Raw genomic sequence first — 229,212 nt, forward strand, 5'->3', positions numbered from 1 at the left:
AGCGTCGGTCGTAACCTAGCGCAGCACGAGAGCCGCGGCTCCGATGAGCGGTCCCTCGTCACCGAGACCCGATCGCACCACGCGGGTGCGACGGGAGTATTCGTGTGCGGCACTCGCGGTGAGCGCTTCCTGCACCAGGTCGATGTAGTCGGCCGACACCCGCGAGAAGCCGCCGCCGATCGCCACGACGTCGAGGTCGACCAGCGTGGCCGCGTCGGCCAGCGCCTGTCCGACGGCGGTCGCCGATCGCTCGATCGCCGCCCTGGCGACCGTGACGCCCGCCGCAGCATCCCTGGCGAGATCCTCCCCGGTCGACCCCGTCCATCCCTGCTCCTGCGCCCAGGCGGCGCTCGCCGGACCGGAGGCGATCTCCTCGAGCGTGAGTCCCCCCTCGCGCCGCACCTGGCCGAGGTGTCCGGCGTTGCCCGTCGCACCGGGGATGTACGAGCCACCGACGACGAAGCCGCCGCCGACTCCGGTCGAGACGACGATCGACAGCGAGGCGCCAGCCCCCTGCGTCGCGCCGAGCCACGATTCCGCGAGCGCGAGGGCGCCACCGTCGTGGCCGAGCACGGTGCGCACATCGGTGCCGCGGATCGCGGATGCCGCGGTGTGCACGGACTCAGCGAGACCGTAGCCGCGGGCGAGTGGCATGTTGACGGGAACGATGGCGCCGGCGGCGCGATCGATGGGTCCGGCGCTGCCCACCCCGGCGCCGACGAGCTCGGCATCCGCCGGCAGCGGCGCGAGCGCGTGCGAGACGACAGCGGCCACAGCGAGATCGAGCGACGCGAACGTCGCCTCGCGACCCGTGGCGCGGCGGCTGCGGCTCCCCTCGACGAGCCTGCCGTCTTCGCGGACGAGCGCGGCCTCCATCTTCGTGCCGCCGATGTCGACGGCCAGCGCGTAGCGGGTCACTGGGGGTCGAGCCCGAGGTCGTCGAGGTCGAAGGCGGCCCGCCATTCGAGCCCCTCGGCTTCGATCGCCGCCTGCGCGCCGGTCTTGCGGTCGACGATCACCGCGACGGCGACGACCTCGGCGCCCTCCTTGCGGAGCGCCTCGACCGCCTTGAGCGCGGACTGCCCGGTGGTCGACGTGTCCTCGAGCACGACGACGCGCTTGCCCTTCACGTCGGCGCCCTCGATCTGGCGACCCCGGCCGTGGTCCTTCGGCTCCTTGCGCACGACGAAGGCGTCGAGCGGGCGCTCGGTCGCGACAGAGGCATGCAGCACGGAGTTCGCGATCGGGTCGGCGCCGAGCGTGAGGCCGCCGACGGCCACCACGTCGAGGTCCGCGACGAGGTCGAGCATGATCCGTCCGATGGCCGGCGCGGCGCGGTGGTCGAGGGTGAGCTTGCGCATGTCGACGTAGTACGTCGCCTTCTTGCCGCTGGAGAGCGTGAAGTCACCGTGGAACACCGCCTCGTCGGTGATGAGATCGAGGAGTGTCTGGCGGTCTGCGTCGAGTGCGGTCACGGCATCCAGTGTAGGAGGCACGCCCTAGGCTTGACGCATGCGCTTGGCCACCTGGAACGTCAACTCCATCCGCACCCGCGTGACCCGCACCGTCGAGTTCGCCGTCCGGGAGGACATCGACGTGCTGGCGATGCAGGAGATCAAGTGCAAGCCGGAGCAATTCCCCTACGGACCGTTCGAAGAGGCCGGGTATCACGTCGAGGTGCACGGCCTGAATCAGTGGAACGGCGTCGCGATCGCCAGCCGCCTGCCGATCACCGATGTGCGCACGTCTTTCGACGGAATGCCGGGCTTCGCGAAGGGTCACGAGGGGCCGGATGCGCCGCTCGAGGCGCGGGCCCTCGGGGTACTCGTCGACGGGGTGCGGGTCTGGAGCCTGTACGTGCCGAACGGCCGCGCCCTCGGCGATCCGCACTACGCCTACAAGCTGCACTGGCTCGAGGAACTGAAGAAGTCGACGGCGGCGGAACTCGCGGCGGACCCCGAGCTGCCGCTCGCGCTGGTCGGCGACTTCAACATCATCCCGCTCGACGTCGACAACGGCGACCCTGACATCGTCGAGGGCGTCTCGACGCACGTCTCCCCGGAGGAGCGGCAGGCGTTCTTCGCCTTCGCGGACGCGGGCCTCACCGATGTGGTGCGGCCGCTGATCCCCGAGGGCTTCACGTACTGGGACTACCAGCGCCTCAAGTTCCCGCGCAACGAGGGCGTCCGCATCGACTTCATCCTCGGCTCGAAGACGCTGGCGGACGCCGTGACCGGCGCATCGATCCACCGCGAAGAGCGCAAGGGCGAGCAGCCCAGCGACCACGTGCCCGTCGTCGTCGAGCTCGACAAGGGGCGTCTCGGCACGGGGCCCACCGAAGACGACGACGACCTCCCGATGATCTTCTCCTGACCCGCGTGATGATCTTCCGGGTCGTCGAGCGAGCGAAGCGAGACGAATCGCCGTGCCCCTCCGCCTGATCGCGACCGACCTCGACGGCACGCTGCTCACGTCTGCCTCGGAGGTCAGCGCGCGCACACGAGCAGCGCTCGACGCGGCGCGAGCGCGTGGCATCCACGTCGTGCCGGTCACCGCGCGCCAGCCGATCGGCTTGCAGACGATCGCCGCCGCTGCCGCGTTCGACGGATGGGCGCTGTGCAGCAACGGCGCCTACGCGGTGCATCTCGCCGGCGGACGGATGCTGTTCGCCGAAGAACTGCCTTCCGCGACGATCCGCACGCTCGCCGAGGCGCTGCGTGAGAGCATCCCCGACCTGCTGTTCGCGAGCGTACGCGACGCCGGTGAGACGTTCGTGGCGCAGCGCGGCTACGCCGAGATCGCCGATCTCTCCGACCACAAGCGTGACCCAGGCACGATGGGCGGCGTCGCCCTCGACGAGGTGCTCTCGGCGCCGAGCCTGAAGCTCGTCATCCGGCATCCGGAGCTCGCACCGCGCGTGCTGTTCGAGACACTCCAGGGACTCGGGCTCACCGGGTTCGAGGCGACCCTGTCCGGAGCGCCGTTCGTCGAGGTGATGGCCGAGGGCGTGACCAAGGCGACGGGCCTCGCACGCCTCTGTGAGCACCTCGGCATCGATCGCGCCGACGTCGTCGCCCTCGGCGATGCGCTCAACGACGTCGAGATGCTGCACTGGGCCGGCCACGGCGTCGCCATGGGGAATGCTCTGGATGCCGTGCACGCTGCGGCCGACGAGACGACGGCATCCCACGATGACGACGGGGTGGCGCGGGTCATCGAGCGGATGCTGGGCCGAGCCGTCGAGGCGCGCTAGTCCTCGAAGGTCCCCACCTCGGGTGTGCGGTCGGTGCGGCCGTAGCGGAGCAGCGTGACGCCCTCGGCATCCGTCACCGGCCTCTCGAGCAGTTCGAGCACCGCAGGGAGGGCGCGGTCGTCGAAGACCTTCTTCCCGGCTCCGAGCAGGATCGGGTAGACCCAGAGGTTGAGCTGGTCGAACAGTCCTTCGGCGAGCAGGGTGTGCACGAAGTCGACGCTGCCGATCACGTGCACCTCGCGGTGTCGGGCGCGCAGATCGGCGATCTCCGCCGCGAGGTCGGCACCCACGCGGGAGCTCCCCTGCCACTCGAGGGCGAGGTCGGCGTCGCGCGTCGCGACGTACTTCGGCACGCGGTCGAACAGTTGCCCTATCTCGCCGGCGGGTCCGTCGGTGTGCTGCGGCCAGTACGTGGCGAAGATGTCGTAGGTGCGGCGACCGAGCAGCAGCGCGTCGAGGCCCTCCATGCCTTTCGCGATCTCCGGGCCCACCCCTGACGACGGGTACCCGGCCTGCCAGCCGCTGAATGCGAAGCCGCCCGAGGTGTCCTCCCCCACGCCGCCCGGCCCCTGGGCGACGCCGTCGAGTGTCAGGAAGAGATCGATCAGGATGCGTCCGGTCATGTCAGTGCTCCTTCGCACGGGGATACGGATACTACGGAGATACGGGTACTACGGGTACCACGGGGATACGGCTACTGCACGGTGAGGGATGCGCCGAGCGGCGCGATATGGAACGTGCGGGCGAACGACTCGAGGTACGAGACGTCACCCCGCACGACGGCGAGCACGTCCTGCGCGATCGCCTCGTCCGCTGTGATCTCGCCGCCGATCAGGCGGCGGATGCCGGGGCCGGCGACGATCACGGCATCCGCCTCTCCCTCCGGCTGCCGGTCGGCGGCGGGCGGTGCGGGTGGTGCGGGCGGCGAGATCTGGACGACCGCGAGGTCTCCGTCACGGACGGATGCGCGCAGCGCGACCTCCCCGACGTGCAGCTCGTACTCAGCGTCGTCCGCCGCATCCGCCTGAAAGGCCGTGCGCAGCGCCATCGTGAGCGAGTCCGGCGTGACGACGTCGCCCTCCTCGGGGTCGCCCATCGTCTGGAAGCCCCAGCGGCCGAGTTCGAGGATGACGGATTCGAGCGCCTGCCCGTACGGCGTGAGCTCGTAGGCTAGGCCCCGCCGCAGCGGGATGCGGCGGACGACGCCGCCGTCCTGCAGTTCGGTGAGACGCGTGGAGAGGACGTTGGTGGGGATGCGCGGCAGGCCCTGCTTGAGGTCGGTGTACCGGCGGGGTCCGACGAGCAGGTCGCGGACGATGAGCAGCGCCCATCGCTCCCCGATCAGCTCGACGGCCGTCGTGACACCGCAGTACTGGCCGTAGCTGCGCGCCGCCATCAGGATCCGGCGCTCTGCCCCGCGGCGTGATCGGCGACGTGGTCCGGGCCGTTCTCGGCGGCCTCGGGGGTCATGAAGAGGAAGCCGAGCGAGTTCCCGTCCGGGTCGTCGAGGTCGCGCGAGTACATGAAGCCGTAATCCTGGGCGGGCCTGGGCTCGACGCCGCCGGCCGCGAGGCCCTTCTCGAGGATCGCGTCGACATCGTCGCGAGAGTCACGGCTGAACGAGACCGAGACCTGGGCGACCTCGGTCGGGTCGGCGATCGGCTTGTCGGTGAAGGTCTGGAAGAACTCGCGCTTCAGGACCATGAAGTAGATGTCGTCCGACCAGACCACGCACGCGGCGTTCTCGTCGGTGAAGTTCGGGTTGATCTCGCAGCCGAGGGCCGTGTAGAACGCCTTGGCGCGTTCGAGATCGGTGGTGGGCAGGTTGACGAACACACTGGTCACGATGACTCCTTTGTCGCGGATGATGGTGCTTGATACTTGCAAAAAGCAAGTGAACTTGTCAAGAGCAAGTCAGCGGACGCGGGAGCGTCGCGTCCCCACCGCCGCCAGCACGCCGGCCCCCGCCGTGAGAGCCGCGACCACCCCCAGCCCGATCCCCGGAAGGGATGCCGTCGCCACAGCCCCCGCGACCAGCGGCCCGCCCGCATCGCCGAGCTCGCGACCCAGCTCCGCACTGCCCATCGTGCGCCCCATGCGCTCCGGCGGTGTGGACGCCGCGAGGTGCGAGAAGGCCACGGGTGTCGCGGTGCCCACACCGAGCCCCACGAGGAGGGCCGTCGCGATCAGCGCGACGGGATGATCCGTCACCGCCGACAGCGCGATGCCGACCGCGATCAGGAGCAGCCCGCCGACCGTGCCGCCGCGCACCGAGATGCGCCCGCGGTCGTGGGCCGATCCGACGAGCGGTTGGGCGACGCTCGAGGCGATGGCCAGCACCGTGACGATGGCCATGCTCCACACGGTGTCGAGCCCCGCCTGCCGACCGAGCAGCGGCAGGAATCCGACCGCCACGGCGAGCGCCCCGGTCGTCGCAGCCAGCACGAGGGTGGGCACGAGGAACCCCGGGGCGACGAGCTCGCGCCCGAGATCGAGGAGCGTCACGCGCTTGCGCGCGAGAACGGGGACGTGCGGCACAGCTACGGCGACCCACGCCGCCGCACCGAGGCCCAGCGCGGCGAGCGCCCAGAACAGCGCGGGGAGCCCGCCCCACACGACGAGTACCGCGCCGAGCAGGGGCCCCAGGGCGTAGCCCAGGCTCTTCCACGAGCCGTACCGACCGAAGTACTTGCCGCGGGTGGCGTCGTCGGTGAGCCGTGCGACCGCCGCCGACGACGAGGGCGAGAAGGCCGACGCCGCCGCACCCTGACCGAAGCGCCCGATCACCAGCCCCACCATCCCCGGCACCACGGCACCGACCACCGAGAACGCGGCGAAGGCCAGCAGCCCGCCGATGATCACCGGCCGCACGCCGACGCGGTCGCTCAGTGCGCCGAACAGCGGCTTGAGAAGCACCTCGGCGAGGTCGTACAGCGCGAGGGTGAAGCCGAAGGCGAGGAGCGTCCACCCGATGTCGTCGGTCTCGGCGCCCAGGGCCGCGGCGATGCCGTGCGCGCCGAAGGCGGTGGTGAAACCGGCGAGGTACAGCGGGGCGAGGCGCGGCGTGGAGGTCACGCTCGATCTTCGCAGACCGGCACGATCCGTCGCGCGGGGGATGCCGCGGCATCCGTCGCGCCCGTACGGTGGTGGGATGCCCGCTGCGACGTTCACCCGCACGCCGAGCGCCCGCGAACAGCGCGCCGACCTCGTGCTCGCCGCGATCATGTTCGTCGGCGCGATCCTCAGCGCCGCTCTGTCGACGATCTCCGATATCTACGGCGACACCCGAGCCGAACCGTGGACCGCCCTCGTGTACGCCGCGGTCATCACCGTGCCGCTCGCCCTCCGCCGCCGCTTTCCTGCCCCCGTGGCGGTGGTGGTGTGCGTCGCCTACTTCACCGCCGTCTCACTCCAGGTGCCCGAGATCTACGTCGGCAACATCGCGATGTTCGTGGCGCTGTACACGGTCGGTGCGTGGATGAACGACCGCAGGGCGGCGATGATCGTCCGCGTCGCGATCATCGTCGGGATGTTCGTCTGGCTGCTGATCACGATGTACCGGGAGGCGATCGAGCAGGCCGACGACGCCGAGGTCGTCGCCGGGCTGATGTCGCCGTACGTCGCGTTCATGCTGATCCAGGTGCTCCTCAACGTGCTCTACTTCGGGGGCGCCTACTACTTCGGCGACCGCTCGTGGAACGCGGCGCAGGCACGCGAGGTGCTCGAGCTGCGCACCGCCGAGCTCGAACGCGAGCGCGAGGTCACTGCCGCTCAGGCCGTCGCGCTCGACCGGGTGCGGATCGCCCGGGAGCTCCACGACGTCGTCGCGCACCACGTCTCGGTGATGGGCGTGCAGGCAGGCGCCGCGCGGCTCGTCATCGATCAGGACGCGGAGAAGGCCCGCGGCATCCTCTCCGGCATCGAGGGATCGGCGCGCGACGCGATCCACGAGCTGCGGCAGCTCCTCGAGACCCTGCGCACCCCCGGCGACGACAGCTCCGAGGCCTCGTCGACGGTGACTCTCGACGACATCGGCGACCTGGCACGGGCGTCGTCGCAGGCGGGGCTGCCCACCGACTACGCGGTGATCGGCGACCCGGTGGCGGTGCCGTCCGTCGTCGCCGTGAACCTCTACCGCATCGCGCAGGAGTCCCTGACGAACGCTCGGCGGCACGCGGGCATCGGCGCCACCGCCGACGTCAGGGTCCGCTACGACGGGGACGCCGTCGAGGTCGAGGTCGTCAACACCGGACGCGCGGTCGCCGCTCTGCGCCCCGGACTCGGCCAGCTCGGGATGCGGGAGCGCGCCGCTGCATCCGGCGGCACCCTCGAGGTCGCGCCGCGCCGCACCGGCGGCCTGCGCGTGCGGGCCCGGGTACCGCTCGGGGATGCGGGCACGGTCGGGACGGGCGCTGCGGGTACGCGCGCCGTGGAGACGGGCGACCTGCCGTGACCACCGACACGATCCGCGTCCTCCTGGTCGACGACCACGCCATGCTGCGCGCGGGGTTCCGCACGATCCTCGACTCGCAACCGGACATCGCCGTCGTGGGCGAGGCGGCAACCGGTGCAGAGGCCGTCGCGAAGGCCGCGGCGCTGCGCCCCGACGTCATCACGATGGACGTGCAGATGCCCGACATGGACGGCATCGAGGCCACCCGCCTGATCGTCGCCGACCCCACCGTCTCCGCGTCCATCGCGATCGTCACGACCTTCGACCGCGACGACTACCTCTACCAGGCGCTGGATGCCGGGGCGAGCGGCTTCCTCCTGAAGAACGCCGGCGCAGACGACCTCCTCGCGGCCGTCAGGGCGCTCGCGGCGGGTGACGGCATGCTCGCCCCCGAGGTGACGCGGCGGGTGCTCGCGCGGTTCTCGACGGCATCCGCTCCGATCGGCTCCGTCGGCGCGCGCGCGTCGGGAGAAGCACCTCGGCAGGCGGTCACTCCGCCCGCTGGGGCTGCTCCGCTGCCTCGCCTGCAGCCGCTCGGGGCGGCCGCGCTCAGCGAGCCCCTCACCGACCGTGAGGCGGAGGTCCTGGCGCAGCTCGCCGACGCCCGCACCAACGCCGAGATAGCCGCGGCGCTGTTCATCGGCGAGGCGACGGTGAAGACGCACGTCTCCCGCATCCTCCAGAAGCTCGGCGCCAGGGACCGCGTGCAGGCGGTCGTGATGGCATACCGGCTCGGACTCGCCTGACGGCATCCCGCTACTCTCGGAGGGTGACCGCTCCCCCGCCCCGCTCCTCACCGGCCCGGCCGGTCCTGGCCGGGGTGGTCACGGCACTCGTGGGCTTCACGAGTTCGTTCGCCGTCGTGCTCACCGGCCTCGGCGCGGTCGGTGCGAGCCCCGTCGAGGCGGCCAGCGGACTGCTCGTCCTGTGCCTCACCATGGGTCTCGCCTGCATCGTGCTCGCGTGGCGGTACCGCATGCCGATCACCGTCGCGTGGTCGACCCCCGGCGCGGCTCTCCTCGCGGCGACCGGCGCCGTCGAGGGTGGCTGGCCAGCGGCGATCGGCGCCTTTCTCGTCGCGGCGGCCCTGATCCTGCTGACCGCGCTGTGGCCGGCGCTCGGCGCGCTGATCGCCCGCATCCCGCCGTCCATCGCGCAGGCCATGCTCGCCGGCGTGCTGCTGCCGCTGTGTCTCGCGCCCATCACCGGACTGGTGGCGAACCCGTGGGGCGTCGTGCCGGTCGTGCTGACCTGGCTGGTGTTCGCACGCCTCGCACCCCGATGGGCGGTGCCGCTCGCCTTCGTCGCCGCGGCCGTGGTCGTCGCGATCTCCCTCGTGCAGGCCGGCGCCCCCGTGGATGCCGGCCTGCTGCTGCCCCGCATCGAGCTCACCGCCCCCGTCTTCACGGTCGGCGCCCTCGTCGGCATCGCCCTGCCGCTGTTCATCGTCACGATGGCGTCGCAGAACGTGCCTGGCATCGCTATCATGCGCAGCTTCGGGTACGAGGTGCCGTGGCGTCCCGCCATGCTCGTGACCGGTGTCGGCACCGCGGTCGGCGCTGTCGCCGGGGGCCACGCGATCAACCTCGCAGCGATCAGCGCCGCTCTCGCGGCATCCCCCGAGGCCGACCCCGATCGCGACCGCCGCTGGGTCGCCGGCGTCTCGACCGGGGCGTCGTACCTCGTGCTGGGCGCGTTCTCGGCGGCGTTCGCCGCGCTGGTGCTGCTCGCACCGGATGCCGTGATCCCCGCCGTCGCCGGGCTCGCCCTGTTCGGCGCCTTCGGGTCGTCGGTGCAGCAGGCGATCGACGACCCCGCCGAGCGCATCCCCGCGGTGGTCACATTCCTCGTCGCGGCGTCGGGCATCGCCGTGCTCGGGGTGAGCGCGGCCTTCTGGGCCCTCGTCGCCGGACTCCTCGTGCGCAGCGCGCTGCATGTCGGCCGACGTGGCGGGTCGCGTTAGCGTGGACGCGTGAGCCTCCCCCCGCCCGTCGCCCCCCCGTCCGGCACCCCCGGCTTCTTCGACGCCCGCGCACTGATCGATCCGGTGAACCCCGCCGAGGTCGACGCGTTCGCCCGCGAGCTCCGGCGGGCGAACCCCACGAAGGCCTCGCAGGTCGTGGCGTGGATCCTCGTGGTCGTGTCGGTGCTGCTGATCGTCCCGGTGGCTGGAGTGCTGCTCCTGGGAATCGGCTACGCGATCGGGCGCGATGCAGGTGTTCTCGTGGGCGCGCTCCTCGGGCTGCTGCTGTTCGGCGGGCTCACCGTCGGCCTGATAGCACTCGTGCGGCGAGCCAACCGTCAGCGCGCGCTCACGCGCTTCCGCCTCTCCCGCTTCGCGGCATCGAACGCGCTCGCCTACCTCGACCGCATCGAAGAGCCGCCCCTGCCCGGCCTCATCTTCCAGACCGGATCCGGCCGGGTCTCGACCGACGTGCTGCGGGGCACGAGTCCGCGGTTCGTGGAGTTCGGCAACTACCAGTACACGACGAGCAACGGCAAGCAGAGCCAGACCCACAAGTGGGGATACGTCGCCGTGAAACTCGACGTGCCGCTGCCGAACATCCTGCTCGACGCGCTGGGCAACAACACGCTCGGCAGCAGCCTGGCCGGAGGCTTCCGCCGCGATCAGCGGCTGTCGCTCGAGGGCGACTTCGACCGGTACTTCTCGCTGTACTGCCCCTCCGGCTACGAGACCGACGCGCTCTATCTGTTCACACCGGACGTGATGGCGCGCTTCATCGATCACGCGGCCGAGCTCGACGTCGAGATCGTGGACGACTGGCTCTTCCTCTACACGCGCCGCGAGGCGTCGACGCTCGACCCGGCGACCTGGGCGTGGCTCTTCGGCGCGGTCGGCGCACTGCTCGTGAAGCTCGATCAGTGGGCGCGCTGGCGCGACGAGCGGCTGCGCGCGCAGGGGGCGAGCCCGCAGCATCCGTCGCTCCCGGCTTCGTCCGGAGTGCCGGCGCCCTGGCCGGCCGGGGTGCCCGGGTCGTCCGGGGCGCCCGCGCCGTCCGGGGTGCCTGCGCCGTCCGGGGCCGCGCTGCCCTTCGCAGCGCCCGCCGGCGTGCTGACGCCTCCGCCGGTCGGAATCGCTCCGCCGGGCCGGCGCCTTCGCCGACGCAGCCCGTGGGTCGCCGTCGTCGTCATCCTCGGGGCGGTGTTCTTCGTGACGACGGCGCCGTTCGCGCTCGGCATCCTGGTGTTCCTCACCTCGCGCTGATCCTGTTCCCGCAGGCTCTCGCCGTGTCCTCCGCACGGCGGAGCGACGCTCCGGCGGCCCCCTGACGATCCGCCGCTCGGGGGATGCCCGGGGCGCCACCTCCGCCCTAGCGTGAGGAGCATGACAGGACAGCTCGTACTCACCGGCATCACCAAGAGCTACGGCTCTCGGCGCGTGCTCGACGACGTCTCGTTCGAGGTGGCCCCCGGCCGCCTCACGGGGTTCGTCGGCGGCAACGGCGCAGGCAAGACCACCACCATGCGGATCGTCCTCGGACTCCTCTCCGCCGACGGCGGCACCGTCGCCCTCGATGGCCGGCCGCTCACCGGCGACCAGCGCAGCCACTTCGGGTACATGCCAGAGGAGCGAGGGCTGTACCCGAAGATGAAGGTGCTCGAGCAGATCGTGTACCTCGCCCGGCTGCACGGCTTCAGCAAGCCGGATGCCACGGCGCGCGCGACCGCTCTGCTCACCGAACTGGGACTCGAGGAGCGCCTGGACGACACCATCGAGGCGCTGTCGCTCGGCAACCAGCAGCGCGCGCAGATCGCCGCCGCCCTCGTGCACGACCCCGAGGTGCTGATCCTCGACGAGCCGTTCTCGGGCCTCGACCCGCTCGCCGTCGACGTCGTCGCCTCCGTGCTGCAGTCGTCGGCCGCGAAGGGCGCGTCGATCCTGTTCTCGTCGCACCAGCTCGACGTGGTCGAACGGCTCTGCGACGACCTCGTGATCCTCGCCGGTGGACAGATCCGCGCCGCGGGGTCCCGCGACGGGCTGCGCGCGGAGCACGCCGGCAGTCGCTACGAGCTCGTCTCCTCGGGGGATGCCGGGTGGCTGCGCGCCGAGCCGGGCGTCACCGTCGTCGACTTCGAAGGCGGCTACGCCCTGTTCGACGCCGACGGGGCCGAGACCGCGCAGCGCGTGCTGCGCACTGCCGTGGAGCGCGGTGATGTCGCGAGCTTCGCGCCGAAGCATCCGTCCCTCGCCCAGATCTTCAAGGAGGTCATCCAGTGAGTACGTCCACCCCGTCCCGTGGTCCCGCCCGTTCGAGCACGCAGGCGTCGATGATCTGGCTCGTCGCCGAGCGCGAGATCGGATCGAAGCTGCGCAGCAAGGCGTTTTTGATCTCGACCGGAGTGCTGCTTCTCATCGCGCTCGCCGGCATCGTGATCGGCGGCTTCGCGAGCAAGAACGCCGCAGCGGAGTCGATGCCCGTCGCGGTGACGTCGGAGACGGCGTCCGTCGTGTCGGCGCTGCCGAACGTCGAGGCCACCGAGGTCGCCGACACCGCCGCCGCCGAAGAGCTGCTGCGCTCCGAGAAGGTCGACGCCGCTGTCGTGCCGGGTGAGGGTGCGACCGGCCTCACGGTCATCGCCCTCAAAGACGCTCCGAGCGGCCTCGTGTCGGCGCTCTCGCAGGCGCCCGAGGTGCAGATCCTCGAGCCGGCGACGACGAACCCGCTGCTGCGCTACTTCATCGCCATCGGCTTCGGCATCGTCTTCATGATGGCCGCGGCGACCTTCGGCGGCACGATCGCGCAGAGCGTCGTCGAGGAGAAGCAGACCCGCGTGGTGGAGATCCTGCTGTCGACGATCTCTTCTCGCACGCTGCTCGCGGGCAAGGTGATCGGCAACACCGTGCTGGCGATGGGCCAGATCCTCGCCCTCGCGGCGATAGCGACGATCGGCCTCACGGCGACCGGTCAGAGCGAGGTGCTCGCGACCCTCGGCGCCCCGATCATCTGGTTCGCGGTGTTCTTCCTGTTCGGGTTCATCCTGCTCGCGTCGATGTTCGCCGCCGCCGCGTCGATGGTCTCCCGCCAGGAGGACATCGGCTCGACGACGACGCCGATCACGATGCTGATTATGGCGCCGTACATCCTGGTCATCGTCTTCAATGACAACCCGCTGGTGCTGACGATCATGTCTTACGTGCCGTTCTCGGCGCCCGTCGGCATGCCGATGCGCCTCTTCGTCGGAGAGGCCCAGTGGTGGGAGCCCCTGCTGAGCCTCGTGATCCTGCTCGTCGGCTGCGTGGTGGCGATCGCGGTCGGCGCGAAGATCTACGAGAACTCGCTGCTGCGCATGGGCAGCAGGGTCAAGCTCGGGGAGGCGCTGCGCGGCTGAGTATCCGTTCGACATCTCCTCTCTCCGCTGACGCCCCTGTTCAGCTCCGAGGCCCCCGCTCGTTCACGTGAACGAGCGGGGGCCTCGGCATTCAGACGGGGCGTCGCGCTTCAGAGGAGGCGCGCTACCTCAGAGCAGGCCGTCGGAGAGGGTCGTCGGGTTGCCGAAGCGGTGGTTCGTGATCGACACCGCCTGCTCGTGCAGGAACGGCAGCATCTCGACCCGTCCGGCACCCGTCACCGCGTGCGACCACACGGCCACGTCGGGAGTCCCGCCCAGCGCCTCGAACAGCGTCGCGACCTCGCCGCCGACCAGACGCAGGCGGCGCCAGCTGTGCTCGGCCTTCGCCGCGGTCTTGGCGTAGCGCTTGACCCAGGCGGCGTCCTTGTCGTGCGAGACGGTCACGCCGGCGGCTCGCAGCGCCTTCTCGACACGCGACGGCAGAGCGGCGGCCGACACCGTGAACGGGCTGCCGCTGCGCAGAGCTGCGGCGATCACCCGGATGCCCTCGACGAGCGGCGCGCCCTCGGCGATGCGCACATCGACATCGACCGGACGGTACCGGAACACGTTGCGCTCCACGCCGAGGCCGGACTTGTCCGAGACGACGCCGAACTCGGAGGTCCACGCGCGCTCGTCGGAGGCGGCGGCGCGGTGCAGCCATTCGATCTCGACGGCGTCGAGGTCGGCAGCCGCGGCGCTCATCAGCGACTCGACGACGGGCGTGGTCGCCGCACCGGGGGCGGCGGCCGGCAGCTCGGCCGGGGTCCACTCGCCGAGACCGAACAGATAGTTGGGTCCTCCGGCCTTCGCTCCGGCGCCGACGGCCGAGCGCTTCCAGCCGCCGAACGGCTGCCGCTGCACGATCGCACCCGTGATCCCACGGTTCACGTAGAGGTTGCCGGCGTCGACCCGGTCGATCCACGTCGCGACCTCGTCGGAGTCGAGCGAGTGGATGCCGGCGGTGAGGCCGTAGTCCACCGCGTTCTGCAGCCGGATGGCCTCGTCGAGGTCCTTCGCACGCATGATGCCGAGCACGGGGCCGAAGAACTCGGTCAGGTGCGTGGTCGACCCCGGCGCGACGCCGATCTTGACGCCCGGCGTCCACTGGCGCCCCTCGGTGTCGAGCTTCTTGGGTTCGACGAGCCACCGCTCGCCCTTGTCGAGCGTCGTCAGCGCGGTCAGCAGCTTGCCGTTCGCCGGCTCGATGATCGGGCCCATCTGCGTCGCGGGGTCGTCGGGCAGGCCGACGCGCATCGAGGTGACGGCGTCGACGAGCTGGCGCTCGAAGCGCGCGGAGTCGGCGACCGACCCCACGAGGATCGCGAGCGACGCGGCCGAGCACTTCTGCCCCGCGTGACCGAACGCGCTGCGGGCGACGTCGGCGGCCGCGAGGTCGAGATCGGCCGAAGGGGTGACGATGATCGCGTTCTTGCCGCTCGTCTCGGCGAGCAGCGGCAGGTCTGCGCGGAACGAGCGGAACAGCTGCGCCGTCTCGTAGGCACCGGTCAGGATCACGCGGTCGACGGCCGGGCTCGCGACGAGCTGCGTGCCGAGGTCGCGGTTCGCCAGGTCGACGAGGGCGAGCAGCTCGGTCGGCACCCCGGCCGCCCACAACGCCTCGACCATGACCGCACCGCAGCGCTGGGTGAGCTTGGCCGGCTTGATGATGACGCCCGAGCCGGAGGCGAGACCGGCGAGCACGCCGCCGGCGGGGATCGCGACGGGGAAGTTCCACGGCGGGGTCACGACCGTGACCTTCGACGGCACGAACTCCGCCCCAGTGATGTTCTCGAGGTCGAGCGCGCGCTCCGCGTAGTAGTGCGCGAAGTCGATCGCCTCGCTGACCTCGGGGTCCGCCTCGGCGATGGTCTTTCCCGCCTCGTGCGCCATGATCTCGATCAGCTGCGCACGACGGGCGGCGAGCTCGTCGCCTGCGCGGTGCAGGATCGCCGCACGCTCGGATGCCGGACGCGCGGCCCACTTCTCGGCAGCGCTCTGCACGGTGGCGAAGACGCCGTCGAGCTGCGCCTCCGCGTCGACGCGCGCCGCGGCGATGGCGTCGAGACCGAGCGTCGAGCCGACGGAGCGCTGCAGGATCTCGCGGCCCCACGCGCGGTTCGCGGCGATCGCGGGGTCGGTGTCGGACTGATTGTGGAAGCCCGTCGTCACGGCATCCGTCGGCTCCTCCGCCGTGCGGTCCTGCACCCGGTTCGCCGACGGCACCGACGGGTCGGCGACGAGCGCGGCGAGCGAGCGTTCGAAGCGCTCACGCTCGCGGGTGAGCAGCTGCGGGTTCGAGGCGAGCTCGAACACGGCCGACATGAAGTTCTCGGGGCTGGCGTTCTCTTCGAGGCGACGAACGAGGTACGCGATCGCGACGTCGAACTCTGCCGGGTTCACGACCGGTGTGTAGAGCAGCAGGCGACCGACGTCCTTGCGGACGGCCTCGGCCTGACCGGTCGCCATGCCGAGCAGCATCTCGTACTCCACGGCGTCGGTGACGCCGCGCGACTTCGCGAGCAGCCAGGTGTACGCGATGTCGAAGAGGTTGTGACCGGCGACGCCGATGCGCACCGCGTCCAGTCGCTCCGGCGTCATGGCCCAGTCGAGCACGCGCTTGTAGTTGGTGTCGGAGTCCTGCTTGGTGCCGTAGGTCGCGAGCGGCCAGTCGTGGATCTTCGAGTCGACCTCCTCCATCGCGAGGTTCGCGCCCTTGACGACGCGCACCTTGATGGGTGCGCCGCCCTTCGCGCGGCGCGCGGCGGCCCACTCCTGCAGACGCTGCATCGCGCCGAGGGCGTCGGGGAGGTACGCCTGCAGCACGATGCCGGCCTCGAGGTTCTCGAGACCCGGCTGGTCGAGGATGCTGGTGAACGCCGCGATGGTCAGGTCGAGGTCGCGGTACTCCTCCATGTCGAGGTTGATGAACTTCGCCTTGCCCGCGGCCTCCGCGGTGGCGGCGAGACGGTAGAGCGGGGTGAGCTTCTCGACGACGTCGGCGACGGCCTCGTCGAACGACCACATGGAGAGCTGGCTGACGACGCTCGACACCTTGATCGAGACGTAGTCGACGTCGGCGCGGGCGAGGAAGTCGTGGGTGCCCTGCAGGCGGCGACCGGCCTCGCGCTCGCCGAGCACGGCCTCGCCGAGCAGGTTGAGGTTCAGGCGGTTGCCGCCCTTGCGCAGCTTCGCGATCGCGGGGCCGAGCTTCGAGGGCGTCGCGTCGAGCACGAGGTGGCCGACCATCGCACGCAGCACGCGACGCGAGATCGGCACGACGACGCCGGGCAGCTTGGGGGCGAAGAACCCGCCGGCCTTGATCGCCGCGCGCAGGTAGCCGGGCAGCAGCGTCGGGGTGATGTCCGAGAGCTCGGCGAGCGTGCGGCCGGCGACGCCGAGGTCTTCGGGGCGCATGACGCCGTCGACGAAGCCGACCGTGAAGGCCAGCCCGTTCGGGTCCTTCAGCACCTCGGAGAGCCGCTCGGCGGCGGGCTCGACGGGGTGGGTCTCGCTCTCGGTGAGCCAGCGCTGCACGAGGGCGGCGACCTCGTCGGTGCGCGGAGTGGTGTCGGGGGTGGTGGTGTCGGCGGCGACAGTCATCGGGAGACCTTCCAGGGGGATCGCGCGTGCGGGTGCGTGCGTGGCTCGATCATTGTCAGACGCCGCAGTAGGCTACGTCTATCAATCGATCCGCGCGATAACCGTTCAGTCGAGCTGAACAATTCGCGCCCGTGCCGGGAGTCGCGATGCTCGACGTCAATCGCCTGCGGATGCTGGTCGAGCTGTCGCGGCTCGGCACCCTCTCCGCCGTCGCCGATGCCCTCTCGTACAGCAAGGCGTCGGTGTCGCAGCAGCTCGCGGCGCTGGAGCGCGAGGTCGGCGTACCGCTGCTGCGGCGGGTCGGCCGGGGCGTGCAGCTGACCCCGCAGGGCACCGTCCTCGTGGGCGAGGCCATCGGCATCCTCGACCGGCTCGAACAGGCCGAGGTCGCGGTCGCCGAATCGCTCACCGAGGTCACCGGGACCGTGCACATCGCGGTGTTCCAGTCGACGGCCCATTCACTGCTCCCCGGCGCCCTCGCCGCGCTGCGCGCACAGCATCCGTCGCTTCGCGTGCAGGTCACCGAGAGCGACCCCGAGACCGGGCTCGTCGGCGTCTCGAGCCGCGACTTCGATCTGATCCTCGCCGAGCAGTACCCCGGCCGCACGCGACCACTGCACGTCGACCTCGACCGGGTGGTGCTCGCTCACGATGCGATCGCACTCGCCCGGCGGCCCGGGAGCCCGACGGACGCGGATGCCGTCGCGGCACTGTGGTCGACCCGCGACGAGCCCTGGGTGCTCGAGCCGGCGGGAACCGCGTCCCGCGCGTGGGCCGAGCAGCTGTGCCGCACCGCGGGCTTCGAGCCCGACGTGCGCTTCGAGGTCGCCGACCTCACCGCCCACGTGCGTCTCATCCGGGCGGGGCTCGCGGTGGGTCTGCTCCCCGAGCTCGTCTGGGCGGGCGAGACGCCGACGGTCGACCTGTCGCCGCTCCCCGATGAACCCCGGCGCGAGATCTTCTCGTCGGCACGACGGGTGTCGGCGGCCGCCCCGTCGATCCGTGCCGTGCGGAGGGCGCTCGCGTCGACGGCATCCCGCAATCTGCTCGACTGACGCCCCGCGCTCGGGATCCGTCGGCCGCGCCTGCGGCGCCGACCACGTCACACGAGGTCACGGGAATATGCGTGCACTTACATTCGTTGGCACCCTCGTACGCGGACGAAGGAGTCCGGTTCCGACTCCTCTGAAAGGCACTTCCGTGAGCTCTCCCGTGATCGACCGCACCGCCCCCACCGAGCACCCCGTCCTCGACGTCCTCGCCGGACGCTGGAGCCCCCGCGCCTACGACGCCGAGACCACCATCGACGACGCCAAGCTCAACGCCGCTCTGGAGGCCGCGCGCTGGTCGCCGTCGGCCTACAACCTGCAGCCGTGGCGGTTCATCGTCGCGCGCCGGGGCACGGCGCTGTTCGACCAGGTCACCTCCGCCCTCGTCGAGTTCAACCAGCTCTGGGCCTCGAAGGCTTCGGCTCTCGTCGTGGCGATCGCCGAGACCGAGTCGGAGGATGGCAAGAGCATCAGCCACGCCGTGTACGACCTCGGCCAGGCCGTCGCGCACTTCTCGGTGCAGGCCCACCACGAGGGGCTCCTCGTGCACCAGATGAGCGGGTTCGACCCCGAGGTCGTCCGCGAGTTCGCCGACCTCCCCGCGCGCTTCAGCGCCATCACGGTCATCGCCGTCGGGCACCTGGGCGATGCCTCCGGCCTTCCCGAGGGTCTGCAGCAGGGCGAGACCGCCCCGCGCGTTCGTCGCCCGATCGACGAGACGGTCATCCTCAGCGCCTGACGCGCAGAGCGGCTCTCCGCACTCGCTCCTCGCCGACGCCCCGTCCGGTCGTCGACGCCCCGTCTGATCAACGCGAATCAGGAGGGGCGTCGGCAGCCAGGCGGGGCGTCGGCATGTCAGGCGGGTCGGATTCCGGCGCGCGGCCAGCGCACGGGAGGCGTCAGCGCGCGGCGGCGAGCGTCAGCGCGCGGCGGCGCGCGAGAGCCCTGTCAGCGGGCGAGGGCGCGGCGCCGCACGGCCTCGAGCAGCTCGAGGTCGATCTCGACGTGATGCTGGGCGATCCGCCCCGCATCCTCGGTGCGGCTGTCGACGATCGCATCCACGAGTTCGGCGTGCTCCCTGGCCGCGCGCCGCTCCATCGCAGGCCGACTCTCGGAATCGCCCCACAGATGCGCCGGGGCGGCGATCGTGAACCGCCGCTCGTGGTCGCGCACGACCTCCGACAGCGTGTCGTTGTGCGCGGCCTCGATGATGGCGAGATGCAGCAGGCTGTCCGCGTGCTGGCGTTCGGCGCCCGTCGCCGCGCGGTCGAAGTCTGCCAGGCGCTCCTGCAGCTGCACGATGTCGTGCGGCGTGCGGTTCGCCGCGGCGAGGCGGGCGACAGCGCCGTGCAGGTGCGTGCCGGCGATCGCCGCGTCGACGAGCTGCGGCCACTGCTCTTCGAGCCAACGCGTGACCGCCGCCGCCTCAGAGGTCGGCCACTCGTCGCGCACGAAGGATCCGCCCGCCCTGCCGCGCTGCTTCTCGAGGATCCCCCTGTCGACGAGGCGCTCGAGCGCGGCGCGCGTCGTCGTGCGACCGACGCCCAGCGACCGGGCGAGGTCGCGCTCGGCGGGCAACCGCGCGCCGGGAAGGAATTCGCCGATCGCGACGGCTGTCACGAGCCGGTCGGTGACGCGGTCGATGAGGGTGTCGTCGGTCTCCGTCATGTCCCCTCCAGTGTTACATCGATGTGAAATCCCGTATTAATGGTTTACTCGCGCACCATTTAGGTCCACCATGTCCTCATGCAGCAGCACGAGTCGACCGTCCCGTTCCGCGACGGCTTCACCTGGTACCGCGTCACCGAGCCCGACCACCCCCGCGACCTCGCACCCGTCTTCGTCCTGCACGGCGGACCGGGCATGGCGCACGACTATGTCCGGAATCTCGAGCTCCTCGCCGACCTCACCGGCCGAACGGTCGTGCACTACGACCAGATCGGCTGCGGCCGCAGTTCGCACCACCCCGACGCACCCGTCGATCTCTGGACCCCTGCCCTGTTCGTCGAGGAGTTCCACTCGCTGCGCGCCCATCTCGGCATCGATCGCTACCTCGTGCTCGGGCAGTCCTGGGGCGGGATGCTCGGCGCCGAGATCGCCGTGCGGCAGCCGGACGGCATCCTCGGTCTGCTGATCTGCAACTCCCCCGCCTCGATGCCCCTGTGGACGAGTGAGGCCGGGCGACTGCGCGAGGAGCTGCCGGATGCCGCGCGCGCGGCGCTCGACGAGCACGAGGCCGACGGCTCGATCGACCACCCCGACTACCTCGCAGCCACGCAGGTGTTCTACGAGCGGCACGTCTGCCGCGTCGTGCCGATGCCGCAGGACTTCGTCGACAGCGAGACGCAGATGCTCGCCGACCCGACGGTGTACCACACCATGAACGGCCCCAACGAGTTCCACGTCGTCGGAACGATGCGCGACTGGACCGTGATCGACCGCCTGCCGCAGGTGCAGGCCCCCACGCTCGTCGTCGCGGGTGAGTACGACGAGGCCACTCCGGCGACGTGGCAGCCCTTCCTCGACCTCATCCCCGATGCGCAGGGGCACGTGTTCCCCGGCGCCAGCCATTGCGTCCACCTCGAACAGCCGGAGGAGTTCCGCCGGATCGTCGCGGACTTCCTCGCCCAGCGCCCGTGACCCGACAGGACCAAACGATGACAACGACCGCCGCATCCGGAGACCAGCCCCGCCTGGAATCCTTCGGCTACAAGCAGGAGCTCAAGCGCTCCGTCTCCACCGTCGACCTCGTCGTCTACGGCCTCGTCTTCATGGTGCCCATCGCTCCGTGGGCGATCTTCGGCGTCGTGTTCAACGAGTCGAAGGGCATGGTGCCCCTCGTTTACCTCGTCGGACTGATCGCGATGATCTTCACCGCCCTCGGGTACGCGCAGATGGCGAAGTCCTTCCCGCTCGCGGGGTCGGTGTTCTCGTACGTCGGCCGCGGCACGCACCCGGTCGCCGGGTTCTTCGCCGGATGGTCGATCCTGCTCGACTACCTCCTGGTGCCGACGCTCCTCTACGTGTTCGCGGCGTCGTCGATGCGCGGCATCTTCCCCGATTCGCCCGAGTGGCTGTGGGCGATCCTCTGCGTGGCGGTGAACACGGTCATCAACGTGCTCGGCATCGGCTCGATCACCGTCGCGAACCGCATCTTCCTCGCCATCGAGCTGGTGTTCGTCGCGATCTTCGTCGTCATCGCGATCTCCGCCCTGACCGGCGAGACCATCGCGGGGTCGTCGTTCTCACTCGCCCAGCTCTGGGACCCGGCGAAGGTCGACCCGCCGCTCATCGCCGCCGCCCTGTCGATCGCCGTGCTGAGCTTCCTCGGCTTCGACGGCATCTCGACGCTGTCGGAGGAGACCACGGGCAGGAAGAACCCCGCCGGCCGGGCCATGGTCATCGCCCTCTTCATCGTGGCGACCCTCTTCATCCTGCAGACGTGGCTCGCCAGCGCCCTCGCCGCCGGCACGATCGCGTTCGACGACGACGAGGTCAACAACGCCTTCTTCTCGATCGTCGCGCAGGCCGCCGGCAGCGGATGGGCGACGGCGTTCCTCGCCGTGAACGTGATCGCGGTCGGCATCGCCAACGCCATCGCCGCGCAGGCCGCGACCTCGCGGCTGCTGTACTCGATGAGCCGCGACCGCCGCCTCCCGGCGTTCTTCTCGAAGATCAACGCCCGCCAGGTGCCGGTGTACGCGATTCTGTTCGTGAGCGCGCTCAGCGTGGTGCTCGTGCTGTTCTTCGTGGGGCAGATCGAGCTGATCTCGTCGCTCGTGAACTTCGGCGCCCTCTTCGGCTTCCTCCTGCTGCACGTCGCCGTGTTCTGGCATTACGTCGTGCGGCAGAAGTCCCGCAACTGGCTCCTGCACGTGGTGGTGCCGCTGTGCGGATTCCTCATCATCGGATACGTGCTGGTCAACGCATCGGACCTCGCGAAGATCGGCGGGGTCGTCTGGCTCGCGATCGGCGTGGTGGTGTTCGTCGTCTTCCGGCTGCGCAACGGCGCGAACCCCGAGCTGCTGTCCGAGCACTCCGCGTCCGGCTCCGGCTCCGGCTCGGGCGAGGGCTCGGGCGCCGGCGCGGGCGCCGGCTCCGGCTCCGGCTCCGGCGAGGGACGTTCGGCATGAACGGCATCGATCACTTCCTCGGCAAGGAGCTCGGCCGCCCCGGGTTCCGTGCGGATGCGGAGCCGGTGCTGCGGATCGCGGCGGGCACCGGCGAGCGGATCGGGTTCGAGACGGACGACGCGGTGTACCGCGAACTCCACGACCACGGCGACCTCGCTGCGCTCTCCGCTCCGATCAATCCGGTCACCGGACCGCTGTGGGTCGATGGGGCCCACCCCGGCGACACCCTCGCCGTCACGATCCACGAGATCCGGCTGAAGGACTGCGGCTGGTCGGTCAGCCTGCCCGGTGTCGGCGCGCTGCGCCAGCGGATGGGCGATGCCGTGCTGACCAGGCGCGTCCCGCTCGACGAGGCAGGCGTGCATCTCACCGACAGGCATGTCGTCGCGCCTCGCCCGATGATCGGGTGCATCGGCACCGCACCCGCGTCCGGCGTGCACTCCACGGTCATGCCGACCACCTCGCTCGGCGGCAACATGGACGTCACCGAGGCCGCACCGGGCTCGGTCGTGTACCTCCCCGTCGAGGTCGAGGGAGCCCTGCTCTCGATCGGCGACATCCACGCGATCATGAGCGAGGGCGAGTCGTCGTTCGTAGCCATCGAGGCCGAGGGCATCGCGGTGGTGAGCGTCGATGTGATCCCCGGACTCGCGCTGCGCGCGCCCCGCATCGAGACACCCGACTCCTGGCTCTTCGTGGGTCTCGGCGACCCGGTGCAGGAGAGCATCACACGCGGGTACGAGGACGCCTATGACTTCCTCGTGCAGGATCACGGGTGGGATCGGATGGACGCGTTCGCGGTCATGAGTGCGCTGGTCGACTCGAAGCTGGGCGGCCCCACCGGGTCGAGCGACCCCGACCCGCTGCATCCGTTCGCCGCGATCGGGGCGGTGACCCTGCACCGCGTGCCGAAGGCGGTGCTGGAGACCGCGCCGTAGACCGCCCTGATTTGTCAGGGACACTGCGTGACGGCCGCGACCTAGACTCATCGGCATGGCAATTCTGCGCAGGATCAAGTCGGTCGAGCAGTCCATGGCCGAGACCCATGACGAGAAGCGCTCGCTCAAGCGCTCGCTCGGCGTATGGGACCTCGCGGTCATGGGCGTCGCGGTGGCCGTCGGCGCCGGCATCTTCTCGGTCGGCGCCGAGGCGTCGGCCCGGCACTCCGGCCCCGCGGTGATCATCTCGTTCCTCATCGCCGCGGTCGTGTGCGGCCTCGCGATCCTCTGCTACGCCGAGTTCGCGTCATCCATCCCCGTCGCGGGATCCGCGTACACCTTCACCTACTCGACGCTCGGCGAGTTCCTGGCCTGGATCATCGGCTGGGATCTCATCCTCGAGATGCTCATGGCGTCCGCCGTGATTGCGAAGTATTGGGGCGTGTACCTGGGCGACGCGGTGTCGCTGTTCGACCTCGACATCCCGATGACCCTGCAGCTCGGTCCGCTCGCGTTCGACTGGGGTCCCGTCGTCATCGTGGCGATCTTCACGACGCTCCTCGCCCTCGGCACCCAGCTGTCGAGCCGCGTGAACAGCGTCTTCACCGTCATCAAGGTCGCGATCGTGCTGTTCGTCATCGTGGTCGGGTTCTTCTTCATCAACGGCGCCAACTACACCCCGTTCGTCCCTCCTGCGCAGGAGGGCGCGGCCTCGGAGAGCGCCTGGACCCAGTCGCTCTTCTCCTTCATGACGGGATCCGACCCGACGATGTACGGCGTCTTCGGCATCCTCAGCGGCGCCGCCCTCGTGTTCTTCGCGTTCATCGGCTTCGACGTCGTCGCCACGAGCGCGGAGGAGACGAAGGATCCGAAGCGCACGGTGCCGCGCGGCATCATCCTCGGACTCGTCATCGTCACCGTGCTGTACGTGCTGGTCGCGATCGTGATCACCGGCATGGTGTCGTACACCGAGCTCGCGAAGCTCGACGAGCCGTCCTTGGCGAGTGCGTTCGAGCTCGTCGGCGCGACCTGGGCCGCGCAGGTCATCGCGATCGGCAGCCTCGTCGGCCTCACCACCGTCGTGATGGTGCTGCTGATGGGACTCGCCCGCGTCGTGTTCGCGATGAGTCGCGACGGCCTCCTCCCCCGCGCGCTCAGCGTCACCGATGCGAAGCGCGGCACGCCGATCCGCATCCAGCTCATCGTCGGAGTGATCATCGCGATCATCGCCGGGTTCACCGACGTGCAGGTGCTCGGCGACATGATCAACATCGGCACCCTGTCGGCGTTCGTCCTGGTGAGCATCGGCGTGCCGATCCTCCGCAAGAGCCGCCCTGACCTCGAGCGACCGTTCACGGTGCCGTTCTCGCCGTGGCTGCCGTGGATCTCGGCGATCGCGTGCTTCTGGCTCATGCTGAACCTCAGCACCGAGACGTGGCTGCGGTTCGCGATCTGGCTGGCGCTGGGCCTCGTGATCTACTTCGCGTACTCGCGCTGGCACTCGATCATCGGACAGACACTCGAGAGGGATGCCGTGGCGGGCGGCCGCCCGAAGTCTTCCCGCTGACCCGAGCGCGCTTCGTCGAGACCCCACCTGGTCGTCGAAACCCCACCTGAGATACGCGATTCAGGTGGGGTTTCGACGCTCCGGTGGGGTCTCGGCGCTCAGCGGGACGAGAACACGGACGAGCTAGAACTCGGAGGATGCGTCCGGAGTCGTCGCCGTGAGCACGAGACCCGAGCCGTCGGCGGCGATGTCGACGCGCACGGTGTCGCCGTCGCGCACGCCGCCGGACAGCAGCGCGGTGGCGAGCTTGTTCTGCACCTCGGTCTGGATGAGACGTCGCAGCGGGCGGGCGCCGAACACCGGGTCGTAGCCGCGCTCGGCGAGCCACGACCGAGCATCCGGGGTGACCGCGAGCGACAGCCGACGATCGCGCAGCCGGTCGTGCAGCTGGTCGACCGAGAGCTCGACGATCTGCGCGAGGTCGTCTTCGCTGAGCGCCTGGAACATCACGATGTCGTCGAGACGGTTCAGGAACTCCGGGCGGAACGCCTGCCGCACGAGTGCCATGACCTGCTCGCGCTTCTGATCGGGCGACAGCGTCGGGTCGATGAGGATCGGCGAGCCGAGGTTCGAGGTGAGGATCAGGATGACGTTCGAGAAGTCGACCGTTCGCCCCTGCCCGTCGGTCAGACGCCCGTCGTCGAGCACCTGCAGCAGCACGTCGAACACCTCGGGGTGCGCCTTCTCGACCTCGTCGAGCAGCACGACGCTGTACGGGCGACGGCGCACGGCCTCGGTGAGCTGCCCACCCTGTTCGTAGCCGACGTATCCGGGAGGGGCGCCGACGAGCCGCGAGACCGAGTGCTTCTCGCCGTACTCCGACATGTCGATGCGCACCATGGCGCGCTCGTCGTCGAAGAGGAAGTCGGCGAGCGCCTTCGCGAGCTCGGTCTTGCCGACACCGGTCGGTCCGAGGAACAGGAACGATCCGGTCGGGCGACCGGGGTCGCTGATGCCGGCGCGCGAGCGCCGTACGGCATCCGACACCGCCTTCACGGCATCCTTCTGTCCGATCAGCCGCCGCCCGAGCTCGCCCTCGAGGTGCAGCAGGCGCTCGCTCTCGCCCTGCAGGAGGCGGCCGACGGGGATGCCGGTCCACGCCGCGATCACGGCCGCGATGTCTTCGTCGGTGACCTGCTCGTTGACCATCCGCCCTTCGGTCGACACGGCCTGCTCGGCCTGCTCGGCCTCGGCGATGTCTCGTTCTAGGCGTTTGATCGTCTCGTACTCGAGCTTCGAGGCGCGGGTGTAGTCGGCCTCGCGCATCGCGAGGTCGCGCTGGGTCACGGCGTCGTCGAGCTGCTTCTTGAGCTCGCCGACGCGGTTGAGTCCCTGGCGCTCGCGCGCCCACCTCGCCTCGAGCTCGGCGAGCTGCGCCTCCATGCCGACGAGCTGCTCGCGCAGGGCGCCGAGTCGTTCCTTCGACGCGGCATCCTTCTCGCGTTTGAGCGCGAGCTCTTCGAGCTTCATGCGGTCGACCTGGCGCTTGAGCTGGTCGATCTCGACGGGCGAGGAGTCGATCTCCATCTTGAGCCGCGACATCGATTCGTCGATCAGGTCGATGGCCTTGTCCGGCAGCTGCCGGGCGGGGAGATAGCGGTTGGAGAGGGCGGCGGCCGCGACGAGCGCGCTGTCGGAGATCGTGACCCCGTGGTGCGCCTCGTACCGGCCCTTGAGTCCGCGCAGGATCGCGATCGTGTCCTCCACCGTCGGCTCGCCGACGTAGACCTGCTGGAAGCGGCGCTCGAGCGCGGCATCCTTCTCGATGAATTCGCGGTACTCGTTGAGCGTGGTGGCGCCGATGAGGCGCAGCTCACCGCGCGCCAGCATGGGCTTGAGCATGTTGGATGCCGCGACGGAGCCCTCGCCACCGCCCGCGCCCATGAGCACATGCAGCTCGTCGATGAAGGTGATGATGCGGCCGTCGGACTCGGTGATCTCTTTGAGCACGCTCTTCAGCCGCTCCTCGAACTGGCCGCGGTACATGGCGCCGGCGACGAGGGCGGAGATGTCGAGCGACACCAGCTGCTTGTCCTTGAGCGATTCGGCGACGTCGCCGGCGACGATGCGCTGCGCGAGGCCCTCGACGACGGCGGTCTTGCCGACGCCCGGCTCTCCGATGAGCACCGGGTTGTTCTTGGTGCGCCGGGTGAGCACCTGGCTGACGCGCCGGATCTCGCTGTCGCGGCCGATCACGGGGTCGAGCTTGCCCTGTCGGGCGCGGTCGGTGAGGTTGATCCCGAACTGCTCGAGGGCGGACTGCTGGTCGTCGTTCTGCGCGGTGCTCTGTGGGCCTGGCATCTGTTCCTCCTGAGGAGACTCCTTGTCGTCGTGTACTCCACCTGAAAAGTTGAGTGGAGATGACTCAAGTTTAGCGCACGGCGACGACGGCGTCCAGGATCGCTCGCGCGACCTGGCGTTTCGTGCCCTGGGCCGAGGCGACGACCGCGCCGCCGGCCCCCACGATCTCGACCGCGTTGTGGCCGACCTCGAAGCCGTGGCCGGCGTTCGCGAGGTTCACGGCGAGCAGCTCGACGCCCTTGCGCTCCCGCTTGCGGCGAGCACGGTCGAGCCGCTCGTCCGCACTCTCCGACGTCTCCGCCGCGAACGCCACGATCGTCTGCCCCGCGGGCGCCCGCCCCTCGCTGCGCGCGGCGGACAGCCCCGCCACGACGTCCTCGGTCTCGACGAGTTCGATGCGGCTCAGACCGCAGACCTCCTTCGTGACCTTCTGATCCGACACGGTCGCGGGGCGGTAGTCGGCGACCGCGGCCGCCATCACGACGACGTCGGCCGCGGCGCTCGCATCCTTCATCGCCGCATCGAGCTCGGCCGCCGTACCCACCGGCACGACGCGCACCGACGGATGCCGCGCCTCGGCCAGCACGTCGTGCGAGACGTTCGCGGCGACCACCGTGACGGCGGCACCGCGGGCGGCGGCCTCTGCGGCGAGCGCCACACCCTGGCGCCCGCTGGAGCGGTTGCCGAGGAAGCGGACGGGATCGATCGGCTCGCGCGTGCCGCCAGCCGACACCACGACCCGCAGGCCGTCGAGGTCGCGCGGCGCGAGGAGCGCGAGGGCGGCGGCGAAGATCTGCTCGGGCTCGGCCATGCGCCCCGGACCCGTGTCGCCGCCGGCGAGCTCGCCCTCGGCGGGTCCGATCAGGTGGATGCCGCGGCTCGTCAGGGTCGCGATGTTCGCCTGCGTCGCGGCGTTCCGCCACATCTCGGTGTGCATGGCCGGCGCGAGCAGCACGGGAGCCTCGGTCGCGAGCAGCGTCGTGCCGAGCAGGTCGTCGGCGATCCCGGCCGCGATCTTCGCGATCGAGTTGGCCGTGGCGGGGGCGACGACCACGAGGTCGGCGCCCTGCCCGAGGGCGACGTGACGGACGCGGGCGACGTCGTCATGCACGCTCGTCGTCACGGGATTCCGGCTGATGGCCTCCCATGTCGGCAGCCCGACGAAGCGCAGAGCGTCTTCCGTCGGCACGACCGTGACGTCGTGCCCGCCCTTCGTGAGCAGTCGCACGAGGTGCACTGTCTTGTAGGCGGCGATTCCTCCGGTGACTCCCACGACGATGTTCACGGTCTCGATTCTGCCGCACCGCGCGGGCCTCGCGGCCGGCATCCGCGAAGCCCGACCTAGACTGGCAGGGTGTGCACGGTGGTGATCGACGTGGCGGATGCTGCGAACGCCCGACTCCTCGCGGTGCGCGACGAAGACCCGCAGCGGGCGTGGGACGCCCCCGGCGAATGGTGGCCGGACCGCCATCCCGGTGTCTCCGGCATCCGCGATCGGCGCGCGGGCGGGGCGTGGCTGGCCGTGAACCCCGCCGAGCGGCGGCTGGCGGTGCTGCTGAACCGGGCCGACGTCGCAGAGCTCTCCGACGACGTCGCGCAATCGCGCGGGTCTCTCGTGCTCGAATCCGTCAGCGGTCGCTCCCCCGAGGCGCCGCTGCCGATGCACGGCTTCAATCTGCTCGAGGTGCGCCCCGACGGTGCGCGGGTGCTCAGCTGGGACGGCGTCGAGCTGCGCGAGACTCCTATCGAGCCCGGCATCCACATGATCGCTCACGACGACCTCGACGACCAGGCGACGCCGCGCATCGCGTCGTGGCTCCCCGAGTTCCGGGCCCTCGGTCCCGCCGCTGACAGCGCCGACTGGGCCTCGGACTGGACCGCCCTTCTGGGAGCGTCGGCCCGACTCGACCCGGAGGACGACCGCGCCATCATCCGCGACAATCGCCCGCACGGGTTCCCGACTCAGTCGCTGCTGTACTCGACGGCTGCCGTGACTCCGCAGGGCATCGCGCTCGACTATCGCGCATTGCCCAGCCCCGGCCACTGGGAGTAGCCGGACGGATCGGGCCCCGGGGTCAGGCCGCGGAGATCTCCGGATCGGCGCACGAGAACCGGGCGCGGTACGCGGTCGGTGTGGTACCGAGCACGCGGGAGAAGTTCTGCCGCAGCACGGCCGCCGAGCCGAATCCGCACTCCTCCGCGATGCGATCGAGCGACAGGTCGCTGCGCTCCAGCATCCGCTGCGCGTGCAGCACTCGCTGACGGGCGAGCCAGGCGGCGGGCGTCGCCCCGTACTCGGCCTTGAAGCGGCGCGCGAAGGTGCGCGGCGACATGAGCGCGCGGGCGGCGAGTCGATCGACGCCGAGGTCGTCCCTGAGGTGCGCGACGGCCCAGTCCGAGACAGCGGCGAGCGAGTCGTTCGGCACCACAGGGATCGGTCGGTCGATGTACTGCGCCTGACCGCCGTCGCGCTGCGGCGGGACGACCATGCGACGCGCGATGCGATTGGTGAGCTCGGCACCGAGCTCCAGGCGCAGCAGATGCAGGCAGGCGTCGATGCCGGCAGCCGTTCCCGCGCTCGTGATGATGCGTCCGTCCTGCACGAACAGCACGTCGGGGTCGATGTCGATCTGCGGATACATCTCGGACATCACGTCCGAGTACCGCCAATGCGTGGTGGCCCGTCTCCCGTCGAGCACGCCCGCCGCCGCCAGGATGAACGACCCGCTGCACACCGTGAGCACCCAGGCGTCCCGCGCCACCGCGTCGCGGGCGAGATCCGTGAGGCGCTGGTCGACGTCTCCCCACGACGACCGAGGGACCGGGCAGAAGACGACGAGGTCGGCCTCGTACGCGAACGACAGATCGTGTTCGACGTTCACCGAGAAGCCCATCGTCGATGCGATCGCGCCCGGCTGCGGCGTGACCACGCGGAAGTCGAAGTTCGGCACCCCGGAGTCGGTGCGATCGAGCCCGAACGCCTCGCAGGCGACTCCGAACTCGAAGGGCGAGAAGCCATCGTGGATCACGCAGGCGACGGTCTTCATGGCGGGCTCCCGGGGTTGGCAGATTTCGTACGGAGTTAGTCTGCCCTGCCACTCGTGGCAGGTCAAGACCGACCGTAGCGTTTCTGCCATGGTCATCGTCATCGCACTCCTCGTCCTCAGCGCCTGGGCGCTCATCGCCACGGTCGTCGAACTCCGCCGAGACGGCTACCGCCGGCAACCCACCGACTGGCGACAGGTCGCCGGTCGAGACGCACTCGGCCGCGCACGATCCGGGCACGTCTACCGCTGACGGCGCGATTCCCGAGGTCGGCGCCGCTGCGCGGCTCCCCATCAGGCGACGTCGCGCCGCTACGCTCGACACCATGAGCGAGCCGCAGCAGCCCCCCGCGCACCCACAGGGCACACCCCCCTCACCGCACGGGCAGCCGGCCCCCCAGCCCGGCCAGCCGTACTCCCAGCCTGCCCAGCCGTACTCCCAGCCTGCCCAGCCCTACGCCCAGCCCGGTCAGCTGTATTCGCAGCCCGGGCAGGGCTACCCCGGCGCCTCCGCGTCGGCCCCGTCCCCCTCGTCCTCGGGCGGCGCACTCGGGCGTGTGGCCTTCATCGTCGCGATCGCCTCACTCGCGATCGGACTGCTCATCGCCCTGAGTACTCCCATCCTCATCCGCGCGGCCAGTTTCACCGCCTCGTCCTACGGCCTCATCCTCGGCGTGAGCAACTTCGGGGTGCTGATCGTCGCGGCGGTCGCTCTCGTCCTCGGAGTGGTCGCGCTCCGGCGGCCTGGGCAGCGGATCCTCGCGGGCATCGCCATCGGGATCGCGGCGTCCGAGGTGCTCGGCATCCTCGTGGCGTGGTTGTCGAACCTCGTCCTCACCCTGACGTACAGCTGACCCGGGAGCCCTCATGACCGATCCGCAGCAGCAGCATCCACCGCAGGCACCGCAGGCGGCGCAGCCGCAGGGCCAGCCGTACCAGAACCAGCCGCACCAGGGTCAGCCGTACCAGAACCAGCCGTACCCGAACCAGCCCTACGCCAACCAGTCGTACCCGAACCAGCCCTATCCGGGCCAGGCCCACGCCGCCGCGCCGGAGACGCCCCGCGCCTCGGGCAGCGCTCTCGGACGCATCGCGTTCATCGCCGCACTGGTCGCGCTCGGGATCCGGCTCCTGTCGACGATGCTCGCCCCGCTGCTGTACACCGGCGACTACTACGGCGTTCTGTCCGGCATCAACAGCGTCCTGGGGTTCATCGTGTTCCTCGGAAATGCGGGCGCGCTCGCGGTCGGCATCATCGCCCTGCGCCGCTCGGGACCGCACCTGCTCGCCGCGATCGCCGTCGGCCTCGCCGGGGCATCGCTCGTGGGCTACCTCGCCACCGTGCTGTCGAGCGCGTTCGCGTGGATCGCCTACTGAGCGAGCACGCGCTCGTACACCGCGATCATCGCGACGGTGCGCGACGACTGCCGGAAGGCTTCGGCGACCTCGCGTGACGGCACCGGCGCGACGCCGGAGGAGATGTCGGATGCCGCCCGCTGCAGCGTGTCGACGAGTCCCGCCCTCCGCTGCGCCTCGGTGCCGGCTGCGCCGGGAACGACCCACGACCCGCCGCCGAGCTCGGCCGCGATATCGGGGTCGCTGATGATCGACGGGGTGCCGAGGGTCGCGGCCTCGAACGGCGTCATCCCCTGGGTCTCGAAGCCGATCGACGTCTGCACGAGTGCGTCGGCTGCAGCGATGCGCGCGAGCGTCTGCGGGTAGGTGAGCCGACCGGCGAACCGGACGCGGGGCAGCGCGGCGACCATCTTCTCGGCAGCCCCCCGCTGCGCCCCGCCGCCGATGATCTCGAGGTCGGCGTCGACACCTGATTCGACGAACGCCTGCAGGAACGGCAGCAGGCGCTTCTCAGGACTCATCCGCCCGAGCCACACGAACCGCGGGCGCCCGGGGTCGCGCTGCGCTGGCGCGGTGGCGAGGGTCTCCTCGCGGATGTCGTCGTCGATGCCGTTCCACACGACGTCCACGGGCGAGAACACCCCGTGCTCTTCGAGCCGGCGTGCGAAATGGGTCGAGGGTGCCGTCACGGCATCCGCTCCCCTCGCCAGTCCACGCAGGAACGCCCAGCCGTCGCTGCCGCCCACCCGAGCGGCGACCCCGCGCAGAGCCGCGCGCCGCCAGACGTTCAGCGCGGCGAGCACCGGACGATGCAGCGGGGTGACCGCCGCGATGCCGACGTCGACGCGGTTGTGCATGGTGTGCACGACGGGGATGCCGTGCCGAGCGGCGAAGCGGTGACCGATGAAGGCCCCCCAGAAGTCGGCCTGTACGTGCACGAGGTCGACGGGCGGGCGTCGGGTGAGGGCGCGGTCGAGCGCGCGGTCCGTCGCTCGACCCGGCCAGGTCAGGGAGTACTCGCGGTCGAGGGTGATCGGGATCGACGCCAGGTCGACGTTCGCGGGGTCCGGTGTGCGCGCGGCGCGCGGTCCGTGCATGCGAGGCGCCACGACGGTGACGACGTGGCCGGCCCGTTCGAGGAACTCGCGCTGCAGCCGCATCGACACCTGGGCGCCGCCGAGGGAGTCCAGGTGCTGATCGCCGAAGAAGACGACGTGCATGATCGGCCGCTACTGCGGCAGCGGCTCGTCGCGGTACAGCGCCTCGAAGGTGTCGAGGGTGCGGGTGATGTCGTGGATCGCGACGCCGTCGAGCGACGCCTGCTGCATGCGCTCGTACTCCGCCCGATCGGCGGTGAGCACATCGGTGAGGCGGGCAGCCAGAGCATCCGCGTTGCCCGGCTCGAAGAGATAGCCGTTCTCTCCGTCGTGCACGAGGTGCGGAAGGGCGACCGCGTCGGCGGCGACGATCGGCAGGGCGGAGGCCATGGCCTCCATGGTCGCGATGGACTGCAGCTCGGCGATCGAGGCGATCGTGAAGACCGACGCGCGCGACAGCAGCGCACGCAGCTCCTCGTCGGTGGTGCGGCCGTGGAAAGTGACCCGGTCGGCGAGCCCGAGCTGACCGGTGAGGTTCTCGAGCTGCTTGCGCTGGTCTCCGCCGCCGACGATGTCGAACGTGACGTCGAGCGCCGGGTCGAGCTTGGTCATGGCCTGCAGGATGACCTCGACCTGCTTCTCGGCCGTCAGGCGACCGACGAAGACGATGCGGTTCTTCTCGCGCGGTCCGATCTGCGCCGTGTACTGGGTGCGGTCGATGCCGCAGCTCACCGGGATGACGTTCTGCACCGCGACAGTGCGCTCGAGGAAGTCGGCCGCGCGCCGCGTGGGCGTCGTGATCGCGCGGGTCAGTGCGAAGGTGCGCTTCGCATCAGCCCAGGCGAAACGCAGCACGAGGTCGTCGATGAACTTCGGCATCGTGGTGTGGTCGAGGATGTTCTCGGCCATGACGTGGTTGGTCGCGATCACGGGGATGCCGCGCTCGTGCGCGATGCGGGCGAGGCCGCGTCCGATGACGATGTGCGACTGGATGTGCACGACGTCGGGCCGCACCGCGTCGAGCACCTTGCGCGCGTAGTGCTTCGAGCGCCACGGCCACACGAAGCGCAGCCAGTCATGCGGTGCCCACCGCACCGACGGCAGACGGTGCACGGTCATCGGCTCGCCCTCGATCACCTCGGTGCGTGCAGGGGTGCGGCGGTAGGCCTGGTTGGGGGCGACGACGTGCACGTCGTCGCCCCGCTGCACGAGACCGGCGGCCAGACGCTCGGCGAAGCGCGCTGCGCCGTTGATGTCGGGCGCGAAGGTGTCGCAGCCGATCAGGATGCGCAGCGGACGCGACCCGGTCTCGGGCGCGGACGCCTCAGCGTCGGTCGCAGCGTCGGGAGCGCTCGTCGGATCGGAGGGAGAGGAAGACATTCTGCCTATCGGTCTGGCGGCCAGGAAGCCCGCTCTGGGCGCTGGCCACTCTACCCGAGGGCTCTGATCGGCCGGGGAGGGAGCGCCGCGGCCCGAGCTATCGGCGATCCCTCCGTGGCGCGTCAGGACAGGTCGCGGACGGCCTTCTCGATCTCGGCGACCGCGTCGGCATCCGGGGCGTCGATCGCCATCCGCACCCCGCCAGCCGGCACGCCGAGCGCCGCGTAGGCGACCTTCATGCGCGCCATGTCGCCCTGGATCGTGTCGACGGCCGCGTCGACATCGGCCTGCGCTCGGACCGTGGCGGCCTCGTCGCCCTCGGCGGCGGCGTCGCGCAGAGCACGGAACGGCCGGGGCAGCACCGACGAGATGCCCGACACGACGCCCTGGGCGCCGCTGTCGGCCGCCACCGCGAGGTCGCGGTCGCTGCCGGTGTAGAGCACGAAGCCCTCGGGGACGACCGCCCGGTACTCGGCGACCTGCGAGAGGGGCTCGCCGCTGATCTTCGCACCGACGATGTTCGGCAGTTCGGCCAGCCGCGCCATGAGCGATGCGGGGACGAAGTTGCCGGTGCGGTCGCGGAAGACGTAGACGTACACGTCGAGACCGTCGCTGATCGCGGACACCTCGCGGAAGAAGTCGTACAGCCCCTCCTCGCTCGCGGAGAGGTAGTAGGGCGTGATCACGGCGATCTCGGTTGCTCCTGCCTCACGGGTCGCCTCGATGAGCCGGCGCACCTCGAACAGGCTGGGCGCGCCGACGTGCACGATGACGCGCATGCGCCCTCCGAGCTCCTCGACGCTGGCCCGGGTGAGGGCTGCACGCTCGTCGAAGGAGAGCGCGGGGAATTCGCCGGTCGTGCCGAGCACGAACGCCCCCTCGTTGCCGGAGTCGCCGACGAAGCGGAGGATCGCACGCGACCCCTCGAGGTCGAGCGCACCGTCTTCGGCGAACGCGACGGGTACGGCGGTGATGATGTCTCGGCGGGTCATGGCGTCTCCTGGGGTCGAATGATCAGGGTTGTCGGTGGTGAGCGCGGGGCCGGGGTCGGCCTCACGCATACGAGGTGTTCGAGGTCGGGGTGAAGACGATCTCGTTGACGCAGATCCGCGCCGGGAGATCGGCGATCCAGCGGATCGCGTCGCCGACGTCGTCGGCCGTGAGCATGAGCTCGCGCTCGGCGGCGCTCGGCGGGTTCGGACGCGTGTCGAGGATCTCGGTCGCCACCTCACCGGGGCAGAAGTGCGTGGCCCGGATGCCGTGCAGTCGCTCCTGCGCGTTCACGGTCTCGGCGAGGGCCCCCATCGCGGTCTTGCTCGTGGAGTACCCTGCACCGACGCCCGGCGCGAAGCGCCATCCCGCCCATGACGACACGAGCACCACGAGGCCGTCGCCGGCAGTCCTCATGCCGGGAAGCACGGCGTGCACGGCGCGCATCGCGCCCGTGAGGTTGATGTCGACGACCCGGGCGAAGTCCTGGGGCGTGGTGTCCTCCCAGAAGCGGTTGCGCACGTTCGTACCGGCGCTGTACACGAGAGTGCGCACGGGGCCGTGGTCGGCGTGGATGCGCTCGGCGGCCTGTGCGACGGCATCCTCGTCTCCGACATCGACCGCGAGGGCGACCGCACGCCCTCCCGCGGCGCGCACGGCGTCGACCGTGCGCTGCAGTTCCTCTGCGCGGCGGCCGGACACCACGACGACATCGGCGGACGCCGCCAGCGACACCGCCGCGCCGCGGCCGATTCCCGAGCCTCCGCCGAGCACCCAGGTGACGCCGGCGCTCATGCGACGCCCTCCCGCCACTCGGCGACCGCGTCGAGCAGTCGCGCGTACGCGGTGGCACCGGGGTCGGCTCGGCCGGCGCTGCGTTCGCCCACCCAGGAGGCACGACCTCGCTGCGACACGAGCTCCGCTGTCTCACGCACCCCGGTCCAGGCCGCGGCGCGCATCGCCGCCAGCGCCTCGTCGGTGGCCGCGTCGGCGTGGGTGCCGGCCGGCGCCGACTCCAGCGCCGCGATCGACGGCAGGAGCGCGTCGAGCACGGTCTTGTCGCCCGGCCGGGCGCCGCCGCGCTGAGCAATGCGGTCGGCGAGCGCCGACAGGGCTGCGAGCACCGCCTCACGATCGAGCGCCGTCCGGCCGCGCACGGCGGACGCCGCGGCGAGCAGGCCTCCGCCGACCAGCGCCGCGAAGGTCGAGGGGTTGGCGGTGGCGAAGGCCTCGCCCGCGGCCAGCAGCGGCTGCGAGGGGTCGTCGACGGTCGCGCCGTCCAGAGCCTGCACGATCGCCGCGGCGCCGGAGGCGACGGTGATCCCGAGGTCGCCGTCGCCGAGCGCGGCATCCAGATCGCGCAGCTCGTCGGTGTGCCGGGCCCAGAGCGGCATGACACCGCGGATGCCGAGGGCGAGCGCGGCCGCCGCGTCGCGGGATGCGGCGGCGTCGGCGGGGCCGGCGGGGTCGGGCGACGACGGCGGGGACGCCGAGAGGCGTCGCTCGCCGTCCGGACGTGCGACCTCGGTCTCTCCCGCGAGCGGTGCGACCGAGATCCCTGCGTGCGGCGCGACGCCCGTCTGCGTGAAGAAGGGCGAGTCGGCTGGGGCGTCGAGCAGAGCGGCGAGCTCGTCGTCCAGCACGAGCAGACTGATCGATGCCCCGCCCATCTCGAGACTCGTCGCGAACTCGCCGACGTACGTGCGCTGCACCAGCGCGCCGAGGGCGTCGAGCCGGTGCCGGGCACGACGCGAGAGCACGTACAGCTCCTCGAGCGGCGTCGCGCCCATCCCGTTCACGAGCACGGCCACCCGCGTGCCGCGGACGATGCCGCGGTCGGCCACGATGCGGTCGAGGAGCTCGTCCGTCACGTCGTCCGCCGCGCTGAGCGCGCCGGTGCGACTGCCGGGCTCGCCGTGGATGCCGATGCCGATCTCCATCTGCCCCTCGGCGAGTTCGAAGGAGGGCTTGCCGGTGGTGGGGAGCACGGTCGGTGAGAGTCCGACACCCATGGTCCCGGTGCGGTCGACCGCGCGCTGCGCGATCTCGGCGACCGTCTCCAGATCGTCGCCGCGAGCGGCGGCGGCCCCGGCAATCTTGTACGCGAAGAAGATGCCGGCGACACCCCGTCGCGACCGTGCCCTGTCGACGGGGGCACTCGCCACGTCATCCGACCCGAGCACCGTGCGCGTGCGGATGCCGTTCGGTTCGACGAGGTCGGCCGCGAGGTCGAAGTTGTAGACGTCGCCGCCGTAGTTGCCGTACAGGTACAGCACTCCGGCGCCGTCGTCTGCGGCACGCGTGGCGTCTGCGATCTGCGCCGCGGAGGGCGACGAGAACACGTTGCCGACGGCGACGGCCGAGCAGAGACCGGCGCCCACATAGCCGAGGAACAACGGGAGGTGTCCCGACCCGCCGCCCGTGACGATGCCCACGGCGCCCGGGGCCTCGTGCGTGCGGACGATGGCCCGCGCGTCGTCGGACGCCGCGCGGAGACGGTCGCCGTGCGCGAGCAGGATGCCCTCGATGACCTCGTCGACGAAGTCGTGCGGATCGTTGATGAGCTTCGGCATCCTCAGCCCTTCGTCGCGCCGGCCGTGAGGCCGCTGACCACGTACCGCTGCGCGAGCAGCGCGATGATCATGACCGGAACGGTGATGACGACCGCCGCCGCCATGAGCCCGCCCCAGTCGACGGCCGCGTAGCTGGTGAAGTTCACGATCGCCACCGGCAGTGTGCGCGTGTACTGGTTCGAGAGCACGAGAGCGAACAGGAAGTTGTTCCAGCTGAAGATGAACGACAGGATCGTCGCGGTCGCGATCCCCGGTACGGAGAGAGGGAGCACGACCCGCACGAAGGCGCCGATGCGGCTCGATCCGTCGATCTGCGCCGCCTCCTCCAATTCCTCGGGAATGCCGTCGAAGAAGCTCGACATGATCGCGACGACCAGGGGCATCGTCACGAAGACGTGGGTGAGGATCAGCACCGTGTACGTGCCGACCAGCTGCATCTGCGAGAACAGGAAGTACCACGGGATCAGCAGGCTCACGCCGGGGATGATGCGCGCCATCAGGAGGTACGCCGTCGTGTTGGTGGCCTTGAACCGCGCGATCCCGTAGGCGGCCGGAACGCCGATGACCAGTGCGAGCAGCGTCGCCCCGGCGCCCACGATGATGCTGTTGAGGATGATCGGACCGAACGCCTGCGCGCCGAACACGGTCTCGAAGTTCTTCAGCGTGGGGGTGAACGAGAAGGTCTTGCTGGGGTCGATGATCTCGAGGTTCGTCTTGAGGCTCGCCAGCAGCATCCAGATCAGCGGCGAGACGAACGCGATCACGACCGCGAGGATGCCGAGCGCCCGCGCCCAGCCGCCGACGATCTGCACGGGGCGACGCCGACGACGCGTGACGGTCGTCGAGGAGGAGGTCGAGGTGTTCACAGCTTCTCCGCTCTCTTGCGCAGGATCGCGATGACCAGCAGCACGAGGATGATCAGGATGAAGAACAGCATCAGCAACGCCGACGCCCGGCCGTAGCGCGAGTACTCGAACGCGTCGCTGTAGGCGAGGATGTTGAGCGTCTCCGCCTCGTTGCTCGATCCGCCGCCGCGGCCCTTCGTGGCGTAGATGATGTCGAACGTCTTCAGGGCGTCGATCGCACGCAGGATGGCGGCGGCGCCGATGACCGGGGACAGCAGGGGCAGGGTGATGTGCCGGAATCGCTGCCAGGCGTTCGCACCGTCGACGCGGGCGGCCTCATCGGGCTCCTCGGGCAGCGTCGACAGGCCGGCGAGCAGGATGAGGATGACCATCGGCGTCCACTGCCAGACGTCGATGAAGATGAGGGTGTTCAGCGCGGTGTCCTTGTCGGACAGCCAGCCCTGCGCGGGGAGCCCGATCGACTTCATCAGGACGTTCGCGAAGCCGATCGTCGGCTCGAAGATGACGAGCCACATCATGCCGACCGCGACAGGGGTCGCGACCAGGGGCAGCAGGATGAACACCCGCACGAGCCCCTGACCGCGGAACGTCTTGCGCAGCAGCAGGGCGATCGCGAGACCGATGACGAGCTCGAGCACGAGCGCGAGGATCGTGAAGTACGCGGTGCGCCCGACAGCCGGCCAGAACCGGGTCATGTCGCCGAGCCAGTGCGCGTAGTTGTCGAATCCGATGAACTCGAACGGCCGGGTCACGGCGCCCTGGGCGTTGGTGAGCGACAGGAAGATCGTGTAGCCGACGGGGAACGCGATCAGCAGGGTGATGAAGACCACCGACGGTGTGATCAGGATCCACTTCAGGTGGGCGTCGATCCAGTCGACGGGCTTGCGGCGGTAGGGCGTCGCGCGCGGGGTGTTCGTGAGCGATGTGCTCGACATCGTGGTCCTCCTCGACCAGCGGGGAGGAGGGGGCATCGGGCGTTCGCGGCGACGATGCCCCCTCCCGGATTACTTCTCGGAGTCGACCAGGTCCTGGAACGCGGTGTTCGCGGACTCGGCCGCCGATTCGACGTCGCCGCCTTCGATCGCGGTGATCACCGGTCCGCCGACGATCTCGCGGGCTGCGGCGACCTGCTCGAGCTGCGGACGGTCGTGCCCGACGCCGTCGTCGCCGACGTTGCGGATGATCTCCACCAGCCCGGCGGGGAAGCTCGCCGTCGCCGCGTCGTCATCCCACGCCGACTGCCGAGCGACCGGCACGGTGTCGTCTGCGAGCATCTGCGTGGTGTGCTCCTCGTTGGTGACCCACTTGATGAACTCCCACGCCGCGTCCTGCTTCTTCGAGAACGCGCTGATCCCGACCGTCTGCGGCACGATGTTGTAGAACTTCGAGCCGGCGGGCCCCTCGGGGAACCGGGCGAAGGCGACCGAGTCGACGACGGCCGAGTTCGACTCGTCGAGGAAGGTGTACGCCTGGCTGTCGGCATCGAGGTAGAAGGCCGCGTTGCCCTGCGCGAAGATCGCCGAGGCCTCGACCCATCCCATGTTCGCCGCTCCGGGAGGGCCGTAGTTCTTCAGGAGGTCGCCGTAGAACTCGATCGCCTCGACCGCTTCGGGGCTGTCGATCGTCGCGTTGCCGTCCTCGTCCTGGAAGTCGCCGCCGAAGCTGTAGATGAACGACGAGAGCTGAGTGACCAGGGGCACGCGGGCGCCGCGCATCGCGATGCCGTAGAAGCCGTTCTCGGGGTCGTTGAGAGCCTTGGCCGCCGCCTCCAGCTCGTCGAGCGTCTCGGGCGGCTGGATGCCTGCCGCCTCGAGCAGGTCAGAGCGGTAGTACACGACGTGGCGCTCGGTCATCACGGGGACGCCGTAGACGACGCCGTCGAGCTGTACGGCCTCACGGGCGGCGGGCTGGAAGTCCTCCCAGTCCCACTCATCGTCGGACTCGACGTAGTCGGTCATGTCGGTGAGCCAGCCGTTGCGCGAGAACTCGCGCATGACGTCCTGCACCTGGTACGCGAAGATGTCGACGTCGTCGGACTGCGCGTTGAGCTTGACCTTGAGCGTGTCGTTGAGCTGCTCGTTGCCGTACGCCTCGATGTTGATCTTGACGCCGGTCTCGTCCTCGTAGCTCGAGGCGAGGGACTTCAGCCCCTCGGTCCACGGGCTGTTGGCCGCGATGATCGTGAGCTCGGACACGTCGCCGTCGCCGGCATCGCTCGGCGTGCCACCGCAGGCGGCGAGGCCGACGACGAGGGCGCCGATGGCGGGGACCGCGAGTGCGGTGCGCTGTGCTTTCCTGCTGAACATCTTCGTTCCTTATCTGTATGAGGGGGTGGTTCGGGTATTCGGGTCGGTCAGTTCGCGACGTGGGCGGGGGTGCGCCCGGAGAAGACGTCGACGATCGCCTGGGCGGTGGCCCAGCCGATGCGGTCGTACGCCTCCTTCGTGTCGGCGCCCGCGTGTGGCGCCGTCACGACGGCTTCGTGACGGAAGAGAGGGTTGTCCGGCGAGACCGGCTCGTGCTCGAACACGTCGAGACCCGCGCCCGCGATGCGACCGGAGTCCAGTCCCCGCAGCAGGGCGGCCTCGTCGACCAGTCCGCCGCGGCTCGTGTTGATGAGGATCGTCCCCTCGCGCATGCGCGAGATCAGGGCGTCGTCGACGAGGTGGTGCGTCTCGGGCAGATGGGGGACGTGCACGCTGACGATGTCGACATCGCTGACGGCCTCTTCGAGCGACACGATCTCGACTCCGGCCCGAGCGGCCTCGTCGCGGTCGGCGTACGGGTCGTAGGCCTTGATGCCGAGGTCGAAGCCCGACAGGCGGGAGGCGAGCAGGCGGGCGATCGCTCCGTACCCGAGAAGACCGATCCGCTTGCCGGCGAGCTCGCTGCCGACGTAGCGGTCCCAGCGACCGGCGCGGGCGGCGTCGTGCATCTGCGGCAGTCGACGAAGAAGCGACAGGATGAAGCCCAGCGCGAGCTCTGCGACGGCCTCGGCATTGCCGCCGGGCACGTTGACGACGTCGACGCCCTGCGAGCGGGCGGCGGGGAGGTCGACGTTGTCGAGTCCGACACCGAGCCGCGAGATGATGCGCAGCTCGGGAGCGGCGGCGAGGGCGGCGGAATCGAACACCTCCACCCCGGCGACGGCCGCGTCTGCGGTGCCGACGTGGGCGTGCAGCTCGGTCGGCGTCCACGGCACGGTGGTCTCGTTCTCGACCAGCGCGAAGCCGTGGTCGAGGAGCAGCTGCCGACCGCGCCCGCAGAGTTCCGCGTAGCGCACGGCTCCGACGATGACGGTGCGTCCTGCACCGACCGCGGCTGTGCTGTCGTTCATCCTGCTGCCCTTCCGGAGGTGAGCAGCAGCGAATGCTGGCGTCACCGTCGACGTTGTGATGTAACTGTAAAACTGTTAACAATCAACATATGCCAGACTCGGTGACAGGTCAAGACACGATGCAGTGAACGGAGACACACATGAGAGCCGTCCGACTCGCGGGCCCCTCGGCGCTGGAGCCCGAGGACCGCCCGGTCCCCGTCGTCCGGCCCGGACACGCCCTCGTCAGGATCGACCTCGTCGGGCTGTGCGGATCGGACCTCAGCTATTTCGCGAAGGGAGCGAACGGCGACTTCGAGGTGCGAGCACCCCTCGTGCTCGGCCATGAGATCGTCGGCACCGTCGTGGAGACGGCGCCCGGCGACGACTCCGTGCGGATCGGCGACCGGGTGGCGGTCCATCCCGTCTGGCCCTGCCCTCGTCCTGGCGAACGGGAAGTGGGGGACGACCTCCGCGACGAGCCGTCGTCGTTCCTCGGGTCGGCGTCGACCTGGCCCCACACCGACGGCGGGCTGCAGGAGTTCCTGGTGCTGCGCACCGAGCGCCTGCGGGTGATCCCGGCCGACCTGCCCTCGGCAGCCGCCGTGCTCGCCGAGCCCATGGCCGTCGTGCTGCACGCCCTCTCGCGCGCCGGAGACGTACGCGGTGCCGACGCGTTCATCTGCGGTGCCGGTCCGATCGGACTGCTCGCCCTGCTGGCGCTGCGGCACGCCGGCGCCCGCCACGTCACGGTGTCGGACGTGCGCGACGCCCCGCTCGCGCTCGCCCGGCACATCGGTGCGGATGCCGTGGTCGACCTCTCGACGCAGCAGCCGACTCCCGCGTCAGCCGACCTCGTCATCGAAGCGAGCGGGGTTCCCGCCGGACTGGAGTCGGCCGTGTCGATCGCACGCATCGGCGGGCGGATCGTGCAGCTCGGAATGCTGCCGCGCGACCAGCGGCCGATAGCGCTGTCGGGGATCGTGACGAAAGAGCTGCACCTCATCGGCACGCATCGGTTCTCAGGCGAGTTCGACGATGCGATCCGCCTGTTGGCCGCGTCGCCGCGGGCGGCGGAGATCGTGACGACCGCGCATCCGCTCGCCGAAGCGGCCGCCGCCTTCGCCTCGGTGGCGGATCCCACCGTGAGCGGCAAGGCGGTCGTCGACGTGAGCGGCCGTCTCGGGCAGCTCGGGTAGGGCTGGGCACGCCTGAGACGTCGCGACCCGTCACAGGTATCGCGTGCCGACCTTCGGCATCGCGCCCCGTCTCAGGCGTTGACGTCGGTGCGCGGCGGCTCAGGCAGAGCGTCGCGCACGTGCCCCTTCGCGAGGGTCAGGTGCAGCTGGAGGCGCTTGACCGCGGCATCCGCGTCACCGGTGCGGACGATGTCGAGGAAACCCTGATGGTCCGCCGTCGCGGCGGGGATGTCGGGGGTGTCGCTGAGCTCGAACAGGATCGCGAAGGTGCGCTGGTACGGGCGCCATGCCTCCATCAGGCGGCGGTTGCGCGAGATCGTGTAGAACGACGTGTGGAAGTCCATGTCGGCCTCGGCGAACATCTCCACGTCTCCGACCTCGCCCGCCGCACGCATGCGGTCGACGATGTCCTGCACCGCATCCCATTCCTTGGCGCTGGCGCGCGCGACGGCGAGCCGGATGGCCAGCGACTCCAGGGCCTCGCGGAGCTCGTACAGCTCCTCGACCCCTTCGAGACCCAGGCCGCGCGTGTAGAGGCGTTTGCGGCGACTCTCCAGCAGTCCTTCGGACTCGAGTTGCCGCAGTGCGTCGCGGATCGGGCCCCGGCTCACGTCGAATCGACTGGCCAGGGCGTCCTCGGCGAGATGCTCTCCCTGCGGGATCCCGCCGGTGATGATCTCGACGCGCAGGCGGTGAGCGATCTGCTCCCCCATGCCCAGTGGTCGTGAATTCACCGACGCCCCACCTCATCTGACAGTTAACAGTTATCGGAATCTGAGTGTCACCTATGCGGATACCCGACGTCAAGTTCCCACGCGGCGCTCCGGCTACCGTGGAGTCATGCGACTGACTGCCGACGCCGACCTTCAGCGGTGGATCCCTGTGACCGACTCGCTGGGGTGGAGAGGACGCCGCCACCGCAAGGCGGCGATCAGGATGCTGCTCGGCCAGGCGAACGCCGCGCTCGGCGCGACCGAGCGGCCGGGATCACGGTTCGGAGCGTGGGCGATGAGCCAGGCTGCTCCGATGCTGATGCGCCGAGCGGACGGCCGAGTGCTCGTCTGGACGTGGAAGTCGGAGCCGGAACTCGTCGTCGCCATGGCCACGGTGCAGGTGCTGACGCCAGACATCCGGATCGCCCGCGCATCGATGCCGATGGACTACGACGACACCCAGTCGTTCTCGAGTCCGTGGCTGGGCGCCGGTGAGAAGCTGGTCGTCGCGATGCCGCCGTCCCCGGCGACTCCTCCCTTCGTCACGTACACATGGGACACCGGCACTCATCTGATCACCGTCACGGCCGTCTGCAGCGATCGGGAGCGGTTCGGCACGCTCGACGGCGCACTCGACGACCTCGCGCGCAGCGTGCGGGTCGCCGACGAGGTCACCGGGGGCGAGTCCCCGGAGGTGTTTCGCCTCGGACCGGCCTGATCCTCGCCCGGCCGCGCACTGAGACGTTCCGAACGTCCGACCCCGCCCGAGCGCTCCATCCCGCCGCACCCGCTTCTCGCGCTACGCGAGACCCCGCTCGTCGAGCCACCGCTTCGCGACGAGCACCGGGGCGCGCACGAGCCAGGCGTCCGCGATGATCTCCGCGAGGCGATCACGGTCGATCGCATCAAGGCGCACGAGCAGTCCCGCATAACCGTCGAAGTGCGGGATCGTGAAGAGCACGTCCGGCTCGGCCGCGAGCATCTCCTGCTTCTCGTCCTGAGTACCGACCCGCACGGCGAGCACCGGGCCCTCCGGCCACGCCGCGCCGAGCGCCGCGAGCTGCTGCAGGTCGGTCGCCCTCGGGCCACGGATCCACGCGATCTGCCCGCTCGGCAGTCTCCACGCGGGCTCACCGGTGTGGCCGCCCACGCGCTCGCTCACCCCGGGCAGCGCGAGCGCGATCGCACGGACATCCTCGACGGTCGCCATGACGCCATCGTCCTCCTGCGCGGGGGCCGCCACAACGGCCACCCCCGCGCAGGAGATGACGCTCAGCGCGTGATGCGCAGCGTCCTCACCTCGAACGGTCGCAGCGACATCTGTCCGCCCTCGCGGCCACCCTCCAGAGCGTCCTCGATGAGCGACACCTCGCGGATCGCCGAGTGCTCGAACCCGACCTCGAGCGACCCGACCGCCCGACGACCGAGCGCCTCGTACACCCGCACGATCACATCGCCCGATCCGTCGTCGGCGAGCTTGACGCCCGAGACGACGATGCCGTCGCCCTGCACCGACACGAGCGGCTCGACCTCGCGGGCACCGTGCACGACGGTCGCCGGCGCGTTCAGCGCGATGCCCTCGGCGGTCGCCACTGCGGCATCCGCTCCGATCACGAAGCCGACCTCGATGCGGTGGTGGCCGTGGTCGGTGTCGGGGTCGGGGAACCGCGGTGCGCGCAGCAGCGACAACCGCACGGTCGTGGTGATCGTGTCGTCCGCGACGTCACGCGACGTGTCGTAGCCGTAGATCGAGTCGTTGACGAGCGCGACGCCGAAGTCCTGCTCGCGCACGAGCACGAAGCGGTGCATCGACGCCTCGAACTTCGCGGCCTCCCAGCTCGTGTTCGTGTGCGTGACACGCGCCTGGTAGCCGAACTGCGTCTCGGCTTCAGTGTGCGACGCCTGCACGTCGAGCGGGAACGCGAGCTTCAGCAGCTTCTCGGTCTCGTGCCAGTCGACGTCGTTCTGCAGCAGCGCCGTGCGCGACCCGGGCCGCAGCACGATCGTCTGCGTGATCGACGACTGCGAGAACGGACGCACGACGGTGACGACGGCTGCGCCGTCCACGACGGATGCCGAGATCGACGCGACCCCGGTGAGGTCGGTGACGCTGTTGCGGTAGTAGCGGTCGATGTCCCACGCGTCCCACATGTTCGGGAAGTCCTGGTGCAGCTGGAAGAGGTTCGCGGCGCGCCCCTCGGCGACGGCCTCCCGTCCGGTGGCCTTGTCGACCGCCGACACGATCAGTCCCTCGCCGGACACGAGCACCGACACGAGGTCGTTCTCCAGCCGCCAGCCGCCGGCTTCGTCGGCGAGCGAGACGGGAGCGTCGACAGGCTCGCCCACCCAGGCGGCACCGAGTGCGCGACCGCGACCGCCGACCGAGGTCGGCGTGAACCGCAGCGCCCGATCGCCGTCGCCCGCGAGCGACCGCCGCGCGGCATCCGCGATGTCCTGCGCATCCGACAGCACGCCGGTCAGCACCTCGACGGCCTCGCGGTGCACCCAGGCGATGGACGTGCCGGGCAGGATGTCGTGGAACTCGTGCAGCAGCACGACCTCCCAGAGCCGGTCGATCTCGTCCTTGGGGTACGCGGCGCCGGTGCGCACGGCATCCGTCGCCGCCCACAGCTCCGCCTCGACGAGCGCGTGCTCCGCCCAGCGGTGCAGCGCCTTCGTCGCGTGCTGGCTGGTGAGCGTGCCGCGGTGCAGTTCGAGGTAGAGCTCGCCGACCCAGACCGCGGGGTTCGCGATCTCGGCTCGCGCCTTGTCGAAGAAGGAGTCGGGGTGCTCCCACTCGACGCGCGCGCTGCCCTCGAGGTCGCGCAGGCGCTCTGCCTTGCCGGTCATCTCCCGGGTCGTGCCGCCGCCTCCGTCGCCCCAGCCGACCGGGGCGATCGACCGCGACGACACCCGGTTCTCCTTGAACTGGCGCGCGGCCTTCGCGACCTCCATGCCGCTCAGCTGCGAGTTGTAGGTGTCCATCGACGGGAAGTGCGTGAACATCTGCGACCCGTCGATGCCCTCCCACAGGAAGCTGTGGTGCGGGAACACGTTCTGCTGGTTCCACGAGATCTTCTGCGTGAAGAACCATTCGAACCCCGCCCGCCGCATGAGCTGCGGCAGCGCGGGTGAGTAGCCGAAGCTGTCGGGCAGCCACACGCCCTTCGAGCGGATGCCGAACTCGCGCTCGAAGAATCGCTGACCGTACGAGAACTGACGCACGAGCGACTCGCCAGTCGGCATCACGGTGTCGGACTCGACCCACATGCCGCCGAGCGGCAGGAAGCGACCGTCGGCGACCGCGGCCTTCACGCGCTCCCACACCTCGGGACGGTGCCGCTTGATCCAGGCGTACTGCTGCGCGCTCGACATGCCGTACAGGAAGTCGGGCTGCTCCTCGATCAACGAGGTCATGGATGACGTCGTGCGGGCGACCTTGCGGATCGTCTCGCGTACCGGCCACAGCCAGGCGGAGTCGATGTGCGCGTGGCCGATCGCCGAGATCTGGTGCGCGCTGGCCTCGGCCGGCGCGGCGAGCACGCCCGCGAGTCGGGCACGGGCGTCGGATGCCGTCTCGGCGATGCGCTGGAGGTCGAGCACGTCGAGCGCGTCGTCCATGGCCTGCAGGATGCGCATGCGGCGCGGCGACGTCGGAGCGAGCTCGGCCTGCAGCTCGAAGAGCACCTCGAGGTCGAGGGACAGGTCGAAGACCTCCTGCTCGAACACGGCGAGGTCCACGCGCCGCGAGCGATACAGGCGCTCCTTCGAGGAGGTGCGGATGTCGCCCTCCTGCGTGGGGAGGAAGGGGTGGTAGTCGAGCAGCACGGGGTTGGCGGCCGCCTCGAGGTACAGCTCGACGGGCTCGTCGCCGGCTGCGGTCTGCGCGATCGGCACCCACTGGTTGCGCGGGTTGATGCTCTTCACGGGCGAGCCGTCGGGGCGGTACACGAGCGCCTCGCACTGGAATCCGGGCATGTTGATGTCGAACCCGAGGTCGACGACGGCCTCGACGCGGCGGCCGGCCCACTCGGCCGGCACGCTGCCGGTGAGGCGGAACCACGTGGTCCCCCAGGCGGGGCCCCACATCTCGCCGACCGCGGCCGGCTCGAAGTCGAGGGCGAGCCCTTCGGACGGGGGGATCGGCTCCCCGGGGAGTTCGTGCAGAGCGACCTCCAGCGGCACGGAGGCCGAGTGGATGGCGGGGCGGATCCGCTCTTCCAGCACGCGCTTGACGCGGCCGACGGTGAGCGAGGTGTCGTCATGCATGGGTCAGTCTCCGGGCTCGACGGTGAGGGGTGGGGGAACGGCGAAGGGGAACGCGGCGCCGTCCGTCGATGCTATCCGATTTACTAAAGCGATCTAGCACCGAGGCGCGTGGGGGTGTCGTCACTTCCCGCTGCGGGCCAAATCGATCAAGTATGGTGAGTCACTATGAGCCCGGCGAAACGCGTCACCATCGCCGATATCGCGCGCATGGCCGGCGTCTCGCCCGGCGCCGTCTCGTTCGCCCTGAACGGACGCCCCGGGGTGAGCGAGGAGACGCGGCAGCGCATCCTCGCGGTCGTCGAGGAGAACGGCTGGCAGCCCAGCTCCGCTGCCCGAGCCCTCGTCGGGGCCCGCGCCAACACCGTCGGCTTCGCGCTCGCCCGCCCCGCCCGCTCACTCGGCTCCGAGGCCTTCTTCACCGACCTCATCGCCGGCATCGAGTCGCGGCTGTCCGAGAGCAAGGTGAGTCTGCAGCTGCGACTCGTCAGCGGCATCGCCGAGGAGATGGAGGTCCATCGGCAGTGGTCGTCCAACCAGGTCGACGGCATCATCCTCATCGACCCCCGCGACGACGACCCCCGCGGCGAGCGCATCACCGCCCTCGACGCCCGCGCCGTCATGATCGGCTCGAAGCCGTCGCCCGAAGGGTCAGTGCCGAGCGTCTGGATCGGCGACGATGCGGTCGCCGACACCCTGTTCTCGTATCTGGCGGCCCTCGGCCACGAGCGCATCGCCTATGTCGCGGGCCCTGCGGAGCTCGAGCACACGCGACTGCGTGCGGAGGTGCTCGATCGCATGACCGGCGACGGTGTCGCGGGCGAGGTCATCACGACCGACTTCTCCCCCGCGCGGGCGTCGGCCGTGACCCGCACGCTGCTCGCCGGGAGGCAGCGTCCGACCGCGATCGTCTACGACAACGACGTGATGGCCGTGGCGGGGCTCAGGGTCGCTCAGGAGATGGGCCGCCACGTACCGCGCGACGTGTCGCTCGCCTCGTTCGACGACTCCGTGATCGCCGGCCTCATCAATCCGTCGATCACCGCGATGACCCGCGACACGTTCGAGCTCGGCGAGCGTGCGGCCACGCTGCTGCTGCAGCAGATCGAGGCAGGGGCGAATCTGCCGAGCGTCGAGGGTCCCAGCCCCACGCTGACGGTGCGCGAGAGCACGGCGCCGCCCGCACACGCGGGCTGACCGGGCGTCCCGCCTCGGCGGCACCGCCCCGGCTCAGGCCTGCACGACGGTGTTCACCGACCCGTAGCGGTCGACACCGCTCGCCGAGAGGTCAGGACGGATGAGGTGCCGGATGCCGCGGGCCTCGAGCGCCGCGGCATCGAGCGCGTCGAGGGAGGTGACCACGGCGGGGTCGAGCCCGCCGGCGCACGCGTCCACCCACGCCTGGAACACCGCTCCGCCCGGGCTCAGGGCCGCCCGACTCACCGGCACCTCGCGCTCGTCGACCTCGACGACGATCGCGGTGTCGCGCACGGGGGCGGCGGACCGCCGACGCAGCTCGGGGATCAGCTCCGCGAGGCGGCGACCGATCGGCTTGGCTGCGCCCGTCTGATCGATGAGCCCGAGCGAGTACTCCAGCTCGGGGAAGTCACCGAGGTCGCGGCTCACGTCGTGCGAGCACCACCACGTGACACCCCAGAGGTTCTCGGTACGCGCGGCCGCACGGACGGTCGCCTCGAGGAAGTCGGGCATCTCGTCGTCGGCGAGGCAGTTCGACGGAGCGCCGACCTCCTGCAGCCACACAGCACGGTCGGGGTCGGTGGCGAAGGCGCGCGAGAGCTCGATGAGGTACTCGGCGTGCCGGTCGGAGGCGACCGATCTTCCGCCGTACCGCTGCGCGGTGCCGTTGAAGATCCACGAGTGGATGGTGGTCATCGCGCCGAGACGGGAGGCGTGCGCCGGCGTGAAACCGTGGCCGTCCATGTACCAGACAGCGTCGTACTCGCTGTGCACGTGCGGCAGGCCGGGCGCCGCCTGCTCGGCTGCCGACAGCAGCGCCGAGATCCATGCGCCGGCGTCGTCCTGCGTCACCGGCCAGGGCGAGGGGTGCGTGTGCGCCGAGAACTGGTTCACTTCGTTGCCGAGAGTCAGGCCGAGGAAGTTCGGGGCCTCGCGCAGCGCTCGTCCGAGGCGGTCGACGAGTGCGACCTGGCCGTCGAGGGCCTTGGCGTCGGTGAACATGTTCTTGTCGTGCCACGTGTGGAGCCAGGACGGCACGAAGTCGAAGCTCGACAGATGCCCCTGGATGACGTCGACGCTCGCGTCCATCCCGAACTCGCCCGCGATGTCGACGACCGCGCGCACATCGTCGACGGCCTTGTCGCGGATGAAGGTGCGGTTCGGCTGCAGCACGGTCCACAGCGGGAAGACCCGGACGTGGTCGAGTCCGAGCTCCGCGAGCGCGGCGAAGTCGCGGCGCACGTCATCGGGGGTGAAGTCCAGCCAGGAGTGCATCCACTCCTTCGACGGCGTGTAGTTCGCCCCGAATCTCAGGGGAGCATCGAGGGCGCCGCGCTGCGTCATGTATCCGGACCTTTCCGACGGTGTCCTCCGGCGAGGACGGGATCGCACCACTATAACGCTTGAGCAACATCGCGCCTACCGTCAGCCGGATCGCAGCGATAGGCCGCCGCAGCGAGCCTTGACACGCGTCGTTTCGGATGGTTTCATCTGCTAAAGCGCTGTAGTCCGATCATCGGACCGGCGCGCTATCGCCCGCCTCGAGGAAGAAGCACGATGAGAGTTCCGACACGCATTGCCACGGTGGCAGCCTTCAGCATCGGCGTCCTGGCGCTGACGAGTTGCACGGGAGGTGGCGGAGCGGGCGGCGACAGCGGCGGCCCCATCGACACGTCCGGCGAGCTGAGCGGGACGATCCAGTTCCAGACCTGGTCGCTCAAGAACGAGAAGTTCACCCCGTACTTCGAAGACCTCATCGCCGCTTTCGAGGAGGAGCACCCCGACGTCACGGTCGAGTGGCTCGACCAGCCGGGCGACGGCTACCAGGAGAAGATCCTCAGCCAGGCCAACGCCAACACCCTGCCCGACGTGCTGAACCTGCCGCCCGACATCGCCTACCCGCTCGTCGCCGCCGGCAAGCTCCTCGACATCGAGAAGGCGGATGCCGACCTGAAGTCCGTCTACAACACGGGCGCGTGGGAGTCCTACAGCCAGTACCCGGGCGTCGAGGGCACCTACGGCCTGCCCTGGTACCTCTCCAGCGATGCCTCGTGGTGGAACCTCGCCCAGCTCGCGCCGTACGGCGTCACCGAGCAGAACCTGCCCACCACGGTCGACGAGCTCCTCACCCTCGCGAAGGACGTCGCGTCGGAGTCGGGCGGCAAGGTGCAGCTGCTGTCGTCGATCCCCGCGCTCGACACCTTCACGTCGGCGGGCATGGAGGTCATCGACGACGAGGGCGAGTTCGACTTCAACACCGACGAGGCCGCCGACATCATCCAGGCCTACGCCGACGCGTACGCCGCCGGCGCGATGCCTGCCGAGGCGCTGACCGGCGACTACGGCGGGAACGCCGAGGCCTACATCCAAGAGAAGGTCGCCTTCACCACCGGCGGCACCGGCTTCACCACCGACCTGCAGAAGGACGCTCCCGCACTGCTCGAGACCACGGTCGCGACGCCGCGCCTCGGCATCCCTCCCCTCTACGTGCAGGGACTCAACGTCTCGGCCGACTCCGACAACAAGGCGGCGGCCCTCGCGTTCGCCGAATTCGCGACGAACGAGGAGAACCAGATCGCGTTCTCGTCGCTGGCCGTCGGCACCGCGCCCGGCACGACCTCGGGCGGGGACACGGTCGTCGAGAACATCTCGTCGTCGGTCACCGACCCGAAGCAGCTCGCCGCGATCGACACGGTGTTCACCGCGATGCAGGACGCGAAGGCGATCCCGTTCCAGTGGACGTCCGACATGGCGACCTACATGACGCAGCAGATCGCCCTCGCGATCAACGGCGAGGCCGACCCGAAGACGCAGCTCGACAAGATCGTCGAGTACGCGAACGCGAACCGGGTGGACCAGTAAGCATGGCCGCGGACACCGGCATCCGGAGGCGGGCGAGCGGGATCACCTCCCACAAGTGGTTCACCCCGTGGCTGCTTCTCGCGCCAGCCGTCATCTGGGTGCTGGTGTTCGCGCTCTGGCCGTTCCTCAACACGGTCGTCCTGAGCTTCACCGACGCCAAGCCGCTGCGCACCCCCGAGTTCGTCGGCGGCGCGAACTACGAGCGCATGTTCGGCGACGAGATGTTCTGGAACGCGCTCACCACCTGCCTCATCTACGTGGTCGTGTGCGTCCCCCTGCTCACGATCCTGCCGCTGCTGCTGGCACTGCTCGTGCAGAAGAAGCTGCCCGGCATCTCGTTCTTCCGCACCACCTTCTACTTCCCCGTGATCGCGTCGGTCGTGGTCGTGGCCCTCATCTGGACCTGGCTTTTCGACAGCCGCGGCATCATCAACCAGACGCTCGAATTCATGGGTCTCGTCGACCGACCGGTGGCGTTCCTCGTCGACCGCTGGCTGCTGCTGGGGTGCGCGATCCTGCTCACGGTGTGGAAGGGCCTCGGCTACTACATGGTCGTGTATCTCGCCGCGCTCGGCAACGTCGGCAAGGAGCTGCACGAGGCGGCGATGCTCGACGGCGCCGGATCCTTCCGCCGCTTCCTGTCGGTGACGATCCCCTCGGTGCGCGGTGCGATGCTGCTCATCGCGGTGCTCATCGCGGTATCGGCGATGCGCGTCTTCGCCGAACTCGACGTGCTGTCGAAGAGCACCGGCGGCCCCGGCGGTTACGACATGTCGCTCGTCATGCTGATCCGGCAGGTCGGCTCCGGCCTGAACGGCAACATCGGGTACGCCTCGGCCATCAGCGTCGCGCTGTTCCTCCTCACCCTCATCCCGCTCGCCGCGATCGCCTTCATGAATCGCGAGAAGAAGGCGAAGGCCCCCGCATGAGCATCCTCGACCGCCCCCGCACCTCGGACGAGCGCCCGGCCGACGACGCCGCGCCGCCGTCGCGCGAGCGCGTCTTCCGACGTCGCGGCTCCGGCGACTTCAGCAAGCCGACCCTCGGCGGACTGATCGGCCGCTATGCCCTGCTGGTGTTCGTGCTGTTCCTCGTGATCGGCCCGTTCGTGTGGCAGCTGTCGACGTCGTTCAAGGGTCCGCAGGAGAACATCTACTCCTTCCCGCCCAACCTCATCCCGCGCGAGCCGACCGTGGGCAACTACGTCACGGTCGCCGACATCGTGCCGGTCTATCTCTATGCGTGGCATTCGCTGCTCGTGTCGGTCGGCACCGTCGTCAGCAACGTCGTGCTCGCGACCTTCGCCGGCTACGCGCTGGGGTGCATGCGGTTCCGCGGCAAGTGGATCGTCATGGCCATCCTGCTGTCGACCCTGCTGTTCCCCGGCGAGGTCACCGTCACGAGCAACTTCCTCACGATCCGCGCGCTCGGCCTCGCCGACACCCTGTGGGGCGTGTTCCTGCCCGGCGCGATCAGCGCCATGAACGTGCTGCTGGTCGCGACCGCATGCCGCATGATCCCGAAGGACGTGCTGGACGCCGCGACGGTCGACGGCGCCACGACCTGGCAGCGCATCCGCCACATCGTCTGGCCAAACATCCGCGGCATGGTGTCGGTCGTCGCGATCTTCGCGTTCATCGGCGCGTGGGACGACTACCTGTGGCCGCTCATCGTGCTCTCCGATCCGTCGAAGTACACCCTGACCGTCGGCATGGCCTATCTGAACAGCAGCTTCTCGGTGGACCCGCGACTCATCGCGGCGGGGACCATGATCGCGCTGGTGCCCATCGTCATCATGTTCTCGTTCACGCAGCGATTCTTCTTCAAGGGCGTGCAGGAAGGCGCGGTCAAGGGGTGACGCCCCCGCGGCTGAGCCCTGCGGACGGCCCGGCGGATCCACCGTCGTCGCGCCCGCGCTCCGGCGTGCTCGCGGCGCCGGTGTTCGCGTTCGACATCGCGCCGGCCGCCGGTGTGCAGCGCGTCGAGGTGCCCGAACTGCGCACGATCGCGATCACACCGGACACCGTGCTGCACTGGGCCTTCTACGCCGACGGCGCGGATGCCGCGCTCGCGCCGCACGCCGCGCTGGCCGTATCGGTCGACGTGCGTGTGGAGGACGTGCGAGCGGAGGACGTGCGCGTGGAGGGAGAGGGCCGGCGCCTCGGCGACGATCCGGCCGTGCGCGACCGCTATGGTTTCGCGATCACACCGGATGCGCAGTTCGCAGCGCGCTGGAGCATGCCAGAGCAGTGGAACGCCGACACCGTCTCGCTCGCTCCGCTCGCCGGGCGCCGCGGGGTGGTCGAGCTCGTGTTCGGGGCGGAGTCTCTGACCGATGTCGACGGACTTCCGTCTCGAGTGAGCGGGTTCGCGCAGGTGCTCGTCGAGGAGCGGGTGGCCGCGGCATCCGATCTCCCTGCCGTCGAACGCGTCGACACGCGCCGAGGCACGCACTCGGGGGCGCGGTTCTCGCGCGGCAACACGATCCCGGCGGTGGCGCGCCCGCACGGCTTCACGTTCGTGACCCCGGCGACCGATGCCGCCGACGCCCGCTGGCCGTACCGGCCGTTCGTGCACGACGACCGGCGGGGCCGCCGCATGGAGGCACTGCAGTTCTCGCATCAGCCGAGTCCGTGGATCGGCGACCGCTCGGTGCTGCAGCTCATGCCGTTCGCCGACACCCCGGCCTCCGACCACGCGACCAGGCGGCGCTGGATCGTCGCCGGGTCGGAACGAGCGAGGCCGCATGAGTACGCCGCCGAGCTCGCCGACGCGCACGGTGCCCGGATTCGCGCCGAGATGACGGCGACCCTGCACGGCGCGGCGTTCCGTGTGCGCAGCGACGACGCCGGCGCCCGAGTGGGCTTCGTGATCGATCAGCTCAGCGACGAGGGACGCCTCTCGTGGACGGATGACGGAGGCTTCGCCGGCTGGATCCCCGAGGGGCCGGAAGACTGGGGCAACGCCCCCCGGTGCTACTTCGCGGGGCGTCTGATCGGAACCGACCCCGAGGAAGCGCCAGCCGAGCGGGGGCGCCTCGAGGACGCCGGTCGCGGGAGGGTCGCCGGCTTCGTGGCCGGGCGCGGCTCGCTCGAGGTGCGGGTGGCGGTGTCATTCCTCTCGATCGAGCAGGCGGAGCGCAGCCTCGGCCTCGAACTCGACGCCGAGACGGGTTTCGAGGACCTTCGCGCCGACGCCGCGGCATCCTGGAACCGCCTCCTCGACCGCGTCACGATCCCGCCGCTGCCGGCGACCGATGCGCCGTACCGCGCGCTCGCCGACGAGGAGGACAGGGCGCGGATCGCCGCCGCCCTGCACCGCATGCACCTGTACCCGAACACCGCAGCGGAGGACACCGGGTCGGCCGGCGCTCCGTCGTCCGCCTTCGCCGATGTCTTCGCGGAGCGGACGACGTTCGGCGAGACGCAGACGAGCGCTCCGGTCGTCGACGGCGAGCTCGTCGTGAACAACGGGTACTGGGACACGTATCGCACCGAGTGGCCCGGCCTCGCGCTGCTCGACCCGACGCTCGCCGGGCGGCTGCTCGACGGACAGCTCGCGCAGTACCGCCGCGGCGGGTGGATGGCGCGCTGGAGTGCGCCGGGGTACGTCGACAGCATGGTGGGAACGTCGAGCGACCAGATCTTCGCCGACGCTGCGCGCTGGGGCATCGAGTTCGATCGGCGTGAGGCGTTCGAGAGCGGCTGGCGCAACGCGTGCGAGCCGGGGCCGGACGCCCGACGCGGACGGAAAGGCATCGACCGGGGCCGGTTCACGGGCTACATCTCCTCCGCCGTGCCCGAGGGCATGAGCTGGAGCATCGAGAACGCGATCAGCGACGCCGCCCTCGGCCGGTTCGCCGCGCAGCTCGCGTCCGATCGAGGCACCTCGTCGACGGGTGCCGCGCGCTACCGCGCCTTCTCCCGGTACTTCGCGAACCGGGCGCTGTCGTACCGCGCGCTGTTCGACCCGGAGACCGGCTTCTTCCGGGGTCGCGACGACCGCGGAGCGTTCTCGTCCGAGCCCTTCGACCCGCGTACGTGGGGCGGCGACAACGTCGAGACGAACGCCTGGGGCATGTCGACCGGCGCCGTGCACGACGGCGACGGTCTGGCCGACCTGTATGGCGGCCGGGCCGGTCTGCGCCTTCATCTCGATGCGCTGTTCGCCGAGCCCGAGACCGCCGATCAGAGGTTCGGCGGCGCGTACGGCACCGTCATCCACGAGCAGCGCGAAGCCCGGGCGCTGCGCGCCGGCATGTGCGGCATCTCGAATCAGCCCGCGCACCACATCCCCTTCATGTACGCGTTCACGGATCAGCCGTGGCGCGCGGGCGAGACCGCCCGCGAGCTCGCCGGGCGCCTGTTCGCCGGCGCGCACATCGGCCAGGGCTTCCCCGGCGACGAGGACAACGGTGAGATGAGCGCGTGGTGGCTGTGGGCCGCGCTCGGGCTCTATCCGCTCGAACTCGCCTCGGGGGTGCTGCGGATCGGCTCGCCCCTGCTCGACGACATCCGCGTCGACCGCGGCGACGGATCGACGCTGCGCATCCGCTCCCGTCGCAGCTCGCCGAGCGCGCACGTGTTGCACGAGGCGCGGCTGAACGGCATCCCGCTCACGACGGCGGAGCTGCCCGTCGATGCTCTCGTCGATTCCGCCGCAGGCGAGCTCGTGCTCGACCTCGTGTTCGGCGACGACCCGAAGGACTGGCTCGGCGGAGTCCGGGAGACGGATGCCGTGCTCTGGCGCCCCGACCTCACCGCGACCGCAGGCAGCCCGATCGCCTCGGCGGGAGTCCGGCACGCGGCGCGCGCGTTCGACGACGGTGATCCCTCGGGCGCAGAGGGTGTCGTCCTTCACCCGGGCAAGTGGATCGGCTGGCGGTTCGCCGAGGATCGGGCGGTCAGCGACGTCTCGGTGACGCTGGCATCCGCGGCATCCTCCGCCGCGCTCGTGTGGGAGGTGGAGACGGCGAGCGGCTGGGAGCCGGTCGCCGTCACGACCGAGGTCGAGCTCCCCGCCGATCGCACCACGCCGTTCACCCTCGCCGGACGCACCGTGACCTCGGCGCTCCGCGTGCGGGCGGAGGCCGAGGTCACCGTGCGTCAGCTCGAGCTGTTCGACCTGGGGTGAGGACTCGTGTCGCCGCTCACTGCGGCGCGTACACCGTCGACTCGCCCTTGATCGCCTCGGTGATGCCCGAGAGCAACTACGACTGGTTCGTCGCGGTGAGGTTGTACGCGACATAGACGCCGTACCCGTCGGCGGCCGTGCGCTGCGCGAAGTCCGCCGCGGTAGCCGCACTGGTGTTCGAGAGGTCGATCGCTGCGGCGCCGATGCGCGCGCGATCGTCGAGCCCGGGAACCGTGGGGGCGTCGTAGGTCGGGTAGTACGGGTTCCAGGCGTAGTCGAGCGTGGCGTTCACGTCGAAGCCGCTGAAGTCGGTCGTGGTGTACGACGGTCCGATCGCGTACAGCGTGATGAGCTTGTCGGGTCCGAGGCGGTCGCGCAGAGCCGACGCCACCCATCCGAACGACTGCGCATTCGGCTGCGGGGTGCCGTTCGCGCCGTACTGGCTCCATTCGTCGTCGAAGTCGATGCCGTCGAGTCCGTAGGTCGTCACCGCGTCGGCGAGCTGCGCGGCGAACGCGTCGGCCTCGGCGTAGGTCGAGAAGTTCCCGAAGCCGGCGCCCTGGTGGTTGCCGAGCACCGACAGCAGCACCTTGGTGCCCTGGGCCTGCAGCGGGCGGATCTGGTTCTCGGCATCCTGCAGCGTCTCGGTGACGCGCTCGTTGAAGTGCAGGTACGCCTTCTCGCCGTCGTAGTTGATGTTGGCGGCGAAGATCATCGCGAGGTCGACTGCCGGGGCACCGGAATCGGCGAGCTCGTAGTCGGCGACGTTCGCTAAATCGTTCGAGTTCACTTCGACGTACACCGCGAGCTTCGCGTCGTCGTCTGGCGCCTCCGTTGCGGCGGCGGATGAGGCGACGAGAGCACCGGCGGCCGTGATCGCCAGTGCGGCTGCTGCCGCCAGTCCTCTTCGGATCAGGGAATGACGGGGGTTCGGTTGACTCATGGTGGAGCGTCTCCTTCGGCGTCGTTGTCGATCTCACGCCGCGTCGATGCGGCGTGCCGCCGACTATATCGCTTAAGTGCGACGCTCGGAAGAGTGTCGGGAACGCAGCAAGAGGGGCGGATGCCGCAGCATCCGCCCCTCTCGCCTGCGTCAGATCGGTCGCGATCCGCTCAGATGTTCACGTCTCCGACGAGGTTGACCTTGATGCCCATGCCGGCGAACATCGCGGCCTTCGCGATCAGCGCCTTGTCGGCCGTCTCGGCATCGGGGGCGTAGACCGTCTGCGCGTGGTTCGCCTTGTGGCGTGCCATGAACTGGTCGCGCGAGATGCCGTGCAGCACGACGTGCGCGATCGGCCACTCCGGATTCGTGTCGTTCTTGCGGCGCTGGGTCTCCTCCTCGGGCAGCTCGACGACCGAGGCGCGGAAGATGTCGGCCTGCAGGATGCCGTCGGCGATGAACACCCGCGACAGCACGATCTCGCCCGGCTTGGAGACGCCGTTGATCGTGGCTCCGCCCGCCGGGAAGAAGACATGGCCCTGGCGCCAGCCCTCGGCGTTCTGCCAGCCGCCCAGGTGCGAAGCCGGCACCGATCCGGAGATCTCGTAGACCCACACGAACTCTCCGTCGAAGTCCTCGCCCCAGCGCACGTCGTGCAGCGTGTTGTCGGGCACGAGCCCCATCGCGCGCCACACGCGGTCCGTCACGAGCGCGTCGACCGCGACGCCCTCGTCGGCCTCGTTGAAGTGCGGGAACGCGCGGCCCTCGTGCAGCACCCGCGAGCCGTCGCGCGAGGTCACGGGCGGACGCTCGGTCGAGTTCAGAATGCCCTCGGCGAGGTCGGATGCCGGCACCAGATCCTTCAGGCCCTGCTGGTACTGGATGCCGACCGCGTCGAGTCCGAAGTCGTCGGCGATCCGCAGCGCGGCGATGTACATCTTCAGCTGCCACTGCACCTGATCGCGGGTGAGCTCGGTCGCGGCGTCCTCGCCGTAGATGAAGGTCATGCCGTGGTCGACGAGCCAGTCGTACGCGGCGTCGGCCTCGGAGTCCGCGACGTTCAGCATCTCGGCGTACAGGGCCGACTGCGACAGGCGCTCCTTGTAGATGCCGGTCTTGTTCAGCAGCTCGTCGTCGAAGATCGCGTTGTACATGCCCATGCAGCCCTCGTCGAAGACGCCGATGATGGCCTTCTCCGCGAGGAGCTCGGCGGCGAGCGCCTCGCCCAGCTGCTTCTCCGGGCTGTCCGGCAGCTCGGGCAGCGCGCGCACGTGCGAGGCGTCGTGCGTGATGGAGCCGGTCTCGGTCCATTCGCGGATGCCGTCGCGGAACCAGTCGTCGGTGAAGTCGACCGACCAGATCGACGAGTACGGCTTTTCCATCTTCGTCAGGCCCGCGTTGAGCCCGAGCAGGCCCACGAGACCAGGCCAGTCGCCCGCGAAGTTCGCGACGGTGAGGATCGGCCCCTCGTGGGTGCGGAGCCCGGCGAGCACATGGTGGGAGTACTGCCAGACGGCCTCGGCGACGATCAGCGGCGCGTCGACCGGGATGTTCTTGAACACCTCGAGCCCCATGCGCTGACTCGAGATGAAGCCGTGGCCGGTCTCGGGGTCGATCTCGTTGGCGCGGACCACGGTCCAGCCGAGGTCTTCGAAGACGCCGGTGACGCCGGCTTCGAGCTCGACCTGCACGGGCCAGCCGCCGGTGTTGGCCGCCTCGCGCAGATCGCCCGAGGCGATCAGGTACGCGGTCTTCGGTGCGGATGCCGGGCGGGATGCCGGTGCCGGCAGGGTGTAGGTGGTCATGGTGCCTCTCCGGTGATGCGGGTGGTGCTCGTGCTGGTGGTGGTGCGGACGCGGGTGCGGACGCCTGCTGCCGTGGTGCTGCGGGTCAGGCCGAAGCCGTCCGCTGCCCTGCGGCGAGCTCGTGCACCACGTCGGCGGTGTCGCGGTACAGGCGGGTGTAGCGATCGAAGAGCTCGTCGTAGGTCTCGCGCAGCTCGTCGGCGGGGTGGATGGTCTCGGTCACGGGGTTCCACGCGGTGATCTCGGGCGCTGCCCCGTCGGCCGTCGCGAGCGCGGCGAGGAAGGCGGCGCCGTAGCTCGCGCCGATCGTCGTGGCAGGCACCTCCTGCACGAGACCCGTGACGTCGGAGACGACCTGCAGCCACAGACGGCCCTGCGTTCCGCCCCCGACCGCGACGATGCGCCGGATGTCGGCGCCGGCCGCGCGCATGGTCTCGACGTTGTGCCGTACGCCCAGGGCGGTGGCCTCGAGGGCGGCGCGGTAGAGGTCGCCGCGGGTGTGGGCGAGCGTGAGCCCGGCGATGACGCCGCGGGCGTCGGGGTCCTGAATGGGGGTGCGCTCCCCCGCGAAGTAGGGGAGCATCAGCAGCCCGCGGGCCCCGGGGCCCGACGCGGTCGCCTCGGCGAGCAGCTGGGGGTAATCGGCGCCGGTGAGGTCTTTCAGCCAGGCGGTGAGCGCCCCCGAGGTCGAGAGCCCGCCCGCCAGGTTCCTCGTGCCGGCGAAGGCGCCGGCCGTGGTCCACATCGAGGGCGTGCGCAGCGTCTCGGCACCCGTCGCGACGAGGAACATCGTCGTGCCGTACATGAGCATGAGGTCGCCGATCTCGTGCGCTCCCACGCTCACCGCCTCGGTCCACGCGTCGATCGTGCCGGCGATCACGGGAGTGCCCTCGGGGATGCCGGTGGCCTCCGCCGCCGCGGCGGTGACGGAGCCCGCGACATCGCCGGCCCAGAGCAGCGGCGGCTGCGCGATCGACGACGCGTAGCGCTGCCACCAGTCGTCGTGCCACGCCTCGCGCTCGATGTCGTAGAGGGGCGACACCTGGCTGGCCGACTGGTGGTCGAGCACGTAGGCGCCGGTGAGGCGGCGGGCGAGCCAGGAGGCCGGCATGTACACGCGCCGGGCACGCTCCCAGGCGTCGGGCTCCTCTTCGGCGACCCAGACGAGCTTGGGGCCGCCGGCCTGCGAGGTGAGCGTCGAGCCGCCGATGCGGGTGACCTCCGATTCGCCCAGTTCCTGCGTCATGCGCTCGATCTGGGCCGTGGCGCGGGTGTCGACGCCGTAGAGGATCGCCGGGCGGACGGGGCGATCGTCCTCGTCCGCGAGGAGGATGCAGGGGCCCATTCCGCTCACACCGACGCCGACGACCTCGGCGTCGGGAGCCGCGGCCAAAAGCTCGCTGGCGATCGCGACGAACTCGTCCCACCAGACGTCGCCGTCCATCTCGACCCACCCCGTGCGGGGGCGGGAGACGTCGTGCGAGAGGGTCGCCGTGGCGACGATCGCGCCGACGGCATCCACCAGCACGCCCTTGCTGCTGGATGTGCCGATGTCCACCCCGAGGGTGCAGCGCATGGTGTCCTCCTCGAAACCCGGGCCGATGGTCCTGACCGGTCGCCACTTTACGCGAAATCGATTTCACGACGCAAGGAAGGTCGGCGATTCCGGCGCCGAGGACGTCGATCTCGCGCCGCGACTCCGCCCGTCGCCGCAGCCCGTGCAGCGGCGGGTCAGGCGCGCGCGGTTCTGGCCGGCTGGATCTCGTTGCGCAGGGTGACGGTGCGGGCGGGGCGCGTGTCGCCGCCGATGCGCTCGAGAAGCATGCGCGCCGCCGTGACGCCCATGTGCCGTGCGGGCAGACGCACCACCGTCACCGCGCTCGGCGAGAGCGTCGTGAACGGCAGTGAGCCGATCACCGCGACGCCGACGCGCGGAGGAGTGAGGTCGCGCTCCGTCAGCACCTGGATCGCGCCGACGCCGATGAGGTTGTTGCCCGCGACCACGGCGTCCGGCGGCTCCGACAGGGCGAGTAGCTGCTGCATCGCCTCGCGGCCGCCCTCGACGCGGAACGATGCGAAGCGCGCGAGCGCGTCGACGTCGAGGTCGGGCTGCGCGGCGGTCATAGCCGCCCGCCACCCCGCGGCGCGCTCGGCGGCGGTGTCGATGTGCTCCGGGCCGCCGATGTACGCGATGCGGCGGTATCCGGCATCCCACAGCCCCTGCGCCGCCGACCTTCCCGCATCCCTGTTGTCCATGACGACACCGTCGATGTCGTAAGCCGTGCTGCGGTCGACCGCGACCACGGGGCGCCCGGTCGCCAGGATCGGGTCGAGGTCGGAGCTCTCGTCCGCTGTGGCGATGATGACGCCCGACATGTGCTCGGCGACGGCGATGCGCAGGTACGCGGCTTCCTTCTCGACCTGGGAGTCGGAGTTGCACAGAACGACCGAGTAGCCGGCGTCGGACGCGGCATCCTCGACTCCACGTGCCATCTCGGTGAAGTAGGGATTCTCGATGTCGGGGATGACGAGCGCTATGACCTCGGAGCTCTGCGTGCGCAGCGACCGAGCCGTGCGGTTGGGCGTGAAGCGCAGCTTCTCCGCCGCATCCCGCACCGCAGCGACCTTGTCGTCCGACACCCTCGTGCCGTTGAAGACGCGCGACACCGTGGCCGGCGACACCCCGGCGAGCGCAGCGACGTCATAGATCGTGGCCATACACCCTCGCTGCTTCTCCACCCGACGTGAAGCAACAGTATCTCGCACGCGTCGGCGTCCGTCGGGGCTCCCGCCCTCCGGGCTGTCGGGACGACGACGCACGGATGCCGCGGGGCGCCCCCGCGGCATCCGTCCGTCTCCGTGGCCTGGCTATCTTCGCGCGTATCTTCGGGCGATGGTCGACAGCGCGACCGCCAGCACGAGGATGCCGCCCTTGAAGATGTACTGCCAGAACGTGGGCGTGCCCATGAGGGCGAGACCGTTGAACCCGACGCTCACCACGAGCACGCCGATCAGCGTGCCGAGGATGTGGAACTCCCCGTCGCGCAGCGTCGCCGAGCCGAGGAACACGGCGGCGAACGAGTCCATCAGGTACCCGTCGGCGGCACTGACCGTGCCGCTGCCGAGGATGGACGCGAGCAGCACGCCGGTCAGCGCGGCGCAGACACCGGCGATCACGAAGGCGGTGATCTTCGCCCGGTCGACGCGGATGCCGGCGAGGCGGGCGGCCTTCGGATTGGCGCCCACCGCCTGGATCCGCTGTCCCGTCGCCGTTCGGTTCAGGACCACCCACAGCACGGCCACGACGAGGAGCATGAACCAGATCGGGTTCTGGATGCCGAGGAAGCGCGTCAGCGTGATCAGGGTGAAGTCCCGCGGCAGCTGGGTGATGGGCGACCCTGCGGTGTAGCCGAACGCCAGGCCGGTGAGGATCGTGCCCACGCCGAGGGTCGCGACCACCGCGTTCACCCTCGCTTTGGTCACGAGCAGCCCGTTCGCCGCGCCGATCCCCCCGCCGAGGAGCATCGTCACGACGACGGCGACGACGATCGGGAATCCCTGGTTGGCGATGAACCCCGTCACCAGCACGCCCGCGAGGCTGGCCGCGTATCCGACGCTGAGATCGAATTCGCCGACCACGAGCACCATCGTCAGGCCGCACGCGATGATCGCGGTGAGCGCCGACTGGTTCACGATGCTCAGCAGGTTGTTCGGGGTGAAGAACGCCCCGTTCGGCACGGCGAACGCGAAGAAGGCGAGCATGATCGCCATCGCGATCAGGGTGCCGTACTTCGACACGACGAGCAGCGTGGCGTTGCCGACGCGCCCCCGCGGCCGCAGGGCGTCCGCGCTCGACGCGGCGACCCGCGTGCTCGGCTTCGTGGGGGTCGACATCATTCCTCTTCCTTTCCGTCATGACGCTCGAAACTGAGCGCCAGGATGCGGTCTTCCGTGATCTCTCGCCCGCGGAGGGATCCGGTGAGGCGGCCCTCCGCCATCACGACCACCCGGTCGCACAGGGCCACGAGCTCCTCGTTGTCCGACGAGATCGCCAGCACCGCCGTGCCGGCGTCCGCGAGCTCGCGGATCACCCGGTGCACCTCGGCGCGCGCACCGACGTCGACGCCGCGGGACGGCTCGTCGAGGATGAGCAGCCGGGGCGGGTCGACGAGCCATCGGGCGATCGCGACCTTCTGCTGATTGCCGCCGGAGAGCGATCCGACGGGATCGCCCACATCGCGGGCCTTGACCGTCACGGCGTCGGCGAGCGCGCGCGCCCGACGTCTCCCCTCGCCGAGGCGCAGGAGGGGCAGCAGCCGCGATGCACGGAGCGAGCCGAACGACGCGGCGTTGACGTTGAAGTCGATTGAGCGGTCGAGGAAGAGGCCCTCGCTGCGGCGCTCCTCCGGCACCAGACCGATCCCCGCACGGACGGCGTCGGCGGGCTCGCGGAACTCCACCGCGCGGCCGTCGAGCTCGATCGTGCCGGCGGTGCGCGGGCGCGCGCCGTAGACGACCTGGGCGAGTTCGGTGCGGCCGGCGCCGACGAGCCCGCCGATGCCGACGACCTCGCCGGCGTGCACGGTGAGCGACACCCCGTGCACGCGTCGTCCGTCGTGCACGTCGGCGACGACCAGCACCGGGCCGCCGTGCGGCGCCGGCTCCCGGCCCTCGACGGCGATCTCCATGCTGCGCCCGACGATCGCGCGCACCAGCTCGGACTTCGGCACCTTCTCGGCGACCCGGCGCTCGACGACGGCACCGTCGCGGAAGACCGTGATGTCGTCGCAGAGCGCGCTGACCTCGTCGAGACGGTGCGAGACGAAGATCACCGCCGTGCCCGACGCCGCGAGCTCCCGGATGATCCGGTGCAGACGTCCGGCCTCCTCCGACGACAGCGACGCCGTGGGTTCGTCCATGGCGATCAGTCGCGCGTCGCGCATCAGCGCTCTGCCTATCAGCACCAGCCACTGGTCGGCCGGGCTGAGGTCATCGACGCTCGCGTTCAGCGAGTAGTGCATGCCGAGCCGCTGGGCGACCTCGCGTGCTCGCACACGGGCGGGCCGCCAGTCGATGATGCCGAGCCGCGTGGGCGGCTTCTGCCCCAGCATCATGTTGCGCAGCACACTCCACCCGGGGATGAGACTCATCTCCTGATGGATGAAGGCCATCCCCAGCTCATCGGCGTCACTCGGCGACGAGATCTCGCGCTCTTCGCCGTCGACCACGATCGTTCCCGCGTCGGGATGCTCGATGCCCGCGAGGCACTTGATCATGGTGGACTTGCCGGCGCCGTTGGCGCCGACCAGTCCGTGCACGACCCCGCGACGGATGACGACGTCGACCTCGCGCAGCGCGTGCGCACCGCCGAAGGTCTTGCTGACTCCCCGGACGACGACGAGCGATTCGGAGTCGACGGCGATCGAGACCGACATCAGTCCAGCGCTTCGGGGTGCTCGTCGAGGAACGCGTCGATCGTGTCGGAGGTCACGAGGATGCCCGGCACGTCGACGGTCCGCGGGGTGAAGTCGCCGGAGTCGATCGCGTCGAGGGTCTCCTCGAACATCTTCGCCCCCTCGGCCCGCGCGTCCTCGAACACCGTGGCGGTGAGGTCGCCGTCCTGCACGGCCTTGATCGCCGTGCTCGATCCGTTGATGCCGTACGTGAGCACGTCGGTGCGTCCCTGCTGCTTGATCGACGAGATCGCACCGAGCGTGGGGTCCTCCCAGCATCCCCAGACCGCGAGGTTGCCGCTGCCCTCGGGGTTCGCCGCGAGCCAGGCGTTGGCGTAGCGGGCGCCGTCCTGCAGGAAGCCGGGGATGTTCACCTCGTTCTTCGTGACGACGACGTCGGGGGCCTGCTCCGCCATCATCTCGTCGAAGAGCGCCTCGCGGTCGCGGCAGACCTGACCGGTGCGATACGTGAGCGCGAGCACCTGCCCCTCGCCGTCGAGGGCGTCGATGAGGGCCTGGGTCGCCGGCTCCGCGAACGGTGCGCCGTCGCCGGCGACCACCGCGATGCCGTCACCGGGGCCGCCGCCCCAGGTGGCGACCGGGATGTCGGCCTGCGACGCGGCGTTCAGCCCCGCGCCGAGCGACGAGGCGGGGAAGACGAGGTTGAACACCATCCCCGCGCCCTTGTTCACGAAGTTCTGGATCGCCGTGTTGGCCTGGTCCGCGTTGCCGGCGGCGTCGACGACCTCGACCGTCCAGCCGGCCTCCTCGGCCGCCTGCGTCGCTCCCTCGATGACGCGAGCGTTGTTGGCGTCGGTCGCGCTGATCGTGACGATGCCGAGCAGGGTGCTGTCACCGCCCTGGCCGGCACCGGCGCCTGGCCCCGTGCTCTCCTCCGGCACGCTGCACGCGGACAGTCCGACGATCGCGGTGCACAGGACCGCTGCTGCGAGAACCACTCTGTTCTTCCACATGATGTTCATCTCTCTTCTCGGGTGGGTTTTCGTTCGCGACGCGGTCAGCCGATGCGCGATGCCTCGCCGGGCGCGAGGATCAGCTCGGCGACCGACAGCCGGTCGTCATAGGTGCGGGACGGGTGGCGGCGGAAGGTGTCGTACTCGTGCACGATGACGAGCCGGTCGGTGCGACCGGCTGTGCGCGACATCTCGTCGATGATCTGCAGGCCGCGCCATCCGCTACCGCCGCCGAAGCCGATGTTCACGGGGACACCGGACCCGCCGATCCCCTCCGCGTTCTCATAGGAGTAGAGCGCGTCGCCGGTGATGACCCAGTTGTCGCTGCCCTCCTCCACCACGACGTACTGCCCGCCCATGGTGTGCGTGTCGAGCGCGGTGCGGATGTGCAGTCCCGGGAAGAGGTTCTCCACCGGGCCGTCGAGCAGCCGGAGCCGTCCGCTGTCCGCCATGTCCTCGAGCATCGCGACGTCCTCGGGGTCGAGCGCCCCGATGATCGACGCGTACAGGTGCGCGTTCTCGAGCGCCCATCGGGAGCTCTCGAGCTCGACGCGCTGCAGATAGAAGGTCGCGTTCGGGAAGTACCGGGCTGCGCCGGCGTGGTCGTAGTGCGCGTGCGTGAGGATGACCGTGTCGATCTCCTCCGGCGTCACCCCCACCTTGGCGAGCACGACATCGGGCGCCTGGAAGTCGACGATGTCGTTCTCGTCGTTGTACGCGCGGTTGGAGCCGCGGTTGTCGTGGCCCACGTCGACGAGGATGCGGTGCCCGTCGCCCTCGACGTACACGTAGGAGTACGCGAACTTCCGTGTCGAGCCGTCCCAGGTGCCGTAGAAGATGCACCCGACGGGGTGCTCGAGGCAGTGGGAGTACTCCAGCATCCACATGGAGTAAGACGTCATCGTTCCTTCTTCCCTGCGGACCACGTCGGCCGCTACGCCGACTCTAAGGAGGCGGCGACATGCGGAGCAAAGGCCGCAACGCGCGTTTGCGGTCCGATCGCACGCAAGCGCGAACGTAGAGTCGGAACCCCGGGGAGCCGATGCCAAAGGGGGCTCTTGTTATCGTTTATCGCCGGATCCAGACCACTAGTCTGAACGTATGACAGCGGGCGACGGGGCGTGGGAGGCGATCTCCTATGAGGAGCGCTTCTGGAGCCCCGCCGCGGACGTCCGCGACTCGTTCAGCCCGCACCTCGCGGCCTCCGGTCCCTACCGCGCGTCGGTGCCGCCGTTCATCGCCGATCTACCCGTCGAACTCGACGCCGACACCCGCAGCCGTGCGCACGACGCCACCTCGGAGCTGATCCGACTCGACGCGGAGCTCGGTCGGGGCGACAGCCCCCGAGCCCCGCTGCTGCTGCGCGCCGAGTGCGCCGCGAGCTCGGCGATCGAGCATGTGACCGCACCGGCGCTCGCGATCATGCTCGCCGACATCGACGAATCCCTCGAGCCGCACGCCCTGCAGATCGTCGCGCACGTGAAAGCCGACCAGGCCGCACTGGCCCGCGCCGGGGCACTCGACGAGGATGCGATCGTGCACATCCAGCGCACGCTCATGGCGTCGACGCGGCCCGACCGCCGCGGACGGTGGCGCAGCCAGCAGATCTGGATCGGCGGAGGATCCCGCGGCCCGCAGCGGGCCTCCTTCGTGCCGCCGCACGAGTCGCGCGTCCCCGCGCTCATGGCCGACCTGGTGGCGTTCATGAAGCGCCGCGACCTGCCGCCGCTCCCCCAGATCGCCATCGCGCATGCGCAGTACGAGACCATCCACCCGTTCCTCGAGGTCAACGGCCGCACCGGTCGCGCCGTGCTGCAGGCGATGCTGCGACGCTCCGACATCACCCGCTCGGTGGTGCTGCCCCTCTCGACCGGTCTGCTGCAGGACACCGCCGGCTACTTCAACGCGCTGACCCGCTACCGCGCGGGGCACATCTCCGACGTCGTCGACACGATGTCGCGCGCCGCGCACACGGCCGTGGCCACGTCGCGGGTGCTCCTCGACGACCTCGACTCGATCGAGGAGTCGTGGCAGGCCCAGATCACCGCGCGCCAGGGATCGGCTGCACGACGTCTGCTGGATCTGCTCGCGAGGCAGCCGGCTCTCACCTCGCGTCTCGCGGTGTCGCACCTCGGGGTATCGGCGCCCAACGCGCTGCTCGCCATCGATCGACTCGTCGACGACGGCATCCTCAGCCAGGTCGGCTCGGGCCGCCGCAACCGCACCTGGGTGGCGCACGACGTGCTCCGCGCGCTCGACGCGCTCGCCGAGCGCGCTCGGCGCCAGCGCTGACGGCTTCCGCCAGCGCGGACCGCCGACCCGCCTCGGAGCCCTCTCTCCGAGGCGGGTCGCCCCGCTCACCCCCCTGAAACCGGCATCCCCATCCGGTCCCGTCAGCCCGCCGTCGCGTTCTCGTAGGCGCGCATCGCGGCCTGCTGCGCGTCGGCGAGAGCCTGCTCCGGCTCCTTGTCACCGAGCAGAGCCGCGGTGATCGCGTTGTTGAGCTCGTTCTGGATCTCCTGGCCGGCCGGCGACGACCCGAACGACTGGCCATAGCCGACGACGTCGTAGAAGGTCGAGATGACCTGGTCGAACCCGGCGTTGCCGGTCTCCGTCACGAACTGGTCGCGGATCGCCTCATCCGATGCCGGTGAGCCGGTGAACAGTCCGGTGTTGAGCCCGCCGTCGTCCGTGAGCGTCTGCGCCCTGGCCTCTCCTGCTGCCATCCACGCGTCGTCCGAGGTGAGGTTCACCATCCACGCGCAGGCCGCTGCGGGGTTCTTCGCGCCGACCGGAACGACGAACGCGGTTCCGGACGCGACCGAGAACGGCTCACCGTCCTTGTCGCGGAACGGCACCGCCTCGATGTCGATCTGGTCCGCGTACGGGCCGAGCACGTTCGGGTACCACTGCGCGTTGACCTGCGCACCGACCTGACCCGCGACGTACTGATTGTTGTCGCCGAACGTGTCGAACGAGTCGGTGAAGCTCTTCACGGCGGCGAAACCGCCCTGGGCGTCGGTGATGCGCTTCAGCAGCTCGATGCCCGCGAGGTTGCTCGGATCGTCGAGCGTGGGTGCCCCCTCGTCGTCGTTGAGCTGTCCTCCCATCGCCAGGATCCACAGCCCGCCCTGGCCGGTCGCGACGGGGTCGAACCCGAGACGCGACGGAACCCCGCCCGACTCCTCGTAGATCGCCTCGACGGCGTCGAGCAGCCCGTCGGGATCCGAGGTGTCGAACTGCTCGGGTGCGACGCCCGCCTCGGCGAGCACCGTCTTGTTCACGATGATCGCCGGCGGCTGATAGAACTGCGGCACCGCCCACACCTCGTCGTCGTAGGTCACGTCGTCGACCACGAAGGGGTACCAGTGGTCGCGGGGCTCGACGTCCTGCGCCGCGAAGCACTCGTCGAGCGGCATGATCAGGCCCTGGGCCGCGTAGGTGGTGACGTAGCGTCGATCCATCTGCACGACGTCCGGCACGTCCCCGCTCGCGATGCGCGTGGTGAACTTCTGCGCATCGAAGGCGGTCGCGTCGAGGTCGACCTCGACGTCGCCGAGCTGCTCGGCCGCGTAGTCGACGCGGGACTGCCCCACGTCGTCGGCGTTCTCGAAGCCCCAGGCGTTGAGCGTGCCGGCGGGGTCGGCGTCGAAGTCGGCATCCGCGCCGCCTTCACCCGCCCCTCCCCCGCTGCACCCTGCGAGCACGATGACGGATGCCGCGGCCATCGCGGCGAATCCCTGAGTGCGCTTGCGCATGTCATTCCTTCTTTCGTTGCCGTGTGTGTTCGTCGCCCTCGGTGGAGGGCACGGGTGGGCCACGCTCAGCCCTTCCGCCCCTGCGTGGCCACGCCTTCGATGAAGTAGCGCTGACCGAAGGCGAACAGGAGGAGCATCGGCAGCGTCACGATCAGCGACGCCACCATCACGTACTGGTAGTCGCCGTGCCCGCCGGCCGTCGGGCTGTACTTGGTCATGGCGTACGCGATGCCGAGCGGTGCGGTGAACTCGTCGACGGATCCGGCGTTCAGATAGATGAGGGCCGACTGCAGGTTGTTCCAGCTGGCCTGGAACTCGAACAGGAAGACGATGATGAACGAGGGGATCGACAGCGGCATCGCGATGCGCCAGAACAGACCCCAGTAACTGGCGCCGTCGAGGCGTGCGGCCTCGAAGAGCTCCCTCGGGAGGCCGAGGAAGAACTGCCGCTGCAGGAAGATGTAGAAGGCCGAGCCGAAGAGGTTCATGCCCCACAGGGGCACCCACGTGCCCAGCATGCCGGTCTCCTTCCAGATCAGATAGATCGGGATCATGGTGACGGCGCCCGGGAGCATCATCGTGGCCAGGACGAGTCCGAAGAGCAGTCCGCGGCCGGGGAACTTGAAGTACGCGAACCCGAAGGCGACGATCGAGCTGGAGATCGCCACGGTGCCTGCGGCGAGGAGCGCGATCGCGACGCTGTTCCACATCCAGCTCAGCAGCGGCAGCTGGTTCCACACCTCGATGTAGTTCTCGGGGATGAACGTCTTCGGGATCAGCGAGTTGTCGAACACCTCGCCACGGGGTTTGAAGCTCGCCGCGAGCAGCCACACGAACGGGTACAGGAACAGCAGGGAGAACCCGATCAGGACGATCGCGAGCACGATGCGCACGGCCAGGCTCTTCGGCTGAGACGCCGCGCGTCGCCACCGCGACTTCTGCGGCACGGTGAGCGCCCGCGTCTCGTTCTCGATCACCGGCTCGGCCGCCGGCGGCAGCTGCCGCAGAGACGACGACATCAGCGGTCCCCCTCGTAGTAGACGAATCGATTGCCGACCTTCACCTGGATGACCGTGATGATCATGATGATGACGAACAGCAACCACGCCATGGCGGCGGCGAAGCCGAAATTGAACTGCCGGAAGGCCTGTTGGAAGAGGTAGATGGCGTAGAAGAGAGACGCCTCCGGTGAGGAGTTGCTCTGATCCCGCCAGAAGAGCAGATAGGCCTGATCGAAGATCTGGAAGGCGGCGATCGAGAGCACGATCACGTTGAAGAACATGGCTCCCGAGATCATCGGCAGGGTGATGGAGAAGAACCGACGGATCGCGCCGGCACCATCGATCGACGCGACCTCGTAGAGCTCGGTCGGCACGTTCTTGAGCGCCGCGAGGAAGATGACCATGGTGCCCGCGACCGTCCACAGCGTCATGATCACGATGCTCGGCTTGACCCAGGCCGGATCCACCAACCACTGCGGACCCTGGATGCCGAAGAGACGCAGGAACTGGTTGATGGCGCCGGAGTTGCCGTTCAGCAGCAGGAAGAACACGGCCGCGGTGGCGACGGCCGGGGTCATCTTCGGCAGGTAGTAGAGCGTGCGGAAGATGCCCGCTCCTCTGCCGACGCGGTTGAGCAGCAGCGCGAGGATCAACGCGAAGACGATCTCCAGCGGCACGGCCATGACGACGTAGAAGAGGGTGTTGGCGAGCGAGACGCCGACCCGAGGATCCTCGAACAGCTGCTCGTAGTTGGCGGTGCCGATCGGCCGCGCCGTGTTCGTCGCGAGGTTGTAGTTGCTGAACGAGATGTAGAGGCTGTAGGCCATCGCCCCCGCCGTGAACACGAGGAAGCCGATGATCCACGGTGAGATGAAGAGATAGCCGGCGAGTGCCTCCCGCTTGTTGTAGTGCTGCCTGAGTTCGGGTCGACGTCGACCTCGACGGGGTGCGCTGTCCGAGTCTTCGACCCGTGGCGCGGAGGATGTGGACATGAGCGTGAAGATAGAAGCGCTTCTCCTTTTTGCCCCGGGCCTTGTTTCTTCGGGAGGAGTGTGATCCGGCCTGTTCGGAGCGATCGCACACCGCGCTACTCCGTAGACTCGCCAGGAGACGGGGCGCGCGATCCGACGTGCGACGGGGAGAGGGCGGCGGCGAAGGTGAGGGCACGAGCAGTCTTCGGCGTGCTGCGCCTCGCGGCGGCGAGCGTGTGCACCGTAGCCCTCGTGCACCGGTTGTTCTGGGGTCTCAGTTCCGGGACGACGGCGGGCGACAACTTCTTCGCCTATCTCACCGTGCAGTCGAACTGCGCGCTCGTGGCCGTCCTCGTCGTCGGAGCGGTGCTCGCCTTCCGCCGAGCGATGGATCCACGGTGGTTCACCGTCGCGCTGGCGCTGGTGCTCACCTGGACGATCACGGCCGGTCTCGCGTTCGCGCTCATCGTCTGGCAGGCCGGCCTCCGCGGCATCCGCGTCGACGTGCCGTGGTCCGACCAGGTGCTGCACTTCTACCTGCCCGCCTGCACCGCCCTCGCCTGGGTACTCACCCCCGGCCATCGAGGAGTGCCGTGGTGGGTGGTTCCGACGGCGCTCGCCTTCCCCCTCGCCTGGGGCGGCGTGACCCTGTGGCGGGGGCCGATCATCGGCTGGTATCCGTACTACTTCCTCGACCCGCGGCAGGTGTCCGGTCCGCCGGAGTTCCTCATCACCAGCGCCATCGCGCTCGCCATCTTCGCCGCTGTCGCCGCCGTCATCGTGCTCGTCAGCCGGATGCGCCGCCGCGGGCACGACCGACCTCCCGTGTGACGGCCCGGAGCGTCACGGGCCGGGGCACGGCGGTTCAGGGCACGGTGGGTCAGGGCACGGTGGCTCAGGGTACGGCGGCTCAGGGTACTGCGAGGAACGGCGCGAGCGACCCGATCGCCGCGTCGAGCGCCTGCTGATCGTCGAGCCCGGCGAACTCCTCCGCCGCCGCCCCGCCGACGACGCCCACCACGATGTTCTCGCCGGTCGCCGGGGTGAGATCGAACCAGGTGCGGATCAGGGCGTCGCCCCCGACCACGTGCCAGACCGTCGGCGAGGCATCGGCATCGGCATCGGCATCGGCATCGGCATCGGCGTCGGTCTGGTCTGCGCTCGCGTCGCCCTCCTCGGCGGCCGCAGCTGAGGTGGCCGCGAAAGGTGACTCGTCGAAGCGCATCCACACCGTCTCGATGCGTCCCATCCCCAGTTCGGCGATCGCCCCCCGGTGGGAGAACGGCAGCGCTGGGGCGAACTGCAGCCCCGTGCCCTGCAGCACCCCGAGGGGGACGGTGATGACGACGCGGTCGAACGAGAGCGACTCGCCCGTCGCCATGCCGAGACTCACGCCGGCCTCGTCGTAGGCGACGCGCGACACGGGCGATGAGAGGCCCACCTTCGCCCCGTCGAGCAGGTCGTCGAAGACGACACCGAGGTCGCCGAGCGGCGCGCGGAGGTCGACGGGCTGAGCGACCGGCGGGAACCAGGTCGACGCCTCGTCCGGGTCGGAACCAGCGGATGCCGTCACGGCGGCGAGCAGCGCCACGATGCCCGGATCCTCCAGGTCGACGCCCGCCTCGGCGAGAGTGTCGGCGAGGGCCACGTCGGTCGGCTGCTCCTGGCCGGCCGCGATGGCGGCCTGGACCGGCTCGGCCGACACCGGCTCGACATCGCCGTCGGCCGAGCGCCACAGCGCGGATCCGACCTCGGACGAACGGATGTCGAGACGCGCCAGCAGCGCCGCCATCTCGGTGTCGTCGGGGGAGAGCAGCCATCCGCCCAGCTGCGCAGGCACCGGCCATCTCTCGTCGTCGACGACGGAATGGATGCGGCCGCCGACGCGGTCGCGCGCCTCGAAGACCATGACCTCGTGACCGGCGGCGACCAGCCGCGACGTCGCGGCGGCACCGGCAAGACCCGCACCGACCACGGCGATCCGCTCCCCCTCGTCGGCGACGCCGATCACCTCGTCGGCGACACGGTCGCCCGAACGCAGCGCAGCGTCGATGGTGCCGGGCGCGTCGGTGTCGGTCGCCTCACCGGCGAAGAAGAGTCGGTCGTCGACCGGGGTGGCGAGCGCGTCGCGCGCGCTCTGCTGCGTGCCGGCCGGGGTGAAGCTGGCGGCACCCAGCGAGTACTGGTCTGTCGTCCAGGCGCTGCGCGCGAAGGCGGAGGGCGAGATCGCGGCACCGGTCGGCTTCGGGGTCGGCGTGCGTGTGGGCGTGGGAGTGGGCGCCGGCTCGGGCGTGCAGGAGGACAGGATCACTCCCAGGACGCCGGCGCCGGCGCCGATCAACAGAGTGCGACGCGTCATCCTCATCGTGTCGTAACGATACCGCGCCCGGGTGAACGACCTCTCCTCCCCCGCCAGCGGAATCGAGCAGATCTCCCCAGAAGGCGGGATCACAGGCCACCTGATCGCCCTCATCTGACCGCACACTGCCATTCTGGCGACACGACCCGAGGATGGAGCCATGACGATGAACGACCCGCAGATCTGGACCCTCATCGGCGTGTTCTCAGCCGCGATGATCGGTGTCCTCACCATCATCACGAGCTCGTCGCACCGCGTGATCCGCGCCGAACTCGCCGGCATCGACGGCCGACTGACCGGCAGGATCGACGTGCTCGACGAGCGCATCGGCGCCAAGATCGAGAAGCTCGACGCTCGACTCACGAGCCGCATCGACGGTCTCGACGCGCGGCTCACGAGTCGTATCGACGGCCTCGATGAACGGATCACGGTGTTGTCAGGACGGATCGACACGCTCGAAGGCCGATTCGACACGCTCGAAGGCCGATTCGACACGCTCGACAGGGAGGTCGGCGAGATCGCGAAGCGCTTCTTCCGTCCGTAGCCAGACTCGCGGGCTCGACCGACGGTGCGGAGACCGGTCAGCCGCGGATGCCGCCCGGGTGCCAGAGGACGAGATCGGTGGAGCGACGGATGCGGCGACCGCCGGGCATCGGTACGACGCCCGCGGAGCCGGCGGCGAAGACACGCACGCCGGGCCGGTTCTCCCGCTCCGCCCGCAGGGCGGCGTCGAGCTCGGCCACGCGGCGGCGCAGCATCCGATTCTCGTCCTCGAGATCGAGGAGCCGGGCGATCGCGGGGAGGCTCATCCCCTCGGACGACAGCTGCGCGACCTCGCGGAGCTGCTCGATGTTCCTGGTCGAGTAGCGCCGCGAGCCGCCCGAGGTCCTGCCGGGCACCACGAGCCCGATGCGGTCGTACTGCCGCAGCGTCTGCGGGTGCATGCCGGCGAGCTCGGCCGCGACGGCGATCGCGAACACCGGGGTGTCGGCATCCATCTGCATGTCAGCCATGTGATGTCACCTTCTTCCTTCGTGTGTTCATGATCGCCGCCGTCGTCATCGCCGCGCCTTGGCCATCAGGTCGGCGCGGGGATTCTCGTTCGGCTCGAGCGCCTGGAATCTCTGGAGGGCCTCCCTGGCCTCGTCGTCGAGGTGGGACGGCACGGCGATCTGGAGCTCGGCGAGCAGGTCGCCGGTGCCCTTCGCGGTGGTCACACCGCGCCCCTTGACGCGCAGCACGCGCCCCGACGGAGTGCCGGGGGCGACGCGCAGCTTGACCGTGTCACCGCCCAGGGTCGGCACCTCGATCGTCGCGCCGAGTGCTGCCTCGGTGAAGGTCACCGGCACGACGAGGCGCAGGTTCAGACCGTCCCGGGTGAAGACCGGATGCGGGCGCACCGCGATCTGCACCACGACGTCGCCGCTCTCGCCGCCGTCGGGCGACGGGCGCCCACGTCCGCGCAGCCGGATCTTCTGGCCGTCGGAGACGCCCGCGGGGATCTTCACCTTGAACGGCTTGCCGTCTTCACCCTGCAGGGTGATCGTCTCGCCCTGCACCGCGGTGACGAAGTCGAGGGTGGTTCGCGCCGTGACATCGGCACCCCGCTGGGGGCCGCCGAAGCCGCGGAAGCCGCCGGAGGTCTGCCCGAACCGGCCGGAGCCGAACGACCCGCCCTGGCCCTGGTTGAACATCGCGAAGATGTCCTCGAAGTCGGCGGACTGCCCGCGTCCCTGCTGGCCGAACCGGCTGAAGACGTCTTCGAAGCCGCCGCCGGACTGGCCGCCGGCCGTGAAGCGGGCGCCCGATCCCATCGCGCGGATCTCGTCGTACTCCTTGCGCTGCTCGGAGTCCGAGAGCACCGAGTACGCCTCGCTGACCTCCTTGAACTTCGCCTCCGCCTTCTCGTCACCCTGATTGGAGTCGGGGTGGTACTTGCGTGCGAGCTTGCGGTACGTCTTCTTGAGATCGGCGTCGCTGACGTCCTTCGAGACCCCGAGGGTCTTGTAGAAGTCCTTGTCGAACCAGTCCTGGCTAGCCATTCATCACCTACTCGGCAGGTACGGCGACGACGACCTTCGCTGGCCGCAGCTCGACGTCGCCGAGGCGGTATCCGACCTCCACCACCTCGAGGATCGTGGTGGTCGTCGCGCCGGGGGTGGGCTGCTGGAAGATGGCCTCGTGACGCTGCGGGTCGAATTCCTCGCCCTTCTCGCCGTACGAGACCACGCCGAGACGGTCGACCACGGAGCGCACCTTGCCGGCGATCACGGCGAAGGGAGTGCCCTCGACGAGGTCGCCGTGCTGGGCGGCGCGAGCGAGATCGTCGAGCACGGGGATGAGGCCCTTGGCGGCCTCGCCCTTCGCGCGCTCGATCTCGACCTGCCGCTGCTCTTCGGTGCGGCGGCGGTAGTTGGCGTACTCGGCCTGCAGGCGCTTGAGGTCGTTCAGCAGGGTGGACTCGAGGTCGGCGAGCACGGCGTCCTCGGCCGCGGCCTCACCGGTCTGCGTGGCGCCGAGGATGTCGTCGACCGTGAGGTCGTCGGGGGCGCCGTCGACCGGCGTCTCGTCCGAGCCCTCGGCCGCCATCGCCTCGCGGGAGTCGGGGTTCTGCGGCGCGGGGCCGGATGCCTGAGCATCCGACCCCTCGCTGCGAACCTCGTCGTCGTCGAAGTTCTTGTCGGTCATGATTACTTCTTCTCGTCCTCGTCGTCGACGACCTCGGCGTCGATGACATCCTCGTCGGAGGAGGAGTCGTCACCGGCCGGAGCATCGCCCTCGGCACCGGCGCTCGGCGCGCCCTCGGCCTGCGAGGAGGCGTAGAGCGCTTCGCCGATCTTGGACTGCGACTGGTTGAGCTTGTCGAACGCGGTCTTCACGGCCTCGTCGTCGTCGCCCGCGAGCGCCGTCTTGAGCGCGTCGACGTCGGCCTTGACCTCGGTCTTCACGTCTTCGGGCAGCTTGTCGTCGTTCTCGGTCAGCAGCTTGTCGATCGAGTACGCGAGCGTCTCGGCCTGGTTGCGGACCTCGGCGGCCTCACGGCGCTGCTTGTCTTCCGCGGCGTGCTCCTCCGCCTCGCGCACCATGCGCTCGATGTCGTCCTTCGACAGCGACGAGCCGCCGGAGATGACGATCGACTTCTCGGTACCGGTTCCCTTGTCCTTCGCGGACACGTGCACGATGCCGTTGGCGTCGATGTCGAACGTGACCTCGATCTGCGGGATGCCGCGCGGAGCCGGCGCGATGCCGGTCAGCTCGAACGTACCCAGCGGCTTGTTGTCACGCGTGAAGTCGCGCTCGCCCTGGAAGACCTGGATCGCGACGGACGGCTGGTTGTCGTCCGCGGTGGTGAAGGTCTCGCTGCGCTTGGTCGGGATGGCCGTGTTGCGCTCGATGAGCTTGGTCATCATGCCGCCCTTGGTCTCGATGCCGAGGCTCAGGGGGGTGACGTCGATCAGCAGGACGTCCTTGCGCTCGCCCTTGAGGACTCCGGCTTGAAGGGCCGCACCGACGGCCACGACCTCGTCGGGGTTGACGCCCTTGTTGGCCTCCTTGCCGGTCTCGCGCTTGACGAGCTCGGCGACGGCTGGCATACGGGTCGATCCACCGACGAGCACGATGTGGTCGATGTCGGCGACCTTGATGTTCGCCTCGCGGATGACGTCTTCGAACGGCTTCTTCGTGCGGTCGAGGAGGTCCTTCGTCAGGTCCTCGAACTTCGCGCGGGTGATGGTCTCGGAGAGAGACACCGGGCCGGACTCCGTCAGCGACAGGTACGGGAGGTTGATGCTGGTCGAGGTCGAGGAGGAGAGCTCCTTCTTCGCCTGCTCCGCAGCCTCCTTGAGGCGCTGCAGGGCGATCTTGTCGCCCGAGACGTCGACGCCGGTGGTCTCCTTGAACTGCTTGATCAGGTAGTCGACGAGACGCTGGTCCCAGTCGTCTCCACCGAGGCGGTTGTCACCGGCGGTGGCGCGGACCTGGATGGTCGAGAAGTCGTCGTCCTTGCCCACCTCGAGCAGGGAGACGTCGAAGGTTCCACCACCGAGGTCGAAGACGAGGATGAGCTCGTCCTCCTTGCCCTTGTCGAGGCCGTACGCGAGAGCGGCGGCGGTCGGCTCGTTGATGATGCGCAGGACGTTGAGACCCGAGATCTCGCCGGCCTCCTTGGTGGCCTGACGCTCGGCGTCGTTGAAGTACGCGGGGACGGTGATGACGGCATCCGTCACCGTGTCGCCCAGGTACGACTCGGCGTCGCGCTTGAGCTTCTGGAGGATGCGCGCGGAGATCTCCTGCGGCGTCCACTTCTTGCCGTCGACGTCGAACGACCAGTCGGTGCCGACGTGACGCTTGACCGACGCGATGGTGCGGTCGACGTTCGTGACGGCCTGGCGCTTCGCGGTCTCGCCGACGAGCACCTCGCCGTCCTTCGTGAACGCGACGACCGACGGGGTGGTGCGGAAGCCCTCGGCGTTGGCGATGACCTTCGGCTCGCCGCCCTCGAGGACGCTGACGACGGAGTTCGTCGTACCGAGGTCGATTCCTACAGCACGTGCCATGTTCTTCTCCTTTGTGTTGCTGAGTCTGATGGCCGGAAAGTCCGGGGCGATCAGGAAACCTGAGTCGCGATGGCTCAACTGTACTCCCGGGTGCGGATGCTGTCAAACGAACTTGATATGAGTTCGCTCAACTTTGGATCTGCGGACGCGGAGTAAGGCTCCCCTTACCGGGGCATGGCAGGATGGAGAGGACGGAGGTGCGCTATGGACGACACGATCCCCTACGACGCCCTGATCGTCGGCGGTGGCCCCGCCGGGCTGTCGGCCGCACTCAATCTCGGACGCTCGCTCCTGCGCGTGCTGCTCGTCGACGCGGACCGCCCGCGCAATGCCGCGACGATGAACTCGCACGGCTTCCTCACGCGTGACGGCGTGCCGCCCCACGAGCTCCGGCGTCTCGCCCGCGCCGAGCTCGACGCCTACCCCGGTGTGGAGGTGCGTTCGCGCGTGCGAGTGCTCGCGCTGCGGCGCGAGGAGGACGGGTTCGTCGCCGCGGTCGGACGCCGCGAACCGGACGAGACCGTGACCGCGCGCCGCGTCATGCTCGCGACCGGGCTGCGCGAGACGCTTCCCGAGGTGCCGAACCTGCGCGGCTTCTACGGCATGAGCCTGTTCAGCTGCACCGCGTGCGATGCCTGGGAGTTGCAGGGGCGCCGGCTCGCCCTGATCGGCGAGACCGCCGACCTCGCCGACCGCGCGCGCCTGATCGCCCACTGGACGCCGAGCCTCACGGTCTTCACGCACGGCTCGGATGCGGTCACTGCGGCCCAGGAGGCGGAACTGCTCGCACTCGGGGTGCACGTGCGGCGGGAGCGCATCGTCGAACTCGTCGGCGACCGCGGGGCGATCGAGGCGGTGCGGGTCGAGGGCGGCGGCGTGACGCCGATCGACGGTGGGTTCGTGCGCCCCGAGTGGCACAGCGACCTGTCGTTCCTGCAGGGGATGGCTCCCGCGGTCGACCAGCACGGACACGTCGTGGTCGACCCGGGCGGACGCACAGATGTCGCCGGACTCTACGCCGCCGGCGACGGCGCGGTCCCGGGGCCGCAGCAGCTCATCGTCGCCGCCGGAGCGGGAGCGCAGGCCGCCAGGACCATCGTGCGGGATGCCGTGGGGGTCGAGTTCGCGCACTGAGCGCCGCTCACAGCCCCGCGCCGCCCCGGTACCGCGCCGCGGGGTGCCGGTCGGGAACCCGTGGGCCCTCGCCGAACAGACGCTCGCGCAGGGTCTCCCCCGGCGTGTACTGCTCGCGCATCCGCCCGCGTCGGCGCAGTTCGGGCACGACGAGCTCACCGAAGTCCCGAGCGGTGTCGAACGAGTGGTACTGCCGGAGGTTGATGCCGTCGATGCCGTCGTCGTCGAGCCAGCCCTCGATGACGTCGGCCACCTGCGACGGGTCGCCGACGGCGAAGAAGCGCGAGTCCCATGCTTCGTCGACCGCCCCCGCGAACTGCGCCACCGTGAGGTGCAGCGGCAGCGTCGCAGCCTCGACCACGTCGTGCCGCCCCTCGCGCTCCAGGGCCTCGCGCACCGTGATGTCGGCCGGGTGATCGAGCGGGTGGAACGGCACGCTCATGTGGATGAACGCGCCCTCGGGGTCGCGGAACGACCGGTAGCGCTCGAGCTTCTCCCTGGCCTCCTGCTCGGTGCGCCCCACGATCACCGTGGCCATCACGAGGAACCGCGTGTCGTCGGGACGCCGCCCACGCCTGACGCTCTCGTCGCGGATGGCCGCGATGTTGCGCTCGAGGGCCCCGGGCGGGCGATCGGCCGTGAAGAGCACCTCGGCGTGCTGCGCCGCGAACGCGATGCCGGCCTTCGACGCCGACGCCTGGAAGAGCACCGGCACCCGCTGCCGAGACGGCTCGGCCAGATGAGGGCCGGCGACCCGGAAGTGCTCGCCGTCATGGTCGATCGCTCGCACCGAACCCGGTCGGCTGTACACCCCGGCATCCTTGTCGACGACGACCGCGTCGTCGTCCCACGACCCCTCCCACAGCTTGTAGAGCACCTCGACGTACTCGGCGGCGATCTCGTAGCGGGTGTCGTGCGGGATCTGATCGTCGAGGCCGAAGTTGCGGGCGGCGTTCGGCAGATACGACGTGACGATGTTCCAGCCGACACGACCGCCGGTGAGGTGATCGAGGGTGGCCATGCGCCGCGCGAACGCGAACGGCGGCTCGTACGTCGTCGAGAAGGTGACGCCGAAGCCGATGTGCTCGGTGACGGCCGACATCGCCGCGACGAGCAGGAGCGGGTCGAGGTTCGGGATCTGCAGTCCCCGCTCGAGCGCCGGTTCGAACGCGTCGTCGTACACGTCGTACGCCCCGACGACGTCGGCGAGGAAGATCGCGTCGAACCCGGCATCCTCGGCGATGCGGGCGAGCTCGGTCCAGTAGGCCACGTCCGCATAGCGCTCACGCTGATTGTCGGGCTGTCGCCACAGGCCGTGGGTGATGTGACCGGGCGTCGCCATCTCGAAGAGATTGACGATGAGGCGCTTCGTCACGAGGCCGCCCCGGAGGTCGCCGGCGTGGCCGATGTCGGGTGTGTGGGATTCTGCGGCTGGTTGAACAGGGGCACGACCCCATTCAACTCCCAGTCGCCGAGCGCCCGCAGCCGCTGCACCGACGGGTTGTGCGTGGCGATGGTCCGGGCGTTGCGCCAGTGCCGGTCCAACCCCCGACCGACGTCGACCGACGAGGCGCCGCCGACCTCGAACAACTCGCCGGTCGCCGCGATCACGCTCGGCAGCACGGTCTGCTGCGCGCGGTACACGTCGAGCTGCGCACGCGTGAAGGCCGCGGGGTCGGGCGTGCCCGCTCGATAGCCGTCGAGTGCGGCATCCAGCGACCTCGCTGCCTCGAGCACTGCGGCTCGGGCCGTGAAGGCGGCGGAGGAGAGGCGGCCGACCACGCTCTGCACGAGCGGGTCCTCGCGGGGGAAGGCCTCTCCCCCGTACCCGAAGATGCGTCGACGCGGCTGCACGAACGCCACGGCGTCGTCGACGGCCGCTCGGCCGATGCCCGCGACGACCGAAAGCAGCACGAGCTGGAAGAACCCCATGAGGTACGGATGCCGGAATCCGTCGTCGTCGAGCGCGTACGGTCGCACGAGCTCGGGGTCGACGACGACGTCGGTGAACGTGGTCGTGCCGCTGCCGGTGAGCCGCTGGCCGAAGCCGGCCCAGTCGTCGATCGACTGCACACCGGGGGTGCGCGTCGAGACGATGACCTGGTGGTCTTCGCCGCGGTGGCGGGCGGAGAGGTCGATCCAGTCGGCGTAGATGCTGCCCGTCGTGTAGTACTTGCGGCCGTTCAGCCGCAGCTCCCCGTCGACGTCCGTCAGGGTGGTCGCGAGATCGCTCGTCGCGGTCTGCTCGGACTGCGCGTTGCCGACCAGGTCTCCCGCAAGGGCTCGGGCGTACCAGGCGGCGCGTCGCGCGGCATCCGCCTCGAAGAACTGCATCTCGATGACCGCGAGGTGGCCGCGGAAGACGTGCGCGACGTTCGAATCCGCGGTCGCGAGATCGATGAGCCGCGCGAAGAGGGTGGCGAGGTCGACTCCCTCGCCCCCCGACGCGGACGGGACTCGGGATGCGCCGAACCCGGCATCCAGGAGTTCGCGGATCTCGGCGCGCGGCAATCGCCGTTCCCGGTCGCGCTCGGCCGCCCCGTCGCGGAGGCGGCGGAGCACGTCAGCGGAGAGCTCTGACATGGTTCCTCATTTCACGGCGCCGAGCGACAGCCCGGCGATCAGGCGTCGCTGCGACACGACGAACAGCAGGAGCAGGGGCAGCGAGGTGATGACGGCGAGCGCCATGAGGCTGTTCCACTCGGCGGAGTAGGTGGAGTTCTGCTGCGCGAGCAGGCCGCTCACCGGCAGCACCACACCCTGCGGCAGGAAGTTGATGGCGTAGACGAACTCGCCCCACGCGGAGATGAAAACGATGCACACCACGGTGAGGATGCCGTTGCCCAGCATGGGCACGGTCAGCGAGCGGAAGGTGCGCCAGCGGCCGGCGCCGTCGAGTTCGGCCGCCTCGTAGAGCGCACCGGGGATCGCGAGGGCGAACGGGCGCAGCAGCATGATCGCGAACGGCAGCAGCAGGGCGATGTCGGCGACGATGACGCCGCCGAGACTGCCGAGCAGCTTCCACGACGCGAGCACGCTGTACAGCGGGATCACGGTCATGGGCTGCGGCACCATCTGCAGCACGAGCAGCGCGGCGAGGAAAACCGTGATGACGCGGTTCCACCCCACCGACACCCGACGAGCGAGCCCGGCGGCCGCGGGGACGGCGATGAGCAGCGTGACGGCGGTGACGCCGAGGCCGATCTGCAGCGAGGTGGCGATCGCCCCGACGCCGTCGCCGATGACGTTCGCGTAGGTGTCGAGCGTCGGGGTGAAGAGGATGCCGGTCGGATCCGTCAGCACCTGCTGCTTGGTCTTGAACGAGGTGAGCACGATCCACAGCAGCGGGAGCAGGTAGACCAGCCCCAGCACCGCGGCGGCGATCCGGAAGACGGTGCGGAGTCGGCGGGAGATCATGCCTGCTCCTCCTTCCGTACGGCGCGGATGTACGGCACGGCGAAGATCGCGACGGCCAGCATCGACACGAGGGCGATGGTCGCTCCGGTGCTCATCTCGAACCCTGAGAACGCCGTGTTGTAGGCGAGCACGGGGAGGGTGTTCGTCGTCGTTCCCGGCCCGCCCTTGGTCGTGACGTAGAAGAAGTCGAAGCTCTTGAACGCGTACAGCACGGTGAGGATGGCCAGGATGCCGAGGGTCGGCCGCAATTGCGGGAGAACGATGCGCAGCTGCGTGCGCCAGTAGCCGGCGCCGTCCAGAGCGGCGGCTTCGAGCAGGTCGGTCGGCACGGCGAGGAGACCGCCGCGTATGACGAGCACCGAGAACGGCAGCGCAGCCCAGGCGATGATGGCGGTGACCGACCACAGCGCGAGGTCGGGCGAGCTCAGCCACGAGACCGGCGCCGCGCCGAAGACGCCGAGCGCGGTGTTGATCGGCCCGCGGTCGTCGAGGAGGAACTTGAAGGCGCTGCCCGAGACGATGGGCGGCAGGGCCCAGACGAAGACCATCACGGCGAGCACGGATTCCGTGACGCGACCGCCGACCGAGAGGATCGACGCGCCGATCACGCCGAGCACGAAGTTCGAGGCGAGGAGAACGGCGGCGACACCCACCGTGCGGAGCAGCGCCGCCCACAGCTCGTCGTCGCCGAGCACGACGGCGAAATTCTCCAGACCGACGAAGGGCCATTCGCCGACGATGTTGCTCGGGCCGACATCGCTCAGCGACATCCGCACCAGCACGATCAGCGGGTAGACGGCGAACCCGGCGAGCAGGCCGATCGCCGGCACGAGGAACCAGATCGGGGTGCGCGAGAGGGCGCGCGCGAACGCGGGGCGCCCTGGTGGGCGCTCCGCGCTCGTCGTCGCGGACACGGTCGTGTCCTGCAGGAGCGAGGAGGTCACCGGCAGCCGCCGCCGCCGTCCTCGAGCGCGGCCTTGATGTCGGCGACCGCGGCCGCACCGGCATCCGCTGCCGAGCTCTGGCCGGAGATCACGCTGGAGACCGCCTGGCCGAGCGCCTTCTGGATGTTCGCGGTGTTCTCGTTCTTGGGCCACGACCCCGAGGTCTGGGCCGCGGCGACGAACGGCTGCACGGCGACGTTGTCCTTGATCGCCGGCAGCTCGGCGACGTCGGCGCGCACGGGGATCGAGCCGGCTGTCGTGAAGATCGACTCGCCCGCCTCCGGCGTCAGCACGGCCTCCTCGAGGAACTTCCAGGCGAGGTCCTTCTTGTCGGAGTTCGCACCGATGCCGAAGCCCTCACCGCCCGGGTACACCACGCTCGTGCCGCCGGCCGGCGCCGGGTACTGGGCCGTCCCCCACTCGAACGTCGCCTCCTCGGCGTTGCCGAGCTGCCAGTTGCCGTTGATGCCGAACGCGTACTGCCCGGTGGCGAACTGCTGCCACGAGTCGTTCTGGTCCCAGGTGGCGGTGGCCTGCGGGGTGTAGCCGGCCTTCGCCCAGGTCTCCGCGCGCTCGAACGCCGCGTCGACCTCTGGACCATCGAAGCTGCAGTAGTCGATGCCGAGACCGAGGAGCTCGGGGGCGAAGAGCCACGCACCCTCGACGGTCGGCGCACCCGAGAGCGCGATGCCGTCGTAGCGGCCGTCGGCCTTCACGACCTCGAGGTCGGCCTGCAGCTCGTCGAGGGTGGCCGGCGGGCCGTCGATCCCCACCTCGGTGAGGATGTCCTGGTTGTAGTACAGCCCGATCAGATTGGTGAAGGGCAGCAGGTTGTAGACCTTGTCGTCGGACGACCAGGCGGCCGATTCGGCGAACTGGTCCTTGTCGGCGAAGCCGTCCCAGTACTCGGTGAGGTCGGCGGTGACGCCACCGGCCACGAGCGTCGGGAAGTCGACGACGATGTTGTTGATGAAGAGATCCGGAGTGTCGCCGGTGGCGACCGAGGCGAGCAGCTTCTGATCCTGCTGATCGCCGACCGTCTCGACGATGTCGACCGTGACGCCGGGGTTGTCCTTCTCGAACTGGTCGGCCTGGGCCTGCAGCCAGTCGGCCTGCGTGCCCTGGTAGTAGCTCCAGAACGTGAGGGTCTGGTCGTCGGCGGAGTCGCCTCCCCCGCTGCCGCCGTCGGAGATCGTGCAGGCGCTGAGGCCGAATGCCAGACCTGCCGTGATGAGGAGCGCGGCGCTGCGCCGTGCGCGGAGTGAGTACATGGAGGGGTCCTCGGATGCGGAGACGGGTGCCGGTCGGAGCGACCGCGTCTGAACGCTAGGGGAACCCTTCAGCGCCGGCGACACGCCCGACGCATTCGGACACGGAGCGTCATATGCGACGTCACACAGAGCGATATGCCGCGCGGAGCCCGCGGATGTGCAAGCGAGGGGACCAACGCCGCCGAGGTGCCGACGCCGAGCCGTCACGCGCCGCCGGGATGCCGACGGCGAGCCGTCACTTGCCGCCGGGGGGACCCGCCAGCAGCAGGATCACGTACAGGGCGACGATCGCGACCACGAGCAGGATCGCCAGCACCCACGGCCGCTGCAGGAACCAGCGCATCAGGCGGTCGTACCAGCGCGCGTCGCGAGGGTCGTCGGTCTGCGCGAGACGCCACTCCCCGGTCAGCCGGCCGGTGCGGTGCAGCCAGATCTCAGCCGGGATCGTCGCGTAGGGCACCACGGCGCTCACGATCGCGACGATCGCGACACCCACGTGCCAGCGCTGATTGAGGGCGACGAGGATCGCCGTGGCTCCGTAGGCGAGGAAGACGAAGCCATGGATGCCGCCGCCCACCGTGACGACGACACCGGGGGCGCCGACGGCGCGGGCGATGATCGCCGCGATGAGGATCGTCCACGTGATCGCCTCCGCGATCGCGAGAACACGGAAAAGGCGGCCGGGTGAGCGGAACACAGGACTCCTCGGATCGGTGTCCTGCCAGCGTAACCGGGGGTCGCGCCGGTGCCGGAATCGGAATACCGGTCGCTCCGCGGATGTTGGCGAAGGCATGCAGACGACCGCTCCCTCCGCCCTCGCCCGGGTGCTCGACGGCGTCGACCTCACCGTCGGTGTCGCGCGCCGCGTCACGATGCGCATCGGCGAGCGCCTGTCGCTCCCGGTCGGAGCCGCGGCCCTCGTCTACATCGCGGAGGGCACGGTGCACGGGCACCCGCCGCTGAACACCGGATGCCGTCTGGACGTCGACCGTGCCTCGACCCTCATCGCGGTCGACGAGCGCCCCGCCGACACGGCGCTGACCCTCGGCGACGCGTTCCTCACGCTCGGCCGCACGGCGTTCTCGCTGCAGGCGTCGGAGCAGTCGGACGTCGTCGTGTTCGATCTCGAGTTCTCGCCGGTCGCCGAGTCCCTCGTCGCCGCGTTGCCCGATCCTGTCACGGTGATCGCGTTCGACGCTCTCGAGCCGGCCGCCGCCGCCCTCGCCGGAAGCATGGGCCCGACCGATCCGCCCGGCTCCCCCGCGCGACAGGGTGACCCGCTGATCTGCCGCATGATGGCGAAGACCGTGCTGCTGTCCGTCATCCGCGCGTGGGCCGCGAACGGCTGCGCACCGGAGGGATGGCCGACGGCATCCCGTGATCCGTTCCTCGACCGGGTGGTCGAGGCGATCCACGACCAGCCTGGCCGGGAGTGGACCGTCGAGAGCCTCGCGAGCGTGGGCGCCATGTCGCGGTCGGCCTTCGCCGAGCGGTTCCGCCTCGCGATCGGCCGCTCGCCCGCCGACTACGTCACCGAGGTGCGCATCGACGCGGCGAAGGGGATGCTGGCGGCCGGCCGCACCGTGTCGGAGACGTCGCGCGAGCTGGGCTACGCCTCCGACGAGGGGTTCAGCCGGGCCTTCCGCCGCCGCACGGGCATGACCCCCTCGGCCTGGCGGGCGTCGCAGCGCACGCCGGTCCCGGCCTGACCCGCGCCGGCGCGCGCCGAGCCCGAGCCCGCTGCGGCTCGCGCCTCACCCGAGGGCGGCGCGGGAGCTGACCCGGTTCGAGACGCCGAAGAGCACCGCGCCGAGCACCAGCACGACCGCGCCGATCACATAGACCACCTCGACGCTCAGGGTGTCGACCAGCAGTCCGCCGACGCCGGCCGCGAGCGTGATCGCGCCCTGGAACCCGACGACCACCAGGCTGCCACCGGCCTCGAGCCGGTCGGGCATGCGGTGCCCCACCCAGGTGTTCGCGACCAGCAGCCACGACGAGAAGAAGCCCCACACGAGCACGACGATGCCGACCCCGATGACCGTGCCGGAAAGCAGGATCATCGCCAGCACCGACACCGCGATCACGGCCGGCGCGAACACGGCGAAGAACGCGAAGCGGCGATCGATGATGAACCCGATCGACAGGTTGCCGGCGAGACCGCCGAGGCCGAACAGCGCCAGCAGCACGACGATCGTCGAGGCGTCCACGTCGGGGATGCGCTCGAGCGCGATTCGCACGTAGGTGTACGCCAGGAAGTGTCCGAGCACGACGGACACGTGCCCGATCATGCCGAGCGCGATCCCCGGCCGGCGCAGGGTGTCGACGAGGAGACGGATGCTGGACGCCTGCTCCGCCGGCACCGACGGCAGCACGAACCTCAGCGCCACGGCCAGCAGGACCATGAGCACGCCGGCGATCGCGAACACGGCCTGCCAGTTCACGAACTCGCTCAGCATGACGCCGAGCGGCACACCGGCCACCGTCGCGAGCGAGACGCCGGCCGAGGTGAACATGACGCCCCGGCCCAGATGCTCGGGTCCTGCGAGGCGCACGGCGACCGTGATCGACATGGCCCAGAACGCGCTGAGCGCGGCACCCAGCAGGAAGCGCGCCAGCAGCACGATGATCAGGTTCGGCGCGATCGCGACGACGAGGTTCGACACGGCGGCGGCGAGCGCCATCCACACGAGCAGCGACCGTCGGTCGAGCCGCGGGAAGATGAGGCCCACCGTGGGGGCGACGACGAGGCCGACGAGTGCGGTGACGGTCACGGTCTGCCCAGCCTGACCCGGCGTCACGCCGAGCGCGTCGGCCATCTCGGTGAGCACGCCGTTGGGCAGGAACTCGGCCGTGACGAGCAGGAAGCCCATCAGCATCAGCACGGTGAGTCCGCCGTAACGGATCCTGTCCGCGCGGGAGGACGTCACGGGAACGGGGGCGGTCGTGGTCATGCTTCCAGCATCACGGTCCGGCGCACGTTCCGCCCGACGCCGCGTCCACGGCATCCGACCGTTCGTCCAGGCGGGCCTCCGCTGCGACGCTGCAGCGCGACGCGGGCGGCTCGGATCGGATCGGATCGGATCGGATTATGAAACCAGTTGACGCGCGCGGAGCCCGGTTTTACGGTCCAAGAGGGATCAGCAACTCCCTTTCATAACCCGTAGACACAGGAGCAACGATGACGTTCTCGCGCGCACTCAAGAGAGGACTGGGGGCCGCTCTCGCCGCCCTCGTCCTCGCCCCGTTGGGGGTGGTCGCGGTGTCAGCACCCGCGGCGGCCGCCGAACCGCTGCGGAGGGAGGTGTCGCGGGAGAAGCCGCTGTTCATCACGAACTTCTACAGCGGGGCGGAGGGTCCGAACGGCACTGACTCGCCGCTGGATCTCTGGGCGGCGATCCCCGACGACCTGAAGCCGAACACGGTGGTGATGTTCATCCCCGGGAACTCAGCGCGGAATACCCCCGCCAACCTTTCATACCTGACGTCGCGGGCCGACCAGGCGCAGGCTGCAGGCATCCCGTTCATCGTGCAGGCGCTCAACGGCGAGACTCCGGCACCCGAGCGCATCCCCGTGTCATTCCTGCGCAACCTCGCAGAGACCCATTCGATGATGCAGGGGGTGAACGGTGCTGAGTTGTACAACGCCGCAGGCTTGACCGGCTCCAATCACGCCGGCCACCTCGCCGAACTCGCACAGATGGCGGTGGATGAGGGTCTGCACTTCGTCTGGACCGACACCAACATCGTGGGCTCCGGTGGCACGATGCTCCGCTGGATGGAGGAGAACGCGACCCTCCTGTCGGTGATGCGGTCGAATCCGCAGAACATCATCCTGATGAACAAGGAGTCGTTCGGCGACAGCGACACCGACGCTTTGAATCTCGGCATGTGGCTGTCCGGATCGATCGGCAACTGGGGTTCGTCGTCCGACTGGTGGCACTGGGGACTCAACCGCTACAGCCGCCTGTTCCAGGGGGGTGGCGGAGAAGTCTGGAAGGACATCATCCAGTACCCCGAGGCGATGACCGTCCAGTCGATGCTCAAAGTCGTGTCTCAGGGAGGAACCGCGTTCAAGACCGAGGCGCAGTGGTTCACGAACGCGACCGGCGGTCAACGTCTTGCCGGCTACGAGTTCGCCATCATCCCCTTCCTGCGCGATCTGAAGTCGGGGGCGATCAGGATTCCGACCAAGGCGGAGGTCCTCGCCCAGAACAAGATGGTCTACAAGGGCAACGCGTACGACGACAACACCATCTGGGATCACTCGAAGTCCAACATCTTCCCGCGCACCGGACGGTACGGGATCATCCCCATGGTGCCGTGGACGATTCCGAACAGCGATCTGAACATGTTCGAGAACATCGCCACCACCGGTCAGACGCAGGCGTGGTTCGACGCGCTCTACCCTAAGGAGGAGCTCTCGTCGAACACCTTCCTCCTGCACAACACCGACACCTGGTACTGGATGAACCATGCCGAGAACACGCCGACGACCGCCCAGTCCTCGTTCAAGCCGCGGCGGTCCGCCGCGAGCTCGGTGGGGATCAGTGCGCCGAATCACACCTTCGCTGTGATGACGGAGTCCGCCGGGAAAGTGGACTTCATCGTCAACAACTATCGGACGAATAAGGACAATGTTCGCACCGAGACGCTGTACGGCAGGGCACCGGGTACGGACTTCAACGACGCCGACGCGGTCGACTACGTCTACGACTACACGAGCGTGAAGCGCGACGCCGCCGGCAACCCGGTCGTCGACGCGAACGGCAACGTGCTGACCGCGGCGAATCGTCTTCTCAACGATCGTTCACCCCGCGACATCCGCACCACCCAGGTCACGGTCAAGGGCACCTGGCAGGGAGCGCAGCCGCAGGTGACCTTCGCCGCAGACACCACCGCCACCCGGCCGTATACGCAGTCGTCGACCTGGGATGCGGCGACCAAGACACTGACCCTCTCGATCGTGCACAACGGTCTGGTGAAGTTCAGCGTCCGCACCGATGGACCTGGCGCTCCGGTCACCGAGAACCTGGCTCTCGGCAAGGCGGCGACGCAGAGCTCCACTTACGCAGGCGGAGACGGAGCCGGACCCGCCTTCCGAGCTGTGGACGGCATCACCGACGGGGCCTATGTGAACGGCTCGGTGTCGCACACGAATCCGCAGTCGAACCCGTGGTGGCAGGTGGACCTCGGGCAGGACCGCTCCATCGGGCAGATCGAGGTGTGGAACCGCACCGAGAACGCGCAGCGCCTGGCCGACTACAAGATCGAGGTGCTCAACGCGAGCAACGCCGTGGTCTGGTCGAGCACACGCAGCGGGTTCCCGGCACCGAGTGAGCTCGTGAGCACGGGCGGCGTGATGGGCCGTTACGTGAAGATCAGCACCGCCGGCACCGACCGCATTCTGCAGCTCGCCGAGGTCGTCGTGCGCCCCACCGCCGCTCTCGCGCAGGGCAAGACGGCGACGCAGAGCTCGACGTACTCGGGATCCGACGGCACGGGGACCGCGTCGAAGGCGGTCGACGGCGTCACCGACGGCGCGTTCCTGCACGGCTCGGTCTCCCACACCAACCATGAGTCGAACCCGTGGTGGCAGGTGGATCTCGGCGCGTCCGTGCTGATCTCCGAGATCCAGGTCTGGAACCGCCTGGAGAACGCCGAACGCCTCTCGGGCTACAAGGTGGAGGTGCTCAACGCATCGAACGCCGTGGTGTGGTCCAGCACGCGTACCGGCTATCCGACACCCTCGGAGACCGTCCTCACCGGTGGCACGACCGGGCGGTACGTCAAGATCACCGTTCCGGGATCGGGCAAGTACGTCCAACTCGCCGAGGTCGTCGTGCACTGACCCGCGGGGCATCGATCGGCGACCCGGTGCTCACCCCGGGTCGCCGATCGGTGTGCGCCGCCCATCACCCGCCCAGTTGAAGAGAGCCCCGAGAGTATGCAGGTTCCGCACCCTGTCCACCACCTGCGCCGCGCCGGCGTCAGCGTCATCGTCACGGTGAGCGAGGGTCGCCTTCCGCGCATCCTGCACTGGGGTGCAGACCTGGGGCCGCTCGATGACGCCGAGCTGTCGGCCGTGGAACGCGCGGCGCTTCCCCCCCTGGGCGACTCGGTGATCTACGCGCCGCAGCCCGTGCCCATGCTGCCCCAGCTCGCGGAGGCGTGGCTCGGCGAGCCCGGCCTCACGGGCAGCCGCGGCGGCGCGGGGTGGGCTCCGCTGTTCCGAGACGCGGTCGCGCGGCGTTCGGACGACGAAGAAGCCGACCGCCTCATCGTCCTGGCCGCGGATCCGGAGAGCGAGCTCGAGGTCGAGATCGAACTCGAGCTGCTCGGGTCCGGCCTGCTGCGCACTCGCGCGTCGTTGCACAACCTCGGCGCGGCGTACCGCGTAGATCGATTAGCCCTGGGCCTCCCCGTCCCCCCGCGAGCTGAGGAGCTCTTCGACCTGGCCGGTCGGTGGGCGCGCGAGCGGTCTCCGCAGCGCCGCCCGTTCGACATCGGCAGCTGGGTGCGCGAGGCGCGAGGCGGCAAGCCCGGCTTCGAAGCGCCGACTCTGACGATCGCAGGGGAGACCGGCTTCGGCTTCCGTCACGGCGAGGTCTGGGGAGTCCATCTCGCATGGAGCGGGAATCAGCGCATCGTCGCCGAGCGGACGGCCGGCGGCACGCGGATGCTGAGCGGCGGCGAGCTGCTCCTCCCGGACGAACTCATCCTCGGACCCGGCGAAGAGACGGTCACGCCCTGGCTCTACGGCGCCTGGGGCCACGGCCTGGACGAGCTCGGCTCGCGCTTCCACGCCTTTCTCCGCGCCCGCAGGAGGCACCCCTCGTCCCCGCGCCCGATCCTGCTCAACACCTGGGAGGCCGTGTACTTCGATCACGACGAGGCACGGCTGATCGCCGCCGCCGAGCGGGCAGCGGCCCTCGGGATAGAGCGCTTCGTTCTCGACGACGGGTGGTTCGGCGCACGTCGGAACGACCGTGCAGGGCTGGGCGACTGGGTCGTCTCGCCTCAGGTATGGCCGAACGGTTTGGAGCCACTCGCTGAGCGGGTGCACGAGCTCGGTATGCAGTTCGGGCTCTGGTTCGAACCCGAGATGGTGAACCTCGACTCCGACCTCGCGCGCATGCACCCCGAGTGGCTCTTCGACGCCGGACACGGGGCCGGCATCGCCTCTCGACATCAGCACGTGCTGGACCTCGCCCACGAGGGCGCGTACGGCCATGTACTCGACCAGATGAGCGCTCTGATCGAACGGCTGTCGGTCGACTTCCTCAAGTGGGATCACAACAGATCCCTGCTGGATGCCGGGCACACACCGGACGGAGGCGCCGGCCACCGCGCGCAGACTCTCGCGCTGTACCGGCTGCTCGATGCATTGCGCGAGCGGTTCCCTGCACTCGAGATCGAGTCCTGCTCCAGCGGCGGTGCCCGCATCGACCTCGGGATTCTGGAACGCACCGATCGCGTCTGGGCCTCCGACTGCAGCGACCCGCACGAGCGTGCGGACATCAACCGCTGGACTTCGCTGTTGCTTCCCCCTGAGCTGATCGGAACGCACGTCGGCGAGTCTCGTGCATACTCCACCGGCCGCCGCGCCGATCTCGGCTTTCGGGCGGCGGTCGCCGCAATGTGGCAGATGGGCGTCGAGTGCGAGCTCGGATCGCTGACCGACGATGACAGATCCGAGCTGAACGAGTGGCTCACGTTCCATCGTGATCACCGCGCCGTGCTGCACACCGGGACCATGGTGCGGTCCGACGTGAGTGGAGCTGCCGCGACGATGGACGGCGTCGTCGGCGAAACGGCCGCGATCTACCTCTACCTCGTCCGCCGACGCCCCGCCGACTGGCCAGTCGGACGTCTGCGGTTCCCCGGGCTGGACCCCGCCCGCAGATACCGCGTGCGCGCCATCCGGTCGCTCGATGCACACCAGTCCCCACCGTGGGCGGATGCGGATGTCGTGATGACCGGACGGGTGCTGCGTGAGGTCGGCGTGGAGGCACCAGCCGTCGATGTCGACGACCCGGTGATCTTCGTCGTGGACGTCGAATCCGCGCCTTGACAACTTAGGAAACCGCGTTTTATAAATGGGGTACTTAATTTCCGACCGATGAGGGAGTCGATCGTGTCACAAGGAGCAGCAGCCACCGCTGAGCAGCTCGTCGACCTGCGCCGCGCGAACAGTGCGAAATGCGCGTCGGCGATCCTGTCGATCGGGGCAGCCACGATCGCCGAGATCGCCGTCGAGAGCGGCCTGTCCCGTCCGACGGTGACCGCGCGACTGCTGGATCTGCAGGCGGCCGGCCTCGTCCGCGAGCTCGCTGCAGAAGCGCCGAGAGGCGCGGGCAGGCCGGCTTCCCGTTTCACGTTCGTCCCTGACGCGATGGTGGTCGCCGGCCTGGAGCTCGGCAAGCACGTCGAACGCCTGATCCTCACCGACCTGGTCGGGCACGAGCTGTGGCACGGGCAGCGCGACGTGACGCTGTCGAAGGCGGACGAGCGACTCTCGGACGCTGCAGCCTGGGTCGCGACGATCGCCGAGGGACTGGGCAGGAGACTGGGGCGCGTCGGGGTGGCCGTGCCGGGTTCGATGGACCCCGCGGGCGTTTTCGTCGAGAGTGCCGCGTTCGAGGAGTGGCGCGGCCGCGCAGTGCCCCCGATCGTGAAGGGCGCCTTCAGCGTCCCGGTCGATGTTCTGCACGACGTGGCGAGCGCGATGCACGCCGAGCAGCGCATGGGAGCCGCGGTCGAGGTCGACACCTTCGTCCTGCCCGTGCTCTGGCATCGGGTGAGCGCGGGCATCGTCGTCTCCGGACGTGTCCATGGGGGTCACAGCGGCCGATCGGGCAACCTCCATCAGCGAGCCGACCTCCTCGACGCGGCGTCGGCTGACGATCTCGAGTGGCCGTCCGACCCCGAGGTGACCTCGATGGTGCGCGCAGAGGCCGAGGGCGACACCGCGGCGGCCACCTCCCTCGACCGCTTCAGCGACCTCGCCGCCGAGCAGATCGCGATGCTGCAGCTCGTGATCGACCCCGAGATCATCGTGCTCCACGGCCCCCTCGCGGGGCACGAGTCCCTCGTCGAACGCGTGACCGCGCGTCTGAACGAGATCGTGCCAGGCTCGGCCCCCGTCGTCATCAGCGACTTCGGCCAGTACGGAACGGTGATCGGCGCCGTCCTCTCCGCCCTCGATGGCGCCTCCGACGACCTCATCGGCCCCGGTATGGCGCCCTACATTCTCGATCGCAGCCGGCTGTCTGAGGCGATCGGCGGTCGCGCACCCGTTCTGGGGTGAGCGACCGGCCTCCCCGGGCGACCGCTCCGGGGATCCACCACAGCAAGGAAGAAACAATGTCGAAGAAGACTGTGCGCATCGTCGCGCTCACGGCGGCCGCCGCATCCCTCGCCACCGTCCTCGCCGGGTGCTCCGGCGCCTCGGGCGGCGACGGAGGTACGGGCAAGCCTCTGGTCTACATGGTGCCCAGCAGCTGGGCCAACTACGAGGGCCTGCAGGAGAACATCGACGCCTACACCGAGAAGACGGGAGTCGAGGTCGAAGTGCAGGGCGTGCCGGACGAGCAGTACGACGGCAACGTCCGCGCGAAGCTCGCGTCCGGAGGCGGCGTCGACATCTTCGCCGGGCTGAATCAGGAAAAGGATCCGGGCGCGTTCATGCTCGAGATCACCGACCCGAAGTTCCAGAGCCGCATGTCGGAGACGGTCTTCGAGTCGATGGAGTCCGAGGACGGCAAGCTCTACAGTGTGCCGGCCGCGGACGGGCTCAGTTCGTTCGGCATCTTCTACAACAGGGAGGTGTTCGCCGCCGCCGGCGTCGACACCGCACCGGAGACGCTGGACGAGCTGACGGCGGCGTTCGAGGCGGTGAAGAAGAGCGGTGTCACTCCGCTCTTCGTCTCGGGCAGAGACGGCTGGACACTGCTGCAGCACCGCAACGCCGTGAACACCGATTTCGGAGCCGACAACCCCGACCTTTTCGCGGACCTCGAGTCGAACGAGACCACCTGGTCGGAGATCCCCGGCTTCACCGAGCAGTATCAGACGCTCGCGGACTGGGCGAAGAACGGTCTGACGAACTCCGACCTGCTGACGGCGGGCTACGAGCAGGGCACGACGGCGGTCGCCGAGGGTACAGCCGGGGCGATCATCAACGGCAGCTGGGTCATCGGCGAACTGCGCGGGGCGAACCCCGACGGCGAGTTCGGGTTCCTCGCGCTGCCGAATCCGGTGGGCACCACGAAGATCGCGCTGAGCCAGCCGAACATGATGCACATCGCGAAGGACAGCACGCAGGCCGAGACTGCCCGCGAGCTGCTCGAATTCCTCATCGAGCCGGCTCAGGTGGAGAACTTCCTGGCCACAACTCCGGGTATCCCGGCCTACACCGACGTCACCCTGTCCGAGGTCGACCCAGCCATCGCCGACATGCAGGTCTGGGTCGATGCCGGCAAGGCGGCCGTCGACACCACGCGCTTCCCGTACCCGCAGGACGATCAGATCGCCGCGTACCAGGAGCTCCTCGCCGGGCGCATCGACGTCGCCGAGTTCAGCGCGCGGTACGACGCGGCGTGGCAGTCCGCAGGCAAGACCGCGGGCATCGAAGGGTTCTGAGCTCCACAGCTCTCGGGGAGAGGAAGAAGACACGAATGAAGAGCATTTTCGTCGCGCGGGCCTATCCGAGGACATTCCTCCTGCCCGCCATCGTGATCTTCACGATCTTCTTCCTCTTCCCCGCCATCCTCGGCCTCTGGCTCGCCTTCACCGATGCGTCGACGCTGTCGCAGACGCAGCAGTTCATCGGTCTCGCGAACTTCGAGCTTCTCTTCATCGACAATCTCCCGGGGTTCGCGAAGTCCGTGGGTCTGCAGTTCCTCTACGCCATCATCGTCACCGTGCTGAAGACACTGGTGGGCGTGGCGCTGGCGTTCCTGCTCGATCGAGTGTTCCGGGGCAACCACGCGCTGCGCACGATCGTGTACCTGCCGATGATGCTCTCCACGATCGTCGTCGGCTCGACGTTCTACTACCTCCTCGCGAACGACGGCCCCGTCAACCAGGCGCTGCGCGGGATTGGGCTCGGATTCCTCACGCAGGACTGGTTCGGCAACTTCGACCTGGCGCTGTACACGGTCGGCGTCGTCGAGACCTGGATGGGTGTGGGCTGGACGATGGTGATCGTGCTCGCCGCCCTCCAGGCGGTTCCGAAGGATCTCATCGAAGCCGCACACCTCGACGGCGTCTCGGCCTGGCAGATGGCGCGGTACCTCAAGATCCCGTTCATCTCGCACGCGATCACTCTGACCTCGCTGCTGTCGTTCGTCGGCGGCATGAAGGCCTTCGACATCATCATCGCCACCACGGGCGGGGGCCCGGGAACAGCGACCAGCGTGCTGACGATCTTCAACCTCAAGGCGCTCAGCACGTCCAATCTCGGGTACGCATCGGCGGTCAGCTTCACCCAGTTCGTCGTCGTGACGGCGATCGCCCTCGTTCTCAACTCCCTCATCGCTCGACGCACGAAGGCGAACGACCTGTGAAGACACGCCCGATCCCGCTCACCCTCACCTACATCGCCGCAGCGGCAGTGCTGCTCATCTACGTCACACCGATGCTGCTGATCCTGCTCAACTCGGTGAAGTCATCGGCGGAGGCGGCGACCTTCACCTTCGCGCTGCCGGAGACCTGGATGTTCTCGAACTACGCGACCGTGCTGAGCGATCCGGTGATTTCCCGAGCTCTCCTCAACAGCGTGATCATTGCCGTCGGGGTGACGGCCGGGAGCATCGCCGTGTGCTCGCTCGCGGCCTACGTGATCGCGCGACGCACAGACTGGTTCAGCAAGGGCGTCTACAGCTATTTCCTGGTCGGCCTCATCGCGCCGTTCGCCGTGATCCCCGCGATCCGCCTGCTCCAGATGGTCGGGCTGTCGGGTACGCACCTGGGGCTCATCCTGGTCGACATCGCGGGACAGATACCGTTCACGACCCTGTTGCTCGTCGGCTTCATCCGCCAGATCCCCCGCGAGATCGACGAGGCGGCGCTCATCGACGGGGCGGGTCCGTTCCGCCTGTTCTTCCGGATCATCTTCCCGCTCATGCGCCCGGTCACCCTCACCGCCATGGTGCTGATCGTGACCTTCGCCTGGAACGAGTTCCAGAACGTTCTCTTCCTCACCAACTCCGACGTCTGGACCCTGCCGATGACGATCTTCAACTTTCAGAGCCTGCATTCATTCGACTACGCGCTCGTCTCCGCGAATCTCGTGGTCACTGCCCTGCCGATGGTCATCGTCTTCCTGCTCGCGCAGCGGTACATCATGTCGGGAATCATGGCCGGAGCGGTGAAGAGCTGATGTCCTTCCTCTCCGAGAGGCCCGTCGTGACCGACCGTTTCTCCCGCTCCGCCTGGTTCCGGGACGCCCGCTTCGGGCTGTTCGTCCACTTCGGCGGTTACACCGTCATCCAGGACGAAGCGTGGTGGCGTTCGATGGAACGCGTCTCGATCGAGGACTACCAGCACGCGATCGACGGATTCCAGCCCGCGCGGTTCGACCCGGCGAAATGGGCGGACGACGCCGTCGCAGCCGGGATGAAGTACGCGGTGATGGTCGCGAAGCACCACGAGGGCTTCTGCCTCTTCGACTCGAAGCTCACCGACTACACCTCGATGCACAACGGGTTCGGCCGCGATCTCGTGCGGGAGTTCCTCGACGCTTTCCGCTCGCGCGGTCTCAAAGTCGGCCTCTACTACTCGCTGCTCGACTGGCACCATCCCGACTATCCCGCCTTCGACGACGACCACCACCCGCACCGGGGCGATCCGGCGTGGGCCGACCATCGGCCGGACTTCCCTCGCTATCTCGAGTACATGCACGCGCAGGTCGAGGAGCTGGTGTCGAACTACGGCACGCTCGACATCCTCTGGTTCGACTTCTCCTACGGGTCGATGGTCGGCGAGACCTGGAAGGCAGACGAACTCCTCGCGATGGTCCGACGGCATCAGCCCGACATCCTCATCAACAACCGTCTGGAGACGAGCGGCGGGGGCTTCGGGTCGCTCGTCGACGAGACACCGAGCGACTGGGCGGGCGACTGGGTCTCACCCGAACAGCTCATCCCCGCCGAGGGCATCCGCAACGTCCGTGGCGAGGCGGTGCCGTGGGAGGCGAACTTCACCCACAACAACAACTGGGGCTACTTCCGAGGCGATACGGCGTTCAAGTCGACGCGAACGATCGTGCGCAAGCTCGTGGAGGTCGTCAGCAAAGGCGGCAACATGCTGCTGAATGTGGGACCGCAGCCGGACGGAGCGTTCCCTGCGGAGTCGGTGCGGATGCTGCAGGAAGTCGGCTCATGGATGGAGCGCAACGGCGAGAGCATCTACGGAGCGGGGATCGCCGACGTCCCGAAACCGGAATGGGGCTACTACACGCAGCGAGGCGACACGATCTGCGCCCACGTCTTCGAGGGGCCGATCGGGCCTCTGGCACTGACCGGCATCGACAAGGCCGCCGTGCGGGCCGTGCGGCTGCTGACCACGGGCGAGGAGCTCACGCCGGTGTCGTTCTGGCTGACCGAGCCGTACCCCGACACCCTGTTCCTCTCGTTCGGCGACAACCCGCAGTTCACCTATCCGCTTCCCGACGACATCGACACCGTGATCGCCATCGAGCTCGCGGATGCCGCGGAATCAGAACGGCCGGCCGACGAATGACCGCGGTGGCTCGCCAAGACCTTCGGATCGGCATCGTCGGCTTCGGTCTGCGCTCGATCCTCTGGCGGGACTTGCATCGCCCGGATGCGGGATCGACGGTGACAGCAGTGCTCGACACGAGCGAGCGCGGGCGTGCCGACGCGCGCGCCGCACTGCCCGACGCGCTCGTCACGGACAGCCTCGACGCCTTCCTCTGCGCGGGACTCGATGCCGCGGTCGTGCTCACACCCGACGACGCCCACCGCGTCGTCGCCGAGCCGCTGCTCGACGCCGGCATCCCCGTGTTCTGCGAGAAGCCGCTCGCGACCACTCTCGACGATGCGGATGCCTTGCTCGAAGCCGCCTATCGCAGCGGAACGAAGCTCTACGTCGGGCACAACATGCGGCATATGCCGGTCGTCGTCCTCATGCGTCGGCTGATCCGGGAGGGCGCGATCGGCGACGTCCGTGCGATCTGGTGCCGGCACTTCGTGGGCAACGGCGGCGACTATTACTTCAAGGACTGGCATGCGGATCGTCGGCACACGACCGGCCTCCTGCTGCAGAAGGGCGCGCACGATCTCGACGTCATCCACTGGCTCGCCGATGCGCGCACCGAGCGTGTCAACGCCATGGGGTCGCTGAGCGTGTACGGCGAGATCGCTGATCGGCGCGACCGCAGAGGCGAGCGGATGTCGGACTGGTGCGACGTCGAGAACTGGCCGCCGCTGACGCAGACGGGTCTCGCTCCCGTGATGGATGTGGAGGACCTGTCGCAGATGAACATGGCACTCGACAACGGCGTGCTCGCCTCGTATCAGCAGTGCCACTTCACCCCCGACTACTGGCGCAATTACACGATCATCGGCACCGAGGGTCGGATCGAGAACCTTGGCGATGAGACCGGCGCGCGGGTGCAGGTGTGGAACCGTCGACACGGAGGGTATGCGCAACCCGATCAGGTGCATGTGGTGCCTGAACCCCGGGCCGGCGCCCTGCACGGCGGTGCGGACCGTCTGCTGATCGACGAATTCCTCGACTTCGTCCGCCATGGCGGTGCGACCGAGACGTCCCCGGTCTCGGCACGGGATGCCGTCGCCGCCGGGATCGCCGCGACCGAGTCGTTGCGCGACGCCGGCACGCCGCGCGACGTGCCCCCGGTGCGGGACGAGCTCCGCCGCTACTTCGCAGCGGGTCAGACGAGGCCGTAGGCCGGGGCTCACCGACAGACCTGTCGCTGCGGCGCGGGGAGCGCGGCGCGCCGTCACCGCCCGTTCACCGCGCGACGCCAGACTGCGAGGATGAGCGAATCCCCGCAGAGCGGCGCGGTCCCGGAGCCCGCCGCCACGGCGAACAGCGGCGCAGTCGGCGTGATCGGCCTCGACCTGCGCGGTGACACCCCCGCCCCGAAGAAGCAGGTGTTCTCGTGGGCGCTGTGGGATTGGGCGACGCAGCCCTTCAACACGGTCATCCTCACGTTCATCTTCACGGCGCTGTACCTGACGACCGAGGCGTTCCTCCCGCCGGACATCGCGGCACTCGACGCGAAGGATCCGATCCGCACCGCGGCCGAAGCCGACCTCGCCTCCGGGCTCGGCCTGGGGTCGACGATCGCCGGCATCGCGATCCTGCTCATCGCCCCGGTGCTCGGGCAGCGGGCGGATGCTGCGGGTCGCCAGAAGCTGTGGCTCGGCATCGGCACCGGCGCCCTGATCGCGTGCATGCTGGGGCTGTGGTTCGTCGAACCGACGCCGACGCTGTTCTGGCTCGGGGTGGCCCTCATCTCGGCAGGGTCGGTGTTCGGCGAGATCGCCGCGGTGAACTCGAATGCGATGCTGATCGGCATCGCCAACCCGAAGACAGTCGGTCGCATCTCGGGACTGGGGTGGGGCTTCGGCTACATCGGCGGCATCATCGCCCTCGTCCTCGTCGTCGTGTTCTACATGCTGGACTGGTTCGGCCTTCCGGAGGACGGCGGGTTGCCGTTCCGCATCATCGCCGTCGGCTGCGCGATCTGGGCGATCGTCTTCTCCATCCCGATCTTCCTCAACGTGCCCGAGCCGTCACTGGGACGCCCGGAGCGCAAGGTCGGATTCTTCGCCTCGTACGCGCTGCTCGTGAAGGACGTCGCGGGGCTGTACCGCAATCCCGAGACGCGGCAGACGTTCTGGTTCCTGCTGTCGAGCGCCGTGTTCCGCGACGGACTCGGCGGCGTCTTCGCGTTCGGCGCGATCATCGCGGGCCAGGTCTTCGACTTCGGATTCCTCGAACTCGTCATCTTCGGGATCGCCGCGAACCTCATCGCCGGCGTCTCGACCATCATCGCCGGCCGCTTCGACGACCGGTACGGCCCGAAGCGGATCATCCTCGTGTCGCTCGCGTCGATGATCGTCGCCGGCCTGGCCGTCTTCTTCCTGGTGGATGCCGGGACGATCGTGTTCTGGATCGGCGGCCTCATCCTCTGCGCGTTCGTCGGCCCCGCCCAGGCGGCGGCGCGGTCGTTCCTCGCCCGGGTCACCCCGGCCGGGCGCGAGGGCGAGATCTTCGGCCTGTATGCCACGACCGGGCGGGCGGCCAGCTGGATGTCGTCCGGAGCGTGGACGCTGCTCATCGTGCTCACGGGTGCCACGGCGTTCGGGATCGTCGGGATCGTGCTCGTGCTGATCGCCGGCTTCCTGCTGCTGCTTCCGGTGAAGACGACGGCTCTCTGACCGACCTCTCGCGGAGCGGACGAGACCCCGCCCCTCTGTCGCAGGAGGGACGGGGTCGCTTCGTCAGCGGCCGGTGCGACTCGCGCGCACCCGCCGGCGGGTCACCAGCCAGCCGCCGACCAACAGCGCCAGGGCCGCCGCCGCGATGTCGCCGACGAGGATGCCACCTCCGGTGCCTGCCAAGCCGTCCGGGCCACCCGGCGTGCCGCGCGGCGGAGTGCTCGACGACCCTCCCGACGGCGGAGTCGGCGTCGGAGTCGGCGTCGGCGTTGGCGTTGGCGTCGGCGTTGGCGTTGGCGTCGGAGTCGGAGTCGGAGTCGGCGGGGCATCCGGTCCCGGGAGTGTGACGGCATCCTGCTCACTCGCCAGCGGCGTACCCGACGGGTCGGTGCCCGTCGCAATGGCCACGTTCACGAACTCGCCTGCTGCCACGTCCGCCGCGGTCACGGTGTGCGACCCGGTGCAGGTCGTCGATGCGGTCGGCGCGAGCTCGGTCACCGGGCAGACCGGCGGCGCATCGACGCGGTCGTCGGCTACGGCGATGTCACTCAGGGTCACCGACCCGGTGTTCGTCACCAGGAACTCGAACTCGAGCACCTCTCCGACGGCCGTGTAGTCGGCATCGTCGGACGACTTGTCGATGGTCAGTGCGGGCGAGGTCGCCGGACCGGCGACGGTCACGCTGTCATCCGGAGACGAGACGGGGTCACCGGAGGGCGACTCGCCTGTCGCCGACGCGATGTTCACCACCTCGCCGGCGTCGATGTCCGCCTGGGTCACCGTGTGCGAACCCGTGCAGGTCGTCGCCTCCGCAGGTGCGAGCGTCGTCACCGGGCACACCGCCGGGGCGTCGATGCGGTCGTCCACCACCGCGATGCCCGTCAGCGTCTCGTTGCCGGTGTTCGTCACGACGAATTCGTAGTCGACGACATCACCGGCTGCGGCGAATACGGCATCCGTCGACGACTTCTCCACCGTCAGCGCTGGCCCAGCATCCGGACCCGGCACCGTCGCCGTGTCCTCCGGCGACGCCGTCGGGTCGCCCGCCGGATCGGTACCGGTCGCGGTGGCGACATTGACGACCGCTCCGGCATCCACGTCGGCCTGGGTCACCGTGTGCGAACCCGTGCAGGTCACGGAACCCCTCGGAGCCAGCACGGAGATCGGACACGTGGCCGGGACATCGATCCGGTCATCGACCACGGCGACGCCGGTCAGCGTCACGTTGCCGGTGTTCGTCACGACGAATTCGTAGTCGACGACATCACCGGCTGCGGCGAATGCCGCATCCGTCGACGACTTCTCCACCGTCAGCGCTGGTGCAGCATCCGGACCCGGGACCGTCACCGTGTCTTCCGGCGACGTGGTCGACGTGCTCGACGGATCGGTACCGCTCGCGGTCGCGACGTTCACCACCTCCCCGGCATCCACTTCCTCTTGCGTCACCGTGTGCGAACCGGTGCAGGTTGTGGACTCGGTCGGAGCGAGCTCCGTCACCGGGCACTCGGCGGCGGCGTCGATCCGGTCGTCCACCACCGCGATGCCCGTGAGCGTCACATTTCCCGTGTTCGTCACGACGAATTCGTAGTCGACGACATCCCCGGCCGCGGCGGTGGTCGACGACTTCTCCAGCGTCAGCGCCGGCCCAGCATCCGGACCCGGAACCGTCACCGAATCAGAGGGCGAGCCGATCGGATCGCCCGCGGGGTTCTCCCCCGCAGCGGTCGCCACGTTGACGACCTCGCCGGCGTCCACATCGGCCTGCGTGACCGTGTGCGATCCGGTGCAGGTCGTCGCGGCCTCCGGAGCCAGAGTCGTCACGGGGCACACGGCCGGGTCGTCGATCCGATCGTCGTCGATGGCGAGGTCGGTGATCGTGACGGTGCCGATGTTCGTGACCGCGAACTCGTAGTCGACGACATCGCCGACGGCCGCGAACGCGGCATCCGTCGACGATTTCTCGAGCGAGAGGCCCGGCGCACCGACGGGTCCGGGAACCGTGACCACATCGTCCGGAGAATCGACGGGGTCGCCGGCCGGATCGGTCGCCGTCGCCGAAGCCACGTTCACGACAGCACCGGCGTCGACATCCGCCTGCGTCACCGTGTGCGAGCCGGTGCAGGTCGCCTGCCCGGTCGGGGCGAGCGTGGTCACCGGGCACACGGCAACCGCGTCGATGGCGTCGTCGGTCACGGCCACGTCCGTGACCGTGACGTTCCCGGTGTTCGTCACCAGGAACTCGTAGTCGACCACGTCTCCCACCGCCGCATAGAAGAGGTCGATCGACGACTTCTCGAGAGTGAGCGCGGGAGCCGCGTCGGGACCCGGCACGGTGACGCCGTCTTCGGGCGACGAGGTCGGGGTGCCGGACGGATCGGTCCCGGTCGCGGTCGCGACGTTCACGATCTCGCCGGCGTCCACCTCGGCCTGAGTCACGACATGCGAGCCGGTGCAGGTCGTCGACTCCTCGGGGGCCAGCGCCGTGACCGGGCACACCGCCGGAGCGTCGATGCGGTCATCGACCACGGCGATGCCGGTCAGCGTCACGTTCCCGGTATTGGTGACGACGAACTCGTACTCGACCGCCTCGCCAGGCGCGGCGAACGAGGCATCCGTCGACGACTTCTGCAGGGTGAGGCCCGGAGCGGCGTCCGGACCGGGCACGGTCACCGTGTCGTCCGGCGTCGTGACCGGCGCCCCTGTGGGATCGGATCCGGTCGCGGTGGCGGTGTTCACGACCTCGCCGGCGTCGACCTCGGCCTGAGTGACGGTGTGCGAGCCCGTGCAGGTCGTCGAGCCGAGCGGCGCGAGCTGCGTGACCGGGCAGACGGCGGCCGCATCGATGCGGTCGTCGACGACGGCGAGCGCATCGACCGTCACATTGCCGGTGTTCGTCACCAGGAACTCGTAGTCGATCACGTCGCCCGCAGCACTGAACGAGGTGTCGATCGACGACTTCTCCAGGGTGAGCCCAGGAGCAACCGCCGGGCCGGGCACGGTCACGCTGTCTTCCGGAGCGCCGACGGGGTCGCCGGCGGGGTCGGATGCCACAGCCGACGCCGTGTTCACGACCCCGCCCGCGTTGATGTCGACCTGCGTCACGACGTGCGAGCCGGTGCAGGTCGTCGCCTCGGTCGGCGCCAGTGACGTCACCGGGCAGACGGCGGCGGCATCGATCTGATCGTCGACGATCGTCACACCGGTCACCGTCACGGTGCCGGTGTTCGTCACCAGGAACTCGTAGTCGATCACGTCTCCGACGGCCGCGAATGAGCCGTCGAGCGAGGTCTTCTCGAGTGCGAGCCCCGGTGCGACCGTGGGACCGGGCACCGTCACGGTGTCCTCCGGAGCCTCGACCGGGCCGCCGGCCGGGTCGGATGCCGCAGCCGACGCGACGTTCACGATCTCCCCCGCATCGATGTCCGCCTGGGTCACCGTGTGCGAACCCGTGCAGGTGGTCGACTCGGTCGGGGCCAGCGTCGTCACCGGGCAGGCCGCAGCGGCGTCGATGCGGTCGTCGGTCACAGCGACGTCCGTCACCGTCACGTTCCCGGTGTTGGTGACCAGGAACTCGTAGTCGACTACATCGCCGACCGCGGCGAACGCGGCATCCGTCGAGGACTTCTCGATGGTCAACGCGGGAGCGGCATCGGGGCCGGGAACGGTCACCGTGTCTTCGGCCGTCGTGGCGGGCGTGCCCGCCGGGTCCACGCCCGAGGCGGTGGCCGTGTTCACGACCTCGCCCGCGTCGATGTCGGCCTGAGTCACCGTGTGCGAACCGGTGCAGGTCGTCGACTCTTCGGGTGCGAGCTCGGTCACCGGGCAGACCGCCGCCGCGTCGATGCGGTCGTCGGCGATCGCGATCTCCTCGATCGTGACATTGCCCGCGTTCGTGACGAGGAACTCGTAGTCGACGACATCGCCGACCGCCGCGTATGAGCTGTCGGTCGACGACTTCTCGAGCGTCAGCACGGGCAGCCGCAGCGTGTCGAAGCGCGCATTCGACGGCGCGGAGACGGGGTCGCCGACTCCGTCGGGGGCGGTGGCCGTCGCGCTGGCGGAGTTCAGCACGGCGCCGGCGTCGATGTCGTCCTGAGTCGCCTCGTAGTCGGCGGTGCAGGTGACGCTGTCGCCGGGCGCTACGGGACCGGCCGGGCACGAGGCCACGATCGGACCGCCGGTGCCGGTGAACGAGAGCTCCTGGATCGCGACGTCGGTCACCGTCGTCGTGCCGGTGTTGGTCACTTCGAAGGAATACGTCACGGTCTCGCCCGCGGCAGTCACGATGAAGGGGTCAGCGGTCTTGACGAGCGACAGCGACGCCGCGCGAGCGGTGGGGACCTCTTCGGTCGCCTCGTCGTCGACGGGGTCGGCGCCGCTGGTGGGAGTGCCGACGACGGATGCCGTGTTCTCGACCGTTCCCGCATCGACCTCGGCCTGCGTGACGGTCCAGTCGTCGTCGGCGGTGCAGGTGGTGGTCGCGCTCGGCGCGAGCTCGTCGACCAGGCACGTCACGTCGCCGAGCTTCGGGTCGGTGACCGCGATGTCGGTCAACGTCACATCGCCGAAGTTCGTCACCAGGAAGGAGTACGAGACGGTCTCCCCGAGGTCGGCGGCGCCGTTACCGTTCGCGTCGGCGAGCGTGCCGGTCTTCTCGAGCGTGATCGCGGGGCCCGACTGCAGCGGCTGCGTGGCCGTCGACGGGTCGGACTCGACCGGGTCGCCCGAGATCGGAGAGCCGATCGCGGTCGCGGTGTTCTCGACCGCACCGGCATCCATGTCGGCGGGCGTGATCGTGTAACTGCCGGTGCACGTGACTGTTGCGGCTGGCTGCAGCGTGCCCGGCGGGCACACCGCGTCGGTGATGAGCGGGTCGTCGATAGCGACCGTCGCAAGGGGCAGCGAGCCGGTGTTCTCGACCTCGAAGGCGTAGGCGATCACGTCACCCGCGTTGATGCGGTTGTTGCCGTCGACGTCGGTCGTGCCCGCGATCGACTTGACCAGGGTGAGTTCCGGAGTTGCGGCGGACACGCTGGCCGTGTCGGTGTCCGTCGCCGTCTGGCCGAAGAAATCCTCGACGTCCACGGTCGCCGTGTTCGTGACGCCGGTCGCTCCGGGCTCGACGACGGCTCGGTACGTGAGCCATGACACCGCGTCCGGTTGGATGAAGATGGTCCACGTGGGCGGGAAGTCGAAGGGGTCGCCGTCTGACACCGCGACGGAACCGGGGACGTAAGCGAGCCCGGGCGTGAGATCGTCGGTCACCGTGAAGAACGCGGTCGTCGGACCCGTGTTCGTCACCCGGATGCGGAAGACCGCGGTGCCACCGTCGGCGACCGTGGTGGAGTCGGCCCAGTTCGCGTCGCTCTCGGGATCGCACCCGGCCGGATCCGCGAGCACGCAGATGTCTTTCTCGAGATCGACGGACGGCGTCACGACCTGCACGGTCGAATCCGATGAGCGCACGGGGAGGGCGAGCTGCGACGCATCGACGCGGGCGTTGAACCGGTTCGACAGCTGGTCGCCATTGACGGCGTCTTGGATCCCGAGACTCAGGTCGATGCTGAGGGTGCTCTGCGCCGGCAGGATGCCGGGCGCGTCGCCGGCGAACCTCAGGGCCGTGACCTGTTCGATGGAGGGACAACCCGGCGCGTCTGCGGTGACGTCCTCCAGGGTGCAGGCCCAGACGCCCGAGCCAGGGGCTGTATAGCCCACATCTCCCGGATTTCTCGGGTCGGCGAATCCATCGACCGTGCCGTCGGCTGCGTCCAGCGCGGCGGGTGACGCCGAACTCACGTAGGTCGTGAGCGCGACGGGAAGGCTGAAGGCGGCGGCGATCGAGCTGAACTCGCCGCTGAAGATCGTCGGGGGCGTGCGTCCGTCCCCGTTCGCCGGCAGCACGTCGATCACGTCGAGATGATTCAGGACCGTCGCCGTGTTGTTGCGCAGCACGAGCGAGTAGGACGCCGTTCCATTCGCGCCGGCCAGCGGCTCTGCCGCGGTCTTGCTCGCGAGCACGGTCGACGGCGCATCCACGATGACGGTCGCCGTCGAGGTCTGGGGGGTGGAATTCGCCGAGGGTGCAGCCGAGATCGTGGCGCTGTTGACGTACGGAGTGCCGTTCGGAGTGTCGACGGTCGTGAGCGCCGCGAACGACAGCTGCGGCAGCGTGGCACCCGCGGGCGTCGGGCCGAAGGTCCAGCGCACGCCGTGGATCGGCGGGATCACGTCAGACACCCAATCGCTCCCGTCGCACACGCTGCAGTACTCGACGCGGATCACACCCGCCGGCTGGGTGACGGAGCCGGGCGCGATCGTGAGCCGTGGCTCGTTCGCGGGCAGGATGTCCGTGACGACGAGCCCGTCGACCGGGGACGGGGGCGTCCCGTTGTTCGGGATCTGCAGCGTCGGCTGCAGATTGAAGCGGATCGTGTTTCCTGCCGTGTAGTGGTTGCCCGTGCCCGGCGACTGCTCGGGCGCGGTCTTGGTCACACCGAGCAGCCCGAGCGTCCAGGTGAGCACGTCCTGAGCACGCGAGAGCCGAGCGCCGTCGACCGTCTGCACGCCGCGGTTGACCAGATCGTTGCCGTTGTAGGCCGAGGGTCCGACGACGCGCATCGGCACGCGGAGGGAATGCGCGACGTTCGCGGCAGGGTTCGCCCAGCGGATGCGAATGCGGTCGATGCCGGAGCGGAAGCCGTCGATGGTGAGCCCGCCGCCAAGAGCCGGGTCGGTGCGATCCGCGCTCCAATAGGCATCGCCGTTCGCGCAGTTCGCATTCTCGAGTTGAGTGCGGGTCGCCGGGTAGACAGCCGGGGCGCCGTACTCGATGACGTAGGCGGGAAGCGATCCGGAACCTACGGCGGGTGTTGGGAGGCCGCCGAGTTCGTAGGCCGTGTGATCGAAGACGTCGCACTGCAGGAGCTCTGCGGGCACGAGGTTCTGCACGGTGCCGTTCAGCACCGCCGCCACCCGTGTGCCGTTCGTCGCCCGGCGATCGAATCCGCTCGAACCGTAGCTCTTTCCGAAGATCGTGCCCGTGGGAACGGTGACGGTACCGGTCAAGACGTTGTTCGCCAGTGGCTCGATGCCACCGCCGAAGTTCGACGTTCCGTTGACCCCTGTGGGATCGAATCCGGTGTAGCGCATTGTGTACGGGAAGCTTCCGTCATCGGCGGTACCGGGGATGCCATCCGCTCCCGCGGCGATGACCGAGTTCGGGATGGTGATCACCGTGGCACGCGATATCGCTGCCCGACTGTAGTTTGTCGGGAAGTGATTCAACGAGGTGTCGGCGCCGGTGATCACGATCTGGCCGTCGGGGGTGCAGGAGATCGCGCCCGAGTTGGTCACGCCGTTCGGGGTGCCGCCGCTCGTATTCGGGCCGCGGAACGTGGTCTGCACGCCATTGCACGCCTGGATGCTGGAGAACGCCGGCATCCCGGTGAGGTCGTGCTGCAGAGTGATGGTGTTACCCAGCGACATGACGCCGCGGAGCGAATCGCCGTTGGCCGCCGACGGGAAGGGTCGCTCGAGGTTCACCCGCCAATAGAAGGTGAGCGTCGTCCCGGGCTCTGGTCCGTTGGGTCCGACGACCGACGGCACTGCCCCCTGCAGGACGTTGCTGAGCGCGAAGTCGAAGTAGGGCACGGTGTCGCGCGAGATGGTGACGTTCGCCACGTTCGACACCAGCGGCGCCGCCGGCCCGTCGTCGTCGAGGGTGAACTGCACCGGACGCACCGTGCCGTCGACGTTGACGGCCGCGGTCGGCGATACCAGCGCGGTCGGAGTGATCCGCGACGAGACTCCCGAGGTCGTCGTCGGAAGGTTGCACGTCAGGATGGTCGCAGCACCATTGGGCCCCGCCGTGATCGCCGATCCCGCGCGAGAACATTCCGTGGGCACGCTGACCCACGACATCCCGGCGGGCAGCTCACTGCGGATCACCGGGTTGGTCGCGCCGCCGCCGTCGAACGAGTACTGGAAGTTGTACTGGACGGTGTCGTTCGTGCGCACGACGCCGTTCGTCGCGCCGGCATCGACGCCTCCGCCCGTCGTCGCCTCGAACGGCGGGGTGCCGTCGGCGAGCAATCCGGCCGAGACGGCGGAGGGCGCTGCGGCAGCCGGCTGGGCGACGAGCACGGTCCCGACGGCGAGTATGCCGACGGCGACGACCGAGACGAAGCGGCGGAACAGGGAGGGTCGTGTCTGCGACATGGCGTGACCAGCTCTCGAAGCGACGGAAGTGAGCCGTCAGGGGTACGTGAGGATCCTCGATCCACCAGGAGACCAGGGGATCCACGAGGAGATGTGAGGCCCCCTCGTCGAGAGAAAGAGGTGGGGAGGTGCGCCGAGGGGGTCTCACGGTGTGGTGGTGCGGGTACGACGAGAGGAGGTGCGGGGCCTACCGGGAACGGAGGGTCCGAGAGGGATCACTGGTGTCGCGTCGCGATGATGCTAAATGGGGTGGGATGGGGACGACGCCGACCGTGGTCGGACGTCGGGGTCGTGAGTGAGGGCTCACGTTCTGGGGTGCCGACATCGGAGTGCTGCTACGGGTGCTGCGACTGCGATGTGAGGGAAAAGTAGCGCCCAGGGCGCGCCGCCGGATGGTCTCAGAGCAAACAGTGCGCGAGACGGACAATGCCCGCAGAGCCGGTCGTCGAAACCGCCGAACTCACCGGAATGGTGTTATTCCGGGCCTTTTCTGCTCGTATTACGGCGGAGATCACACTTTTTCGCCCGCTATCGCCTATCCGTTCTCGGCAGTGAGGTCACCGGTCCGGACCACGGCGACGGGATCGTTCACCAGGCGATGTCGGCCCTGTCGGCGAGCAGCGTCGCATCGGGAACCGGCGCCACGTCGGCCCCCGGCGACGGCACGGCTGCGGCGCCGCCCCACGGCTCGGCCGGCGCGTCGAGGGGGCCGAGATCGGGCTGCTTCGGGGGCGCGGCGACGTCGGGGAACGGGATTCCGGGCGGGGACGCCGAGGTCGGGATGCTGCCTGCCTCCAGGTCGCGCGGGGCGGAGCACGGCGACACCGTCGCGAGGTCGGCGGGCGACGTCGCCGTGAGCACGTTGCCCTCCCAGCAGTTCCCGCTGGCTGCGCCGCGTGAGCCAGGGGCGTACACGGCATCCACACCGTTCGTCTCGAACACGTTGTCGGTGATCCGATTGTCGATCGGAGCGAGGTCCTCGGCCGAGGTCACGATGAGACCGGCTACGGGGTTCGCCGCGATCCGATTCGCGCGCACCTCGTTCGCCGTCCCGCCGGCGATGCCGACCCCGATGCCGAAGCCGCCTTCTGCCTGCTCAGGTGTGTCCTCCTGAGCGTTCGCGGCGACGAGATTCCCCACGAAGGCGGCGCCCGCCTGCGGCAGATACGCCTCCTGGTAGTCGGAGTTGATCGTCGCGCCCACCCGGTTCCCGACGAAACGGTTGCCGACGACCTGCAGGTCACCGCCGGCGTTCGCGATCTCGAACCCGACCGCGTTGCGCTCGGCGACGTTGCCGCTGACGACGATGTTGCAGCCCTGGCACTGCCCGACGTAGATCCCGGAATCCGCCCCGCCCGAGGCGTACGAGTCCGTGATCACCCCGTTCGATGCGTTGAAGGCGTAGATGCCGTAGAGCCCGTTGTTCGAGGCGGTGACATGGTCGACCCGGAATCCGTCGAGCAGCGGGAAGTCGGCGGAGTCGAGCGCCTGATAGCCGTCGTGTCCGCCGACCGCTGTCCCCTCGTCGTCGCGCATGCCGGTCACCAGCACGCCGTTCTGCGTCGCGTTGCGGACGGTCAGGTTCTGCACCGTGACCCGTGCCGCCGAGACAACGACGCCGTTGCCGCGGACGACGTCGCCGTCGATGATGACCCCGTTGCGGTCGGCACCGCGAAGAGTCACGCCGGGGGTGTCGATCGCGACCGTCTCGCGGTAGACGCCGGCGGCGACGAGCACCGTGTCGCCGTCGCGGGCCTCGGCCACGGCCTCCGAGATCGTGGCGTGATCGCCGGGTACCTCGATGAGCGCCGGCGGCCGATCCTCGCTGCGATCGGGTGTGGCGGCGGCCGTGCATCCGGCGAGGAGAAGCGCCGCTGACGCAAGCAGCACCGCGGCCAGTCGTGTGCGCATCGCATCATGATAGGGCCGTCACGAGGGCGAGCACCGCCGGATGTCGGGTCTATCATCATCCTCGTGTCGCCCGACCAGAGCCGGATCTCCCGGCGGACTCTGCTCCGCTCCGGGGGGCTCGCCGTGCTCGGCACGGCGCTCGTCGGCTGCGCTCCCGACGCACCGGCACCCGTCGTCACCGACGACGCCGAGGTGTCGCGAGTCCCGCCGGAGGGTGAGCGCCAGGCGGGGATCGCCTCGCCGTCCGCCGTGCAGTCGCAGCTGCTCGTCGCCGTCTTCGACCTCGACGGCGAGGCCGCCCCACTCCTCGCCGCGGTGGGCGAGACGATCGTCGCCCTCGCATCCGGACGGCATCCGGGGCTCGCCGGAATCGAGCCGGGCGACCTGACTGTGACGGTGGGTGTGGGCCATCGCCTGGCCTCAGCGGTGCTGCCTGACGGTCCAGGGAGCGCGGCACTGGATGCGTATCCGCGTGAAGACGTCGACGAGCGGCACCGCCACGGCGACGTGGTTGTTCAGATCTGCGCGTCCGACCCGCTCGTCCCGCCCCTCGCCATGACCGCTCTGCTCGACGACCACCCCGCTCTCGGGGAACGGTGGCGTCAGCGAGGCGCGCGTGGCCCGTCGGTGGCGGTGCGCGACGGCCACACCGCACCACGCAATGTGCTCGGCTTCGTCGACGGCATCGCCGCTCCGGTCACCCCCGACGAGCTGGCGGAGTCCGTGTGGATCCCTGACGGGCCCGCCGCGGGCGGAAGCATCATGGTCGTCCGCCGCATGGAGATCGACCTGACGACATTCCGGCGGCTGCCGATCGCCGCGCAGGAGGCTGTCATCGGCCGCAGGCGCGACGACAGCGCACCGCTCTCCGGCGGTGACATCTCCGACGACGTGAACCTCCAGGCGAAGGCGCCAGACGGCGCGTACCTCATCCCGGTCGACGCGCACGTGCGGCGAGCGCATCCGCGGCCGGCGGGGGTGCCGCTGATGCTGCGCCGCTCTTACTCGACGGACGACCCGCTCGGCCTGCTCTTCGTCAGCTACCAGGCGGAACTCCGCACGTTCACGCAGACCATGGAGCGCATGTCCGAGTCCGACGCCCTGCTCGACCTCACGACCACGACCGCCGCCGGAGCGTTCCTCGCCCTCCCGGGCTTCGACGCGCAGCATCCGCTGGGGTCCACGATCTTCGGAGCATCGTGACGACGAGACGGTGGATCGCGCTGGGAGTGGCGGTCGTGGTCGTGGTGGCGCTCGCGACGTGGGCCTTCCTGGCGTTGAAGCCCTCGGGTGGGCAGCCGCCGACGCCCTCCCCCACCGCACCGGCCGCTCGCTCGTTGACCGGCGAGGAGGCGGAGCGGCTCGCCGTCGCCCGGTTCCTCGCCTACCAGGACGGGAGCCGCGAGTTCACCGTCGAGGTGCCGTCCGCCGAGGGGTCCATCGGCGTGCACGGCCGCGTCGACTACCGCGGCGAGGTCGGCATCGCGGCGGCGGTCCTGGCCGGCGAGAACGCGGTGATCTCCTGGGACGCCGACACCCTGGTGGGCTGGGTCGGGGAAGGCGACGGCACGACCGTTCCCGCCGACCCGCCGGACCTTCCGGGTGTCGCGCGGCCACTGGACCCCGCGGTGTCGACGCTCGACGCCGCACTGAAACTGCTCTCGAGTCTCGGTCTCGATCGGCCGGACAACGCACAGCTGCTGCAGACGTCCGACGCGCAATGGCTGCGGGGGGACGACGTCGACGGCGTCGCGGTCGACGTGTTCGCCGGCCCCTCCGATCCCGATACCGGCGTGGGCGCCGGCACGACCCGCCTCTGGGTCGACGGCGACGGCATCCTCCGCCGCTTCGAGGCGGATCTGCCCTCCGGAACGATCACCCTCGACTTCGACCAGGAGGCGTACGCCACGGTGCCGCGCGCCCCCGAGCTCGGATGAATTGCGTTTTTCGGATCATCCGGATTGACCCCGCCTGAGCACTCGGGTAGAACCGATTCATTCAGGCGACGTGACCCCGGTCTGCGGATTCTGGCCGATCTTGAGGGAGATCGCTACTGAGCGAAGACGGCATTATACCGATATGCCGCGCGAGTTCCGCATCAGAAAGCGCTTGCTCAGTATATTGCCAGGTTCACTCGTTGTTTCCGCGTGGTGTACAACTGTCCCTGTTCGTGCCGGCACCCCGCGTTCAGCGGCTCCGGCTAATGGCCCTGAGGGGGGCCCACGTCACTCATCGTTCTCGTTCCGCACCCAGGAGATACCGTGGATTCCTCTCACGCTGACTCTGCACGCCCGACCGTCCGCTCGACCTCTCGAGCGATTGCCCGCCCGTGGCGTGCAGTCCTCGCGGCGGTCGTCACCGCCGTCACGGTGGGCGCATCGATCGTCGTCGCATCGCCGGCCGTCGCAGCCGACGGCACCGTGACCGGAGTCGTGTACCAGGACTTCAACGACAGCGGCACACGAGATGCGGCGGCCGGCGACTTCGGCGGCGACACGGGCGTAGGCGGCGTGCAGGTCACCGCGACCGACTCGACCGGGGCCGTCCGGGGCACCGCCACCACCAGCGCCACCGGCGCCTACACGCTGACCGTGACCGGCGCGGCCACCACGGATGTCCGCGTGGAGTTCACCGCCCTGCCCACGGCCTTCCGCGCGGCACGCAGTGGTGCCGGCAACGGCAGTACCGTGCAGTTCGTCAGCATCGGCGCCACCGGAGTCGACCTCGGGGTGACGCAGGAGGGCATGGTGCAGACGACAGCGGGCGCACCGCGGGTCGTCGTGCCTTCGCAGCGTTCCATGATCGCCTACGCCGGCGGGGACGACGTCGAGGGGCCCACCCCGAACGTTCCCGATCAGCCGGCCCTTTTCGGGACGACGTACGACTCGAGCGGAGACCCCGCATCCGGCCGCCAAGTGCTCGCGACACAGGGGCAGATCGGTACGACGTGGGGCACGGCGAACTACGGCGACAGGCATGTGTTCAGCGGCGCGTCGTTCCGCCGTGGCACGATGGTCGGCCCGCAGGGACTCGGCGCGATCTACCTCACCGACGCCACGACCGGATCACCCAACGCCACGCCCTTCGTGACGATTCCCAACGCGGGCACGAACCCGCGTCCCGCAGACCTCACCGGATACGACTGGCTGCATGACACGGCCGGTTTCTCAGCCCCGGGTCGCATCGGACTCGGCGACATCGAGATCTCGGAAGACCGTCGCACGCTCTACGCCGTCAACCTCAACGACCGACGGCTCTACGCAGTGCCGCTCACCCCCGGCGCGACGCCGGGCGCTGCCCCCGTCGCCGGTACTCCGCAGGCCATCACCATCCCTCTCGCCACCGCCGCCGGGTGCGCGAACGCCGCGGTCCGCCCATACGGTCTCGGCACCTTTCGCGGCACTCTGTACGTCACCCTGACCTGCACCGGACCCACGGCGAACGACCTGCGCGCGTGGGTGGTTCCGATGAACGAGGACACCAGGGCGTTCGGCGCCGCCGTGTTGAACGTGCCACTGACCTTCACGCGAGGCCCGAAGTACACCGCGACCTTCCCCGCCACCAGCCGGACGAACAACTATCTCCCGTGGGTGGAGACGTTCCAACCGCTCGGCGAAGACGGATACGGGCGCGGACCCTCGCCGATCGCCTCCAGCGTCGTCTTCGATGCCGCGGGCAACATGTCCCTCTCGATCAAAGACCGCTCGGCCGATCAGAACGGAATAGCGCTGAGCAGCACCACGCCGTCGGACACCGAGATCTACGTCTATATCGGTGTGGGCGACCTCCTCCGTGCGTGCCGCAACGCCGCAGGCACGTGGGTCACCGAGAACGCCGGCAGCTGCGGCGGGAACACCTCGACGCAGCCGGCCAACAACTGGGGCATCGGCGGCAGCAAGTTCTACGAGACCGTGTTCTACACGACGGCCGACATGCGCAGCTACCACGGCAGCACCGCGATGGGATCGGCGCTGCAGCTCCCGGGCTACACGAACGTGATGGCGACGGTCATCGATCCCCTCGCTCTGCGCCAGGACGGCCTGCGCGTGTATGGCAACGACGACGGTCGGGTCGAGCGCTCCGCGACGCTGACTCGAGCCTCCGACCGCGACGGCAGCTTCGCCAAGGCCGGCGGTCTCGGCGACCTCTCGGCGCTCGTCGCCGAGGCACCGGTCGAGATCGGCAACCGGGTATGGCTCGACTCCGACCGCGACGGCGTGCAGGATGCCGGCGAGGCTCCCATCGCGGGCACCACCGTGCGGCTCTACTCGGCCGACGGTTCGGTGATCGCGACCGCCGTCACCGATGCGGACGGCGAGTACTACTTCTCGTCATCGCCCGGCACCTCCTCCCCCTCCGCGCAGTACGGCCTTCCCCTCACCGCGGACACGGGCTACGAGATCCGTCTCGACAACGCCGCCGACTACGGCGCCGGCGGTCCACTGGAGCATCTCGCGCCCACCGTCACAGCGGCGGGCGCCGATCGAGCGGTCGACTCGAACGGCGTACGGCAGTCTCCGGTGCTCGTCTCCGCTGCGGCGCGCACCCCCGACGCGGGGGCGGCCGACCATACCTTCGACTTCGGTTTCGTACCGCTGCTCTCGCTGGGCAACCGCCTCTGGTACGACACCGGAACCGGTGCCGGCGAGACCGACAACGGCCGGCACGACGCCGGCGAACCGCCGATCGTCGGCGCCACGATCGAACTGCTCGACGCCGCAGGCGCCCCGGTGCTCGGCGTCGACGGCGCTCCGCGCACGACGGTGACGGATGCCGCCGGCTACTACCGCTTCGACGACCTCCTCGCCGCCACCTACCGCGTGCGCGTGGCCGCCGGCAACTTCGGCGCGGGCGCCCCCCTGAGCGGCTGGACCTCGTCGACCGGAGCGTCGGCCGCGTTCGATGCCGGCAGCAACAACGCCGACAAGGGCGTGGACGCGCCGAACCCGTCGGCGACGGGTGTGACCTCCGGTCCGATCGCGCTCGCGCCGGGTGTCATCGGCGATGTCGACCCCGGCGCGACGGGTGCCGGTGCTCACGGCCCCGGCGGCGACGCCACCGACAATCTCACGGTGGACTTCTCGTTCGTGCCGCAGATCGACCTCACCATCGACAAGCAGCTCACGTCGGGCAATGGCCCCTACCGCCTCGGCGACGAGGTCACCTTCGATCTCCTCGCCTCGAACAACGGCCCCGGCGCCGCGCGCCCCGGATTCACCGTGACCGACCGTCTCCCCACCGGGCTCGAGCTCGTCTCGGCGACCGGCGACTCCTGGTCGGCCGCGACGGTCGTCGGTCGGGACGTCATCCTCGAGTGGGAGGGCGGCACCCTCGCCGCGGGCGACGACGCCGAGCCGATCACGGTGACCGCGCGAGTCACGTCGGTCGACGCGGGGTCGCTCCGCAACGTCGCCGTGGTCGAGCCTTCGCCGGATGAACCGATCGGAGAGTCCATCCCGGTCGGATCGACTCCCGACGAGTTCGAGAACGGCAACCCCGTGCCCGACCCCGAGAACCCGTCGAACAACGACGACGGCGCCGACATCCCGGTGCTGCCGCCGACGCTGAGCCTCGGCAACCGGCTGTGGCTCGACACCGGAGACGGAGACGATCTCGACAACGGACGGTTCGACGACGGCGAGCAGCCGGTGGCCGACGCCGTGGTCGAGCTCCTCGGGGCCGACGGCGCACCCGTGTTGGATGCGGCCGGCGACCCGGTCGTCGCGACGACGGATGCTGCGGGCTTCTACCGCTTCGATGACCTCTCCCCCGGTCAGTACCGAGTGCGCGTCGCCGCGGGCAGCTTCACCGCGGCAGGGCCGCTGGCTCACCACCTGTCGAGCACGGGCTCCTCGGCGGCATTCGACGCCGGGTCGAACAACGCGGACAAGGGTGAGGATGCGCGATTCCCCGCCGAGACCGGTGTGACATCGGCCGTGATCGACCTGCAGCCGGGCGTGACCGGCGAGCTCGACGGCGGAGCCACGGGCGCCGGCGCGAACGGTCCGTTCGGCGATCAGTACGACAACCTCACCGCCGACTTCGGTTTCATCCCGGCGCTGTCGCTCGGAAACCGGCTGTGGTTCGACGACGGCACGGGCGCCGGACAGGCCGACAACGGCATCCTCGACGACGGGGAACGGCCAGTCTCCGGAGCGGTGGTCGAGCTGCTCGACGGCACGGGCGCTCCGGTGCTCACATCCGACGGTGCGCCTCTCGTCGCGACGACGGACGCCGCGGGCTTCTATCGGTTCGACGACCTCCCCGCCGGCGACTACCGGGTGCGGATCGCCGCGTCGAACTTCGCGACGGGTGCACCGCTAGACGGTTACTTCTCGTCCAGCCCGACGTCGACCGACTTCGACGGGGCATCGAACAACGCCGACAAGGGTGCGAATGCCCCCGATCCCGCCACCACCGGCGTGGTCTCGTCGACGGTGACGCTCGCCCCCGGCGCACAGCCGGCTGACGACGTGGATGCCGGCGCATCGGGCGCCGGTGCCCACGGCCCCGGCGGCGACGCGACCGACAACCTGACGGTCGACTTCGGATTCATCGAGCGACTTGCGGTCGGTGACTTCGTGTGGTTCGACAGCGACCGCGACGGCATCCAGGACGCAGGGGAACGTCCCGTTCCCGACGTCACCGTGACGCTGCTGAACGCCGACGGGACGCCCGCGGTCCACGGCGACGGAAACCCCGTGCCGCCCGTCACGACCGATGCGAACGGACACTACGTGTTCGACGGACTGGTACCCGGCGACTACCGCGTCCGCTTCTCGGGCTTCCCCTCCGGCTACGCCCCCACGAAGGCGTCGTCCGACGGATCGACGTCGGCGAACGACTCGAACCCCGACGCCACCGGCCTGACCCCGGTGTTCACCCTCGCGGTCGGGTCCGACACCCGGCCCGTCACGCCGGCCGACGGAGCGACGGTCGCGCGTCGGATCAACCCGACGATCGACGCCGGTCTCGTCGCGGCGATGAGCCTGGGCAACCGCCTCTGGTTCGACACCGGAGCCGGTGCACGCACCAACAACGGGAGCGTCGACGCGGACGAGGATCCCGTGGCGGGCGCAGTGATCGAGCTGCTGAACCCGGCCGGGCGGCCGGTGCTCGACAACGACGGCGACCCGATCACCACGACCACGGATGCCGAGGGCTTCTACCGGTTCGACGGCCTGACCCCCGGTCAGTATCGGGTGCGCGTCGCTGCCGCCGCTTTCGCCGATGACGGTCCCCTCGCCGGGTACGTGTCGTCGACCGTGACATCGGGTGCCTTCGACGCCCCGAGCAACAGCGCCGACAAGGGCGTCGACTCCCTCGACCCCGCTACCACGGGCGTGAGCTCGGCCGTGATCGATCTGCAGCCCGGTGTCACGGGTGAGGTCGACGACGACGCGGAGGGTGCCGGTGACAACAGTCCGTTCGGCGACGCCTTCGACAACCTGACGGTCGACTTCGGGTTCGTGCAGCCGTACGACCTCACGGTCTCCAAGCAGCTGACGTCGAAGTCCACGCCCTACCAGGTGAGCCAGACCGTGACCTACTCTCTGACCCCCTCGAACACCGGCCCCGGCACCGCCGTCTCCGGATTCACCGTGTCGGACCTGCTGCCCGACGGCCTGACGTTCGTCTCGGCGACCGGTGCCGGCTGGCAGCTCGTCGACGCGGCCGGACCCGAGATCGTGCTCCGGTGGACGGGCCGCTCGCTGGCGGCCGGAGACTCCGCGACCCCGATCACGGTGACGGCCACCGTCTCCACGGAGACCCCCGGAACGCTCGTGAACTTCGCGGTCGTCGAACCGTCCCCCGATCAGCGGACTCCGGAGAGCATCCCGGTCGGCAGCGGACCCGACAAGTACGAGAACGGCGACCCCGCGCCGACCGCCGGCAGCCCGTCGAACAACGACGACGGCACGCCGATCGTCGTCGCCGGCCCGACGTACTCTCTCGGCAACCGGCTGTGGGAGGACACGGGCGCGGGTCCGCTGACCGACAACGGCCGGTACGACACGGGCGAGGACCCCGTCGTCGGAGCGCGCGTGGAGCTGTTGAACGCCGCCGGCAACGTCATCGCGACCACGTCGACCGACTCGAGCGGCTTCTACCGGTTCGATGACCTCGCCCCCGGCGACTACCGGGTCCGCGTCGCGGCGGTGAACTTCGCCGCGGACGGACCGCTGGCATCGTGGTTGTCATCGACCGCCGCCTCGGCCGACTTCGGCACCCCGTCGAACAACAGCGACAAGGGCGAGGATTCGCTCGCCCCGGCCACGACCGGAATCACCTCGAGCGTGGTCGCGCTCGGCGCAAGCGACAGCCCGTCGGGCGAGGTGGATGCCGGAGCGCGCGGCGCGGGAGCGAACGGTCCCTTGGGAGATGCCTTCGACACGCTCACCGTGGACTTCGGATTCATCCCGGGGTTGTCGCTGGGGAACAGGTTGTGGTTCGACGCCGGCTCCGGCGAGGGCGAGGCGAACAACGGCGTCTTCGATGACGGGGAGGCCCCGGTGGTCGGCGCCGTCGTGGAACTGCTCGACGGCACGGGAGCACCGCTTCTGGTCGGCGGGGTTCCGGTGACGACGACGACCGATGCCAAGGGCTACTACCGGTTCGACGGGCTGCCCGTCGGCGACTACCGCGTGCGGGTCGCCGCGTCGAACTTCACGCCCGGCGCCCCGCTCGCCGACTGGCTGTCGTCGAGCCCGACGTCGGTCGATGCCACGGAGAACAACGCAGACAAGGGCCAGAACGCTCCCGACCCGGCGATCACCGGAATCACCTCCGGCGTCGTAACGCTGACGCGTGCCAACCCGACCGGGGACGGCGACGCAGGCGCGACAGGTGCGGGCAGGCATGGACCGAACGGTGACGCGGCGGACTTGCTGACGGTCGACTTCGGGTTCACACAGGCATTCGCGGTGGGCGACACCGTGTGGCTCGATGACGACGGCGACGGTCGACTCGACACCGACGAACCCCGCGTGCCGAACGTCCTCGTCACGCTTCTCAGCGCCGACGGAAACCCCGTGACCGACCTGGACGGTGCCCCTGTGGCGCCGGTGCGCACCGACGCGAACGGTCGCTACGTGTTCGACAACCTCCCCCCTGGCGCGTACACGGTCTCGTTCACCGAGATCCCCGCCGGTGTGCAGTTCACCCGCCAGGGCGCGGGCGACGAGCTCGGAGACTCCAACCCGGGACGAGACGGCATGACACCTGTGTTCGTGCTCGGCCCAGCGGGAGATCGCACGACCCCGGTGGAGGCCGGGGACGGTCAGATCACGGCAACGCGCATCGATCGCACGATCGACGCAGGCCTCGTCCCGCTGCTCGCGATCGGCGACTACGTGTGGATCGACCAGGACCGTGACGGACGCCAGGATGCCGGCGAAGCACCGGTCCCCGGTGTCACCGTGACGCTCCTCACCGCCGACGGAACCCCCGCGGTCGACGCCGACGGCGCGCCCGTCGCCCCGACCACGACCGACGCTGCCGGGCACTACGTGTTCGACGCCCTCCTGCCCGGCGACTACCGGGTCCGGTTCACGGACCTGCCCGCCGGGTACCGCCCGACCCGGCAGTCCGCTGCCGGCACCACGAGCGCAGACGACTCGAACCCCGACGTCACCGGCCTCACGCCCGTGTTCACCCTGCGCGGGAACGGCACCAACGTGCGCCCCGTGGCCCCCGGCGACGGGATCACCCGCGCGCAGCAGATCAACCCCACCATCGACGCAGGCATCGCCACCCAGCTCTACGCCATCGGCGACGTCGTCTGGTTCGACACCAACGCCAACGGCCACCTCGACCCCGGCGAGCAGCCGGTGCCTGGCGTCCTCGTGTCGCTCCGCGACGCCGACGGGAGCCCGGCACGTGACTGGCGCGGAGGGGTGGTCCCCGATCAGCGGACGAACGCGAACGGGCAGTACCTGTTCGACGGTCTCGTCGCGGGCGACTACTACATCCAGTTCAGCGACATCCCCGCCGGGTACACCTTTACCGCCCATGGCTCCGGAGGAGACGGCGACTCCAACCCGCTCGCCAGCGGACGGACCCCGGTGTTCTCTCTCGGCGCCGACTCCGCCGACCTGCGGCTGGTGTCCGGCGCGGACGGCACGCTGCTTGCTTCCTTCATCAACTCGACGATCGACGCAGGGCTGGTGACGATCCTCCCCACCACCGGATCGGCCGTGCCCGTGTGGGCGATCATCTTGGGCGTGCTCCTCCTTCTGCTCGGACTCGGGCTCACCGGAGCACGTCGGCGCCGAGCTCACTGAGAGCCGGGCGAAGCCCGACGGCGGATCGGACCCCAGCCGATCCGCCGTCGGCGCTGCTGCGAGTCCCGGATCTCCGCACTGCGCGAGCGGATGGTCACCGAGGGATGGTCGCGCGCGGCGTCTCGCCGTAGGCGTCCTTGTATGCGGCAGCGAAGCGTCCGAGGTGCGCGAAACCCCAGCGGTGGGCGATCTCGGCGACGGTCGTGCGTGCAGGGTCCGCCCCCAGGAGCTCCTGATGCGCGGCCGACAGTCGGGCCGAGCGCAGGAACGCCATCGGCGATTCACCGTAGGCCTGCTGGAACGCGTACTGCAGTCCCCGAACACTCAATCGTGCGGCCTTCGCGATGTCGTGGATCGTGATCGCACGCTGCAGATTGTCGTCGATGAACGCGCGCGCTCGTCGGGCGGCGATCGATGAGGTGGCGGTGCGCTCAGCGGGCCGGTGCAGGCCGAAGGCGATGATGGCGGTCGCGATCATCGAACGCGTCGCCTCCTCCCGGATGAGCAGGTTGTCGTACATTCCGGGCTGCAGCACGTGTCGTCGGTAGACGCCGATGGTCCCGGCCCAGAGGCGCTGCATCGCCGGGGAGATGGGGCGCACCGCGGCGGGATCCAGGGTCGTCGGCTCTTCGACGAACGCCGATCGGGCGATCTCCCGCACGGCAGTGCCACGCACGGCGATGCTCGAGAACGCTCCCCGTGGGATGGCGAGTTCGCAGACGATCAGGGACGGGACCCTGATGCTGTCGCCGGGCGCCGCAACGTGCTGGGTCCCATCGACGTCCATCATGAATGCCGCGGTGCTCGTCATGATCTGCAGGGCGTCGGCAGGGGCGCTCTCCACGCGATACGGTGTGCCGATCTCCGTCGCGGCGTCGACGAGCACGTCGCCGCGTGTCACCGATGCCCGCAACGACAACCCGCCGCGACCCCCTACGGTCGGGCGGTTGCCTCCCGCCATGACGGTGAGAGCCTCGATCGCTTCATCTCGATCGTGCGTCTCGAGCGTGGTCCTCTGCAGCATTGCGCTTCCACGATGTGATCGTCGGGAGTCCCCCTCGAGATCCCGTGCGGCACACGATACTCAGGGCGGAGGAAGAGTCAACGATTCTTCCTCCGACCGGGGCGATTTCGTCATGGAGGAGGCGAATCCGTTGCGCGAGACGGATAGGGGTGCGCGGATCGGACAATCGACGCAGGAGTAATCTCGCCTGGGTGACGGTCATCATCGCCTTCCTCGCCAACGTCCTCGTGGCGGTCGCCAAGACGGTGGCCGCCGCGCTCACCTCGTCGGCGTCGATGGTCGCCGAGGCCGCGCACTCGTGGGCTGACGCCGGGAATGAGATCTTCCTCCTCATCGCGGACCGCCATGGCGCCAAGGCCAAGGACGAGCGGCATCCGCTCGGGTACGGTCGCGCGGCGTTCGTGTGGTCGCTGGTCGCCGCATTCGGGATCTTCACCGCCGGGTCGATCGTGTCGATCATGCACGGCGTGCAGGAGCTGTCGGAGACGGGTCCGGTGGAGAGCCCCGGCATCGCGTACACGGTGCTCGGCATCGCGTTCGTGCTCGAGGGGGCGTCGTTCACGCAAGCACTGGTGCGGTCGCGCAAGCTGGCGCGCGAGCGGGGATCGTCGACGTGGGACTACGTGCTCGAGACGAGCGACACGACCCTGCGTGCGGTGTTCTTCGAGGACGCAGCGGCTCTCATCGGGCTGGTGATCGCCGGTGGTGCGATCGCCATGCATCAGATCACGGGCGTCGCGGCGTGGGATGCCGTGGGCTCGATCCTCGTCGGCGTGCTGCTCGGCATCGTGGCCCTGATCCTCATCCGCCGGAACATCGCGTTCCTGATCGGGTCGAACGCCTCCCCGGCTCTGCGCGAGCGCGTGGGCCTCGCCCTGCTCACGTCTCCGCAGATCCAGCGCCTCACGTATCTGCACATCGAGTACGTGGGGCCGAACCGACTGTTCATCGTCGCGGAGGTCGACCTCGCCGGCGATGCGCGTGAGCACGACGTCGCGAGGCGTCTGCGTGACGTCGAGCAGCAGATCGAATCGCACCCCGTGGTCGAGACGGTCGTGCTGTCGCTGTCGGTCGACGACGAGACCTCGCTCGACTTCGGCGTGGGCGACGGTACCGGGACTGGCACCGGTACCGGCACCACTACGGCCTAGCGCCCGCGACCTCATGGCTTCGCACCCGGGTAGCCCCGGGAGCTCACGGTCCCACGCCCGAGATCAGGGCGCGATCACGGTCGGCGACCGTCTTTTCCGTCGCCAGCGCGGTCGCTCGCTCGACTGTTCTTGCGGAACCGCGGCGTCTCGCGCGTCGAGCGGACCGGTCTCTTGCTGACTCGACGTGCATTTCGGCGCTGAGGCGCGGCGTCCGCCAGCGCTGTTCCGGGTCCCACCACGCCGGACCCCGTACCTGAGGAACGCCCTCTTCCATCCTGATCTCCCACCCTGATCCGTCGAGCGAGCGATGATGCCACCAACAGAGCGGAACCCCGTTGTCGGTGTGGGTGGGTCCTCCGCGGGCGTGCTCGGTGACGTGGTGGATCTCGCACCATGAGGCCGGGACATGACATCCGGGGATCAGGCACTCCCGGTCGCGCGCGACGATCGCCCTCCGTTGATGCACCGTGAACACCCGGTCGGTGCTGTCGATCCCGATGATGCGGCCCTCGTGCAGCGTGACCCGCTGGATCGTGCCGGAGCAGCCCGTCTGAGCCGCGACCCTGATGGGGACCTGACCGTACGCGTCGCCATGAGCTCCGGCGAGGGTCGCCCGCCCCGTCTGCTGCTCGAGGTCGCGCGCATCGACGGTCACGACGAGCGTCGGCGCCGCCCCGCCGAGCGTCGGCATGTCTTTATGGCGCGCCGCGATCGCGAGCATGGCCGCGAAGGCATCGTGACGCTTCTGCACCGCGGTGCGCTGGTCGATCACCGCACGCGGATCCGTATTGAACGGATCGGCATCGGCATCGGCATCGGCATCGGCATCGGCATCGGCGTCCACCGCGGCGGCTCTGGCCGGGTGAGAACCGGCTGTAGACGGGTGAGGGCCGGCTGTGGCGGGGTGAGAACCGACTGTGGCCGGGTGAGGGCCGGCTGTGGCCGCAAGAGCATCGGCGTCATCGGCATTACTCCGCCCCGGCGCCTCCGACGGTACGAACGCGACGCGGGGCCCGGAGCCGCCTGCGGGATTGGTGATCGCGTCGATCACCGACTCGAGCTGGGCGGCGACCTCGGGCGACAGCCATCCGCGGACCGGCCGGAGCCCGTCACGCAGGCGACCGAGCGTGATCCCCCGTCGGTGCTGCGCGTTGCGATCGTCGGGCTCCGCTCCGTCGGGATCGAGCACGGCCAGGAGCGTGTGCGCGAGGTACGACAGATCGTCGGGCGTCGGGACGGGGCCCGATCGTGAAGTTCCGAGACGGCGACGCCGATCGTCGTCTGCATCCCACGCGGAGAGATCTCGGTCGGGATCGTCCTCCGCGCCCCGCGCCTGCGCGGCATCGGCCAAGCATTCGTCCGCACCCGCACGCTCATCGAGCGTGAGCCGGGTCCACGCCTTTTCGATCGGCGCCGTCGCCGCCAGCATCCCTGCGATCCCGATCCTGCCGTCGATCAACGCCTCGCGGAGCGCCGGCCATCGCGCCGGCATCCGCTCCCCGGAGAGCAGGTTGACGTCTCGCCGAACCAGGTCGACGACGCGCCCGATCCGCGTCGCGCCGGCGGAGTCCACCGCCAGCGCGCGCTGCAGCAGTTCATTCTGCGAGCGGCACCCGGCGGTGTGCGGCAGATCGACGGCGTCTCCGGTGGCGACCGCCTCGACCACCACTGCCTCGGCGCGGCGTGTCACCGCCCCCGCTGTCGCGACGATCGCGACCCTTTCGTCGTCGGACAGCCCCGCGAGCGCATCGTCGCTCAGCGCACGGTCGAGGTCTGCCACGACCTGATCGAGAAGTTCACGGGTGCGGGATGTCATACCCCCATCCAACCGGGAGCCACCGACATTCCCAGGCCTCAGAAAGTCTATTTATTCCCGATCAGCATGGTATTCCGGAACGCCTGCCCACCGTTCCGGCATATCGAGCGACCGGGCGACGGTCAGCTACGCTCGCCAGTTGTCGGCCAGCTTGCCGAGCAGACGAGCCAACTCGACCCGCTCGTCGTCGGTGAATGCGGCGAGCGCGTTGCCGAGCATCTCACGCCGCTCCCCGCGCATCCCCGAGGCGAGCGCGCGGCCCTCATCCGTCAGCGCGATGCGCGTGCGGCGGGCGTCGTCGGGATCCGCCTCGCGACGCACCCACCCGTGCGCGACACCCTGCTGCACCAGACGGGACGCACGCGGCTGGTCGACGCCGATGGCGGCCCCGAGATCGCTCACACTCATCGGGGAGGATGCCGTGGCGAGCGCCTCGAGCATGCGCATCCGCGCCGGTCCGCCGAAGCGGCCCGAAGGGTCGGCCACCCATGGCGGCACCCCCGGCCGACCCGGGTGACCGTGCTCGAAGTGGTCGGAATGGGGACCGCCGTGCCAGCCGTGCGGCCCGGGCGCTCCGGCGCCGCGGCCTCGGTCGCCCGGACGCCTGCCCCGCAGACGGGAGAGGGCGCGGGCGATCGCCTCGGCGGGATCTTCGTGGGGAGAGGTCACGGTCAGATTTTACATGCGACTTGACATGCAATCCGCATACATGTCACACTACATATACATGCACTGTGACAAGCACATGCACACTGACATTCAAGGATTCCCATGAACACCACTGACGCAGAGAACATCAACCCCACTCCCGACCGCCCCATCGGCTACTGGCTGAAGGCGGTCGACCGCCTCCTGGCCGCTCAGTTCGAGACCGCCTTCGCCAGCGAGGGAGCGAGCCGCCGCGACTGGCGACTGCTGAACGTCGTCGACGGCACTGCTTCCTCCCGACGCCCGCTCACCGCGCACAAGCTGCACGACCTGGTCGCCCGCGGCTGGGTCGTCGGCGAGGGGGACGGGGCGGACGGATGGACGCTCACCGATGACGGACGTGCTGCCAAAGAGCGGCTCGGTGCCATCGTCGACGGCATCCGCGCGACGGTCACCGACGCCGTCTCTCCCGAAGACTTCGCCACCACGATGGCCTCCCTCGAGGGCTTCGCTCGCGCACTCGGCTGGGACGAGGAGACGCCGCTTCCCCGCGGACGCGGTCGAGGCCACGGCCGCGCACACGGGCGCGGCGGACACCGTGGCCACGGCGAACACCGCGGCTTCGGCGAGCACCGCGGCTTCGGCCACCGTCACGGCTTCGGCCACGAGAACGGACACGACTGCGGACACCGCGGCCACCCCGGACACGACCGCACGGCCCATGACCGCATGGCGCACGACCGCAGCGAACACGGCAGCCCCGAGCACGGGCGCGCCTTCCGACCCGGCCACGCCTTCGGACCCGGCCCTGACTTCGGACCCGACGAGGACCACGGACACCACCGCGGCCACGGCCGCCGTCGTGCGGTCCGCCTGGCGCAGCACGCGTACGAGCGCGGGTTCGACGCCGGCTTCAGCCGCGGGCGCGACGCCTGACCACGGCATCCCTCGAGAGCCCCTCCCCCACGCGGGGTGGGGCTCTTTCTCGTCCCTCCGGGAACCGCGCCAGGGTCGCCCCGCACCGCCGACGTCGACTACCGCAGAGCCGGAAGCACCACCTCGTCGACGAGCTGCGTCACCGCGTCGGGGTCGAGAGCACGACGACGCAGGCTCACGCTGCCGAATGCCGCGGTCGGCACGATCCCGGCGACGAGGGCGACGGGGGCGTCCGGCCGCACCTCGCCTCGATCCCTCCATCGCTCGATCACGGTGGTCAGCGCGGCGACGGGCGGTCCGCCGATCACCCGATAGGCGACGGCACGAAGCTCGGCGTCCCGACCGATCTCGCTGAGGATGCCGGCGAGCACGGTAGCCGTCCGCTCGTCCGGGTCGGCGAAATGCAGCGCTGCGGCCAGCAGATCACCGCGCAGCGTGCCGGTGTCCGGCACCTCGGTCGAGACCTGCAGGGCTCGGACCGCCGCGACGACGAGCTCGGCCTTCGTCTCCCACCGACGATAGATCGCCGACCGGCCGCAGCGCGCTCGCTCCGCGACCGCCGCGATCGTCATCCCGTCATACCCGTCTTCGACGAGGAGGTCCTGCACCGCCGCGAGGATGGCCGTCTCGACTCCGGGATCGCGCGGGCGACCAGCCGTCCTGCTCGCTTCGTCCGCTCCCACTCCATCATTGTACATTCCGGGATCGGGCGGTACCGTATATAGCGGTACTGATCAGTACCGTATTCCTCGAGCAAGGAGTCGTCATGGTCACCACCACCACCGCCGCTGCAGAGCGCACCGCGACCCGACCACGCGCCCGCGCGGCCCTCATCCTCACCGCGGCCGTCGCCATCGCCGTCGCCCTCAATGCGGTAATCGCCGCGGTCGCGATCGCGGGCGGCACCCCCGCCACCTACGGACCGCTCACCCCGCCCGCGTTCGGGCTGTTCACCGCGCTCGGCGTCGCGGCCGGCTGGGTCGGCTGGTCGCTCGTCGATCGGCGCGCGAAGAACCCCGGTCGGATGCTGTCGATCCTCGTCCCCGCGGTGACGGTCGCATCGTTCATCCCCGACGTGCTGCTGCTGGCGCTCGGATTCATCCCCGGCACCACCACCGGCGCCGTCATCGCGCTGATGGCGATGCACATCGTCGTCGTGGCCGTCGCCGTGCCGGCGTACATGCTGGCTTCGCGCCCGCGCTGAGCGCGGGAACCGAGCGCGAAAGGGCCGAGCGCACAAGCGGCTGAAAGCGAAAGGCCTGAACGCGAAGGGCCGAGCGTGAGAGGGCCGAGCGTGAGAACCGAGCGCGAAAGTGCCGAGCGGGTCCGCGTCAGCCGAAGAGCGCTGCGGCCGACGTGAGCGGGACCGCGACGGCATCCGCCGCGAACGGCAGGCCGACCGTCGTTGCGAGATACACCGCGACGACGATCGCGCCCGCCAGCAGCAGTACGAGCACGGCGAACACCGCGATCGCGAGGCCGCGGTACGAACCGGGGTCCGGGTCCTGCGGAGCCACCGACGGCCGCGCCCAATCGTCGGCGACCGCCGAGGGCTGGTCGTCCGACAGCACAGCCGGACGACGGCGAGCGCTCCGCGTCGCGGGCAGCTCGGCATCGGCCGGGGGCGGCGGGATCACGGCATCCGCCGGCGGGATATCGGCAGGCGGTGCGAGCAGCCCCTCCGGTACCGGGGCATCGGATGCCGAAGGCGGAGACAGCAGCCCCTCCGGTACCGGGGTCTCGGGTACCGGCGCTTCGGGAGCAGGAGTCTCGGGAACAGAGGCATCGGATGCCGGAGGCGCGGCGCGCAGCTCGTCGGCGACCGGCGTCACGGGCGGTGGCGCGACAGCATCCGCCGAGTCGTCCTGCGGGCGCGTGCTGTCGTCGCTCATGTCAGCCTCCGAAGGCTCCGACGTCGGTGACCCCGACGTCCGTGCGGTGGAAATTCTGGAACGAGCGGGATGCCGTCGGCCCCCGCTGCCCCTGGTAGCGGTTGCCGTACGGGCCCGACCCGTAGGGATTTTCGGCGGGCGAGGTCAGGCGGAAGAAGCACAGCTGACCGATCTTCATACCCGGCCACAGCTTGATCGGCAGCGTTGCGACGTTCGCGAGCTCGAGCGTCACGTGCCCCGTGAACCCGGGGTCGATGAAGCCGGCGGTCGAGTGCGTGATGAGGCCGAGGCGCCCCAGAGACGACTTTCCCTCCAGGCGGGCGGCCACGTCGTCGGCCAGAGTGACCTGCTCGAACGTCGCCCCCAGGGCGAACTCCCCCGGGTGCAGGATGAACGGCTCGTCGGGGTCGACCTCGATCAGTCGCGTGAGCTCCGGCTGGTCGACCGAGGGATCGATGAAGGGGTACTTGTGGTTGTCGAACAGCCGGAAATAGCGGTCCAGGCGCACATCGACGCTCGACGGCTGGATCATCTCCGGCTCGTGCGGCTGCAGACCGATCCGGCCTGATGCGAGTTCTGCTCTGATGTCGCGATCGCTGAGAAGCACGGCACCAGCCTAGTTGCCGCGCCGAGACGGCGCTTTGGTCGTGACGTGCCGGGCGGGTAGGCTTGCGATCACCTGCTCCACGGATCAGGTACGGGGCTGTAGTTCAATGGCAGAACTTCTGCTTCCCAAGCAGACAGCGCGGGTTCGATTCCCGTCAGCCCCTCCACATTCAGACATGCGCGAGACGACACGCCGCGGCCGCCAGAAATGATTTGGTTAGCAGCTAAGCCGCTGGCATAATTAGTCACGCAATCAAGCGTTCGCTGCACTCTGTGCAGCAAGTCCTACGGCCACCGGTATCCCGGTGGCCGTAGTTGTATCCGGGAGGCCATCGTTGTTCCTGTGTTACATCGATGAGGCTGGCGACGAGCAGTCCCTACGCACTCGAACCGATCCCCCCGTTCTCGTTATCGGTGGACTCATCGTCGAAGAGACGCATGCGCAGGCCCTCGTCTGGGATTTTCTGCAACTGAAGAAGCGCTTCAACCCAAGCCTCAACCGCGAGGGTGTGAAGCTCTCCGAAGTAGTCGCTTTCGAGATCAAGGGGAGCAACCTCCGCGCCGACATGCGCTCCACCAGCCGACGGCGGCGGCGCGCAGCCTTCGGCATCCTCGACGCCGTACTCGATCTGCTCGAGCGCCATAACGCTGTCGTGCTCGGGGACATCCATATTAAGGGCCCCGGCAACCTAGGTCGTTGGGTGTACTCCAAGTCCGTGTCGACCCTTGCAGACCAGTTCGAGACACTCTTGCGGGCTGCAGGCTCCACGGGGCTCATGATCCTCGACGCTCGCACGAAGTCCAAGAACGTGCCGAGCGTCAACGGCATAACCACCCAGCGCTTCAGGTCAGGAGGAGGCTCGTACCCTCACCTCGTGGAGTCGCCCGTCTTTGGACACAGCGACGCTCACGTCTCTCTCCAGATCGCTGACCTCATCGTCTCCGCCCTCCTGTTCCCAATGGCCTGTGCGGGATACTGCCTCTGCCTCCTAGACAACACCCATCCGAGCTCCGAGTACCTCGACGTGCGGGAACGGTACGGAGCACGACTACGTTTGCTGGAGCACAAATACCTCGCATCCGATGGCCGCCGCGCCGGCGGCATTCGAGTGCGGGACAATATGAATCATCAACCCACGCTCGCCATCTTCCAGGAGGTGCCGTTCACATTGCGGGCGCCTGCGGCGCCGCCACTCTCAGCACGCGAGAGCGTCGCGTTGGTGCATGCCGCGACCGCGACCATTTCGATCGAATCCCCCGCAACGCGACCACGCCACCGAAGAGTGAACCGCGGACTCAGCGGTACCGGCGATCGGGAATGACTTCGGACGAGCTCTCGGCGCGAAGCCCTCACTGCCCCCGGTCGGTCGCGACTACGATCCGCTGGAGCGCGGCGATGGCCACCTCCGCCGCATCCTCGTCCTCATCCCTCCACCGCCGGAAGACACGGTCGAAGGCCGCCGCCCCGATGCTGATCGCGTCCTGCCCCCGAGGCGTGACCTGGAGCGCCTTCCGCCGAGCATCGAGCGGATCTACCTCGCGCGTCACGTACCCCAGCGACTCGAGCAAGGCGATGGTCTTCGCGGCCGCCTGACGGCTGACGCCGGTCTCGCGCGCGAGGCTCGCAGCGCTCGACGCTCCTGACTGGATCGCTTGCATCGCCAGCTCATTGGCCACCGTCAATCCCGGGTGGCCGGCGGCCTCGAGGTCGACCAGCACCTCGTCGACCATCGCGTCGAACGCTCGCATCAGCAGCTGAGCGAACCCGGCACCACTATCAACCCCCACGGGACGACTGTAGCGTCGACGACAGCGTTTGACAACCTGGTTGACGGATGCTCTACTAGGCAACCTAGTTGTCAAATCGAGGGAGAACTCCATGAGCACAGTCATCGACGCACCCGGGGCCACGATCCCGGAAGTCCGACACCACGTCGCCGACGTCAACGGCACGACGCTCCACTACGTCTCGGCCGGAAGCAGCGGCTCGCCGATCCTCCTCATCCACGGATTCCCCGAAACCTGGTGGGCGTTCCACCGCCTGATCCCGGCTCTCGCCGCAGACCACCGCGTCTTCGCCGTCGACCTCAGGGGCTTCGGGGATTCCGCCGTCGCGGCGGAAGGGTTCACCAGTGCGGATGCCGCGGCCGACCTCTTCGCGCTGATCACCGAGCTGGGCGTGGGCCCGGTTCACCTCGCCGCGCAGGACATCGCCGGCGGCACCCTCTTCCGACTCGTCTCGGACCACCCCGAGATCGCCCGCAGCATCGTCGCCATCGAGATGGGGCTCGCGGGCTTCGGGCTCGAACGACTCGGCGATATCACCCAGGGCGGTTCGTGGCACATCGGCGCCCTCGCCGCGCCGGGCATCGCTGACATGCTGTTCGCCGGTCGCGAGGAGGAGATACTCGGCCGGTGGGCGTTCCCCTCGATGACCGCAGACCCGAACGCCGTCACCCCCGCAGACATCGCGGAGTTCGCGCGCACGTACTCTCGGGCGCACGGGTGGTCGGGTGCGGTGGGGCTCTACCGGTCGATGCTCGCCGAGGGCACTGAGTTCCGGGAGCGCGCACGCACCAAGCTCACTGTACCCACCCTCGCCGTCGGCGGATTCGGCGGCCCGTTCACCGAGACGACCGTCGCCCAGATCGTCGACGGTCCTGTCGAGAGCGTCCTCCTCGAGGGCGTCGGGCACTACGTCGCCCTCGAAGCGGCCGACCGTTTGGGCCGGGCCATCCTGACGTTCCTCGACACCCAGGAGTGACGACGTCCGGCGACGACATACATCCCGCCGTCGCCCCGCCCCCCTCCCGGAGGGTGCTGCGACGCCGGACCTTCCCGGATGTGGGGAGGACCTCCCCAGAAGGCCCTCCCCACCCGCTCGCACCAGTGAGCATGCCCTTCCAGCCAGAGACACGAGCGTGCGCGACCGCCCACCTCCCGGGAGGCGCGGGCACACCGGTGAGGTTCGGAGTCAGCCGCGGGTCGGATGGCTCGGGCGACGGACTCCCAGGATGTTCCCATCCCGCCCAGCCTGGCTATGCTCGTGTCACCCGAAGCAGCGAGGAGGCGAGGCGGGGTGCAGAGATTCCCAGCGCTCTACCATCATCGGAACTTCAGCCTGCGCGACGAGGACGCTCGGGCGTTCGTCGCATCGACCGGCTGGGCCCTCGACCCTCCCGTGGAGGACTTCACCTTCGCCGGCGATCTCCTCAAGAGCCGGGATTTCATCCTCTCGCGGTTCTGGCATCCCGCCGCGAGGTTCACGCGCGCGCCCCTGCCGCACCAGAGGCCAGGCGAACGCCTGATGATCCTCGTCGTCACGGAGGGGAAACTGACGGTGGGCACGAGGACGACCGTGAACACCGTGCCCGAGGGCGGCGTGCTGCTCGCGCGCCCCGAGAGCATCACCCACATCGAGAACACGGTCGCGGTCGTGTGCTCTCTCGTCATCCTCGGCGGATACAGCCTCGCGAACGGCGTGATCGTCAAGACGGGAACGGCCGCGCCCGATTACCTCGCTCTGTTCCTGACGCTGACGAACGCCATGCTCTCCCGACCGGTCCTGCCGTCCGAGGCCGCGTTCAACCATGCGAAGCGGGCGGTCACGGAACTCGTGGCGGCGATGGAGGTCGCCAGCGATCTCCGCTCCGAGAAGGAGGAGCATCGCCCGGGCGACCAGATCTACATCCATGCGGTCGCCCTGATCACGGCGCAGTCGTCTGACCCCGCGACCACCGTGACCGCGATCGCGCGGGAGCTGGGCGTCTCGCGTTCGCACCTCTTCCGTGCGTTCAAGACTCACGACGACAGCCCGTCCGCCCATCTGCGCAGGGTGCGCGTCGCGAGCGCCACGGCGCTGCTCGAACAGGGCGTGAAGGAGATCTCCGCGGCCGAGCAGTCGGGGTTCGCCACGGTTCGCCGGATGCGCAGCGCCCTCGCCGAACGCTGACGACGGCGCCGCACGCTGACGACGGGACCGGACGCTGACGACGGGAAGCCTCGCGGTGTTGCGCTGCGACGACCAAGATGTTGCAAAACGGATCCAGTGAGTCGCCTATGCGTCATCATCGCAGGAACGAAGGCCGACTCAGCGTGGTGGAAGGCAGCAAGCTCGGGGGTGGATCGTGGGGGTCGACGCGGCAGCGATGTGCGGGGATCGGAGTGCGTCGATGTTCGGCGCGGAGAGCGGGGAGAGCTCCGCGCCCGACTCGTTCGACGAGCAGGAGTGGCAAGAGATCCTGAGGGTCGCCGCGGCGAACGTTGAGGCCGCCGACCAGCGGTTCCGCAGGGAGCATACGGGCGACGACGTCGTGAAGGTCATCGCAGCATTCCGCATCTACGGTCCCCTGGTGGAGCTGTCGGCGACAGCTCTCCGCCGCTACGCGGAAGCCGTATCGGCTGGCACTCCGTACGACCTGATCACCGGCGACGTCGAGTAGCGGAGGAGTCGAATCGCTCTAGGCTCCCGCGCCCGTCGATTCGATCTCTGCCGAATCCAGAACCTCGTCGACGAGGGAGATCCCGCCGCTCGAGTTCGCCGAGTGCACGAGCTGCTCGATCCACTTCATGCTGATCTGCGGGGGCTCCGGCTCGTCGAAGACGAAGCGGAGCGGGATCGACGGGTGGATCCAGATCGTCGAACGCCCGCCGGGCTCACCCTCCGGATGCTTCCAGGAGAGGGTGAAGGATTCGTTGCGTCGCAGCTTCGTCGCAATGACGATCTTCAGATGCGCAAGAGCACGGTCGTCGATGTGGATCGGCACGTCGCTCGGACCGTAGATGAGAGTAGCCATGTCCTCGCCCTTCCCGCTGATAGATCAGTAACTAACTTACCTACTTATCCCGTCGGCGACTGCGGCCGTGTCACACTTCGTCCGCATCACGATGGCCGGTCGAGGAACCGACCCGATCGGCGCGCGCCCCGGCCGCGCCCCGGTATTTCGGTAGCCTGACCAGATGAACGAGGATCACCCGCTGCTGTCGCTCGTCTACACCAGCTCGGCCGCGCAGCCGTTCTCCGAGACCGAGCTCAGCGATCTGCTCCGGGACAGTCGGACGAACAACCGCTCCCTCGGCGTCACCGGACTGCTGCTGCACCGGGACGGCGAGTTCGTGCAGATCCTCGAAGGCACCCGTGACGAGGTCGGGGATCTGATGGCGCGCATCGCTGAGGATCGCCGTCACCGTGACGTCCGCGTCCTGCTCGAAGAGCCTCTGCACGAGCGCCGCTTCCCGCAGTGGACCATGGGCTACGAATCCCTCGCCTCGATCGACGAGACGCCTCCGGAGGGGTACCGGGACTCGTTCGACGATCTGCGGATGGGCGATCACGACATGATCGGCCGAGCACTCATGGAGCTCACCATGTGGTTCCGCGTCCGGGAGACCGATCGGTCCCTCGGCGCATAGGCGGCGGCGACCGAGTCACGCCCCGCACCGCTCCCGACCGCGTTCTCCGGTGATTGCCAGGCACGGCCGCACCTCCACTGTTATGGTGTTTATATACAGAAGGAGGTTCGATGAGGGTCGCGATCTCGACGAGCGCTGCCGTGCCGATCTACGAGCAGATCAAGACGCAGGTACGGGCGGCGATCCTGTCAGGGGACGCACCCGACGGCAGCACTCTGCCGTCACTGCGCCAGCTGGCGGCTGATCTGCGCGTGAGCGTCATCACCGTGACCCGCGCGTACAACGACCTCGTCGCCGAAGGACTGGTCCGCAACGAGCACGGTCGAGGCTTCGTCGTGCTCGAGGTCGACCCGGCGGTCGCGTCGGGCGGTCTGGCCCGGCGCATCGACGCCGCACTGACCGAGCTGCTCGTCGCGGCGCGCGACGCGCGCATCGACATCGACGAAGTGCACCGACGCCTCGATGAGGCATGGAGGAAAGATGACTGACGACATGGTGCGGATCTCCGATCTGCGCATCGAACGCCCGAGCTTCGAGGTGCACGACATCTCGTTCACGATCCCGCGGGGAGCCGTCGTGGGGCTCGTCGGACCGAACGGCGCCGGGAAGACGACCGTCATCCGCTCGATCCTGGGTCTGCGGACACCGGATGCCGGAACGGTCGAGGTCCTCGGGCTTCCCGCCGGGTCGGCCGCCGCGCTGGCGAAGACCGGCGTCGTCCTGGACCGACCGACCGCCGCCGGCGACTGGCGGGTCTCGTCGGTGGGGCGTCGGCTCTCGCCGTTCTACCCGGACTGGGATGACGCGCTGTTCTCCGAGCTGCTCGACCGGCTGCAGGTCCCTCGCACCCAGCGGGTCGACGAGCTCTCCCGCGGTCAGGGCGTCAAGCTGTCGCTCGCCTCCGCTCTCGCGCAACGCCCGGAGCTGCTGATCCTCGACGAGCCGTCGAGCGGGCTCGATCCGGCATCCCGTCGCGAGATCGGCGACGTGATCAGGCAGTTCATGGTCGACCCCGCGCATGCGGTGCTGATCTCGACGCACATCACGACCGACCTCGACGACCTCGCCGACGAGCTGCTGGTCTTCGTCGGCGGACGGATCGCCCACCGCGGCACCCTTCCCGACGCCAAGGAGGACTTCGCCATCGCTCGCGGAACGGGTGACGTGCCGGTCGGCACTCTCGGCGCGCAGCACAGCGGTGGGCAGTGGGCTGCGCTCATCCGCACCGACGATTCGGCGATGTTCGGCCCGGAGGTCGTGATCGACGAGGCGACCATCGACGACATCATCATCCACCTGGCCGCCGCGCACGAGGAGGCAGCAGCATGACTCTCGCATTCACCCGACTCGACGTGATGTCGTGGTTCCCCCGCAGGCAGACCCTGCTGCCGCTGGCGTTCGTCGTCGTGGTCGGCCTGGTGCTGCCGATACCGGGGATGGCGATCGTCGCCGCGGCCTTCGTGACCTCGCTGATGCTGTCGGCGCCGTTCCTCGGCGACGAGCGCGATCACCTCGACACCCTGTACGGCATCCTGCCGCTCTCGCGCCGCGCGGTGGTGATCGGCCGCCTGCTGTCGATCCTGATCTACGGCGTCATCGCCATGGCCATCGCGACGGTCACGACGCTGGCGGTGGCCGCCGCACGGGGAGCCACCGTGGCCCCCGAGTTCCTCGGCATCTGCTTCGCGGCCGCGTTCGCCGTCATGGGGATCGCCGTCGGCGTGCAGCTGCCCGTCCTCTTCCGCGTCGGGTACTCGCGCGGCCGACTGATGGTCTACGCGCCGGCGCTGCTGCTGGCGGCGGCGGCGTGGGCGTCGCAGGCCTTCGGCCTCGTCGACGGCGACCTGATCGGCACGATCCCGCCCGCCCTCGGCCTCAGCGTCTGCGTGGCCGTCGGGGTCGTGGGCATCGTGGTCGGCACGATCCTGGCCGTCCGCCTCTACTCGACCCGCGAGCTCCGCTGACCCGCACGGGGCGGCCTCTGGGCACTGAACACGGATGCAGGTCGAGACGGCTCGTCTCGACCTGCATCCGTGTTCCCGATCCGCACGCCGTTGCGGCGACGCGCGCTCCGGCGGTCAGCCCTTCAGTCCGGTGTGGGCGAGTCCCTGCACGAACTGCTTCTGCGCGAAGAGGAACACGACCAGCACCGGCACGACCGTGAGCGTCGTCGCCGCGAGCTGCACGTTCCACATCGGCCCGCCGTACGCATCGACGTACTGCGTCAGCGCCTGCGGGAGCGTGAACATGTCCTTGCTCGAGAGGTAGACGATCGGCTCGAGGTACAGGTTCCACGACTTGAGGAATGTGAAGATCGCCACGGCGGCGAGCGCGGGGCGGGCGAGCGGGAACGCGATGCGCCAGAAGATGCCCCAGCGGCCCAGCCCGTCCATCCGCCCCGCCTCCTCCAGCTCCGTCGGCAGCCCGAGGAAGAACTGGCGCATGATGAACACCGCGAGCACGGCGGGCGCCCCGAGGATCGGGATGACGATCAGCGGCCAGTGCGTGTTGATCAGCCCGAGCGAGTTCACGAAGCGGAACAGCGGGACGATCGTCACCTCGCTCGGCACCAGCAGCCCGACGAGCACCACGAGGAAGAGCGCGTTGGCACCGGGGAAGCGGATGCGCGCGAACGCGTAACCGGCCATGGCGGCCACGAGCATCGTGCCCACCGTGACGAGGGCGGCGATGTACAGGCTGTTCCAGTACTGCTGCGCGAACGGCTGCAGGCGGAACACCTCGCCGTACGCCTCGACCGTCGGACTCGCCGGCCACAGCGTCGGCACCTTCTGCAGGATCTCGCTCATCGGCTTGAAGCTGCTCGTGATCATCCACAGCGTCGGGAAGACGAACGGGATGCTGAGCACGGCCATGAGCGCGATGAGTGCGCCCGCGAACCATCGCCGACGACGGGTGGCGGCACCCGGCCTGTCGCGTCGCTCCGAGGACCCGGTCGTGACCGCGCGGGTGTCGAGCGATTCCGGTCGGTCGATGACGTCAGTTCTCATTGAAGACCCACCTCTTCCTGGTCTGCCATTGCACGAGCGTCAGCACGAGCACGATGAGGAACATCAGCACGGCGATGGCGCTCGCGTAGCCGAAGTCGTTGAAGCGGAACGCCTGCTGGTACAGGTAGTACACGAGCACGGTGGTGGAGTTGCCCGGGCCGCCGCCGGTGAGAACCGCGATCTGCGCGAACACCTCGAGCGATCCGACGATGGTGAGGATCATCACCAGCAGGATCGTCGGGCTGATCATCGGCAGGGTGATCGAGCGGAAGCGCCGCCAGGCGCCCGCCCCGTCGATCTTCGCCGCCTCGCCGATCTCCTCCGGTACGCCCTGGAGCGCCGCGAGGAACAGGATCATGTTGAGGCCGACGTTCTTGAACACCTGCACCACGATCACGGCCAGCATCGCCGTGACGTCGTTGCGGAGCCAGTTCGGCCCCTCGATGCCGACGGTGGCGAGGAAGCCGTTGATGCCGCCGTCGGACTGCAGCAGGAAGCTCCAGACGATCGTCCATGCGACGAGCGAGACGACGACCGGCGAGAAGAAGAACGTGCGGAAGGTGGTCGTCCCCGGAAGCTTCTGATTCAGCAGCACGGCGAGGAAGAGGGCGAGCGTGACGTTGAGCACGACCAGGCCGATCGAGAACCACAGGCTCGCGAGCAGCGAGTCGCGGAGGCCGGGATCGGCCAGCATCCGCTCGTAGTTGTCTGCGCCGGAGAACACGAAGGTGTTGGCGAGCACGTTCCAGTCGTGCAACGAGAACCACAGCACGGCGACCAGGGGGACGAGGACGAAGGCGACCGAGCCGAGCACGACGGGGGCGACCATCGCGTAGCCGACGATCCAGTCCTGCCGCGTCGCCGCGGAGCGGCGGGGGCGACGGGTGCGCCCCTTCCGCTCCGCGGTGTCGGCCGCCGCGAGGACGGCAGAGGATGTCATGCGGTCAGCCCTCCAGAAGCGGAGCGATCGCCTCGCAGGTGCTGTCGAGCACGGACTCGACGTCGGCATCGGCGGTCCACAGCGCGTCGAGCTGCGCGCGCACCGTGTCCTGGATCTTGGCGAAGTTCGGGTGCGCCGGCTTCGTGACGGCATCCTGGATCCCGTCGACGACGACGGCCTGCAGCTGCTCCTCGGTGAGGCGCGGGTTGCCGGCGGCGAGGGTCTCGGCGTTCAGCAGCGATTCGCGGGGCGGCGGGAAGTACGCGGCGAGCTTCTCGGCGTTCTCCGGGGCGGTGAAGTAGGCGAGGAAGTCGGCGGCGACGGTCGGGTTCTCGGCGTTCGCGAACACGCCGATACCCGCCTGTCCGATGACGTTCTGACGCCCCTCCGGGCCGTCGGGCAGCGGCACGACGTCCCACCCGAACGAGTCGTCGAGCGCGGAGGCGCGACTGATCTGCGTGATCGTCATGGCCGCATCCCCGGCGAAGAAGTCGGCGGTGACGCCGGGTCCGGGCATCGCCTTGTCGACGAAGACCGCGTCGTGGATCCAGGTCATCGCGTCGACCATCTCGGGGTCGGTCATCGTGCAGCTGGTGCCGTCCGCGTTCCACGGAGAGGCGCCGAACGACGACCAGATCGTGGCGAGGTTCTCCCACACCTTGTAGTCGAAGTCGCGCACGACGAGACCTTGCTTGCCGCTCGTCGCGGCCGAGGCGGCCGAGATGTCGCGGGCCGCGTCGAACGTCCAGTCACCCGAGGCCACGAGGTCGGCGGGGTTCGGCTGACCGGCTGCCGCGATCTGGTCGGTGTTCACGAACACCGCGAACGGGCTGTTCGAGAACGGGTACGCGAAGAGCTCGTCGTCCTGCTGCCACAGCGCGAGCGAGGAGTCGAGCAGGTCGTCGTACTCGTAGCCCTCCGTCCCCTCGAGCGTGTCGGTGAGTCCGTACAGGGCACCGGACGAGACGAACTCCGGGGCGTAGCTCTCGAGGATCCACCCCAGGTCGGGGGCGTTGCCACCGGCGAGCTGGGTCGTGAGGGTGGTGGTGTAGTCGTCGAACGGGATCGGCTCGAAGGTCACCTTCGAGACGAGTTCCGGGTTCTCGGCGACGTACTCGTCGGCGATCTCCTGGAAGAGGCCGAGCTGCGTCTCGTCGGCCGTCCAGACCGTCATGCGGAGCTCGACGGGCTCGTCGGGAGTGGCGGTGCCCTCGGGGCTTCCGCTGCATCCGGCGAGCACGAGGGCGACGGCGGCGATGCCGGCCCCGGCCGTCAGCGGCAGACGCCGACGACGCGATGCGGATGTGCTCATGGTTGTCTTCTCCTTGCGGTGCTGTGATTCGGGTGGGCAGTGCGGTGATTCGGGTGGGCAGTGCTGTGATTCGGGCGGCTGTGCGGTGATTCGGGTGGGTAGTCGGTGGATGTCTCAGTAGGCATGGACGCGCCCCTCCGGCCAGTGCAGCTCGACCCCGGCGGCCTCGAGCTCGCGCTGGTAGTCGGCGAGGAGCGCGGCGTCGCCGTGCACCTCGTGCGGGGTCGTGCCCGTCGCGGCGCAATAGGCGGCGAGGTGCCCGGCCGCCTCGCCGACGTTCCACTCCACGGGGTGCAGCCGGTAGCAGCCGTTCGTGATGTGGGTCGTGCCGATGTTCTTGTTCGCCGCGAGCAGGTTGGCGGTGCGCTGCGGGATGAGCGCTCCGAGGGGGATCTCGAACGGCGTGGAGGCCACGTCGATGTAGGTGTCGCCGCCCGTCGACGGGTGCAGGTCGATGCGGTACATGCCGACACCGACCGACTCGTCGTACCTGGTCGCCCCCTCGTCGCCGCGCACGTCGTACGAGACGTCGTTCTCGGTCACTGTCGTGAGGGCCCTGATGCGGCGCGACTCGCGGTGGTACGGAGCCTGGGCGAGCCCGTCGTCGGACCCCATCACGTCGGGGCGCAGCCGCAGGCCGGGGTACCCCGTGCCGCCGTCGGCGCGCGGCGCCTCGGTCTGCATCCAGTGCATCATCGACAGCGAGAGCTGCCGGGCCCGCCGATAGTGCTCGAGCTCCTCGTCGCGCGGGACGTCGAGCACCGGGGCGAGGAAGTAGTCGATGCTGGGCCAGTTCACGAGGCAGATGTCGCTCTCGTAGAAGCCCGCCTCGAACTGGTCGCGTGCGGCGATGCGGCGGAACGTCCACAGGTTCGCGTCGCCGGCGTTGCGCGACTGGTCGGCGTCGACCTCGGCGACGTCGTCGCCCGGGTTCGGGTCGAACCCCCTGGTGCCCATCTCGAGGGTGCGCGGATTCGGCGCCTCCCATGACAGCATCCGGCTGCCCTGCCAGGCCTCTGGGAGGTAGTCGCGCCAGAACTCGTAGTCGGCCGGACGCTCGATCGTGTGGTCGCCGTCGACGTGCTCGATCGCGAAGCACACGCTGAGCGCCTGCACGTTGGCGGGCTGCGCCTCGTCGGGGGCGCTGGGCTCGCCCGTCTCTGCGCGCGACTCGAAACCGGTCACGTACTCGGTGCCCGACAGCGGCAGCAATTCGCCGGTCTCCGTGGCGTCGAGCACGTACTGCGCGGTGACGGAGACGGTCTCGCCGTCGACCTCGGACCGCAGGGTGACGCGGGTGATGCGGTCGCCGTTGACGTCGGCGGAGACGGGTCGCGTGCGTTCGAGCAGTCGGATGCGACCCGTCGACCGGTGCGGCGCGAGCATCTCCTCCAGCACCCCCACCGCGATGCGCGGCTCGTGGCAGAGCTTCGACACCCACCCGGCACCGGGGTTCAGGTCGGCGCGGTCTCTCGCGGCATCCGTCAGCGGGTATCGACGGCGGTAGACCTCTCGGATGCCGTCGCGCAGCCGCCGGTAGCGGGCGGTGATGCCGAACTCCTCCACCCAGGGGTGCTCGTCGGGCGGCACCGCCTGCGAGGTGAGCTGGCCGCCGATCCACGGGTACTCCTCGGTGAGGATCACGTGGGCACCCCGGTCGGCGGCGGCCAGGGCGGCGGCCACGCCGCCGAGCCCTCCGCCCACCACGAGGATGTCGGTGGTCAGTTCTCGCGTTGTCACGAAGGGTTCCTTTCGAAGGGTCGGGTGAGAGACGGGGCGAGTGCGACGGTGTCGCCCTCGACGTCAGGACAGTCGATGATCTGGTGGTAGTCGGCATCCGTCAGCCGGAGCGCCGTCGACGGGCGTCCAGACGAGCGGCGCGTCGGCTCCGCATCCTGGTGCACGATGCGGGAGAGCAGGACGAGCGCGCGGGCGCCCATCTCTTCGCGGGGCACGGAGAAGCCCGACCAGCGGCGGCCGCGGCGCAGCGGCAGGTGCGGCTGACCGAGCAGTACGACGGAGACGTCACGAGGCACCGCCAGACCTCTGCCCTCGATCGCGTCCATGAGCTCGTCCGGGTCGTTCTCGGGCGCGAGGAGGACGGCGGTGAGGCCGCGCTCGGCGATCTCAGCCGCGCCGCGCACGGCGTCGCGAAGGTCGAGGAACAGGGGCGCGAGCCCCTTCGCCGCCATCGCGTCGCGGTAGCCGTCGATGCGGTCGCGCGTGGGCTGGTCGTCGCCGCGCGGCCCCGCGTAGGCGATCTGCGTATGGCCGAGGGCGAGCAGTCGGTCGACCTGCCGGGCGGTGGCCGTGACGTAGTCGGCGCCGACGTACGGCAGCAGGTGCTTGTCGCTGTCGCGCTTGCCGATGAAGACGAACGGGTAGTTGGTGTCGAGCAGGTGCTGCAGCTCGTCGCGGTCCTCCTGCTGGCCGAGCAGCAGGCATCCGTCGGCGATGCCGAGCCGCTGCCACCCGTCGCCCGCCAGCCGGCGTCGTCCGTCGACCACGCGCGCCGAGGTGAACAGCAGCATGTCGACGCCGAGCTGCTCGGCCGCCTCCTCGATGCCGTTCAGGAAGGCGCCGTAGAAGTCACGGCCACCGCGGGGGAACGTCTTCTCGTAGGTGAAGACGCCGAGCAGCTGGTTCTTGCCGCCGGCGAGGCGCTGCGCCACCGGGTTGGCCGAGTACCCCGTGATCCGGAGCGCCTCGAGCACCCGGTTGCGCGTGGCCTCCGAGATGCGCACGCCCTTCGGGGTGTGCCCGCTCAGCACGATGCTGACGGTCGCCTGGCTGACGCCGGCGAGAGCGGCGACGTCGGCCTGCGTCGAACGGTGGTGCGGCATCGATCCTCCTTGATCGCCTGCGGGGTGTTCCCTCACTCTGGCGACAGAGGACCGCGATGGTCAACGTGATAATACGCATTATTAGCGCGGATGCCGAGGGCAGCGGAACGCGGCCGCCGACGTCAGCCGTGATCGGCGGGTCACGCCGCTACCACCTTTCGCCCCCTGTTTCAAGCAGGCGCGCGACTTCGAGTCAGCTGGGAGCATCGGATCATGGAAACCTCCCCTCCGCTCCCCTCCTCCGGTGAGGATGCCGCGCGGGGTACGGAGCGCCGACTGATGGCCGAAGCGGCCGCAGGCGGACAGGCAGCGCTCGCCCAGGTGTACGACCTCACCTCTGCGCAGGTGTTCGGCCTCATCCTGAGCGTCGTGCGCGACCGGCCGGCGGCCGAGGCGGTCTTGCAGGAGACCTATCTGCACGCGTGGCAGCACGCCGCCGACTACGACTCCTCCCCCGACGGCATCGCCGTGTGGCTGTGCGGCATCGCGCACCGCTACGCGATCGCGCACCTGCGGGCGGCCGTGGCGGCCGAGGTCGACACGGAGACCGCGGAGGAGTCGTATGCCGACCGACTCAGCGAGGCCATGCGGAGCCTTCCGCCCGAGCAGTCGCAGTGCATCGCCCTCGCTTACTACGCCGGACTGACCCAGTACCAGATCGCCGCGCGGACGGCACAGACCATCGCCGCGGTGAGGTCGCACACGCGGGCCGGGCTCTCGGGCCTGCACGACCACTCCCAGCGCTCGCGTGAGGCTGCTGCTCTGGCGCGCCGGAGCACGCCGGAACCCGCCTGAGCATGCCGGTATCCGCCGGAGCGCGCCGGGAACCGCGTGACGTCAGTCCCGGTCCTGCCGCGCGCCTGCCCGGTACGCGCGCCAGAGGATCTGCGCATGATCCTCCTTCGCCTCGGCCACCCCGGCCTCGTCGCCGCGCAGCGCACTGATCCATTCCCGCACCCGGGCGACGACCGCACCGAGGATCATCGCCAGATCCGTCCGCACGGGTGGCGGGGTGAGCGCCTCCTCGTCCGACATCCGCCCCTTCGCCGGCAGGTCGTCGTCGAGATGCCGCATGGTGAGCTCCGCGACGCCCACCGCATGAGCGTTGATGATCGAGTGCGCCGCCCCCTCGATCTCCCACCGTGAGGCAGACGGGCACGCGGCGATCAGTCGGGAGTGGAAGCGTCGGGACGAGGTCGCATCGTGCTCGCCGCGGATGAACAGCATCCGCGTCGAGAGCGTGCCGACGGCATCCGTGATCCGGTAGCGGAGCATGTGCGGCAGCACGCGCAGGAAGTAGAGCGGGCCGCAGAGGATGTAGGCGGAGACCGCGATCATGGCGAGGTGCAGCGACTCGCGCAACGAGGACTGCAGGAACCGCAGGGCCTGCCGGAACACCGTGGCCTCGTGCTCGTCGACCACGGGACTCACGAGCACCGCGTGGCGCAGGTCGGTCCTTCGCGTCAGCACCTCGGTCACGATCTGCGACCCCATCGAGTGCCCGATGAGCACGGGGGACACCAGGTCGTAGTGGTCGAGGACGGCCTCGACCTGGTCGGCGAAGAAGCCGATCGACGGCGTGCGGCCGCGAGGCTTGGCGACGCCGGCGAACCCGGCCAGATCGAGAGCGTAGACCTCGCCGCGCTGCGCGAGCGTGGGGGCGAGGAACTCGAAGTAGCTCGCCGCGACGCCGATGCCCGCGACCAGCACGAAGGGCTCGCGACCGGCCGCCGCCGTGGTCGTCACGCGCGTCACCCGGGTCGTCGCCGACGGCGAGGTCACGTGTTCGACGATGATCTCTGGCCTGCCGGGTTCGTTCGTCACCCCTCCACCCTGCCAGTCCGAGCTGACCTCCCCCTGGTTAGGCTCGACCTATGCTCCGCCGCCCCATCGACCTCCGCGTCGACCGCGACAGCGTCGCGATGGGCGACGACGTCGTCTCGCACGCCGGCGTCATCTCCGTGCCGCGTGGGACGCTGCTCAGCGCGGCGATCGAGCGCTCCTCGCCCGAGATCAGATCCCCCGGCTGGTCGTGGATCGCGGTCGTCGACGTCGACACGGCGGCGGTCTGGTCGGTCGATCACGGGGTGCGGCTGCTCGTCGCCGACCGCCCGCTCCGGCGCGGGCCGGTCGAGATCTTCTTCCGCTACTTCGTGCAGATCGACCCGGCGTGGCTGTTCGACCGTCTCGCCCGCGGCGACAAGCCCGATCGCCGGGCGCTCGAGGAGCAGTACGCGCCGATCGCGCGCGAGAAGCACCGGGCGGAGCTGCGCCGTCGTGAGCGCGAGCTCGACGGGCGATTGCTGAGCGCCCCCTGCGTCGATGCGCTCCGCCATCTCGGAGCCGAGGTCACCCTGCACGCCGACGTCGCCTGCGAGTTCACGTTCCAGGGGGAGGCGTGGGTCGTGCGTCGGGCCGACACCATGCTGCAGGTGTTCCGCGGCGCCGGCGGGCCGATCGCCTCGATCCGACCGCACGCGCTGGGCGAGGCCTGGATCGTCGGCGTGCTCGCGGTCGCGGCTCGGACGGCGGCGGGGACGGCAGCCCGGCTGGACGCGCTCCCCGACGCCGAGCTCTCACCCGGACTCGAGCTCACCGCGTCCGGCGGCAGGTGGATGTCGCACGGCGCGACGGTCGTGCAGGTGCACTCCGAGATCGCCGCGCGGGTCGCGCAGCTCGCCCACGGGCGCTCCGTGGTTCAGATGCGCGCGCTGTTCGACGCCTGAGCGATTCCTCCCCTTCTCGATCACCGCGGGCTCCCTGCGCCCGGCCTGACGATGTCGGTGGCCGGGAGTAGACAGGTGTCATGCGATCGACGTCTCCCCTGCTCGACGTGAGGCGGATCTATGCGGAGCCGGATGCCGCGCGCTCGTCCCGCGGGCAGGAGATCATCGCGCGGTGGCCGGACGCGACCATCGTGCCGGTCGAGTCGCACTGGCAGATCCCCGAGGTGCACGGCGACGAGCGCAACGTCGCCCGGTGGGTGCGCATCAAGACCGAAGCGCTCGTGCTCGGCGAGAAGAAGAGCGTCGCCACGAGGCTCAACGGCCGCTCGGCCGACTTCATCGCCCCCTCTCTCGCGAACGGCTGCGCGATGGCCTGCGCCTACTGCTACGTGCCACGGCGCAAGGGCTACAGCAACCCCGTCACCGTGTTCACGAACATCGACCGCATCACCGCGCATCTCGCACGGCACATCAGCAAGCAGGGACCGAAGACCGAGCCGAACCAGTGCGACCCCGACGCCTGGGTGTACGACATCGGCGAGAACAGCGACTGCTCGGTCGACGCGATGATCAGCGAGAACGTGCGCGACGTCTGCGACCTGTTCCGCATGCACCCCACGGCGAAAGCCTCGTTCGCGACCAAGTACGTCAACCGCGACCTGCTCGACTGGGACCCGCTCGGGCGCACGCGCATCCGCTTCTCGCTCATGCCCGCCGCGCTCGCGAAGGTCACCGACATCCGCACCTCGCCGATCGCGGAGCGCATCGCGGCGATCGACGACTTCGTCGAGGCCGGGTACGAGGTGCACCTGAACTTCTCGCCGATCATCGTGACGCCCACCTGGATCGAGGAGTGGACCGAGCTGCTCGTGCACCTCGACGATGTGCTGTCTCCGGCCACGAAGCGACAGCTCGCGGCCGAGGTGATCTTCCTCACCCACAACGAACGGCTGCACGAGGTCAACCTCGGCTGGCACCCGAAGGCCGAGGATCTGCTCTGGACGCCCGCGACCCAGGAGGCCAAGGTGTCGCAGAACGGCGCCGTCAACGTGCGGTACCGCGCCGACCTGAAGCGCCGGCACGTCGACACCTTCACGCAGCTCGTCGCCCGATACCTCCCGTCGTGCCGCATCCGCTACGCGTTCTAGCGGAGCGCATCACCGGGGAACTCGACGCGCGGCACCGACGAGCGGATGCCCTGCGCCGCCGGCACCCGGATGTCAAGGCTCGCGCGTGAACCGGGGCGCGGGGATACCGTCGCAGACATGAGCTCTTCCCGCACGTCCGCACCCTCCGTCGACGACATCGCCCGCGACGGTTTCGGCTGGGAGGAGCTGCTGCCCGGTCAGCGGGAGGCGATCGCGTCGGCGGCCGCGGGACGCGACACGCTCCTCGTGCTCGCGACGGGCGGCGGCAAGTCGGCCGTGTACCAGGTCGCCGGGGCGCAGCGCGGTGGTGTCGTGCTCGTCGTGTCACCGCTCGTGGCTCTGCAGGCCGACCAGCTCGCTTCGATCCGCGAGGCTCCGGCCGCACCGCCGGCCGTCGCCCTCAACGGCTCGACGTCGGCCGGCGACACCGCCCATGCCTGGGAGCTCATCGACGCGGGCGGACCGGTGTACGTGCTGCTCGCCCCCGAGCAGCTGGCCAAGGAAGAGACCGTATCGCGCCTCGCCGCCGCCGGCGTCAGCCTGCTGGTCGTCGACGAGGCGCACTGCGTGTCGTCGTGGGGGCACGACTTCCGCCCCGATTACGCGCGCCTCGGCGATGTGCGTCGCGACCTAGGGAACCCGCCGGTGCTGGCCATGACCGCGACCGCCTCAGAGCCGGTGCGCGCCGAGATCATCGAGAAGCTGGCGATGACCGACGTCGACGTGCAGGTGCACGGCGTCGACCGCCCCGAGATCCGTCTCGTCGTGCACCGTCACGAGAGTGACGCCGAGAAGAAGGCGGCCGTCGTGCAGGAGGCCCGCACCTGGACGGCGCCGGGCATCGTCTACGTCGCGACCCGCGCCGAGGCCGAGAGCTACGCCGACGAGATCGCCGCAGACGGCCGCCGCGTGGCGGCGTACCACGCTGGTCTCAAGGCCGCCGAGCGCCGCGACGTGCAGGATCGCTGGCGCGACGGCACCCTCGACGTCGTCGTGGCCACCTCCGCCTTCGGCATGGGCATCGACCGCGCCGACGTGCGCTTCGTGCTGCACGCGACCGTCACCGAGTCGCTCGACGCCTACTACCAGGAGATCGGCCGAGCCGGACGCGACGGCGAGCCGGCCACCACGGCTCTGCACTACCGCCCCGAAGACCTCGGGCTGCGACGCTTCTTCACGAGGCGGTCGGTGCGCACGACCGATATCCGCGCAGTGCGCTCCGCGATCGCCGCGAAGCCGGGCCGCACCATCCGTGAGCTTGCGGTCGACCTCGACAAGCCGACGCGCACGGTCACCCGCCTCGTGAACGACCTCGTCGATGCGGGCGTCGTCGACACCGCCGACGGCGTGCGGCTGATCCGTCCGGTCACCGCAGCCACGGCGGCGAAGGCCGTACGCGAGACCCTGGACTCCCGCGAGCGCATCGCCGACTCGCGACTGGCCATGATGCGGGCGTACGCCGAGACGACGCAGTGCCGCCGACGGGTGCTGCTCGAGTACTTCGGGGTCGACGGCCCCGCCTGGTGCGACAACTGCGACCGCTGCGAGCAGCGCGACGCATCGTCCGCCGCCGACGACGCCGCCGCGATCGCCGACGCACCCGTCACGCTCGACCAGAGCGTCCGGCACCGCGACTGGGGCGAGGGCACGGTCACGGGCGTGGAGGCCGATCGCGCGACCGTCTACTTCGCGTCGGAGGGCTACAAGGTGCTCTCGTTCACCGCGATCGACAGCGGTGCGCTCACGCTCGCCGAGCCCGCGGGTCGCTGATCGCGAGCAGCGGAGCGCTCACGCTCGCCGAGCCCGCCGGTCGCTGATTGCGAGCAGCGATCCGCCGATCAGGGCCGCGACGAGCGATCCCGCGAGCACGCCGATCTTGACGTGCTCGTCGGCCGCCGACGCCGTGCCGTAGGCGAGCTCGCCGACGAGCAGCGAGACGGTGAAGCCGATACCGGCGACGAACGACATGCCGGTCAACGCGAACCAGCGCAGCGACGGGTCGAGGCGCAGCGAGGGCAGGCGCGTCATCAGGAACGTCGTGAGAAGGATGCCGATGGGCTTGCCCGCCACGAGCCCGACGACGATGCCGAGGGTCAGCGGATCGAGGAACGCCGCACGGAGTCCGTCGATGCCGCCGATGGCGACGCCCGCCGAGAAGAAGGCGAAGACCGGCACGGCGAACACCGTGGCGACGACACCCCAGCGGTCGGCCCAGTGCGGCGCGAGCCCCTCCCAGACGGGTTCCTTCCCGCCTCGATCGATACGGACCCGTGCGCGGGCGGTCGGCCGCACCGGCACCGTGAACCCGAGCAGGACGCCCGCGACGGTCGCGTGCACCCCCGAGGCGTGGATGAGCACCCAGGTGGCGAGCGCCAGTGGCAGCAGGATCCACCAGGCACGCACGCCGCGCTGGGCCGCGACGGCGAAGCCGGCGAGCGGGAGCAGCGCCAGGGCGAGCCAGGGCAGGTGGATGGTCTCGGTGTAGACCGTGGCGATGATCGTGATGGCGATGAGGTCGTCGACGATCGCGAGGGTCAGCAGGAAGACGCGCAGGGCCGGGGGCAGGAAGCGGCCGACCACCGCGATCACGGCCACCGCGAACGCGATGTCGGTGGCGGTGGGGATCGCCCAGCCGGCGGCGGCAACCGGATCGCCGGCGGTGAAGAGCAGGAAGATCAGGGCGGGGACGACGACACCACCGGCCGCCGCGGCGATCGGGAGCGCGGCGGCGCGGGGGTCGCGGAGGCGTCCGGAGACGAACTCCTCTTTGAGCTCGAGCCCGACCACGAAGAAGAAGATCGCGAGCAGCCCGTCGGCGGCCCACGCGCCGACCGACAGCTCCAGGTGCAGCTCGGGGATGCCGAATGTGAAGTCGCGCACCATCGTGTACCAGCTCGATGCCGGGCTGTTGGCGAGGATCAGGGCGACGACGGTCGCCGCGAGCAGCAGCACGCCGGCGGTGACGTCGCTGCGGACGGTGGAGCGCACACCACGCCACAGCTCGTGCGGGGCGATACGGGAAGAGGACGACGAAGACATGGAGACCTATCTCACGGAGGGAGGAGACGACACGGATGCACGCGCACCACCCACCGGGGTCGGCGGTGCGTCAGTTCCGAGGCGGCGGGCAGCCCGCGATCTCGCCGTGCGACAGCGTGCCCCATACGCTCGTCCACCCGTTGGTCCCCGGGTGCATGACGACCTTCTCGCCCGCGACCATCGGGGTCGCCGACGCCAGCAGGCGCGGAGCGCGCAGGCGGGCCGGCATCGGACGGGGAGGCATGCCCCCATTCTACCGCCGGGGCGGGTCCGACCGGCAGGACTTCCTCGCCGCCGATCGGACCGCCACGGGGTCAGGACTCGCGTGTGATCAGGTCGTTCGTCGACCGCAGCACCAGCCGGTCCGCGAACGCCGCGGCCTCGGCATCCGCCGCCCCGCGCACCGTGAACCGCGCGGTCTCACCCGGCAGTAGCGTGACGAGGGCCTCGTCGGTTTCGGCCGCGGGGTCGATGCGGTCGACGAGCAGGGTGAGGTCGCGCACGAGCGTGCGGGCGGTGACATCGACCGCCCATCCGTCGTCCGTACGCTGCGCCTCGACCTCGGTCGCTGCGGCCGGCAACGACGAGTCGCGCGGCTCGGCGAAGAACCAGTCGGCACGCGCAGCGCCGGCGGTCGCACGGATGAGCTCGCCCGCGGCATCCTGCGCCGTCGCGATGTCGGCGTCGAGGTGCACCCGCTCGATGCCGCGCGCCGGCACGACGACCGACCAGGTCTGCGTGGCGAGCGCCGCTCCGTCGAACGACCGACGGGCGATCGCGAACTCGGCCGCCCACTCCTCGTCGGTGTCGTTCGTCGCGATGAGGGCGAGCCCGTCGTCGCCCGGCTGGATCGTCACCAGCCGGGGATCGTTCGCCGCCCGCAGCGCGAAGAGCAGCGGCTTGCGACGTCCGTCGCCGTCGACGGCGGCCCACGACGTCACCGGCCAGCAGTCGTTGAGCTGCCAGGTGACGGTGCCCGTGTTGTACGGGGCGAGCGAGCGCCACCACTCGATCGCCGTCCGCACGGCCACCGCCTGGTTGAGCGACATCGCCCAGTGCCAGTCGTCCATGTCGTTCGGCAGCGGCAGGTGCGGCACGAGGCCGTCGGTGAGCTTGTCGTTGCCGGTGATCGCCTTCTGATGCACGATCATGCCCGGTGATTCGGGTGTGAGCGGGTCGTCGCCGATGGCCCTGGTCAGGGTGCTCCAGGTCGGCGGGCCCTGCCACCCGAACTCCGCGACGAACCGCGGACGGTGGTCGCGGTAGTGGGTCCAGTCCTTCCGGTTCCAGGTGTCCCACACGTGCATGGTGCCGCGCTCCGCGGCGTTCTGGCGGTCATCGCGGTCGGGGCTGAACGGGCTGCCCGGCGTGTACGGCACGTGCGGGGCGAGGTCGCCGACGATCGCCGGCAGCATCTCGTAGTAGTACCCGGCGCCCCAGGTGCGGCCGTCGAGGCGTCCCTCCCAGCGCCACTCCTGGCGGCCCCAGATGTTCTCGTTGTTGCCGTTGAGGATCACGAGAGACGGGTGCGAGGCGAGCCGGGTCACGGCCGCACGCGCCTCGAACTCGACCTCGGTCCACAGCGGTTCGTCCTCGGAGTACGCCGCGCACGCGAAGAGGAAGTCCTGCCAGGTCAGCAGGCCGCGCTCGTCGCACTCGGCGTAGAAGTCGTCGGATTCGTAGATGCCACCGCCCCACACCCGGATGAGGTTGAGGCCGGCGAACTCCGCCTGAGCGAGGCGCTCGGCGTAGCGCGCGCGGTCGACGCGGTGCGGGAAGGCATCGTCGGGGATCCAGTTCGCACCGCGGATTTCGATGACCCGATCGTTCACGACGATCGCGAACCCGATGCCGTCCGCATCCTCCTCGAGCCGGGCCTCGACCGAGCGGAAGCCGATGCGCCGCGCATGCTCGTCGATCGGCTCACCGTCGCGCAGCAGCTCGAGCGTCGCGTCGTACAGCGGCTGCGCGCCGTGACCCCGCGGCCACCACAGGTCGGCAGACGGCACGTCGCCCTCGACCATGATCGTGCCGCCGCGCACCTCGCCCTCGAATTCGGCCCCGGCCACGACGAGCCGCGCGCGCAGACCCTCGACGACTCCGTCGACGGATGCCGTGGCCCGCACCCGCGGCACGCCCTCGACGACGTCACCCGCGATCAGCGCCTCGACGAGCCGGGCACCCGACCAGCTCTCGAGCGCGACGGGGCGCCAGATGCCCGATGTGGCGGTGTCGATGCCCCAGTCCCATCCGAAGCTGCAGGCCATCTTGCGCAGCGCGTTGTACGGGTGGTGGTTCGCGTGCGGGCGGGCGCCGAGCGCGAGACTCGCCGCGTCGGCGGCGCGGACCGGCGACCGGAACGCCACCTCCAGCTCGTTGTCCCCTGCCTGCAGCGCCGAGGTGATGTCGATGCGGTGCGGACGGTGCATGTTCTGCACGCTCGCGATCTCCACGCCGTTCAGGCGGATCGTCGCGACGGTGTCCACGCCGGCGAACACGAGGTCGTGGTGCTCGGCATCCGTCTCCGCCCCCTCGACCGTGGTGCGGTAGGTCCAGTCGACGAGGCCGATCCACGACAGGGTCTTCTCGTTCTCGTCGAGGTACGGGTCGGGGATCAGCCCCGCAGCGAGCAGGTCGGTGTGGATGCTGCCCGGCACCTGTGCGGGGATCGCACCGGCCTCGGCGACGGACGGAGGAACAGGCCCTCGCTCCGCGAATACGGTCCATCCGTCGTGCAGGGGTCGTCGGGAGACGGTCACAGGGGCGCCTTTCATCGGTCACGGCTCGGGGGATGCGTCGCGCACCACCGGGAGACCGCGTCGGCGCACATCTGCTCCTCCAGTCAACGCGGGCGAGACGCATCGACCGGACGGCCACGCCGAGGTCGTCGGATCCGGGCGGGATTCCCGTCAGTCCGCGTGCAGGGCGGCGAGCGCGGCCCGCGCCGCGATCGTCCGCGTGAGGTGCACGGGCAACCCCGTGGCGGCGTGCACGACGGCGGCCATGGCCGCGGAGTATCCGAAGCAGTCGAGCACGATCGAGGTCGCGCCGGCCGCGGCCAGCTCGCGGGCGGCGGCGGCCAGCATCCGATCGCTCGCCGTGTACGGGTCGGCAGCGGCGACGGGCACGCGCCCTCCCACGCGGGCCTCCCACCGCCCCCTCGACTCCTCGACCTGCTCGGGCACCGGGTTCAGGACGCCGAAGCCGGTGACGGTCGCGGCGATGGCCTCCTGCGCGAGCGGCTCGGCCGCGTACACGGGGATGGACGTCTCGAAGGGCTCGAAGTGCCCCGTGCACATGAGCAGCGCGGCGCCCGCGCCATCGGCGGCCGCCCGTTCGACGGCCGCGGCGATGAACGGCAGCGCGCGCCCGTGCACCATCGACACCCGCGAGCCGTCGCGCATGCGCGACACCAGCGGCACTTCGCCGTCGCGCGGGGCGATGGCCGCGAGCTCGGCGGCGGTCGCCTCGTCGAGTGCACCGTACTCGGCGTAGCGCTGACCCGCGAGGGCGGGCAGCAGGTCGGGCAGCACGTCGACCCGCGGCGACTGCCCGATCGTCACGAGCGCGAGCAGGTCGGTCATGCCGGAGCCTCGGCGGCGGCGAGCCCCTCGGCGATCACCTGTCGGCGATGCTCGCGGGTCCAGGCGGAGCGCGGGTCGGACGGCGGCACGGCCGCGAGCAGCGCCCTGGTGTACGGATGCTGCGGATCACGCAGCACGTCGCCGACGGCCCCGCGCTCGACGATGCGGCCGAGGTGCATGACCTGCACGTCGTCGGCGATCTCGGCGACCACCGACAGGTCGTGCGTGATGAAGAGGTAGGTGAGCCCCAGGGTGTCCTGCAGCTCGCGCATGAGTTCGAGCACCTGCGCCTGCACCGACACGTCGAGCGCCGACACCGGCTCGTCGGCGACGACGAGACGCGGACGGAGCACGAGGGCGCGGGCGATGCCGATGCGCTGGCGCTGACCGCCCGAGAACTCGTGCGGGAATCGACCGGCGTGGTCGGCCTGCAGCCCCACGAGCTCGAGGGACTCGACCACGCGGTCGCGGCGGTCCGAGGCGCTGAGCGACGTGTGCCGGCGCAGCGGTTCGTCGAGCGAGTCGCCCACCTTCCAGCGCGGGTCGAGCGAGGCATAGGTGTCCTGGAAGATGATCTGCGCGTCGCTGCGCCACCGGCGCAGCTCGTCTGGGCCCATGCCGAGCACGTCGCGACCGTCGAACCGCACCGCACCCGACGTCGGCTCGATCAGGCGCAGCACCGCGCGGCCGGTCGTCGACTTGCCGGAGCCCGACTCCCCGACGATCGCGAGGGTGCGCCCGGCATCCACCGAGAAGCTCACGCCGTCGATCGCGGGGATGGTCTCGGCCTTGCGCCCTCGGCCGCGCGTGTAGTGCTTGACGAGGTCGGTGACCTCGAGCAGCGGCTGCGCCGACGGCGCCGTCTCGATGCGCTCGCGCACCGGCTCGGTGATCGCCGGCGGGCGGAAGCTCAGCAGCCGCTTCGTGTACTCGGCCTGCGGGTTCTCGAACAGCTCGGTGACCTCGGCGGTCTCGACGAGCGAGCCCTGGTGCATGACCGCGACGCGCTGGCAGCTCTGCGCCACGACGCCGAGGTCGTGCGTGATGAGCAGGATCGCGGTGCCGTGCTCCTCCTGCAGGCCGACCATGAGGTCGAGGATCTGCGCCTGGGTCGTCACGTCGAGCGCGGTCGTCGGCTCGTCGGCGATCAGCAGAGTCGGCTCGCACGACATTGCCATCGCGATCATGACGCGCTGCCGCATGCCGCCGGAGAGCTGGAACGGGTAGTCGGTCATGATGCGATCGGGGCGACGGATGCCGACCATGTCGAGCAGCTCCACACCCCGGCGCCATGCCGCTGCGCGGCCCATGCCTCGGTGCCGACGCAGCGGCTCGGTGAGCTGGTCGCCGATCGTGAAGACGGGGTTCAGCGCGGTCAGCGGCTCCTGGAAGATCGTGCCGACCCGATCCCCGCGCACCTGCCGGAGGCGGCGCTCCCGCGCGGCGACGAGGTCCTCCCCCTCCAGCAGGATCCGCCCCGACACCGTCGCCGACGGGGTGGGCAGCATGCGCAGGATCGACATGGCCGTCATGCTCTTTCCGCTGCCCGACTCACCCACGAGCCCGAGCATCTCGCCCGCGCGGATCTCGAGTGAGACGTCGTCGACGGGCACGACGAGGCCGCGCGAGGTGGGGATCTCGACGCGGAGGCCTTCGATGCGCAGCAGCTCGGTCATGGGTTCTCCTCGGTGCGGGTGGCGGAAGGACGGGTAGGGCAGGCGGCGGCCGGGGTGGATGCCGTCAGACAGCGGCGACCGCGGGGGCGCCCAGCGTCTGGAAGCGCTGGTTGTCTCCGTAGAGCGCGAGCATGTGGGCGAACTCGGCCTCGTCGTGGAACGCGACCTGACCGGTGCCGAAGCCCTTCGCGACCTCGACCGCGAAGCGGGCGGCGAGTGCGATGTCGGTCTCGTGGCTCGCTCCGGTGGCGCAGCCGGCGACCGCGGTCACCGTGGTCAGCGCGACGCCCACGACCGGGGCCGAGGTGGCGACCGCGGGCTGCAGGATCGAGTTCACGTGGTGCAGGTCGTTGCCGTATGGCGTGATGTCCTGCTGCGCGAGCGGGAGGATCTTCGCCGGCTCGCCCGACACGGTCTCGAGCACGCCGACGAGGTCGGGCGCCGGGCGGAGAATGTACCCCTCCTTGACCGTCGGTGAGATGGCGACACCGCGGTGGTTGAGGATGCGGTTGCCCTTGGTCGTGTCGATCGAGACGATCGCGTCCATGTCGGCCGTGACCTCGTTCTCGTTCATGGTCGCGATGTCGACGGCCGACGACATGAACGGCACCGGGTCGTGCGGCTCGGTGGGGGCGTCGGGGTCGACGTGCGTGCACACAACGACGTCGCCCGCGACGCGGTCGCCCCGAGAGGCCATCTGCAGGAGCTTGGCGGCGGCGGCGAGCGCGGCGGCCGCTCCGTCGGCGTCGCTCACGAGGCCGATGAGCTCGGGGCGGGCGCCGACGCCGCCCAGGCGGCCGATGATGCCGAGCGTCGGGGCGGCGCCGCCCGTGCTGCGGCCGGCGGTGCCGGGGATCACGACGCGGACGAAGTCGGTCGCTCCGCGTTCGGCGGAGACCGTCTCCACCTCGATCGTGGCGTCGGCCGGAGCGAAGGTGCGCAGGTGCTCCGCGAGGGATGCGCCGGAGGCCGACGGGGAGTCGAGCAGGTCGACGACGGGGAGGACGTGGTTGAGCATGGGGGTTCTTTCCGGTGGGGTGTGAGGATCAGGCCGCTGAGTGCAGGCCGAGGTAGCGGAGCGTGGTGGCGGCGTACACCTTGGCGGCGAGCACGACGTCGGCCGCGGGCGCCTTCTCGTCGAAGCCGTGGATGGTGGCGAGCTCGGCGGGCCCGTACTGCAGCACGGGGATGCCGTGGCTGCGGAACGTGCGTGCATCGGACGACGCCCACTGCAGCACCCCCTTCGCCTCGGGGTCGCTGATGTCGCGGAGAGCGCCAATCAGGGTCTCGACGATCGGGTCGGTGGGGAGCGTCCAGTTCGGCTCGCTGCGGAAGCCGAGCGGTTCGAGGGTCGCCTCGATGCCCTCCTCGGCGAGGATCTCGAGGATGCGGTCGTTGACCTGCTCGCGGGTGAGGCCGATCGGCACGCGGGTGTCGACCTCGACGATCGCGCGGTCGGCGACGACATTGGTCGAGGTGCCGCCCGAGATCCTGCCGATGTTGATCGTGACGTGCTCGAACACGTCGCCGATGCCGGCGCCGTAGCCCTCGCGCTCCTCGGCGTACGCCTTCGATTCGGCGATCAGCTCGCGGACGTCCTCCGGGGCGTTCGGCGTCATGTCCCAGAGCTTCTGCAGCGCGACGATCGCCTTCGCGGCGAGCAGGTTGGCGCTCACGCCGTGCAGCGGCTGCAGGCTGCCGTGGCCCGGCTTGCCGTCGATGATCATCCGGAACCAGTTGCTGCCCTTCTGACCGATCGTGGGGTGCGAGCGTTCGGCCGGCTCGGCGATCACTCCGGCGGTCACGCCGTCGAGGTAGCCCTGCTCGAGCACCCAGTCGGCGCCGCCGCGGTCGCCGGTCTCCTCGTCGCACACTCCGAGGAATGTGAGTGAGCCGGCGACGGGCACTCCGAGCTCGGCCAGGAGGCCGTAGACGAAGAGCGCACCGGCGAGCCCGGCCTTCATGTCGCTCGCGCCGCGGCCGCGCAGGTATCCGTCGACCACATCGCCCGCGAACGGCGGAAAGCTCCAGCGTGCCGTGTCGCCGACGGGCACGACGTCGTAGTGTCCGGTGAGCACGAGATGCCGGTCGCCGGCGGCGGTATCGCCGCTGCGGGAGAGCACGTTGAGGCGGCCCGTGGCGGCATCCCCGATCACGTCGGCGTCGAGCCCGCGCTCGCGCAGCCAGGCCGCCGTGAAGTCGGCGATCTCGGTGCAGTCGCCCGCCGGGTTCTCGCTGGGGATGCGGATCATCGCGCCGGCGAGCTCGAGCAGTTCATCCGATCGCCGGTCGATCTCCTCGAGGAGCCGCTGCTCCCACGCTGCCGTGTCCATCGTGTGCGTCTTCTCTCGTCTCGTGTTCTGATGTCGCGTCGAGTGGTGGTGCCCCGGCCGGGGCTCGGGCGCCCCGGCCGGGAAGGGGGTGTCAGCCCTGGACGCTCAGCTGAGCGAACCGGATGATGCCGTCGGGGTACGAGGTGTAGCCCTCCGTGCCCTCGTGCAGGCCGACGACGATGTTGTACTCGTACAGGTACGCCCACGGCGCGTCCGCCGTGATGAGCTCCTGGATCTCCTTGTAGTACTCCGCCCGCACGTCGGCATCGGTCTCGGCCGCGGCCTTCTGCCACAGCTCGTCGACCTGCGGGTTCGAGTAGTTCATGTAGTTGCTCGAGGTGTCGGTCGTCATCAGCAGGCCCAGGTGGTACTGCGGGTCGTTGACGAACGAGGTCCAGCGGGAGATGTATGCCTGCACCTGCTTGGTGTCGAGCGCCTCGAGGAACTGCGCGCGCGCCATGTTCTTGATGTTCATGGTGACGCCGATCTTCGCGAGCTCGGCCTGGATCAGCACGGCGTCGTCGGACCAGTCCTGGAACCCGCCGCCGAGGGTGAAGTCGAACGTGAAGCCGTCGGGATATCCCGCCTCCGCGAGCAGCGCCTTCGCCTTGTCGAGGTCGTGCTCGTAGCCGTAGGTGCTGTCGTCGAATCCGGGCATCGAGCTCGGCACCGCCGAGGTCAGGGGGCTCGCCTGACCCTGCATGACGTCGTCGATGAGCGACTCGTAGGGGATCGCGTAGCTGATCGCCTCGCGCACCTTCTCGTTGTCGAACGGTGCGACGGCGTTGTTCATCGCGAAGAAGAGGATCTTGTTGCTGGCTCGCGAGTCGATCACGACGCCGTCGGTGTCTTCGAGCGACGCGACGTCCTTCGCCGGGAGCTCGGTCGCGACGTCGACCTCGCCGCGGCTGAGCAGCTGCACGCGGTTGGAGGCCTCGGTGATGAAGCGCACCGTGACGTCGGCGACCGCGGGCTCCTCGCCCCAGTAGTCGTCGTTGCGCGACAGCACGGCCTGCGTCGACGGGTCCCACGACTCGATCACGTACGGTCCGGAGCCGGCGGTGTTGGTGCTGAGCCACTCGGCCCCGCCGTTCTCCTCGACGAGCTTCGTGTCGACGATCGAGAACGAGTACATCGGCAGGATCTGCAGGAACAGGTGGTTCGGACCCGTGAGGGTGATCGTGACGGTGTGCTCGTCGATCGCCTCGTAGCTGTCGATGCCGGCCATGCCGTAGAGGAAGCTGGCGCTCGCCGACGCCTTGATGAGGTCGAGGCTGCCGACCACGTCGGCGGAGGTCAGCTCGTTGCCGCTCTGGAAGGTCACGTCGTCGCGCAGCGTGAACGTGTACTCGGTCGCGTCGTCGTTCACCTCCCACTCGGTGGCGAGCATCGGCTCGATCTCGTCGGTCTGGGCGGTGAGCTTGCCGTCGACCTCGTCGGTGGCGTAGGTCACGAGCTGGTCGTAGGCGGCCACGACGAACGTGTCGCTCGTGACGTCGTTCGCCTCGGACGGGTTGAGCGTCGTGCCGCCTTCCGAGAAGGCGACGGTGAGGGATGCCGAGGTGTCGGCCTCGCCGTTCTGGCTGTTCGCGTTGGCGCTGCAGCCGGCGAGGAGGATCGCCGTGACGGCGAGGGCGGGGAGGGTGAGCTTCCGCATGTCGTTCTCCTTGGGGTGGGGGGTCACTGGGTGGTGCGCAGGCGTGGGTCGAGCACGTCTCTGAGCGCATCGCCGAAGAGGTTGAAGCCGAGGATCGAGGTGGCGATCGCGAGGCCGGGGAAGAGGGTCAGCCACCATTCGCCGCTGATGATGTAGCCACGTCCGTCGCTGATCATCACGCCCCATTCGGGTGTGGGCGGTTGCGCGCCGAGCCCGATGAAGCTCAGCGATGCGGCGGTGAGGATGGCGTATCCCATGCCGAGTGCCATGCGCACGACGATCGGTGCGAGCGCGTTGGGCACGATGTGACGCAGCAGGATGGTGTGGTTCCGCAGCCCGAGGGCGCGGCCTGCCTCGACGAACTCGCGCTGGGTGAGCGCGAGCGTCTGGCCGTACGTGATGCGGGCGAACTCGGGGATCCCGACGATGCCGACCGCGATCATCGCGCTGCCGACGCCCGGCCCGAGGGAGGCGGCGATGGCGAACGCGAGGACGAGGGAGGGGAAGGCGAGCATGACGTCCATGACGCGCATGATGAAGCCCCCGGTGACGCCGCCGACGTACCCGGCGATGCCGCCGAGCGGCACGCCGATCACGACGGAGAGGGCCACAGCGATCAGTCCCGTCCACAGCGAGATGCGTGCGCCCTCGAACACGCGGGTCAGCACGTCGCGACCGAAGTTGTCGGTGCCGAACAGGTGACCGAGGCTGGGGGCGTCGAGCAGCGTGCCGGCACCGGTCTGCGCGGCCCCGTACGGGCTCAGCACGCCGATGAGGAGTCCGCCGACGGTCCAGAACAGGATGATGCCGAGGCCCACCATGCCGAGTCGGTTGCGCAGCAGCAGGCGGAGCACGCCGGTGCCGTCGCCGCCGACGCGGCGCGTGCGGGACTGGGTCGGGGTCTGGGTCTGGTCACTTCGTCGCATAGCGGACCCTCGGATCGATCGCGGCATTGGCAAGGTCGACGAGCAGGTTGATCACGAGGTAGATCGCCGCAGCGAGCACCGTGAAAGCCTGCACCGGTGCATAGTCGGTGGCGAGGATCGACTGCGTGACGTACGAGCCGACGCCCGGCCAGCTGAAGATCGTCTCGGTGAGCACCGCTCCGCCGAGCAGCTGTCCGAACTCGAGCCCGATCACGGTGACGACGGCGGGCGAGGCGTTGCGGAACGCGTGCTTGCCCACCACGACGAGCGGCGAGAGCCCCTTCGACACGGCGGTGCGCACGTAGTCCTGGCCGAGCACTTCGAGCGTGGCCGACCGCGTCATCCGCGAGATCATCGCGAGGCCCCCGGTGGCGAGCACCATGGCCGGCCAGATGATGTGCGAGAGGGCTGACCCCAGCGCCACGATGTCGCCGGAGAGGATGCTGTCGAGCACGTACATCCCGGTGACCGTGGTCGGCGGGTTGATGCCGTTGCCGATGCGGCCAGTCGGCGCCGGAGCGATCCCGAGCTGGAAGTAGAACACGAAGATGACGAGCAGTCCGAGCCAGAACAGCGGCATGGATGCGCCGGCGAGCGTGATCACGCGGGTGATCTGATCGACCACCTTGCCGCGGCGGACGGCGCTGGCGATGCCGAGCGGCACACCGATGACGATGGCGATGCCCAGCGCGAAGAGCGCCAGCTCGATCGTGGCCGGGAGACGTGTCAGCAGGTCCTCGGCGACCGGGTGCCCGGTGTGCCAGGCGAATCCGAGATCGCCGCGGAACAGGCCGGTGACGTAGTCGACGAACTGCGCCGGGAGCGGCTGGTCGAGACCCATCTGCTCGCGGATGCGCTCGACCGTGCTCGCGTCTGCTTGCTCGCCGGCGAGCGTGCGGGCCGGATCGCCCGGCAGCACACGCGTGATCAGGAAGACGATCACCAGCACGCCGAGCAGCGCGGGGATCATCGCCAGGATGCGGCGGAGGACGTAACGCATGTTCTCCTCGGAGGATCGGGACACCCGGCTTCGGGACCGGGATGTGGACGAGTCTCTGCGCCGCGTCGCGGAGAGTGCAAGCTCATCTCACTATGTGCAAGTTACGATCAGATTTCGGATGGGGCTGCTATGTTTGCGACCAAATCTCCGGAGGTCAGGGTGAACACAGCGTCCACAGGCGGGTCCCCGCTGCAGACCGTCGATCGCGCACTGCAGATCCTCCTGTCCTTCAGCGACACCCGCACCGACTGGGGGGTCTCCGAGCTCGCCGAGGCGTTCGAACTGAATCAGTCGACCGGTCAGCGCCTCCTGGCCGCCCTCGCCAGCCGCGGCTTCCTCACCGCCGATCCGTACACGCGGCGATACAGCCTCGGCCCCGCCCTGTGGCACATGGCTGCCCTCTGGGAGCGCGGCGGCGGTCTGGCGCGACTGGCGGAACAGGTCATCGCCGAGCTCGCCGCCGCGACCGGCCGCACGGCCACCTTCACCGTGCCGGACGGCTTCTACGTGCGGTGCATCGCGGCGGTCGACGGCCTCAGCGGCCCCGTGCGCTCGCATCCGCTCGTCGGCGACCTGTACCCGGCGCACGCCGGAGCGACCTCTCGCGCCTACTTCGCGTTCCTCGACCCTCTCGTGCGGCGCAACATGCTCGCCGGCCGTCCGTTCGCGCGGTACACCGAGATCACGGAGGTCGACGAAGACGCCCTCGAAGGGCTCTTGCGCGAGACGTACAAAGCCGGATGGGCGTACTCCGAAGGCGAGTACGACGCGACGACCAGGGCGATCGCCGTGCCCGTGCGCATCGGCGCCAAGCCGATCGGATCGCTCACCCTCGTCGAACCGAAGATCTACGACTACGACGACGACCTGCACGACCATCTGCCGGCGCTGCAGGCCGCGGCCGAGCAGTTCGCCTCCCTGCTGGCGAGCAACCAGGCCCGCGCGCACCGCGACTGGCGGCGAGGCCGGTCGCGATCGCCCCGGCCCGCGCTCGACCGCTCCTGATCGCACCCCGAGACCCCCGTCTGAAAAGGACCCTCGTGCACCTCCTCCTGCTCTCGAACTCGACCAACCACGGCGACGACTACCTCGCCCACGCGATCGAGCCCGTTCGCGCGCACCTCGCCGGTCGGGCTCTGACGTTCGTGCCCTACGCGCTCGCCGACCACGACGCCTACACCGCGACGGTGCGCCGGGCGCTGGCACCGCACGGCATCGAGGTCGACGGCGTGCATCGGCACGCGGATCCGGCTGCCGCGATCGCCGGCGCCGAGGCCGTGTTCGTCGGCGGCGGCAACACGTTCCGCCTGCTCGCGCGCCTGCAGTCGACCGGACTCGACGATGCGCTGCGCGAGCGGGTGCATGGCGGCATGCCGTACATGGGTGCGAGCGCCGGGACGAACATCGCCGGGCAGACCATCCGCACGACCAACGACATGCCGATCGTGCAGCCGCCGTCATTCGACGCGCTCGGTCTCGTGCCGTTCCAGATCAACCCGCACTACATCGACGCGGATCCGACGAGCACGCACAACGGCGAGACCAGAGAGCAGCGACTGACCGAGTTCCTCGAGGAGAACGACGCCGCTGTGCTCGGGCTCCGCGAGGGGACGTGGCTGCACGTGAGCGGCGACGTGGCGCAGATCGGCGGCACGGCCGTATCGCCCCGCGCACCGGGACCGGCGGTGCTGTTCGAGCGCGGCTCGGCACCGACCGAGGTGTCGGGCGACGTCAGCGCGCTGCTCACCCGTCGACCGCGGTTCGACGCCGCCTGACGCCACCTGCCCGGAGGGCCGCGTCGGCCGCGTGCGCCGCGCGCCGCGCGCCGCGCGGAAGCGTGGCACTGCGACCCGACACCGTCAACCCCCTGACCCGTGGGAGAGACCGGTCCTAGTGTCGTCGACACGACCGAACGTCGAGCACGAACAACGAGCAGAGGAGGACGACATGAGCGATCCGTCGAACACGCAGGGCACGCCCGGTTCCGACGAAGAGGCCGACACGGCGTCGGGCGGGGCGCCCGACGACTCCGGCGACAAGCGGTACACCGGGGAGACCGACGGGCCGGACGACTCCGACGACTCCGACGACGTGCGAGAGACCCTCGACGACCAGACCACCGACGACGAGGGCAAGCCCCTCGAGAACCCGTCCGGCGGCTGACGCCGCGGCGAACCGACCGCGCGGCTCGTCGCCGACCCGCGCGTCGTCGCCGAGACCCCGGTTCGCCGCCGAGACCCCGGGTTGTGGACGTCCACAACCCGGGGTCTCGTCGCGAGACCGGGGTCTCGGTGCACTGCGGCACGTCATCGACGCGGGCTCTTCGTCTGTCCGGCCGAGCGCGACCGCGACGGCTGACGGCGACAGCGGCGGTGACAGCGGCGACGACGATGTGACATGATCTGAACCTTTCCTCGCCGATCCGCGTCTCTTCTCCGAGAGTGCGTCCTGACGCCCTCCGGCCGACAGGATGACGCGGACCGGTCCACGACCTTCCGCGCGAGGAGCTGCGCATGAGCACGGGGAATTCGTCGACAGACGCCGACGAGCTCCTCCGGAACATCCACCACCGTTATTCCGGCATGCTGCGCGGCTTCATCATCCGGATGCCGTACGACGCCGCCGCCGCCGACGACGTGGTACAGGAGACACTGCTCCGCGCCTGGCAACGGCCCGAGATCCTCAACCGACCCGAGCCGGTGATCCGCGCCTGGCTGTGCCGCGTCGCCCGCAACCTCGTCGCCGATGAGCTGCGCAGCGCCCGGCATCGCCGCGAGATCCCCGTCGACCGGATGCCGGAATCGGCAGGCGACGACGACACCGACCGCCTCTTCGATCGCTGGATCGTGTCGGAGGCGCTGTCGACGCTCCCCGCCGACCACAGCGCGGTGATCCGCGGCGCCTACCACGGCGGCCGCAGCGTCGCGCAGCTCGCGACCGACTTCGGCATCCCGATAGGCACCGTGAAGTCGAGGCTGCACTACGGCATGCGCGCGCTGCGCGTCGCCCTGCAGGAGAGGGGGATGCTGTCGTGACCCGACACACCCGCGCCTACCAGGATGCCGCCTCCGTGCTCGGAGACCTGGACGAGGTCGACCGGCGCGGTGACGAGGCTCATATCGCCATCCCCTCCCGTCCCATCCCACCCCCACACCGGAGAACCATGTCAGCCTCAGCATCCGCCAGCCGTACCGCCGCCCCCTCGACCGTCGATGTGCCCGCCGCGCGACCGAGCACGTCCGTGCGCGTGCTGCTGCCCCTCACCCGCATCGCCCTGGGATTCGTCTACCTCTGGGCGTTCATCGACAAGCTGTTCGGCCTCGGACTCGCCACACCGGCCGCGGGTTCGGTGCTCGCCGGTCAGTCCCCGAGCGCCGGGTACCTCGGTCACACCGAGGGAGCACTGTCGGGCGTCTTCCGTGCCATGGCCGGGAACCCCCTGGTCGATGCGCTGTTCATGCTCGGACTCGGCGCGGTCGGCGCCGCCCTCGTGACCGGCGTCTGCCTGTGGCTGGCGGCCCTCGGCGGCTCCTTCGTCATGGGCGGCATCTACCTCAGCGCGCTGCCCCTCGCCAACAATCCGATCATCGACGAGCATCTCGTGTACGTCCTGCTCGGCTGGCTGCTCGCCGCGCTCGGCGCCGGACGCTTCGCCGGCCTCGGCACCGTGTGGTCGACGCTTCCCTTCGTACGCCGCGCCCCCTGGCTCGCCTGAGAAGCACCTCCCACCGCCGAGACCCCGGTTCATCGCCGAGACCCCGGGTTGTGGACGTCCACAACCCGGGGTCTCGACGCGAAACCGGGGTCTCGGTGCAGTGCTCGGGCGAGCGACCCGGCGTCAGCGGAGGCGCGCGGTGCGCAGCGTCGCTGTGGCGCTGTGCGCGGCCATGCCCTCGGAGTCGGAGATCACCTGTACGGCGTCAGCGAGCGCAGGCGTCGCCTCACGACTGATGCGCTGGTACGTGAGCGGCTTGAGGAACCGCGACACCGACAACCCCGCACTGTGCTTGGCTCCACCGGCGGTCGGCAGCACGTGGTTGGTCCCGGCCATGCCCTTGTCGGAGTACGCGACTGTGCTCCACGGCCCGAGGAAGATCGAGCCGTAGTTGCGCAGGGTGTCGTGGTACCAGTCGTCGTCCGACGTGAGGATCTCCAGGTGCTCCGGAGCGAGGTCGTCCATGAGGGCCGCCGCGGTCTCCCGGTCCTTCGCCACGGTGACGACCCCGTAGTCGCGCCATGCGGCTCCGGCGATCTCGGCGGTCGCGAGCGTCTCGAGCTGGCGGTCGATCTCGGCGATCACGGCACGGCCGTGCTCCTCCGACGTGGTGATGAGCGCGGCCGGAGAGTTCGGACCGTGCTCGGCCTGGCCCAGCAGGTCGGCGGCGACGAGCTCGGGGTCGGCGGTCTCGTCCGAGATCACGGCGACCTCGCTGGGACCGGCGAGCAGGTCGATCGCGACAGTGCCGAAGAGCTGGCGCTTCGCCTCGGCGACGAAGGCGTTGCCGGCGCCGACGAGCATGTCGACGGGCAGCTCGCCCAGCAGCCCGTAGGCCATCGCCGCGAGTGCCTGCACTCCGCCGATGACGAAGACGCGGTCGACGCCCGAGAGGTGCGCGGCGTAGACGACGGCGTCGTTGGCTCCGCCGTCCGGCTGCGGCGGCGTGCAGGCGATCACGGTCGGCACGCCGGCGGCCTTGGCGACGCCCACGGTCATGAACGCGCTCGCGGTGAGCGGGAAACGTCCCGCAGGCAGGTAGGCGCCGACCCGCGAGACGGGGATGTACTTCGCGCCGGTCACGAGGCCGGGCACCAGCTCGGTCTCGAAGTCGGTGAGGTGCGAGCGCTGCTCGCGGGCGAAAGCCTGCGTGCGCGCGGCACCGAGCTCGATCGCCTCGCGGAGGGCGGGGTCGAGACGCTCTCCGCTGCTCGCGATCTGCTCGGCCGTGAGCTCGATGGCGGCGCCCTGGTAGTTGTCGAGCTTCTTCGCGTAGTCGAGCACGGCGTCCATGCCGCGCTCGCGGATGTCGGCCAGCATCGTCGTCACGGTCTCGATCACGGCGGGGTCGCGCTGTGCCGCCGGGGCGTCGATGAGCGGGGTCTTGAGGTGGTGGAAGGCGCCGTCGTGACGCGCGAGGACTGCAGGAGAGTAACGCATGGTCGAAGGCTAGATCGACGGCATCCATCCGACAAGCCTGACGATCCGTATCGATGCATCGGGTTTACCATTGGGCTGTGACCATCACCCAGCTCACCGCTTTCCTGGCCGCCCTCGAGCACGGCTCGTTCACCGCGGCGGCGACGAGTCTCGGGATGACGCAGGCGTCGGTGTCGGAACTGGTCGCGCGCCTCGAGCGGGAGCTGGACGTCACGCTCTTCGTGCGCGGCAGCCGCCGCCTCGTACCGACGGCGGCCGCTCAGGAGCTGCGTCCGCACGCTGCGCAGGCGGTCAGCGCGGTGCAGAACGGCATCGACACGATCCACTCGCTGGCGTCGCTCGACCGCGGCATCTGCACGTTCGGAGTGCTGCGCAACGCCGCGTACTACGCCCTGGCCGATCTCGCCGAGACCTTCCATCACCGGCATCCGAACGTGCGCCTGCGTCTCGTCGGCATCAACTCCGCGCACGTCGCCCGGTCCATCGCGCGCGGCGAGCTCGAGGCTGGGCTGCTCGTGCTCCCGATCGACGAGGACGGCCTCGAGGTCAAGCCACTGTTCCGCGACGAGGTGCTCTACGTCTCCTCGACCAGGCCCCCGCGCAGCGGGCCGGTGACGATCGCCGAGGTGGCCGATGCCAAGCTCGTGCTCTACGACGCCTTCGCCGGGTGGGACGACCCCACGCGCCGGCAGCTGCTCGAACGCGCCCGACTGCAGGGCCTCACCCTCGAGCCCTCGGTCGAGGTCGAGCATGTCGAGACCGCGCTGAGCCTCGTCGCGGCCGGCACCGCCGACACGATCGTGTCGCGGTCGATCGCGGAGTCCGAAGGGTTCCCGCCCGGCATCCGCACGTTCCCGTTCGCGGAGCCGATGCACGACACGATCGCCCTCGTGCAGCGCGAGGGCGTGCTGCTGTCGCCGGCGACGCGCAAGCTCGCGGAGCTCGCCGAGCGGATGCTGCGCGAACGCCTCCCCGAGCATGCGGGGCGCACGCCGCTGCAGTGACCGCAGACGCGACGGGGCGCGAGGAGCCGTGGCTCCCCGCGCCCCGTCGGCGGGCGTTCGGACTCAGTCGTCTTCGGTCGCCGTCACCATCACGCCGAGCGGCGCGAGGTAGCCGTTCGGGTCGATCGTCCAGTCGGCGGCCTTCGCCGCCTCGACGACCTCGGGCGCCCACTCGAGGTACACGCGGTCGTCGCCGCCGTTGATGACGAGCACCGTGCCGGCGCCGGTGTCGTCTCCCTCGACGCAGCGGTACTCGCGCCACGCGCCCTCCGGCACCGAGAAGGTGTCGCCGCCGCCGAGGGTGACGGTCGTCGACGGGTCGCCGTTGAGGGTGACCTCCCAGCGGCCGGTCTTGAACAGCAGCGCCTGCGTCTTGTCGTGGCGGTGACGCAGCACGCCCTGCCCTGGCTCGGCCTTGACCCACGCGAGGTTGAACGAGTGCGGCTCGGTGACGTTCGGCACCTGGCGGCGGTTCTCGCTCATGCCGTAGCCGATCGCCGTGGCGAGCTCGACGCGTCCGCCCTCGACGGCCGCACACAGGAGCGCCGCGGCGGAGTACTTGCGGTCGCCGGGCTGGATCACCCGCGAGCGCATGTCCTCGACCGAGTACTCAGTGAGCTCGTCGATGTAGTGCTGCTTCATCGGCGTGATGAGCGGCACGTCGTCGGGCAGCACGTCGCCCGCGACCGTGTCGATCAGCTTGTTGTCGGCGGTGAGGTGCAGACCGTACGACTCCGCCTCGCGGAGCACCGACGGGCCCCAGATGATGCCGCCGTTGTCGTCGCGTCCGAGAACCGTGTAGAGGATGCCGTCGTCCGGCCCCTCGTTCGTGAAGCCGCGGAAGATCCATGTGGGGATCGTGACGATGTCGCCGTCGTGGCTGATGTACTCGCCCTGCTTGCCGTCGACGCCCCACCGCAGGCGGAACTCGCCGCCGAGATTGATGAACACCTCGGCCGTGAAGTGCAGGTGCAGGTTGTTCGAGATGCCGTTCGGCATCCCCGCCGCGCCCGTGTTGAACCCGTGGTTGACCTCGAGGTTCACGTACTGGCTCGCGTTCTGCGAGACGCCGGCGCCGATGAAGGAGTAGTTCTCCTTGCGGTCGGACCCCGGGGTGCGGCAGTCGATGAACGCCGAGTTGCACGGCACCCAGTCGGAGCGGCGGATCGTCCGTCGCTGGATCTCCTCGGCGTCGACGACAACGTCGCTCGTGCTCTCTATGACGGTGCTCATGTCTTCTTCTCCTTGTCGATCAGTCGATGATCAGTAGATGTTGGCGAAGGGCACGGGCTCGTCGCCCCGTGACCCTGCGATCTGCGCGCGGAGCGCGATGTCGTCCCACAGGCGGACCTCCTTGACGATGGCGCCGTCGTGGAGAGTGAACTGCGAGATGCCGATGAGGTCGATCGGCTTGCCTGTGAGCGGGCCGTAGTTCGGCACGCCGTTGTAGTCGCCGACGAACTTCCAGACGACGGCCACGCGGAGCCCCGCGTAGCGCACGTCGTAGTTCGTCTGGATGTCGCGGATCTCGAACTGTCCGCCGGGGAACGACTCGAGCAGGCGCAGCAGCGCGCGGCGATAGCCCTCAGGGCGGATGATCGTGCGGTCGCCGACCGTGTTGAGCGTGAGGTCGCGGTGGAAGTACTTCTCGACCTTCTGCAGGTCGCGGTCGTTCCACACGGTCTGGATCATGTCGATGACGGTCTCGACCTCGGCGCGGTACTCGTCCGGGCGGACGCCGGAGTCGCCCTCGGCGATGGGGTCGACCGGGGCCGGCTCCGTCCACGAACCCGAGAAGCCGCGGAAGGACTGGGCCCTGGCCAGCTCGTCGAGGTCGTCTCCCCTGCGCAGCGCTCCGGCGAGCGTGTCGCGGACGACCCACTCCTCGACCATGCGGCCGCGGCGGTAGAGGCAGTTGGCGATCGTGCGGCTCACGTACGGCGAGTGCAGGTCTCCCGACAGCACGAGGTGCGAGCTGAGGAAAGCGTCGTCGCCGCGGGCCTCCCAGATGACGTCCTCCGCCTGGCCGACGCGGTCGGGCGTGGCCGAGATGCGCATGAGCGACCCCTCGATGACCTCCTGACGAGTCGTGGAGGTGCCGAGGGCACCGTGCACGATCGAGTCCGGCTCGTAGTTGTCACGGATGTAGCTGATCGATCGATCGACCCAGATGAGGTCGGTGACCTCGCGGATGAAGTCGTCGGGGTCTTTGTACGGCAGGTAGGCGACCGGGTCGAGAGACACGCTTTTCCACTCCTTCGAGATACGACGCTGCGGTTCATCGGTGATCACAAGCGGCGTTGTCGTCAGTGTATGCGTATGCACAACACAGCGCAAGAGACGGCCCAGCGCACACGGTGGTCATTCTGCGGAGGCCTTGGATAGCGCGCCGGAACCGGTTCGGGAGCCGACGCTCGAGTGGACGCGAGAGGCCCCGTCGCCGCAGGGGCGGAGTCGGTGCGACGTCAGGGCGTCGGCGCGGGTGCCAGCGTGCGGCGCGCGATGAAGGTCGACGCGAACCCGGACATCCGGATCTCGGCGTCGGGATCCTCGATGCGCCGCACGATGAGGTCGGCCGCCGCACGCGCCATTCCGACGATGTCGTAGCCGACCGTGGCGAGGTCGATGATGGGCCAGGCCGCCTCAGGGAGGTCGTCGAAGCCGACGACCGAGAGGTCCTCGGGTACCCGCAGGCCGGCGCGATGAGCGGCGTTGAGCGCGCCGTACGCGACGACGTCATTGCCGCAGAAGAGCACCGTCGGGCGGTCGGGGCCGGCGAGCAGCTCGGCGGCGGCCCCCTCACCCTCGGCCGCGCCGTAGGGGGTGCGGCGCACGTCGCGCTCGTCGAGCTGCAGCCCCTCCGCGCTCAGGGCGTCGCGGAGCGACGCCTCCCGCCCCTGCGCCGTGCTGGTGTTGCTCGGGCCTAGCACCGCGCCCATTCGCCGATGCCCGAGGGCGACGGCCGCGCGGACCGCCTCGCGGTAGCCCGGCACGGAGTTCACAACCGCCGAATCGGCTTCGACGAATGAGCCGATGCGGTTGAAGTACACGAACGGCAGGCCCCGGTCCCGCAGCCGCAGCGGCGCGACGGAGTCCACGGTGGTGGTGGCGAGGATGACGCCGTCGAGGCCGTTGGCCAGCAGCCGCTCGACGACCGTGTCGTTGTCGGCCGACTCGGTGTGCAGCATCAGCTGGTAGCCGAGGGCCTCGAGCTCCCGGTGCACGGGGGCGATGATGTGCGAGTAGAACTGATTGTCGAGATCCGTGAGCAGCAGTCCGATGCGCCGCGTCCGGCCGGACGACAGTGCTCGACCCGCCTCGCTCGGCACGTAGCCGAGCAGCTGAGCCGCCTCGCGCACTCGGAGCTTGGTCGCGTCGGACACGCGGGCGTCGTCGCGCAGCGCGCGCGACACCGTCGGCTGCGACACCCCTGCCAGACGTGCGACATCCCGGCTCGTGACGACCATGTCAGGCCTTCCCCTCGATCACCGGATTCTACCGCCCTTGACGACGGAATGCATACGCGGTCATAATCGGCACATACGTATGCAATGAAAGGAAGGGCCATGCCCCGTCATCTCAAGACCGCGCCGACGAAGACGTTCGCGGACACCGCTCAGCAGGACGTCGCGGAGCGGGTGAGGGCGATCATCGGCGACATCCGCGAGAACGGCGACGCGGCCGTCCGACGTTATGCGGAGCAGTTCGACAACTGGAGCCCCGCCTCGTACCGCCTGTCCGATGACGAGATCACGGAGATCATCGGCACTCTCGACGATCAGGTCATCACCGACATCGAGTTCGTGCAGTCGCAGGTGCGACGATTCGCCCAGGCGCAGCGCGACTCGCTCGTCGACATCGAGGTCGAGACGCTCCCCGGCGTCTTCCTCGGACAGAAGCACGTGCCGGTCCAGGCGGCCGGCGCGTACATCCCCGGCGGCAAGTACCCGCTCACGGCCTCGGCCCACATGACCATCATCACGGCGAAGGTCGCCGGAGTCCCGCGCGTCGTCGCCTGCACCCCGCCGATCCGCGGCGAGATCCCCGCCGCCACCGTCGCGGCGATGAAGATGGCCGGCGCCGACGAGATCTACATCCTCGGCGGCGTGCAGGCCGTGGCGGCGATGGCCGTCGGCACCGACACGATCGCTCCCGTGAACATGATCGCCGGGCCGGGCAACGCCTACGTCGCCGAGGCGAAGCGCCAGCTGTTCGGCGAGGTCGGCATCGATCTCTTCGCCGGCCCCACCGAGATCCTCATCGTCGCGGACGAGCACGCCGACCCGTTCTTCACCGCGGTCGACCTCCTCTCCCAGGCCGAGCACGGCCCCGACTCCCCCGCGGTGCTCGTCACCACCTCGCAGTCGCTCGCCGAGGAGGTCATCGACTGGATCGACAAGATCCTCCCCGGCATGCCGACGCGTGACTACGCCGGACCCGCCTGGCGCGACTGGGGCCAGGTCATCGTCGCCGATGACCTCGACGAGGCCTACCGGATCGCCGACGACTTCGCGTTCGAACACGTGCAGATCTTCACCGAGAACCCCCGCGAGGCGCTGACGAAGATGCACGACTACGGTGCGCTGTTCCTCGGCGAGAACACCTGCGTCTCCTACGGCGACAAGGTCATCGGCACGAACCACGTGCTGCCGACGCTCGGCGCCGCCCGCTACACCGGCGGCCTGTGGGTGGGCAAGTACCTGCGCACCGTGACCTACCAGGAGGTGCAGAACACCGAGTCGTCCGCCGAGCTCGGCGCCGTCTGCGGTCGCGCCGCCCGCGTCGAGCTGTTCGAGGGGCACGCACGATCGGGCGATGCACGCGCCTGGCGCCACGCCGGCACGCAGTTCGACTGGATCGACGAGAGCCGCGCCGCGGTCGGCGCGGACGCACGATGACCGACCTCACCGGTCGCACGGCCGTGGTCACCGGCGGCGGCAGCGGACTCGGAGCGGCGATCGCCCGAGCCCTGCACGCCGCCGGTGTCGCGGTCGTCGTGGTCGGCCGCGACACCGCCAAGCTCGACGCGGTGGTCGCCGACCTCGGCCCGCGGGCGCGCGCCCTCGCGTGCGACGTCGCGGACCCGGCATCCGTCGACGCTCTGCGCGCCGCGCTGGAGGGCACCGAGGTGTCGATCCTCGTGAACAACGCCGGCATCCCCGGTCCGGTCGCGGCGCTCACCGACATCGCGGTCGACGATTGGGACGAGGTGTTCGACGTCAACGTGCGCGGCACGTTCCTGCTGTGCAGGGCGCTGCTCCCCGGCATGATCGCCCGAGGCGACGGCGACGTCATCAACGTGGCATCCGTCTCCGGCAAACGACCGCTCGCGCATCGCACGCCGTACTGCGCCTCGAAGATGGCGGTGATCGGGCTCACGTCCACCCTCGCGTTCGAGGTCGGGCCGGCCGGTGTGCGCGTGAACTCGCTCTCCCCCGGGCCGGTGCAGGGTCCGCGCATGGCGCGCAACTTCCGCCTCGAGGCCGAGCGATCGGGCACGAGCGTCGACGAGGCCGAGCAGGCGTTCGTGTCGCGCGCGGCCCTCGGGCGCATGGTCACAGAGGAGGAGGTCGGCGCAGCCGTCGTCGCGATGCTCGCGATGCCGGGAATGTGCGGCGCCGACGTCGACCTCTCGGCGGGGATGGTCGCATGACCGCCTCATTGCGGCAGCGTGCGAGCGCCGGTGAGAAGCTCATCGGCGCTCTGCTGCGCATGCCTGCTGAGGAGACCGTCGAGATGCTGGCGGTCGCCGGCTTCGACTTCGTCCTGATCGACTGCGAGCACGGACCGGCCGACATCGTCGCGCTGCGTCATCACATCGCCCTCGCGGCGGTGCACGGGGTGCCCGTGATCGTGCGGGTCGGCGAGAAGGATCGCCGACTCGTGCTGCGGGTGCTCGACCAAGGGGCACAGGGCATCCTCGCCCCGCACCTCGACACGGCCGAAGACGCCGCCGACCTCGTCGACGCCAGCCTCTACCCGCCGATCGGCTCGCGCGGCTTCGCCACCTACAGCCGCGCCGGGCGCTTCGGCGAGGTCGCGGCGGCGGACCACAAGGCGTGGTGGCTCGAGAACACGCTCGTGCTCGGCATGATCGAGTCGCCGCGCGGTGTCGCGAACGTCGAGGCCATCGCCGCGACACCGCGCCTGGACGGCATCATGATCGGTCCGGCTGATCTCTCCGCGGCATCCGGTCCTGACGACCTCCCGCTGCCCGAGGCCGTCGCGGCCGTGAACGCGGCGCTCGCGCGCACCGGCGCGCTGCGCATGGACATCGTAGGGACGAAGGATGCCGCGGCTGCGGCGTTCGCGGACGGCGCCGACCTCGTGGTCTACAACCTCGCGTCCTCGCTCATGACGCATCTGCGGGGGCTGGCCGCGGCATCGCCCCGCTAAGCTGTCGCGCTCGGCGCCGCGCCGTGGGCGGAGTTCTCCGCGATGGGCGGGCGAATCCGCCGGGATTCTCCTCCCGAGGCGGAGATCTCCGCCCACCACGGCGCCGGGCTCAAGCGACCGCAGCCGGCCGAACCTGCTGCGAGCGCCACGCCCGCACGAGGTCGGCGAACTCGCGCGGACGCTCGAGTGGCAGCAGGTGCCCTGCGTCCAGCGAGACGAGTCGGGCGTCAGGAAGCGCCGCGACGATCTCGGTATGGAAGCTCGGCGGGCAGATGACGTCGTCGAGCCCCGAGACGACCAGCGTCGGCATGCGCAGCGACGACAGCCGCGACAGCAGGTCGACGCGGGTGAGCTGCAGCGCGAGCTGCGTGCGCAGCAGCTCCTTGCCGGTGTCGGCTCCCATCCGCAGTGTGCGCTCGACGAGGTCGGGACGCTCGGCGACGAGATGCTCGCCGAGCAGAGGTTCGAGGATTCCGTGCTGCAGCGACCGGGCGTCGGCGCCGGCGTCGAGACGGCGCATCCACTCCCTCCACCCCTCGCGCTGGGCGGAGGTCGGGGCCTTCGCGTTCGTCGCCACGAGGCACAGGCCGGCCACCCGCTCCGGAGACGTGAGGGCCAGCGCCATGCCGACGATGCCGCCGAGCGAATGCCCCACCAGTACGAACCGCGCCGGAAGCTCCGCGAGCAGCGCGTCGACCTGCGCGCGGAGCGAGGGGCGATCCAGCGTCGGCCGGATCGCCCCTGCCCCCTCCGCGTCGAAGTCGGCATCCGCCCACAGGTCTGCGGTGCAGTTCATGCCCGCGAGCAGCACGAGCGGGGCGGATGCCGACACGTCAGCCCTTCACGGCGCCGTCGCTGAGCCCTGCGACGAGGTACTTCTGCGCGATGAACGCGATGACGAACACCGGGATCGTCAGCAGCATCGACGCCGCCCCTGCCTGTTGCAGCATCGGCAGCGTCTGCCCGAGCTGCGTGGCGATGAACACCGGCACCGTCTTCGACGAGGTGTCGGTGAGCACGAGAGCGGTGAGGTACTCCTGGAACGCGAAGAGGAAGACGAAGATGCCTGCCGTGAGGATGCCCGGCCCCATCAGCGGGATCATGACGCGTCGCAGCATCCCGATCCTGGTGCAGCCGTCGATCATCGCGGCCTCGTCGAGCTCACGCGGGATCTCTGCGAAGAAGTTGCGCAGCAGCCAGATCGTGAACGGCTGATTGATCGCCACGAGCGCGATCGCGAGCGCGAACGTCGTGTCGTAGATGCCGAGGGCCCGGCTGATGTCGTACATCGGCAGCACGACCGAGAAGCGGGGCAGTGCCCGGAAGATCAGTGCCAGCACGAGCAGCAGAGCCGACACGTAGCTCGGGAACCGTGACAGCGCGTACGCCGCCGGAATGCCGATCACGAGCGCGATCACGGTCGAGACCACCGCGACGACGAGTGTGTTGACGAGGTAGTCGGCGAAGTACGTGGTCTGCCAGAGATCGACGAAGGCCTGCAGTGTCGGCTGGTAGTCCCAGAGCACCGGCGGGTTCGAGAAGGCGACGTTCGTCGGCTTCGTCACCGACAGCGTCATCCAGATGAACGGGCTGAGCACGACCACGCAGAGGATGCCGAGAAGCAGCCCGGTGATGACCGGGGGCCGGTTCGGACCCCCACGGCGTCGACGCTTCGGCGCGCCGCTCGTGACGATGGCTCTGGTCGAGAGCTCTGCGGAGGTGAGACTCATCGTTCGGCCTTCGCTTCCTTGAAGATGCCCCGGATGAACGGGATCAGCATGATGAGGATCAGGAGGATCGTGAGCACGTTGATCGCGCTGCCGAGCCCGAGGTTCTCCGCCCCGTCGGCGAACGCCACCGAGTAGACGTAGAGCATGATCGACTCGTTCCCGATGTTCTGCGCCTGCGGCGACAGCGGGATCAGGTTGTCGAACATGCGCAGCACATCCATGATCGTGATGAGCGTGACGAAGCCGAGCACGCCGCGGATCGTGGGGATGATCACGTTGATGTGCGTCTGGAAGCCGTTGGCCCCGTCGATCGTCGCGGCCTCCTTCAGCTCGTTCGGCACGCCCTGGAGCCCCGCGAGGATGATGAGCATCGCGAACGGCAGCATGTGCCAGACGGTGTTGGCGATGACGAGGATGCCGTTCGGCACCTGATCGGTGAACCAGAGCACCTGCGTGCCTCCGAAGAAGCCGATGAGCCGGTTGACGACGCCGCCGAAGTTGTCGTCGAAGAGCCACGAGAACGCGACGGCGCCCACGAGGTTCGGCAGCACGTACGAGACGAGCATGATGCCGAGCACCAGGGGGCGCGAGGTGGTGATGCGGTTGATGCCGGTGGCGATGATGTAGCCGAACACCAGCAGGATGACCGTGGTGACGACGGTGACGACGACCGTGAACGCGACCGCCTTGTGGAAGCGCGGATCGAGCAGGGCGTCGGTGAAGTTCTCGAGCCCGACGAAGGTACCCGGTGAGCCGTAGCGGACCTGTTCGAAGCTCCACTGCACCGTGCGCACCAGCGGGAGCACGAGGAGCGCTCCCATCACCAGCAGGCTCGGGAAGAAGAGCAGCCAGAACTCGCGTGCCTTCATATGCGTCCTCCCTTGGACGGACTGTGGCCTGAACTCGCGCTCAGGCCACAGTCATGACGTCGGTGCGTCGGTCAGCCGGCGATCTTCTCGCCGGCGGCCTGCATCTGGGCGAGTCCGTCGTCGACCGCGATCTGGCCGTTCAGGATCGAGACCAGGATCGGCCGGATCTCGTTGGTGATGTCGGCCGCGATCGGGGAGACGATCGGCGGCATCGCGCTGGCGATCGAGTCGTTGGCCGCGGCGCCGTACGGGGAGTTGCTCTCCGTCACCATGCCCTCGCGGGCCGGGTAGGCCGCGGGGACGGATGCCTTCGACGCGTCCTCGCTGACGGCCGAGGCCATCATCTGGAAGAGCATGTCGTGGTCGAGCTTCGTGTTGAACGGGATGGACCAGCCGTCGATCGAGAGGCGGTTGTACGAGTACTCCGCGTCGGCCGTGACCTTCGGAGCCCCGGCGAAGCCGAACGAGTCGGCGTACTGCGAGTTGGAGTCGAGGGTGAGGTCGAACATGCGACCGGAGAACATGATCGACATGGCCGCGGTGCCGTTGAACATCTGCTGCTGCACCTTGGGCTGGTCGAACGTGGTCACCTGCGGGTCCATGTACGGCTTGAGTGCGAGCATCGCCTCGACGGCCTGCTTGGCCTCGGGGGTGTCGAGCGTGACCTCGCCGTCGGCGGTGACGAAGTCGGCGCCGAGCGAGTTCATCGCGCCCTGGAAGCCGGTGGAGACGTCGGCCGTGGCGAGCCACGGCAGCGCGATCGGGTAGTCCATGAGGCCGGCGCCCTTGATCGCCTCGGCCGCGTCGATCATCTCGTCGAACGTCGTCGGCACCTCGAGGCCGAGGTCGTCGAAGACGTCGGTGCGGTAGGCCATGACGAACATCTGCGCCTGCATCGGCACGGCGTAGATGTCGCCGTCGTACGACATGCCCTCGACCATCGACTGGCTGATGTCGCCGAGGCCGTAGTCGTCGGCGTACTTGTCCCACAGGTCGTTGAGGGGGACGAGCTTCTCCTCCTCGCCGAACCCGGGGATGACGAAGCCGTACGTCTCGATGATGTCGTAGGTGCCCGTGTCGCCCGCGAGGGTCGCGGTGGTCTTGGTCACCTGGCCGCCGAAGTCGATCGGGTCGTGCTTCAGCGTCACGTCGTCGGTCGAGCAGCTCGACACCATCGTGTCGGTGAAGGGGTCGATCGCGGAGGAGTTGTAGGCGAGGACGTTGACCGTCGTCTTGCCTTCGGGTGCCGTGTAGTCGCACGTCACCTTCGTCGAGTTCTCATTGTCGGTGCGGGAACCCGCACCACAGCCGGCGAGGGCGACGATGCCCACGGCGACGAGTGCGAGTACCGGCAGTGCTCGGTGCTGTGTGTGTCCCATGTCGCTGATGGTATACGTATGCAGTCGACTTAGGGAAGCCTATGTTCGGGCTTTCTCGCAAGATTGAATACGTATACTGAGCGGCCGTCGCCGAGCGGCGTTCGACCCCGTCGCGAGCGTCACGTCCCGAGCCGTCGGAACTCCACACCGTGCCGCTGGAACTCCCGCTCCGATCTCGGCCTCGCGTCGACGAGCACGGTCCGGGTGCAGCGTCGCGCGAGGGGCAGATCGCTCGCGGAATCCGTGTAGAGCGTATCCAGGATCGCGCCGGGACGCGCCGCGTCGAGCGTCTCCACCTTGCGCGCGCCGACATTGTGATCGGCGAAGCGCGCGCCCCCGGCGGCGAAGCGGAAGCGGGAGGCGAGCACCGGCATGCCGGCGACCCCGAGAGCGTCCAGATAGGCGGTGGCCAGCATCTGCTCGGTCGCGGTGGTCACGACGCCGGTGCCGTCGGCGGACGCGCGGCGCAGCGCCGACAGCACCTCCGGCCGCACGTTGCCCGGCCGGCCGGCGAGCGCACGGGCGGTGCGCCTCGCGAGGCGCCCGTATTCGACCTCGGACACCCCGGCGAGCGCGACATGCACGATCGCACGATTGCACCGGGGCCGCAGAGACCCGGCGGCCGGGGCGAGAGCCGCCGTCAGCGCCAGCGCCGCCACGGGCAGCACCAGCCAGGGACGCGTTCTCAGCCGCTCGAACACCAGCGACGCCATGGTGTCGGCGCGACTCAGGACTCCGTCGAGATCGAAGACCGTGATCACTCCGCGTCGACCGCCCGATCGATGATGAGCGAGACGCGGTCGGCCCGGTAGACGTCGACCGCGAACTCCAGACAGGCGCCGTCCCCGAGGAACGTGCGCCGCGTGAGCTGCAGACCACCGGCGGCACGGCGGGTGCCGAGACGGCGCGCGTCGTCGGCATCCAGCACCACCACTTCCAGCTCTGCGGAGGTGCGGGCCAGCGCGAGGCCGAAGCGCGCGCGCAGTTCGTCCCACAGCGATCCGGCGAGGTCGCCGTCGAGCAGCCCCGGCACGAGGTCGGCAGGGTAGTACGTCGTCTCGACGGCGAGCGGCTCGTCGTTCGACCGCCGCAGACGCCGGAGGGCGTACACCGCGGTGCCGAGCGGGATGCCGAGGCCGGCCGCCACGTCCTCATCGGCCGGACGCTCGTCGGCCCAGAGCAGCTCGGCACCCGGCTGCCGGCCGGAGCGCGCGACCTCCTGCGAGAACGAGCCGAGACGCAGCCGCACCCGTGGTTCGGAGACGAAGGTGCCGCGAGTGGCGTCGCGATGCACTCGGCCCTCGTTCTCGAGCACGCCCAGTGCGCGGCGGAGGGTCATCCGGCTGACGCCGAGCTCGACGCTGAGGTCTCGCTCCGACGGGAGGGGCGCGCCGACACCCAGTTCGCCGGCGTCGATGCGGGAGCGCAGCTGGCCCGCGATGCGCACGTATGCGGGCTCGCCGGATTTCGCGCGTGTGAATTCTTCCGTCTCGTGCGTGCCCACCATTGACACGCTACTCGCCGCCGATCTAGGTTGCCTTGGTATAGACCAGCTGTATCCACCGCCGCCGAACAAAGGTCGAGTCATGGAAACACCCGAAGCTCCCTCCGTCCCGTCCGTCGCTCCGACCGGCACCCGCATGAAGCGGGAGCTCGGGCTGTACGCCTCGTTCGCCGTCGCCTTCGGCTTCGTCTCGATCGCGACCGGCATCTTCACCACCTACGGCGCGGTGCTGAACAGCAGCGGCCCCCGCGGCATCTGGGCCTGGCCGTTCGCCGTCGTCGGGCAGACCATGGTCGCGCTGATCTTCGGCGCCCTCGCCGCACGCATCCCCATCAGCGGCTACGCGTACCAGTGGGTGTCACGGCTCGCGAACCCGATCCTCGGCTGGCTCACCGGATGGATCTCCTTCGCGTTCCTCGTCGTCGTCGTGGTCGCCGTCGACTACACGATCGCCGCGACGATCCTGCCCGAACTCTTCGGCTACGCGCCCACCCCGGCGAACTGCTGGGTCATCACGGCCGTCGTGATGCTGCTGCAGGCGATCCTCGTCGCCCTCAGCACCAAGGCGACCAACCGCGTGAACGAGGTCGCCGTGACCGTGCAGATCATCGGCATGATCGGCATCACCGTGCTGCTCTTCGTCGTCGGCGCCGCTCTCGGCCGGCTCGACTTCACCCAGCTGTTCGCCACCGCGCCCGTCGCCGAGGCCGGCTACTGGGACTTCGGAGGCCTCACCGACGCCGGCCCGTTCCCGCTCGCCTTCCTGCTCGGCGCCTTCACGATCGTCGGCTTCGAGTCGGCCGCGAACCTCGCCGAGGAGACGAAGAATCCCGAGCGCGTCATCCCCCGCGCCATGGTGCAGGCCGTGGTCGCCCTCGGCGTGCTGGGGATGCTGTTCCTCATCGCCGTGACCGCGCTGGCCGGCGACACCGCCGAGCTCGCCGAGTCGGCGACTCCGGTCGCGACCGTCATCACCTCGGTGCTCGGTCCGGTGGTCGGCAAGATCCTGCTCGTGCTCGTCGTGATCTCGATCTTCTCGTGCGGCCTCGTCATCACCCTGAGCGGCACCCGCCTGATCTGGGCGATGTCGCGCGATGAGCGCTTCCCCGCCTGGCAGCTGCTGCGCCGGGTCAGCCGGACCCGGCACACGCCCGTGGCTGCGACGCTGGGATACCTCGTCATCACGCAGGCGATCCTCGCGATCTTCAGCGGCACCAGCGACGCACTGTTCGTCCTCTTCTCGGCGGCGACGCTGCTGCCGGCCATCATCTACGCGGGCACGGTGCTGCTGTACATCGTGAAGCGCCGCTCGCTGCCCGCGAGCGCCGGATTCTCGCTCGGCAAGTGGGAGGTGCCGGTGCTGATCCTCGCGAGCGTTTGGCTCGTGTACGAACTGCTGATCTTCCGCGACGTGTCGTTCGAGCAGCCGCGGCTGTACGTCGGCATCATGCTCGTGGTGGGCATCGCGTACCTCGTCTACCTCATCGCCACGCGCGGACGCCGCGGACTCACCATGCCCGACATGGCCGACGTCGACCGCACGTTCGACGACGACACCGCGCCCGCCTCCCGGTGAGGCGCCCCTCCTCCGACGAAAGTGGAATCATCATGAACTCCCCCTCTCCCGCCCTCCCCGTCGTCGTCATCGGCGGAGGCATTGTGGGGTCGGCCCTGCTCCACACGCTCGCACACCGCGGAGTGGATGCCGTGCTGCTCGAGGCCGAGAGCGAGCTCGGCCTCGCCGCGAGCGGCACGAACTCCGGCATCCTCCACACCGGCTTCGACTCGACCCCCGGCGAGCTCGAGACCGAGCTGATCCTGCGGGCCGCGCGCATCAGGCCGGCGATCCTCGACGCCTTGGGGGTGCCCGTCATCGCGTGCGGCGCCGAGCTCGTCCCGCACACGGAGGAGGATGCCGAGACGGTCGTCGCCCTCGCCGCAGGCGCCGCGGCGAACGGCGTCGAGGTCGAGATCCGCGAGTCGGACGGCGCCCTGCTGGTGCCGGGCGAATCCGTGAGCGACCCGGTCGCATTCACGGCGGCGCTCGCTGCCTCGGCCGTCGCGACGGGCGCGCGCGTGGAGCTCGATGCCCGCGTCTCCTCGTTGACCCCGGGTGATGACGGCATCGAGGTCGAGACGAGCGACGGCCGGCGCTTCGCCGCGGCGGCGGTCGTCAACGCCGCGGGTCTGCACGCCGACGACGTGGCTCGCCTCATCGGCGACGACTCGTTCGAGATCTACCCGCGCAAGGGCGAGTTCTTCGTGTTCCGGCTGCCCGACGGTGCCACGCTCGATCGCATCATCCTGCCGGTGCCGACGAAGCGCACCAAGGGGGTGCTCGTCTTCCCGACGCTCGACGGCACGGTGATCGCCGGACCGACAGCCGTCGATCTCGACGACAAGGACGACTGGACCGTGCGGCCCGAGGCCCGTGACGAGATCCTCGCCAAGGCCGTCGTGCAGTTCCCGGCGCTCGAGGGCCTCGAACCGATCGCGAGCTACGCGGGGCTCCGGCCCGCCGGTCGCGGCAGCAACTACGTGATCGGTTCGTCCGAGAAGGATGCCCGTCTGATCAACGTCGCCGCCATCCGCTCGACGGGCCTCACCGCCTCGCTCGGCATCGCCGACTACGTGGCCGAGCTGCTGCCCTCGATCGGTGTCGAGGTCGGTCCGCTGCAGCCGCCCACTCCGGCGGCGTCGACGCCGGCCGCGGCCCCGGCCCCGGCCCCGAGCGGACCGTGGTGGCGGCGCACCGCCGAGCACCGGGGCGCGCTCCGCGCCGCTGGCGCCGGCACGGGTGCCGGCGCTGGCGCTGGCGCTGGCGCCGGCGAGGAGCATCGGGCATGACCACGGTCCTCGCGATCGATCAGGGCACCTCGGGCACCAAGGCCGTCGTCGTCGACGGATCCGGCGAGATCCTCGCCCTCAGCGAGGTGGCCGTGCGGCCGACGTATCTCTCCGGCGGAGGGGTCGAGCAGGACCCCGAGGCGCTGCTCGACTCGGTGCTGCAGGCCGGCCGCACCGCGGTGGGCGAGGCGAAGACGGACGTCGACATCGTCACCCTCGCGAACCAGGGCGAGACCGTGCTCGCGTGGGATCCCGACACGGGGGCCGCGCTCTCGCCGATGATCGTGTGGCAGGACCGCCGCGCCGAGTCGGTCTGCGCCGATCTGCGCGATCGCGCCGACGAGATCGCGCGACGCACCGGACTCGTGCTCGATCCGTACTTCTCCGCCCCGAAGCAGGCATGGATCCGCCGCACCCTCACCCACGAGGGCGTGGTCACGACGTCGGACAGCTGGCTGCTGCACCGCCTGACCGGCGAGTTCGTCACCGACACCTCGACCGCCAGTCGTTCCCTCGCCGTCGACCTCGACAGCGCCGCGTGGGACCCCGAGCTGCTCGACCTGTTCGGACTCGGCGACGAGCGACTGCCCCGCATCGCCGCCTCCGACGAGATCGTCGGGACGACGACCGCGTTCGGAGGCACCGCGGCGGTCGGCGGCCTCGTCGTCGACCAGCAGGCGGCGCTCGTGGCGCAGCACTGCCTGCAGCCCGGCGAGGCCAAGTGCACGTTCGGCACCGGAGCGTTCCTGCTCGCGAACACCGGTGCGGAGGCCGTGCGCTCCGGCGCTGGACTGTCGTCGTCGGTGGCCTGGCAGCAGGGAGGACAGACCACCTACTGCCTCGACGGCCAGGTGTACACGGCCGCCTCCGCGGTGCGCTGGCTCGAGAAGCTGACCTTCATCGACACGGCGGCCGACCTCGACCGAGTCGCCGCCGACGACGCCGACGGTGTGCTGTGCGTGCCGGCGCTCGCCGGGCTCGCCGCCCCCTGGTGGCGGCCGGACGCGACCGCGACTTTCACCGGCATGACGCTGTCGACGGGCAGCGAGCACCTGGTGCGCGCGGTGCTCGAGGGCATCGCGGCGCAGGTCGCCGAGCTGGCCCGCGCCATGTCGGCCGACCTCGGCTCCCCTCTGCGGCGGCTGCGCGTCGACGGCGGGCTCACGCGCAGCCGGGTGCTCATGCAGGCCGTCGCCGATCTCATGCGGGTGCCCGTCGACGTCTACCCCTCGCAGCATGCGACGCCGCTCGGCGCCGCCGCGCTCGCTCGATGCGCGGCGGACCCGTCGCTCACCCTCGACGAGGCGATCGTCCCGTGGTCGCCCTCGCAGACGTACGAACCGGTGTGGTCCGACGACCGCGCAGCGGAGTTCTCGTCGCGCTGGCGGGCGGTGGCCGAGGCGTCGGCCTGACCGTGGGCGGTCGCCGGCCGATGATCGCGCACGCGCCGGGCCGCAGCCACCGCGACCCGGCGCGACCGGGGTCGACCGCGATCAGGCTCCGCCGGCGTAGAGCTCGCCGACCGGCACGGCCACCGGCAGCACGTTGCCCGGCTGTGCGAGCGGGCAGGCCCATGCCGGGTCGTAGGCGCACGACGGGTTGTAGGCGAAGTTGAAGTCCAGCACGACGGTGCCGCGCTCGGCATCCGCCCCGAGGTCGGCGCCCTTGATGGTGTCCAGCAGGTAGCGTCCGCCGCCGTAGGTGCCGCCCGGTGTGCCGGCGAGCGCGTCGCGCACCGGCACGAACAGTCCTCCGCCGTACGTCGTCAGCCGCCAGACGTCGAGGGCGCCGACGGCGGGGATCTCGACGAGGCCGACGCGCTCGAACGGCACCACGCCGTCAGTGCCCGTCGCGAACTCGAACCCGCCCGGTTCTGCGGGCTGGACGGGCAGCTCGAACCGCCACTCGGGGTCGTACGAGGCGATCGGCACGCCCTCGAAGAGCGCACGGTCGTCCGGCAGCAGCGGAGTCGCCGGATGCCGCAGCAGCAGCTCGTCGCGCTCGATGCGCCACAGTTCGTGGGCCTCCTCGGGCGAGTCGGCCTCGCGGATCGCGGCGTACAGCGCGAAGACGCGGCGTCGCCAATCGGCGACCTCGAGGGCCGTGCGTGCGTTCTGCGTGGTCATGCGCCCAGGCTACGGGAGGCAGCGCCGCCCGGGGCCCGGCACCGTAGGTTGGTGTCATGACCCCGACCCCGCAGACCCGCGATCTCGTCGGCCGCACGATCCTCGTCACCGGGGCGAACGCCGGCATCGGATACTGGTGCGCCGAGCTGCTCGCGGCCCGGGGCGCACGGGTGCTGCTCGGATGCCGATCGCCCGAGCGGGCGAGCGTGGCTGAACGGTCGATCCGCGCGCACGTCGAGGGCGCCGACATCGGCATCCTCTCCCTCGACCTGGGGTCGTCGGCGAGCATCGCCGAGGCGGCGGCGAGTGTCGGCGACACCCTGCACGGCGTGATCTGCAACGCGGGCGTCAAGTCGGCCCACCGCGGCGAGCGCACCGCCGACGGGCACGACCTCATGATCGGCACGAACGCCCTCGGACACTTCGCTCTGCTCGCTCAGCTGGCGCCCACGCTCTCACCGGATGCGAGGGTCGTCGCCGTCGGGTCGATCGCGCACCGATTCGCCCGCATCGCGCCCGCCACCCTCGACGAGCCGTGGACCGGGAGCTCGCTGTCGCAGTACGGCCGCTCGAAGGCTGCACTCATGGCGATCGCCTTCGAACTCGACCGACGGTGGCGCGGCACCGCACGATCGGCGCTCTGCGCGCACCCGGGCTACGCGGTCGATCCGCTCACCCCGGCGAGGGATGGGCTCGCCCCCGTGTCACCGCTCGTGCGGGGGCTCGCCGCGCTGACCGGCGGACTGGTGCAGGGCAAGGATGCCGGCGCGGCGCCGATCGTGCACGCGGCGACATCGACCGACGCCACCGGCGGCGACTACTGGGGCCCCGGGGGTCTCCTGGAGTTCCGCGGCGCGCCCCGTCGCGTCCGCGCGTCGGACGAGGTGCGCTCGCGCGAGGTGGGTGCGGCGCTGTGGGCGGCCGCGGAGGAGCTCGCCGGGGTGCGTTTCCCGATCTGACCCGCCTCAGGACGGCGCGTCAGGCGATGCGGACCGCGGGGATCTCGTCGAGCGAGTGGTAGACGGGGAGTCCTCGCTCACGCGCGATCTCGACATCCTTGTCGGCGCCGGCCGATGCGCCGGGCAGACGCAGCACGGCGTCGCAGTGCTGCAGCAGACGATGGGCCGTCTCGTACATGACGTCGCCGCCCCCTGCATCGGCGCCGTCGAGCCCGCGGAGCACGGGCAGTGCCACCCATTCGCCGATCATCGGCACGTGGCCCAGGCGGTGGATCGGCGCCGCCGCCTCTTCGAGTCGTTCGAGGTTGCGGGCGACCAGCGCCGGGTCGCCGCCGGTGCCGGAGCGGTAGGGGCCGGCGATGAGGATGAGGAGTGGTGTGTTCATGCGGAGCAATATATCGTTGACCGTGCACAAACGTGCAACTTCATGAATCAATAGGAGATGTCGGATGCTGAGCGCACAGCGCCGGACCCACCTTCGCGAGATCCTGCATCGCGACGGCCGCATCGTCGCCAAGGACGTCGCCCGGGAGCTGTCGCTGTCGGAGGATTCGATCCGCCGCGACCTCCGGGAGATGGCCGAGGCCGGGGAGCTCGTCCGCGTCTACGGCGGAGCGCTGCCGGTTCCCGCCGCCGACCGTCCGGTCGACGCACGGCTCCGGCTCGCCACGGAGAGCAAGGAGCGCGTGGCGCGCCGTGCCGTCGCGCTCATCGCGCCGGCATCCACCGTCATCCTCGACGCGGGGACGACGACGCTCGCGATGGCGAGGATGCTGCCGTCCGGCACCGACCTGACCGTGGTCACCCCGAGCCCCGCCGTCGCTCTCGCGGTCGCGGAGCACTCCGACTCGCGGGTGGTGATGATCGGCGGCGAGCTGTCGCGCTTCTCGCTCGTCGCGAGCGGCCCGTTGGCGATCGAGGCCCTGCAGCATCTCTCCGCCGACACGTTCTTCCTCGGCGTGACCGGGATCGACCCGGAGCACGGCCTCACCACCGGCCGCCTCGACGACGCCGCGACGAAGCGCGCCGTCGCCGCCCGCAGCCGACGGACCTACGTGCTGGGCAGCGAGGAGAAGATCGGTGCGGCCTCGCACTTCCCCGTCCTCGACCTCGAGGTGGTGTCCGGGATCATCGTCGACCCCGACGACCGCAACCCGCTGATCGGCCGGCTCCCCACGACGTGACGAGCTGCTGGCTCAGGTGACGGTGGCCGCGACGATCGCCGGGGTCATCGCCGCCATCATCGCCGCCGCCATCGCCGCGTTGAGAGCTCTCCCCACCGCGTCGCCGACCGCGGTGCCCTCGGCCTGCGGCGCGTCCGCCGTCAGCTGCTCGATCCGCTTCTTGAGGTCGCGGGCCGAGGCGCCGGCGCACTCCTCCCGGAGGATCGCGTGGGCCGCGTTCAGGTTCTGCAGGATCGACAGCAGCGAGAGGTCGGCCCTGGTGGCCGCGCGGTTGCCGGCGATCACGTCGGCGAGGCGGGCGCGCAGCACACGTTCCGGCGCCGGGTCGGACTCGGGCGTGCGCACCGATCCCCAGCCGAAGAAGCCGCGCTCCCCCCGGATGAGCACCCCCTGCACCACCAGCGACTCGACCACCACCTCGAGCGGATCGAGCGCGGGGCGCGCGATGAGCGACTGCAGACGCTTGCCGCGCAGCGGTACCAGACGCTCGAGCGTCTGGTCGAGCACCGGATGCCCTATGGGCTCGGTCGACACGATCTCGACGACGGGATAACGCTCGTGGGTGAGCGCGATCCGGCCGCGCAGCGCGAGGTCGGTGAGCACTGCGGCGATCTCGCCGTAGAGGCGATTCACGCTCACCGAGGATTCGATCCGGCCGTCAGGACGCAGGAGGAGCATGTGGAGCTCTTCGACGATCAGCATGACTCCACGGTAAGCAGGAGCCCCGGGGCACGGCATCCACCGCAGGAATGATTCCCTGGCCGGTCGCACCCTGCGACCGGCCGGCCGGCGTGGCCTACGCGACCGCCTCGTGTCAACCCCGTCGCCCCGAGGCGCGGGCGTTTCCTAGGGTTCAGCGCATGAGCTCCGACACCGCCTCCGCGCCCCGCGGCGCCGAGGCGCCGACCAAGCTGCGGCGCGCGATCACCGGCCCGCTGCTGTTCGCATTCATCCTCGGCGACGTGCTCGGCGCGGGCATCTACGCCCTCATGGGGGTGCTCTCCGAGGAGGTCGGCGGGATGCTGTGGGCACCCCTCCTGCTGGCGTTGCTGCTCGCACTCCTCACCGCGGGCTCGTACGCCGAACTCGTCACCAAGTACCCCCGCGCGGGCGGCGCCTCGGTCTTCGCCGAGCGCGCGTTCCGCAGCCCGGTCGTGTCCTTCCTCGTCGGCTTCAGCATGCTCGCCGCCGGAATGACGAGCGCGGCGGGTCTCGCGATCGCGTTCGCCGGTGACTACTTCGGCACGTTCTTCGACCTGCCGGCCACCCCGGTGGCGATCGTCTTCCTCGCGATCGTCGCGGCGCTCAACGCCCGCGGCATCCGGGAATCCCTCGGCGCCAACCTCGTGATGACGGCGATCGAACTCAGCGGACTCGTGATCGTGATCGCCGTGGTCGGCGTCTTCGTGGCCGGTGGGGGCGGCGACGTCTCGCGCCTCACCGCGAGCCCCGACGGCACACCGGTCGCCCTCGCGGTGCTGGGCGGCGCCGTGATCGCGTACTACTCCTTCGTCGGTTTCGAGACCTCCGCGAACATGATCGAAGAGGTCAAGGACCCTCGCCGCACCTACCCGCGGGCCCTGTTCGGGGCGCTGTTCACCGCGGGAGCGGTCTACGTGCTCGTCGGCATCGCGAGCTCGATCACCCTCCCCGCCTCCGACCTGCAGGAGTCGAGCGGCCCGCTGCTCGCGGTCGTCGAGGCCACGGGCGCCAGCATCCCCTCCTGGCTGTTCAGCCTCATCGCGTTGATCGCCGTCGCGAACGGCGCGCTGCTCACGATGATCATGGTGAGCAGGCTGACCTACGGGATGGCCGAGCAGAGCCCGCTCCCGGCGGTGCTGGGGCGCGTGCTCCCCCACCGCAAGACGCCGTGGGTGGCCATCCTCACCACCACCCTCGTCGCGATGGGGCTGACGCTCGTCGGCGACCTGGCGACGCTCGCCGAGACCGTGGTGCTGCTGCTGCTCTTCGTCTTCCTGAGCGTCAACATCTCGGTGCTGGTGCTGCGCCGCGACCGCGTCGAGCACGACCACTTCCGCATCTGGACGGTCGTCCCGGTGCTGGGCATCGCGTCCTGCATCCTGCTGCTCACTCAGCAGCGCCCCGTGGTGTGGCTCTTCGGTGCGATCCTCCTCGCCGTCGGCGTCGTGCTGTTCCTCCTCGCCCGCTGGGCCCGCGGCCGCTCCGACCGCCACAACGCCCCCGCCCCCGCCCCTGCCGGCCACACCACCCCCGCCACACCCGCCATCCCCGACACCCAGGAGGACACCCATGGCCACGCCTGACGACACGAGCAGCGTCGACGACATGACCTTCGCCGAGAAGCGTCACGATCAGCTGACCACCGCCCCGAACGCGACGGAGGAGGATGCGGCTCCGCGCATCGAGGTCACCGAGCACGACGGGGTGAAGCGCATCGACATCGCACCGGACGCCGCCGTGCGCCCCGGGCCGGGCCCGGGCGTCGAGTTCGACGACCAGGGTCGCCCGGTCGATCGCGACGACTCCGGACAGCCGGAGACCGGTCAGCCCGACAGCTGACGCGCGGCACCGGAGAGCCCGAGGGGCGCTAGAGCCAGCCCTTGCGCTTGAAGGCCACGTAGAGTCCGATGCCCATCGCGATCATGAGACCGATGGCCATCGGATATCCGAACGCCCAGTGCAGTTCGGGCATGACGTCGAAGTTCATCCCGTACACAGTGCCCACGAGGGTCGGCGCGAACAGGATCGCCGCCCAGCCCGAGATGCGCTTCACCTCGTCGTTCTGACGGATGCCGAGCTCCGTCATCCGCCGCATCTCCTCGTTCTGGCGACGGGCGACGATCGTCGACTCGACGGTCAGCGCGTTGTCGAGCACGGTGCGGAACGTCGTCACCCGGTCGGCGATCCGCAGAGTGTGGTCGAGCACGTCGCGCAGATACCGCTGCAGCTCCTCGTCGACGTGGTACTTCTCCGACCCCCGCAGCAGCGCGTCGAGCATGCCGGAGAGCGGCTGGGTCGCGCGCTGGAACTCGATGACCTCACGACCGAGCTCGTAGATGCGCTGGGTTGCGTCGACGCCCTCTTCGAACAGCTGGCTCTCGATCTCGTCGATGTCGTTCTCGAGCCCGGCGAGCACCGGAGCGTACTCGTCGACGACCTCGTCGAGGATCGCGTAGAGCACCGCCTCCGGCCCCTGCTTCAGCAGCGCGGGGTCGCCTTCCATGCGGTGCCGCACCCTGCCGAGGTCGGGAGACTCCGCATGGCGGATCGTGACGACGAAATCCGGTCCGACGAGCACGTGGATCTCGCCGAAATCGACCTCCTCCGTCGCATCCAGGTAGCGAGCGGATCGCAGCACCATGAACAGCACGTCACCGTAGCGCTCCAGCTTCGAGCGCTGGTGTCCGGCGAGGGCGTCCTCGACCACCAGCTGATGGATGCCGAACTCGTCGGCCACCTCGCGGATCTCGTCGGCGCTCGGCCGATACAGGCCGATCCAGCTCATGCCGCCCCGCTCGTGCATGAGCTCGAAGGTCTCGCTGAGGCTGGCGGGATTCTCGGTACGCACGCCGTCGACGTAGATCGCGTTGTCGATGATGGCCATGCGCCCGCCTCACGTTCCCGGTCGCGCCGGGGTCATCCCTCAGGCGGCGCGACGCACGGCACGGCGTTGTCGATGATCGCCTGGTGCCACTGCTCGGCTGTGAACGGCAGTCCGAAATCCGGAGCGGTCTGGCCTGCGGCCGCCGGCGCCTTCGACGCGATCGCCGCGAGCTCCCAGGCGAGGAGGCCGGCGATGGAGCCGCCTGCCGTCGAGTCGTTCAGCGACACCGCGACCGTGAAGCCGGTCGTCGGGTCGGAGTACGCGGCCGTGGCGTACCCCGGCGTCCAGCCGGAGCGTCCGACGAGCGGACCGACGAGGGTCGCACCGCCGGTCTCCTGCAGCCACGACTCCGCCCCCTCGTAGGCGGGGAGCGGCGAGCCGTACCGGTTCGGCTCCTCCTTCGTCCGCAGCACCTGGGCCGCCTCGGCCTGCGCGTAGCGGCCGAGGTCGTCGATGGTCGACACGACACCGGAGTCGGTGAAACCCGTGCTCGACGACATGGTCGTGATGTCGATCGGCGCCGCGCACGTGTACCCGCCCTCGACGGCCGGCAGATAGTGACCCGCCATGACCGCACCGCTCGACGGCGGGGCCGCGGTGGGGCCCGGGAGCGAGGTGGACGACAGACCGAGCGGCTGCGTCACGTACTGCGAGACCAGTTCGGAAGCCGACAGCCCGGTGGCTCGTTCGAGCGCGAGCCCGAGGAGGAGGAAAGCGGCGTCCGAATCGGCGTACTGCGTCCGCGGCTCGATGCGCCCCGTTCCCAGACCGTAGGCGGCGAGCTCCAGCGGAGACCACACCCTGTCGGGCGTGGTCAGCCAGGCCGACTTCGCGACGCCCTCCGAGGACCCGATCCCGCTCGTGCCGTTGCAGAGGTCGAGCAAGGTCACCCCGCCGAGGTCGGACACGCCGGAGACGTACTCGGTCACCGGATCGTCGAGCTCGACGACGCCGTCGTCGGAGAGCGCGTAGAGCACGTCGCAGGTCATGAGACGGGTGACGTCGCCGATGCGGAACGACATGTCGGTGCTGATCTCGGCTCCCGCACCCGGATCCTGGGTTCCGACGCCGGTGACCCACGTGCCGCTCCACGGCACCCAGACGCCGACGACGGCGCCCGTCGCCCCCGATGCGGTTAGTGCGTTCGTGACGGCATCCTGCATCGCCGCGACCGTGTCTGCGGGCAGTTCGCCGTCGACCTGCGCCGGCGGCTCGTAGCTGAACGACGGCTCGGACGTGCATCCGGTGAGGAGGATCCCGAGCGCGACGACGCCGGCCGCTGCTGCGCGGAACCTGCGCGACGAGAGAAGCTGCATGAAGGGGACCCCCGGAAGACGTGTCTCCCGAGTCTAGAACGCGCACGCTGAAAGTACGCATCGGGCGTGCCCGTAGGGTGAGGATCATGCCCCACACCTTCGATGCCGACATCATCGCGGCCGTCCTGCGTCACATGAACGGCGACCACGCCGACGACAACGCGCTGATCGCCCGGGCGTTCTCCGACGACGGCGAGGACGAGATCACCGGGGCGACCATGACCGGGTTCGACGGCGACGGCGGCACCTGGAGCGTCACCAGGGGCGGCACCGCGTCGGAGCTCCGCGTCGCGTGGCCGGGCGGTCCGATCACCGAGCGGCATGCGGTGCGGCGAGAGGTCGTCGCGATCTACGATCTCGCGTGTGCGAGGCTCGGCGTCGAACCGCGGCCGCATGACTGATCGCCGACCGGCGCGCGCCCGCGTCATGATCGCACTGAGGGTTTCGCTCGAACTTAGGTGACCCTTACACTGAGGGCATGTCCGAGATCCTCTCCTTCTCCGCAGCCCTCCGTGAGCGCTCCTCCGGTTCGCACTCGCGCAGCGAAGGTGCGGGATTCATGTCCGACCTGCTCAAGGGCGAGGGGTCGCGCGAGGACTACATCTCGCTCGTCGCGCAGCACTACTTCATCTACGAGGCACTCGAGGATGCGGGCGACCGGATGCGTCATGATCCCGTCGCCTCCGTCTTCCTCAGCGACAAGCTCACCCGCCTCCCCGCGCTCGAGGCCGACCTCGGCTTCCTCCTCGGCGACGACTGGCGGGACCGCATCAGCCCGCTCCCCACGACCCAGCGTTACGTCGGGCGGATCCGCCAGGTCGGCGCGACCTGGACCGGCGGCTTCGTCGCCCACCACTACACGCGCTACCTCGGCGACCTCTCGGGAGGGGTCTTCATCGGCCGGGTCATGGCTCGGCGGTTCGGGTTCGAGACCAACGGCTGCGGCTTCTACCTGTTCGACGACATCGCCGACCCGAACGCCTTCAAGGACGTCTACCGCGAGCAGCTGGACGCGGCCCCGTGGGATGACGCCGAGCGCGAGCGCGTGATCGACGAGGTCCTGCTGGCCTACCGCTTCAACACCGAGCTGTTCGAAGACCTCGATCGGGCGCGCGTCGCCGCCTGACGTCGTCGATCCCCGCGGTCGCGGCCTGGTCGCCGCCGCGGTCGCGGCCTGGCCGCCGCCGAGGCGCGTTTGAGCGTCGCCGCCGCCGGCGGCGCGTCAGGGCGCGGAGAGCCCGAGTACCGGGTAGAGCAGCGCGAGCCCCTTCTGCAGGCCGCCGTTCAAGGCGTCGACGACATGCCCCGCGCCCGGGACCTCGTAGTAAGTCGTCGTCATGCCCACGGCCTTCGCCTCGGCCGACACCGCCTTCGCAGCCGGGATGAACGGCGGGTCCTGCGCGCCGACCGTGAAGACGGCGGTGACGCCGTCGTACGTGCCTGGTGCGGCGCTCTTCATGATGCTGATCGGTTTGGACGCCTCGAACGCCGCCCCGCTGCCTCCGTAGATCGTCGACGTCACGCTGTCGACGTCTTCGGAACCCGGGAACTCCTCGCCCGAGATGTCCAGCAGGTTCTTCCAGGTCTGCGGCTGCTGCGCCAGGTACTTCACGGCGCAACCGCCGCCGTTCGAGTACCCGGCGATCACCCAGTACTTCGGATCCTGGATGACGTTCAGATTCTTCCTGGCCCAGTCGACGACATCCTTCGTGATGTAGGTCTCGGCGTCGCCGTACGCCGTGGAGTCTGCACAGGCGGGGTCGTTGCCGCTCGGACCGATCTGATCGGCGACGATGACGATCGGCGCCAAGCCCTTGTTCTCGGCGGCGAGGTCGTCGAGGGCGCTCGCGATGTACTGCGGATCGGGATCGCCCGGGAAGCCCATCATCATGATCACGAGCGGCAGGGCGGGGGCATCCTCGACGAGCGCGGCCGGCGGCAGGTAGACACCCGCGGGTCGCGCGTCGAATCCCGAAGCCGTCGCGGGGATCACCTGGGTGCCCTGCTTCCCCTTCGTCGGCATGCCGGCCGGCGGTGTGAAGCTCTTGTACAGCGGACCCGCCGCCGGACGCGGGGAGGAGGAGTTCGTCGGCACCGCGATCGGATCGCTCGTCACGACGCCGAACAGACTGCCGAGGGTCGGGTTGAGTCCGTAGTAGGCGTTGACCCCGATGACCCCGGTGATCGCGAACACCACGATGCCGACGACGGCGACGACCTTGCGCCACGCCCTCGACCGGCGGAGGTTGGCGATGGCCAGCGCGATGGCGGCGAAGACCGCGGACGCCCACCAGAACACCGCACCGGGCAGCTCGGTGCCGAAGGCATCCGTCAGATCGGCGACCAGCGCGGCGAGGCTGCCGACGAGCGCGCCGACGAGCAGGGCGACGAGGACGGTGAGCACCCACGCGCGCCGCGGTCTGCGGAGCAGCAGCACGAGGAAGAAGACGCATGCCGCCCCGTACACGATCACGGGGACGGGACCATCGATGACAGGCAGGCTCCACATGGGGATCCCCTTTCGCGGCGAACGGAGGTTACCACGACGGTGTCCGCCCCGATACGGCGGCTGTGGAGAACCCGTCAGCCCGCGGATCGGGCGAGCCACGCCTCGCGCATGAACCGACGGACGTCCTCGTCGACGCGGATGTCGCTCGGCCGCAGCGGCCGCGACAGGTACAGCCCGTCCAGCGAGGTCAGCCGGGACAGAGCGACGTAGGTCTGGCCGGGCGCGAACGCTCCCGACCCCAGATCGACGATCGCCCTGTCGTACGTCTTGCCCTGCGACTTGTGGATGGTCACGGCCCACGCCAGACGCAGCGGGAACTGGGTGAACTCGGCGATGACGTCGCGCGTCAGCTTCTTCGTCGCCTGCTCATAGGAGTAGCGGAATCGCTCCCAGACGGCGGGCTCGACGTCGACCTCCTCGCCGTCGATCTCGACGCGCACGGTCTCTCCGAGGATGCGGACGACGGTGCCGATGGTGCCGTTGACCCACCGCGGCGGCTCGCCCGACATCGACGTGTCGTTGCGGAGGAACATCACCTGGGCGCCGACCTTGAGCTTGAGCTCGGTCTCCGCCGGCAGCGATGCCTCACCGCGGCCGAACTCGCCGCTGATCTCAGCCTTCGCCGTCTGCTCCTTGCCGGGCAGCGCGGCGAGGTGGCGACCGTTGATGCCGTTCACGATGTCGTTGCGGGTGGCGAGCGTGATCATCGGCACCTCCCCCGGCTCGGGGTCGGGCGGGGTTCGGGCGCCCTGGGCGTTGAGCACACCGGCGATCTCAGCCGTCACCCGGCCATAGCGCACGGCGTTCAGCATCGCCTTGAACCCGTCGTCGTTCTGACGATGGATCTGCACGAGCTCTCGCACGTGCAGCTCGGCCCTGGTGTCGACGGCGAACAGTCCCCCGTCGCCCTCGCCCTCGGCGGACGACCCCGCCCACACCTTCGCATCGAAGAACCAGAACGAGCGGTAGTGGTCCTTCACATAGCGCAGCTCGTCGCCCCGAGGCGGCACGGGTGCCAGCTGGTACGGGTCGCCGAACATGATGACCTGCACGCCGCCGAAGGGGATGCCGCGTTTGCCGCGGGCCTGCCGGAGCGAGCGGTCGATCGCGTCCATGAGGTCGGCGTTCACCATCGAGATCTCGTCGATCACGAGCGTCTCGATCGCATTGAGGATGCGCCGGGTGTTGTCGTTCTGGTCGATGTCGGAGTCGCCGATGAGTCCGATCGGCAACCGGAACAGCGAGTGGATCGTCTGCCCCTCGACGTTGAGGGCGGCGACTCCGGTCGGCGCGCAGATCGCGATCTGCTTCTTGGTGTTCCAGGCGAAGTGCTGCAGCAGCGTCGACTTGCCGGTGCCGGCCCGCCCCGTGATGAAGACGTGCTCGCTCGTGTCCTCGATCAGACGGAACAGCTCCTGCTGCTCTTCTGACAGGGCGGGAAGCGACACGAGACTCTCACAGGGTGATGACGGACGGAATGCCGTGGCGATGGGCACGGCGGCACGCGCGGGGATGCCGATCGCACGCTCCCCCATGGTACGTCGCGGTGCGGCACGGCATCCGCCTGACACGGACGCGACGCCGTCGCCGACGCACGGCGTCCGCCCAGCGCTCCCTTCTAGACTTGCGCCATGCAGCAGGTGGAGACGACGGCGCCCCGGCGCTCCCGTCTCGCTGCCGACATGGCCCTCCTCGCCGTGGTCGGACTCGTGCTCGTCGCGGCACTGGGGGCGGGCGGCGCCACGCTGTACCGACAGTTCTACGGGCCGTCGGCCTTCGTCACGCGGTACCTCGACCTGCTCTCGCAGGGGAAGGCCGCGGACGCCCTCCGGGTGCCCGGCGTCGCGATCGACGGCGAGACCCTGGAGGACGCGGGGATCCCCCCTACCGCATCCGAGGCCATGCTGCGGCAGGCGGCGCTCGGGCCCCTCTCGCAGGTCGAGGTCGTCTCGGAGGAGCCGGAGGGCGACCACGTCGCGGTCACCGTGTCGTACCGCGCCGGCGACCATGCAGGGACCAGCACGTTCTCGGTCGCGCAGGACGGCTGGGCGGGCGTCACCCCGAACTGGCGCTTCACGACGAGCCCTCTCGCCGTCGTCGAGCTCACGATGCGCGGCGCCGACCGGTTCTCGATCAACGGGTTCGAGGTCGACCGGCGCCAGATCGTCCCTGATGCCGCCGATGCCGCACCGCTCGAACCGCTCCCGCTCCTCGTGTTCACGCCTGGCATCTACTCGGTGACCGTCGACACCGCGATCTCGACGTCGACCGGCAGCGGCGTGCTCGCCGACACCCCGCTGGCCGTGACCCCGCTCGACGTGCAGACCGAGCCGACGGAGGAGTTCGAGGCGGTGGTGCAGCAGCGCGTCGAGGAGTTCCTCAACGGCTGCACGACGCAGGAGGTGCTGCAGCCGACGGCCTGCCCGTTCGGCCTGGAGGTCTCGAACCGCATCGCCTCGCTGCCGAAATGGTCGATCTCGACACAGCCCCAGGTGGCGGTGGTTCCCGACGGCGATCAGTGGAGCATCCCCGCCACGGATGCCGTGGCACACGTCGAGGTCGAGATCCGCTCCCTCTTCGACGGCAAGGTGCAGGCCATCTCCGAAGACGTCCCGTTCCAGGTGAACGGGACCATCGCGATCCTCCCCGACGGCTCGGCGTCGATCAGGGTCGGATCGCCAGACGACGAACCGCAGGAGTAGCGGGGCGCGGGGCTAGCGAGCCACGCGTTCTCCTAGCGCGCCGCGCGCTCGGCCTCGCGCCGGTCGCGGTCGGCGAGGGCGGCGAGCTGCGCGTTGTACTCCTCGAGCTCGGCGTCGCCCGTGCGGTCGGCGTGCCGGTCGCGGCGCTTCTGCAGCTTCGAGTCGCTGCGACTCCACTGGATGGCCACCGTGATGGCGAGGATCAGGGTCGGGATCTCCCCGATCGACCACGCCACGCCGCCGCCGATGTACTGGTCTTCCATGGGGGTGGGCCCCCAGTCGCGACCCATCGACCCGAACCAGTCGGCGACCATGAGCCCCTCCTGCATCATCATCGCCACCCCGAAGAACGCGTGCATGGCCATGACCGCGATCAGCGTGATGAGACGGCCGGGGTACGGCAGGCGGTACGGCACCGGGTCGGCGCCGATCAGGCTCATCACGAACAGGTAGCCCGAGATGAGGAAGTGCGCGACCATCCACTCGTGGCCGAGGTGCTCGTACATCGACCAGCGCACGAGATCGGTGAAGTAGAACGCCCACAGCGAGACGATGAAGATCGCCGCCGCGACGAACGGGTGCGTCACCACCTTCGCGAACGGCGAATGCACCGCCCACATGATCCACTCGCGGCCGCCGCGGGTGCCGTCGTCGCGCTTGTGGATCGCGCGGAGCGCGAGCGTGATGGGGGCGCCGGTCACGAGCAGCAGCGGAATCGCCATCGACAGCATCATGTGCCCGAGCATGTGCACGCTGAAGAGGTACTCCTGGTAGGCGTTGATCGGCCCACCCGTGACCCACACGAGCATCAGCATGCCGAGGACCCAGAACACCGTGCGGTGGATGGGCCAGCGATCTCCGCGCTTCCGCAGCCGCCGGACCCCGGCGAGGTAGAAGAACAGCCCGAAGCCGGCCGCTACCAGCCAGAGGATGTCGATGTCCCACGAAGTGAACCACCGGTCGATGGTGAACTCGGGCGGCAGGGCGGATCGGGTCAGGTTCTCGGCGGGCGTCTGCACGAACGCCGCCTCCTCGCCGGTGGGCGGAGGCGTGCGCGCGAGTGCGGCGGCTGCTCCGGACGCGAGGCCCATCAGCGCGATCTCGCCGAGCACCAGCATCCAGAACCACCGGGCCGCCTGGGGCTTATCGAGCCTCGGGATGAGGCGGATGCGGTACCAGGCGCCGAAGAGCCCCATGCCGACCAGCAGCAGGACCTTGGCGATGAGGATGCCGCCGTACGGCGTCATGAGCTGCGTGACGTCGCCGAGTGCGACCGCCGAGCGCGCGAGTCCTGAGATGGCGACGACCGCGAAGGCCGCGATGGCGAGGCTCGAGTAGCGGGCGACGAGCTTCGCCGTGCCGATGCCCGAACGCCCGCGGAGGACGATGACGAGCAGCAGTCCGCCGAGCCAGACCGCCGCGCCGATCGTGTGCAGCAGGATCGAGTTGACCGCCACGTTGTGACCGGACAGTTCGCCCGAGTGCCCCTGCGTCGCCAAGGGGAGGAAGGATGCCGCGGCCAGGACCGCGGTGAGCAACGTGGGCAGCCAGGTGCGCCATGCGAACACGAGCACGGTGACGACCGAGCCCATGATCGTCGTGATCAGCCACGACTGCCCCAGCGGGATCTCGAGCAGGAAGCGGCCGAGCTGCGACCCGAACTCGCGCTCGGCGCTCAGCTGCGGGTTGAACGCGGCCATGAAGGTGAAGAACGCACTGACTCCCGCGCTGACCGTGAACACGGCTGCGCCGACGGATGCCGTGTTGAGCGCCACGTCGAAGGACTTCTGCTCGGTCTTCAGCGCGAACAGTGCGAGGACGAGGGAGCCGAGCATCGCGGCGGCGGCGATGTTCATCACGAGCTTGACGAGCGGGGTGGCCCAGCGCACGAAAGGACCCGGGTCCTGCAGCAGCAGGGGGGCGGCGCCGCCGCCGAGGACGAGCGCGGCGATGACGGCGGCGAGTGCGCCCGCGAGCAGGATGCCGACGCCCACTGCGCGATAGGCAGGGCTCGTCGGGGCTGACACGGCGCGGGAACTCACCCCTCCAGCCTAAGCCGCGTAGCCGGGGAGGACGCGCGAGGGCCGCTCCCGAAGGATCGGGAACGGCCCTCGGAAGGAGCGGTCTTACTTGACGGCAGCCTTGAGCTTGGAACCGGCGGTCACCTTGACGCGCTTGCCGGCCGGGATCTTGATCTCGGCGCCGGTCTGCGGGTTGCGGCCGGTGCGAGCAGCGGTCGCGACCTGCTCGAACGAGATCCAGCCCGGGATCGAGACCTTGCTGCCCTTGGCCACAGCGTCGGAGACCGAGGAGAACAGCGCGTCGAGAACGCCCGAGACGGTGGCCTGGCTCTGGCCGGTGGCGGAAGCGATGCTCGCGACGAGCTCGGTCTTGGTGATGGACTTGTCAGCCATGTCATCCTCCAGCGACGGATCCGTCGCATCGTTTGTGGTTCGGCAGGCGGACGCCCGCCGTTGGTCGTGTGACCGCCTCGAATGTACCAACGGCGACCGACATTTCCGCGTCATTTCGCGGGTTTTGGCCTTTTCCGTGGCGTGTCGTGGGGCAGATGTGACCAATGTGACGTGTGAGGACCCCCCGTGACACGCGCCGTCACGCCGGGAAAGACGCCGCGACGGGCGGAGTTCTCCGTGTGGGGAGGAACCTCCTGAGGGATTCCTCCGCCCTACGCGGCGGTTTCCTCCCATACCGGGTGATGCCGCCCGGGTCACGGCGCGCGGTGATGCCGCCCGGGTCATGGCGCGCGGTGCAGGCCCACCCCGACGGCTTGCAGAATGACTCTCTGCACCTCCGGCCAGTGGCGCATGAGCTGGTCGTAACCGATGCGGATGACGTGGTAGCCCCGCAGCTGGAGCTCTGCGTCGTGAGCGATATCCGCCGTCCGCTGCGGTCCGACGTGGTGCCCTCCGTCGATCTGCACGACGAGTCGCTCGCCGATCAGGAAGTCCACACGGTGGCCGAGTATCCACACCTGCGGCGTGATCGGAATCTCCAGCCAGCGGAGACGCGTGCGGAAGATGGTCTCGGTCCCGGCATCCGCGAACGGTCGAGCCTCCTCGAGCAGTTCTCGCGCGATCGCGGGGATCTTCGCCTGGCCGAGAACCCTCGGATCCACCGCTCTCTGTCGAAGCGCTGACTCCCAGGTGGCCAGAGCGCTCTCTCGCGGCTGGCATCGCGCGATCAACACGAGCGCGTTCTCGAGCGAGTCATCGAGGACCTCGGGGTCGCGAGGGAAGATCGGCGCGTTCCAGTGCACCACCCCGCGTGTGAGTCCCGCGTGACCTGACTTGCCCGGCGCGGCGACGTGCGGCTCTGCCGAATCGAGCACCCACAGGCCCCGACGGGCCGCGAGCGTCACGCAGCTCAGCACGACGCCGCGTTTCGCTGCCGCCATCAGCATCCGATCAGTGCCGGGAAGTGCGACCCATCCGCGACAGACCGACACCGCGTTGCCGCTTCTCACCTCGCGGCGGAGCTGGTACTCGGAGATGCCCAACCGGCGAAGAGTCGCCACGCGCGCGATCCCCTGCCGCTCCCTCAGTGCTCGCCCCAGATCCATCCGTCGATCCTGGCGTGCCGCGAGTCCGATGAATGACGAAAACCCGGTAGGTGTTCACGGCACCGGCATCCTCGTGCGTGTGCAGAAAGAGTGGAGCGGTGTCGTGAAGGGAGGAGATCTCCGTGATGGGAGGACGATCGGCGCGGATCTCTCCGCCCTACGCCGAGAACGCCGCCACTCGCGTGACGCATCCAGGGGGAGGGCAGGGGGGAGGGCAGGGGGGAGGGCAGGGCAGAGAGGGGAAGGCAGAGAGGGGAAGGCACAGAGGGGAAGGCACAGAGGGCACAGGGCCCGGGGATGCAGAAGGGGCGAGGATCCGAAGATCCCCGCCCCTTCTGACTGGATGCTGTGGCTTACCAGCTCGACTTGGTCACGCCGGGCAGCTCGCCGCGGTGCGCCATGTCACGGAAGCGGACACGCGAGATGCCGAACTTCGTGAGGACACCGCGGGGGCGGCCGTCGATGACGTCGCGCGAACGCACGCGAGCCGGCGACGCGTTGCGCGGCAGCTTCTGCAGGCCGACGCGTGCGGCCTCGCGGGCCTCGTCGGTGGCGTTCGGGTCGACCAGGGTCTTCTTCAGCTCGGCACGACGCTCGGCGTAGCGCTCGACGATGACCTTGCGCTGCTCGTTGCGCGCGATCTTGCTCTTCTTAGCCATGGATCAACGCTCCTCTCGGAATTCGACGTGCTGACGGATGACCGGGTCGTACTTCTTGAGCACGAGGCGGTCGGGGGTGTTGCGGCGGTTCTTCTTCGTCACGTACGTGTAACCCGTACCTGCCGTCGAACGCAGCTTGATGATCGGACGGACGTCCTGAGCCTTCTTGGCCATTAGAGCTTCACACCCTTCGCCTGGAGGTCCTTGACCACGTTCTCGATGCCGCGGACGTCGATCACCTTGATGCCCTTGGCGGACACGTTGAGCGTGATCTTACGACCCAGCGACGGGACGAAATAGGTCTTCTTCTGCACGTTCGGGTCGAAGCGGCGCTTCGTCCGGCGGTGCGAGTGCGAGACGTTGTGACCGAAGCCGGGAACAGCTCCTGTCACCTGGCACACTGCTGCCATGATGTGACTCCTTCATTACCGTGAGACCGGACGGCCTCACCCAAGATCCCTTGTCTGCACGCCACGGGCCCGTCGACAAGCTCGGGAACCCAGTGGCACGCGAACTGCGCACAGGAGTGTGCGCAGACAAAGAGTCAGTCTAGCACGGTCACGGTGCACCCGGCGATGCGGCCTGCGCGCCCCTCCCCCAGCGGAACGGCGAGACGCTGGGGTCGCCGGCGATCCAGAAGCGCCAGGGGAAGGCATCCGTCCCGGCGATCCCCGCGACGCCGACGCGCGGCCCCGTCGCGACATCGGCGACCGGCTCGTCGCGCAGCCACAGCTCCGCCCGCGCGCCCTCCTGCTCGGAACCGGTGACCGCGTCGATCCCGTCGTGGAGCGGATGCCGCAGCCCGGCCGCCTGCCCGAAGCGACCCGGCCCGCGGGCGAGGTCGCGGAGCAGGCGGGGAGTGAGCGGCGGTTCGGCGCCGCGGCGGACGGCTGCGGCATCCGCTCCGTGCACGACCGCGCCGGCGCGCAGCAGGATCCCGCCCGCCTGACCCTCTGGCCCTGAGACGACGTTGACGCACGAGTGGATGCCGTGGCTGAGGTACACGTACAGGTGTCCGGGCTCGCTCCACATCGTGGCGTTGCGCGGAGTGCGGCCCATGCGGGCGTGCGAGCCGGGATCGGCATGGGCACCGGTCCCCTGGCCGTGATACGCCTCGACCTCGGTGATCCGCAGGTGCACCGCCGAACCCGCGACGAGCGTGCGCAGCTCGCCGCCTAGCAGCAGCGGCGCGACGTCGACCGGCAGCCCCGCCAGCTCGGCGCGGGTCGCGCGGTGCACGGCATCCGAGGTCACAGCGCTCAGAACTCTGGAGCCGTCTGGCACCATGAGGCGTCGAATCCGGTGAGTGCCACGATCTCCTCGCCGGTGCGGAGGTCCATGAGATGGGTCTCCATCTTCTCCGGGAGCGGCAGCAGCATGCGGTCGTACGGGTTGTCGGTGAGATCGGGAGCGATCACGACGGCGGCGTACTGACCGCTCGGCGAGGCGCACGCCTGCAGGATCGAATCGGTCGGTCCGACCTCCACCAACGGGGTCGCCGCGCCCTCGTCGTCGACGGTGATGATCGCCTGCCCTGACGGGATGCCGTCCGCATCACGCGCGACGACGTGGCGCAGAGTCCCGCCCGGGTACGGCGTGATCGTCGTCGCCGTGCCGTAATCGGGGTTCGATGCGGCGAGCGGCTGCTCCGACCCGTCGGTGAGGTTCAGCTCGACGACGGAGCCGTCGAGACGCTCCACGATCGCCGTGTAGGTGCCGCGGCTGATGCCCTGGATCGTCGTCGCGAGCCCGAGGGACTGCACGCCGGCATCCGTCGACCGGTCGACCAGCGACAGGGCGCCGTCGAAGTCGATGAACAGCACGGCCGAGCTGTCGGGCACGAACTGCCACACGAAGATGTTCGCCTCCTCGCCGCCGACCTCGGTCACCACCGGTTCGTCGTCGCCGCTCAGAGACTGCGTGACGAGCACGCTCGCGCGCCCCTCGGTGTCGCTGAGTTCGCGGTCGGAGTATCTGTAGCCCACGTAGCCGCCGCGGTCGGAGACCTGGATCGCGCCGACGTAGCCGTCGCCGGGGAGCGCGAGCTCGCGCTGACCCGAGGCATCGCGGTTCATGACGAGCAGCTTCGACCCCTCGTCCTCTTCGATCGAGACGACGAGCTGGGTCGACGTGGCCCGGAAGTCGTTGATCTTGTCGGCCGAGTACACCGGCACCGCCTTCTCGCCCGACAGGTCGGTGCGGAAGATCGTGTCGTCGCCGTCGACGTCGCGCCGAAGCAGGAAGATGCTCGACGCCGGAGTCGTGAAGCTCGTCGTCAGCGTGGTCGACGGACCGCCGCCGGAGCCCGTCGCATCGTCGATGCGCACCGTGTACTCGGTGTCGTCGTCGAGCGGGACGGTGAAACGGATGCCGACACCCCGCCCCGCTGCGTCGAGCGTGAAGGGGACTGCCGGCTCGACGGTGACCTGCGACTCGTCGATCTCGTCGAGCGCCTGGTTCGTGGTGAGGATGACGCGGCTCCCTGACGCCTCGATCGCCTGCTCGGGATCGACCTGCACCTCGGTGATGCGCGGTCCGTGGGTCAGGCTCACGACTCCGAGTCCGGCCCCCACGAGGACGAGGATGCCGAGCACGGCGCCGAGTGCGACGAGGAAGCGGCGGTCGCGGGGCGGCGTGGGGGTAGCCTCGGTCGTCGAGCGAGCCGGGGGCGGGTCGAGACGCGGCTCCGGCGAAGGGGCGGCGTCCGCACCACCGGCCGTCGAGCGAGCCGCAGGCGGGACGAAACGCGGTTCGTGCCGCGGAACGGCGTCCGCGGGAACCCGCCGCGGTTCGTCTCGGTCGGCAGCGCCGTCCTCGGTCGACGACCCGCGGGAAGCGGCGGCTCCGCCGTCCTCGCTCGACGACCCGGGGGACGCGTCGGCGGCGGCAGCCTCGCTCGACGACCCGCGGGAAGCGGCGGCTCCGCCGTCCTCGCTCGACGACCCGGAAGAAGCGTCAGTCTCGTTCACCGACGCAGCCGCGGCCTCGGCGCGGGCCGCGGCCTCGCGCGCGGCGCGCAGCTCGGCGCGCGTGCGCGGGACGCCGGGCTCGTCAGTACTCATACGGGTCACCGGGCTCGTCGATCGGGTCCACCGAGGTCGGGTCGACGTGCAGGCGGCCGTCGGCATCCGCCTTGACCGTGCCCTCGACCTGCACCCATTGCCCCGTCTTGAACTCTCCCGCATCGATCGTGACCGGCAGGGTCGCGGTCTGCGCATCGATCACGCAGTGGGTGATGACGAGTCGCGTGAGGTTGACGCCGTCGGCATCCGCGGGTGTGACGAACCCGGTCAACGAGACCGTCTTGCCGTCGTAGGCGGCGGTGTTCGTGGCGGTGGCGAAGACGCTCGCCCAGTCCCCGACACCGAAGGTCGAGGTGTCGGCGACGCCGAGGGTCACGTCGTCGGCGCCGACGAAGAGCGCCGTCTGCTCGCCCGCACGCGACATCGCGAGCTCCACCGACAACGACGCCGGCGGGAGCACGAGCGCGGCGACCACCACGCCGGACGCGATCACTCCCCCGGTCACGGTGCCGGCCGTCGCGAAGGCGCGGCGCGGCGACGCCGCGGCGGCATCCCTGTGATCGTCGCTCGATCCGTGATCGTGACCGTGGTCGTGACCGTGGTCGCTCTCGGCGCCGAGCGGCAGCGTGCACGACCAGATCGCTCCCGCGAGGGTGACGACCGCCGCGGCGCACGCGAACCACACCGACTCGGGGCTGATGTAGAGCGTGAGGCGTCCGGTGAGTCCGAGACCCAGGGTGACGATGGAGACGACGGTGGCGAGGCCCACTCCCAGCCAGCGGGTGCCGAGCGCTCTGCGACGCGAGACGGACTGCTCAGACAAAGACGTTCACCCCGATCCCGATGGCGAAGGCGGCGAGCACGACCACGCCGACGATCCCGGCGAGCGTGCGCGTCGTGAAGGTGGTGCGCATGAGCGCGAGCATCTTGACGTCGACGAGGGGGCCGACGAGCAGGAACGCCACCAGGGCGCCCGACGAGAAGGTCGACGCGAACGACAGCGCGAAGAATGCGTCGACGTTGGAGCAGATCGCGACGGTCATGGCGAGCGCCATCATCGCGACGATCGACAGCACCGGGTTCGATCCGATCGCGAGGAGCAGCTCGCGCGGGATCAGCACCTGCACCGCCCCGGCGAGCGCGGATCCGATGATGAGCGCCGGCATCACCGCGCGGAGCTCGACGAGGAACTGCGTGAGACTGCGACGCACCGGAGTACCCGGCTCGTGGGTGACCCTCTCGCACGTGTCGACGAAGCGCTGGGTCAGCATCGCATCGGGCGAGGGGTGGCGGCTGTAGATCCAGCCGATGAGGTTGGCGATCAGGTACCCGCCGACGAGGCGGGCCACGAGGATGCCGTCGTCGAACCCGAACGCCGCGTGCGTCGTGAGGATCACGATCGGGTTCACGATCGGCGCCGCGATGAGGAACGTCATGGCCTCGGCGGGGGCGAGACCGCGCATCATGAGCCCGCGGGCGAAGGGCACGTTGCCGCACTCGCAGACGGGGATCAGCATGCCGAGCAGCGACAGCACCGCGCGGCGCGCCCATGCCCGCTTCGGCAGCCAGCGGTGGATCACGTCGGACGGCAGCCACACCTGCACCACGATCGACAGCACCACGCCGAGGATGACGAAGGGCAGCGCCTCGATGAGCACGCTGAGCGCGAGGGTGAGGCCGTCCTGTGCGCGGCTGGGCAGCGCCGCCTCGTACAGATTCGGCAGGAAGGCGTCGACGAGGAACAGCGCCGCGATGACGCCGGCGCCGAGCGCGACACCGATCCAGGGCGACCGCGGCGGCCTCACGGGCCCGTGCGAGTGCGCCGTGCGGGTCGGGGCCTGCACCGTCACGCGATCGCTGCCTCTTCTGCGGCGCGCTTGTTGGTGCACGGGGCGCACAGGCCGAAGATGTCGACGACGTGCGCGGCATCCGTGAACCCGTGCAGAGCGGCGGTGCGGTGCGCCCACTGCTCGACATCGGTGGCCTCGATCTCGACCGTGAGACCGCAGTTGCGGCAGATCAGGTGGTGGTGGTGGCCCTGGGTCGTGCAGGCGCGGTAGAGCGCTTCGCCCTCGGGGCTCTGCAGCGAGTCGGCATCACCCGAGGCGGCGAGCCCGGCGAGTGCGCGGTAGACGGTGGCGAGCCCGATGCCCGTGTTGTCCTCGCGCAACGAGGCGTGCAGGTTCTGGGCGCTCACGAAGCCGCGGGCGTCGGCGAGCGCTTCGCGCACGCGTTCGCGCTGCCAGGTGTTCCGCTGAGCCATACCCACGATTCTAGGCGCGTCGCCCTTGTCGGGGGCTGGGAGCGCGCGCCGCTTTCGAATCGCTCGAATGGCTCCTTTCGGGGTCGGATCGTTGCCAGTCGAGCGATTCGAAAGCGGAGGGAGGCTACGTCCGCACCCGACGCACCCCGCCGCGCACCCGCTGCACGATCCAGCACACGGCGTAGATCGAGAACGAGAGGGTCGTGATGTACGGGCTCACCGGCAGGGTGCCGGCCAGCGCGAGCAGGATGCCGCCCACCGCCGACACGAACCCGAACAGCGCCGCCAGCAGAGGCACGGCGACGGGTCCGGCTGTCACGCGCATCGCGGCGGCGGCCGGCGTCACGAGCAGAGCCATCACGAGCAGTGCGCCGATGATGTGCACGCTCACCGCGACGATGAGGCCGAGCAGCACCATGAACAGCAGGCTCACGGCGCGCGTGGGCACCCCGCGGGCGGCGGCGGACTCGGGGTCGAGCGAGTCGAAGCGCAACGGGTTCCACATCAGCAGCAGCCCGAGCAGCACGACGATGCTGATGCCGAGCAGCCACCCCAGATCGGGACTGGACACCGAGACGATCTGCCCGGTCAGCAGGCTGAAGCGGTTCGCGCTGCGGCCGTCGTAGAGCGACAGGAACAGGATGCCGAGGCCGAGGCCGAACGGCATCAGCACGCCGACGATGGAGTTGCGGTCGCGGGCCTTCGCACCCAGGACGCCGATGAGGACGGCGGCGACGAGCGCCCCACCCAGCGAGCCGGCGACGACGCTGCCGCCGAAGAGCAGGGCCGCGGCGGCGCCGGCGAACGACAGCTCGCTCACCCCGTGCACCGCGAAGGCGAGGTCGCGCTGCATGACGAAGACGCCGATCAGTCCGCCGACGATGCCCAACACCGCGCCGGCGATGATCGAGTTGGCGAGCAGGGCGACGAGGTCGCCGTAGTCCTGGAACGAGAAGACGTCGCTCCAATCGACGGCCTGGGCGATCCCGGCCTGGGCGATCCCGGTGACGGCGGTCATGCGTGGGCCTCGTGATCGTGGTCGTGATGCGGCTCGGCATCCGGCACCCCGACGACGACCAGCCGATCGCCGGCGCGCAGCACGAACACCGGCGTGCCGTAGAGCTCCGTGAGCACGCGCGTCTGCAGCACCTCTTCGGGGGTGCCGAGCACGAAGCGTCCGCCGGCGATGTAGAGGATGCGGTCGACGCGGCCGAGGATCGGGTTGATGTCGTGGGTCACGAACAGCACGGCGGCGCCGCGCTCCCGGCGCTGGCGGTCGATGATGTCGGTGACGGCGACCTGATTGGCCAGGTCGAGGTTCGAGAGCGGCTCGTCGCAGAGCAGCAGCGACGGCTCGTCGGCGAGGGCCTGTCCGACCCGGAGCCGCTGCTGCTCACCGCCCGAGAGCAGCCCCACCCGCCGGTCGGCGAAGTGCGAGGCGCCGACCGAGCGGAGCAGCTCGTCGACCTTGGCCTTGTCGCCGCGGTGCGGCACCGGGAACCCGAAGCGGCTGCCTTGCACGCCGAGGGCCACGAGGTCGCGTGCGCGCATGCTGGTGTCGGGGGCGAGCGTGCGCTGCTGCGGCACGTATCCGATGCGCCGGTTGCCCTTGCGCACGGCGCCGCCCGCGACGCGGATCTCACCGGCGGACAGCGGCTGCAGACCGAGGATGCTGCGCAACAGCGTGGTCTTGCCCGAGCCGGACGGGCCGAGCACGGCGATGAACTCGCCCGGGTCGACGGTGAGGTCGAGACCCGACCACAGCTCGCGGTCGCCGCGATGCAGGGCGGCGCCGCGCACCTCCAGGACGGGGGTGCGCGGCGCGGGGCCTGCGTTCGTGTCGGCGGCGCCGCTCACGACTGGAGCGCGTCGGCGAGGCTCTGGATCGCGTCACTCATCCACTCAGAGTACGACGATCCCTCGGGCAGCAGCTCCGTGAACGCGACGAGCGGGATGCCGGCGTCCGTCGCCGCATCCTCGACGCGCTGCGTCTCGGCGCCGCCGGTCTGGGCGTTGGTCAGCACGGCGCGCACGTCACCGGCGGCGATCACGTCGAGGGTCGCGAGCAGGGTGGCCGGGGCGACGTCGGTGCCCTCCTCGACGGACTCGGCGAATCCCTCGGGCGTGACGTCGGTGAGACCGGCTGCGGCAGCGACGTAGCCGGGGAGCGGCTCGGTGATGAGGACGTTCGCGCCGGCGGCATCCGTCTTGAGCGTGTCGAGGTCGGCCTCGAAGCCCTCGAGATCGGCGACGATCGCTTCGGCGTTGGCGGTGAAGTCGGCCTTGCCGTCGGGGTCGAGCTCGCTCAGCTCGTCGGCGATCGCCTCGACGACATGCACCATCGTGTGCGGATCGAACCAGACGTGCTCGTTGAAGCCCTCGATGTGGTTGTGCCCCTCGTGGCCCTCTTCACCCTCGGCGTGATCGTGACCGTCGTCGTCGGTCGCGGCCTCGTCGCCGTGGTCGTGACCAGCCTCGTCCTCGGCGTGGTCGTGGCCCTCGTTGCCGGGGTAGTCGTGGGAGTACTCGACGGCCGTCACGACGTGCGGGTCCTGCGCATCCTGCAGCAGGGTGTCGATGAACGCGTCGTAGCCGCCGCCGTTCTCGATCACGAGATCGGCCTTCTGCACCGTGAGGCGGTCGCGGGCAGTGGCCTCGTAGGAATGCGGGTCCTGTGTGGCGGACGTGATGATCGACTCGACCTCGATGCGGTCGCCGCCGATCTGCGCCGCGAGCGAGCCGTAGACGTTGGTGCTCGCCACGACGGTGATGCCGTCGTCGCCCCCCTCACCCGCGGCGGGGGTGGTCGAGCATCCGGCCAGCGTGAGGGCGGCGACGGATGCAAGGGCGAGGGCGAGCGCGGGCTTCTTCATGCTCTCACTCTAGACGCTAATGAGAACCATTATCAAACTGGCGCAGTGGCGAATCTGGCGAACCCGCCCTCGCGCCGAGGCCCACCTCGCGCGTCCAGACCCACCACCCGCGACGTCCGGGGTGGTGGGTCTCGGCGGGGGTGGTGGGTCTCGGCGCAGGCGGGGCGGGGCGGGACGCGACGCGTCAGGCGACGAGGCCCTGCGGTGCGAGCCACACCGTCGAATCCGCGGGCACGGCGCCGTCGACGAGCGTGCCGAGCACGAGGTCGTCGGCCTCCGCACCCAGGTCGAACGGGTCCGAGCCGAAGTTCGTCACGATCTGCCAGCCGTTCGGCCGGGCGAAGCGCAGCACATCGGCTCGCCCCGTCTCGACCCACTCCAGGCTCTCGTCGGTCTGCAGCAGACGGCGGAGCCGCAGGGCTTCGCGGTACAGCGCGAGGGTCGACGACGGATCCGCCTCCTCCACGTCGACCGCGTAGTCGGCGAACCACTCCGGCTGCGGCAGGTGGGCGTCGCCCGCTCCGAAGCCGAACGACGGACCGGATGCCGTCCACGGCAGCGGCACGCGGCATCCGTCCCTTCCGAGTCCATCGAACTCGGCACCGCGGAAGAACGACGGGTCCTGGCGCTGCTCCGGCCCGATCTCGGCGACCTCCTGCAATCCGAGCTCCTCGCCCTGGTACAGGTAGGTGCTGCCGGGCAGGCCGAGCAGCAGCAGGGTCGCGGCGTGTGCCCTGCGCAGTCCACCGTCGCGGTCGAGCTGGTCGGCCGGCGCTCCGTCTCGCACCCATTCCACACCCTGCTTGACGCCCGTGCGCCCGTTCAGCGGAGCGAGGCCGTAGCGGGTGGCGTGCCGCGTGACGTCGTGGTTCGACAGCACCCACGTTGTCGACGATCCGGTGCTGCGCGCCTGCGCGAGGTTGTCGGTGATGACCGTGCGGAACTGCGCCGCGTCGAAGTCGGCGACCAGCAGGTCGAAGTTGAACGCCTGCCCCAGTCCCTCGGCCGAGGCGTAGCGTGCGCGGCGTTCCGGGGTGCTGACCCAGGCCTCGGCGACGGCCGTGCGGGGCGGGTCGTACTCGTTGAACACCCGCCGCCACTCTGCGTAGATCTCGTGCACGTCGTCGCGGTCGTGCAGCGGGTGGTTGCCGTCATGCGGCAGGGCGTCGAGCTCGGCGGTGCTGGGCAGCGGCTCACTGAGGTCCTTGGTCAGCATGTGCGCGACGTCGATGCGGAAGCCGTCGACCCCGCGGTCCGACCAGAACCTGAGGGTCTTCAGGAAGTCCTCGCGGACTTCGGGGTGATCCCAGTTCAGGTCGGGCTGCTCGGGCGCGAAGCTGTGCAGGTACCACTGGCCGTCCTCGACGCGCTCCCACGCCGATCCGCCGAACGCGGCCGTCCAGTCGGTCGGCGGCTCGGCGCCGTCCGGCCCTGCGCCCTCGCGGAAGATGTAGCGCTCGCGTGCCGCCGAACCACGTTCGGCGGCGAGCGCCTCCTGGAACCACTCGTGCAGGTCGGAGCTGTGGTTCGGCACGATGTCGACGACGACGCGGATGCCGCGCTCGTGCAGCGCTGCGACCATGTCGTCGAAATCGGCCAGAGTGCCCAGGCGCGGATCGACGTCGCGGTAGTCGGCGACGTCGTACCCGCCGTCGGCGAGCGCCGAGGGGTAGAACGGGCTCAGCCAGACGGCGTCGATGCCCAGCTCGGCGAGGTAGTCGGCGCGCGAGACGATGCCCGGGATGTCGCCCAGTCCGTCGCCGTTCGCGTCGGCGAAGCTGCGCGGGTAGATCTGGTAGACGATGGCCTGGCGCCACCAGGCCGCCGTGTCGTCGGGGTGGTCGTTGCGGGTCTCGGTGAGAGTCGCATCGGTCATAGCGGGTGGTGCTCCTTCTTTCGGTGGTTCGGATGGTGCGCGCGTTTCGTCTCGCTTCGCTCGCTCAACGAGCGGTGACGTCAGCCCTTGACGGCGCCCTGCGTGACGCCCTCCATCACGAAACGCTGCGTGAACAGGTACGCGAGGATCGCCGGGGCCATGGCCATGAGGTACGACGCGAAGGCGACGTTGTAGTTGTTGCTGAACTGGTTCTGGAAGAGGTTCTGCCGCACCGGCAACGTCTGCATCGCCGGGTCGGAGATGATGAGCGACGGCATCATGAAGTCGTTCCAGGCGTACAGGAACGCGAAGATGCCGACGGTCGCGCTCATCGGCGCCAGCAGCGGGAAGATGAGCCGCCAGAACGTCTGCCACGTCGATGCGCCGTCGATGCGGGCACTCTCCTCCAGCTCGATCGGGATCGACCGGAGGAACGCGGTGAACAGCAGCACGCTGAAGCTCAGCTGGAACATCGTCGCGAGGATGATGACTCCGAACGGGTTGTCGAGGCCGACGCGTCCGGTGAGCTGGATCTGCGGCAGCGCCACGACGGGGAACGGGATGAACATCGCCGCGAGCAGGTAGAAGAACGACCAGCGGAAGAGCTTGCGGTCCCAGTTGCGCACGATCGCGTACGAGGCGAACGCCGCGAGGATGATCGTGGCCACGACGGTGCCGGCGGTGACGAGCAGCGAGATGCCCGCGCCGACGGGGAACTTCGTGAGGTTCCACGCCTGGACGAACCCGTCGATGCTGAACGGCGCGGGGAGCGAGAACGCGTTGCCGTCGACGGCCTGCCCCGTCGTCTTGAACGCCATCGAGATGGTGACGTACAGCGGCAGCAGCACGGTGACGGCGCAGAGGATGAGGATGATCGTGCCCGACCAGTTGACGCGCTCCATGCGGATGCGCGGCTTCCTGCCGTCGGCGGTGACGGTGGTGAGTGTCTGCGTGGACATCAGAGGGCGTTCCTTCCGCGGGTCAGCGAGAGCTGCAGCAGCGAGATGAGCACGGCGACGATGAAGAAGATCGTCGCGTTGGCCATCTGGTAGGCGTAGTCGCCGCCGTTGAACCCGGCGATGATCGTCATCGCGACGCTGCGGGTCGCGGTGCCCGGCCCGCCGCTGGTGAGTCCGACGATGATGTCGTATGCGTTCAGGAAGCCCTTGAAGCCGAGGATCACGTTGATCACCACGTATCCGGCGACGAGCGGCACCGTGATCCGCAGCAACTGCTGGGTCTTGCTGGCGCCGTCGATGCTGGCCGCCTCGTACACCTCGCCCGGCACCGAGAGCAGGCCGGCGATGTAGATGAGGAGCGTGCCCGGCACCGCCTGCCACGCGGTGACGATCACGATCGCGACCCAGGCGAGATCGGGGTTCGCGAGCAGACTCGATGACAGCCACGGGATGCCGGTGGCGGCCCCCGCGGCGGGGATCGAGTTCGAGAACAGGAAGTTGAAGACGTAGGCGATGATGATGCCCGAGATCACCATGGGGATCACGAAGATCGTGCGGAGCCCGGTCTTGAAGCGGATGCGGGAGGTCAGCCCCACCGCCAGCAGGAAGGCGATCACGTTGACGACGATCACGGTCGCGATCGAGAAGCCGAACGTGAAGAGGTAGCTCTGCAGGATCGACGGATCGCTGAACATGGCGACGTAGTTCGTGAGGCCGTTGAAATTCCACTCGCCGATGCCGATCGAGTCGGTGAAGCTGAAGAAGATGCCCATGACACCGGGCACGGTGATCGCGAGGGTGAACAGCACCAGCGTCGGCAGCAGGAACAGGTAGTAGATCGGCTCGACCCGCTGGCGGTGACGGCGCAGGCCGCGGGCGCTGCCGGTGACGATCGCCGTCGTGTCGGTGGTCGGGGTGTTGGGTTTCGTGAGGTTCGACGCGGAGCGCGTCGTGGCGGCGTTCGTCATGGCGTGGACTCCTCTGTCTCGCCGGATGCGGGGGCATCGGCGGACGCATTGTCCTCCGTGCTGGGGATGGGCGCGCGGAACGCGATGCGCGCCCAGTCCGCGTCCATCGTGCGCAGCGTCGATGCGGGAGAGGCTCCGAGCACCATGGCCTGCACGTAGTTGTTGAGGGGCAGCGTCTTCGGCACGAGCACCGACGGGCCCTGGTAGATCTGCCCGTTGTCGTAGTACTCGATCATCCCCTCGATGCGCGGATCGTCGGGCGCAGGGGCATCCGTCGTCGGCGTGAACCCGAGCTGCGATTCGTTGTACGCCTGGATGTTCTCCGGCAGGAAGAGGTATTCGAGGAAGTCGCGGGCGGCCTCCTGGTGCCGCGAGCCCTCGGGGATCATCGCCGCGAGGTCCATGTTCACCCGGACCCCGAGCTCGGACGGGTCGTTCGTCATCGGCAGCGGGAACGTGCCGAGGGCCAGGTCGGGAGAGGTCTTCGCGATCTCGCTGAACGCCCACGGCCCCTGCAGGTACATGGCCGCCTCGCCCTTCGCGAACGCGAGGTTGCCGTCGCCGTATCCGCGACTGGGGGCGTCCGCGTTCGTGTACTCCTTCGCGAGCTGGAGCATCCTGTCCATCGGCTCGGCGAAGTCCTTCTCGAACGACACCGACGAGTCCGCGCCGACCTCGGTGCCCTCCGTCGCCATGGCGTCGAAGAAGTCGATCACGTCGACCGATCCGCCGGCGGTGTAGTCGTACCAGCCCTGCGCGACCGTCCAGTCGTCTTTGAACGTGGCGTAGAACGGGTCGATGCCCGCGGCCTCGAGCTGGTCGCAGACGGCGATCAGCTCGTCCCATGTGGTCGGAACCTCGAGCCCCTGCTGCTCGAAGATCTCCTTGTTGTAGATGACGGATGCCGCCATCACCGAGTACGGCAGGGCGCTCGTGCGGCCTTCGCAGGAGCCGTACTGGTCCATGAGCGGGCCGAGGTCGTCGCGGATCTGGCCGGCGGCCTCGGTGCCGGAGAGGTCGGTGAGCGCGCAGCGCTGCACGAACCGTGCGACCTCGTAGTTGTAGTTGGCGAGCATGATGTCGGGCGGGTTGCCGCGGACGAAGCTCGCCGAGATCACGTCGACGCCCGAGGTGTCGACCTCGACGTGCACCTTGTCCTGCGACGAGTTGTAGTCGGCGACCACCTGCGTCATGAACTCGATGGCTTCTCGCTTGTTGAACGTGAAGCGGATGGTCTCGGCACCGCCCGCCGAGGAGCATCCGGTGAGCGCCGCGCCGACGAGCGCGAGCGCCGCGACCCCGGCCGCGATGCGGGCCGGGTGGGGGGATCTGTCAGACACCGTCGTCCTTTCGTCCTGTAAATCAGCAGACTAAATCTAGTGAGCGAATTTACTTCGATGGACGGTACTCTCTCATCTGGGCGAGAGTGAGGTCAAGACCCGTGACAGAAGCCAGCGCCGGTCTCGGCACCGGTCGCGCCAGCGTGAGCGCGGTGCTCGACTTCGCGTGGACAGCCGGGGAGTTCACCGCGACGGAGGTCATGGCCGCCACCTCGCTGACCCGCTCGACGGCCATCGACGCGATCGACACGCTCGTGAGCGCGGAGGTGCTGCGCGAGCTGCCCAACGCCCGCGCCGCCGGGAGCTACCGGTCCGGTCGCCCGGCGCGGCGTTTCGTCCTCGCCCCCGACCTCGGCGTCGTGATCGGCGTCGACGCGGGCGACACCCATCTCACCGTGACGATCGCCGACGTCCTCGACCGCACGCTCGTGCACCACCGCACCGAGCTCGACCCGACGCACTCCGCACGGGCCAGACGCGACACGATCCTCGGGCAGATGCGGCGCGCGCTGGACGAAGCGGATGCCGTGCGCGACGACATCCTCGCGATCTGCGTCGGCGTCGCGGCGCCCGTCGACCGCGACGGCATCTCTCCTCCGCATCCCGACGGCTTCTGGGAGCGCACCAACCCCGGCCTCGCCGCCGCCCTGTCGGACTGGGCTCGCGTGGTGGAGATCAAGAACGACGCCCAACTCGCCGCGATCGCCGAGGGGTCGGCGGGCGCAGCGGTCGGATGCCGCGACTACGTCGCTCTGCTCGCGAGCGAGCGGTTCGGCGGCGGCGTCGTCGTCGACGGGCACGTGCTGCACGGCGCGCACGGCGGCGTCGGAGAGGGCGTCGTCTTCGACCACATCATCGGCGTTGGCTCGGCCGTCGGTCTGCGCTACGCACTGCAGGATCAGGTGCGCGCGGCCGTCGACAGCGGCGAGATCGCACACGACACGGCGATCGGCCGCCTCGCGGATGCCGAGCAGGTCGACCCGCGGATCGTGTTGACGGCCGCAGCGTCCGGCGATGCCGACGCGCTGCTCGCCACGGCCCGGGTCGGCGAGACGCTCGCCCGCGTCGTCGGCGTGCTCGGCAGCATGTACGACCCGGCGCGAGTCGTGGTGTGCGGCGCCGTGGCCGAGAGCATCGAACCCGTGCTCGCCGCGGCGCGCGAGGTGCTGCCGGCTCAGCTGCACCTGCCCGCCCCCGAGATCCTCGCCTCGACGCTCGGAGCCGAGGTCGTGTCGATCGGCGCGATCACGACCGCGCGGCGGGCGGCGCGGGAGCGCGCCGTGCCGCTGCTCGCCGAACGCCGGTTGGCCGCACTCGCGTAGCGCCGCGGCGCGGCATCCGTTCCACCCGACTCATGCAGAGGGCGCATGGGTGCTCCGCCCGGCGCTATTTGTGAGTGAGCGGGTATCTGTGGTGACGTGGATCGGTGAGACGCCCGACCACACCGCCTTCGCCCCTGCCCGCCGACACCGCTCCCCCGCCCCGGCGCCGCAGGCGCAGACGTCGCATCGTCGCGCTCGCGGCGGGCGTCGTCGTGGTCGGCCTGGTCGCGACCGGGGTCGTCGCCGTCGCTCAGCTGCAGAGCAACGTCAGGACCGCGCCGATCCGCGCATCCGCTGGTGGGAGCACCGAGCAGCCCGCCGACGAGCCGGCGACCGGCGCCGTCAACGTCCTGCTGCTCGGATCCGACGCCCGTGCCCTCGCGTCGGACGAGTTCGGCGAAGACGACGGCACCCAGCGCAGCGACGCCATGGTGCTCGCGCACATCTCCGACGACAACAGCCGCATCGACGCCGTGCAGCTCCCCCGCGACACCCTCATGGATCTCCCGGCGTGCGAAGACACCGGACGCGGTTCGTCGCGGGGCGGATCGGGCATGCTGAACTCGGCCCTCAACGTCGGTCCGGCCTGCTCCGTCGCCGCGGTGGAGAAGCTCACGGGGGTGCGCATCGATCACTTCGTGCAGATGGACTTCGAGGGATTCATCGGCATGGTCGACGCGATGGGCGGCATCGACGTCTGCCTGCCGGAGCCGCTGCAGGACGGTCATGCACGCCTCGACCTGCCCGCAGGGCAGCAGTCCGTCGACGGCGCGCAGGCCCTGGCGCTCGCCCGCACCAGGCACGCCCTCGTCGAGGAGAGCGACATCGCCCGCCTCGGTCACCAGCAGATGGTGCTGTCGGCCATCGTGCAGAAAGCCACGAAGTCCGACGTGCTCGTGCGTCCGGATCGCCTCTTCGCATTCCTCGACGCGGCGACCAGGTCGATGACCGTCGACCCTGGTCTCGGTGCGCTGACCGATCTCGCAGGGCTCGCCACGCGGATCGCGCAGGTGCCGCTCAGCGACGTCACGTTCCTGACGATGCCGTGGGAGAGCGCCCCTCAGGACCGCAATCGCGTCGTCCCTGCCGCCGACGCCTCCGTCGTCTTCCAGGCGCTCCGCGACGACGTGCCGATCGAGTTGGCCGCCGACGCCCCGCCGAGCGACGAGACGGTGCCGGATGCTGCGGTGCGCTCGACCCCGATCTCGGTGTCCAACGGCGCAGGCGTCGGCGGTCTCGCCGGCCGCGTCGCCGACGAGGCCCGCGCCCTCGGCTACACGGTGCAGGGCCTGTCGAACGCCGAGCGCACCGAGACGACCGTGATCGTCGCAGGTGAGGATGCCGACGCGCAGGCCACCGCCGCGAGCCTCGTCGCCGACCTCGGCGGCGGCATCGAGATCCGCACCGGCACAGGCGCCGGAGTGCAGCTCGTGCTCGGGGCCGACTTCCCTGCGCGGGCCGCCGAGGTGCACGTGCCGCAGCGTCCGGTGGACGCGGTGAGTCGCAGCGCCGACACCGATCTGTGCGCCGCGTGATCGGGGGCCGGCCGGAGGCTTAGCCTCGGAGATCCTGGAGGAGCCCCTCGACCGCCGGGTTCCGCAGCGCATCCACGGTGTGCAGCAGGCCGATGGGCCGAGCGGGCTGGTCGTCGAGTGCGATGCAGCGCCCGCCCAACGCGACGGCGAGCTCGGCGAAGGCGTCGGGCACGACCGTGACGCCGCCCACGGCGAGCGCGAGGCGCACCAGCCCGTCGCGCTGCGTCGTGGTCAGCACGCGCGCAGGGCGCGCACCGAGGCGACGGCAGACCTCCTCCGTCGTCGCGCGCATCGACGTGCCGGCCGGCAGGGTCACCAGTGTCGAATCGGTGAGCACGTCGCGGAGCGGGCGGTCGTCGTCTCCGCCAGGGGTGACCGCGATGAACCGCTGAGAGGGCAGTTCGATGCCCACGAGATCGCCCGGCACGCCATCGAGGGCGCAGATCGCGAGATCAGCTCGCCCCTCGCGGAGGGAGGCGACGACCGCCGCCGGGTCCTCCTCCGTCGTCATGCTGATCGTCACGCCCGGATGGGCGAGGTGGAACGGGCCGACGAGGGCGGGCGCCAGCGACGAGACCAGCGACGGGAGGCCAGTGAGGCGCAGCGATCCGGCGGCGAGGCTGCGCACCGACTCGGCGAGCGCGTCGATGACCGAGACCTCGGTGAGGGCGCGGCGGGCAGCGGCGGCCGCCTGCACCCCGGCCTGCGTGAGTTCGATCCCTCTCCCGGAGGGGCGCAGGAGCGCGACGCCCAGTGCCTGCTCGAGCCCCTGCAGCCGCCGGGTGAGCGAGGGCTGCGAGATGCCCAGTTCGTCGGCGGCGGCGGTCACGGACGCGTGATCGGACACGGCGACGAGGGCGTCCATCTGGCCGAGGGAGAGGCGGGACATCAGGATGCCAAGGTATCAGCGGGATGCTGAGGATCGGGTTGTGCGCGTGCTACCCCAGGAGCTGCGCGGCGAACCGCTCGTCCGTGGCACGCAGAACCCGCAGGATGTTGCCCGACCAGACCTTGTCGATGTCGGCATCCGACCATCCCGACGTCGACAGCGCGTCGCGCAGACGCGCGAATCCCGTGACGTCCCCCAGCCCCTCGGGGAAGTGGTCGAACCCGTCGAAGTCGCTGCCGATGCCCACATGATCGACGCCGGCGACCTCGCGGGCGTGGTCGAGGTGCGCCACGACGTGGTCGATGGTCACCGGCGGGGCATCGCCCTCCTGTCCTGCGGCGAACCAGTCGGCCCAGTCGCGGGAGACGAAGACGGGCACGAACGAGACCATGATGACGCCGCCGTTGTCGTCCAGCCGCTGCAGGATGCCGTCCGGCACGTTGCGTGGATGATCGGTGAGCGCCCGGCACGACGAGTGGCTGAAGATGACCGGCGAGTCCGTGACGCGGAGGGCGTCGCGCATCGTCGCCTCCGATACGTGCGAGAGGTCGACGAGCATGCCGAGGTCGTTCATCTCTCGCACGACCGACTCCCCGAACTCGCTGAGCCCGTCGTGTTGCGCCTCGTCGGTGGCGGAGTCGGCCCAGGGTGTGTTGTTGTTGTGCGTGAGGGTCATGTACCGCACGCCGAGCCGCGCGAACATGCGCAGCGTCGCGAGCGAGCCGCCGATGCTGTGGCCGCCCTCGGCGCCGAGCAGACTCGCGATCCGGCCTTCTTCTCCCGCGCGCTCGACGTCGGCGGCCGTGTGCGCGAGGGCGAGCCGGTCCGGGTACTGCCGCACCAGGCGATGCACGAAGTCGATCTGCTCGAGGGTGTACTGCACGGCATCCACGCCCGGCTCGTCCTCCGCGTAGACCGACCAGAACTGCCCGAGCATCCCGCCCTGCTGCATCCGAGGGAGGTCGGTCTGGAATCGGGAAGGTGCCGCGGCGTCGTCCAGTCCCTCCACGGAGTAGCCGGCGAGGTTCCGCGCCGCCCAGGGCAGGTCGTTGTGGCCGTCGATGAGTCCGGTCAGCCGTGAGTCGGCCGGTGATGAGTCGGTCAGCGGTGAGTCCGTCATAGGTCGAGGCTAGAGGCACCGGTGGCCGGTGGCGGGATAATCGATGGGTGCGAGATCCCGAGCCGCGGCGCTCCCCCTCAGCGATCGAATTGCTGCTCGACCCCGAGACCGAGTCCGCGGTCCGCGCCGAATGGGACGCCCTTGCCGCCCTCGGGGTGTCGAGCCTCGCGGCGCACACGGCGGCGAGCAATCGCCCGCACATCACGCTCGTCGCGCGGGTCGGTCTCGCTCCGGTCTCTCCGGAGGTCTTCGCCGGGATGTCGGCGTTCCCTGTGACGCTCGGCGCTCCGCTGCTCTTCGGAACCGGCGAACGGCGGGTTCTCGCGCGCAGCGTCGTGCCGTCGGCCGAGCTGCTCGCGCTGCGGTCGACCATCCTGTCTGCTGCCGGTTCCGGCGAGGATGCCCCGCACACCGGGCCGGGCGAATGGATGCCGCACGTCGCCCTCGCCCGTCGCATCCGCGTCGCCGACCTCCCAGCCGCCCTCGACTGTCTCGGCGGGGAGATCCACGGCTGGGCCGACGTCGTGCGGCACTGGGATGCGGATGCCGGCGTCGTCACCGCTCTGACGGCTGATGACGGCTATACTCGCCATACTTGCCCGATTTGACGAATACAACCGTCAAACAAGGAGGAGCATGAGCGACAACCCGAACCTCGTGGATTTCGGTCAGAACATCAGAACATGGCGGACGCTCTCCCGGCTGCCGGCCACTGTCGTCGCTGAGCGCGCCGGCATCACCCGAGACACTCTCCGTTCTCTGGAGAGCGGGGCAGGCTCCGTCAAGCTCGAGAACGTCTTCGCCGTCCTCGAGGCGCTCGGACTCGATGGCAAGCTCCGCGACGCCCTCGACCCGATGTCGGACGAGCGCGGTCGCGCGCTCATCCGACGTCGCACCGAAGGGCGACGCTGATGAGGTTGGACCTGTCCGTCGTCCTCCCCTCCGGGGACGAGACGCCTGCCGGAACGGTAGACGACACGGGCGGGGTCGTTGCATTCGAATACTCGCGCGATTACCTCGCCCACCCGGATTCCTACGCTCTCGCCCCGTCCTTGCCGCTCGGTCGAGGGGAATTCCTGCCCGCTGGCACACGACCCATGCTCGCGGGCCTCGCCGACGCGCAGCCGGACACGTGGGGCCGTCGACTCATGCAGTCCATCGAGCGCCGCGCCACCGGTCGGTACCAGCACCTCAGTGAACTCGATGTCCTCCGACGCGTCGGCGACGCAGAGCGTCTCGGCGCACTGCGCGTATCCATCGACGGCGAGTACCAATCCTCGCCCGACGACAAGACCGCTCGACTGGCTGACCTTCCCGAGCTCATCGAGGCGGCTAGGGCTTTCGAACGGGGAGAGGAGATCTCTGCCGACAAGCTCACCCTTCTTCAGGCGGGAACGTCCATGGGTGGCGCTCGCCCCAAGGCCACGGTCCTCAACTCTTACGGTCGACTCGCGATCGCGAAGCTGCCGGCGCGTGACGACTTCGGCGATGCGATGGCGTGGGAGGCCACATGTCTCGAGCTCGCTCGACGCTCGGGAGTGAAGACGCCCCGCTTCGAGCACCACCGATTCGAGTACAACTCGGTCTTGGTCGTCGAGCGCTTCGACCGCCGGGAGGGACAACGCCAGGGCTACCTCAGCGCAGACGGGATGCTGAACAGGTCCCACGGCGAGTACATCGACTACGTCCGGCTGGCCAGCGCATTGCAGAAGCACTCCGCGAGCGCGGATGCAGATTCCGCAGAGCTGTTCCGCCGCGTCGCGCTCACCCTTCTCGTCAACAACGTGGATGACCACATGCGCAATCACGGGTTCCTGCGTGAGCGCAATGGGTGGCGGCTGGCTCCCGCCTTCGACATCAATCCGTTCTCCAAGCTCGGCACGCCGGAATCCACGCGCGTGAGTCCCGACGACGACCCCAGCGACCGCGACATCCGGCTACTGCGCGAACACCACGATGCGTTCAGGCTGACCGAGCCCGCCGCATCCGACATCATCGCTCAGGTGGAGACAGCAACAGCCGATTGGCGGGAGGTCGCACTGGGCTTCGGGATCGCGCCGGAAGCTCTCGGCACGATGTCTGATGCCTTCGACGGCCCGAACCGCCGACGCGCACGCGAATTCCCCCGCCGCAGCTCCGACGCCTCCACACCCCTGGGCCCCGACGGCTCCTCGCAGCCTCGCGACAGAGCGGGGAGGTTCGACCGGAAGGATCGATCGACCTCGCAGACCTTGTCGCCCCGCCTTGACTGACGGCTATCGTCGTCAAATCGGTACGATTTGGCGACTGTAGTCGTCAGTAGTGGCGGCGCTCGTCTCGGGAAGAGCCTAAAGTGATCGCTCCGCGTTCGACGACGGCAGCGGGTCCTGCGCCCATGAGGCGAGGAGCCGCAGCCGCTCGGCGGAGGGCGATCCGGGTTCGGCGCTGTAGATCAGCATGACCTGACCGGGCTCGGCCGTGATGGTGAACTCTTCGTAGAGCAGCGTCAGCTCTCCGACGACCGGATGCCGGAACCGCTTCTGACCGGCACCGTGCGTGCGCACGTCATGTGCAGCCCAGAGCGTGCGGAACAGCTCGCTGCGGGTCGACAACTCGCCGACGAGATCCTGGATGCCCTTATCGTGGGGGTCTCGGCCCGCCTCCGCCCGGATGACGGCGACGCACATCTCGGCGAACCTCTCCCAGTCGGGGTAGAACTCGTGCGCGGCGGGGTCGAGGAACTGGAAGCGGGCGAGGTTCGGCACCCGCCCACCGTCTCCGATGACCGGCGAGTAGAACGCCCTCCCCAGCGCGTTGGTGGCGATGAGGTTCTGCCGCTGATCGCGCACGAAAGCGACGGCATCCGTGATGGAATCCAGCGCCCACTGCAGACTCGGTCGCACCTCCGCGGGGCGCGACGCGCGTCGTCGTGCGCGGCCGGACGAGGGGATGCCGTCCGCGGCGCGGGCGAGGTCGAGAAGGTGCGCGTGCTCCGCGTCATCGAGCTGGAGTGCACGGGAGATCGCATCGAGCACAGAGGCGGATGCTCCCGCGATCGCGCCCCGCTCGATCTTGGCGTAGTACTCGACCGAGAGACCGGCGAGCTGAGCGACCTCGCTGCGTCGCAGACCGGCCACTCGGCGATTCGTCCCCGCGGGGAGTCCTGCCGCCTCGGTGGTGAGGTGCGCCCGCCTGGTCATCAGGAACTCGCGCACCTCGGATCGGTTATCCATGGTCTCAGCGTAGGCGCGCGGATCACGGCGAGGGGTGCCCTGTCGGTACACGTCTCATCAGGGCCTCCCGCGACGCGTGCGGGAGGCGAAGACTGGTGCCGACCCCCAGAGAAAGGACGCCACCATGCGTGGAGTCATGCTGTACGCACCCGGCGACGTGCGCGTCGAGGACAGGAACGATCCCGTCATCCTCGAGCCCACCGACGCCATCATCCGCCTCGCCGCGACCTGCATCTGCGGGTCCGACCTCTGGCCCTACCGCGGGGCGGAGGATCTCGCCGACTCCCCTCAGCCCATGGGCCACGAGTACGTCGGCGTCGTCACCGAGATCGGAGCCGACGTGACGACCGTGAAGGTCGGCGACTTCGTCGTCGGGAGCTTCTTCACCTCCGACAACACGTGCGAGATCTGCCAGGCCGGCTACCAGTCGCACTGCGTGCACCGCACCCCCATCGGAGCCGAGGGCACACAGGCCGAGCTCGCCCGCATCCCGAACGCCGACGGCACGCTCGTCGCCACTCCCGGTCAGCCCGAACCCGACCTCATCCCCGCGCTCCTCGCCGCCTCGGACGTGCTCGGCACCGGATGGTTCGCCGCCGTCGCCGCCGAAGCCGGTCCCGGCAAGACCGTCGCAGTCGTCGGCGACGGAGCCGTCGGGCTGCTCGGCATCCTCGCCGCGAAGCAGCTCGGCGCCGAGCGGATCATCGCGATGTCCCGCCACGCCGACCGGCAGGAGCTCGCCCGCCGCTTCGGCGCGACCGACATCGTCGAGGAGCGCGGCGACGAGGGCGTGGCGCGCATCAAGGAGCTCACCGACGGACTCGGCGCGCACTCCGTGATCGAGGCCGTCGGCACGCAGGAGTCGATGCAGCAGGCGATCCAGGCCACGCGCGCCGGCGGACACGTCGGATTTGTGGGCGTCTCGCACGACGTCTCCCTCGACGGCACCGAGCTGTTCTTCTCCGGCGTGCACCTGCACGGAGGCCCCGCGCCCGTGCGCCGGTTCCTCCCCGAGCTGATCCAGCTCATCTGGGACCGCGAGATCGACCCCGGCGTGGTCTTCGACCTCACCCTGCCGCTCGAGCAGGCCGCGGAGGGCTATACCGCCATGGATCAGCGCACCGCCACCAAGGTGCTGCTCACCGTCTGAACCGGAAAGCGGGGCGGCCGACACCCGGGCCGCCCCGCCCCGAACGAGGAGGAAAGCATGAACATCGAACCCCGCATCCCGACCGCCAAGAACCCGCCCGAGCAGTTCGTCGGGGACGTCTGGGTGGACCGGGTCGCGGCACCCCACGAGGACGATCAGCGGATGACGGTCGCGATCGTCCGCTTCGCTCCCGGCGCCCGCACCGCGTGGCACTCCCATGCCCGGGGCCAGTACCTCCGCGTCACGCAGGGCGTCGCCCGCTTCGGCACGCGCGACGGGCAGATCATCGACGTGCATCCCGGCGAGACGCTCTACACCCCTCCCGGCCAGGACCACTGGCACGCCTCCGCCGACGACACGTTCATGGAGCACATCGCGATGCTCGAGAACGGTGACGATCCCGCGACGACCACCGTGTGGAAAGAGCACATCACGGACGACGAGTACGAAGGGAGGGTGCAGCGATGACCGGCTGGACCGGCGGCGAGCGCGCGGTCGGCGACATCGCCCCGACTCTCGCCTACTACACCGACAAGGTCCTGTTCGACGAGGTCTGGGCGCGCCCCGGACTCTCCCGCCGTGACCGGAGCCTCGCGACGATGTCGGCGCTCGTCACGCTCGGCGCGATGGATCAACTCACCTTCCACCTCGGCTACGCCCGCGACAACGGCGTCACCGAGGAGGAGCTCATCGAGACCATCACCCATCTCGCGTTCTACACCGGGTGGCCCCGCGCGATGGCCGCCGTCGCCGCGGCTCGCGCGGCGTTCGCCGACTGAAAGGACATCATGACAACTCCCGCACTCAGCTACGACTTCTCCGGCAAGGTCGCCTTCGTCACCGGAGGCGCCTCAGGCATGGGCCTCGCCGCCGCGCGCGGCTTCGCGACCCACGGCGCAGCCGTCGTCATCGCGGACCTCGATGGAGACGCCGTAGATCGCGCCGTCCGCTCCCTCACCGACGCGGGCTTCCGCGCGACGGGCATCGTGTGCGACGTCGCCGACGAGGATCAGGTCGCCTCCGCCGTCGACCGCACCGTCGCCACCTATGATCGCCTCGACATGGCGTTCAACAACGCCGGCATCCAGGCGCCGCCGTCGGACGCCGCCGATGAGACCGCCGAGATCTTCGACCGCGTCAACGGGGTGAACCTCCGTGGCATCTGGGCCGCGCAGAAACACGAGCTCCGGCACATGCGGACGCAGGGGTCGGGCACCATCGTGAACAACTCGTCGCTGGGAGGGCTCGTTGGCCTTCCCCAACGTGCCGCGTACCACGCCTCGAAGCACGGCGTGATCGGCCTGACGAAGAGCGCCGCCGTGGAGTACGCTTCCCGCGGCGTCCGCATCAATGCGATCTGCCCCGGTGTGGTGGAGACCCCAATGGTCGCCGACATGCTCGAGGGGCAGGCCGCAGCGATGGAGGGCATTATGCAGCAGCAGCCCATCGGCCGGCTCGGCACCGCCGACGAAGTGGCCGCAGCGGTGCTCTGGCTCTGCAGTGCGGCGTCGAGTTTCGTCGTCGGCGTCGCCCTGCCCGTCGACGGTGGATTCACCGCCCACTGAGGTCGCGACGAGATAAGCGATTCGTGCCGGATCTCGAGCCCCGACGCTCCCCCTCCGCCGCCGAACTGCTATTCGGTCCCTCGGCGGAGGCGGCGATCCGGGCCGAGTGGGACGCCCTCGCCGCCGCCGGGATGTCGAGTCTCGCGGCGCACACGTCGGCGAGCAACCGCGCCCACCTCACCCTGGTCGCGCGGGTCGGCGTGCCGTTCTCGCAGCCGACGCGCTCGCCGGCATCCTGACGTTCCCAATCGCTCTCGGCGGCCCGTTACTGTTCGGGAGCGGGGAGCGACGGGTTCTGGCGCGCAGCATCGTGCCGACGGCAGAGCTTCTGGCGCTGCGGGAGGCGGTCCTCTCGGCTATCGGTCCTGGCGGGGGGCGTCGCACACCGCGGCGGGAGACTGGATGCCGCACGTCGCTCTCGCGCGTCGGCTCCGCGTGTCCGACCTCCCGGGCCGCGCTCGACTGCCTCGGCGACGAGATCCGGGGTCATGCGCAGGTCGTGCGGCACTGGGATGGGGACACCCGTGCGGTGACGACCCGCGCGGAGCTGCGGCCAGCGTAGGACGGCGCTTGCCGATCGTCGCGGTCTCAGCGGTCGGCCGGGCGGCTGAGCAGAACCTGTTCGCCCGCCTGGACGTAGGAGGAGAACAGGTCCGTCACGTCGCGGAGCCGCCCCACCGCGCGCCGGTCGTCGGTGAGCCCCTCGGCGCGGCGGCGGGTCCGGATGAAGGCGCGGGACCGCTCGTGACCGGCCGCGAGGAGCTGCTCGAACCCGCCGGCCGCCTCGACGACCATCCGGCCGCGCGCCGTAACTTCGATTCGACACGCTGGGGCGAGGTTTCCACAGGACGCTCGACTCTCCGGGCAATCTCGACGTGTTGGCTGTGGATAGATCAGACAACTGATCGGCCCGCGCGGTGGGCACACCGGCACGGAGAGGACCTCCACCCGAGGGAATCCGCTTCCGCCGACGCCTCGCGCGGGCATGTCCTACACGCTCGTCGACCCGACGAAGCACTGAGCGATGGCGCGCGGAAAGCCGTCTAAGACGGCGCTGAGTCGTGCGGGCAAGACGCTCGCTACGAGGGCATCCAGCAGGCCGGCGAAGTCGAACGCCGGGCGCACGCTCGGTAAGGGCTGACGCGTTGTGTGAGGAAGGTCGCGACCGCGACCTTCCTCACACAATCGTCGACAACAACGATCACGAGAAAGCGAACAGTTCCTATGGCTCCTCGAGTCCCCTCTGCAGCATCCATCCGTTCCCAGATGAACTCCGCCCGCCGCAAGGCCGAGTCCCAGATCCGCTCGGCGCAGCGCCAGGCGGAGCGCGAAGTCAACCAGGCCGTGCAGAAAGCAGTCCGCGACATCAAGCGCGGTCTGTAGCGGTCTCGGCGACGGACGGCGTCAGTGGTTGACGCCCTCCGTCGTCCATCTCCAGCCCTCGATTCCCGTTCGCAAAGACGACGAACGGCGCCACCCAAAGATCGAGAACCCGGCTCGGCTGCAGCATCTCGGCGGCGGAACGGTGCATCAGCGATTGTCCGGCATCACTCCACGAGCAGTGCGGGCTCCTCCAGCACGCTCGCGACGTCGGCGATGAAGCGGCTCATGCCGTCGCCGTCGATCACCCGGTGGTCGAACGATCCGGCGACCGTCGTGACCCAGCGCGGGCGCACCTCGCCGTCGACGACCCAGGGCTTCTGGCTGATCGTGCCCATGGCCACTATCCCCGACTCGCCGGGGTTGATGATCGGCGTCCCGGCATCCATTCCGAACACGCCGATGTTGGTGATCGTGATGGTGCCGTGCTGCTGGTCGGCGACCGGGGTCTTGCCCTCGCGGGCGGTGAGCGTCAGGCGGTTCAGCGCGCGGGCGAGATCCTTCATGCTGAGATCCTGCGCGTCCTTGATGTTCGGCACGAGCAGTCCGCGCGGGGTGGCCGCGGCGATGCCGAGGTTCACGTAGTGACGCACGGCGATCTCGGCGCCGTCGGCGGTGTCGATCCAGGCGGCGTTCACGAGCGGAGTGCGGCGGGCCGCCCAGATGACGGCGCGGGCCATGATCAGCAGCGGCGAGACGCGGATGTCGGCGTAGTCGGGCGACGCCTTCAGCCGCTTGACGAGCTCCATCGTGCGGGTCGCGTCGACGTCCTTCCACACCGTGACGTGCGGGGCGGAGTACGCGCTCTGCACCATCGCCGACGACGTCGCCTTGCGCACGCCCTTCACCGGGATGGACTCGGTGCGATCGTCGGATGCCGGAGCGGATGCCGCAGCCGGCGCGAGTCCGCGGGCGAGTCCGGTCGGGGCGGACTGCGGCGCGGGCACGGTCTCCTCGCGCACATCGCCCCACTCGGGCGTCTGGATGTTGCGGAAGACGCTCGCCTGCTCGGCGTGCTTCACGACGTCGTCGCGGGTGACCTCGCCGTCGGCGCCGCTTGGCGTGACGGTCGTGAGGTCGACGCCGAGATCGCGGGCGAGCTTGCGGATCGGCGGCTTCGCGATCACGCCCACCGACGAGCGCACCGGGCGCTCGGCCGGACGCTTGCGTCGAGAAGTCGCTCCGCCGCCCGAGCCGTACCCGACGAGCACAGAGCCGCCGCCCTCTTCGGGCGCCGGGGCCTCGGCCGTGGCGATCACACCGGGGCCGGCGTCGTCGCGGGCATCCGTCACGAAGGTGATGATCGGTGAGCCGACCTCGACCGTCGCGCCCTCGGCGGCGAGCAGCTCGCCGACCACGCCCGCATGCGGCGAGGGGAGCTCGACGAGCGACTTGGCCGTCTCGATCTCGCAGATCACGTCGTTGATGGCGACGGTGTCGCCCGGGGCGACCTTCCAGGTGACGATCTCGGCCTCGGTCAGGCCCTCGCCCACGTCGGGGAGGTTGAAGTTCTGCGTGCTCATGATTGATCCTTACTCGTTCGCGGTCGTTGAGCGAGCGGAGCGAGACGAAACGCGATGGGGCATTTCGTCTCGTCGCTGCGCTCCTCGCTCAATGACCGAGGGAGAGGCGACTGCGGCAGGCATCAGTAGGCCAGGGAACGGTCGACGGCCTCGAGGATGCGGTCGGCATCCGGCAGGTACGCGCCCTCGAGCTTCGCGGGCGGGAAGGGGGTGTCGTACCCAGACACCCGGAGCACCGGGGCCTCGAGCGCGTAGAACGCGCGCTCCATGACGGTCGCCGCGACCTCGGAGCCGAGGCTCGTGAAACCCTGGGCCTCCTGCGCGTAGACCATGCGACCGGTCTTGCGCACCGACCCGAGGATCGGCTCGTAGTCGATCGGCGACAGCGATCGCACGTCGACGACCTCGCAGCTCGTGCCCTCGGACTCGGCGAGCGCTGCCGCCTGCAGGAGCGTCGTGACCATCGCGCCGTGCCCGACGAGCGTGACGTCGGATCCGGTGCGCACCACCCGCGACGCATGCAGCGGCGCGGCAGAGGCGTCGAGTTCGACCTCGCCCTTGGGCCAGTAGCGGCTCTTCGGCTCCATGAAGATGACCGGGTCGTTCGAGGCGATGGCCTCCTGGATCATCCAGTACGCATCGTTCGGCGTCGACGGCGACACCACCCGCAGACCGGGCGTGTGCGTGAAGTACGCCTCGGGGCTCTCCTGGTGGTGCTCGACCGCGCCGATGTGCCCGCCGTAAGGGATGCGGATGACGATCGGCAGGCTCAGCGCACCCTCGTGGCGGTTGGTGAGCTTCGCGAGCTGCGTCGTGATCTGGTCGAACGCGGGGAACACGAATCCGTCGAACTGGATCTCGATCACCGGGCGGAACCCGGTCATGGCGAGGCCGATGGCCGTGCCGACGATCCCCGACTCGGCGAGCGGGGTGTCGAGCACCCGCCGGTCGCCGAAGT

The 229,212-nt window shown here is 69.8% G+C and carries 200 protein-coding genes and 1 tRNA gene (1 of these 201 running past the window's edge); 87 read left to right on the plus strand and 114 right to left on the minus strand.

Going from position 1 to position 229,212, the window contains the following annotated elements; genetic code table 11:
* Positions 1-15: 15 nt before the first annotated feature.
* Both FSY98_RS06220 and pyrE read right to left on the minus strand, forming a co-directional pair.
* Positions 16-918, minus strand: a complete 903-nt coding sequence (locus FSY98_RS06220) for an ROK family protein (RefSeq protein ID WP_144874945.1) — start codon at positions 916-918, stop codon at positions 16-18.
* Positions 915-1,475: an orotate phosphoribosyltransferase gene (pyrE, locus tag FSY98_RS06225; RefSeq protein ID WP_144874947.1), complete on the minus strand. Its 561-nt coding sequence runs from the start codon at positions 1,473-1,475 to the stop codon at positions 915-917. Before pyrE ends, FSY98_RS06220 begins: the two co-directional genes overlap by 4 nt.
* 37 nt (positions 1,476-1,512) lie before the next feature.
* Between pyrE and FSY98_RS06230 the strand changes: the two genes are divergently transcribed.
* Both FSY98_RS06230 and FSY98_RS06235 read left to right on the plus strand, forming a co-directional pair.
* Entirely contained in the window at positions 1,513-2,373 is an 861-nt protein-coding gene (locus tag FSY98_RS06230; protein ID WP_144874949.1) for an exodeoxyribonuclease III, read from the plus strand.
* 52 nt (positions 2,374-2,425) lie between these two features.
* Positions 2,426-3,253, plus strand: coding sequence for a Cof-type HAD-IIB family hydrolase (locus FSY98_RS06235; protein ID WP_144874951.1), 828 nt, complete (start codon positions 2,426-2,428; stop codon positions 3,251-3,253).
* Here FSY98_RS06235 and FSY98_RS06240 read toward each other — a convergent pair.
* The 4 genes from FSY98_RS06240 to FSY98_RS06255 all read right to left on the minus strand — a co-directional run bounded on the left by FSY98_RS06240 (position 3,250) and on the right by FSY98_RS06255 (position 6,328).
* Entirely contained in the window at positions 3,250-3,876 is a 627-nt protein-coding gene (locus FSY98_RS06240; protein WP_144874953.1) for a dihydrofolate reductase family protein, read from the minus strand. The genes FSY98_RS06235 and FSY98_RS06240 overlap by 4 nt on opposite strands.
* A 71-nt stretch (positions 3,877-3,947) precedes the next feature.
* The gene (locus FSY98_RS06245; RefSeq protein ID WP_144874955.1) at positions 3,948-4,649 is read right to left on the minus strand and encodes a helix-turn-helix domain-containing protein; all 702 of its coding nucleotides are present in this window, start codon (positions 4,647-4,649) and stop codon (positions 3,948-3,950) included.
* Positions 4,649-5,098 carry a VOC family protein gene (locus tag FSY98_RS06250; protein ID WP_186307563.1) on the minus strand — a complete coding sequence of 150 codons (450 nt, stop codon included), beginning with the start codon at positions 5,096-5,098 and terminating at the stop codon, positions 4,649-4,651. Before FSY98_RS06250 ends, FSY98_RS06245 begins: the two co-directional genes overlap by 1 nt.
* 69 nt (positions 5,099-5,167) lie before the next feature.
* Positions 5,168-6,328 carry an MFS transporter gene (locus FSY98_RS06255; protein ID WP_260857291.1) on the minus strand — a complete coding sequence of 387 codons (1,161 nt, stop codon included), beginning with the start codon at positions 6,326-6,328 and terminating at the stop codon, positions 5,168-5,170.
* A 76-nt stretch (positions 6,329-6,404) separates the two neighbouring features.
* Here FSY98_RS06255 and FSY98_RS06260 point away from each other — a divergent pair, with 76 nt between their 5' ends.
* From FSY98_RS06260 to FSY98_RS06285, 6 genes are all read left to right on the plus strand, one after another.
* Positions 6,405-7,706, plus strand: a complete 1,302-nt coding sequence (locus FSY98_RS06260) for a sensor histidine kinase (RefSeq protein ID WP_144874959.1) — start codon at positions 6,405-6,407, stop codon at positions 7,704-7,706.
* Positions 7,707-7,747: 41 nt separating this feature from the next.
* On the plus strand, positions 7,748-8,452 hold the full coding sequence (locus FSY98_RS06265; protein ID WP_396652344.1) for a response regulator: 705 nt from the start codon (positions 7,748-7,750) through the stop codon (positions 8,450-8,452).
* Positions 8,453-8,475: 23 nt separating this feature from the next.
* Positions 8,476-9,669, plus strand: coding sequence for a benzoate/H(+) symporter BenE family transporter (locus FSY98_RS06270; RefSeq protein ID WP_144874963.1), 1,194 nt, complete (start codon positions 8,476-8,478; stop codon positions 9,667-9,669).
* 9 nt (positions 9,670-9,678) lie between these two features.
* Entirely contained in the window at positions 9,679-10,932 is a 1,254-nt protein-coding gene (locus FSY98_RS06275; protein ID WP_144874965.1) for a hypothetical protein, read from the plus strand.
* A gap of 120 nt (positions 10,933-11,052) precedes the next feature.
* Positions 11,053-11,946 (plus strand): ABC transporter ATP-binding protein, encoded by an 894-nt coding sequence (locus FSY98_RS06280; protein WP_144874967.1) that lies wholly within the window; start codon positions 11,053-11,055, stop codon positions 11,944-11,946.
* Positions 11,943-13,058, plus strand: coding sequence for an ABC transporter permease (locus tag FSY98_RS06285; RefSeq protein WP_396652328.1), 1,116 nt, complete (start codon positions 11,943-11,945; stop codon positions 13,056-13,058). Before FSY98_RS06280 ends, FSY98_RS06285 begins: the two co-directional genes overlap by 4 nt.
* Positions 13,059-13,187: 129 nt before the next feature.
* Here the strand turns inward: FSY98_RS06285 and FSY98_RS06290 are convergent, their stop codons facing one another.
* Positions 13,188-16,661, minus strand: a complete 3,474-nt coding sequence (locus FSY98_RS06290) for a bifunctional proline dehydrogenase/L-glutamate gamma-semialdehyde dehydrogenase (RefSeq protein WP_144874969.1) — start codon at positions 16,659-16,661, stop codon at positions 13,188-13,190.
* A gap of 146 nt (positions 16,662-16,807) precedes the next feature.
* On the opposite strand from FSY98_RS06290, the gene FSY98_RS06295 reads away from it, so the two are divergent.
* Both FSY98_RS06295 and FSY98_RS06300 read left to right on the plus strand, forming a co-directional pair.
* Positions 16,808-17,716, plus strand: coding sequence for a LysR substrate-binding domain-containing protein (locus FSY98_RS06295; protein ID WP_144874971.1), 909 nt, complete (start codon positions 16,808-16,810; stop codon positions 17,714-17,716).
* Positions 17,717-17,861: 145 nt separating this feature from the next.
* Positions 17,862-18,449: a nitroreductase family protein gene (locus FSY98_RS06300; RefSeq protein WP_144874973.1), complete on the plus strand. Its 588-nt coding sequence runs from the start codon at positions 17,862-17,864 to the stop codon at positions 18,447-18,449.
* Positions 18,450-18,658: 209 nt separating this feature from the next.
* On the opposite strand, the gene FSY98_RS06305 is transcribed toward FSY98_RS06300, so the two are convergent.
* On the minus strand, positions 18,659-19,378 hold the full coding sequence (locus FSY98_RS06305) for a FadR/GntR family transcriptional regulator (protein ID WP_144874975.1): 720 nt from the start codon (positions 19,376-19,378) through the stop codon (positions 18,659-18,661).
* Positions 19,379-19,456: 78 nt separating this feature from the next.
* On the opposite strand from FSY98_RS06305, the gene FSY98_RS06310 reads away from it, so the two are divergent.
* The 4 genes from FSY98_RS06310 to FSY98_RS06325 are packed head-to-tail and all read left to right on the plus strand — an operon-like array spanning position 19,457 to position 24,348.
* Positions 19,457-20,350, plus strand: coding sequence for a proline iminopeptidase-family hydrolase (locus FSY98_RS06310; RefSeq protein WP_144874978.1), 894 nt, complete (start codon positions 19,457-19,459; stop codon positions 20,348-20,350).
* Positions 20,351-20,367: 17 nt separating this feature from the next.
* Complete coding sequence (locus FSY98_RS06315; protein ID WP_144874980.1) at positions 20,368-21,843, plus strand: APC family permease; 1,476 nt, start codon at positions 20,368-20,370, stop codon at positions 21,841-21,843.
* On the plus strand, positions 21,840-22,781 hold the full coding sequence (locus FSY98_RS06320; RefSeq protein ID WP_144874982.1) for an acetamidase/formamidase family protein: 942 nt from the start codon (positions 21,840-21,842) through the stop codon (positions 22,779-22,781). Before FSY98_RS06315 ends, FSY98_RS06320 begins: the two co-directional genes overlap by 4 nt.
* 55 nt (positions 22,782-22,836) lie before the next feature.
* Positions 22,837-24,348, plus strand: coding sequence for an amino acid permease (locus tag FSY98_RS06325; RefSeq protein ID WP_144874984.1), 1,512 nt, complete (start codon positions 22,837-22,839; stop codon positions 24,346-24,348).
* Between the two features lie 123 nt (positions 24,349-24,471).
* Here the strand turns inward: FSY98_RS06325 and FSY98_RS06330 are convergent, their stop codons facing one another.
* On the minus strand, positions 24,472-26,649 hold the full coding sequence (locus FSY98_RS06330) for an ATP-dependent Clp protease ATP-binding subunit (protein WP_144874986.1): 2,178 nt from the start codon (positions 26,647-26,649) through the stop codon (positions 24,472-24,474).
* Positions 26,650-26,719: 70 nt separating this feature from the next.
* The gene (gene coaBC / locus FSY98_RS06335) at positions 26,720-27,934 is read right to left on the minus strand and encodes a bifunctional phosphopantothenoylcysteine decarboxylase/phosphopantothenate--cysteine ligase CoaBC (RefSeq protein ID WP_144874988.1); all 1,215 of its coding nucleotides are present in this window, start codon (positions 27,932-27,934) and stop codon (positions 26,720-26,722) included.
* A gap of 69 nt (positions 27,935-28,003) precedes the next feature.
* On the opposite strand from coaBC, the gene FSY98_RS06340 reads away from it, so the two are divergent.
* Positions 28,004-28,702, plus strand: coding sequence for an NRDE family protein (locus tag FSY98_RS06340; RefSeq protein WP_144874990.1), 699 nt, complete (start codon positions 28,004-28,006; stop codon positions 28,700-28,702).
* 22 nt (positions 28,703-28,724) lie between these two features.
* Here FSY98_RS06340 and FSY98_RS06345 read toward each other — a convergent pair whose 3' ends face one another.
* On the minus strand, positions 28,725-29,696 hold the full coding sequence (locus FSY98_RS06345; RefSeq protein WP_144874992.1) for a helix-turn-helix domain-containing protein: 972 nt from the start codon (positions 29,694-29,696) through the stop codon (positions 28,725-28,727).
* A gap of 88 nt (positions 29,697-29,784) precedes the next feature.
* Between FSY98_RS06345 and FSY98_RS16655 the strand changes: the two genes are divergently transcribed.
* The 3 genes from FSY98_RS16655 (at position 29,785) to FSY98_RS06355 (ending at position 31,070) form a co-directional block, all read left to right on the plus strand.
* Positions 29,785-29,946, plus strand: coding sequence for a hypothetical protein (locus tag FSY98_RS16655; protein ID WP_186307565.1), 162 nt, complete (start codon positions 29,785-29,787; stop codon positions 29,944-29,946).
* Positions 29,947-30,019: 73 nt separating this feature from the next.
* A complete protein-coding gene (locus tag FSY98_RS06350) occupies positions 30,020-30,547 on the plus strand; it encodes a hypothetical protein (RefSeq protein ID WP_144874994.1) in 528 nt (175 codons plus the stop codon).
* Between the two features lie 13 nt (positions 30,548-30,560).
* Positions 30,561-31,070, plus strand: a complete 510-nt coding sequence (locus FSY98_RS06355; protein ID WP_144874996.1) for a hypothetical protein — start codon at positions 30,561-30,563, stop codon at positions 31,068-31,070.
* Here the strand turns inward: FSY98_RS06355 and FSY98_RS06360 are convergent.
* The 9 genes from FSY98_RS06360 to FSY98_RS06400 form a co-directional block, all read right to left on the minus strand.
* Positions 31,064-32,269 carry a glycosyltransferase gene (locus FSY98_RS06360; protein ID WP_144874998.1) on the minus strand — a complete coding sequence of 402 codons (1,206 nt, stop codon included), beginning with the start codon at positions 32,267-32,269 and terminating at the stop codon, positions 31,064-31,066. The genes FSY98_RS06355 and FSY98_RS06360 overlap by 7 nt on opposite strands.
* Positions 32,270-32,278: 9 nt before the next feature.
* A complete protein-coding gene (locus FSY98_RS06365; RefSeq protein WP_144875000.1) occupies positions 32,279-33,526 on the minus strand; it encodes a glycosyltransferase in 1,248 nt (415 codons plus the stop codon).
* Positions 33,527-33,648: 122 nt separating this feature from the next.
* Positions 33,649-34,518 carry a dihydrodipicolinate synthase family protein gene (locus FSY98_RS06370; protein WP_144875002.1) on the minus strand — a complete coding sequence of 290 codons (870 nt, stop codon included), beginning with the start codon at positions 34,516-34,518 and terminating at the stop codon, positions 33,649-33,651.
* A 61-nt stretch (positions 34,519-34,579) separates the two neighbouring features.
* Positions 34,580-35,311 carry an SDR family oxidoreductase gene (locus FSY98_RS06375; protein ID WP_144875004.1) on the minus strand — a complete coding sequence of 244 codons (732 nt, stop codon included), beginning with the start codon at positions 35,309-35,311 and terminating at the stop codon, positions 34,580-34,582.
* Positions 35,308-37,089, minus strand: a complete 1,782-nt coding sequence (locus tag FSY98_RS06380; protein ID WP_222119116.1) for a dihydroxyacetone kinase family protein — start codon at positions 37,087-37,089, stop codon at positions 35,308-35,310. The genes FSY98_RS06375 and FSY98_RS06380 overlap by 4 nt, the downstream gene beginning before the upstream one ends.
* Before the next feature lie 2 nt (positions 37,090-37,091).
* Positions 37,092-37,955 carry a carbohydrate ABC transporter permease gene (locus tag FSY98_RS06385; protein WP_144875006.1) on the minus strand — a complete coding sequence of 288 codons (864 nt, stop codon included), beginning with the start codon at positions 37,953-37,955 and terminating at the stop codon, positions 37,092-37,094.
* Complete coding sequence (locus FSY98_RS06390) at positions 37,952-38,890, minus strand: carbohydrate ABC transporter permease (RefSeq protein WP_144875008.1); 939 nt, start codon at positions 38,888-38,890, stop codon at positions 37,952-37,954. Before FSY98_RS06390 ends, FSY98_RS06385 begins: the two co-directional genes overlap by 4 nt.
* 69 nt (positions 38,891-38,959) lie before the next feature.
* Positions 38,960-40,261 (minus strand): ABC transporter substrate-binding protein, encoded by a 1,302-nt coding sequence (locus tag FSY98_RS06395; RefSeq protein ID WP_144875010.1) that lies wholly within the window; start codon positions 40,259-40,261, stop codon positions 38,960-38,962.
* Positions 40,262-40,308: 47 nt separating this feature from the next.
* Positions 40,309-41,292 (minus strand): phosphoglycerate dehydrogenase, encoded by a 984-nt coding sequence (locus FSY98_RS06400; protein ID WP_144875012.1) that lies wholly within the window; start codon positions 41,290-41,292, stop codon positions 40,309-40,311.
* A 140-nt stretch (positions 41,293-41,432) separates the two neighbouring features.
* On the opposite strand from FSY98_RS06400, the gene FSY98_RS06405 reads away from it, so the two are divergent.
* Positions 41,433-42,470 carry a zinc-binding dehydrogenase gene (locus tag FSY98_RS06405; protein WP_144875013.1) on the plus strand — a complete coding sequence of 346 codons (1,038 nt, stop codon included), beginning with the start codon at positions 41,433-41,435 and terminating at the stop codon, positions 42,468-42,470.
* A gap of 71 nt (positions 42,471-42,541) precedes the next feature.
* On the opposite strand, the gene FSY98_RS06410 is transcribed toward FSY98_RS06405, so the two are convergent.
* The gene (locus FSY98_RS06410; protein ID WP_144875015.1) at positions 42,542-43,204 is read right to left on the minus strand and encodes a GntR family transcriptional regulator; all 663 of its coding nucleotides are present in this window, start codon (positions 43,202-43,204) and stop codon (positions 42,542-42,544) included.
* A 106-nt stretch (positions 43,205-43,310) separates the two neighbouring features.
* Between FSY98_RS06410 and FSY98_RS06415 the strand changes: the two genes are divergently transcribed.
* Positions 43,311-43,901 (plus strand): hypothetical protein, encoded by a 591-nt coding sequence (locus FSY98_RS06415; protein WP_144875017.1) that lies wholly within the window; start codon positions 43,311-43,313, stop codon positions 43,899-43,901.
* A gap of 81 nt (positions 43,902-43,982) precedes the next feature.
* On the opposite strand, the gene FSY98_RS06420 is transcribed toward FSY98_RS06415, so the two are convergent.
* Together FSY98_RS06420 and FSY98_RS06425 are read right to left on the minus strand one after the other, a co-directional pair.
* Positions 43,983-44,393, minus strand: coding sequence for an MmcQ/YjbR family DNA-binding protein (locus tag FSY98_RS06420; protein ID WP_144875019.1), 411 nt, complete (start codon positions 44,391-44,393; stop codon positions 43,983-43,985).
* 62 nt (positions 44,394-44,455) lie between these two features.
* Entirely contained in the window at positions 44,456-47,452 is a 2,997-nt protein-coding gene (locus FSY98_RS06425; protein ID WP_144875021.1) for a glycoside hydrolase family 38 C-terminal domain-containing protein, read from the minus strand.
* 165 nt (positions 47,453-47,617) lie between these two features.
* Between FSY98_RS06425 and FSY98_RS06430 the strand changes: the two genes are divergently transcribed.
* Positions 47,618-48,646, plus strand: a complete 1,029-nt coding sequence (locus FSY98_RS06430) for a LacI family DNA-binding transcriptional regulator (protein WP_144875023.1) — start codon at positions 47,618-47,620, stop codon at positions 48,644-48,646.
* 33 nt (positions 48,647-48,679) lie between these two features.
* Here FSY98_RS06430 and FSY98_RS06435 read toward each other — a convergent pair whose 3' ends face one another.
* Positions 48,680-49,990 (minus strand): glycosyl hydrolase, encoded by a 1,311-nt coding sequence (locus FSY98_RS06435; RefSeq protein ID WP_144875025.1) that lies wholly within the window; start codon positions 49,988-49,990, stop codon positions 48,680-48,682.
* 213 nt (positions 49,991-50,203) lie between these two features.
* Here FSY98_RS06435 and FSY98_RS06440 point away from each other — a divergent pair, with 213 nt between their 5' ends.
* From FSY98_RS06440 to FSY98_RS06455, 4 genes are read left to right on the plus strand one after another with little or no spacing between them, the layout of a single operon-like run.
* On the plus strand, positions 50,204-51,508 hold the full coding sequence (locus FSY98_RS06440) for an ABC transporter substrate-binding protein (protein WP_144875027.1): 1,305 nt from the start codon (positions 50,204-50,206) through the stop codon (positions 51,506-51,508).
* A 2-nt stretch (positions 51,509-51,510) separates the two neighbouring features.
* Positions 51,511-52,437 (plus strand): carbohydrate ABC transporter permease, encoded by a 927-nt coding sequence (locus FSY98_RS06445; protein ID WP_144875029.1) that lies wholly within the window; start codon positions 51,511-51,513, stop codon positions 52,435-52,437.
* Complete coding sequence (locus FSY98_RS06450; RefSeq protein WP_144875031.1) at positions 52,434-53,366, plus strand: carbohydrate ABC transporter permease; 933 nt, start codon at positions 52,434-52,436, stop codon at positions 53,364-53,366. Before FSY98_RS06445 ends, FSY98_RS06450 begins: the two co-directional genes overlap by 4 nt.
* Complete coding sequence (locus FSY98_RS06455; RefSeq protein ID WP_144875033.1) at positions 53,363-56,641, plus strand: GH92 family glycosyl hydrolase; 3,279 nt, start codon at positions 53,363-53,365, stop codon at positions 56,639-56,641. The genes FSY98_RS06450 and FSY98_RS06455 overlap by 4 nt, the downstream gene beginning before the upstream one ends.
* A gap of 76 nt (positions 56,642-56,717) precedes the next feature.
* Here FSY98_RS06455 and FSY98_RS06460 read toward each other — a convergent pair whose 3' ends face one another.
* The 8 genes from FSY98_RS06460 to FSY98_RS06495 all read right to left on the minus strand — a co-directional run bounded on the left by FSY98_RS06460 (position 56,718) and on the right by FSY98_RS06495 (position 66,718).
* Complete coding sequence (locus FSY98_RS06460) at positions 56,718-57,584, minus strand: endo-beta-N-acetylglucosaminidase H (RefSeq protein WP_144875035.1); 867 nt, start codon at positions 57,582-57,584, stop codon at positions 56,718-56,720.
* 170 nt (positions 57,585-57,754) lie between these two features.
* Positions 57,755-59,389, minus strand: a complete 1,635-nt coding sequence (locus FSY98_RS06465; protein ID WP_144875037.1) for a fucose isomerase — start codon at positions 59,387-59,389, stop codon at positions 57,755-57,757.
* Positions 59,390-59,474: 85 nt separating this feature from the next.
* On the minus strand, positions 59,475-60,965 hold the full coding sequence (locus FSY98_RS06470) for an FGGY-family carbohydrate kinase (RefSeq protein WP_144875039.1): 1,491 nt from the start codon (positions 60,963-60,965) through the stop codon (positions 59,475-59,477).
* 155 nt (positions 60,966-61,120) lie between these two features.
* Positions 61,121-62,107, minus strand: coding sequence for a LacI family DNA-binding transcriptional regulator (locus FSY98_RS06475; protein WP_144875041.1), 987 nt, complete (start codon positions 62,105-62,107; stop codon positions 61,121-61,123).
* 150 nt (positions 62,108-62,257) lie between these two features.
* Positions 62,258-63,286 (minus strand): ABC transporter permease, encoded by a 1,029-nt coding sequence (locus FSY98_RS06480; RefSeq protein ID WP_222119117.1) that lies wholly within the window; start codon positions 63,284-63,286, stop codon positions 62,258-62,260.
* Entirely contained in the window at positions 63,283-64,824 is a 1,542-nt protein-coding gene (locus tag FSY98_RS06485) for a sugar ABC transporter ATP-binding protein (RefSeq protein ID WP_144875043.1), read from the minus strand. Before FSY98_RS06485 ends, FSY98_RS06480 begins: the two co-directional genes overlap by 4 nt.
* Complete coding sequence (locus FSY98_RS06490) at positions 64,824-65,816, minus strand: sugar ABC transporter substrate-binding protein (protein ID WP_144875045.1); 993 nt, start codon at positions 65,814-65,816, stop codon at positions 64,824-64,826. Before FSY98_RS06490 ends, FSY98_RS06485 begins: the two co-directional genes overlap by 1 nt.
* Positions 65,817-65,860: 44 nt before the next feature.
* A complete protein-coding gene (locus FSY98_RS06495) occupies positions 65,861-66,718 on the minus strand; it encodes an N-acyl homoserine lactonase family protein (RefSeq protein WP_144875047.1) in 858 nt (285 codons plus the stop codon).
* 199 nt (positions 66,719-66,917) lie between these two features.
* Here FSY98_RS06495 and FSY98_RS06500 point away from each other — a divergent pair, with 199 nt between their 5' ends.
* A complete protein-coding gene (locus FSY98_RS06500) occupies positions 66,918-68,108 on the plus strand; it encodes a Fic family protein (RefSeq protein WP_144875049.1) in 1,191 nt (396 codons plus the stop codon).
* A 101-nt stretch (positions 68,109-68,209) separates the two neighbouring features.
* Here FSY98_RS06500 and FSY98_RS06505 read toward each other — a convergent pair whose 3' ends face one another.
* From FSY98_RS06505 to FSY98_RS06515, 3 genes are all read right to left on the minus strand, one after another.
* Complete coding sequence (locus FSY98_RS06505) at positions 68,210-69,574, minus strand: ABC transporter substrate-binding protein (RefSeq protein ID WP_144875051.1); 1,365 nt, start codon at positions 69,572-69,574, stop codon at positions 68,210-68,212.
* A 65-nt stretch (positions 69,575-69,639) separates the two neighbouring features.
* On the minus strand, positions 69,640-70,593 hold the full coding sequence (locus tag FSY98_RS06510; RefSeq protein ID WP_144875053.1) for a carbohydrate ABC transporter permease: 954 nt from the start codon (positions 70,591-70,593) through the stop codon (positions 69,640-69,642).
* The gene (locus tag FSY98_RS06515; protein ID WP_260857292.1) at positions 70,593-71,567 is read right to left on the minus strand and encodes a carbohydrate ABC transporter permease; all 975 of its coding nucleotides are present in this window, start codon (positions 71,565-71,567) and stop codon (positions 70,593-70,595) included. The genes FSY98_RS06510 and FSY98_RS06515 overlap by 1 nt, the downstream gene beginning before the upstream one ends.
* Before the next feature lie 165 nt (positions 71,568-71,732).
* Between FSY98_RS06515 and FSY98_RS06520 the strand changes: the two genes are divergently transcribed.
* Positions 71,733-72,377 (plus strand): Pr6Pr family membrane protein, encoded by a 645-nt coding sequence (locus FSY98_RS06520; protein WP_260857293.1) that lies wholly within the window; start codon positions 71,733-71,735, stop codon positions 72,375-72,377.
* 79 nt (positions 72,378-72,456) lie between these two features.
* Here FSY98_RS06520 and FSY98_RS06525 read toward each other — a convergent pair whose 3' ends face one another.
* On the minus strand, positions 72,457-73,905 hold the full coding sequence (locus FSY98_RS06525; protein WP_260857294.1) for an FAD-dependent oxidoreductase: 1,449 nt from the start codon (positions 73,903-73,905) through the stop codon (positions 72,457-72,459).
* A 160-nt stretch (positions 73,906-74,065) separates the two neighbouring features.
* Here FSY98_RS06525 and FSY98_RS06530 point away from each other — a divergent pair, with 160 nt between their 5' ends.
* Positions 74,066-74,449 carry a hypothetical protein gene (locus FSY98_RS06530; protein ID WP_144875058.1) on the plus strand — a complete coding sequence of 128 codons (384 nt, stop codon included), beginning with the start codon at positions 74,066-74,068 and terminating at the stop codon, positions 74,447-74,449.
* 37 nt (positions 74,450-74,486) lie between these two features.
* Here the strand turns inward: FSY98_RS06530 and FSY98_RS06535 are convergent, their stop codons facing one another.
* The 4 genes from FSY98_RS06535 to dnaK are packed head-to-tail and all read right to left on the minus strand — an operon-like array spanning position 74,487 to position 78,461.
* Positions 74,487-74,918 carry a heat shock protein transcriptional repressor HspR gene (locus FSY98_RS06535; RefSeq protein WP_144875060.1) on the minus strand — a complete coding sequence of 144 codons (432 nt, stop codon included), beginning with the start codon at positions 74,916-74,918 and terminating at the stop codon, positions 74,487-74,489.
* A 45-nt stretch (positions 74,919-74,963) separates the two neighbouring features.
* Positions 74,964-75,947 carry a DnaJ C-terminal domain-containing protein gene (locus FSY98_RS06540; protein ID WP_144875062.1) on the minus strand — a complete coding sequence of 328 codons (984 nt, stop codon included), beginning with the start codon at positions 75,945-75,947 and terminating at the stop codon, positions 74,964-74,966.
* Positions 75,948-75,954: 7 nt separating this feature from the next.
* Positions 75,955-76,593, minus strand: a complete 639-nt coding sequence (locus FSY98_RS06545) for a nucleotide exchange factor GrpE (RefSeq protein ID WP_144875064.1) — start codon at positions 76,591-76,593, stop codon at positions 75,955-75,957.
* A gap of 2 nt (positions 76,594-76,595) precedes the next feature.
* Positions 76,596-78,461 (minus strand): molecular chaperone DnaK, encoded by a 1,866-nt coding sequence (dnaK, locus tag FSY98_RS06550; protein ID WP_144875066.1) that lies wholly within the window; start codon positions 78,459-78,461, stop codon positions 76,596-76,598.
* 204 nt (positions 78,462-78,665) lie between these two features.
* Here dnaK and FSY98_RS06555 point away from each other — a divergent pair, with 204 nt between their 5' ends.
* On the plus strand, positions 78,666-79,595 hold the full coding sequence (locus FSY98_RS06555) for an NAD(P)/FAD-dependent oxidoreductase (RefSeq protein WP_144875068.1): 930 nt from the start codon (positions 78,666-78,668) through the stop codon (positions 79,593-79,595).
* A gap of 7 nt (positions 79,596-79,602) precedes the next feature.
* Here FSY98_RS06555 and FSY98_RS06560 read toward each other — a convergent pair whose 3' ends face one another.
* From FSY98_RS06560 to FSY98_RS06585, 6 genes are all read right to left on the minus strand, one after another.
* Positions 79,603-80,970 carry an NtaA/DmoA family FMN-dependent monooxygenase gene (locus FSY98_RS06560; RefSeq protein ID WP_260857295.1) on the minus strand — a complete coding sequence of 456 codons (1,368 nt, stop codon included), beginning with the start codon at positions 80,968-80,970 and terminating at the stop codon, positions 79,603-79,605.
* The gene (locus FSY98_RS06565; protein ID WP_144875070.1) at positions 80,967-82,178 is read right to left on the minus strand and encodes an acyl-CoA dehydrogenase family protein; all 1,212 of its coding nucleotides are present in this window, start codon (positions 82,176-82,178) and stop codon (positions 80,967-80,969) included. Before FSY98_RS06565 ends, FSY98_RS06560 begins: the two co-directional genes overlap by 4 nt.
* A gap of 6 nt (positions 82,179-82,184) precedes the next feature.
* The gene (locus FSY98_RS06570; RefSeq protein WP_144875072.1) at positions 82,185-83,012 is read right to left on the minus strand and encodes a carbohydrate ABC transporter permease; all 828 of its coding nucleotides are present in this window, start codon (positions 83,010-83,012) and stop codon (positions 82,185-82,187) included.
* Positions 83,009-83,956 carry a carbohydrate ABC transporter permease gene (locus FSY98_RS06575; RefSeq protein WP_144875074.1) on the minus strand — a complete coding sequence of 316 codons (948 nt, stop codon included), beginning with the start codon at positions 83,954-83,956 and terminating at the stop codon, positions 83,009-83,011. Before FSY98_RS06575 ends, FSY98_RS06570 begins: the two co-directional genes overlap by 4 nt.
* On the minus strand, positions 83,953-85,227 hold the full coding sequence (locus tag FSY98_RS06580) for an ABC transporter substrate-binding protein (protein WP_144875076.1): 1,275 nt from the start codon (positions 85,225-85,227) through the stop codon (positions 83,953-83,955). The genes FSY98_RS06575 and FSY98_RS06580 overlap by 4 nt, the downstream gene beginning before the upstream one ends.
* 235 nt (positions 85,228-85,462) lie before the next feature.
* Positions 85,463-85,924 (minus strand): DUF3817 domain-containing protein, encoded by a 462-nt coding sequence (locus tag FSY98_RS06585; protein ID WP_144875079.1) that lies wholly within the window; start codon positions 85,922-85,924, stop codon positions 85,463-85,465.
* Between the two features lie 94 nt (positions 85,925-86,018).
* Between FSY98_RS06585 and FSY98_RS06590 the strand changes: the two genes are divergently transcribed.
* Positions 86,019-86,936 carry a helix-turn-helix domain-containing protein gene (locus tag FSY98_RS06590; protein ID WP_144875081.1) on the plus strand — a complete coding sequence of 306 codons (918 nt, stop codon included), beginning with the start codon at positions 86,019-86,021 and terminating at the stop codon, positions 86,934-86,936.
* Positions 86,937-86,981: 45 nt separating this feature from the next.
* Here FSY98_RS06590 and FSY98_RS06595 read toward each other — a convergent pair whose 3' ends face one another.
* Positions 86,982-88,181, minus strand: a complete 1,200-nt coding sequence (locus FSY98_RS06595; protein ID WP_144875083.1) for an MFS transporter — start codon at positions 88,179-88,181, stop codon at positions 86,982-86,984.
* A 227-nt stretch (positions 88,182-88,408) separates the two neighbouring features.
* Between FSY98_RS06595 and FSY98_RS06600 the strand changes: the two genes are divergently transcribed.
* The 9 genes from FSY98_RS06600 (at position 88,409) to FSY98_RS06640 (ending at position 101,663) form a co-directional block, all read left to right on the plus strand.
* On the plus strand, positions 88,409-91,078 hold the full coding sequence (locus FSY98_RS06600) for a glycoside hydrolase family 98 domain-containing protein (RefSeq protein ID WP_144875085.1): 2,670 nt from the start codon (positions 88,409-88,411) through the stop codon (positions 91,076-91,078).
* 96 nt (positions 91,079-91,174) lie between these two features.
* Positions 91,175-93,301, plus strand: coding sequence for an alpha-galactosidase (locus FSY98_RS06605; protein WP_144875087.1), 2,127 nt, complete (start codon positions 91,175-91,177; stop codon positions 93,299-93,301).
* Positions 93,302-93,364: 63 nt separating this feature from the next.
* Entirely contained in the window at positions 93,365-94,537 is a 1,173-nt protein-coding gene (locus FSY98_RS06610) for an ROK family transcriptional regulator (RefSeq protein WP_186307566.1), read from the plus strand.
* 56 nt (positions 94,538-94,593) lie between these two features.
* Positions 94,594-95,871, plus strand: coding sequence for an ABC transporter substrate-binding protein (locus FSY98_RS06615; RefSeq protein ID WP_144875091.1), 1,278 nt, complete (start codon positions 94,594-94,596; stop codon positions 95,869-95,871).
* A 35-nt stretch (positions 95,872-95,906) separates the two neighbouring features.
* Positions 95,907-96,797 (plus strand): carbohydrate ABC transporter permease, encoded by an 891-nt coding sequence (locus tag FSY98_RS06620; protein WP_144875093.1) that lies wholly within the window; start codon positions 95,907-95,909, stop codon positions 96,795-96,797.
* Positions 96,794-97,612 (plus strand): carbohydrate ABC transporter permease, encoded by an 819-nt coding sequence (locus FSY98_RS06625; protein ID WP_144875095.1) that lies wholly within the window; start codon positions 96,794-96,796, stop codon positions 97,610-97,612. Before FSY98_RS06620 ends, FSY98_RS06625 begins: the two co-directional genes overlap by 4 nt.
* A 26-nt stretch (positions 97,613-97,638) precedes the next feature.
* Entirely contained in the window at positions 97,639-98,973 is a 1,335-nt protein-coding gene (locus tag FSY98_RS06630) for an alpha-L-fucosidase (protein WP_222119118.1), read from the plus strand.
* The gene (locus FSY98_RS06635) at positions 98,970-100,163 is read left to right on the plus strand and encodes a Gfo/Idh/MocA family protein (RefSeq protein WP_144875099.1); all 1,194 of its coding nucleotides are present in this window, start codon (positions 98,970-98,972) and stop codon (positions 100,161-100,163) included. Before FSY98_RS06630 ends, FSY98_RS06635 begins: the two co-directional genes overlap by 4 nt.
* 90 nt (positions 100,164-100,253) lie before the next feature.
* Positions 100,254-101,663: an MFS transporter gene (locus tag FSY98_RS06640; protein ID WP_144875101.1), complete on the plus strand. Its 1,410-nt coding sequence runs from the start codon at positions 100,254-100,256 to the stop codon at positions 101,661-101,663.
* A 63-nt stretch (positions 101,664-101,726) separates the two neighbouring features.
* On the opposite strand, the gene FSY98_RS06645 is transcribed toward FSY98_RS06640, so the two are convergent.
* A complete protein-coding gene (locus tag FSY98_RS06645; RefSeq protein WP_144875103.1) occupies positions 101,727-109,880 on the minus strand; it encodes a DUF11 domain-containing protein in 8,154 nt (2,717 codons plus the stop codon).
* A gap of 588 nt (positions 109,881-110,468) precedes the next feature.
* A complete protein-coding gene (locus FSY98_RS06650) occupies positions 110,469-111,791 on the minus strand; it encodes a nitrous oxide reductase family maturation protein NosD (RefSeq protein WP_144875105.1) in 1,323 nt (440 codons plus the stop codon).
* A gap of 63 nt (positions 111,792-111,854) precedes the next feature.
* On the opposite strand from FSY98_RS06650, the gene FSY98_RS06655 reads away from it, so the two are divergent.
* From FSY98_RS06655 to FSY98_RS06665, 3 genes are all read left to right on the plus strand, one after another.
* Positions 111,855-112,994 (plus strand): Dyp-type peroxidase, encoded by a 1,140-nt coding sequence (locus tag FSY98_RS06655; protein ID WP_222119119.1) that lies wholly within the window; start codon positions 111,855-111,857, stop codon positions 112,992-112,994.
* The gene (locus tag FSY98_RS06660; protein ID WP_144875109.1) at positions 112,991-113,728 is read left to right on the plus strand and encodes a hypothetical protein; all 738 of its coding nucleotides are present in this window, start codon (positions 112,991-112,993) and stop codon (positions 113,726-113,728) included. The genes FSY98_RS06655 and FSY98_RS06660 overlap by 4 nt, the downstream gene beginning before the upstream one ends.
* A gap of 324 nt (positions 113,729-114,052) precedes the next feature.
* Positions 114,053-122,074: an SdrD B-like domain-containing protein gene (locus FSY98_RS06665; RefSeq protein ID WP_144875111.1), complete on the plus strand. Its 8,022-nt coding sequence runs from the start codon at positions 114,053-114,055 to the stop codon at positions 122,072-122,074.
* Positions 122,075-122,168: 94 nt separating this feature from the next.
* Here FSY98_RS06665 and FSY98_RS06670 read toward each other — a convergent pair whose 3' ends face one another.
* Complete coding sequence (locus FSY98_RS06670) at positions 122,169-123,098, minus strand: AraC family transcriptional regulator (protein WP_144875113.1); 930 nt, start codon at positions 123,096-123,098, stop codon at positions 122,169-122,171.
* A gap of 191 nt (positions 123,099-123,289) precedes the next feature.
* On the opposite strand from FSY98_RS06670, the gene FSY98_RS06675 reads away from it, so the two are divergent.
* Positions 123,290-124,249: a cation diffusion facilitator family transporter gene (locus FSY98_RS06675; protein WP_144875115.1), complete on the plus strand. Its 960-nt coding sequence runs from the start codon at positions 123,290-123,292 to the stop codon at positions 124,247-124,249.
* A gap of 43 nt (positions 124,250-124,292) precedes the next feature.
* Here the strand turns inward: FSY98_RS06675 and FSY98_RS06680 are convergent, their stop codons facing one another.
* Positions 124,293-126,065 carry an HNH endonuclease signature motif containing protein gene (locus tag FSY98_RS06680; RefSeq protein ID WP_144875116.1) on the minus strand — a complete coding sequence of 591 codons (1,773 nt, stop codon included), beginning with the start codon at positions 126,063-126,065 and terminating at the stop codon, positions 124,293-124,295.
* Between the two features lie 126 nt (positions 126,066-126,191).
* Positions 126,192-126,734, minus strand: a complete 543-nt coding sequence (locus tag FSY98_RS16915) for a MarR family winged helix-turn-helix transcriptional regulator (protein ID WP_260857297.1) — start codon at positions 126,732-126,734, stop codon at positions 126,192-126,194.
* A 102-nt stretch (positions 126,735-126,836) separates the two neighbouring features.
* On the opposite strand from FSY98_RS16915, the gene FSY98_RS06690 reads away from it, so the two are divergent.
* The gene (locus FSY98_RS06690) at positions 126,837-127,649 is read left to right on the plus strand and encodes a MarR family winged helix-turn-helix transcriptional regulator (RefSeq protein ID WP_144875118.1); all 813 of its coding nucleotides are present in this window, start codon (positions 126,837-126,839) and stop codon (positions 127,647-127,649) included.
* A gap of 98 nt (positions 127,650-127,747) precedes the next feature.
* Here FSY98_RS06690 and FSY98_RS06695 read toward each other — a convergent pair whose 3' ends face one another.
* Positions 127,748-128,332 carry a TetR/AcrR family transcriptional regulator gene (locus FSY98_RS06695; protein ID WP_260857298.1) on the minus strand — a complete coding sequence of 195 codons (585 nt, stop codon included), beginning with the start codon at positions 128,330-128,332 and terminating at the stop codon, positions 127,748-127,750.
* A gap of 83 nt (positions 128,333-128,415) precedes the next feature.
* Between FSY98_RS06695 and FSY98_RS06700 the strand changes: the two genes are divergently transcribed.
* The gene (locus FSY98_RS06700; protein WP_144875122.1) at positions 128,416-128,853 is read left to right on the plus strand and encodes a DUF6069 family protein; all 438 of its coding nucleotides are present in this window, start codon (positions 128,416-128,418) and stop codon (positions 128,851-128,853) included.
* A 127-nt stretch (positions 128,854-128,980) separates the two neighbouring features.
* Here the strand turns inward: FSY98_RS06700 and FSY98_RS06705 are convergent, their stop codons facing one another.
* Positions 128,981-129,541 carry a hypothetical protein gene (locus FSY98_RS06705; protein WP_144875124.1) on the minus strand — a complete coding sequence of 187 codons (561 nt, stop codon included), beginning with the start codon at positions 129,539-129,541 and terminating at the stop codon, positions 128,981-128,983.
* Position 129,542: 1 nt separating this feature from the next.
* Complete coding sequence (gene dcd / locus FSY98_RS06710) at positions 129,543-130,148, minus strand: dCTP deaminase (RefSeq protein ID WP_144875126.1); 606 nt, start codon at positions 130,146-130,148, stop codon at positions 129,543-129,545.
* Positions 130,149-130,240: 92 nt separating this feature from the next.
* Between dcd and FSY98_RS06715 the strand changes: the two genes are divergently transcribed.
* Positions 130,241-130,314 (plus strand) — tRNA-Gly (locus tag FSY98_RS06715).
* 168 nt (positions 130,315-130,482) lie between these two features.
* Positions 130,483-131,469: a DUF3800 domain-containing protein gene (locus tag FSY98_RS06720; protein WP_186307567.1), complete on the plus strand. Its 987-nt coding sequence runs from the start codon at positions 130,483-130,485 to the stop codon at positions 131,467-131,469.
* Positions 131,470-131,497: 28 nt separating this feature from the next.
* On the opposite strand, the gene FSY98_RS06725 is transcribed toward FSY98_RS06720, so the two are convergent.
* Positions 131,498-131,935 (minus strand): MarR family winged helix-turn-helix transcriptional regulator, encoded by a 438-nt coding sequence (locus FSY98_RS06725; protein ID WP_144875130.1) that lies wholly within the window; start codon positions 131,933-131,935, stop codon positions 131,498-131,500.
* A gap of 91 nt (positions 131,936-132,026) precedes the next feature.
* Between FSY98_RS06725 and FSY98_RS06730 the strand changes: the two genes are divergently transcribed.
* From FSY98_RS06730 to FSY98_RS06740, 3 genes are all read left to right on the plus strand, one after another.
* Positions 132,027-132,911 carry an alpha/beta fold hydrolase gene (locus tag FSY98_RS06730; RefSeq protein ID WP_144875132.1) on the plus strand — a complete coding sequence of 295 codons (885 nt, stop codon included), beginning with the start codon at positions 132,027-132,029 and terminating at the stop codon, positions 132,909-132,911.
* Positions 132,912-133,226: 315 nt separating this feature from the next.
* The gene (locus FSY98_RS06735; protein ID WP_186307568.1) at positions 133,227-134,099 is read left to right on the plus strand and encodes a helix-turn-helix domain-containing protein; all 873 of its coding nucleotides are present in this window, start codon (positions 133,227-133,229) and stop codon (positions 134,097-134,099) included.
* A gap of 220 nt (positions 134,100-134,319) precedes the next feature.
* Positions 134,320-134,589, plus strand: coding sequence for a hypothetical protein (locus FSY98_RS06740; RefSeq protein ID WP_144875136.1), 270 nt, complete (start codon positions 134,320-134,322; stop codon positions 134,587-134,589).
* Positions 134,590-134,607: 18 nt separating this feature from the next.
* On the opposite strand, the gene FSY98_RS06745 is transcribed toward FSY98_RS06740, so the two are convergent.
* Positions 134,608-134,943 carry a hypothetical protein gene (locus tag FSY98_RS06745; RefSeq protein WP_144875138.1) on the minus strand — a complete coding sequence of 112 codons (336 nt, stop codon included), beginning with the start codon at positions 134,941-134,943 and terminating at the stop codon, positions 134,608-134,610.
* Between the two features lie 163 nt (positions 134,944-135,106).
* Between FSY98_RS06745 and FSY98_RS06750 the strand changes: the two genes are divergently transcribed.
* From FSY98_RS06750 to FSY98_RS06765, 4 genes are all read left to right on the plus strand, one after another.
* Positions 135,107-135,559, plus strand: a complete 453-nt coding sequence (locus FSY98_RS06750; protein WP_144875140.1) for a BLUF domain-containing protein — start codon at positions 135,107-135,109, stop codon at positions 135,557-135,559.
* Positions 135,560-135,669: 110 nt separating this feature from the next.
* Positions 135,670-136,047, plus strand: coding sequence for a GntR family transcriptional regulator (locus tag FSY98_RS06755; protein WP_144875142.1), 378 nt, complete (start codon positions 135,670-135,672; stop codon positions 136,045-136,047).
* Entirely contained in the window at positions 136,040-136,888 is an 849-nt protein-coding gene (locus FSY98_RS06760; protein WP_186307569.1) for an ATP-binding cassette domain-containing protein, read from the plus strand. Before FSY98_RS06755 ends, FSY98_RS06760 begins: the two co-directional genes overlap by 8 nt.
* Positions 136,885-137,523: an ABC-2 transporter permease gene (locus FSY98_RS06765; RefSeq protein ID WP_144875146.1), complete on the plus strand. Its 639-nt coding sequence runs from the start codon at positions 136,885-136,887 to the stop codon at positions 137,521-137,523. The genes FSY98_RS06760 and FSY98_RS06765 overlap by 4 nt, the downstream gene beginning before the upstream one ends.
* A 114-nt stretch (positions 137,524-137,637) precedes the next feature.
* Here the strand turns inward: FSY98_RS06765 and FSY98_RS06770 are convergent, their stop codons facing one another.
* The 5 genes from FSY98_RS06770 to FSY98_RS06790 all read right to left on the minus strand — a co-directional run bounded on the left by FSY98_RS06770 (position 137,638) and on the right by FSY98_RS06790 (position 143,662).
* Entirely contained in the window at positions 137,638-138,567 is a 930-nt protein-coding gene (locus tag FSY98_RS06770; protein WP_144875148.1) for a carbohydrate ABC transporter permease, read from the minus strand.
* On the minus strand, positions 138,557-139,507 hold the full coding sequence (locus FSY98_RS06775) for a carbohydrate ABC transporter permease (protein WP_144875150.1): 951 nt from the start codon (positions 139,505-139,507) through the stop codon (positions 138,557-138,559). Before FSY98_RS06775 ends, FSY98_RS06770 begins: the two co-directional genes overlap by 11 nt.
* A gap of 4 nt (positions 139,508-139,511) precedes the next feature.
* Positions 139,512-140,819 (minus strand): sugar ABC transporter substrate-binding protein, encoded by a 1,308-nt coding sequence (locus tag FSY98_RS06780; protein ID WP_144875152.1) that lies wholly within the window; start codon positions 140,817-140,819, stop codon positions 139,512-139,514.
* Positions 140,820-140,933: 114 nt separating this feature from the next.
* Entirely contained in the window at positions 140,934-142,559 is a 1,626-nt protein-coding gene (locus tag FSY98_RS06785) for an FAD-dependent oxidoreductase (protein ID WP_222119120.1), read from the minus strand.
* The gene (locus FSY98_RS06790; RefSeq protein WP_144875153.1) at positions 142,556-143,662 is read right to left on the minus strand and encodes a LacI family DNA-binding transcriptional regulator; all 1,107 of its coding nucleotides are present in this window, start codon (positions 143,660-143,662) and stop codon (positions 142,556-142,558) included. The genes FSY98_RS06785 and FSY98_RS06790 overlap by 4 nt, the downstream gene beginning before the upstream one ends.
* Before the next feature lie 213 nt (positions 143,663-143,875).
* Between FSY98_RS06790 and FSY98_RS06795 the strand changes: the two genes are divergently transcribed.
* Positions 143,876-144,457 carry a sigma-70 family RNA polymerase sigma factor gene (locus FSY98_RS06795; protein WP_144875155.1) on the plus strand — a complete coding sequence of 194 codons (582 nt, stop codon included), beginning with the start codon at positions 143,876-143,878 and terminating at the stop codon, positions 144,455-144,457.
* A 42-nt stretch (positions 144,458-144,499) separates the two neighbouring features.
* On the opposite strand, the gene FSY98_RS06800 is transcribed toward FSY98_RS06795, so the two are convergent.
* Positions 144,500-145,486: an alpha/beta fold hydrolase gene (locus FSY98_RS06800; RefSeq protein ID WP_144875157.1), complete on the minus strand. Its 987-nt coding sequence runs from the start codon at positions 145,484-145,486 to the stop codon at positions 144,500-144,502.
* A 50-nt stretch (positions 145,487-145,536) separates the two neighbouring features.
* Here FSY98_RS06800 and FSY98_RS16660 point away from each other — a divergent pair, with 50 nt between their 5' ends.
* From FSY98_RS16660 to FSY98_RS06815, 3 genes are all read left to right on the plus strand, one after another.
* Complete coding sequence (locus FSY98_RS16660; protein WP_186307570.1) at positions 145,537-146,388, plus strand: hypothetical protein; 852 nt, start codon at positions 145,537-145,539, stop codon at positions 146,386-146,388.
* 80 nt (positions 146,389-146,468) lie between these two features.
* On the plus strand, positions 146,469-147,536 hold the full coding sequence (locus FSY98_RS06810; protein ID WP_144875160.1) for a spore photoproduct lyase family protein: 1,068 nt from the start codon (positions 146,469-146,471) through the stop codon (positions 147,534-147,536).
* Between the two features lie 117 nt (positions 147,537-147,653).
* Positions 147,654-149,306: a RecQ family ATP-dependent DNA helicase gene (locus FSY98_RS06815; protein ID WP_144875163.1), complete on the plus strand. Its 1,653-nt coding sequence runs from the start codon at positions 147,654-147,656 to the stop codon at positions 149,304-149,306.
* 18 nt (positions 149,307-149,324) lie between these two features.
* On the opposite strand, the gene nhaA is transcribed toward FSY98_RS06815, so the two are convergent.
* The 10 genes from nhaA to FSY98_RS06860 all read right to left on the minus strand — a co-directional run bounded on the left by nhaA (position 149,325) and on the right by FSY98_RS06860 (position 161,751).
* Positions 149,325-150,575 (minus strand): Na+/H+ antiporter NhaA, encoded by a 1,251-nt coding sequence (gene nhaA / locus FSY98_RS06820; protein WP_144875165.1) that lies wholly within the window; start codon positions 150,573-150,575, stop codon positions 149,325-149,327.
* Between the two features lie 70 nt (positions 150,576-150,645).
* A complete protein-coding gene (locus tag FSY98_RS16665; RefSeq protein WP_186307650.1) occupies positions 150,646-150,819 on the minus strand; it encodes a hypothetical protein in 174 nt (57 codons plus the stop codon).
* 70 nt (positions 150,820-150,889) lie between these two features.
* Positions 150,890-153,334 (minus strand): glycosyl hydrolase 2 galactose-binding domain-containing protein, encoded by a 2,445-nt coding sequence (locus tag FSY98_RS06825; RefSeq protein ID WP_313955856.1) that lies wholly within the window; start codon positions 153,332-153,334, stop codon positions 150,890-150,892.
* Between the two features lie 150 nt (positions 153,335-153,484).
* Positions 153,485-154,159 carry an AroM family protein gene (locus FSY98_RS06830; protein ID WP_144875169.1) on the minus strand — a complete coding sequence of 225 codons (675 nt, stop codon included), beginning with the start codon at positions 154,157-154,159 and terminating at the stop codon, positions 153,485-153,487.
* On the minus strand, positions 154,156-155,835 hold the full coding sequence (locus tag FSY98_RS06835) for an ABC transporter ATP-binding protein (protein WP_144875171.1): 1,680 nt from the start codon (positions 155,833-155,835) through the stop codon (positions 154,156-154,158). The genes FSY98_RS06830 and FSY98_RS06835 overlap by 4 nt, the downstream gene beginning before the upstream one ends.
* A gap of 64 nt (positions 155,836-155,899) precedes the next feature.
* Entirely contained in the window at positions 155,900-156,853 is a 954-nt protein-coding gene (locus FSY98_RS06840; protein WP_144875173.1) for a DUF1177 domain-containing protein, read from the minus strand.
* Positions 156,854-156,881: 28 nt separating this feature from the next.
* Positions 156,882-158,168: a M20 family metallopeptidase gene (locus FSY98_RS06845; RefSeq protein WP_144875175.1), complete on the minus strand. Its 1,287-nt coding sequence runs from the start codon at positions 158,166-158,168 to the stop codon at positions 156,882-156,884.
* Positions 158,169-158,259: 91 nt separating this feature from the next.
* Positions 158,260-159,825, minus strand: a complete 1,566-nt coding sequence (locus FSY98_RS06850) for an ABC transporter substrate-binding protein (RefSeq protein ID WP_144875177.1) — start codon at positions 159,823-159,825, stop codon at positions 158,260-158,262.
* 23 nt (positions 159,826-159,848) lie between these two features.
* Positions 159,849-160,751: an ABC transporter permease gene (locus FSY98_RS06855; protein WP_144875179.1), complete on the minus strand. Its 903-nt coding sequence runs from the start codon at positions 160,749-160,751 to the stop codon at positions 159,849-159,851.
* On the minus strand, positions 160,738-161,751 hold the full coding sequence (locus FSY98_RS06860) for an ABC transporter permease (RefSeq protein WP_144875181.1): 1,014 nt from the start codon (positions 161,749-161,751) through the stop codon (positions 160,738-160,740). Before FSY98_RS06860 ends, FSY98_RS06855 begins: the two co-directional genes overlap by 14 nt.
* Positions 161,752-161,910: 159 nt before the next feature.
* Between FSY98_RS06860 and FSY98_RS06865 the strand changes: the two genes are divergently transcribed.
* The 5 genes from FSY98_RS06865 to FSY98_RS06885 all read left to right on the plus strand — a co-directional run bounded on the left by FSY98_RS06865 (position 161,911) and on the right by FSY98_RS06885 (position 165,466).
* Positions 161,911-162,756, plus strand: coding sequence for an IclR family transcriptional regulator (locus tag FSY98_RS06865; protein ID WP_222119121.1), 846 nt, complete (start codon positions 161,911-161,913; stop codon positions 162,754-162,756).
* Positions 162,757-162,791: 35 nt separating this feature from the next.
* A complete protein-coding gene (gene pepE / locus FSY98_RS06870) occupies positions 162,792-163,526 on the plus strand; it encodes a dipeptidase PepE (protein ID WP_144875183.1) in 735 nt (244 codons plus the stop codon).
* Positions 163,527-163,698: 172 nt separating this feature from the next.
* Positions 163,699-163,914, plus strand: a complete 216-nt coding sequence (locus tag FSY98_RS06875; protein WP_144875185.1) for a hypothetical protein — start codon at positions 163,699-163,701, stop codon at positions 163,912-163,914.
* A 350-nt stretch (positions 163,915-164,264) separates the two neighbouring features.
* Positions 164,265-164,786: a sigma-70 family RNA polymerase sigma factor gene (locus FSY98_RS06880; protein ID WP_144875187.1), complete on the plus strand. Its 522-nt coding sequence runs from the start codon at positions 164,265-164,267 to the stop codon at positions 164,784-164,786.
* A complete protein-coding gene (locus FSY98_RS06885; protein WP_144875189.1) occupies positions 164,783-165,466 on the plus strand; it encodes a hypothetical protein in 684 nt (227 codons plus the stop codon). Before FSY98_RS06880 ends, FSY98_RS06885 begins: the two co-directional genes overlap by 4 nt.
* A gap of 123 nt (positions 165,467-165,589) precedes the next feature.
* Here the strand turns inward: FSY98_RS06885 and hisD (FSY98_RS06890) are convergent, their stop codons facing one another.
* Entirely contained in the window at positions 165,590-166,906 is a 1,317-nt protein-coding gene (gene hisD, locus FSY98_RS06890; protein WP_144875191.1) for a histidinol dehydrogenase, read from the minus strand.
* A gap of 77 nt (positions 166,907-166,983) precedes the next feature.
* Here hisD (FSY98_RS06890) and FSY98_RS06895 point away from each other — a divergent pair, with 77 nt between their 5' ends.
* Positions 166,984-167,910 (plus strand): LysR family transcriptional regulator, encoded by a 927-nt coding sequence (locus tag FSY98_RS06895; protein ID WP_222119122.1) that lies wholly within the window; start codon positions 166,984-166,986, stop codon positions 167,908-167,910.
* Between the two features lie 63 nt (positions 167,911-167,973).
* On the opposite strand, the gene FSY98_RS06900 is transcribed toward FSY98_RS06895, so the two are convergent.
* The 3 genes from FSY98_RS06900 to FSY98_RS06910 all read right to left on the minus strand — a co-directional run bounded on the left by FSY98_RS06900 (position 167,974) and on the right by FSY98_RS06910 (position 171,377).
* Positions 167,974-169,143: a cupin domain-containing protein gene (locus FSY98_RS06900; protein WP_144875195.1), complete on the minus strand. Its 1,170-nt coding sequence runs from the start codon at positions 169,141-169,143 to the stop codon at positions 167,974-167,976.
* A 30-nt stretch (positions 169,144-169,173) separates the two neighbouring features.
* A complete protein-coding gene (locus FSY98_RS06905; RefSeq protein WP_144875197.1) occupies positions 169,174-170,154 on the minus strand; it encodes an ester cyclase in 981 nt (326 codons plus the stop codon).
* Positions 170,155-170,375: 221 nt separating this feature from the next.
* Positions 170,376-171,377, minus strand: a complete 1,002-nt coding sequence (locus tag FSY98_RS06910; protein ID WP_144875199.1) for a LacI family DNA-binding transcriptional regulator — start codon at positions 171,375-171,377, stop codon at positions 170,376-170,378.
* Positions 171,378-171,476: 99 nt separating this feature from the next.
* Between FSY98_RS06910 and hisD (FSY98_RS06915) the strand changes: the two genes are divergently transcribed.
* Genes hisD (FSY98_RS06915) through FSY98_RS06925 form a run of 3 tightly spaced genes read left to right on the plus strand, consistent with a single transcriptional unit; the run spans position 171,477 to position 174,306 of the window.
* Positions 171,477-172,808, plus strand: coding sequence for a histidinol dehydrogenase (gene hisD / locus FSY98_RS06915; RefSeq protein WP_144875201.1), 1,332 nt, complete (start codon positions 171,477-171,479; stop codon positions 172,806-172,808).
* Positions 172,805-173,563, plus strand: a complete 759-nt coding sequence (locus tag FSY98_RS06920) for an SDR family NAD(P)-dependent oxidoreductase (protein WP_144875203.1) — start codon at positions 172,805-172,807, stop codon at positions 173,561-173,563. The genes hisD (FSY98_RS06915) and FSY98_RS06920 overlap by 4 nt, the downstream gene beginning before the upstream one ends.
* Positions 173,560-174,306 carry an HpcH/HpaI aldolase/citrate lyase family protein gene (locus FSY98_RS06925; RefSeq protein ID WP_144875205.1) on the plus strand — a complete coding sequence of 249 codons (747 nt, stop codon included), beginning with the start codon at positions 173,560-173,562 and terminating at the stop codon, positions 174,304-174,306. The genes FSY98_RS06920 and FSY98_RS06925 overlap by 4 nt, the downstream gene beginning before the upstream one ends.
* A 109-nt stretch (positions 174,307-174,415) precedes the next feature.
* Here FSY98_RS06925 and FSY98_RS06930 read toward each other — a convergent pair whose 3' ends face one another.
* The 6 genes from FSY98_RS06930 to FSY98_RS06955 form a co-directional block, all read right to left on the minus strand.
* Positions 174,416-175,138, minus strand: coding sequence for an alpha/beta fold hydrolase (locus FSY98_RS06930; RefSeq protein WP_144875207.1), 723 nt, complete (start codon positions 175,136-175,138; stop codon positions 174,416-174,418).
* 1 nt (position 175,139) lies between these two features.
* The gene (locus tag FSY98_RS06935; protein ID WP_144875209.1) at positions 175,140-176,036 is read right to left on the minus strand and encodes a carbohydrate ABC transporter permease; all 897 of its coding nucleotides are present in this window, start codon (positions 176,034-176,036) and stop codon (positions 175,140-175,142) included.
* Positions 176,033-176,905 carry a carbohydrate ABC transporter permease gene (locus FSY98_RS06940; protein WP_144875211.1) on the minus strand — a complete coding sequence of 291 codons (873 nt, stop codon included), beginning with the start codon at positions 176,903-176,905 and terminating at the stop codon, positions 176,033-176,035. The genes FSY98_RS06935 and FSY98_RS06940 overlap by 4 nt, the downstream gene beginning before the upstream one ends.
* A gap of 71 nt (positions 176,906-176,976) precedes the next feature.
* Positions 176,977-178,284 carry an ABC transporter substrate-binding protein gene (locus tag FSY98_RS06945; RefSeq protein ID WP_144875213.1) on the minus strand — a complete coding sequence of 436 codons (1,308 nt, stop codon included), beginning with the start codon at positions 178,282-178,284 and terminating at the stop codon, positions 176,977-176,979.
* A 119-nt stretch (positions 178,285-178,403) separates the two neighbouring features.
* On the minus strand, positions 178,404-179,045 hold the full coding sequence (locus FSY98_RS06950; protein ID WP_144875215.1) for an HAD family hydrolase: 642 nt from the start codon (positions 179,043-179,045) through the stop codon (positions 178,404-178,406).
* On the minus strand, positions 179,042-179,788 hold the full coding sequence (locus FSY98_RS06955) for a GntR family transcriptional regulator (RefSeq protein ID WP_222119123.1): 747 nt from the start codon (positions 179,786-179,788) through the stop codon (positions 179,042-179,044). Before FSY98_RS06955 ends, FSY98_RS06950 begins: the two co-directional genes overlap by 4 nt.
* Before the next feature lie 82 nt (positions 179,789-179,870).
* On the opposite strand from FSY98_RS06955, the gene FSY98_RS06960 reads away from it, so the two are divergent.
* The 3 genes from FSY98_RS06960 to FSY98_RS06970 are packed head-to-tail and all read left to right on the plus strand — an operon-like array spanning position 179,871 to position 184,047.
* The gene (locus tag FSY98_RS06960) at positions 179,871-181,364 is read left to right on the plus strand and encodes an APC family permease (RefSeq protein WP_144875220.1); all 1,494 of its coding nucleotides are present in this window, start codon (positions 179,871-179,873) and stop codon (positions 181,362-181,364) included.
* Positions 181,365-181,396: 32 nt separating this feature from the next.
* On the plus strand, positions 181,397-182,635 hold the full coding sequence (locus tag FSY98_RS06965; RefSeq protein WP_144875221.1) for an NAD(P)/FAD-dependent oxidoreductase: 1,239 nt from the start codon (positions 181,397-181,399) through the stop codon (positions 182,633-182,635).
* Positions 182,632-184,047, plus strand: coding sequence for an FGGY family carbohydrate kinase (locus FSY98_RS06970; protein WP_144875223.1), 1,416 nt, complete (start codon positions 182,632-182,634; stop codon positions 184,045-184,047). Before FSY98_RS06965 ends, FSY98_RS06970 begins: the two co-directional genes overlap by 4 nt.
* A gap of 81 nt (positions 184,048-184,128) precedes the next feature.
* Here the strand turns inward: FSY98_RS06970 and FSY98_RS06975 are convergent, their stop codons facing one another.
* Positions 184,129-184,761 carry a DUF1684 domain-containing protein gene (locus FSY98_RS06975; RefSeq protein ID WP_144875225.1) on the minus strand — a complete coding sequence of 211 codons (633 nt, stop codon included), beginning with the start codon at positions 184,759-184,761 and terminating at the stop codon, positions 184,129-184,131.
* A 56-nt stretch (positions 184,762-184,817) separates the two neighbouring features.
* Here FSY98_RS06975 and FSY98_RS06980 point away from each other — a divergent pair, with 56 nt between their 5' ends.
* The gene (locus FSY98_RS06980) at positions 184,818-185,720 is read left to right on the plus strand and encodes an SDR family NAD(P)-dependent oxidoreductase (RefSeq protein WP_144875227.1); all 903 of its coding nucleotides are present in this window, start codon (positions 184,818-184,820) and stop codon (positions 185,718-185,720) included.
* A gap of 19 nt (positions 185,721-185,739) precedes the next feature.
* Here FSY98_RS06980 and FSY98_RS06985 read toward each other — a convergent pair whose 3' ends face one another.
* The gene (locus FSY98_RS06985; RefSeq protein WP_144875229.1) at positions 185,740-186,105 is read right to left on the minus strand and encodes a DUF4406 domain-containing protein; all 366 of its coding nucleotides are present in this window, start codon (positions 186,103-186,105) and stop codon (positions 185,740-185,742) included.
* Between the two features lie 64 nt (positions 186,106-186,169).
* Here FSY98_RS06985 and FSY98_RS06990 point away from each other — a divergent pair, with 64 nt between their 5' ends.
* Positions 186,170-186,904 carry a DeoR/GlpR family DNA-binding transcription regulator gene (locus tag FSY98_RS06990; protein WP_144875231.1) on the plus strand — a complete coding sequence of 245 codons (735 nt, stop codon included), beginning with the start codon at positions 186,170-186,172 and terminating at the stop codon, positions 186,902-186,904.
* Positions 186,905-186,916: 12 nt separating this feature from the next.
* On the opposite strand, the gene FSY98_RS06995 is transcribed toward FSY98_RS06990, so the two are convergent.
* A complete protein-coding gene (locus FSY98_RS06995) occupies positions 186,917-187,606 on the minus strand; it encodes a GPP34 family phosphoprotein (RefSeq protein ID WP_186307571.1) in 690 nt (229 codons plus the stop codon).
* Between the two features lie 158 nt (positions 187,607-187,764).
* On the opposite strand from FSY98_RS06995, the gene FSY98_RS07000 reads away from it, so the two are divergent.
* Both FSY98_RS07000 and FSY98_RS07005 read left to right on the plus strand, forming a co-directional pair.
* Entirely contained in the window at positions 187,765-189,189 is a 1,425-nt protein-coding gene (locus FSY98_RS07000; RefSeq protein WP_144875235.1) for an APC family permease, read from the plus strand.
* A complete protein-coding gene (locus FSY98_RS07005; protein ID WP_144875237.1) occupies positions 189,176-189,445 on the plus strand; it encodes a multidrug transporter in 270 nt (89 codons plus the stop codon). The genes FSY98_RS07000 and FSY98_RS07005 overlap by 14 nt, the downstream gene beginning before the upstream one ends.
* A gap of 28 nt (positions 189,446-189,473) precedes the next feature.
* Here the strand turns inward: FSY98_RS07005 and corA are convergent, their stop codons facing one another.
* Positions 189,474-190,490 carry a magnesium/cobalt transporter CorA gene (gene corA, locus FSY98_RS07010; protein WP_144875239.1) on the minus strand — a complete coding sequence of 339 codons (1,017 nt, stop codon included), beginning with the start codon at positions 190,488-190,490 and terminating at the stop codon, positions 189,474-189,476.
* 32 nt (positions 190,491-190,522) lie between these two features.
* Positions 190,523-191,806 (minus strand): serine hydrolase, encoded by a 1,284-nt coding sequence (locus tag FSY98_RS07015; RefSeq protein ID WP_144875241.1) that lies wholly within the window; start codon positions 191,804-191,806, stop codon positions 190,523-190,525.
* A gap of 86 nt (positions 191,807-191,892) precedes the next feature.
* Here FSY98_RS07015 and FSY98_RS07020 point away from each other — a divergent pair, with 86 nt between their 5' ends.
* Positions 191,893-192,207, plus strand: coding sequence for a DUF2470 domain-containing protein (locus FSY98_RS07020; RefSeq protein ID WP_144875243.1), 315 nt, complete (start codon positions 191,893-191,895; stop codon positions 192,205-192,207).
* A 77-nt stretch (positions 192,208-192,284) separates the two neighbouring features.
* Entirely contained in the window at positions 192,285-192,932 is a 648-nt protein-coding gene (locus FSY98_RS07025) for a heme oxygenase (biliverdin-producing) (RefSeq protein ID WP_144875245.1), read from the plus strand.
* A 96-nt stretch (positions 192,933-193,028) separates the two neighbouring features.
* Here FSY98_RS07025 and FSY98_RS07030 read toward each other — a convergent pair whose 3' ends face one another.
* Together FSY98_RS07030 and FSY98_RS07035 are read right to left on the minus strand one after the other, a co-directional pair.
* Entirely contained in the window at positions 193,029-194,315 is a 1,287-nt protein-coding gene (locus tag FSY98_RS07030; protein WP_260857299.1) for an esterase family protein, read from the minus strand.
* A gap of 74 nt (positions 194,316-194,389) precedes the next feature.
* Positions 194,390-195,763 carry an ATP-dependent RecD-like DNA helicase gene (locus tag FSY98_RS07035; protein ID WP_144875247.1) on the minus strand — a complete coding sequence of 458 codons (1,374 nt, stop codon included), beginning with the start codon at positions 195,761-195,763 and terminating at the stop codon, positions 194,390-194,392.
* Positions 195,764-195,946: 183 nt separating this feature from the next.
* On the opposite strand from FSY98_RS07035, the gene FSY98_RS07040 reads away from it, so the two are divergent.
* Positions 195,947-197,017 carry a hypothetical protein gene (locus FSY98_RS07040; RefSeq protein WP_144875249.1) on the plus strand — a complete coding sequence of 357 codons (1,071 nt, stop codon included), beginning with the start codon at positions 195,947-195,949 and terminating at the stop codon, positions 197,015-197,017.
* Between the two features lie 32 nt (positions 197,018-197,049).
* Here the strand turns inward: FSY98_RS07040 and FSY98_RS07045 are convergent, their stop codons facing one another.
* The 18 genes from FSY98_RS07045 to FSY98_RS07130 all read right to left on the minus strand — a co-directional run bounded on the left by FSY98_RS07045 (position 197,050) and on the right by FSY98_RS07130 (position 214,558).
* A complete protein-coding gene (locus tag FSY98_RS07045) occupies positions 197,050-199,059 on the minus strand; it encodes a cytochrome c oxidase assembly protein (RefSeq protein ID WP_144875251.1) in 2,010 nt (669 codons plus the stop codon).
* An 84-nt stretch (positions 199,060-199,143) separates the two neighbouring features.
* Positions 199,144-199,431: an HU family DNA-binding protein gene (locus FSY98_RS07050; RefSeq protein ID WP_050724056.1), complete on the minus strand. Its 288-nt coding sequence runs from the start codon at positions 199,429-199,431 to the stop codon at positions 199,144-199,146.
* A gap of 341 nt (positions 199,432-199,772) precedes the next feature.
* On the minus strand, positions 199,773-200,597 hold the full coding sequence (locus FSY98_RS07055) for an endonuclease domain-containing protein (RefSeq protein WP_144875253.1): 825 nt from the start codon (positions 200,595-200,597) through the stop codon (positions 199,773-199,775).
* Positions 200,598-200,950: 353 nt separating this feature from the next.
* Entirely contained in the window at positions 200,951-201,256 is a 306-nt protein-coding gene (gene rpsN / locus FSY98_RS07060; protein ID WP_017829734.1) for a 30S ribosomal protein S14, read from the minus strand.
* A 3-nt stretch (positions 201,257-201,259) separates the two neighbouring features.
* Positions 201,260-201,430: a 50S ribosomal protein L33 gene (rpmG, locus tag FSY98_RS07065; RefSeq protein ID WP_017203558.1), complete on the minus strand. Its 171-nt coding sequence runs from the start codon at positions 201,428-201,430 to the stop codon at positions 201,260-201,262.
* Positions 201,430-201,666, minus strand: a complete 237-nt coding sequence (rpmB, locus tag FSY98_RS07070) for a 50S ribosomal protein L28 (protein WP_017203559.1) — start codon at positions 201,664-201,666, stop codon at positions 201,430-201,432. The genes rpmG and rpmB overlap by 1 nt, the downstream gene beginning before the upstream one ends.
* A gap of 148 nt (positions 201,667-201,814) precedes the next feature.
* Positions 201,815-202,510, minus strand: coding sequence for a DNA-3-methyladenine glycosylase (locus FSY98_RS07075; protein ID WP_260857300.1), 696 nt, complete (start codon positions 202,508-202,510; stop codon positions 201,815-201,817).
* Between the two features lie 5 nt (positions 202,511-202,515).
* Positions 202,516-204,318, minus strand: a complete 1,803-nt coding sequence (locus tag FSY98_RS07080; RefSeq protein WP_144875257.1) for a hypothetical protein — start codon at positions 204,316-204,318, stop codon at positions 202,516-202,518.
* Entirely contained in the window at positions 204,308-205,102 is a 795-nt protein-coding gene (locus FSY98_RS07085; protein ID WP_144875259.1) for a TIGR03943 family putative permease subunit, read from the minus strand. The genes FSY98_RS07080 and FSY98_RS07085 overlap by 11 nt, the downstream gene beginning before the upstream one ends.
* Positions 205,095-206,123, minus strand: coding sequence for a permease (locus FSY98_RS07090; protein ID WP_396652345.1), 1,029 nt, complete (start codon positions 206,121-206,123; stop codon positions 205,095-205,097). The genes FSY98_RS07085 and FSY98_RS07090 overlap by 8 nt, the downstream gene beginning before the upstream one ends.
* A gap of 2 nt (positions 206,124-206,125) precedes the next feature.
* Positions 206,126-206,542, minus strand: a complete 417-nt coding sequence (locus FSY98_RS07095) for a Fur family transcriptional regulator (RefSeq protein ID WP_144875261.1) — start codon at positions 206,540-206,542, stop codon at positions 206,126-206,128.
* 124 nt (positions 206,543-206,666) lie between these two features.
* On the minus strand, positions 206,667-207,560 hold the full coding sequence (locus FSY98_RS07100) for a metal ABC transporter permease (RefSeq protein WP_260857301.1): 894 nt from the start codon (positions 207,558-207,560) through the stop codon (positions 206,667-206,669).
* On the minus strand, positions 207,557-208,399 hold the full coding sequence (locus tag FSY98_RS07105) for a metal ABC transporter ATP-binding protein (RefSeq protein WP_144875263.1): 843 nt from the start codon (positions 208,397-208,399) through the stop codon (positions 207,557-207,559). Before FSY98_RS07105 ends, FSY98_RS07100 begins: the two co-directional genes overlap by 4 nt.
* Positions 208,396-209,415 carry a metal ABC transporter solute-binding protein, Zn/Mn family gene (locus FSY98_RS07110; protein WP_144875265.1) on the minus strand — a complete coding sequence of 340 codons (1,020 nt, stop codon included), beginning with the start codon at positions 209,413-209,415 and terminating at the stop codon, positions 208,396-208,398. Before FSY98_RS07110 ends, FSY98_RS07105 begins: the two co-directional genes overlap by 4 nt.
* 184 nt (positions 209,416-209,599) lie before the next feature.
* Positions 209,600-211,291, minus strand: a complete 1,692-nt coding sequence (locus FSY98_RS07115) for a glycoside hydrolase family 13 protein (protein ID WP_144875267.1) — start codon at positions 211,289-211,291, stop codon at positions 209,600-209,602.
* A gap of 80 nt (positions 211,292-211,371) precedes the next feature.
* Positions 211,372-212,250: a carbohydrate ABC transporter permease gene (locus FSY98_RS07120; protein ID WP_144875269.1), complete on the minus strand. Its 879-nt coding sequence runs from the start codon at positions 212,248-212,250 to the stop codon at positions 211,372-211,374.
* Entirely contained in the window at positions 212,250-213,218 is a 969-nt protein-coding gene (locus FSY98_RS07125) for a carbohydrate ABC transporter permease (protein ID WP_260857302.1), read from the minus strand. The genes FSY98_RS07120 and FSY98_RS07125 overlap by 1 nt, the downstream gene beginning before the upstream one ends.
* On the minus strand, positions 213,215-214,558 hold the full coding sequence (locus FSY98_RS07130; RefSeq protein ID WP_186307572.1) for an ABC transporter substrate-binding protein: 1,344 nt from the start codon (positions 214,556-214,558) through the stop codon (positions 213,215-213,217). Before FSY98_RS07130 ends, FSY98_RS07125 begins: the two co-directional genes overlap by 4 nt.
* Before the next feature lie 101 nt (positions 214,559-214,659).
* Between FSY98_RS07130 and FSY98_RS07135 the strand changes: the two genes are divergently transcribed.
* Together FSY98_RS07135 and FSY98_RS07140 are read left to right on the plus strand one after the other, a co-directional pair.
* The gene (locus tag FSY98_RS07135; RefSeq protein WP_144875271.1) at positions 214,660-215,880 is read left to right on the plus strand and encodes an ROK family protein; all 1,221 of its coding nucleotides are present in this window, start codon (positions 214,660-214,662) and stop codon (positions 215,878-215,880) included.
* Between the two features lie 104 nt (positions 215,881-215,984).
* Positions 215,985-217,415 carry an LCP family protein gene (locus tag FSY98_RS07140; protein ID WP_186307573.1) on the plus strand — a complete coding sequence of 477 codons (1,431 nt, stop codon included), beginning with the start codon at positions 215,985-215,987 and terminating at the stop codon, positions 217,413-217,415.
* 19 nt (positions 217,416-217,434) lie between these two features.
* Here FSY98_RS07140 and FSY98_RS07145 read toward each other — a convergent pair whose 3' ends face one another.
* Positions 217,435-218,304, minus strand: coding sequence for a LysR family transcriptional regulator (locus tag FSY98_RS07145; RefSeq protein ID WP_144875273.1), 870 nt, complete (start codon positions 218,302-218,304; stop codon positions 217,435-217,437).
* A 49-nt stretch (positions 218,305-218,353) separates the two neighbouring features.
* On the minus strand, positions 218,354-219,424 hold the full coding sequence (locus FSY98_RS07150) for a dipeptidase (protein ID WP_144875275.1): 1,071 nt from the start codon (positions 219,422-219,424) through the stop codon (positions 218,354-218,356).
* A gap of 47 nt (positions 219,425-219,471) precedes the next feature.
* On the opposite strand from FSY98_RS07150, the gene FSY98_RS07155 reads away from it, so the two are divergent.
* From FSY98_RS07155 to FSY98_RS07165, 3 genes are read left to right on the plus strand one after another with little or no spacing between them, the layout of a single operon-like run.
* Entirely contained in the window at positions 219,472-220,032 is a 561-nt protein-coding gene (locus FSY98_RS07155) for a 2'-5' RNA ligase family protein (protein WP_144875277.1), read from the plus strand.
* Positions 220,033-220,060: 28 nt separating this feature from the next.
* Positions 220,061-220,336, plus strand: a complete 276-nt coding sequence (locus tag FSY98_RS07160; protein WP_260857303.1) for a helix-turn-helix domain-containing protein — start codon at positions 220,061-220,063, stop codon at positions 220,334-220,336.
* Positions 220,336-221,676 (plus strand): type II toxin-antitoxin system HipA family toxin, encoded by a 1,341-nt coding sequence (locus FSY98_RS07165; protein WP_144875279.1) that lies wholly within the window; start codon positions 220,336-220,338, stop codon positions 221,674-221,676. The genes FSY98_RS07160 and FSY98_RS07165 overlap by 1 nt, the downstream gene beginning before the upstream one ends.
* Positions 221,677-221,751: 75 nt before the next feature.
* On the opposite strand, the gene FSY98_RS07170 is transcribed toward FSY98_RS07165, so the two are convergent.
* The gene (locus FSY98_RS07170; RefSeq protein WP_144875281.1) at positions 221,752-222,636 is read right to left on the minus strand and encodes a helix-turn-helix domain-containing protein; all 885 of its coding nucleotides are present in this window, start codon (positions 222,634-222,636) and stop codon (positions 221,752-221,754) included.
* Positions 222,637-222,760: 124 nt separating this feature from the next.
* Here FSY98_RS07170 and FSY98_RS07175 point away from each other — a divergent pair, with 124 nt between their 5' ends.
* The 5 genes from FSY98_RS07175 to FSY98_RS16920 are packed head-to-tail and all read left to right on the plus strand — an operon-like array spanning position 222,761 to position 225,590.
* Positions 222,761-223,786, plus strand: coding sequence for a zinc-dependent alcohol dehydrogenase family protein (locus tag FSY98_RS07175; RefSeq protein ID WP_144875283.1), 1,026 nt, complete (start codon positions 222,761-222,763; stop codon positions 223,784-223,786).
* Positions 223,787-223,843: 57 nt separating this feature from the next.
* A complete protein-coding gene (locus FSY98_RS07180) occupies positions 223,844-224,254 on the plus strand; it encodes a cupin domain-containing protein (RefSeq protein WP_144875285.1) in 411 nt (136 codons plus the stop codon).
* Positions 224,251-224,565, plus strand: a complete 315-nt coding sequence (locus FSY98_RS07185) for a carboxymuconolactone decarboxylase family protein (RefSeq protein WP_144875287.1) — start codon at positions 224,251-224,253, stop codon at positions 224,563-224,565. The genes FSY98_RS07180 and FSY98_RS07185 overlap by 4 nt, the downstream gene beginning before the upstream one ends.
* Positions 224,566-224,574: 9 nt before the next feature.
* Complete coding sequence (locus tag FSY98_RS07190) at positions 224,575-225,351, plus strand: SDR family NAD(P)-dependent oxidoreductase (protein ID WP_144875289.1); 777 nt, start codon at positions 224,575-224,577, stop codon at positions 225,349-225,351.
* Between the two features lie 23 nt (positions 225,352-225,374).
* Complete coding sequence (locus FSY98_RS16920) at positions 225,375-225,590, plus strand: hypothetical protein (protein ID WP_260857304.1); 216 nt, start codon at positions 225,375-225,377, stop codon at positions 225,588-225,590.
* Between the two features lie 349 nt (positions 225,591-225,939).
* Here FSY98_RS16920 and FSY98_RS07200 read toward each other — a convergent pair whose 3' ends face one another.
* The 3 genes from FSY98_RS07200 to FSY98_RS07210 all read right to left on the minus strand — a co-directional run.
* Entirely contained in the window at positions 225,940-226,146 is a 207-nt protein-coding gene (locus FSY98_RS07200; RefSeq protein ID WP_144875291.1) for a hypothetical protein, read from the minus strand.
* Positions 226,147-226,898: 752 nt separating this feature from the next.
* Entirely contained in the window at positions 226,899-228,254 is a 1,356-nt protein-coding gene (locus FSY98_RS07205; protein WP_144875293.1) for a dihydrolipoamide acetyltransferase family protein, read from the minus strand.
* A 122-nt stretch (positions 228,255-228,376) separates the two neighbouring features.
* Positions 228,377-229,212, minus strand: the 3' portion of a protein-coding gene (locus tag FSY98_RS07210; RefSeq protein WP_144875295.1) for an alpha-ketoacid dehydrogenase subunit beta. Its footprint extends 145 nt past the window's final position; only the last 836 of its 981 coding nucleotides appear in the window; the start codon falls outside the window, past its right edge; it ends in the stop codon at positions 228,377-228,379.

This window comes from Microbacterium sp. 1.5R (assembly GCF_007667425.1).
Classification (GTDB): Bacteria; Actinomycetota; Actinomycetes; order Actinomycetales; family Microbacteriaceae; genus Microbacterium.

What these genes read in the sequence shown, in the direction of transcription:
- FSY98_RS07110 (WP_144875265.1), bottom strand. Translation starts at nt 209,415, where the DNA reads ATGAAGAAGCCCGCGCTCGCCCTCGCCCTTGCATCCGTCGCCGCCCTC.
- corA (WP_144875239.1), bottom strand. Translation starts at nt 190,490, where the DNA reads ATGGCCATCATCGACAACGCGATCTACGTCGACGGCGTGCGTACCGAG.
- FSY98_RS07000 (WP_144875235.1), top strand. Translation starts at nt 187,765, where the DNA reads ATGAGCTCCGACACCGCCTCCGCGCCCCGCGGCGCCGAGGCGCCGACC.
- FSY98_RS06840 (WP_144875173.1), bottom strand. Translation starts at nt 156,853, where the DNA reads ATGCTCAACCACGTCCTCCCCGTCGTCGACCTGCTCGACTCCCCGTCG.
- FSY98_RS06310 (WP_144874978.1), top strand. Translation starts at nt 19,457, where the DNA reads ATGCAGCAGCACGAGTCGACCGTCCCGTTCCGCGACGGCTTCACCTGG.
- FSY98_RS07175 (WP_144875283.1), top strand. Translation starts at nt 222,761, where the DNA reads ATGCGTGGAGTCATGCTGTACGCACCCGGCGACGTGCGCGTCGAGGAC.
- FSY98_RS06245 (WP_144874955.1), bottom strand. Translation starts at nt 4,649, where the DNA reads ATGGCGGCGCGCAGCTACGGCCAGTACTGCGGTGTCACGACGGCCGTC.
- FSY98_RS06530 (WP_144875058.1), top strand. Translation starts at nt 74,066, where the DNA reads ATGACGATGAACGACCCGCAGATCTGGACCCTCATCGGCGTGTTCTCA.
- FSY98_RS16665 (WP_186307650.1), bottom strand. Translation starts at nt 150,819, where the DNA reads ATGCCTCCCCGTCCGATGCCGGCCCGCCTGCGCGCTCCGCGCCTGCTG.
- FSY98_RS06775 (WP_144875150.1), bottom strand. Translation starts at nt 139,507, where the DNA reads ATGACATCCTCTGCCGTCCTCGCGGCGGCCGACACCGCGGAGCGGAAG.
- FSY98_RS06435 (WP_144875025.1), bottom strand. Translation starts at nt 49,990, where the DNA reads ATGACGCAGCGCGGCGCCCTCGATGCTCCCCTGAGATTCGGGGCGAAC.
- FSY98_RS06430 (WP_144875023.1), top strand. Translation starts at nt 47,618, where the DNA reads ATGAGCCCGGCGAAACGCGTCACCATCGCCGATATCGCGCGCATGGCC.
- FSY98_RS06645 (WP_144875103.1), bottom strand. Translation starts at nt 109,880, where the DNA reads ATGTCGCAGACACGACCCTCCCTGTTCCGCCGCTTCGTCTCGGTCGTC.
- FSY98_RS06880 (WP_144875187.1), top strand. Translation starts at nt 164,265, where the DNA reads ATGAGCACGGGGAATTCGTCGACAGACGCCGACGAGCTCCTCCGGAAC.
- FSY98_RS07150 (WP_144875275.1), bottom strand. Translation starts at nt 219,424, where the DNA reads ATGACGGACTCACCGCTGACCGACTCATCACCGGCCGACTCACGGCTG.
- FSY98_RS06360 (WP_144874998.1), bottom strand. Translation starts at nt 32,269, where the DNA reads ATGCACGTCGTCTTCTTCGGCGATCAGCACCTGGACTCCCTCGGCGGC.
- FSY98_RS06280 (WP_144874967.1), top strand. Translation starts at nt 11,053, where the DNA reads ATGACAGGACAGCTCGTACTCACCGGCATCACCAAGAGCTACGGCTCT.
- FSY98_RS06780 (WP_144875152.1), bottom strand. Translation starts at nt 140,819, where the DNA reads ATGAGCACATCCGCATCGCGTCGTCGGCGTCTGCCGCTGACGGCCGGG.
- FSY98_RS07080 (WP_144875257.1), bottom strand. Translation starts at nt 204,318, where the DNA reads ATGAGTACTGACGAGCCCGGCGTCCCGCGCACGCGCGCCGAGCTGCGC.
- FSY98_RS06975 (WP_144875225.1), bottom strand. Translation starts at nt 184,761, where the DNA reads ATGACCACGCAGAACGCACGCACGGCCCTCGAGGTCGCCGATTGGCGA.
- FSY98_RS06295 (WP_144874971.1), top strand. Translation starts at nt 16,808, where the DNA reads ATGCTCGACGTCAATCGCCTGCGGATGCTGGTCGAGCTGTCGCGGCTC.
- FSY98_RS07050 (WP_050724056.1), bottom strand. Translation starts at nt 199,431, where the DNA reads ATGGCTGACAAGTCCATCACCAAGACCGAGCTCGTCGCGAGCATCGCT.
- FSY98_RS07120 (WP_144875269.1), bottom strand. Translation starts at nt 212,250, where the DNA reads ATGTCCACGCAGACACTCACCACCGTCACCGCCGACGGCAGGAAGCCG.
- FSY98_RS06420 (WP_144875019.1), bottom strand. Translation starts at nt 44,393, where the DNA reads ATGGCGACCGTCGAGGATGTCCGTGCGATCGCGCTCGCGCTGCCCGGG.
- FSY98_RS06495 (WP_144875047.1), bottom strand. Translation starts at nt 66,718, where the DNA reads ATGACGTCTTACTCCATGTGGATGCTGGAGTACTCCCACTGCCTCGAG.
- FSY98_RS06860 (WP_144875181.1), bottom strand. Translation starts at nt 161,751, where the DNA reads ATGCGTTACGTCCTCCGCCGCATCCTGGCGATGATCCCCGCGCTGCTC.
- FSY98_RS06705 (WP_144875124.1), bottom strand. Translation starts at nt 129,541, where the DNA reads ATGAGCGACGACAGCACGCGCCCGCAGGACGACTCGGCGGATGCTGTC.
- FSY98_RS06445 (WP_144875029.1), top strand. Translation starts at nt 51,511, where the DNA reads ATGGCCGCGGACACCGGCATCCGGAGGCGGGCGAGCGGGATCACCTCC.
- FSY98_RS06415 (WP_144875017.1), top strand. Translation starts at nt 43,311, where the DNA reads ATGCGACTGACTGCCGACGCCGACCTTCAGCGGTGGATCCCTGTGACC.
- FSY98_RS06850 (WP_144875177.1), bottom strand. Translation starts at nt 159,825, where the DNA reads ATGCGGAAGCTCACCCTCCCCGCCCTCGCCGTCACGGCGATCCTCCTC.
- FSY98_RS06985 (WP_144875229.1), bottom strand. Translation starts at nt 186,105, where the DNA reads ATGAACACACCACTCCTCATCCTCATCGCCGGCCCCTACCGCTCCGGC.
- FSY98_RS06910 (WP_144875199.1), bottom strand. Translation starts at nt 171,377, where the DNA reads ATGGTCGTCACGAGCCGGGATGTCGCACGTCTGGCAGGGGTGTCGCAG.
- FSY98_RS07190 (WP_144875289.1), top strand. Translation starts at nt 224,575, where the DNA reads ATGACAACTCCCGCACTCAGCTACGACTTCTCCGGCAAGGTCGCCTTC.
- FSY98_RS06595 (WP_144875083.1), bottom strand. Translation starts at nt 88,181, where the DNA reads ATGACCACGACCGCCCCCGTTCCCGTGACGTCCTCCCGCGCGGACAGG.
- FSY98_RS06960 (WP_144875220.1), top strand. Translation starts at nt 179,871, where the DNA reads ATGGAAACACCCGAAGCTCCCTCCGTCCCGTCCGTCGCTCCGACCGGC.
- FSY98_RS06500 (WP_144875049.1), top strand. Translation starts at nt 66,918, where the DNA reads ATGACAGCGGGCGACGGGGCGTGGGAGGCGATCTCCTATGAGGAGCGC.
- nhaA (WP_144875165.1), bottom strand. Translation starts at nt 150,575, where the DNA reads ATGTCTTCGTCGTCCTCTTCCCGTATCGCCCCGCACGAGCTGTGGCGT.
- FSY98_RS06650 (WP_144875105.1), bottom strand. Translation starts at nt 111,791, where the DNA reads ATGCGCACACGACTGGCCGCGGTGCTGCTTGCGTCAGCGGCGCTTCTC.
- FSY98_RS07165 (WP_144875279.1), top strand. Translation starts at nt 220,336, where the DNA reads ATGAGGTTGGACCTGTCCGTCGTCCTCCCCTCCGGGGACGAGACGCCT.
- FSY98_RS06935 (WP_144875209.1), bottom strand. Translation starts at nt 176,036, where the DNA reads ATGAGTCTCACCTCCGCAGAGCTCTCGACCAGAGCCATCGTCACGAGC.
- FSY98_RS06875 (WP_144875185.1), top strand. Translation starts at nt 163,699, where the DNA reads ATGAGCGATCCGTCGAACACGCAGGGCACGCCCGGTTCCGACGAAGAG.
- FSY98_RS06390 (WP_144875008.1), bottom strand. Translation starts at nt 38,890, where the DNA reads ATGTCGAGCACATCGCTCACGAACACCCCGCGCGCGACGCCCTACCGC.
- FSY98_RS06345 (WP_144874992.1), bottom strand. Translation starts at nt 29,696, where the DNA reads ATGAAGACCGTCGCCTGCGTGATCCACGATGGCTTCTCGCCCTTCGAG.
- FSY98_RS06640 (WP_144875101.1), top strand. Translation starts at nt 100,254, where the DNA reads ATGAGCGAATCCCCGCAGAGCGGCGCGGTCCCGGAGCCCGCCGCCACG.
- FSY98_RS06405 (WP_144875013.1), top strand. Translation starts at nt 41,433, where the DNA reads ATGAGAGCCGTCCGACTCGCGGGCCCCTCGGCGCTGGAGCCCGAGGAC.
- FSY98_RS06265 (WP_396652344.1), top strand. Translation starts at nt 7,748, where the DNA reads ATGCTGCGCGCGGGGTTCCGCACGATCCTCGACTCGCAACCGGACATC.
- FSY98_RS07170 (WP_144875281.1), bottom strand. Translation starts at nt 222,636, where the DNA reads ATGGATAACCGATCCGAGGTGCGCGAGTTCCTGATGACCAGGCGGGCG.
- FSY98_RS06760 (WP_186307569.1), top strand. Translation starts at nt 136,040, where the DNA reads ATGACTGACGACATGGTGCGGATCTCCGATCTGCGCATCGAACGCCCG.
- FSY98_RS16655 (WP_186307565.1), top strand. Translation starts at nt 29,785, where the DNA reads ATGGTCATCGTCATCGCACTCCTCGTCCTCAGCGCCTGGGCGCTCATC.
- FSY98_RS06770 (WP_144875148.1), bottom strand. Translation starts at nt 138,567, where the DNA reads ATGAGAACTGACGTCATCGACCGACCGGAATCGCTCGACACCCGCGCG.
- rpsN (WP_017829734.1), bottom strand. Translation starts at nt 201,256, where the DNA reads ATGGCTAAGAAGAGCAAGATCGCGCGCAACGAGCAGCGCAAGGTCATC.
- FSY98_RS07015 (WP_144875241.1), bottom strand. Translation starts at nt 191,806, where the DNA reads ATGCAGCTTCTCTCGTCGCGCAGGTTCCGCGCAGCAGCGGCCGGCGTC.
- hisD (WP_144875201.1), top strand. Translation starts at nt 171,477, where the DNA reads ATGCCCCGTCATCTCAAGACCGCGCCGACGAAGACGTTCGCGGACACC.
- FSY98_RS06690 (WP_144875118.1), top strand. Translation starts at nt 126,837, where the DNA reads ATGAACACCACTGACGCAGAGAACATCAACCCCACTCCCGACCGCCCC.
- FSY98_RS06330 (WP_144874986.1), bottom strand. Translation starts at nt 26,649, where the DNA reads ATGCCAGGCCCACAGAGCACCGCGCAGAACGACGACCAGCAGTCCGCC.
- FSY98_RS06680 (WP_144875116.1), bottom strand. Translation starts at nt 126,065, where the DNA reads ATGACATCCCGCACCCGTGAACTTCTCGATCAGGTCGTGGCAGACCTC.
- FSY98_RS06525 (WP_260857294.1), bottom strand. Translation starts at nt 73,905, where the DNA reads ATGACGCGTCGCACTCTGTTGATCGGCGCCGGCGCCGGCGTCCTGGGA.
- FSY98_RS07005 (WP_144875237.1), top strand. Translation starts at nt 189,176, where the DNA reads ATGGCCACGCCTGACGACACGAGCAGCGTCGACGACATGACCTTCGCC.
- FSY98_RS06615 (WP_144875091.1), top strand. Translation starts at nt 94,594, where the DNA reads ATGTCGAAGAAGACTGTGCGCATCGTCGCGCTCACGGCGGCCGCCGCA.
- FSY98_RS07040 (WP_144875249.1), top strand. Translation starts at nt 195,947, where the DNA reads ATGCAGCAGGTGGAGACGACGGCGCCCCGGCGCTCCCGTCTCGCTGCC.
- FSY98_RS07125 (WP_260857302.1), bottom strand. Translation starts at nt 213,218, where the DNA reads ATGACGAACGCCGCCACGACGCGCTCCGCGTCGAACCTCACGAAACCC.
- FSY98_RS06555 (WP_144875068.1), top strand. Translation starts at nt 78,666, where the DNA reads ATGGACGACACGATCCCCTACGACGCCCTGATCGTCGGCGGTGGCCCC.
- FSY98_RS06365 (WP_144875000.1), bottom strand. Translation starts at nt 33,526, where the DNA reads ATGTCTTCCTCTCCCTCCGATCCGACGAGCGCTCCCGACGCTGCGACC.
- FSY98_RS06700 (WP_144875122.1), top strand. Translation starts at nt 128,416, where the DNA reads ATGGTCACCACCACCACCGCCGCTGCAGAGCGCACCGCGACCCGACCA.
- FSY98_RS06945 (WP_144875213.1), bottom strand. Translation starts at nt 178,284, where the DNA reads ATGGGACACACACAGCACCGAGCACTGCCGGTACTCGCACTCGTCGCC.
- FSY98_RS06380 (WP_222119116.1), bottom strand. Translation starts at nt 37,089, where the DNA reads ATGCCGAAGCTCATCAACGATCCGCACGACTTCGTCGACGAGGTCATC.
- FSY98_RS06290 (WP_144874969.1), bottom strand. Translation starts at nt 16,661, where the DNA reads ATGACTGTCGCCGCCGACACCACCACCCCCGACACCACTCCGCGCACC.
- FSY98_RS06305 (WP_144874975.1), bottom strand. Translation starts at nt 19,378, where the DNA reads ATGACGGAGACCGACGACACCCTCATCGACCGCGTCACCGACCGGCTC.
- FSY98_RS06990 (WP_144875231.1), top strand. Translation starts at nt 186,170, where the DNA reads ATGCTGAGCGCACAGCGCCGGACCCACCTTCGCGAGATCCTGCATCGC.
- FSY98_RS06810 (WP_144875160.1), top strand. Translation starts at nt 146,469, where the DNA reads ATGCGATCGACGTCTCCCCTGCTCGACGTGAGGCGGATCTATGCGGAG.
- FSY98_RS16660 (WP_186307570.1), top strand. Translation starts at nt 145,537, where the DNA reads ATGCTCCGCCGCCCCATCGACCTCCGCGTCGACCGCGACAGCGTCGCG.
- FSY98_RS07185 (WP_144875287.1), top strand. Translation starts at nt 224,251, where the DNA reads ATGACCGGCTGGACCGGCGGCGAGCGCGCGGTCGGCGACATCGCCCCG.
- FSY98_RS06620 (WP_144875093.1), top strand. Translation starts at nt 95,907, where the DNA reads ATGAAGAGCATTTTCGTCGCGCGGGCCTATCCGAGGACATTCCTCCTG.
- FSY98_RS06920 (WP_144875203.1), top strand. Translation starts at nt 172,805, where the DNA reads ATGACCGACCTCACCGGTCGCACGGCCGTGGTCACCGGCGGCGGCAGC.
- FSY98_RS06765 (WP_144875146.1), top strand. Translation starts at nt 136,885, where the DNA reads ATGACTCTCGCATTCACCCGACTCGACGTGATGTCGTGGTTCCCCCGC.
- FSY98_RS06230 (WP_144874949.1), top strand. Translation starts at nt 1,513, where the DNA reads ATGCGCTTGGCCACCTGGAACGTCAACTCCATCCGCACCCGCGTGACC.
- FSY98_RS06855 (WP_144875179.1), bottom strand. Translation starts at nt 160,751, where the DNA reads ATGCGACGAAGTGACCAGACCCAGACCCCGACCCAGTCCCGCACGCGC.
- rpmB (WP_017203559.1), bottom strand. Translation starts at nt 201,666, where the DNA reads ATGGCAGCAGTGTGCCAGGTGACAGGAGCTGTTCCCGGCTTCGGTCAC.
- FSY98_RS06540 (WP_144875062.1), bottom strand. Translation starts at nt 75,947, where the DNA reads ATGGCTAGCCAGGACTGGTTCGACAAGGACTTCTACAAGACCCTCGGG.
- FSY98_RS06815 (WP_144875163.1), top strand. Translation starts at nt 147,654, where the DNA reads ATGAGCTCTTCCCGCACGTCCGCACCCTCCGTCGACGACATCGCCCGC.
- FSY98_RS06830 (WP_144875169.1), bottom strand. Translation starts at nt 154,159, where the DNA reads ATGACCGACCTGCTCGCGCTCGTGACGATCGGGCAGTCGCCGCGGGTC.
- FSY98_RS06790 (WP_144875153.1), bottom strand. Translation starts at nt 143,662, where the DNA reads ATGCCGCACCACCGTTCGACGCAGGCCGACGTCGCCGCTCTCGCCGGC.
- dnaK (WP_144875066.1), bottom strand. Translation starts at nt 78,461, where the DNA reads ATGGCACGTGCTGTAGGAATCGACCTCGGTACGACGAACTCCGTCGTC.
- FSY98_RS06260 (WP_144874959.1), top strand. Translation starts at nt 6,405, where the DNA reads ATGCCCGCTGCGACGTTCACCCGCACGCCGAGCGCCCGCGAACAGCGC.
- FSY98_RS06535 (WP_144875060.1), bottom strand. Translation starts at nt 74,918, where the DNA reads ATGGCTGACATGCAGATGGATGCCGACACCCCGGTGTTCGCGATCGCC.
- FSY98_RS06925 (WP_144875205.1), top strand. Translation starts at nt 173,560, where the DNA reads ATGACCGCCTCATTGCGGCAGCGTGCGAGCGCCGGTGAGAAGCTCATC.
- FSY98_RS06480 (WP_222119117.1), bottom strand. Translation starts at nt 63,286, where the DNA reads ATGATGTCGACCCCCACGAAGCCGAGCACGCGGGTCGCCGCGTCGAGC.
- FSY98_RS06730 (WP_144875132.1), top strand. Translation starts at nt 132,027, where the DNA reads ATGAGCACAGTCATCGACGCACCCGGGGCCACGATCCCGGAAGTCCGA.
- FSY98_RS06970 (WP_144875223.1), top strand. Translation starts at nt 182,632, where the DNA reads ATGACCACGGTCCTCGCGATCGATCAGGGCACCTCGGGCACCAAGGCC.
- FSY98_RS06470 (WP_144875039.1), bottom strand. Translation starts at nt 60,965, where the DNA reads ATGCGCTGCACCCTCGGGGTGGACATCGGCACATCCAGCAGCAAGGGC.
- FSY98_RS06965 (WP_144875221.1), top strand. Translation starts at nt 181,397, where the DNA reads ATGAACTCCCCCTCTCCCGCCCTCCCCGTCGTCGTCATCGGCGGAGGC.
- FSY98_RS06545 (WP_144875064.1), bottom strand. Translation starts at nt 76,593, where the DNA reads ATGACCGACAAGAACTTCGACGACGACGAGGTTCGCAGCGAGGGGTCG.
- FSY98_RS06740 (WP_144875136.1), top strand. Translation starts at nt 134,320, where the DNA reads ATGTTCGGCGCGGAGAGCGGGGAGAGCTCCGCGCCCGACTCGTTCGAC.
- FSY98_RS07100 (WP_260857301.1), bottom strand. Translation starts at nt 207,560, where the DNA reads ATGACCGCCGTCACCGGGATCGCCCAGGCCGGGATCGCCCAGGCCGTC.
- FSY98_RS06745 (WP_144875138.1), bottom strand. Translation starts at nt 134,943, where the DNA reads ATGGCTACTCTCATCTACGGTCCGAGCGACGTGCCGATCCACATCGAC.
- FSY98_RS07145 (WP_144875273.1), bottom strand. Translation starts at nt 218,304, where the DNA reads ATGTCCCGCCTCTCCCTCGGCCAGATGGACGCCCTCGTCGCCGTGTCC.
- FSY98_RS06845 (WP_144875175.1), bottom strand. Translation starts at nt 158,168, where the DNA reads ATGGACACGGCAGCGTGGGAGCAGCGGCTCCTCGAGGAGATCGACCGG.
- FSY98_RS06395 (WP_144875010.1), bottom strand. Translation starts at nt 40,261, where the DNA reads ATGTTCAGCAGGAAAGCACAGCGCACCGCACTCGCGGTCCCCGCCATC.
- FSY98_RS06755 (WP_144875142.1), top strand. Translation starts at nt 135,670, where the DNA reads ATGAGGGTCGCGATCTCGACGAGCGCTGCCGTGCCGATCTACGAGCAG.
- FSY98_RS06475 (WP_144875041.1), bottom strand. Translation starts at nt 62,107, where the DNA reads ATGGCCACGATCTATGACGTCGCTGCGCTCGCCGGGGTGTCGCCGGCC.
- FSY98_RS06400 (WP_144875012.1), bottom strand. Translation starts at nt 41,292, where the DNA reads ATGAACGACAGCACAGCCGCGGTCGGTGCAGGACGCACCGTCATCGTC.
- FSY98_RS06835 (WP_144875171.1), bottom strand. Translation starts at nt 155,835, where the DNA reads ATGACCGAGCTGCTGCGCATCGAAGGCCTCCGCGTCGAGATCCCCACC.
- hisD (WP_144875191.1), bottom strand. Translation starts at nt 166,906, where the DNA reads ATGCGTTACTCTCCTGCAGTCCTCGCGCGTCACGACGGCGCCTTCCAC.
- FSY98_RS06900 (WP_144875195.1), bottom strand. Translation starts at nt 169,143, where the DNA reads ATGAGCACCGTCATAGAGAGCACGAGCGACGTTGTCGTCGACGCCGAG.
- FSY98_RS06465 (WP_144875037.1), bottom strand. Translation starts at nt 59,389, where the DNA reads ATGACCACCTACACCCTGCCGGCACCGGCATCCCGCCCGGCATCCGCA.
- FSY98_RS06240 (WP_144874953.1), bottom strand. Translation starts at nt 3,876, where the DNA reads ATGACCGGACGCATCCTGATCGATCTCTTCCTGACACTCGACGGCGTC.
- FSY98_RS06325 (WP_144874984.1), top strand. Translation starts at nt 22,837, where the DNA reads ATGGCAATTCTGCGCAGGATCAAGTCGGTCGAGCAGTCCATGGCCGAG.
- FSY98_RS06995 (WP_186307571.1), bottom strand. Translation starts at nt 187,606, where the DNA reads ATGCTGATCGTCGAAGAGCTCCACATGCTCCTCCTGCGTCCTGACGGC.
- FSY98_RS06375 (WP_144875004.1), bottom strand. Translation starts at nt 35,311, where the DNA reads ATGAGCGCCGGCGTCACCTGGGTGCTCGGCGGAGGCTCGGGAATCGGC.
- FSY98_RS06510 (WP_144875053.1), bottom strand. Translation starts at nt 70,593, where the DNA reads ATGTCGTCGTCTCTGCGGCAGCTGCCGCCGGCGGCCGAGCCGGTGATC.
- FSY98_RS06440 (WP_144875027.1), top strand. Translation starts at nt 50,204, where the DNA reads ATGAGAGTTCCGACACGCATTGCCACGGTGGCAGCCTTCAGCATCGGC.
- FSY98_RS06565 (WP_144875070.1), bottom strand. Translation starts at nt 82,178, where the DNA reads ATGTCAGAGCTCTCCGCTGACGTGCTCCGCCGCCTCCGCGACGGGGCG.
- FSY98_RS06940 (WP_144875211.1), bottom strand. Translation starts at nt 176,905, where the DNA reads ATGAAGGCACGCGAGTTCTGGCTGCTCTTCTTCCCGAGCCTGCTGGTG.
- FSY98_RS06485 (WP_144875043.1), bottom strand. Translation starts at nt 64,824, where the DNA reads ATGTCGGTCTCGATCGCCGTCGACTCCGAATCGCTCGTCGTCGTCCGG.
- FSY98_RS06605 (WP_144875087.1), top strand. Translation starts at nt 91,175, where the DNA reads ATGCAGGTTCCGCACCCTGTCCACCACCTGCGCCGCGCCGGCGTCAGC.
- FSY98_RS07055 (WP_144875253.1), bottom strand. Translation starts at nt 200,597, where the DNA reads ATGGATCTGGGGCGAGCACTGAGGGAGCGGCAGGGGATCGCGCGCGTG.
- FSY98_RS06795 (WP_144875155.1), top strand. Translation starts at nt 143,876, where the DNA reads ATGGAAACCTCCCCTCCGCTCCCCTCCTCCGGTGAGGATGCCGCGCGG.
- rpmG (WP_017203558.1), bottom strand. Translation starts at nt 201,430, where the DNA reads ATGGCCAAGAAGGCTCAGGACGTCCGTCCGATCATCAAGCTGCGTTCG.
- FSY98_RS06670 (WP_144875113.1), bottom strand. Translation starts at nt 123,098, where the DNA reads ATGCTGCAGAGGACCACGCTCGAGACGCACGATCGAGATGAAGCGATC.
- FSY98_RS06580 (WP_144875076.1), bottom strand. Translation starts at nt 85,227, where the DNA reads ATGTACTCACTCCGCGCACGGCGCAGCGCCGCGCTCCTCATCACGGCA.
- FSY98_RS06370 (WP_144875002.1), bottom strand. Translation starts at nt 34,518, where the DNA reads ATGACCCGCCGAGACATCATCACCGCCGTACCCGTCGCGTTCGCCGAA.
- FSY98_RS06635 (WP_144875099.1), top strand. Translation starts at nt 98,970, where the DNA reads ATGACCGCGGTGGCTCGCCAAGACCTTCGGATCGGCATCGTCGGCTTC.
- FSY98_RS07180 (WP_144875285.1), top strand. Translation starts at nt 223,844, where the DNA reads ATGAACATCGAACCCCGCATCCCGACCGCCAAGAACCCGCCCGAGCAG.
- FSY98_RS07115 (WP_144875267.1), bottom strand. Translation starts at nt 211,291, where the DNA reads ATGACCGATGCGACTCTCACCGAGACCCGCAACGACCACCCCGACGAC.
- FSY98_RS06315 (WP_144874980.1), top strand. Translation starts at nt 20,368, where the DNA reads ATGACAACGACCGCCGCATCCGGAGACCAGCCCCGCCTGGAATCCTTC.
- FSY98_RS06460 (WP_144875035.1), bottom strand. Translation starts at nt 57,584, where the DNA reads ATGAGTCAACCGAACCCCCGTCATTCCCTGATCCGAAGAGGACTGGCG.
- FSY98_RS06600 (WP_144875085.1), top strand. Translation starts at nt 88,409, where the DNA reads ATGACGTTCTCGCGCGCACTCAAGAGAGGACTGGGGGCCGCTCTCGCC.
- FSY98_RS06425 (WP_144875021.1), bottom strand. Translation starts at nt 47,452, where the DNA reads ATGCATGACGACACCTCGCTCACCGTCGGCCGCGTCAAGCGCGTGCTG.
- FSY98_RS07030 (WP_260857299.1), bottom strand. Translation starts at nt 194,315, where the DNA reads ATGTGGAGCCTGCCTGTCATCGATGGTCCCGTCCCCGTGATCGTGTAC.
- FSY98_RS07095 (WP_144875261.1), bottom strand. Translation starts at nt 206,542, where the DNA reads ATGGCTCAGCGGAACACCTGGCAGCGCGAACGCGTGCGCGAAGCGCTC.
- FSY98_RS06750 (WP_144875140.1), top strand. Translation starts at nt 135,107, where the DNA reads ATGAACGAGGATCACCCGCTGCTGTCGCTCGTCTACACCAGCTCGGCC.
- FSY98_RS06320 (WP_144874982.1), top strand. Translation starts at nt 21,840, where the DNA reads ATGAACGGCATCGATCACTTCCTCGGCAAGGAGCTCGGCCGCCCCGGG.
- FSY98_RS07200 (WP_144875291.1), bottom strand. Translation starts at nt 226,146, where the DNA reads ATGGTCGTCGAGGCGGCCGGCGGGTTCGAGCAGCTCCTCGCGGCCGGT.
- FSY98_RS06505 (WP_144875051.1), bottom strand. Translation starts at nt 69,574, where the DNA reads ATGCGCAAGCGCACTCAGGGATTCGCCGCGATGGCCGCGGCATCCGTC.
- FSY98_RS06490 (WP_144875045.1), bottom strand. Translation starts at nt 65,816, where the DNA reads ATGTGGAAGAACAGAGTGGTTCTCGCAGCAGCGGTCCTGTGCACCGCG.
- FSY98_RS07160 (WP_260857303.1), top strand. Translation starts at nt 220,061, where the DNA reads ATGAGCGACAACCCGAACCTCGTGGATTTCGGTCAGAACATCAGAACA.
- FSY98_RS07205 (WP_144875293.1), bottom strand. Translation starts at nt 228,254, where the DNA reads ATGAGCACGCAGAACTTCAACCTCCCCGACGTGGGCGAGGGCCTGACC.
- FSY98_RS06515 (WP_260857292.1), bottom strand. Translation starts at nt 71,567, where the DNA reads ATGTCCACATCCTCCGCGCCACGGGTCGAAGACTCGGACAGCGCACCC.
- FSY98_RS06590 (WP_144875081.1), top strand. Translation starts at nt 86,019, where the DNA reads ATGCAGACGACCGCTCCCTCCGCCCTCGCCCGGGTGCTCGACGGCGTC.
- FSY98_RS06355 (WP_144874996.1), top strand. Translation starts at nt 30,561, where the DNA reads ATGACCGATCCGCAGCAGCAGCATCCACCGCAGGCACCGCAGGCGGCG.
- FSY98_RS06350 (WP_144874994.1), top strand. Translation starts at nt 30,020, where the DNA reads ATGAGCGAGCCGCAGCAGCCCCCCGCGCACCCACAGGGCACACCCCCC.
- FSY98_RS06450 (WP_144875031.1), top strand. Translation starts at nt 52,434, where the DNA reads ATGAGCATCCTCGACCGCCCCCGCACCTCGGACGAGCGCCCGGCCGAC.
- FSY98_RS06980 (WP_144875227.1), top strand. Translation starts at nt 184,818, where the DNA reads ATGACCCCGACCCCGCAGACCCGCGATCTCGTCGGCCGCACGATCCTC.
- FSY98_RS07020 (WP_144875243.1), top strand. Translation starts at nt 191,893, where the DNA reads ATGCCCCACACCTTCGATGCCGACATCATCGCGGCCGTCCTGCGTCAC.
- FSY98_RS06570 (WP_144875072.1), bottom strand. Translation starts at nt 83,012, where the DNA reads ATGATCTCCCGCCGACTCCGCACCGTCTTCCGGATCGCCGCCGCGGTG.
- FSY98_RS07025 (WP_144875245.1), top strand. Translation starts at nt 192,285, where the DNA reads ATGTCCGAGATCCTCTCCTTCTCCGCAGCCCTCCGTGAGCGCTCCTCC.